The following is a 230,686-nucleotide window of genomic DNA, read 5'->3' on the forward strand; positions in this document are numbered from 1 at the left end:
TTCATCCAGTCCCTGGACCTCACTCGCTTCCAGCGGGCCCGCGGCCAGGAAGTGGAACTGTTCGGCGTGAACAGCGGCGGAACCCTCGTCGCGGCCGGCAAGCTCGTTTACAGCTCCAACCGCATTGGCTACAAGGTAGCTGACTGCGCCAAGGGACCACTGATGGACTATAGCGACCCGGCAGCGGTGCGGTCCGTCGTCGAGCTTTTGAAGAAGCACGCTGCTTCCAAGAAAGCGGCGGAGCTGCGCATCTCCCCGAACGTGAAGTACATGGCGCGGGACGAGGAGGGCGCGGAGCATCCCGAGCTGGAGGACAACCGGCCTCTGTTGAAGGAGCTCGAAGGGCTCGGTTTCAAGCACCAAGGTTTCGACATGAACTTCGCCAACATCAATTGGATGTTCATCAAGAGCCTCGATGGAATCGCGGATTCCGAAGAACTCATCATGGGGATGAATTACCGCACACGCAAGGCCATCCGTAAGGCCGAAAAGAACGGCGTTTACCTGGAACAGGCCACGCTGGAGACCCTGGACGATTTTTACACTGCGCTGCAGACCGCTGGTGACGAAAAGGGTTTCACCTACCGGGAACGTGAGTACTACGAGCAACTGCTCCGTACTACCTCCGATGAGTTCACCAAGCTCATGATGGCCAAAATCAACATCCCGGAATATCGACGCTCCATCACCGAACGCTTGGACGCGGAGTCCAAGGTACTCAACGATCTCAAACGCGAGGTCGAGGAGACCGGGAGCAAGAAGAAGGCCAACCGGGTCAAAGTTGTCCAGGACCTCGTGGACAGCTACGAGCGGAGCCTGAAGGACATCGAACGCTACCCGGACTCTGTGGGAGTCGCCACAGTTGCTGCGATCCACTTCGCTTGCTCCGGTGACGAAGTGACGTGTGTCATCGGCGGCACGGTCCAGGATTACATCTACTTCAACGGCGCCACGTCCCTGTACTGGGGCATGCTGCTCCATGCCTTGGACAACGGCTATTCGCGCTACAACTTCTACGGCACCTTCGGCATCCAAGGCCAGGACGAAACAGGTCACGGCGGCTACGAGTTCAAGAAGGGTTTCGGCGGCGAGGTAGTGCAGCTCATTGGCGACTTCGTCGCTCCGGTCAGTCCGATCAAGTACAACGGCTACCGCGCTGCCAGGAAGCTCACAGGTGTTGCCCGGATCGTGCTGGGAAAATTGCGGGAACCAGGAAAATTGCCGATCGTTGGAAAATTCCTCAAGTAGAACTAACCCACAAAGCCAAAGGAGGAACGCTGCGTGACTGAACGCCCGGAGGGCTCCGGCGGCAGGCCTCACACCGACGGCTTGCCCAAGACCCAGCCGCTGCGGCCATCGCAAATCCGGCAGAATGCCAACGCCAAGCGCATGCTGATGCGCCTGGTTCAGGGCGACAGCCCGCCTACCGCCCCCATGAATATCGTGGACCGCCTGGCGGGCAGCCCTTACGCGAACCCCACTATCCAAGTGGTGGGCGTTGACGCCTCCGCCCGTAAGACCATCGACTTCGCCCTGCACTTGGCGGAGGTCATGTTCCGTTACGGGGCCGGAGCTCTTGAGGTCGAGACCAGCATGATTGCCGTCACGGCAGCGCTGGGTTTGAAGAACGTGGAAGTGGACATCACCAACCAGTCGGTGGCTATCAACTACGCGCCCAAGGACCAAACGCCTATCACGCTGCTCCGTGTGGTGCGCTCGTGGACCAATAACTATGCCGGGCTGGCCCAGGTTCACCAACTCGTTACGGACATCGTGGCCGGGGGAGTGGGCCGGGACGAAGCCGTCCGCCGCTTGAACGAGATCGTCCGCAGCGCAAAGCCGTTCCCTCGCTGGATGGTCACGGTGGCGTTCGGTGTCTTTGCGGCCGTGTTTGTCGGCGTCCTCGGCGGAGGTCCAGGTGCTTCGGCATTGGCATTCGCGTCGAACCTCCTCATCAGCTTGGTGGCCCGGCAATTGGGTCGCTGGCGCACGCCGGACTTTTTCGTCACCATGGCGTGTTCGTTCCTGGTCACGTTCATCGCCCTGATGCTCCGATGGGCGGGTGCGGACATCGCCCCATCCATTGTGGTTGCGGGAGGTATCCTGCTGCTTCTGCCAACGGGCCGGCTTGTATCGTCAGTGCAGGACGCGATCAACGGCTTCCCCGTCACTGCGGCCGGACGGTTCCTCTCCACGCTGCTCACGTTTGGCGCGATCGTCGCCGGAATTGCCGTTGCCGTCGTGGTCGGGACGCTGATGGGCAGCCAGGTCCTGGACGTCACCAACACCTTCCCGCCCGCCTATCCGCTCTGGGGCCAAGCGATTCTGATCGCCGTCGCTGTGGTGGCCATCGGCGTCACCGAACAGACTCAAATGCGGCTTTTGCTTCCGACGGCGGCAGTCGGCCTGGTGGGGTTCTTCGTCTTGTGGGGGGCCACCCAGCTCGGGCTCGGCGACCGCTTGTCGCCTGCGGTTTCGGCCGTGGCTATCGGTCTGTTGGGGCGTGTAGTGGCACTGAAACTGGGAGCGCCGCAGCTGGTGGTTGCCGTCCCCGCGGCGTTGATCCTGCTGCCAGGGCTCACGATCTTCCGCTCCATGTACCAGTTGACCGTAGAGGAAGCGGATATCCTGCTGGGCGCAGGGGGCATGCTCAATGCCGGGGCCATAGTCATGGGCGTGGCCGCGGGAATCGTGCTGGGTGACAACTTGGCCAGGCCGCTGACCAAGGGCTTGTCCAGCAACGAACGCCGAAGGGTCCGCCGCCGGTAGGCCTTGCTTCACTGGATCCAGGCCTGCTGGATCTCTCCCGGTCTGGATTTTGCCCTGACTAGATCTTGCCCTGACTAGATCTTGCCGACCGGCAGTTTCTTCTCGGCCTGGAACACTTCTTCAACGCGGCCCTGTGCCCAGTAGCCAGACAACGACACCTGTGAGCGTTCCAGTCCGTGCTGCACGAACAGGATCTCGCGGAGGCCCTTCATGTAGCCCCGCTCGCCATGCGCGAAGACATCCACCCGGCCCGGCAGCCACTCGGCAGTCCGCAGGGCGTCCAGGAGAAGCTCGCTGGACCCCGCGGGCACCCCGTTGCGCTGCAACCAATGGAGTTCGAGGCCCTGAGGCGCCGAGATCGGGAGGATGTCGGCAGCGCTGTCCACCTCCAGGAAGGCCATGCCCTGTGCTTCCGGACCCAGTGCCTCGATGCACGCCGCGATGGCAGGAATGGCGGCGTCGTCGCCGGCGAAAAGGTGCCAATCGGCGTCGGTGTCCGGATTGTAGGCGCCGCCCGGGCCGGTGAAGATCAGCGAATCACCCGGCTCTGCCGCCGCTGCCCATGGTCCCGCGAGGCCTTCGTCGCCGTGGACGACGAAATCGATGGCGAGCTCCTGTGCTTCCAGGTTCACCCACCTGATGGTGTAGGTCCGGGTGTGCGGCCACTGTTCGCGGGGCATGGTCTCGCGGATGGCCCAGAGGTCCAACGGAAGTTGGTAGTCGACGCCCGGCTGCGGGAAGACGATTTTGACGTAGCGGTCCACGAATTCGTTGTTCGCGTAGTCTCTGAAGCCCGGGCCACCCGCGACAATCCGCACCATGTGCGGCGAGAGACGTTCCTTGCGCAGGACAAGCAGGTTGACCTGGGGACGTGTCTTGCGGTCAGCGGACGAGGTGACGGGGAGTGCAGCCATGTAGGTAAGCCTAAGCTAATTGCCTGCACGCTTGCTGGGTATGAGTCGAACGTTACAGTCAGTCAATCGCTCTCTCACCAAATGACCTTTTCGGCTGAAGGCTCTCTCACCGAACGACCCTTTCGGCTGAAGGCTCTCTCACCGAACGACCCTTTGGGCTGAAGGCTCTCTCACCGAATGACCCTTTCGGCTGAGGCCTCTCACCCATGCCCGTAGGGGTGATCGGGGGTTGGGGTTTTGGGGGTGTTTGGTGATGGAGGGTTGGGGAATGGCCCTACAGGACGGGAAGTTCCCAATCCACGGGGTCCGCCCCTTGCTCCCGCAGGAGCTCGTTCGCCTTGGAAAAGGGCTTTGATCCGAAGAAGCCCCTCGACGCCGAGAGCGGACTGGGATGAACTGACACCACGGCCGGCGCTCCGTTCAACAGCGGCATGACGGATTCGGCATCTTTTCCCCACAGAATCGCCACGAGCGGGCTCTGGCGTCCGGCATCATTGGTGCGATTGGCGACTGCGGTGACGGCCGCCGTCGTAATAGCCTCCCAACCCTTGCCACGGTGTGAGCCGGCATTTCCGGCAGCGACGCTCAAAACGCGGTTCAGGAGCAGGACACCTTGATCCGACCAGGCGGTCAGGTCGCCGTGGACACGTGGCGGGAGGCCGAGGTCGTCGTGGAGTTCGCGGTAGATATTGGCAAGGCTCCGGGGGATGGGCCGGGTTCGGCGGGATACGGCAAAGGAAAGGCCGACGGCGTGTCCCGGCGTTGGGTACGGGTCCTGGCCGAGGATGAGGACTTTGACGTCGTCCAGTGGGCGTCGGAAGGCGCGAAGCAGGTTGGTTGCGTCGGGAAGAATCCGGACGCCCTGCGCTGCCTGCCCTGCGACGAAACCCAAAGCATCGCGGAGCTGCCCCTCCACCGGGCGGAGGGCGTCGGCCCAGTCCGGCGCCATGAGCTCTTCCATCGGCTTGTCCAGCAGTTCATCGAAGGCAGGAGCCGAAACGCCCGGGGGTTCAAGGTCAAACAATGCTTCCTCGCCAGTCACTACGCCATTGTGCCTCGCGCGCAGCACGACCCGCGAATGACACTGTTGTTATTCGCCCGTAACATGGGGGTAGGACATTTTCCCCCACAAGCGTCGAAGGAGTGTGCCGTGGCAGAACCAGCACAGGAACCGATGGCGGCGCAGGCTACCGGTTTGGCCCTTGAAGACCTGGCGGCCGGTATCCGCAGCGACTCGCCGTTGAGCGAGCGCGACCAGCAGATGTTGGCCTTGGAACGCCAATGGTGGAAGTACGCGGGAGCCAAGGAACAAGCCATCCGCGAGCTGTTCGATCTCTCCGCTACCCACTATTACCAGATCTTGAACGCGTTGATTGATCGTGAGGATGCGCTGGCCCACGATCCCATGCTGGTCAAGAGACTGCGTAGACTACGTACGTCGCGCCAACGTGCGCGGACAGCGCGCCGCTTGGGGTCCGACGCGTAAATCGCCAGGCTGACCGTCAGCAGCAACCAGCAAGGACAACGCTTCACCATGACCAAATATGCCAAGGATGAATTCGACCGGGTCCCGCAGAGCAGTTCCCGTCAGGGCGTGCATCGCGATGCCCAGGAAACAGCCCGCCCCACTTTGTGGCCGGTGTTGACCGTTGGTGCCGTTGCCCTGGTGCTCGGTTTGGTGGCCTTCCTGATCCTTCCGCGACTTGGCCTGGTGGCGCCGGGAGCGTCGTCGAGCGTCTCGACGGCGGCGCCCCAGCAGACTGAAACCGCGCCGTCCGCGGCTCCCACCGAATCAAGCGCAGCGCCTATCGCGTCCGGAGGACCGAGCCCCGGGACGACCCCGTCGGACGTGCCGTCTGCGACCCCGTCCGCTGCACCCGTGGATAAAGCCACGGCGGTGGCCGTCTACAACGGCACCGGTACTGCCGGTCTGGCTGGCCGCGTGGCAGGCCTCGTCCAGGGCGATGGCTGGGCATTGGGCACCGTGGGCAACTGGGGTGGCATGCCGCAACAGGCCTCAGTGATCTTCTACAACGCACCGGAACAGAAGGCCAACGCCGACGCTCTGGGAACTCTCCTGGGCATCACGCAGGTTGTGGAGTCACCTGAAGTCCAGCAGCCGCTGGTGGTTGTCGTAGGACCCGGTTACCAGTAGGCAGGACGTCTGGTTTCCGCCGTGGGCGGCGCCCGGAATCCCCAACCCGGTTAAGCCTGAATAACAAAAAGCACGGTCACGCCTTCCGCGGCAGCGCGGGGAGAGTGACTGTGGTTACAGTGGACTGACTCCGGTCCGGAGATCCCGGCAACCGGTCTTGGCTACTGCGAAAGTGTGGGCATCATGGCTTTGGGAACCGTCAAATGGTTCAACGCCGAAAAAGGATACGGCTTCATCACTGTGGATGACTCCGGGGACGACGTCTTTGTGCACTGGTCGGCCATCCAGATGGAGGGCTTCCGTGCCTTGGAGGAAGGCCAGCGCGTCGAGTTTGAATTGGGTGAAGGCCAGAAGGGGCCGCAGGCCGAAAGCGTACGCGTCGCTTAGCCGCGTAGGCCGTGCCTCAGCTAACGGCTGAAAAGTCAACATATTCCGGGCTCAAAGTGTCTCCTCTGCTTGCACTCTCACTGGTCGAGTGCTAATTATTGATTTAGCACTCTTCCGCTTCGACTGCTAACTCCGGTCCGGCTGACGCCGACGCCGGACAGCTCTCGGAAAAGGGGAGGATCAAGAAACACCTTGATGGGGTGAGGTCCGGAGTTCGGGGCATACAGAGGCCTCAAGCAAAGGACCGTCCGTCGCGGGCACCCTATCTGACAGGTACCTTCTTAACGACTGTCCCGAAAGGACTACCGCCGTTATGGCCAAGATCATTGCATTTGATGAAGAGGCACGCCGCGGCCTCGAGCGGGGCCTGAACACCCTCGCCGACGCCGTCAAGGTCACCCTCGGCCCGCGTGGACGCAACGTCGTCCTCGAAAAGAAGTGGGGCGCTCCCACGATCACCAACGATGGCGTGTCCATCGCCAAGGAGATCGAGCTGGACGATCCTTACGAGAAGATCGGTGCGGAACTGGTCAAGGAAGTTGCCAAGAAGACGGATGACGTCGCTGGCGACGGTACCACCACCGCTACCGTCCTCGCTCAGGCACTGGTCAAGGAAGGCCTGCGCAACGTTGCAGCCGGCGCCGACCCGCTGTCCCTCAAGCGCGGCATCGAGAAGGCTGTGGACGCTGTGATCAGCGAACTGCTTTCCTCCGCCAAGGAAATCGAAACGAAGGAAGAGATCGCCGCTACGGCTTCCATCTCCGCTGGTGACCCGGAAATCGGCAGCCTGATCGCCGAAGCCCTGGACAAGGTGGGCAAGGAAGGCGTCATCACGGTCGAGGAATCCAACACCTTCGGCCTGGAGCTCGAGCTCACCGAGGGCATGCGCTTCGACAAGGGCTACATCTCCGCTTATTTCGTCACCGACGCAGAGCGCCAGGAAACGGTCCTCGAAGACCCGTACATCCTGATCGTCAACTCCAAGATCTCCAACGTGAAGGAACTCGTTGCGGTCCTGGAGAAGGTCATGCAGTCCAACAAGCCGCTGCTGATCATCGCCGAAGACATCGAGGGCGAGGCTCTGGCCACCCTGATCGTCAACAAGATCCGTGGCACCTTCAAGTCCGTCGCCGTCAAGGCCCCGGGCTTCGGTGACCGCCGCAAGGCACAGCTCGCCGATATCGCCATCCTCACCGGTGGCCAGGTCATCTCCGAAGAGGTCGGCCTCAAGCTGGAGAACGCTGGTCTGGAACTCCTCGGCACCGCCCGCAAGGTTGTTGTCACCAAGGACGAGACCACTATCGTTGAAGGTGCCGGCGACGCCGAGCAGATCGCAGGCCGTGTGGCCCAGATCCGCGCCGAGATCGAGAACTCCGACTCCGACTACGACCGCGAGAAGCTGCAGGAGCGCTTGGCCAAGCTGGCCGGCGGCGTTGCAGTCATCAAGGCCGGCGCCGCAACCGAAGTTGAGCTCAAGGAGCGCAAGCACCGCATTGAGGACGCTGTCCGCAACGCAAAGGCTGCCGTTGAAGAAGGTATCGTCGCCGGTGGTGGCGTTGCCCTCATCCAGGCCGGTGCCAAGGCATTCGCCAACCTCACCCTCGAGAGCGACGAAGCCACCGGCGCCAACATCGTCAAGGTTGCCATCGACGCTCCGCTGAAGCAGATCGCCTTCAATGCCGGCCTCGAGCCGGGTGTTGTTGCCGACAAGGTTCGCGGCCTGCCTTCCGGCCACGGCCTGAACGCTGCTACGGGTGTCTACGAAGACCTGCTGGCTGCCGGCGTCAACGACCCCGTAAAGGTCACCCGTTCGGCTCTCCAGAACGCTGCTTCCATCGCTGGTCTGTTCCTGACCACGGAAGCTGTTGTTGCTGACAAGCCGGAGAAGAACGCTCCGGCTCCGGGCGGCGACGAGATGGGCGGCATGGGCGGCTTCTAAGCCTCCTTCTGCTGAACGTCGCGTTTCAGAGTACTAACGACGGCGGTCCTCACCTTTGGTGGGGGCCGCCGTCGGCGTCTCCACGGGCTTGCTTCTTTCCTGGTTGCGGAGTCGCCGGTGAGCTGCAGGTCAGCCGGTCCTCCCGTTTCTTGGCACGCTTCCAGCGGCTTCGGCGAAGTTGTGTCAGTAGGGTCTGGCAGGATTGAATGCATGACGATTATTGCTGCCGCCGATGGTTCTGCCCTCGGCAATCCCGGGCCTGCCGGATGGGCCTGGTACGTTGATGATTCCTGTTGGCGCGCAGGGGGTTGGCCGCACGGCACCAACAACATGGGTGAACTCATGGCCGTCCTGGACTTGTTCCGCTCTACGGCCCACATTCCCCATGAGGAACTGCTGATACTTTGCGATAGCCAGTACGTCATCAATTGCATTACCAAATGGATGCCGGGTTGGAAGCGCAAGGGATGGCGCAAGGCAGACGGTAAGCCAGTACTCAACGTTGATCTCCTCAAGGACATCGATCAAGCGATTGCGGGGCGCAAGTACACGTTCGAATGGGTCAAGGGCCACGCGGGACACGACCTCAACGAGGCAGCAGATGAGCGTGCACGCGCCGTCGCCACCGCCTACCAGCAAGGTACTGCCGCACCGAGCGGGCCGGGCTTTACTGGAACCCCTGCACAGCCGGGAACGCCTGCACAGCCTGGAACCCCTGCACAGCCGGCAGTACTTGCGGAACCGATTCCGGCGTCGCGTGGCGAACGCGCCCCCGCTCCCCATTCCGAGCCCACCTTGTTCGGAGAATCGGGGTTTTTCGGCCAGCAGGACCTCTTCAGTGAACTGGACGACGACCCGGCCACCCAGGAGCTGCCCGCCGAGGATGTAGTGATCGCACTGGAACGTGAGCTTCTCCGGCCTGATGTTCGGACCGACATCGGCAGGATCGGTGTACTCCTGCATCCCGAGTTCGCGGAGATCGGCAGCTCCGGCCGGTTTTGGACGCGGGACGCCATGATGATGGCGCTTGAGGAAGACCCCGGAGAACCGGTGGAGTTGGAGGTCCTCAGCGCCGACCGCCTCAACGACAACACCATCCTGCTCAATTACCGTAGCTTCGCGCATACGGGCTCTGCGCTCAGGAGCTCGGTGTGGCTCCTTGAACGTGGGCAATGGAGACTGCGGTTCCACCAAGGCACGCCGGAGAACTAGACGAACCCGTGACCTGCGGGACGGCTGCACAGGGGGAAGCCAGCCGCCCCGCAGGAGTTCATGGTTCTTCACGTGCCGGTATGAAACGCGGCCCTGCTAGCAAGTCCCGCTGCTAGTAGGAGAAACGTTGGGTGTTTCCCTGTTCCACTTCGAGATAGCTGGCTGCCGCTGATGCCAGGGCCACGTTGATGGACGCGAGCGAGGACTCAACCTTGCCTTGGGTGATGGACCATTCCAGTACCAATGACTGGAAGTTGGTGGCCGCTGAGCCCTTCCACGTTGCCTGGAGTTCATCGAGCCCCAGCTTCATGGACTGTACGTCCGCGCTGATCCGGTCAACAGTGGCTTTGACGTTGGACGACTTGAGTTGAAGGAGCTCAGTATCAACGGAGATGACACTCATGGATGTTGCCTTTCGACGAGGATGTTCCGCTGGAGCGGAGAGGAAGCGTGGCCACAACATCGAGCCTATGCAGCCTCCCGGAGCCCCGGAACAGCCGATCGCCGCTATGTGGATAACAGCTCTGCCGGTTCCTCCCGGAACGGCAGGCTGACCACCAAAGTGGCCCCGCCGCCGTCGGTCTCCTTGACGCGCACGGTGCCGCCGTGGGACCCCACAATGGCGGCCACAATGGCGAGGCCCAGGCCGCTGCCTCCGGTTTCACGGGTGCGCGAAGTATCGGCGCGATAGAAGCGTTCGAAGATCTTGTTGGTTTCTTCTTCGGGAATCCCGGCCCCGTGATCGCGGATCTCAATCACCGAGGCAGGCCCTTCAGGAGTGGAGCGGACACCGACGGCGAGCTCGATCGGGCTGTCCTCGGGCGTGTACCGCAGCGCATTGCCGACGAGGTTCCCGATGACCTGCCGGAGCTTCGCCTCGTCGCCCTGCACCGGGGCGGGCGCGGGTGCGGCTCCGTCGATTCCGATGAGGCGAATGTTCCGGGAGCCGGAGGAGGCCTTGGTGTCCACCACGGCGTCATGGGCGAGGAGTTGGAGGTCCACGGGCTTGAGCTGCAACGGCCGCTGTTCGTCGAGCCGAGCCAGCAACAACAGGTCCTCCACCATGGAGCCCATCCGCTTGGCTTCGCTCTCGATCCTGCTCATCGCGGTGGCAACGTCTTCGGGCGTGGCAAGGGCGCCGTGACGGTAGAGCTCGGAGAAACCGCGAATGGTAACCAGAGGTGTTCGCAGTTCGTGTGACGCATCGGCGGCAAAGCGCCGCATGCGTGCCTCGGAGGCGGCGCGTGCGGCGAAGGACGCTTCGATGTGGGCCAGCATGGCGTTCAGCGAGCCGCCGAGGCGTCCGACTTCGGTGTGCGGGTTATCGATTTCGACGCGCCGGGAAAGGTCGCCGGCCGCAATGGCTGCGGCCGTCTTCTCCACCTTGGCCAGGGGTCTGAAGGACCGTGCCACGGTCCACGTAGCGATGAAGAATGCAGCCACCAGGGTCAACAGGCCGACGCCGACCACCACGAGCACAGCGTGCTCCATGACCTTGTCTACAGGGGTCAGTGGCAGGCCGATGATGACAACGCCGTTTTGGCCATTGGCCACCACGCCTACAGCCACCACACGCCAGTTGTTTCCGGCGGTTCCGTTGACTTGGAAGGGGGCGTTGCCGCGTGCCTTCGCCTCTATGGGCGTGATGTTGGCAATGGCCGGGCGGTCTTCCTGGCTTCCGCTGAAGGTGTACGGCTGCAGGCCCGAAACGTAAAGCGTCAGGTTGTAGTCCGTCGGCACGGCCGGATTGGGTTCGGAGAGCTTGTCGAAGGACTGCTGGTCCTGGGCCAAGGCAACGGCTGACTTGAGTTTGTCGTCCACCTGGCCTTGCAGGTAACTCTTGACGAGCGTGAGCGTCCCGGCACCCGTCGCGGCCAGCGCGAGCAGGAGCAAACCCATGATGATCGCGACGAGTTGCGATCTTAGGGACGCCGCTTTCCAGCGTTGCAGCAAGGTCAGCGCTTCTCTGCCGTCCGCAGCACGTAGCCCACGCCGCGCTTGGTTTGGATGAGGGCTGCGGCATCGGGATCGATGTCCACCTTGCGGCGCAGGTAGGAGATGTAGGACTCGACGATGGAGGCGTCGCCGTTGAAGTCGTATTCCCACACATGGTCCAGGATCTGGGCCTTGGAGAGCACGCGGTTGGGGTTCAGCATGAGGTACCGCAGGAGCTTGAACTCCGTGGGGGACAGTTCAATGACGGTACCGCCGCGGCGCACTTCGTGGGCGTCGTCGTCGAGTTCAAGGTCGTCCACTCGGATGACGGCGTCGTCGTCTTCGAGCGGCTGCGTGCGGCGGAGGACCGCGCGGATGCGCGCCACTACCTCGTCGAGGCTGAAAGGCTTGGTGACGTAATCGTCCCCGCCAACGGTAAGTCCCGTGACTTTGTCCTCGGTGTCGTCCTTGGCAGTCAGGAAGAGGACCGGGAAATGCTTGCCGGCGGCGCGGAGGCGGCGGGTCACCGTAAACCCGTCCATGTCCGGCAGCATGACGTCCAGGACGGCAAGGTCCGGGGCGTGGGTGTCGGCAGCGGCCAGGGCTTCGCGACCGTTGGAAGCGGCCACGACCTCGAAACCTGCAAAGCGCAGGGACGTGGAGAGCAGCTCGCGGATGTTGGGTTCGTCGTCGACGACAAGGAGCTTGGCTTCGGGGCCGTTCTTTTTCATGACATCCATGATGCTCCCAGTTTCTGTGAGTTATCTGGATGCTTTATGTGAGGGGACTGCGTGGTCGTCGGATGCGTCACCGAAGGGAGGAAACGGGCGGGAAACGTCAACGTTGCCCGCCCGCCTCGCCTATGCTCCGAGGGCCAGCCCGGCGCCGAGAACCACCATGGTGACCGCTATTCCGCCGTCGAGGAACTGCCAGGACCGGGGTCGCGCAAAGAAGCCGCGGAGGAATTTGGCACCAAAGCCCAGGGAGCAGAACCATAGGATGCTTCCGGCCATGGCTCCTGCCCCAAACCACCACTGCTGCGGTGTACCTTGTGCGCTGGCGATCGATCCAAGTAGGGCAATGTCAAGGTATACGTGCGGGTTGAGCCAGGTCAGGGCCAGCACAGTGGTCACGGCCGCGGCAAGGCCGCGTTTCGTCGGGCTATTGGTCGCGGCACCATGCGGGGCCGGAGCGCCGGAGGAGGTCAGAGCCTGCGGGCGAAATGCCCGGCGGGCGGCCATGAGGCCGTAGGCCACGAGGAAAGCCGCGCCGATATAGCGGAGGATGACGACGGCGGCCGGCGCTGCCGTAATCAGCGCACCGATGCCGAGGACACCCGCCGCGATGAGGACGGCATCGGAGAGTGCGCACACCGCGACAACGGCTCCGACATGGCGGCCCAGGATTCCCTGACGAAGGACGAATGCGTTCTGGGCGCCGATGGCGACGATCAGGGCGAGGCCGGTGGCCAGGCCAAGCGCGGCGGACTGGAAGAAATCAGAAAAGGTCACCCTTCGAAGCTATGGCGGGATAGGAATTTAGACCAGCTAAAGATTCTGCATCAACATAAGATGTTCTTATGACACACTTTCCTTCCGAACAATTGCTCACTTTCGCAACGGTGCTTTCGGAAGGGACGCTGGAAGCCGCCGCGCGCCAGCTGCACATCACGCCGTCGGCGGTGTCGCAGCGGCTCAAAGCATTGGAGCAAGCCACCGGCAGGGTGCTGCTGCAGCGAAGCAACCCGGCCCAGGCGACTGAGGCCGGCGAGGTCGTGCTTCGGCTCGCGCAGCAGGTGGCGCAACTGGAAGCGGACGCCGGGGCAGAGCTTGGCCTGGCCTTCGATGGGCCTCAGCTGTCCGTGCCGATCGTTGTCAACGCGGACTCACTGGCAGTGTGGTTCCTGCAGGCGCTGGCCCAGGTTCCTGACGGGCTTGAGGTCACCTTCGACCTGCATCGGGATGACGAGCAGCATTCGACATCATTGTTGCGTTCGGGCACTGTCATGGCTGCGGTGACTGCAACAGCAGATCCCGTCCAGGGTTGTCGCGTGGAGAGTCTTGGAGTCATGAGGTACCGCGCTGTAGCGGCCCCTGAATACATCGATCGTTGGCTCCCTGACTTTCCCGACGGCGTGGACGGCGCTGCACTCAACGGCGTGCCAACAGTGGACTTCGACCGCAAGGACACGTATCAGTGGGCCTTCGTGACATCGTGGCCGGCGGCCAGGAAGAGCCCTCCACAGCGGAAGGGGCCACGCCACTATGTCCCGGCTTCCCAGGATTTTGGGGACGCGATCCGCTTGGGGTTGGGCTGGGGCTTGATACCGGAGGTCCAATGTGGACCCGACATCGCGGAAGGCCGATTGGTGGAGTTGGCACCGGACCGTCCCTTTGACGTTCAGCTCTACTGGCAGCGGTGGAAGACATCCTCGAAGGTACTGGACGTCTTGAGCGACACCGTCCGCCGCGTGTCCGGGCAGTTCCTCAGGAAGTCCTGATTTTCGGTGAATTTGGAACACGCCCACCGATGCTTCAAAAATTGTCAGTGCCCGGTTCCACACTAAACACATGGCACAAAAAACAGCTCCGGCAAGCACCCAGCAGCACGTTATCGAAGAAACGCACGAGTACCACGTCAGTTACATGGACTCCCAGACCGGCCGCACCATGGTGGAAGAGTTCGCTGATCTCCCCGCCGCGGAGCGCTTCGCGAATCTCCAGCTCCGCGATGATGATTGCTGGGCGATCGTGGAAGAAGTGGAGATCCGTAACCACCTTCGGCTGGTCGCCTGAATCAGCGCGGTATCAGCACGACGGTCATTCCGGTCGGTTGCGGGAGTGACCCCCGTGCACGAAGGGTGATGACACGCCTTCGTACTTCAGCATCATCATCATGCCCTCTGCGGCGTGATCGAGGTTGTGGCAGTGATCCATCCAAATACCGGGATTGTGGGCCTTCAGCAGCAGCTCCCACACTTCACCGGGCAGTACATCCACCGTGTCCAGGATCAGTGGTGACCCGCTCGGCGCCACCCCGTTCCTGCTCAGTACCTGAACGTGGTGACCATGTGGATGCATCGGATGTGGTTCAGCCGTACGGTTCACGACAGTCACTTTCACGGTGTCGCCTTCCGCGACCTCCATGGCGGGAACCAAGGGATACGCTGCGCCGTTCACCGTGAAGGCGTACCGGGGAACGCCGTCGACAAACCGGAATTGCCGGTCGAGCACCACCACTTCGTCCCGGGTAGCCTCGGGTAAAGGCGAGGACACTGCCAGCGGCTCCCCATAGTCCAGCAGGTCCAGCGCGGGTGTCGTAGCGAAAACACCTTGCTGTGTTGTGCCCGGCAAATCAGTCGCCGGCACGTCGACTGCCGAACCTTGAGGGGAAATGACGACGACGGCGCTGTCCGCTGAGTCCGAGCGGACCGTTACAGGAGAGGCGGGCATGGTGAAAATGATGTCGAACCTGCCCCCTGCTCCGATGCGCAGGAGTTTCCCGGACACTTCCTGGGGTTTGTTGACTTCCGTTCCGTCCACCGCCGCAACCCTGAACGCGGTGCCGCTGACAAGGTAGCGCTGGGGCAGGGAATCAGTGTTGATGAGTCGTACCCGGACGTTGCTGCCGGGGGCGGCCTGATGCTCAGTGTTACGGTCTGAGGAGCCCAGCAACCCCAGACCGCTGAGGTCGTGACCAGCCACCACGATGTCCTTGTCTGCGCGGGGCAGTGTGGGGTCGTGCACGACGAGTACGCCGTAGAGTCCCCTCCGGACTCCCTCGGCTGAATCCTGATGCGTGTGGTACCAATACGTACCCGCTTGGGCCGCCATGAAACGGTAGGTCATGGACTGCCCGGGTTGAATAGCGTCCTGCGTCGCGCCAGCCACTCCGTCCATGGCGTTGGGAACGTCATAACCGTGCCAGTGCAGAGTCACTCCGGCCGCAACGTCGCGGTTTTTCAACTCCACCTCGATCACGTCCCCCAGCTCTGCCTCCAAGAGAGGACCCGGGAGGCTGCCGAAGGTCCACGCTTCCGTGGATTGCCCGGACGGCAAAGTCACCTGCTCAACGCGTGCAGTGAGTTCGTAGTGCCGGACCACGGCATCGGCGGGGGAATGGCCCACCAGCGCGGTCACCGTGGTAGGTTCAACCGCCGGCGCGGGGGGAGTCCCGTCGTGATGTCCGACGGCGGCAGCGATCACTGCGCCGTCAGCGGAACGGCTCCCAAGCCAGGCAAAAACTCCTGAGCCCAAAGCGGTACATGCCATGAGCCCGGCGACCGCGGCGGCCGCCGTCGTACGCCTCCGGACAGCGGAGCCTGGCCAAAACAGTGCAAGCCTGGCGAGCATCACCGCGCCAACCACCATGAACACCAGGACGACGATTGTCCACGGAGCAGGAAAAGGACCAAGGACGAACGTGACGGCAAGGGATGCCACTGCGGCAGCCGCGGCCGAAACCATGGCCAGGACAGCCCGTTCCCTGCGTCGGGCTGCACGTGGTGAGCCGGTGTTCCGCATCCTCAGCAATAGCGGAACACCGGCCATCGCGGCCCAAGCCGCGGGGATGGCAGTCAAAGGAAGGCTGATGGCGAGACGTTCGCTGGCAAACCACCAACTACCTGCTGCCAAAGCGGGGAGCAAGGCGTAGCGCCCCATGGTGATGAGGAGGGCGACGCCCACCAACAGAAGGGCCAGGTCTGTCGCTCGTGGCCAAGCCGGTCTCTGGTCGGCCGTTGCGGCAACGGTCATCCAAACGGCCGCGATCCAGGCGCAGGCGGCAAAGGCCGCCATCACCAGGTCCACGGCCAGCAGCTGTGAAGTATTCACAGCTGCGGCTGGCTACGCGGTGGTGGAGGGAGCGGAAGCATCCGGCGAGGCTGCTTTGGGAGGCAGCGGTTGAGGGTTGAGCGCAGCTGCCCGCGCCCGGTTGAACAACCAGTAGGACATGAAGATGATCAACAGGCCGGTTAGGGGATGGATGGAGACCACCCAGGAGCCCGCAGGTGTGATGAAATCCTCGGAGGAGCCGGTGAGCATGCCGCCAATGATGAAGATGAACAACTGGACCCACGTGAGGAGGAAGATGCCCGCGGCAAGCCAAATGGTCCGGGAACCTGCCTTGGCAATGGCGGCGACGATGACGGCGAGGAGTGCAGCGTAGCGCAGGACATATTGGCCGTTTACCGCGTGGTAGACGCCGGCCTCGCGCTGGGCTTCGATGGTGTTCTGGAAGTGGAAATAGCCGGCGAACAACAGTTGGGCAAGTGACGACAACAGAATGATGGCTGCCAGCACCAGGAGAATCTTTCGCATGGTGAGTCCTCTGGTAGGAAATTCACAGATTCTTCAAGGCCTTCAAATCGCCGGCACCCTGGCTGCGGGCTACCCCCACTGCCGACGACTGGCCGCCAAGCTGCCTGGACCAAGGGCAACTCTTACGGGCGGAGAGCTTCACTTGGAATCGTAAAGTTGCTGGAAATAAATAGCAAGGGGGACGGGGTTATTCGCCGTGAGGGGTTACTGCCCGGTTCCTTGTCCTGCATCCTTGGCGATGTCCTTGGCATCCATGATCCGGTAGGCGTAGCCCTGTTCGGCCAGGAACCGCTGGCGCTTCGCGGCAAAATCCTGATCCAGGGTGTCGCGGGCCACGAGGGAATAGAACCGTGCCGCGCGGCCGTCCTGCTTGGGGCGCAGGAGCCGTCCGAGCCGTTGTGCTTCTTCCTGGCGCGACCCAAAGGAGCCGGAAACCTGGATGGCGACGGACGCTTCGGGCAGGTCGATCGAGAAGTTCGCCACCTTGGATACCACCAGGGTCTTCACCTCACCCTTGCGGAAAGCGTCGAAGAGTTTCTGGCGTGCCTTTACGCTGGTTTCCCCCTTGATCAGGGGAGCGTCCAGCCGTTCGGCTATCTCGTCCAGCTGGTCGATGTACTGGCCGATCACCAGAAGTTGCTCGCCCTTGTGTGCGGCCACGAGCTGCTCCACGAGTCCGGTCTTCGTCTCGGACGTGGCGCAAAGCCGGTACTTGTCGGCGTCGTCGGCCATTGCGTAGGCCACGCGCTCGTCCCGGGGCAGGTCCACGCGGACCTCCACACAGTCCGCGGGCGCAATGTACCCTTGGGCCTCGATGTCCTTCCACGGAGCGTCGTAGCGCTTGGGGCCGATGAGGCTGAAGACTTCTCCCTCGCGGCCATCCTCGCGCACCAGTGTGGCGGTGAGGCCAAGCCTGCGGCGTGCCTGCAGGTCCGCGGTCATGCGGAAGATCGGAGCAGGCAAAAGGTGGACTTCGTCGTAGATGATGAGGCCCCAGTCGTGCCCGTCCACAAGTTCAAGATGCGGGTAGAGCCCGCCGCGCTTGGTGGTCAGGACCTGGTACGTGGCGATCGTAACGGGACGGACCTCTTTCACGGCGCCCGAGTACTCGCCGATTTCATCCTCCGTCAGCGATGTCCGCTTGAGCAGTTCGTCCTTCCATTGCCGCGCTGACACTGTGTTGGTGACGAGGATCAGCGTGGTGGTGGAGGACGTCGCCATCGCCGCGGCGCCCACGAGGGTCTTTCCCGCACCGCAAGGAAGTACGACGACGCCGCTGCCGCCGGCCCAGAAGTTCTCCGTGGCCAGTCTTTGATAGGGGCGCAGTTGCCACCCGGTCTCGTCGAGCATGATCAAGTGAGGCTGGCCGTCGACGTACCCGGCGAGGTCTTCGGCAGGCCACCCGAGTTTGAGGAGCAGTTGCTTCAACTGGCCACGCTGCGATGAGTGCACCACCACGGTTTCGCCATCGATCCTGGGCCCGAGCAGAGGCGCGATCTTCTTTGCCCGGATCACTTCCTCCAGCACCGGGTAATCGTCGGTGCGCATGACCAGGCCGTGCTGGGGGTCCTTCTCAAGGCGCAACCGGCCATAGCGGGACATGGTTTCTTCGATGTCGATCAGCAGGGCATGCGGGACCGGGAAGCGTGAGTACTTCAGCAGTGTGTCCAGCACCTGCTCGGCGTCGAGTCCAGCAGCCCGGGCGTTCCAGAGCCCCAGAGGCGTCAGCCGGTAACTGTGCATGTGCTCCGGGGCGCGTTCGAGTTCGGCAAAAGCGGCGATGGCATGCCGGGCCTCGGTGGCGAGCTCGTGGTCGACTTCCAGCAGGATGGTTTTGTCGCTTTGAACGATCAGGGGACCGTCGGTCACTCTTGGATCCTCACTTGCACTGGTATCTGTGCCTGGTTTTCATGCGCGTAGTTCACTGATGCCGGTCTCCGGCGGGCTCCACATCGATGATCCTGTGGATGGACAATACCCGCTCCGTTTCCTTGCCGGGATCGAAGACCCTGACCCGGCCTCCGGAAACGGACACGGGCACCACGGTCTCAGTGTTCGCGTTGCCCAGGCTATCCACCACATTCATCGTGACCGCCTGCTTGAGCCTGATGGCCTTTTGCAGCGTTTCCAAGCCTAGTTGCGTCGAGGCTTCGCCCGTCCCGTCAGCCGGGACGCCGCGGTGCTGGCGCAGGATGGAAAGCTGCGCTTCGACGTCGTCATCAGGCGGAGCAGTCCGAGGGGCCGTATACACGGGGCGGGCGCTGCCGGCCACTGCCGTTGTGCGTTTAAAGCGCACGACGGCGGGCTCCGCCTCCTGCACCGCAGGCGAAAGTCCCAGCTCGCGAAGGACACGCGCAGTCTCGCGCGGGCTCGCAGAAGAGGTCAGCACGGTCGGCGCGATGCGTACCAGGCTCAAGGCAGAGGTGCGTGCCTCGTGCAGGAGGTCGGTGATGGCGGTCTCGTCGTCACTTTGGATGAAACTGGCACTCGACCCGATCCGTAAACGGCCGTGGCGGGAAGCGGTGTCCTGCACCAGGTACGCCAAGGGTTGCGGCACGTCGGTTGCAGAGTGCTCACGGAGGAACGCCAACAGCGATTCCGCATCCTGGCCGGCGTCGAGGGCCCTGCGGATGCTCTCCGCCGAAAAACGGTAGATGGACGCAGGCCCCTGCCCCTCGGCGTCGGCCATCAACAACAGCGTTTCGCTCAGCTCGGGCGCGAGGTAACCGGGCGCGACAGCCGTCAGGTCCGCCTGCAGGAGGATGTGGTTGACTGCCGCCGGCAGGTGCTCGCCGAGGATGGTCATGGCTTCATCCGGCTGGCCGACCGCTATGGCCGATCCCAACTGCGTGAAGGCACCCGACCCCATCAGCCCCAGCATGGTGGCTTCCTCAAGGATGCCTCGAACCAGCGAACTGAACCTGCGGGACATCCGGGGTTGCGTCCACTCCGCGCGCTGCAATACCGCCCGCGCGTCCAGGACGGGAGCCTTGCCGTCCGGAGCAGCTGCCTCCACCGTGAGTTCGTTGAGGATCTCCAGGATCCGGCGACGAACCACCGGAGCATCGGGCCGTTGGGCCTCCGCAGATAACGCGTTGATGGTGGTGCCCGCAGCTCCTTGATGGGCCGCCGAAGCAGCAGATGCGCCGGTCAGCGGTTGCCCGACGAGCGACGGCGCGCGCTCGCTGGCGAGCCAGGCGTTCACCAACCAGAGCCACTGCTCCTGCCGGGGCAGGGTGAGCCATTCAAGCGACGGCGGCTGGACCCAGGTGGAACTGTCGACGTCCAGCCGCAAAAGGCCCGCCAATGCACAGAACTCCAGCAGGATCGCTGTTTCGTGGACGCCGCACCGAATGGACTCGGCAAGGCGCCGCAGTTCGCGTACGCCGACGCCACCGCTGCGGAGTGTTGCCAGTGGCTGCTCCCGCACGGAAAACAAGACCTCGCTGGTGAGGCGAAGGGTCTCGGCAATGGCTCCCATGGCAGCGTTCCGCCGGAGAGCGGCGCTCGTGTGGCCGAGTTCGGGAACCGGAGGCGTGAGGGAAAAATCGTCCACGATCGCGCCGCCGCGCAGCGCTAGGCCAACGCTGTGGGGCAACTCGACGTGGCCGGCGTCCAACGGGACCAGCAGGCCGCGGGCGAGCAACCAGTCGATGGGTCCGACGTCGGCACTTTCGTGGGTGATGGAGGCCCGGCGTTGCGCTTGGGGAACCGCTCCCATGGCCCAGCTGCCGAACTTGTCCAGGAGACCGATGGTGCGTTCGGGAGCCGTTGCCAGAATGGCGCGCAGGTTCTCCGGGCTGGACGTCCATCGCTGGAGGGAAAGTGCGGCATCCATGGGCGTACTGGCCGGCTGAACACCCAGTCCATGGTGATGGAGTTCCCCCACGAGCTGGACCACCCGCTGGGCGAAGGCCGGCTGGAGCCGGACCAGTTCCGTATAGCTGCGGCCCAAACCGGCAGGATAGATTCCTATGACATCCTTGAGGCTTCCCACCGGCAGGTAGAACCTCTGCCGGGAACCGGCCGGGGGACTCGTAGCCGCTGGAGGATCGGCCCGGTGGATCAAGGCCAGTTCCTGCAGTTTGGCAAGGATGGGTTCCAGCGCCGAAAGCGTGGATCCTGCGATGACTTTCTTGAGCCCTGCGGCTGAAATGCTGTGGCCCGTATCGGCATTAGTGCACAGATGAAGCGTCTCAAGTACCTGCATCTCCGGCTTCGTCAGGCGCTCCAACGCGCGCTGGACGCTGACGCGCGCGCTCGCCCTGGCCGCCAATGCAGCGAAGTCGGGTGCCATAGGGGAGATCAAGTCCGGCCGCGCGGCAAACAAAGCCCGCAGCGAATTGTCGCTGCGCGCTTCCAGTTCCTTGCTGAGCGCGCGAATAAGGGACATCAATCCAACGTTACCGCCACCCGAGCGCTCGTGCCTGTCCGGATATGGGCTGGAGTTGGGGCAGCTAGTGCCGCCGCCGTTGACGGACGGCATCCAACACGATAATTACCGCAAGCATGAACGCTGCCGGTAGCCCGTAGAGGGCCGTGGAGGTGACCCAGACCGGCGCGACTCCGCCATTGAAGGCAATCGCCATGACCGCGCCGACGGCAGCCAGTGAAACAACCGCGACGACGGCGGCAACGATCGTGAGGGGGCGGCGGTAACCCGGGGATGTCATGCCTTCAACGCTAGCAGCAGCTGCCATGGGCAGTACCCAAAGCGGGAATAGGGGGTCCGGCAGGATAACCTTGAAGGAACAGACCAACACGGTCAGTGTCGTCACCCTTGATCCCGCAGAACCCTGTGGATGCGGTGCCGGCTCGACGTGTCTCGCAAAGCAAGAAACGAAGAAGGTTGATTACGTGCCCACCGGCAAGGTCAAGTGGTATGACAAGGAAAAAGGCTTCGGATTCCTCGCGGCCGAAGACGGCCAGGAAGTTTTCCTGCCCAAAACGTCCCTGCCTGCGGGCGTGACGGAGCTCAAGGCCGGAACGCGCGTGGAGTTCGGTGTGGCGGACGGCCGCCGTGGCGCCCAGGCGCTTGGCCTGCGGGTCCTCGACAAGACGCCGTCCATCGCGAAGGCGAAGCGGATGAACGCCAAGGACCTCGCACCGTTGGTGCAGGACCTCGTGACCGTGCTGGACAACCTGTCCGGAACGTTGTCTTCGGGTAAGTACCCGGAAGGCAACAAGGCCAAGGCCATCGGTATGGCACTGCGCAAGGTTGCCGACGAGCTGGAAGCCTAGGACCCGCCATGACGTCGGAATCCGTACCGGATACCCAGGCCGGAGGGGACGCGCAGGCCAGCCCTGAGGCCCGCCCTGCCGCTGGCCAGGCTCCTGGGAACGCGGCTCCTGAAAACGCGGCTCCTGGCGAGGTGTCCCCCGGCAACGGGGCCTCCCCGCGGAAGCCTGTAGCGGCGAAGCCGCGCGCCGGCGTACCGGTGTGGCGCACAGGCAAGCCTGACGCGTTCCTCGCTTCCGCCGTCGACGTCGCCAGGGAAGCGGTGCAGTCCATTGCCAACCAGGGCGAGGTGGGGCAGCACATCGCGGCCAAGTCGGAGGGTGACCGTGTGGTCACCCACCTGTTTGAGTCGAAGCTTGCAGGTTACGGTGGCTGGCAGTGGTATGCCGTCGTCACCCGGAACTCCCGGTCCAAAGTGGTCACGGTCAGTGAGCTTGGCCTGCTGCCCTCGGAAGACTCCATCCTTGCGCCGGAATGGGTGCCGTGGGCAAAGCGCGTCCGCCCGGAAGACGAGACCCCTCTTGTGGAAGAAACGGTTGAGGAAGTCTCAGAGGAGTCAGTGCAGGCCGAGGAGGACGACGCCGCCGAAGCAAGCGATGAGGCCGATGACGATGACAGCGGCGAAGAGGCCGATACCTCAGCCGAAGACGCGGACGAAGCAGAATCTGAATAAGACGTAGGTAAAAAGAGGCGGCGCCGTCCCGGACATTCGGGACGGCGCCGCCTCTTTGTGCTTCTGGGTGCCTGTGCCGGGAGCTACTTCTGCAGTTCGCCCACGACGTAGTCGATGCTGGCCAGGAGCGCCGAGACATCATCCGGCTCGATGGCCACGAACGTTGCGATGCGCAGCTGGTTTCGTCCCAGCTTGCGGTACGGCTCGGTGTCCACCACGCCGTTGGCCCGCAGGACTTTGGCGATAGCCGAAGCGTCAATGGACTCGTCGAAGTCGATGGTGGCTATGACGTTGGAACGCTCTTCCGCGTTGGTCACGAACGGGGTGGCGTACTCGGACGCCTCTGCCCAGGAGTAGACGCGGCTTGCGGAGTCCGCAGTGCGCTTGCTGGCGAAGTCCAGGCCTCCGTTGTTGTTGAGCCACTGCACCTGGGCGTCCAGGGTGACCAGCGTGGACAACGAAGGCGTGTTGTAGGTCTGGTTCAGCTTCGAGTTGTCAATGGCGGTCTGGAGGTCCAGGAAGTCCGGGATCCAACGGCCGCTTGCCTTGATCCGGGCGGCGCGCTCCAACGCGGCGGGGGAGAAGAGGCCAAGCCACAGTCCGCCGTCGGAAGCGAAATTCTTCTGCGGCGCGAAGTAGTAGACATCCGACTCGGCAACGTCAACGTCCAGTCCGCCCGCCGCGGAGGTGGCGTCCACCAAGACCAGTGAACCTTCGTCAGCGCCGGGGACGCGCTTGACAGGGGCAGCCACACCCGTTGACGTCTCGTTTTGCGGCCACGCGTAAACATCCACTCCGGCCTCGGCCTTGGGGGCGGGGCGGGTGCCCGGCTCGGACTTGATGATGGAAGACTCCGCCAGGAACGGTGCCTTATTGGTGGCTGAAGCGAACTTGGAGCCGAACTCGCCGAAGGAGAGGTGCTGGGCTTTCTCCTCGACGAGGCCGAACGCGGCCACGTCCCAGAAAGCGGTGGAGCCACCGACGCCAAGGATTACCTCGTAGCCCTCGGGTGCCCGGAAGAACCTGCTGAGTCCCTCGCGCACCGAGCCCACAAGGTTCTTAACCGGGGCCTGGCGATGGGACGTGCCCAGGATGGTGGCGGACGCGGCAGAGAGTGCCTCGATCTGCTCCGGGCGGACCTTGGACGGTCCTGCGCCGAAGCGTCCGTCCTTGGGCAGCAAGTCGGCGGGAATGGTGATGCTGTTGTCGCTCACGTGTGGCTCCAATGGGTATGGGTTAGAGAGGGGTCGTGGCAGGTGGCAACGGCTGCCCCTTCGACTCCCCAATTCTGCCTGACACGGCACGCGGGCAGTAACCCGCACCTGTCATAGTCCGCCACGTGGGACGAAGGGGCTGTGCGCGGGGGGGCCTTGTGCGCGAAAAAATTATCAAGAGTAATTCCAAATAAGCTAGGCTTGGATTGGCGTTCTTGAGGCGACGGTTGCACACCATCCGCCTTGGCCCGAACGCGGTACGGTGGAGATTACGCAAGAACTGCGTTCGAGGAGAGCTGAGCTGGATGACGGATCTGATCGATACCACTGAGATGTATCTTCGGACCATTTTGGAGCTTGAGGAAGAGAACATCGTGGCTCTTCGCGCACGCATCGCGGAGCGCCTGCGCCACTCCGGTCCCACGGTCTCGCAGACCATCGGACGCATGGAGCGTGACGGCCTGGTGGTGGTTTCCAATGACCGCCATCTCGAATTGACGGAAGTCGGCCGGAAGCGTGCCACAGAGGTCATGCGTAAGCACCGCCTCGCCGAGAGGCTCCTGGCTGATGTCATCGGACTCGACTGGGCTTATGTCCACGATGAAGCCTGCCGGTGGGAGCACGTGATGAGTGAGCGCGTGGAGCGAAGGCTCTATGAGTTGCTTGAACACCCTACGGAGTCTCCTTATGGGAACCCCATCCCGGGCCTTGAAGCCCTCGGTGGATTGGCCGACCAGGCTTTCGCGCGCTCGGACGTCAACCTCCTGCACGCCATGGACGGCTACGCCGCTGATTCACGCGTTGTTGTGAGCCGCCTCGCCGAACCCATTCAGGTGGAGCCTGAGCTCCTTACCCAGCTTGACGAGGGCGGAATCCGCCCGGGTGCGGCCGTGTCTCTGGAACGCGTGGGGGAGTACATCTCCGTCCGCGTACCTGGCATCGAAGGAGCCCTGGAGCTCCCGCCCGAGGTGGCAGCCCACGTCTTCGTTGCCGTCAGCTGACAGCCAGCCCGCAAGCCTTACCGCAGGACGCTCTTCCCGAAGGAAGGGCGTCCTGCGGCTTTGCGGTGCCGGCGTGTCGGATCTCACTTTCAAGCCGATGGCCTCCGTGTGACCTGCGGTTTTCGGTAAATGATGATAAGGGCCCCTCGCGGACCCGACGTTTTGGTAGATAACGAATTTATTACTGCGGCCTTTAATCCCCTATAGTTATCTACTAGCGCTGATACCAAAGCGTTACCTGATCTGGAGCCGAGCTCTGCCAGCAGATCAGGTGTGTCATCCACCACTGGCAGAGGCGGGGGAACCACAAGCGGCTGCCTAAAGAAGCAGCCTTGGGGTGAAGTCCGCAGCAGAAGTGCCTACTAACGCAAGTCCTTCCCGGGATACCTGTGTGCCGTGTGCGCTTCGTGCGGGCCGGGTCTTTGAACTCTCTGATCCGAATCCGACAGCTAACTTCGCAGGCTTTCCAGAGAGGACAGAGTTTGACATCGCAGAACGTCAGGGGTCGCCGCCGTGCGTCCGGCCCCGCTGCTGAGCTGCGGCCAGCCCGCGTCGTAACGGAGATCCGGCCCCGCGACACCCAGCGCCAGGTGCGCCGCCGTAAGAGCCCGATGCGCCAGGTAGCCGACTTCGCCGCAGCCAGTGGCGTCGGGCAGAAAGCCGGCGTTGCGCTCGCTGCCACCGGCCTTGCCTTGACTGTCGGCCTGCCGGCCACGAGCCCCGTCATGGCCACCTCGGAATCCGGTCAGACTGAGGCAGCCTTGACCGTTCCCGGCGGCAGCCAGCCGGAAGTTTCAGCAGCTGCATCAGCCAAAATCGACTTCAGCCGCGCTGCCGTAGCCACCGCTGCCGACCCCGACGGCAAGCTCAAGCAGCTGTTGAGCGCCCAGTCCGCGGAAAGCATCCAGCGTGCTTCGTCCGTGGGCAGCCTTGGCAGCCCCTTGGACACGCTCAGCACGGCTTCACCCTTCGGGTATCGAATCAGCCCCCTCACGGGTGGTGCCGGCGACTTCCACCGGGGCCAGGACTTCGTGGCCCAGTGCGGTACCGCGGTGCACGCCGCCGCTGCCGGCAAGGTCACTTTCGCGGGATGGCATGAGTACGGTGGAGGGAACCGCGTGGTGGTGGACCACGGCAACGGGCTTGAAACCACCTACAACCACCTTTCCTCCTTCACCGTCAAGGTCGGTCAGACCGTCAGCCGTGGCGACACTGTTGCCTTGAGCGGCACTACTGGTGCTTCCACGGGTTGCCACCTCCACTTCGAGGTACAGGTCAACGGCGAAGTCGTGGACCCCATGAGCTGGCTCTAAGCAAATTTGATGGTCACCTCTCGCATTGATGACACGCCCCGTGACCTGAATGTGACATTCGCAAACTTCTGTTGTACCGTCTAAAGCGCATCGGCTTTTTAGGGGGCCGATGCACTTGAGTGGATTGCCTAGCTCTGCCACCACTCAAGGTCCGTTCGCATAATTCGTCTGGCAGGGGCGGGGGAACCACTTCTGGCCTTCTTCGGAAGGCCTTGGGGTTAAGTCGCAAAGTTTCCTTGGAAGCCGCGTGGCCGGATGACTCCCATCCGAATCCGACAGCTCACCTCGTAGGCATTGGGAGAGGCTACCTTCGTGTCATCACGCACTACCCCTGCGCGCCATCGCGCCGAAACGGTTCGTACGAACCCGCTGAACTCGCTTTCCAAAGCCGTTCACAGCAATGCTGGCACCGTAGGCCGCCAAGCCGCCGTTCTGGCTGCAGCCTCTGGACTCGTTCTCAGCGTCGGACTCCCGGCCCAAGCGGCTGACACCGATGTTTCCACGACGGAAGCCTCCGGCGCCCAGCAGCTGGTTGCCACCGCAGTCGTTACCGCGGAACCCACCGCAAGCGTTTCCTTCGAGAGTCCCGTCGTGGTAACCAAGGAAGCCCCCAAGGTCCAGCGTGCCTCCCAACGCACACAGACCGGTGGCGCCCAGGGCGCGGCCAACCAGGCGAACGGCGCCGTGACTGCCCAGTCGTCCAAAACCAAGGATTCTGCCTCCAGCGCAGCGGCGTCCGGTCTTGCCGCCATCGCCTACACCGGCATCGGCCACCCCTACGTCTGGGGCGGTACTTCCCCCAACGGCTGGGACTGCTCCGGATTCACCCAGTGGGTCTACGCGCAGGCCGGCATCAGCATTCCCCGCGTCAACGCCTGGACGGCTATGACTCCCACCAGCACACCCGCTCCCGGCGACCTCGTCATGCAGAACGGCGGGGCCCACGTGGGTATCTACGTCGGCAACGGCATGATGATCAGCGCGCTGAACCCGAGCCAGGGAACGCTGCTTCATTCCGTGGCATCCACCGGCTCGTCCTCCTTCTACACCCTCCGCTAGAAAACATCCCGTTCGGGGCAGGCCAGCATGCCCCCCAAGTGCTGGTCGGCCCATGACCCGCGCCGTCCCCAACCGTGCGCGGACACGAAAAGAGAGTCATCATGACCAGTGCCAACAAAGTTGCACGGCATCGCGCTGAGGCCCCCAAGACCAGCTCCCTCGCCGTGATCGCCAAAGCTGTCAGCGACAACGCCGGTGGCGTTGGCCGCCAGGCTGCAGTCATTGCCGCTGCCTCGGGCCTGGTCCTGACCAGCGGCGTCGCTGCCAACGCGGCGGACACCAACGTCCAGCGTGAATCGACGGCCACGTCCACGCTCGACGTCCAGGCAGTTTCCCAGGCCACCATCGCTGCCGATTCCACTGTGGCGATCTCTTACGAGAGCCCGGTTGTTACCACGGTGGAGGCTCCGGCTCCCGTGGAAGAGAAGGCGCCTGCCAAGGCTGAAGCCCCGGCTGCAACGGCAGGCTCCGCTGCCACGCAGTCCGGTACCGCCAAACTCGCTGTCACCAACGAGGCACCTTCGGCGAAAGCTCCGGCGGCTTCCAGCGGCTTGGGCGCAGCCATTGCCGCAGCGGCCTACGCCCAATTGGGTGTGACCCAGGATTGCACCATGTTGGTAACCAACTCCCTGGCGGCCGTCGGTATCAACTTCCACGACTGGCCGGCCGGTTACCTCTCGCTGGGCCGCACCGTCAGTGCAGCCGAAGCCCAGCCCGGCGACCTCCTCTACTACGCCAACGGCGGCTACGGCGGACTTGCCCACATCGCCGTGTACGTCGGCAACGGTATGGCAGTGCATGGCGGATGGAACGGATCCACCACGGCATTGTTCAGCGCCAACGTTGGCGGCGGCCCCGTATACATCCGGGTCAACGGCTAAACCCAAGCTCCAGGAAACACCCCGCAGGCTCTTGCCGGCGGGGTGTTCCCCTTTAAAAGCTTTGCTTGGTGCGCCCCACCGCCAGCCACCTTCCTGCAAGGTGTCCCGCACGTGAACTTTGGCGGACACTGCCAGCTAATCGACAGAATAATTCGTTGATATGGCATATAAGTGTTTACCCTTATCTTGTCGATCCACAGCCCGTACAAGCAGAGGGCAGCCGGCCCTCGTGCCCCTGACGGGTGCGGCCGTGAAGAGGTACGTGCATGCGCACACTCGTTCTGAATGCTGGATATGAACCGCTGGCGGTTGTGACCTTCCGCCGGGCACTGGTCCTTGTGCTGACTGGAAAAGCTAGCGTAGTGGCCGAAGGCGACGAGCCTGTCGTCGGGCCGCAGGAGATTCTCGGACGACCCTCCGTGATTCTTCTCAACCGCTACATCCGTCCGCGGTACAACAGGATCACTGCCGTGAGCCGCCGCGGAGTTCTCCGCCGCGACGGCCACCGCTGCGCCTACTGCGGTAAAACAGCCCACACCATAGACCACGTCCACCCCAAGTCCAGGGGCGGCGCGGATTCCTGGGAAAACCTGGTTGCGGCGTGCTTGAAATGCAATAACGCCAAGAGCGACCAGACCCTCGCCGAGATGGGTTGGAAACTTCGTTTCACGCCCGGCGTGCCCACTGGAACCATGTGGCAGATCAAAGAACTCGAGAAACCTGCGCCGGACTGGGACCCGTTCCTGTTGCCGGAATCCGCCGCCTGATCGATTTCTGTTGAACGCCGTCCGTCCCGGTAGTCTGGGCGGATGGAATTCAACGCCGTGATACTGGCGGGTGGCAGGGCCACCCGTCTCGGCGGCGTGCCCAAGCCCGGTTTGAAGTACGACGGCGGTACCCTCCTTTCGCGTACACTGCAGGCTGTTCGGGGTGCTTCTTCAGTAGTTGTGGTAGGCCCGGACGGCCACGCTTTGCCACACGGTGTTCTGTCCGCGCGTGAAGAACCTGCTTTTGCCGGCCCTGCGGCGGCGATCGCTGCCGGCTTGGCGGCGCTGCGCAAGAGTGGAGACGCGTCGCCGTGGACGCTTGTCCTGGCGTGCGACATGCCCCATGCTTCCCGTGGCATCCCCTCGCTGTGGGAACAGTTGGAAGCGCATCCACACGTGGACGGCGCCATGGCCGTGTCTGCCGACGACAGGAAGCAACCCCTGCTGGGGATCTATCGGACGAGTGCCTTGGAAAAGGAAGTGGCCGTAGCTTCGGAGGGTGCCGGATTAACGAACTCTTCGGTGTTCCGGCTGCTTGCTAGGCTGAACCTGCTGGGCGTTACCGTCCCTAACGGATCCACGGATGATGTGGACACGTGGGATGACGCCGCGGCTTTGGGCATACACAACGAGCTGGAGGCGGACATGAAGGGCCAGGAAGAGACGCTCGAGGAATGGTGCCGCACACTGTTGCAGGCGTTTGAGCTTGAGGGCGTGGAAGTGGACATCAACGAGGTCCTCGCAGTGGCGGGGGTTGCTGCGCATTCCGTGGTTCGTCCTGCCGCTCCCCTTACAACGTTCATTGCCGGCTACGCTGCGGGCATGGCCCGGGGAATCGGGCAGGCCAACGACGACGCAGCCATGAGTGCTGCCCTGGGCCTTGCCCGCCAGGTCGCCAAGCAGTACTTGGAGCCGGGGACCGAGGCGGAATGACCGAGGCCCCCGGGCAGGGCCACCACGCGGCACACACATGGCACGAGGCCCGGCAGCGCGCGTTTGACGTCGCTGCTCCCATTCCGGCGAGCCCTGTCCTCCTCAAGGCCGCCTTGGGGAGGACGCTGGCATCGGACGTCCTGGCCGTCCAGGACATGCCACACTACGCGTCGTCTGCCATGGACGGGTGGGCGGTCAATGGAAGCGGGCCGTGGATCCTCAGCGAGCCCGGGCAGAGACTCGCTCCCCACCAAGCAAGTCCTATCGTCACCGGAGGGCTCATTCCGCCGGGAGCCAAAGCGGTGTTACGCAGCGAAAGCGGGATTATCACCACGGACGAGGACGGCCTTCCTGTCCTGGCGCTCGGTGGCGGAGCCAAGCCGGGCGAGCCGCGCAACGGACAGCACATCCGCAAGGCAGCGGAGGAAGCCGCCGAAGGTGAAGTCCTCATCAAAGCCGGAACGGTGCTGAACCCTGCCCACATTGCCTTGGCAGCACTGGCGGGCCTGGATGAAGTGGATGTCCTGGGCAAGCCCTTGGTGCGGTTCCTCATGACAGGCTCCGAGGTCGTCGCTGAGGGCGTCCCGGCGCCCGGCCAGGTCCGGGACACCTTTGGACCACAGCTGGGTGCGGTGGTTGAGCTCCTGGGCGGCATCCAAGGCGAACAGCTCAGAGTGGGGGACAGCTACGACGAGTGGCTGCAAGCTTTGCAGGACGTTGAGCCTGAAGCGGAACCGGAGGCAGAAGCCCTGCCGCCTGCCGACGTCGTCATAACTACCGGCGGTACCGGACGCTCAGGGACGGACCATTTCCGGAAGGCGGTGGCAGAACTGGGCGGTAGCCTTCTCATCGATAGCATCGCCATGCGTCCCGGGCATCCTGCCGTGTTGGCTGAACTTCCGGACGGACGCTTCATCCTGGGCCTGCCGGGCAACCCCCTGGCCGCCATGATGGCACTGTTCACGGTTGGCGGGCCTCTCCTGGCAGCCCTCGGGCACCGTCAGTTGGAAGACGTCGGCGAAGTCCCAAGTGGCGCCATGATCGATCCCGATCCCGGCCGGACACGCTTGATGCCGTTCAGGCTGGTGTATGGATTGGCCTCGCCGGCCCAATACGCAGGTCCCGGGATGATGCGGGGCCTGGCGGGCGCGGATGGAGTCATGGTGGTGCCCCCGCACGGCGTGCAGATGGGTGAACTTGTCCCCGCCTTTCCGTTGCCCTGGGGCAAGCCGTTGCCTGCTCCCAAGCCAAAGGAGGACAAGGCCCGCAAGGCGCCGGTGCGCCAGCAGAAGAAAGCCCCGTCGGGACCTGTGGACTGGAGCGGCCTGGACGCTTGACGCCCGCAGTGGACGCAGGTGGCCAGTGGGTGTCCGGACAGGTAATGATGGAGTTATGAACAGGCAGGCTCCCGAACAGGACATCAATGAGGATGACCCGAAGATCCACGCACCCAAACGAGCAGCGGCAGGCGTCAAGGCCGTGACGGTCGCCCTTGAAAGGGGTTACTCCCAAGCCGGAGTGGCGCGTACTGTCCGCTCAATGCTGAGGGTCAACCAGCGCGACGGGTTCGACTGCCCCGGCTGTGCCTGGCCGGAGTCCATTACAGGGCGGCGAAGCCCGGCGGAATTCTGCGAAAACGGCGCCAAGGCCATCGCGGAGGAAAGCACCACGCGGACTGTCGGGGCCTCCTTCTGGGCCGAGCACTCCATTGCCGACCTTGAAGACAAGACCGAGTACTGGCTGGGCAGCCAGGGCCGGATTTCCGAACCCGTGGTCATCAAGCCCGGAGATACGCACTATTCACCCATCAGTTGGACCGAAGCCTTCGCGCTGATCGGTGAACACATCAACGCCACCACGCCGGACCGCTGTGTCTTCTACACGTCCGGTCGCACGGCCAACGAGACCGCGTTCATGTACCAGTTGTTCGCCCGCAGCCTCGGCACCAACAACCTGCCGGATTGCTCCAATATGTGCCATGAGTCCTCGGGCAGCGCACTCAACCCCACCATTGGCATCGGCAAGGGCACGGTTTCCCTGGAGGACATCCACCACGCCGAATTGGTGTTCGTGGTGGGCCAGAATCCCGGAACCAACCACCCGCGTATGTTGTCGGCACTCCGCGACTGCAAGAACAACGGCGGCAAGGTTGTTGCTGTGAACCCGCTCCCGGAAGCCGGGCTCCTGAACTTCAAGGACCCGCAGTCGTTGAACGGTGTGATCGGCGGCGGCACCACCATCGCGGATGAGTTCCTTCAGATCAAGGTGGGCGGGGACCTCGCCCTGTTCCAAGCGCTGGGCCACCTGCTCCTGGAAGAGGAGAAGCGCAACCCGGGAACGGTCGTCGACAAGTCCTTCATCGGCAAGCAGACCGAAGGCTTCGAAGCCTATGCCAGGGCACGATCGGTGCTGGACTGGGACGAGACGGAGCGGGCCACTGGCCTTTCCCGTGAGGAGATCACCACGGTGGCGGGCATGCTGGCCAAATCCAAAGCCACCATTATCTGCTGGGCGCTCGGACTGACGCAGCAGCCCCACTCAGTGGACACTCTCAAAGAGATCATCAACCTGCTCCTGCTCCAGGGCAACTTCGGCAAGCGGGGAGCCGGTGCCTGTCCGGTGCGGGGCCACTCGAACGTGCAGGGCGACCGCACCATGGGCATCTGGGAAAAGCCCAAGGAAACGTTCCTCGCCGCGCTGGACAAGGAATTCGGCTTCCGCATGCCGCGCGAGCACGGCTACGACTCCGTGGAAACCCAGCACGCCCTGGAGAAGGGCGAGGTGGATGTGTTCGTGTCCATGGGCGGAAACTTTGCTGCGGCGGGCTCGGACACCCACGCTTTGGAGGAAGGCCTCAAGAAGGCCGGACTCACGGTCCACATCTCGACGAAGCCTAACCGGGCCCACGTGGTCCACGGCCGGACATCCCTGATTCTGCCTACCTTGGGGCGGACGGACACCGATGACAAGCACCCCAAAGGCAAGCAGTTCCTGTCCGTGGAGGACTCGATGTCCGTCATCCACAAGACCCAGGGCAGGCTCGAACCGGTCTCAGAGCACCTCCTGAGCGAGCCGGTGATTGTGGCCCGTATGGCCCAAGCCACGCTCGGGGACGATCACGGCGTTGACTGGCGTGCCATGGCCGAAGACTACGACGTTGTGCGGGACCACATCTCCCGCGTCATTCCGGGCTTCGAGGACTTCAACGCACGCGTCCGCACCAAGAACGGCTTCGTCCTCCCGAACCCCCCGCGCGACACCCGGACGTTCGCCACGGACATCGGCAAGGCGCGCTTTACTGTGAGCCCGCTCGAATACCTTGAAGCGCCGGCGGGCCACCTGATCCTCCAGACGGTCCGCAGCCACGATCAGTACAACACCACGTTCTACGGCTTGGACGACCGTTACCGGGGTGTGTCCGACGCCCGCCGGGTGATACTGGTCCACGAGGACGATCTGGCCGGCCTGGGGTACCAGGACAGGGACCTGGTGGACGTCATCTCGACCTTCGCCGGAACCGAACGGCGGGCCAACAGGTTCCGTCTCATCGCGTACCCCACGGCCAAGGGTTGTGCCGCAGCCTACTTCCCTGAGGCGAACGCCTTGGTGCACCGCGAACTCGTGGCCCGGGAATCCAACACTCCCGGTTACAAAGCCATGACGGTGCGGTTCGTGAGGCACCAAACCAACGAGGAGAACGGATCCTGACGTGGGACGCGTGACACAGCGCCGGAAACTGCACAAGTTCGTCCTGGACGGCTCACCCCAAGCACTGGAACATCCGGTCCGCTTCAAGGAGGATGTCCTGGCGGTGGAAGAGCCACTGGAGATCCGGCTGGGCGACATGTCCTTCTCGGTGACCATGCGCACCCCGGGTGACGACTTTGACCTTGTGGCAGGATTCCTTGTCTCTGAAGGCATCATCTGGGAGCCGGGCCAATTGGTGTCCGAGCGTTTTTGCGCGGGCGAGGACGAGAACGGCGTGCAGACGTTCAATGTGGTGGACGCGCAGCTGCGGCCCGACGTTGAACGGCCCGACACAGGGCGGAATGTCTATACCTCAAGCTCCTGCGGCATTTGTGGAACGGATTCGATCGAAGCCGTCCGGAAATCGTCACGGCATGCGCCGAAGGACGACGACGTCACCGTTCCGGTGCGCGCGCTGGCGGCCCTCCCGGACCGGTTGCGCGAGGAACAGGCCGTGTTCTCGAAGACAGGCGGGGTACATGCCGCCGGACTTTTCAGGATTCACGACGACGGCACAAGCGAGCTGCTGTGCCTGCGTGAAGATGTGGGCAGGCACAACGCGGTGGACAAGGTGGTCGGCTGGGCCTTGCGCGCAGGCATGCTGCCCCTGAAAGGTACCGTCCTCCAGGTTTCCGGCAGGGCATCGTTCGAACTGGTCCAGAAGGCAGCCATGGCGGGAATTCCTGTTTTGGCGGCTGTCAGTGCGCCGTCGAGCCTCGCCGCGGAGCTTGCAGACGAGGCAGGCATTACCTTGGTGGGCTTCAGCCGCGGCGAAAGCCTGAATGTGTATGCGGGAAGGGACCGCATTTTGGACGAGACTGCCGTCGAGGCGCGGGGATAGTCCTCCATCACTTGGCTATTGAGCTGGAACGACGTAGATTTTATCCATCGAATGGAAGCGCTGGCTTCTCGAAAATGCCGCCAACGCCTGGCGGTTTGGGCAAGGTCATCCAGCCACGCATCCAGCAACGCCTAAGGGGAACTCATTGCACGACGACCGCCGGATAACTGAGCAGCGTCTCGACCGTTTCGTTCGGGAACGCATCCTGCCGGCTATTTACGGCAGATCCGTTCCCTTGGAACTCAGCAGCTGGGAGGCTCCCGGAGAGCCTGTTCCCGCGGCCGAGGCGATGCGGCAACTGTTCACGCCCCAGGAAGCGGGCGCGCCGTGGGGGAAGGCCTGGAGTACCAAGTGGCTTCGCCTTCAGGGCGAGGTTCCCGAGGGCTGGGGGTCCACGGACGGAACAGTCGTGGAGATTATCGTGGACCTCGGCTTCAACAGCGATGTTCCCGGGTTCCAGTGCGAGGGGACGGCTTGGCGGGCCGATGGCAGCATCATCAAAGCCATCTCGCCACGGAACTACCACGTCCCGCTTAAGCTGCTGGGCGGCGGACTGTCCGTCGACTTTTATGTGGAGGCAGCAGCCAACCCGGACGTAGCGCAGGGCTGGTCCTTCGCCCCGACCCCCTTGGGCGACAAAGCAACGTCCGGGGACGAACCCCGTTACAGGCTCGGCCGCATTGCCATTGCCGAACTCAATGAGACCGTCTGGGAGCTGAACCAGGACGTATGGACCTTGAGCGGGCTCATGCACGAGCTTCCCATGGACCAGCCCCGACGCCATGAGATCCTCAGGGCCTTGGAACGAATGCTGGACATCATGGACCCGGACGATATCCCCGGCACGGCAGCCGCCGGACGCCAGGCCTTGGCGGAGGTCCTCAAACGGCCCGCGTATGCTTCCGCACACGAACTCCTGGCAACGGGGCACGCTCACATCGACTCCGCATGGCTGTGGCCCGTCCGCGAGACCATCCGCAAGTGCGCCCGCACCTTCTCCAACGTGGTGGCGCTGATGGACGAGAACCCGGACTTTATTTTCTCGTGTTCTTCGGCCCAGCAAATGGCCTGGATCAAGGAGTTCTTTCCCGAGCTCTTCGTCCGCATCCGGGAGAAGGTCAAGGCCGGGCAGTTCGTCCCGGTGGGCGGCATGTGGGTGGAGTCGGACACCAACATGCCCGGTGGCGAGGCCATGGCGCGACAATTCGTGGAAGGCAAGAGCTTCTTCCTGAGGGAATTTGACGTGGAGTGCCAAGAGGCCTGGCTTCCCGATTCCTTCGGCTACTCAGGCGCTTTGCCGCAGATCGTCAAAGCTGCCGGCTCCAAGTGGTTCCTCACCCAGAAAATTTCCTGGAACAAGGTGAACCGGATGCCGCACCACACGTTTGCGTGGGAGGGAATCGACGGCACGCGCTTGTTCACGCACTTCCCGCCAGTCGACAGCTACAACGCTGAGCTGCATGCCCGCGAGCTTGCCCACGCAGAGCGGAACTATCGGGATCACGGGCGAGGCACGATGTCACTGGTTCCGTTCGGCTACGGCGACGGCGGCGGCGGACCCACGCGCGAGATGGTGGCGGCGGCCCGCCGGACCAGGGACCTCGAAGGTTCGCCGAAGGTCCGCTTGGGCACCGCGAAGGATTTCTTCACCAAAGCCGAGGCGGAATACAGCAACCTGCCTGTGTGGGTCGGGGAGATGTACCTCGAAATGCACCGCGGAACTTACACGAGCCAGGCCAAGTCCAAGAAGGGCAACCGACGCAGTGAACACCTTCTGCGGGAGGCTGAGCTGTGGTGTTCCACGGCTGCTGTCCGTCTGGGGGAGGCGTACTCCTATCCGGAGGCTGAGCTCAAGCGACTGTGGCATTTGGTCCTCCTGCAGCAGTTCCACGACATCCTGCCGGGGAGCTCCATCGCCTGGGTCCACCAGGATGCAGAACGCAACTACCAAGCCATAGCCCGCGACCTCGAGGCCATCATCGCCGGGGCAGCACACGCGTTGGTGGGGGCAGGTGAGACCCCGTTCCTGCTCAACGCAGCCCCGCACAAGCGCAACGGAGTGCCGGCACTGGGCGCCGCCGAAGCAAACATCATCGGTCCCGCGGTAGATGTCTCGGAAAACGACGGCGGCTTCGTCCTGGACAACGGGATCATTCGAGCCGTCGTGGACAGGGACGGTTTGCTGACCTCGCTCATGGACCACGCCAGCGGCCGGGAAGCAATCGCACCCGGCCACGCCGGCAACCTGCTGGAACTGTTCCGGGACACACCCAACGAGTGGGATGCCTGGGACATCGAGGAGTTCTACCGGCACAACGTCACTCCGCTGACCCACGCTGAAGCCGTTGCCCTTGAGCGCACGGCGGCCGGCGCCGTCGTCGTCGTCAAGCGTACGGTAGGTGCCTCGACCATTACGCAACGCCTAACCCTCGACGCCGGGGCGGAGTCCCTCGGGATCGTCACCACCGTTGACTGGCAGGAACGCGAAAAGATGCTGAAAATCGCCTTCCCTCTGGATGTCAGGGCGGACAGATCAGCCTCGGAGACTCAGTTCGGCCATGTCTTCCGGCCCACGCACACCAATACGTCCTGGGAAGCGGCGAAATTCGAGATCTGTGCCCACCGCTGGATCCACGTTGCCGAACCCGGGTATGGAGTTGCAGTCAGCAACGCCTCAAGCTACGGCCACGACGTCACCAGGGCAGTGCGCGAGGATGGCGGAACCACGACGACGGTACGCGTCTCGCTGCTGCGCTCGGCCAGGTTCCCTGATCCCGAGGCCGATCGCGGAGAGCACACCCTCGAACTGTCCGTGCGTCCCGGGGCGGGAATCGCAGACGCCGTCGAAGAGGGTTACCGCACCAACCTGAAGCCACGATTCGTGAACGGCGGCCGCCCTGTGGAGCCGCTGCTGTCGGTGTCCAACCCCGGCATCGTGGTGGAAGCCGTCAAGCTGGCGGAGGACGGATCCGGAGACGTCATCGTGCGCCTCTACGAATCCTTGGGGCAGCGGTCCAAGGGAGTGGTACGGGCAAACTTCGAGGCCCACGGCGTGCAGGCCACTGACCTGCTCGAACGGCCGGTGGACGCCCCTGGTGTTGCCGGTGCCGCAGTTATTGATGGGATGCCGGGCGCCAGTAACGTGCAGGGCGCCGCGGAGTTGGTGCTTCGACCCTTCCAACTGGTTACGCTACGGTTTGCCCGCCCGGTGGCGGGCAACTAGACGTCGTGCTGTAGGCGCTTCACGAAGAGTTGGGTCCGTTCCTGCCGGGGTGCACGCAGCACCTCGGCAGCCGGGCCGCGCTCCACCACGACGCCCCCATCCATGAAGATGACCTCGTCCGCCACATGTTGGGCGAAGGACAACTCGTGGGTGACGATCACCATGGTCCAGCCTTCTTCGGCAAGCTCCTTGATCACGGCCAGGACGTCTCCCACGAGTTCAGGGTCAAGGGCTGACGTGGGCTCGTCAAAGAGCAGGAGTTGGGGCTTGAGCGCGAGTGCGCGGACGATGCCGACACGCTGCTGCTGGCCACCGGAGAGCTCAAATGGGTAGGCGTCGCGTTTATCCGCCAAGCCAACCCGCTCCAAGAGGCGTTCGGCTTCGGCGATCGCCTCAGCTTTAGGACGCTTTTGCACCTGGACCGGGCCCTCGATGATGTTCTTCAGCACTGTCATGTGGGGGAACAGGTTGTAGTGCTGGAACACCATGGCGCTGCGGTCCCGAAGCGCCGCGATGTCCTTCTTGCCGACATTGGTCCCGAAATCGATGGACAGGCCGGCAGTGTCTTGTTCGGTGCTCCCGAAGGTGACCGTGCCGCCGTCGGGAATTTCCAGGCCGTTGAGCGAGCGCAGGACGGTGGTTTTGCCCGAGCCGGAAGGCCCGATCAGGGCGACCACTTGGCCGCGAAGGATGTCGATGTCGATGTCGCGGAGCACTACGTTGCTGCCGAAGGCTTTGGCGAGGTTCCGTGCCTTGAGGACCGACGTGACCCTGGGCTCGTGCGGCTGGAGTGCATCAGTGGGCGACATAGCGGTCCAATCTCCTTTCCACAGCGGATTGCGCTGTGGAAAGGATCAAGCAGATGACCCAATAGACCAGGGCTGCCTGCAGGTAGAGGATCATGAATTCCTGGCTGAACGCGGCGATCTGCTGTGCATTGCGGAAGAGTTCAGTGACCAGGATCAGGGAAGCGAGCGAGGTGTCCTTGACGAGGGAAATGAAGGTGTTCGACAGCGGGGGCACAGAGACCCGGGCCGCCTGGGGCAGGATGATCCGGACCAGCGTCTGCGGCCGGGACATGCCGATGGTGTGCCCGGCCTCCCACTGACCCTTGGGCACGGACAGGATGGCTGCCCGGATGATTTCGGCTGCGTAACCGCCCACGTTGAGGGAGAACGCAATGATGGCGCTGGGCCACGGATCCAGCCGCACACCGATGCTTGGAAGCCCGAAGAAAATGACGAAGAGCTGCACCAGCAGTGGCGTTCCGCGAATCACCGAGACGTAGAAGCGGCCAATGCCGGACACCAGCCAGTTGGGGCTGAGCCTCATCAGGGCAACGAGCAAAGCCAAAACCAGCCCGAACGCAAAGGACGCCAGAGTCAGTGGGATTGTCCCTGTGACCGCGCCGGTGATAATTGGTCCGAAGGAACTCCAGACGAGGTCCCAGTTCATCTATTTGGTGACGTCCGCGCCGAAGTACTTGTCCGAAATCTTTGCCAGGGTTCCGTCGGACTGCAGGTCTGCAAGGGCCTTGTCCACTGCGTTGGCAAGTTCCGTGGAGCCCTTGCGGAACACGAAAGCGCTCTCGGTCTTGTCCGGTGCTTCCGCTGCGACCTTCAAGCCCGAGTCGGGAGTCGTCTTGGCGTAGTCCAGGTACGTGAGCTTGTCGTTCACTGTTGCATCCACGCGGCCCTGCTGGACCAAGGTTGCCGACTGCGCCCACCCTTCGACGGCCTGGACATTGGCACCGGCATCAACGGCCATCTTGTAGAAGTTGCTGGTCAGCGACTGTGCCGTGGTCTTGCCCTTGAGGTCGGCGAAACTGTTGATACTGGAGTTATCCGACTTGGTGACAACGACGCCCGTGGAAATGGTGTAGGGCGTCGAGAAGTCGTACTTTGCTTTGCGTTCATCGTTGATGGAGATCTGGTTGGCGATGGTGTCGAAGCGCTTGGCATCGAGGCCGGCGAAAATACCGTCGAACTGGGTTTCCTGGAAGCTGGCCTTCACGCCAAGCTTTTCTGCCACGGCCTTGGCGATCTCGACGTCGAAGCCCGTGAGTTCGCCGGCACCGTCCGCGTGGAAGCTGAAGGGGCGGTAGGTTCCTTCAGTCGCAATGACCAGCTCGCCTTTGGACTTCACGTCGGAGAGTGACGTATCGCCTCCCGTCTGGGCTCCAGTCGAGGAGCCTCCGCCACACGCAGACAGTGCAAGGGCGGCAGAGAGCAGGGTGGCTGCGAGCAGGGAGCGGCGCGTGCGAAGGCTGTTCATGGAGCCATCTTAGTCACGGCCCCGCGATGATTTGCCGTGCTGGAAGTCCGTGCGCGGGATGGGCTTGCTTGGATCGCGCAGGAAGTGCCGTTAAAAAGGCTGAGTGGGGGCGGTCCCCAACAGCCCGCCACCACTCATCCCCCCAATTGTGATCCAGTGGGCGCCACATCCACCGGAAACCCGTTCTCTGATTCCGGTGTCAGGCTGCAGCCGCTTTCACACATTCATGATTGTGCCACGATCTAATGGTTTTGTGAAAGTCTTACGCCATGCGTCGTGCTTTTCTTCTTGCCACCGTCTTGGAAAACCAGATTCCGGCCAGTCCGATGGCGGTTGCCAGCACCGCCGAGTAGTTGATCAGCGACCGTAGCCAGTGGTGCATCGGCGGGATCAAGGGGAAGAGTTGGGACAGCAGGAGCAGCGTCAGCCCAAGGAACAAGAGCCCTGACGCACCGCGCAACAGAACGGGAGCACGCCCCACCACTGTGCGCCAGATCGCCGGCAGCAAGCACGCGGAGACATATCCCGGATAGAAGCGTCCAAGGGCTGCATAGGCTTCCATGGAGGGGCCCCAGGCCAATCCCGACATGCCTGCCGTTGAGCCGCGCGTATCCGTGATGACGAAGAAATACGCTGTGAGGGCTGCCGTCACGCCAAGAACCGTCAATCCCCACGGTCCCCTGATGGCACGGACGGCGGAGGGGGAGTCGAAAGCAGTGGCGATTTTGAAACCCATGAGCAGGAACGTTCCGTACAGCAGGAACCGCAAAATGAGGTTCGTGATATTCATGCCGCCGAGCACGGCGTCGATGGCAAGGTAGGGGCCTTCGATGCTCAGGAGGATGTCGAGGGTGATCAGCGCGAAGATATGGAAAACTACCCGGTTCTCGCCGCGGAGCAGGCTCGGGACCCGGGCAATGGTGATTGCGAGGCAAACAATCAGCGTTGCCCAGGGCAGGACGGCCGTCATCCGAGATTCTCCCAAATTCGTTCAGTGCGTTCGTGGTCTTGTTCCTGGCGCTTGAGGGTCTTGCCCAACGCCTGGAGCCGTTCTCCGGCAAGAGTGACAAGTTCGCCCAGCGTCATGCGGTCGAGTGCTTCTTTGCGGCCGTTGGGCGGCCATCCGGCCTCCGCTTCGGTGATCAGTCCGCCCGCTATGAGGCCGCCGGCCGGTCCAACGCCGGCCGCGCGCGATGTCGCGATAGCCAGTTCGGGCGGGAGCCTGTTGGCAGTGAGGTGGGCGGAGAAGTTCTGGGGTGCGATCCCGGTGGCTTCGCTGACCCGGTGCCGCAACTCGCCGTCGTCGATGGCGTCCACCCAGTTCCGCACGGCGGTAGGGTGCGGCGTGGCCGAAAGTCTTGACGCAGGAACGGAACCAGGTTCGCTGCGTTCCACCACCGCACGGAGCAGGTCGATCGTGGCGATCTGGCTCACCAGTTCGCAGGCAGTCGGGGGAACCGGCTCCCCGCGGAGATCCGCGTAGAGGTCGAAGGTGGCCAGTGCCTGGACGGGATCAATGTTGAAGCCGCGGCTGATGCTGACCAAGGTGGACTCCGCTACCTTGCCCCGAACCAACTGTTGAGCAAGGGTTGTTCGTTTGATTCCGGAGATCCTGCAGACATCCGCCGTGCTGGCGTCGGGCGCAACGCCGTGAAGCCAGCGTTGGAATGCCTTGGACTGAAGGGGCATGTAGGGCTTTCTGGATCTTTCAAACGGGCGGTTCCCGGCCATGCGCAGGGAAGGTTCAAAGTGGAGTACGAATTGATTTTACGCAGACGCCACATTGAATTATGCTTGATGCTTGAACCCGTTGGTCCGTACACCCCCCAAGTCCGGACCAGCGGGTTTTTCCATGCCCGTGGGAGCAGCGGGCTGTGAGAGGACAGAGAATGACTGCAACTTTGGTGGCCAAGGACCTTGCCGGTGGTCACGGCCACCGTACCCTCTTTTCGAAGCTTTCCCTCACGGTGGCACCGGGCGACGTCGTGGGCGTGGTGGGCGCCAACGGAGCCGGTAAATCCACGCTCCTGCGGATCCTGGCAGGGGCTGACCAGCCACAAGAGGGAACAGTCGTGTTGGCCCCCGCAGACGCCTTCGTTGGCTGGCTGCCGCAGGAACACGAGCGCACAGAGGGCGAAACCATCGCCGCCTATATCGCCCGCCGGACGGGTTGCGCCCAGGCTACGGCCGATATGGAAGCCACCGCCGGGGCACTCGGTTCCGGATCTCCCGGTGCGGACGATGCGTACTCCCTGGCCTTCGACCGCTGGATGGCGTCCGGCGCGGCCGATCTTGAGGACCGGATTCCGGCTGTCCTGGCCGATCTGGGCCTGGAACTCGGCGGCGACGCCCTGATGACCGGACTTTCCGGTGGCCAGGCGGCCCGCGTTGCCTTGGCGGCACTCCTGCTCAGCCGCTTCGACGTAGTCTTGCTGGACGAGCCCACCAACGACCTCGACCTGGACGGGCTCAACCGTTTGGAGACCTTCGTTCAAGGCCTGCGCGGCGGCGTGGTGCTGGTGTCCCACGACCGCGAATTCCTGGCCCGCTGCGTCACGAGAGTGGTGGAACTGGACCTCGCCCAGAATTCCGTGGGCGTCTATGACGGCGGCTACGAGTCATTCCTCGAGGAACGTGCCGTGGCCAAGCGTCATGCCCGCGAACGCTACGAAGAGTTCGCTTCCACCAAGGCCGATCTCGTTGCCCGTGCACGTACCCAGCGGGAGTGGAGTTCCCAGGGTGTCCGAAACGCGATGAAGAAGAACCCGGACAACGACAAGATCCGCCGCGCCGCGAACACCGAATCTTCCGAAAAGCAGGCCCAGAAGGTGCGGCAAATGGAGTCGCGTATCGCCCGCCTCACCGAGGTGGAAGAGCCCCGCAAAGAGTGGCAGCTGCAGTTCAGCATCGGCCAGGCACCCCGCTCGAGTGCCGTCGTCGCCACCTTGCGCAACGTCGTGGCACGCCAGGGCGGCTTCACGCTGGGTCCGGTGAACCTCCAACTCAACGGCGGCGAACGCATCGGCATCACCGGTCCCAACGGCGCCGGTAAGTCCACGCTCCTGCGGTTGCTGCTTGGCACGCAAAAGCCGGACGACGGCGAGGCCTCCATGGGTGCCTCGGTCGCCGTCGGCGAAATCGACCAGGCGAGGGGACTGCTCGACGGCGGGCGGCCGCTTGGCGACGCAGTGGAAGCGGTGCTGGTGGACTGGAACAGCGCGGACGTCCGCACGCTCCTTGCCAAGTTCGGCCTCAAAGCGGACCACACCTCCCGCACTGTGGATTCGCTGTCTCCCGGAGAGCGGACCCGTGCCGCGCTCGCACTGCTGCAAGCTCGCGGTGTGAACCTGCTGGTGCTCGACGAACCCACCAACCATCTCGACCTTCCGGCGATTGAGCAGCTTGAAGAGGCTTTGGAGAGCTACGAGGGGGCGTTGCTCCTTGTCACGCACGACCGGCGCCTGCTGGAGAATGTCCGGCTCGATTCACGCTGGCACGTGGACAATGGCACGGTGCAGGAGCTGCACCACGTCCAAGGCAGGGAGGAACGCGCATGAGCATGGACGGCGTTGCCTGGAGCTCGCTGTACAAGATCACGCGTGCCCAGAGCGGTTCGCAGCCCTTCTCCAAGGAGACGCTGAAACGTGTCCTTGGCTTCGCGGCGCCGCACAAGGGCAAGCTGGTGGCGTTCGTGATTGCGTCGATTGCGGGGGCCATCCTGGCTGTCGCCACTCCTGTGCTGGCCGGTCAGGTAGTGGATGCAATCATCGCGAACACCGGGGTCGGCACTGTGGCCTGGCTTGCCGTCCTGATTGCCGTGGTGGCGATCGGGGAAGCCGGGGTCGGCCTGCTCACGCGGTGGTTGTCCTCCACCATTGGTGAAGGTGTCATAGTCGATCTCCGCACGAGGGTCTTCGATCACGTGCAACGCATGCCCATCGCCTTCTTCACGCGGACGAGGACCGGAGCCCTGGTCAGCCGCCTGAACAATGATGTGATCGGTGCCCAGTCTGCTTTCGCCGGCACCCTGTCAGGCGTGGTCAGCAACGCAGTGGCCTTGGCCTTGACGCTTGCCGTGATGCTGAACACGTCATGGCTTGTGACGGTACTGGCGATGGTGTTGCTGCCCATCTTCCTCATTCCGGCCCGACGCATGGGCTCCAAGCTTGCCGATCTTCGCCGGGAGGCCGCAGCACACAACGCGGCCATGGGTACGCAGATGACCGAGAGGTTCTCGGCGCCCGGCGCCACCCTGGTGAAGCTCTTCGGGCGGCCGGACGAGGAATCGCGTGAATTTGCTGCCCGGGCGGGACGCGTGCGTGACATTGGAATCCGCACGGCCATGCTGCAGTTCACCTTTGTCACGGCGTTGACGCTTGTTTCGGCTTTGGCGTTGGCGCTGGTCTATGGAGTGGGTGGTTGGCTGGCCATCGGCGGACAACTCGCCCCGGGCGACGTCGTGGTCCTTGCCCTGCTGCTGACACGCCTTTACGCACCGTTGACTGCGCTGTCCAATGCCCGTGTCGAAATCATGAGCGCACTGGTCAGCTTTGAACGGGTCTTCGAAATACTCGATTTGAAGCCGCTGATCACGGAAAAGCCCGACGCCGTTGCTGTTCCGGCCGGACCGGTGGCCGTGGAATTCGACGACGTGCGTTTCTCCTACCCGTCCGCGGACAAGGTCTCGCTGGCCTCGCTTGAGGAAGTATCCACCCTGGATACCCGGGGCGGCGAGGAAGTCCTGCATGGCATCAGCTTCCGTGTGGAACCCGGCCAGACCGTCGCGTTGGTGGGTTCGTCCGGCGCGGGCAAGTCCACGGTGGCGCAGTTGCTGTCCAGGCTCTACGACGTCGACTCCGGCGCGGTCCGTTTGGGCGGCAACGGACCTGGCACGGGGACGGATGTGCGTGATGCCCGCTTTGATTCCCTGCGGGACACCCTGGGCATGGTGACGCAGGACGGGCACCTGTTCCACGAAACCATCTCTTCCAACCTTCGTCTCGCCCGGCCGGACGCCACCGAGGACGACATGTGGGAAGTTCTGCGGAGGGCCCGCCTGGAGCCCATGATCCGTTCCCTGCCCGACGGACTGGAAACCGTGGTGGGGGAGCGGGGCTACAGGCTCTCAGGTGGTGAAAGGCAGCGGCTCACCATCGCCCGCCTGCTCATCAAGCAGCCGCGGGTGGTCATCCTCGACGAAGCCACCGCCGCGCTCGACTCCACCAACGAAGCCGCCGTCCAGGCGGCCTTGGGTGAGGCACTCGAGGGGCGTACCGCCGTCGTGATTGCCCACCGCCTGTCCACTATCCGGGCGGCCGACATGATCCTGGTGGTTGAGGACGGCAGGATCGTGGAGCGGGGTACGCACGCGGAGCTCCTCGCAGCGGACGGCCGCTACGCGGAGTTGTACCGAACGCAGTTCGAGGAAGCGGCAGCCGTCGCCCAGGAAGCCGTTCCTGAACGTTAGCCCAACTGAGTCGCATTTGTGCGCGTTTTGACCGCTCTAAACGTGCTTAAATGCGACCTACTTGGGTGACCTACTTGGGTGCGGCGAGGGCCGGCAGAACGTGATCCGTGAGCAGCGGCGCGAGGTCGTCGGGCAGCGGTGCGTACAAGTCCAGCCAGCGGATCTCCGCGATTTCCGCAGAGGGGCGCGCTTCCCACGTTCCGGGCGCGCTGAAGACCGTGGCCTCGATGTTCGTCCCGGCCTCGTTGGCGGCAACTGCGAGCCATACGCCCAACGGTTCCAGCACGTGCGGGGCGATCTCGATGCCCACTTCCTCGAACAACTCGCGGGACGCGGCCTCAGCCGCGGTCTCGCCCGGCTCCGGCTTGCCCCCGGGGTGCATGAACTTGTCCGTGCCACGCTTGCGGACCGTGAGCAGCTCGCCTTTGGCGTTATAGACGCAGACGGCGCTGACGACAATCACATCCCCGTTCACGGCTGCCTCCTCAAATGCGATTCGAGCAGCAAGTCCTTCGCAGGCCCCACGACGTCCCAGCTGAAACTGAACGCATCCGGGCCCTCCATGACGTAGCTGACCCGGTACGCGTCGGGATCGCACCAGTGTTTGTCCTGGTTGGCGTCCTCGCTGAAACTCATCACGTGGAAGGGCCTGCCGTCGGGGAAGAACACGTCCATCATTTCCGGCCCTGCACCCGGCTTCAAAACATACTCGCGGAAGGCCGGGCCGGAATGGGTAGGCCAGGTCATGGTTCCGTCTTCGCGGTAGTCCAGCCCGCCGTCGGGGTTCTCCGTGTAACGCACGACGCCGGAAAAGGTTCCGTTGGTGCCCGACGCGCGGTCAAGGAGTGTCCGCTCCACAGTCCAGCTGCCGGCCAGGTAGGCCCGCAGGTCTTGGATCGGCTGCTGGTCATTCAAGTGCCCTCGATTGGAATCGAACCAACGACACCGGCTTTAGGAGAGCCGTGCTCTATCCACTGAGCTACGAGGGCCTGTGCTGGATGCCCGGAGTTCCATTCCTGGAGCTCCGTGACCGGACACGACTACAAGCATACAAGCTGCCGGGGCGCTGCCCGAACACCGCTAGGCTGGCCACCATGAATGGGCATGCGGCAGCACCGGCAGCGGCCGGAACCTTCCTTCCCGACGTCAGGAGTACGAGGGCGACCATTGGAGGCTGGGCGCAACTGAGCGTGGTCCAGTACTTCGTCGCCGAGGCTGCCGTGATCGAGGCCTGGGCGGGCCCGGAACCATACAGCAGGGCCACAGGATTCATCAGTGACCTCGGCGCAGTGTCCTGCGGCGTCTACGAAGACCGTGCCGTGTGTTCGCCCTTGCATGTCCTGATGAACGCCTCGTTCGTGGTTCAGGGCCTCGCGCTGATCCTGGGCGCGTTGTTCCTGACTGCCGGGCTCCTGTGTGTCGCGGCGCGTCCAGGGATCCGGGCGCAGCGCTTCCATACCGTACCCAACGACGGCACCACCCGGGTCCTGTCCAAGCAATGGATTCTTGGAGTTGCGGTGCGGATCCTTACCGGCATTTCCGGTGTTGGGACCGTGATCGTGGGTCTGGTGCCGGAGGACTTCGACTCACCGTGGCACTTTGCCGGCGCACTGATGTTTTTTGTTGGCGGCGGCTTTGCCTTGCTGCTCCTAGGGATCCTGTGGTTCCGGCAAACCCCGATGAGTTGGTTCATTGCGGCCTGCGGTTCGTTGTGTATCGGGGCGTTGGTGGTTGGCGCCCTGACGGGGATGGACGTCCCTGAACCAGGTACGCTCGAACGGCTCATGGCCTATCCCGTGACCATTGGCCTCTCAGCCGCAGGGTTGGTGATCGCCCAGCGCGTGCACACGGAGCGGAAGGCGTTGCGGGCACGGTCCGGCGCCGCGCGAACAAGCCCTTAGGACGTTTTCCCGCTCCTCCGGCCGAGGAACACCGCCACCACACCGCACGCAAGGCTGACGAAGAACAGTACCCACGACGCCACGGTGAGCGACGAAGCCAAGGCGACCGAACCGGCGTCGGGGTTTTCCGCGGCCAGCATGGAATCAATGGCCACGTTGGACCACAAGTGGGCCACGGCGAAAAGGAGGGGAGCCGCCCACATCGCCCAGCGCCAGGATTTGCGGGCAACATTGGTGCCGATCAGCAGGAGCCAGCTGAAACCGAAAATCAGCGGAAACAGGGTGCCTGCGGTCTTGTGCACATAGTTCAGCTGGCCGCGGGCGGACTCGTCCATTGCCGCGCGGAGTTGGGCCACGTAGTCCTGCGAGAACCCGCCGACCAACGAATCCGGCATGGCCCGACCGCCGGACAATTGCGTCATCTGGTCCAGCGTCAGCAGGTGCAGGTACCAGAAGAGGAACAGGCTGGCTACGACCCCCGCGATCACAATCAGCTTGGAGTTGCTCTGCGCCTTCTGGGGCGTCCGTTGCGTTGTGGGGTTGATCACAGGCGGCAGCGAGTGTTCGGGAACCACTGCCTTGGCTCCGTGCTTCTTGATGCGCTGCGCTGGTGTCTTGGCCATGTCATCCATTATCCCGCCACATAAGCTGGAACCATGACCACCGGCAGGCACACCGCAACTGAACTCGACGCATCCCTGGATGACTACCAACTGGCCAGCGCCCTGGTCCGCGAAGCAGGCCAACTGGCGTTGCTCATGCGGATGGGCGGCCTGCAGGGCGAACGCAAAACGTCCATTTCCGACGTCGTCACGGCAGCCGACCGCGCAGCCGAGGCTTACGTCCTGGAACAGTTGAGGCGTTGCCGCCCCGACGACGGCATCCTCGGCGAGGAAGGCGCGTCCGTTGCGGGGACGAGCGGCCGGACCTGGGTCATTGACCCCGTGGACGGCACCTACAACTTCCTGCACGGATCCAGCTACTGGTGCTCGGCGATCGCCCTCAAGCGTGATGACCTGGACCACGGCTCCCACGCCTTGGCCGATCCGTCCGTGCTCCTGGGCGCCATCTACCAGCCTGAGTTGGACAAGCTCTGGCTCGGCGGTGAAGAACGCCCCGCCACGCTGAACGGCGAAGCCATCTCCGGGTCAGGCGATGCCGCTGTGGGTGAGATCTGCGCTGCAACCTATATCCACCCCACGTGGCTCGCGGATCCGCGCACCGCCATGCCGTGGCATGCCGCCGCCATCTCGGCTGCATCCCTGCGCATGTTCGGTTCAGGGTCGTGCGACCTCGGCCGCGTGGCGGACGGCGAACTCGGCTGCTGGTTCCAACACAGCTGCCCCGAATGGGACTGGCTACCGGGCAAGGCGATCGTCCGCGCGGCCGGCGGGGACACCGCCGTCGTGCAGGTCAACGGACTCAATTGGTTCGTTGCGGGAGGTCCGACGGCGGTAGGCGAGTTGACCGCGGCCCTCACCTCGGTTCCCCAGTTCGCTTAGGCCATGAGGCCCCCGGCCTTGAGTGTCGTACCCACCGCCTAGACTGGTAGGCACCATGGATATGTTGTTTGACCCCTACGCAGACGGCCCCTTCAACGCAGGTTCCAAAGTCGCCATCAAGGCTGCACCGGAGCTTTCGCACGCCGGAGGGGGCGCTTCCCGCGCCCGCTTCGCCGAGGGCAGTGGCGGGTCCGGCGGCAGTTCCGTGGAGAGCCCGGAGAGCCCCGCCTCGGGTGGCTGGGGGCATCAGGGTTCGCACGGGCTGCCGTCCGCCGACGCCCTGCTCCAAGGCCTGAATCCACAGCAGGAAGAGGCTGTGAAGCACGCCGGGAGTCCCTTGCTGATAGTGGCCGGCGCCGGTTCCGGCAAGACGCGTGTCCTGAGTAACCGGATCGCCTATCTGATTGCCACCAAGCGCGCCCACCACGGTGAAATCCTGGCCATCACCTTCACCAACAAGGCAGCTGCCGAGATGCGGGAACGCATCGAGGCACTGGTTGGCGCAAGGGCCAAGGGCATGTGGATTTCCACCTTCCACTCCTCCTGCGTGCGGATCCTCCGTCGCGAGGCGGCCAACGTAGGCCTGAACTCCAACTTCTCCATCTACGACTCCGCAGACTCCCTGCGACTCATCACGCTGGTGGCCAAGAACCTGGACCTGGATCCCAAGAAGTTCCCGCCCAAGTCCATCCAGCACAAGATCTCAGCTCTCAAGAATGAGCTGATCGACGACGATTCCTACGCATCGGCCGCCAACTACAACGATCCTTTCGAGACTGCCGTGGCTGAGGTTTTCAAGGGCTACACGCAGCGGCTCCGCCAGGCCAACGCGATGGACTTCGACGACCTCATAGCGCAGACCGTCTACATGTTCCGGGCGTTCCCCGCGCTCGCCGAGACGTACCGTCGCCGCTTCCGGCATGTACTGGTGGACGAATACCAGGACACCAACCACGCCCAGTATGCATTGGTCCGGGAAATCGTTGGCCTGGGCACGGATTCCGGCACGGAGTTGGAGCCGAGCGAACTCACGGTCGTGGGCGATTCCGATCAGTCCATCTACGCTTTCCGCGGCGCGGACATCCGCAACATCGTGGAGTTCGAGGCCGACTACCCGAACGCCCGGACCATCAAGCTTGAGCAGAACTACCGCTCCACCCAGAACATCCTCAGCGCCGCGAACTCAGTCATCTCCCGCAACCCCAACCGCCAGGAAAAGCGGCTTTGGACTGCCGAGGGTGACGGCGAAAAGATCGTCGGCTATGTGGGCGAGAATGAGCACGACGAAGCCCAGTTCATTGCCAAGGAAATTGACCGGCTGCAGGATGAGGAAGGGTTGCGTCCTGGCGACGTCGCAATCTTCTACCGCACCAACGCGCAGTCACGCTCCATAGAAGACGTCCTGGTCCGCGTGGGCCTGCCCTACAAAGTGGTGGGTGGCACGCGATTCTATGAGCGCAAGGAAATTAAGGACGCCCTGGCTTACCTGCGGGTCCTGGTGAATCCCGACGACGACGTCAACCTCCGCCGTGTCCTTAACGAGCCCAAGCGTGGAATCGGGGACCGCGCGGAAGGTGCCGTTGCCGCTTTGGCGGAGCGGGATCGAACCTCGTTCATGGCCGCTGCCCGCCGTGCCGATCAAGCTCCGGGGATGGCCACCCGTTCCGTCAACGCCGTGCTGGGTTTCGTTAAACTCCTTGACGACCTCGCCGAGGTAGCGTCGGGTTCCGGTGCAGCGGCAGCCTTGGAGGCGGTCCTTGAGCAGACGGGTTACCTGGCCGGGCTGCGTGCCAGCAACGATCCCCAGGATGAGTCCCGCGTCGAGAACCTCGCGGAACTCGTTGCCGTGGTCCGTGAATACGAACGCGACAACCCGGACGGTTCGCTGGGGGAATTCCTTGAGCAGGTTTCCCTGGTTGCCGATGCCGACCAGATTCCTGACGCCCCCGGCACCGACATCGATGCTGCCGTGGCGGAGGCCAAGCGACTGGGTGTAGTCACCCTGATGACGCTTCACACTGCCAAGGGCCTGGAATTCCCCGTCGTGTTCCTGACCGGCATGGAGCACGGGATTTTCCCGCACCAGCGCTCGGCCACGGATCCCAAGGAGTTGGCCGAGGAACGCCGGCTTGCCTATGTAGGCCTCACCAGGGCACGCAAGCGGCTCTACGTCACGCGGTCCGAGGCCCGCAACATGTGGGGCCAGAGCCAGTACAACCCGGCCAGCCAGTTCCTGGAGGAAATTCCCTCCGAACTCGTGGACTGGAAGCGTGAAGGCACCAGTCGCCAGGCCGGCGGTTGGGGCAGTGCTCCCATTGGCTCAAACCGCTATGGCGGCTCTTTCAGGGGAGCGGGCACGTCCCGCGGTGCTGCCGCAAGTCCAACCGCAGGATTCGACGCGGACGTTCCAGCCGCCGTCGCCCGTAACCGGGTGCAGCCGCAGAAGGAAGTCATATCAGTGGCGGTGGGGGACAAGGTCAACCACACGAGCTTCGGTAACGGCGTGGTGCTGGGAGTCGAAGGCGCAGGCGACAAGACGGTCGCCAAGGTGAAGTTCGACGTCGGCGAGAAGCGGCTCCTGCTGCGCTATGCCCCGTTGACCAAACTGGATGCGTAAACGGCCACGGCATAATTGGTGGCATGCGACGCACTGTATCGGGGATTCTTGCTGCCTTGCTCCTGCTTACTGCCACGGGTTGCTCCTTTGCCACCAAGGACCCGGACTATGTTCCGCCGGCTCCTTTGCCCCCTCTGGAGCAGTTGAAGCAAGTGCCGGTCACGGAACAAACTGCTTTGGCCGCCGGGGATGACGTCACTGCGTTCGTTTCGCCGGACCGCAATATCGTGTGCGCCATGACCTCCTCCCGCGGCGGGCACCTCAATCTGCCCTACGAGCCCAACACGTACTCCGATGCTGCCAACAACAAGTTCGCGATAGTTCCCGTGGTCCATTGCGAGTTGGCCCACTACAGCGAACCCCGGGCTGAGGACATAACAGACGACTGCGCGGCCACAGGGCTTGGTTACCTGGGCGGCACCGTGTTGCTGACGCCGGAGAAGGCTGTGTACGGCTCGTGTCGTTCGGGCGTAACACAGATGGAGTCGGAGTTCGGGCCCAAGGGCACCAAGGGCGGCCCCATCTCCAAACTCCCTGAACTGGCCGAAGGGCAGAACGTCGAACGCAACGGCCTGCGCTGTTCCGCATACAACGACGGTGTTGCCTGCGGAAATGTCTCAGGTGGCGTGGCGTTCTTCATCAGCCGTGAGGGATATCAGTTGATTTCCGACGGCGGCAAGACGGTCCGCGGGAACGCGAAGTAAGCTGCCTGATCAGTTGTGGCTAGCCGAAAAACCGCGTGGTTCCGCGGTTTTTCTACGTCCGATAGAAGTGTAAGCTTACTCACTTAACCGGTAGTGTGGAGCTGGCGGGACTCCTCAAAGGGCTAAAGTTCCGAGAGGACCTTACGCAATGTGACCGGCATAAATCCTGGTTGTCACGGCGTACTTTCCGCAGCTGGCTATCGCGGTCATCGCGGTTCCCGGCTGAACAGAAAACTACTTCGACGTAGAAGGACACTAAACCGTGGACCTGTTTGAATATCAGGCGCGCGATATGTTCGAAGCGCACGGTGTACCCGTGCTCGCCGGCATCGTGGCGCACACTCCTGAAGAAGCGAAGGCAGCTGCTGAGAAGATCGGCGGCGTTACTGTCGTAAAGGCACAGGTTAAGGTCGGTGGCCGCGGCAAGGCTGGCGGCGTAAAGGTTGCCAAGTCCGCCGACGAGGCGCTTGAGCACTCCACCAACATCCTGGGCATGGACATCAAGGGCCACACCGTCAACAAGGTGATGATCGCCCAGGGTGCGGACATTGCCGAGGAATTCTATTTCTCCATCCTTCTGGACCGTGCAAACCGCAACTACCTGGCCATGTGCTCGGTTGAAGGTGGCATGGAGATCGAGCAGCTGGCTGTTGAGCGCCCCGAGGCCCTCGCCAAGATCGCCATCGACCCGGCTGTCGGAATCGACCAGGCCAAGGCTGACGAGATCGTTGCAGCCGCGGGCTTCGCCGAGGAACTCCGCGGCAAGGTTTCGGATGTCATCCTGAAGCTCTGGGACGTCTTCAAGAAGGAAGACGCAACCCTGGTTGAGGTCAACCCGCTGGTCCGTACCGGCGCGGGCGAAATCGTTGCCCTTGACGGCAAGGTATCGCTGGACGAGAACGCAGACTTCCGCCACGTGCACCACGCTGCACTGGAAGACAAAGACGCAGCTGACCCGCTTGAGGCCAAGGCAAAGGCGCAGGACCTCAACTACGTGAAGCTGGACGGCGAAGTAGGCATCATCGGCAACGGCGCCGGTCTAGTGATGTCCACGCTTGACGTCGTTGCCTACGCTGGCGAGAACCACGGCAACGTGAAGCCCGCCAACTTCCTGGACATCGGTGGTGGAGCTTCCGCCGAGGTCATGGCCAACGGTTTGGACGTCATCCTGGGCGACTCCCAGGTCAAGAGCGTCTTCGTGAACGTCTTTGGCGGCATCACCGCTTGTGACGCAGTAGCCAAGGGCATCGTCGGTGCACTGGCAGAGCTCGGTTCCTCCGCGAACAAGCCGCTGGTTGTTCGCCTCGACGGCAACAACGTTGAAGAGGGCCGCCGCATCCTGACCGAGGCCAACCACCCGCTGGTTACCTTGGCCGCCACCATGGACGAGGGCGCCGACAAGGCCGCCGAGCTCGCCAACGCAGCTAAGTAAAGGGACGCGACAATGTCTATCTACCTCAACAAGGACTCCAAGGTCATCGTTCAGGGCATCACCGGCGGCGAGGGCACCAAGCACACCGCCCTGATGCTCAAGGCCGGCACCAACATTGTTGGTGGCGTAAACGCCCGCAAGGCCGGCACCACGGTCCTGCACGGCGACAAGGAAATCAACGTCTTCGGCACCGTCAAGGAAGCCATCGCCGAAACCGGCGCAGACGTCTCCATCGTCTTCGTTCCGCCAGCCTTCACCAAGGACGCAGTGGTCGAAGCAATCGAAGCTGAAATCGGCCTCGTCGTGGTCATCACCGAAGGTGTCCCGGTTCAAGACTCCGCCGAATTCTGGGCCCTCGCACAGTCCAAGGTTGACGCCGAAGGCAAGCAGATCACCCGGATCATCGGACCGAACTGCCCCGGCATCATCACCCCGGGCGAAGCCCTCGTGGGCATCACCCCGGCAAACATCACGGGCAAGGGCCCCATCGGCCTCGTATCCAAGTCCGGTACCTTGACCTACCAGATGATGTACGAACTCCGTGACCTCGGCTTCTCCACGGCGATCGGCATCGGTGGCGACCCCATCATTGGCACCACGCACATCGACGCCCTGGCTGCGTTCGAAGCTGACCCGGAGACCAAGGCTATCGTCATGATCGGTGAAATCGGTGGCGACGCTGAAGAGCGCGCAGCCGACTTCATCAAGGCCAACGTCACCAAGCCGGTTGTCGGCTACGTGGCAGGCTTCACGGCTCCTGAGGGCAAGACCATGGGCCACGCAGGCGCCATCGTCTCCGGTTCCGCCGGTACCGCCCAGGCAAAGAAGGAAGCCCTCGAGGCTGCAGGCGTGAAGGTCGGCAAGACGCCGTCCGAGACCGCCAAGCTCCTGCGCGAGGTTTACGCAGCGCTCTAGTCTCTACGGCTAACCCACGACGGCGGCCCGTCACCTTTCCCGCGAAAGGTGACGGGCCGCCGTCGTACTTTAAGTGCGCGTTGTGGGGCCTCGTGTGCGTCCCCACCGCCACCCTAACCTCGCAAGCTCGGCCAAGGAACCCGGGCAGGGTGGGCCCTGAGTTGGTGAGCGACACGGAAATTCGTTGGCGCCGCGCTCGTTCGTCGACGACACCTGAATATGGGTGTCACGGAGCAGATTCTGTCTCGGCGGTGAATGTACGTGTCGCAAGCAGGACGGCGGCCCGTCACCTTTCCCATGGACGGTGCGGGTTCGCCGTCGGGCCCGGTATGCGTGGCGCTCCTTGGGATGGGGGCGCAGGGCGGGCCCGCACATTGGCATATCCAGAATCGACCTAGTTTGTTAGTATGTTAGGACAAACTTCCTGAAAGGATTCCTGACATGCCCCTTGTCCGTATCGACGTTAACCAAGGCCGCTCGCCGCGGGAGCTGGCCGCCATTAGCCGCGCTATCCACGACGCCATCCTTTCCGAGTATGGAATCCCCGAGCGCGATTACTTCCATATCCTCACCGAGCACCCCCGGGGGCAGATCGTCGCCCAGGATGCAGGGCTCGGATTTGAGCGGACTCCGGGCGTAGTCATGATCCAGATCTTCACGCAGGGTGGCCGCAGCCAGATGGCGAAGAGCTCCCTGTTCGAAGCAATCGCCAATGCGCTGGCCGAGGTGGGGGTGGCTGGTGAAGACGTCTTTGTGGGCTACGTGGAGAACGGTCCCGGCGACTGGTCCTTTGGCTTCGGCCGTAGTCAGTACGTGAACGGGGAACTGGCCATTCCGGCAAAATAGGCCCTTGGTGTCATGTTGTAAATATGTCAGTACAAACCTTTGACAGGACATTAAATCTGGTGCAAAGTAGTCATGTGGCCCCGCTCACTGGGGGTGGCAAGGCATTGGGGCCCAGCGCTCAAAGGTTCAGAGTTCATAAGAGAAAGGTCAACGAGTACCGTGACCCACGAACTGCTTACGATCGGGCGCATCAGCGTTGATATCTACCCGAACGACATCGGAGTCGACCTGGAGGATGTAACGTCCTTTGGCAAATACCTTGGAGGTTCGCCCTCCAACGTGGCTGTAGCCGCTGCCCGCCACGGCCGGCGCACGGGTGTCATTACCCGCACCGGGGACGACCCCTTCGGCAGCTTTCTGCATCAGGAACTGCGCAAATTCAAAGTAGACGATTCGTTCGTGTTCCCTGCGCCCGGGCAGACGCCGGCCACCTTCTGTGCGATCAAGCCTGCAACGGACGAGTTCCCGCTGTACTTCTACGGCCGGTTCCCGACCGCGCCGGACCTGCAGATCGAGGCCGGTGAACTGGACTTGGAAGCGATCCGCGAGGCTGACGTTTTCTGGTCCACGGTAACGGGCTTGTGCCAGGAGCCGTCCCGCAGCGCCCACATCGCCGCGCACGAGGCCCGCCCCCGCACTGGCTTGAAGCCCGGCCAGTTCACCATCCTTGACCTGGATTACCGGCCGATGTTTTGGACTTCCGAGGACGAGGCCCGCGTCGAGGTCGCCAAGATCCTTCCGCACGTGACGGTGGCGATTGGAAATGACAAGGAATGCGCTGTTGCGGTAGGGGAAGGGACGCCGGATGAGCAGGCGGACCGGCTCCTGGCTGCCGGCGTCGAAATCGCTGTCGTGAAGCTCGGCCCCGAGGGAGTGATGGCGAAGACCCGCACCGAACGCGTCGTATCCGCCCCCGTTCCGGTGGAAACCGTCAACGGCCTGGGTGCAGGTGACTCCTTCGGTGGCGCGTTCGTCCACGGACTGCTGTCCGGGTGGCCGCTCTCCGAAGTGCTGGATTACGCCAATGCCGCCGGTGCAATCGTCGCCTCGCGCTTGTCCTGCGCTGATGCGATGCCGACGCCGGATGAGGTCACCTCGCTGCTGGCCGAACGAGGCCGTCCCGTCCCCGGCGCTTCCGCCAACGTTGCGGCCGCCCCCGTCATAGAAGGAGCCGTGCGTTGAGCCTCAACGATGATCCCCGCCGTTATGAGCACTTGAGCCGGATCCGACTTGAGGATCCGGAGGCCGTGTCCCGGGCGGCGGCCACCCGCCGTCGCCATCCTGGTCTGAAGCACGGCGTGCAGAATTTCATTGTCGCAGCCGACCACCCTGCCCGTGGTGCACTGGCTGTCGGCACAGATCCGATGGCGATGGCTGACCGCCGCGATTTGCTGGACCGCCTGCAGATCGCCCTGGCGAACCCGGCCGTGGACGGCATCCTTGCCTCTCCCGACATCATGGACGACCTCCTCCTCCTGGGTGCCTTGGAAGGAAAGCTCGTGTTCGGTTCAATGAACCGCGGTGGCCTCGCCGGTCTGGTGAACGAGCTTGACGACCGCTTCACCGGCCACACGGCCTCCGCCCTGGAAGCCCTTGGCGCTGATGGTGGAAAGATGCTCACCCGAATCTGCCTGGGTGACCCGGACACTGTCGCCACCTTGGAAGCCACGGCGAAGGCCATTGACTCGCTCGCCGAACGCAAGCTGATCGCCATGGTGGAGCCGTTCCTCTCCGTGCGCGATGCCCACGGCAAGGTCCGCAACGACCTCCGCGCCGACGCTGTCATCAAGTCCGTCGGCATCGCCGAAGGCCTAGGTTCCACCAGCGCGTACACCTGGATGAAGCTGCCGGTGGTGGCCGAGATGGAGCGTGTTATGGCCTCCACGACGCTCCCGACCGTGCTGCTCGGCGGTGACCCGGACGGCTCACAGGACGAGGTCTTCGCGTCCTGGCAGGCCGCGCTGGCTTTGCCCGGCGTACAGGGCCTGACCGTTGGGCGGACTCTGCTGTACCCGCACGACGGCGACGTGGCAAGTGCGGTGGCAACGGCCGCCTCGCTGCTGAACCACGCATCGCCCGCTGCCGCGGCTTCATTCGAGTCCGCAGGGCCGACCTCGTCAGACCGTATTCCCGTGAAAGTATCGGAGTAAGAACGCATGTCCTCTCGTCGGATGACCGTGGCTCAGGCCATGGTCGAGTTCCTGTCCAAGCAGTACACCGTCGATTCGGTCAATGGTGTGGAGTTCCGTGAGCGACTGATTCCGGGGACGTTCGGTATTTTCGGTCACGGCAACGTCGCTGGCGTGGGTCAGGCGTTGAAGCAGTACCAGGCTGCTGACCCCACGATCATGCCCTATTACCAGGGCCGGAATGAGCAGGCCCAGGTGCATCAGGCTGTTGGCTATGCCCGGCATACGCGCCGCCGCCAGACCTTTGCGATCAGCACCTCGATCGGCCCGGGGTCCTCGAACCTGCTCACAGGCGCTGCGTTGGCCACGACCAACCGGCTGCCGGTGTTGCTCCTGCCCAGCGACACCTTTGCCACCCGCGCCGCGGACCCGGTGTTACAGCAACTCGAGTTGCCGTATGCGTATGACATTACGGTGAACGACGCGTTCAGGCCGCTGTCCAAGTTCTTTGACCGGGTTTCCCGCCCGGAGCAGTTGTTCTCCGCATTCCACCACGGCCTGCGGGTCCTCACGGACCCGGCCGAGACCGGCGCGGTGACCATTTCGCTGCCGCAGGACGTCCAGGCCGAGGCGTTCGAGGTGCCGGAGGAATTCCTGGCCGAGCGCGAGTGGCGGATTCGCCGCCCCGAGGCAGAGGACGCGGACATCCGCCGCGCTGTGGAAGCGATCCGCGCTGCGAAACGTCCGCTGGTCATCGCCGGTGGTGGTGTCCTCTACGCCTACGCGAATGAGGAACTGGCCAGGTTCGCTGAGCTCACCGGCATACCGGTAGGCAACACGCAGGCAGGCGTTGGCGTCCTGCCATGGGACCACCAGCACTCCCTCGGCGCCATCGGTTCGACGGGCACGACGGCGGCGAACGCCATCGCTGCCGAGGCGGACCTGATCATCGGCGTCGGCACCCGCTACGAAGACTTCACCACCGCCTCCCGGACAGCGTTCCAGAACCCGGACGTGAAGTTCGTGAACATCAACGTCGCCGCGATCGATGCGTACAAGCACGGCACGCACCTGCCTATCGTCGCGGATGCCCGCAAGGCCCTGGTAAAGCTGAACCAGGCCCTGGGTGGTTACCGCGTGGGTGCTGACCTCGAAGAGAAGGTGGCAGCGGAGAAGAAGCGCTGGGACGCGACTGTGGATGAGGCCTTCGACACCCGGTTCACGCCGCTGCCTGCCCAGAACGAAATCATCGGCGCCACGAACAAGGCCATGAACGCCCAGGACGTGGTGATCTGCGCGGCGGGATCGCTACCGGGTGACCTGCACAAGATGTGGCGCGTCCGTGATCCGTTCGGCTACCACGTGGAATACGCGTACTCCTGCATGGGCTACGAAATCCCGGGCGGCCTTGGGGTCAAGCGCGCAGCGCTGGCCGAAGCAGCGAAACTCGGCCCGAGCGCTGTAGTAAGAGATGTGGTGGTCATGGTCGGGGACGGCTCCTACCTGATGATGCACACCGAACTGGTCACCGCCGTCGCTGAACGCATCAAGCTGATCGTGGTCCTGATCCAGAACCACGGCTACGCCTCCATCGGCTCGCTGTCCGAGTCGCTCGGGTCGCAGCGTTTCGGTACCCAGTACCGCGTGCTGGACAAGGAAAAGCACTCCTTCGACGCCGGCGAGCACCTGCCGATCGACCTCGCCACGAACGCCGAATCACTCGGCGCCAAGGTCATCCGGATCGAACCGGGCGAGAAAGTCATCGCCGAACTCGAACAAGCCATCCGCGACGCCAAGGCAGCTCCCGAGGAGACCGGACCGATCGTAATTCACGTCGAATCCGACCCCCTGCTGGACGCCCCGTCCTCGGAGTCATGGTGGGACGTGCCCGTCTCGCAGGTCTCCGAACTGGAATCCACGCAACAGGCCTACAAGACCTACACCGACCACAAGAACCGCCAGCGCAAACTGCTCGGCTAAGACCCCAAGACATCCCAGATACCACCGACAAGGAAGTCCACGCATGTCGACGACTGCAACTTTGACCACGATCAACCATTTCATCAACGGGGCTGAGTCCGCCGGTGAGGGCGACCGCACCCAGCCGGTGTACAACCCGGCCACGGGGCAGGTCACCGCCGAGCTGCGCCTGGCGAACGAGGCTGATTTGAACGCCACGGTTGCTGCTGCACGCAAGGCCGCTGATACCTGGGGCGACATTTCCCTGGCCAAGCGCACCGCGGTGTTGTTCAAGTTCCGTGAACTCGTCGCAGCGCACGTGGACGAACTCGCGGCCTTGATCACGGCCGAGCACGGCAAGGTCCTCTCCGATGCCAAGGGTGAGATCGGCCGCGGCCTGGAAGTCATCGAGTTCGCCTGCGGCATCCCATCGCTGCTCAAGGGCGACTACTCCGACCAGGTCTCCACCGGCATCGATGTCTTCTCCTTCCGCGAACCCCTCGGTGTGGTGGCCGGTATTACCCCGTTCAACTTCCCGGTGATGGTGCCGTTGTGGATGGCCCCGATGGCGATCGCGACCGGTAACGCGTTCATCCTCAAGCCCTCCGAGCGGGACCCGTCCCCGTCGCTGCTGCTGGCCCGGTTGTGGCAGGAAGCCGGCCTGCCTGCTGGTGTGTTCCAGGTCCTGCACGGCGGCAAGGAAACCGTCGACGGCCTGCTGACCCACCCCGACGTGGACGGCATCTCCTTCGTTGGCTCCACCCCGATCGCCCGGTACGTCCACGAAACCGCCACCCGGCACGGCAAACGGGTCCAGGCGCTGGGCGGGGCGAAGAACCACGCGATCGTGCTCCCGGACGCCGACCTGGACAACGCCGCGGACCACCTCGCCGCCGCCGCGTTCGGCTCCGCGGGGGAGCGGTGCATGGCGATCTCGGTCGCCGTCGCCGTCGGGGACGCCGCGGACCTGCTGGTCAAGAAAGTTCAGGAGCGTGCCCTGGCCGTGAAGGTCAACAACGGCACCGAACCCGGCGCTGAGATGGGTCCGGTCATCACCCCGGCCTCCAAGGAACGCATCGTCAAGATCGTCACCGAAGCAGAGCAGGCCGGTGCTGCGATGGTGGTCGATGGCCGTGACCTCGTGGTCCCGGGCCATGAAGAGGGCTTCTGGGTAGGCCCCACCGTGATCGACCACGTCAAGACCGAAATGACCGCCTACCGCGAGGAGATCTTCGGGCCCGTGCTGGTGGTGGTCCGCGTTGACACCCTGGAGGACGGCATCGCGCTGATCAATTCCAACCCGTACGGTAACGGCACCGCGATCTTCACCTCCTCCGGCGCCGCGGCCCGGAAGTTCCAGCGCTCGGTGACCGTGGGCATGATCGGCATCAACGTCCCGCTTCCTGTCCCGGTGGCCTACCACTCCTTCGGCGGCTGGAAAGCCTCCCTCTTCGGCGACAAGCACATCTACGGCCCCGAAGGCGTTTCCTTCTACACCCGCGGCAAAGTCATCACCTCCCGCTGGCCCGAAACCCACCACGCCTCCGGCGCCTCCTACAACTTCCCCTCCAACTAAATCCCCACCGCAGAAAGACACCGTTGTCATGACTGACGTCGAGAACAAACTCATCATCGGCACCGCACCCGACTCCTGGGGCGTATGGTTCGCGGACGACCCCAAACAGACACCGTGGGAACGGTTCCTGGACGAGGTTGCCGAGTCCGGCTACAAGTGGATCGAACTGGGCCCGTACGGCTACCTGCCTAATGACCCCACGCGCCTGGCGGAAGAACTCAAGCAACGAGACCTGCAGGTTACTGCCGGAACAGTCTTCACGGCCTTCCATCGTGGTGCCAAACAGTACGACGAAGCGTGGGAGCCTGCGCGCAAGGTCGCCGAACTGACGGCGGCCATGGGCGGGGAGCACATCGTGGTCATTCCGGCGATGTGGCGCGACGACGTCACCGGCGAGGCAGTGGAAAACGGCGAGCTCACCGATGAACAGTGGGCTGACTTGTTCGCCGGCCACAACCGCATGGGCAAGGTCCTGCTGGAAGACTTCGGCCTGCACCAGCAGTTCCACTCACACGCAGACTCACACGTCGGCGCGCAGAAGGACATCGAAACCCTACTGGCCGCTACCGACCCGAAGTACCTGAACCTGTGCCTGGACACGGGACACGCCGAGTACTGCGGTGCTTCCAGCCTGGAACTCATCAAGAATTACCCGGACCGCATCGGCTACCTGCACCTGAAGCAGATCAACCCCGAGGTCCTCGCAGAAGTCAATGAGAAGAACATGACCTGGGCCGCTGCGAACCTGGCCGGAGTCATGACGGAACCGCCGAACGGCCTCCCGGATCTGCGTGCCGTCATCGAGGCTGTCGAAGGGCTCAACCGTCCTATCTTCGGCATCGTGGAGCAGGACATGTACCCGGTAGCGTTCGACGTACCAATGCCAATTGCCAAGCGCACGCGCAACTACCTGCTCTCCTGCGGCTCGCGCACGCGGGTCCAATAGTTAAGAACCTCACAAAGGATAGAAACAGTGACACAGACTCTCCGCGTCGCCGTCATCGGCGCAGGCCGCATGGGTGCGGATCACATCAAGCGCCTCAGCACGCGCATCCACGGCGCTGAAGTAGCCGCCGTCGTCGACGTTGACCTTACCCGGGCGGAAGCGGCCATTGAGGGCATCGACGGTGCGGTGGCGTTGGCCAGCGCCGACGAGGCGCTCAACAACGGTGACGTCAACGCCGTCCTGATCGCCACGCCAGGCTTCCTTCACGAGGAAATCCTCTACAAGGCGCTGGAGAAGGACTTCCCGATCCTGTGCGAGAAGCCGCTGACCCCGGACGCCGAGAGCGCCTGGAAGGTTGTTCAGGCAGAGCAGGCCTTGGGCCACAAGCGCATCCAGGTGGGCTTCATGCGCCGCTTTGATGCCGAATACTCGGCGCTGGGTTCCATTATCCGCAACAGCGAATTGGGGGAGCTGTTGATGCTGCACCACCAGCACCGGAACCCCAGCACGCCGGAGGGCTTCACCAACGAGATGCTGATCAACGACTCCGTGGTCCACGAGTTCGACGCGATCCGCTTCTTCACCGGCGAGGAAGTCACCTCGGTGCAGGTCCGCCTGGGCAAAGCCACCCGCAATGCACCGAACGGCCAGCATGATCCGCAGCATGTGCTGATCGAAACCGAATCCGGTGTCCTGGCTGACGTCGAAATCTACGTCAACGCCAAGTTCGGCTACCAAGTGGCCACGCAAGCGTCGTTCGAGGACGGCATTGTGAGCATCGGTGGAGACGGTGGTCCCTACGTGCAGTCCGCGGGCAAGTGGGGCGGCAACGTCACCCCCGGTTTTGAGGACCGTTTTGGAGCCGCTTACGACGTCGAAGTGCAGGCTTGGGTGGATGCGGCACTTCGCGGGGAAATCGGCGGACCGACCGCTTGGGACGGCTACGCCACGGCGGCCTGCTGTGAGGCGGGCGTCGAAGCCCAGAAGTCCGGCGAGAAGGTCAAAGTGCAGCTGAACACCAAGCCGGACCTGTACAAGTAGGGGATTGAGCATGAAGATCGCACTGGATCCCACACCTTTCCACCACAGCCACAGCCTGCTGGAGTTCCCCCGGGTTGCTGCAGATCTCGGCTACAAGTACTTGCAGATGACCCCGCACGCGGACCTCATCCCGTTCTACAACCACCCCAAGGCGGACGACGAACTGGTCGGCAAGCTGAAGGCGGCATGCAAGGACGCCGGCGTGGAGATCGCCTCTGTGCTTCCGGTTCTGCGCTGGTCGGGGCCGGACGAAGATGCCCGTGAGGCCGCTGTCCGTTACTGGAAACGGGCCATCCAAATCACGGTGGACTTGGGGGTGCAGACCATGAACACGGAGTTCAGCGGCCGCCCGGAGAAGGCGGAAGAGTCCGAGCGCGCCTTCTACCGTTCGATGGAAGAACTCCTGCCGATCATTGAGCGCGAGGGCCTGGACGTGCTGATCGATCCGCACCCGGACGATTTCGTGGAGGACGGCCTGGCCGCACTGCGGGTGATCCGTGGCGTGAACTCTCCGAACATCGGGATGGTCTACGTTGCCTCACACACATTCCACATGGGCAACAAGCCGCTGGAAATCATGCGCGCGGCCGGAGACAAGTTGCGCCTGGTGCACGTCTCGGACACCATGAACCATCACGCATCCCATGGCTTGCGCTACATCACCAACCCGCCGGGCAATGCCGTGCGCGTCCACCAGCACCTGAAAATCGGCGATGGCGACGTCAACTGGAATGAGTTCTTCGCGGGCCTGAAGGAGATCGGCTTCCTGGACAAGGCGAACACGGTGATGGTTTCCTCTGTCTTCGCCGAGGATGAGAACGCCGAGGAAGTCTCGCGGTACCAGCTCAAGACGATGACGGACTACATCGCCCAGACGAAGTAGCACTCATCATCAAAAATGCCCCTGTGACTCAAAGTCACAGGGGCATTTGGTTTTCAGGAGCTAGGCCGTGAACGGCAGCCTCGGGTCCACATCCTGGCCTTCCCAGGTCTGGCGGATCCAGCCGTGGTGGGGGTCGTCGCTGATGAGCCAGTCACGGACGCGTCCGGGCCCGGCCATGACATTGAGGTAGTACAGGTCATAGCCGGGGGCTGCCATGGCAGGGCCGTGCCAGCCGTACGGAACCAGGACGACGTCGCCGGTGCGGACTTCTGCGGAGACGTCGATGGGCCGCTCGTCCGAGGCGTAGACACGCGCGTAGCCGATTGCATCGGTTTCTTCCGGAGCGGGAAGTCCGGGAGCTACGCGGGTTTCGAAGTAGTAGATCTCCTCGAGGCTCGTCTCGCCTTCCTTCTCCTCATCGTGCTTGTGCGGAGGGTAGGAGGACCAGTTGCCGGCAGGGGTGATCACTTCGCACACGATGAACCGGTCAGCTTCCAGTGCTGCGGGCGTGCCGAAGTTGTGGACCTGGCGGGAGCAGTTGCCGGCACCGCGCAGTTCCACCGGGGTTTCGTCGGCCGTGATCAGCCTGGTGGGGTACGAGGCTTTGGCGGGCGCAGTCGCGATGGCGACCCGGCCGCCGTCGTCCGAGCTGATGGTGACGGCCTTATCGATGCCGGTATAGAGGACATCGCTGGGGCCGTGGAAAACCGACTGCCGTCCAGCGAGACTGTACGACCCGCCGTCGACCGTCACCGTGAACGAGCCGCTTAGCGGCACCACAATGCGTTCCTCCGGAGCTGCTGAAAGCTCGACGGCGGCACCCGGGGCGAGCGTCGCAGCCTTCAGTCCCGTATGGGCCCAGCCATCAACGGTCACGGTGGAATCGGAAGTGCCGAGGGAAACATCCCATTTGCCGTCAGAAGCGGTTCCGAGCGGGTATACCCAGTTGGCCATAAGTTAAATCCTTGCGTTAGCGCTGTACGAGGGTCATTTCGAAGCTGTAAGAGTCGGCGCGGTAGACGTGGTGGCCGGTTTCAACCATGCGTCCGGTGTCGTCCACCGCAGTGCGCTCCATGGTGACGAGGGCAGAACCTACCTCGGTTTCGAGGAGAGGTGCCTGGTAGTCGTTGGCGATCATGGCGCCGATGCGCTGAGATGCCAGCCGGAAGTTCACGCCGCCGCGTCGGAGGATGGCGTAGAGGCCTTCGCTCGAGAGCTGGGCTTCGTCCATGCTGGTGATGTCGTCCCGGACCCAGTTTTCCATGAGGGCCAACGGCTTGCCGCCGACTTTGCGCAGACGCGTGAAGTGGTAAACCTTGGACCCGGCCGGAAGCTGGAGGGCTGTGAGTGTGGCAGCGTCTGCTTCCACATGGGAGAAGCTCAGCACGTCCGTGGTGGGCTTTTTGCCGTTGTTGCTGAGGTCGTCGAAGAGGCTGGAGAGCTCCAGCGGACGACGGACCTGGCTGGCGACCACCTGAGTTCCCACACCGCGTTTTCGCACTAGTAAGCCGGCGCGGACCAACTCGTCCATGGCTTTGCGCATGGTGGGCCGCGAAAGGTTGAGTTGGGCGGCTAGTTCGATCTCGTTGTCCAAGCGGCTGCCCGGTTCAAGGACTCCGCTGTGGATGGCGGCTTCGATCCCTTGCACCACTTGATGGTAGAGGGGCACCGGGGACGAACGGTCGATGCTGAGGCTGAGTTGGTTCGCCACTGGTTCCTCCTGGACGGCTGCTGTTGGCCGGCGGGAGACCGGGGTGCGGCTCCTCTGCCGTGTGACTGGCTTTGTCCGGTCATGTTCGATTGATAGGACATACTGCCTTTTTCTTGATAATAGCAGCCAGTTGGCGGCGGTCAAGGGATATCACCGCCGTGTGGCCGTCTCACCTTTCTACTCGAGAAGGTTACGTCAAAACATCCTAATGTCAGGACAAAGTATTGACAAAGTGTGAGACGAGTCACCATGATCTGAGTAGTGGGTGATCCGGATACGAGTCTCCGGACGCCCGAACCTGAAATCAAAGGAGATAACGGTGGCAAAATTCTCGTGGCGCAAGGCAGCCCTGGCCGCAGCAGTGGTTCCCTTGGTGGCACTGAGTGCATGTTCAAGCCAAGGTGGCAAACCGGCGGATTCCGGTGGAGGCGCAGCTGCAGGCCAAGTGGCGTCGACAGAGCGCATCAAGGTTGCATTGATTACCCACGCCGCAGCTGGCGACACCTTCTGGGACATCGTACGCAAGGGCGCCGAGGAGGCCTCCGCCAAAGACAATGTTGAGCTCCTGTATACGAGCGACCCCGAAGCCGGCCGTCAGGCGCAGCTTGTTCAGCAGGCCATCGACCAGAAGGTTGACGGCATCGCTGTCACCGTTGCTACCCCGGACGCGCTCAAGGATGTCCTCAAGAAGGCTACGGATGCAGGCATCCCCGTGGTCAGCCTCAACGCCGGCGAGTCCGTATCGGCCCAACTTGGGGCTTTCACGCACTTCGGTTCCAACGAGCAGCTCGCCGGTGAAGCCGTCGGAACCCGGCTCGCTGCGGAAGGCTACAAACGCCCCGTCTGCGTTATCCAGCAGCAAGGTCACGTTGGCCTCGAGGCCCGCTGTGCTGGTGTGAAGGCAAAGGTACCCGCAACGGAGATCCTCTACGTTGACGGGAAGGACATGACTGCAGTGCAGTCCACAGCTACAGCCAAGCTTCAGGCTTCCAAGGACGCCGACGTCATCATCGGCCTTGGTGCACCGATCACTCTTACGCTGCTGAAATCGGTCACCGACGCAGGCAGCTCGTCCAAGGTCGCGAGCTTCGACCTCAACGCCGAGCTGGCTCAGAAGATCGTGGATGGCGAAGTGGTCTTCACCGTGGACCAGCAGCCGTGGCTCCAGGGCTACATGTCGGTTGACGCCCTCTGGCAGGCCAAGCGCGGTGGCTTCAAGATCGGTGGCGGCCAGCCGGTCCTCACCGGACCCACCATCGTGGACAAGGCCAACGCTTCCGACGTCCTCAAGTTCGCCCAGCAAGGCCTTCGCTAAACCAGGACTCAGGTTGCGCGGCGGACCACCGCCGCGCAACCTGACCAACAAGGAGTCATTCCTATGGCAAACACAGCAACCCTGCCGCCCGCATCGGCCCCGGCCCCCGGCGACGAACGGATCGGCAGCCGCAGCCCGCTACAGAAGTTCCTCGCCCGACCCGAGGTCGGCGCACTGGTAGGTGCCGTCGTCCTCTTCATCTTCTTTGCTTCTGTTTCTCAGACATTCACCCAGCCCAACGCCCTCGCAACAGTTCTCTATGGTTCCTCGACGATCGGGATCATGGCGGTGGGGGTCTCCTTGCTGATGATTGGCGGCGAGTTTGACCTTTCCACGGGTGTCGCTGTCATCTCTTCGGCCCTGACCGCCTCCCTGTTCAGCTGGAACTTCTCGCTGAACGCGTGGGTAGGAGTGGCATTGGCGCTGGTGGTTTCACTGGGTATCGGCTTCATCAACGGCTGGATCCTTGTGAAGACCAAGCTGCCCAGCTTCATCGTGACGCTGGCAACCTTCCTCATGCTCACAGGCCTGAATCTCGCCCTCACGCGTCTCATCGGGGGCAGCGTCTCTTCGCCGTCGATTTCCAAGCTGGACGGCTTCGAATCGGCACGTGCTGTTTTTGCATCCTCCATCAGCATCGGCGGAGTGGAAGTGAAGATCACCGTGTTCTTCTGGATCATCCTGGTTGCCATTGCTTCCTGGATCCTGCTCCGTACCCGCGTGGGCAACTGGATCTTCGCCGTCGGCGGTGACGCAAACGCTGCCCGTGCCGTCGGCGTTCCTGTGACCAAGACCAAGATCGGCCTGTTCATGGCCGTTGGTTTCTGCGGCTGGATCCTCGGCATGCACAATCTCTTCGCTTTCGATGCTGTTCAGTCCGGCGAGGGCGTGGGCAACGAATTCCTTTACATCATCGCGGCAGTGATCGGTGGCTGCCTCTTGACGGGCGGCTATGGTTCGGCCGTCGGCGGCGCGATCGGTGCTTTCATCTTCGGCATGGCCAACAAGGGCATCGTGTACGCACAATGGAATCCGGACTGGTTCAAGTTCTTCCTGGGCTTGATGCTCCTGCTGGCTACCATCGTGAACCTGATCGTCAAACGCCGCGCAGAGCTGAAGTAAGGGGCCGGAACCATGAACGCACAACAGATCGACCAGCAGACCCTGTTGAAAGATGAGAAGGATCCCTTGACCCATACGCCAGTGCACCTGCTTTCCCTTGACGGAGTGGGCAAGCACTACGGCAATATCATCGCCCTGCGCGATGTCACTATGGCCGTGGACAACGGCCGCGTCACCTGCGTGCTGGGTGACAACGGCGCCGGTAAGTCCACGCTCATCAAGATCATTGCCGGCCTGCACCAGCACGATGAGGGCACTCTGCAGGTCATGGGCGACCCCCGGAAGTTCAATTCGCCCCGGGAAGCCCTCGACGCAGGTATCGCCACCGTGTATCAGGACCTGGCCGTGGTTCCGCTGATGCCCATCTGGCGGAACTTCTTCCTCGGCTCCGAACTGACCAGCGGGTTCGGCCCGTTCAAGCGCATGGATGTCCAGAAGATGAAGGACATCACCAAGAAAGAACTCGCGGACATGGGCATCGACTTGCGCGATGTTGAGCAGCCCATCGGGCAGCTCTCCGGCGGTGAGCGCCAGTGCGTAGCGATCGCCCGTGCCGTGTACTTCGGCGCGAAAGTCCTGATCCTCGACGAACCGACGGCCGCGCTGGGAGTCAAGCAGTCCGGCGTCGTGCTTCGCTACATCCTGCAGGCGCGCGACCGCGGCCTCGGCGTCATCTTCATTACCCACAACCCGCACCACGCCTTCCCCGTCGGGGACCGGTTCCTGCTGCTCAAGCGCGGCAAGTCGATCGGCTACTACGACAAGAAGGACATCACCCTGGACGAGTTGACCGCCCAGATGGCGGGTGGGGCAGAGTTGGCCGAACTGGCGCACGAACTCGAGCAGCTTGGCGGACACTCCCAAGCCTTGGAGGAAGTCAAAGCCGAAGTGGCCGATGTAACCGAAGCAGCACCGGAAAGCAGCACCAAACGGCACTAGTTTTCCACTGGAGGGCCCCGGCAGGTATGTCCGCCGGGGCCCTTCCGTGGCCCGGAACTTTGCAGCCCGGCTTGCGGGAAATACAGGAAGAGAGACAGACAGCATGAAGGAAGTAACCCTCGGCCTGGTCGGCGTTGGGCGGATTGGCGTCATGCACGCCGGGAACATCACTGCGTTGAACGAGGTCCTCAACCCGGAGGGGATCAAAGTCAGGCTCAAGTTAACGGACGTGGCTGAAGAACACGCACGGTCCGTGGCTTCCCGTTTTGGCGCCGAATTTGTTGGGTCCGTCACGGACCTGATTGACTCCGGCATTGACGGACTTGTGGTCGCTACGGGCACCGCAACCCACCCCGAGCTGATCCATGCCGGCGTGGATGCCGGTGTCCCGGTCTTTTGCGAGAAGCCTGTCGCAGTGAACGTGGCAGAGTCTGCGCCGGTGGTGGACTACATCCGTGAGAATGGCGGGACAGTGCAGATCGGCCACCAGCGCCGCTTCGACCCCGGCTACACCGAAGCCAAGCGGGCCTACGACGCCGGCGAGCTCGGCTGGATCCATTCCCTCCGTGCGGTCACGTGCGACGTGACTCCGCCGCCAGTGTCCTTTTTGGCCACCTCCGGCGGGCTTTTCCGGGATTGCTCAGTCCACGACTTCGACATCCTGCGCTGGCTGACCGGCAAGGAGATCGTGGAGGTCTACGCCAAGGGCTCAAACAACGGCGACCCCGCGATTGGTGCGGTGGGCGACGTCGATACCGCTTTGGCGGTGGTGACGTTCGACGACGGCACCGTAGGTACGGTCTCGGCCAGCCGTTACAACGGGGCCGGCCATGATGTCCGCCTGGAACTGCAAGGCTCGGAGGGTTCCGTTCTGGTAGGGATGGACGAGCAGTTGGCCCTTCGCTCGGCCGAGGCCGGGGTTGCCTTCCCAGCAGGCAGGCCGCACAAGACGTTTGCCGAACGCTTCGCTCAGGCCTACCGCTCCGAGATGGCCGCCTTCGTTGAACTGGTCCTGGGCGCACGCAAGAACCCGTGTACGCCCGAAGACGCAGTGGCGGCCTCCAAAGTGGCCGACGCAGCGCAGGAGTCGCTGGAAAAGGGCGTCCCGGTCAAGGTAGCCCCCTAACGCTCTCTCACGGATGGTCCTTTTGGGGCGGACGGTCTCTCATGGATGGCCCTTTTGGGATGGACGCTCTCTCATGGATGGCCCTTTTGGGGCGGACGCTCTCTCACGGATGGCCCTTTTGGGGCGGACGCTCTCTCACGGATGGTCCTTTTGAGGTGGACGGTCTCTCATGGATGGTCCTTTTGGGGCGGACGGTCTTTCACCTCTCCCAGGGTGGCGCCGACGACGGTACGCAAGTGCCGCCGTCGACGTTTCACTTTTGGTGATAGAGGGTTGGGGGGGAAGGCGGCCAAAGGTGATAGAGGGTTGGGGGGGAAGGGGGCCAAAGGTGATAGAGGGTTGGGGGGGGAAGGCGGCCAAAGGTGATAGAGGGTTGGGCGTAGCTGACGCGGGCCGGAAGAGTCTGGGGGAAAACTCCGACCCGCGCCAGGTCTTTGGGGCCGGCTAGGCGATGACTTTCATGGCCTGCCAGCCAGTGCCGAGGCTGATGGGCGGCACGTTGCTGAGCGTCCCGCTACCTGATCCGGGATACAGGTACAAGGTGTCTCCTATGCGGCCCAGGACATCGTTCTTGCCGTCACCGTCAAGGTCCCGTGGACCGGCGAGCGCTGTTCGGGTTCCCCACCCTGTCCCGATCTGCGTCCACTGGAGCCACCCCGCGGTGCCATTGCCTGGATATAGCCATAATGCGCCTGTGTCGGTGCGGCGCGCCAGTACATCTCCCTTGCCGTCCCCGTTGAAATCGCCGGTGCTGAAGATGGCATTCATGACGTCCCAACCCCAACCGACGGTGTAGGGGGCGCGCTGTCCTCCGGTGCCGTTTCCTTCGTAGAGCCGCAGCTCTCCGTTGCTTCGACGGCCGATGAAGTCGGGGATGCCGTCGCCGCTGAAGTCGCCGGGGGAGAAGAGTTGCGTCATGGTTGTCCAGCCTGTGCTGACCTGGGTGCGGGTTCCGAAGCTGCCGGCACCGTTGCCTGGGTAGAAGTACAGGATGTCGCCGGCCCGTGCCAGAAGGTCGGGCTTGCCGTCCCGGTTGAAGTCGCCGGGTGTCACTGTATCCGTGATGGAGGACCAGGCGGGTGCGGCGAGGGCCAACTGCCGCGGGGACAGTCCGCCGGTGCCGTTGCCGGGGTAGAGATACAGGTTGCCTGCGGTATCGGCGGCCAGGACGTCGGCGCGGCCGTCGCCGTTGAAGTCATGGCTCGACGGCGGTCCGGCTGCGGGAACGGTGTAGGTCTGGGTTCCCACGGTTGAGGTGTTTCCTTCGGCATCCACGCCGATGTACTTCAAGGTCAGTGTTGAACTGCCCATGACGATCGGGCTCGTGTATTTGATGTTGGTGGCGGATTCGGTTGCTGTGGGTGTGGCGCCGTTGGTGGTGTAGTAGATGGACGCCGGCTCGTTGGCGGACAGTGTGATCGTGGCCCCGCTCGCCAGGGCCCGTCCGGTGGGGTTGGCCGTGACCGTGGGAGCCGTTGTGTCGGGTGGAACGGTGTAGGTCTGGGTTGCGACCTCTGAGGTGTTGCCGGCAGTGTCTTTGGCAAAGTACTTCAGCGTCATGGGGCCCGGGCCGTTGAATGGAATTGCCGAGGAGTAGAGCAGTCCGGCGGTGAGGGGGTCGGTTCCGTCGGTGGTGTACCGGATTTCCGCGGGTTCGTTGGCGGTCAGCGTGATGGTTGATCCAGCGGCCAGTTGCCCTCCGACGGGGTTGGCTGTGACCACTGGCTTGGTGATGTCCGGACCGGTGGAGTAGGTCTGGGTGACAACGGCGGAGGTGTTGTTGGCACCGTCTACAGCGAAGTACTTGAGCGTCAATGGCCCGTTGAGGGTCAGTGGAGCCGTGTATTTGCTGCTGGCCGTGGTGGGAGTGGTGCCGTTGGTGGTGTAGTAAATGGTCGCCGTTTCGTTTGCTTTGAGGGCGATGGATTGGCCGGCGGCGTATGTACCGCCGGGCGGTTCTGCGGTGACAACCGGGGCAACTGTGTCTGCTCCGAGGTATGCCTCGAACTCGGCCAGTCCGGCGTTGGTGGTGTTGGCACTGACGGAGGTGATGTTGAACCGGACCGAGCTCACGGTTCTTGCAGGAAAGTTGATGGTGAGTCCGGAGCCGTTGTTAGGCAGGGCGGGCACGGGCACTGTGCTTCCGTCGGAGAACACCAGGTTGCCGCCCGTGACCTGGTCACTGAGGAGCGGCCGGTCGGACAGCGTCACCGCGTTGATGGTCCTGGTGGGCGAGAAGTTGTATTGAATCCAGCTCCCGGCCTTTTCACCGGCGGATACCCATTCCCTGTTGGCGTCCATCGGAGCGCCCCAGAAGTAGCCGTCCCTTGCTTTTTCGGGGCTCTGGGCTGTGGCTTTTTGTGTCGATGCTGACACTGTGGTGCCGGCGGACTTGGCTGCGTTGCCCACCCATTCGATGGCGGTGATGTATTGCCGTTTCAGCCATTCGTCGTAGGGGGAGTCGGGGCACCCTTCGCCGGGGCTGCTGCAGAGATACATGTCGAAGTCGGCGAACCTGACGAAGGTGTCCACTTTGTTGGTGAGTTCGGCGCCGGTCACGTTCTGTGGATACTCGTCGATCACGTAGGCGTCGTAGGCGAGTGAGGTATGCGGTCCGGTGTAGCTTCGGGTGGCGAGTTGGGCAAACTTTGCGGTGGCCCAGTGGTCGCTGTGGTCGTAAGGGCTGGTGAAGTTTCCGGTCCAGTCCTGGGTGCGGAAAGTGGTGGGCTTGAAGTTGAGGACCAGGCGGTTCAGCGCAGTCTGGAATTGGGACTTGGTGAAGGTGGCTGCGTTGTCCACGGGCCGGATGGAGGACAGCCTGCCGTCCCAGAGTTTGAGGATGCTTTGGTCGTTGTAGGCGGCGCTGCCGTCCCCGTTCGGGAAGCCGTCGGGGAGTCGCATGAACACGACGGAGATGTTTGGCGCGCCGTTGAGCGTTTGCATGGTCAGGGGACGGTTCGGAACGCCGGCGTCCGAGGTTGTCCACGAGTCGGCTACCCCTGCCATTTTGGAGTAGCTGGCCCGGATGCCGGCTTCAAGGCTCCTCCAGTAGGCGGCACCCTCTCCGGCCTCGCCGGCGGTGGTGAAGATGGTCTGGACGCAGCGTTTGGCCTGGATGTCCCGCATGAAGTCCGGACTGAGGAAGAGCAGGTCATCATCAGTGTGGGCAACGATTTGCATGGCACCGCCGGTACCTGCGCAGGGCGGTACGGCAGCGGACGCCGGCGCAGCGGTGAAGAGGACAAGGCCGGCAAGAGCGAGGGCCGGGGCAAGGAGAAGCCCCACGACATGCCGGATGAAGGTGCGGGGGCTCTTGAAGGGATTCGGATGACTTAGACGACGAACGTATTTTGGACGGTCCACAACCATGCTCCTTTGAGCAGATGTTGGGCCCCCCAGCCGGCAAACTTACGACGCCCCCAGGACGTCATTCGAACTGATATTTGCACTGGCCCACCTTCAGCAAGCTGAAAGCGATGCAGTGAGCGCTACTGTACTCCCTCAGGACGATCCTGGGTAGGGTTCGGCCCCTTGGCCTCCCCTGGCACACCGTCCCGCCGCCGGCACACGTCCACGAATGCTGCAAACGGCGCCAAGCGCTCGTCGCCGGATAGCTGGGACGCCTCGGGATGCCACTGCACTGAAGTCACCCACCGCGACGGATCTTCCAACGCCTCCACTGTTCCGTCGTCCGCGATCGCAGTGACCACGAGGCCTTCCCCCACGGTTGCCACCGCCTGGTGGTGCCCGGACGCGATCTTGATGGTGGCCTCCTCCGCTGCGCCATACAGGGCAGCGGTCCTGGAGCCCTTCGCCAGCACCACCTGATGCCAGGCCCACTCGCTGGCAGCAGGATTGTGGGGATCCAGCCCGTTGTGGACCACGTTGGAGGAAGACATGTCCTGAACCAGCGTCCCGCCGTAGATCACGTTCAGCAGTTGGTGGCCCCGGCATATGCCCAGCAGCGGCAGCCCGGCGTCGATGGCCGCACGCGCAAGGCCCATGTCCAGCTGGTCCTGCTCCGGGTTCACGTCGTATAACGTGTCCTCTGGTTCCTGGCCGTACAAACGTGGATCAACGTCGCCGCCCCCCGGCAGCAAAACGCCGTCGAGCGACCCCACCACGGACGTCAACCGCCCCGAGCCGTCCACCGCGTCGGGAGTCACCAGGACAACCTCGGCGCCTCCTTCGCGCAGCAACCCGACAATGAAAGTGAAAAGCTCATTTGCTTCGCCAACACGGGCATCCGGGTTATCGGAACTGCTCAGGCGAACCGGAACTCCGATACGCGGAACGGGAGCAGCAAGGTCTTCTGAACTCGTCATGCTTCATCATGCACCGGGCACCATCTGCGCACCCAAAACAGGCCGTAACGATGCTGCGAGACTACGCTGATGCCATGAACCCCTCCGGTGCCTTGAACCCGAGTCCGCGAACACTCGACGTGGAAAGCGTGGTGCAGTTCGACCGGCTCGTGCACGCGGGTGCGGCTACCATGCACGGGTGGCACGCGCAGTCCTTGGATCTCCGTGGGCGTTCACGCGACCTCCAAGCGATGAATCCCCAAGGCGCGATCTTCCTCGGGTGCACGTTCGATGACGGCGTGGAAGACAGCCTGCGGAGCCGCGGTGCGCTGATCTTTCCCAAGCTGCGGGGCGTCCCGTTCAACCCCTACCGGGGCAGTCTCTACACGTCCCGGGAACTCTACGAGGACATCTCCTCCACAGAGTACGAATCCACTCTGGATGCGAAGGTCTATGAGTGGAGCATCCTCCCCGGACAGCGAAGCAGCCTTAGCGCCACGCTCGCGGCAGCCCTCCACGACCACGCCATCGGCGACGCCCTGGACGAACTCCTCACCGACGGCGAACTTGCCGGGACAACCATGGTGGGTGTCATGGGCGGACACGCCGCTCAGCGCGGCAGCAAGGAGTTCGCCGAGGCCGCGCGATTGGGCCGCCTCCTCGCCCAGGCCGGCTTCACAGTTGCCACTGGTGGTGGTCCGGGTGCGATGGAAGCCGCCAATATGGGCGCCTACCTCAGCGGACTGCCCGACGCCGACTCCGCCCTCGCGCTGGAGGCGCTCGCTGCCGTCCCGGGGTACAGGCCCTCGGTGACAGCCTGGGCGCGGCAAGCAGCCGCCGTCGTCGAAAATCACCCGGAAGGCACCGCGACGGTAGGTATTCCCACGTGGTTCTACGGCCACGAACCGCCGAACCTGTTCGCCACCCACATAGCCAAGTACTTTGCCAACGCAGTCCGCGAAGCGATCCTCCTGGAGCTGTGCAACGGCGGCATCGTGTTCCTGCCGGGAGCGGCCGGCACCGTGCAGGAAATCTTCCAGGATGCGTGCGAGAACTACTACGGCGCGCCGGAAACCATCAGGCCCATGGTGCTGGTGGGGCGCGATCACTGGGAACGGAAATATCCGGTGTGGCCCATGCTGCAGAGCCTTGCCGTCGGACGGCCCATGGCGGAGAGGATCTTCCTGGTGGACACCGTGGAGGAAGCGCTCGCAGTGGTGGGCGCCTAGAAGTCTTTGCTGCAGGGGCCCGTGCCAAGCTTCGCCAAGCCGGTCCTGTCGCCGGCTGCGTACTGGCGAACCCAGGAGGCTTCATCGAACATGAGCTGGCGGGGGTCGTTCACGTGGTCCAGCCCGAGGAGGTGGCCCAGCTCATGCATGATCACCGCTACCCCAACGTCCTTGCCTTGCGGTGAATCCATGATGCCCGCGAACTGCGGTGCATCCAAGGAGACCGTACCCGTCACGTACGCCTTGTAGCCGTTGCTGAGGCCGATGGAGGAGCTTCCACCCAGGCCTACTGTCTGCCCGGTCAGCCGCGGCACTTGCTCCGGAGTGGTCCACGCGATCAGAACCGGGGCCCAGCGGTCGCCGTAGACCTCCGGCTGGTACCCGTCTCTGTTGTTAGTGGGGACTTCAGACGTCGGGCCGTCGTAAATGAACTGGAGCCCGGAAGCCAGGCTTGCCTGCCGGATGGCTTCCTCCACCAATGGCTGCCAGCTTGCAGGGGCCAGGTCCGAATTCACGACGTAGTGGATTGGCCTGCACGGTGAGTAGGCGAGCGGCGTTCCGTCCTCTTTGACAGCGAGGAACTTGTAGGACGTGCTGGTGCGCTGCAGTGGCGCCGGAGTTCCCAGGGGAGCGTCTGCTTCCTCCAAGCCCGGCACCGGGTCCTGCCGTTGACCGAAGGGCACCAGGCCCGGCCGTGGGCCTTGGGATTGGGTAGCGCCTCCAGCCCAGAACTGCTGAAGTTCGCCGCTGAAGTACGCGCCGGCGCACACCAAACCAAGGACACCGAACAGGAACAGGATGGCGGCGATGCTGCTGTGCTTGATCGGAGGCCGGGGTGGAGGAGAGGGCGGCGGGGGATGGGGGTCCGGCCACTGCGGCGACCCATAAGGTTCCATCGAACCCCCTGACGCTGCGGCCCGAGCGGACGGTGGGGGGCCGCCGTCGGCCGCTTCCGCCCAGCATAGAACCAGCAGCGGCGCGAGTCCATGGGACGCCTCCCGCCGGGTGCGCCTTAGATGTCCTTGCGGCAGGGAGCGGAAGCGAGCAGGTGCAGTCCGTTCAGGTCGCCGTCTGCGAGTCCGTCCGGAGCCCCGATCTCCGGGTACATGAGCTGGATCGGATCGTCGACGTGGTCAAGGCCCATCACATGGCCCAGTTCGTGCTGCATGACGGCAAGGACGTAGTCGGCACCGCCCTCATCGAGGAGCTCAGCCACCTGCGGAGTGTCCAGTTCAAGGCTGCCGGTGATGTAGCTCTTGGGTCCGTTGTTAAGCGAGTACATGGTGCTGCCGCCCGTGCCGATGACCTTGTCCGCCAACGCCGGTGCCGCCTCAGGAGTGGTCCACGAGATCAGCAACGGCGCCCATCGGTCGCCATATTTGTCGGGTTGGTACGGTTCACGCTTATCGGCAGGCAATTCGTCGGTGCTGCCGTCGTTGATGAACTGGATCCCGGACGCCGCGGACACGTTGGCGATCGCAGTGGCCAGCAGTGCCTCCGTACCCGCCGGAGCACCCGCGTCGTTCACCACGTAGTGCAGCGGCCGGCACGGCGAATAGCCCACTGGAGTGCCGTCGTCGTTCATTGCCAGAAACTTGTACGAATCGCTGTCCGCGGCCGGCGCCAGCGGTGAGGCCAGCGGGGTATCTGCCTCTTCGAGGCCAGGCGGAGGCGCATCCGAGGCGCGGGCAGGCTGCCGGCCCCCGCTGTCGGGTGTATTCGGAAGGCTCACGCCGGGAAAGAGCCCGGTAATGCGGGGGTCGCCGTGCAGGAAGCCGCTCACCAGGACGGCCACAACAGCCGCGATCCCGGCCATCATCACGCCACGGACGATCTGCAGGACGGTGCGCGCGCGCCGGTGTTTCGGCGCGCGCGGCGTCACATGCTCCGAGTCCACGGTTCTCCATTCCTCACGCCCCGGTCACGCGGGGCCGCGCGGAGGACGAACCAACATTACGGGGACTCGCGGCGTGTCGTCCATTCACACCCGGCGTCTGCAGGTCCTAGACGATCACAGCTCCGAACGCCAGGCCGAGGCCATAGGTGGCTGCCGCCGCGCCCAAACCGATCGCCAACTGCCGCAGGCCGCGGCTCAGCGGCGACGTTCCGGACAGCAAGCCGACGACGGCGCCTGTCGCCAAGAGCGCCATGCCCACCAGCACGCCGGCTACTACGAGCGCGGCCACGCCGGTCATGCCGAAAATGAACGGGAGGATCGGGACGATGGCGCCGGACGCGAAGAAACAGAAACTCGACATCGCCGCGCCCCATGCCGAGCCCACCGTCTCGTGGTCATCCTCCGGTGGCTTTTCCGGCTGAAGGGACAAACTGGGATCACAGTCGCAGCCAAAGAGGCCCATGCGCTCGGCGGCCCGGTGTTCTGCCGCCTCCCGTGTCATTCCGCGGGCGAGGTACACCAGGACAAGCTCGTTGTGTTCGATGTCCAGGGACGGTGCTGCGGTCAGCGTTGCCTGGGTGGGCAGCGTGGCATTCAGCAGTTCCCGCTGCGAACGGACCGAAACGTACTCGCCGGCCCCCATGGAAAGAGCTCCGGCCAGGAGCCCGGCCACGCCGCTCATGAGCACCACCGGGCTGGGGACGCCCGTGGCGGCCATGCCCATGACGAGTGAAAGGTTGCTCACCAGGCCGTCGTTGGCGCCGAAAACGGCAGCGCGGAACGTCCCGGACAACCTGTTACGGCCCCGCGTGGCCAGGCCGCGGACGACTTCTTCGTGGATTTGCTCGTCAGCGACCATAGCCGGCGTCGCAGCAGGCTCGGTGCCATACGGGGAACGACCCTCCGCGCGTTGCGCGAGGGCAAGGACGAAAACGGAGCCGAAGTTCCGGGCGAGGAAACCAAGGAAGCGGCTGCGGCCCGACGCCGCCCTTGGCATGCCGGCATGCTCACCCAGGAGTTTGAGCCAATGTGCCTCGTGCCTTCCCTCAGCCTCGGCCAAGGCGAGCAGGATCTGGCGCTCCTCACCGTCACGGCGTTGGGCAAGTTCCCTGTAGACGGCGGCTTCGGCCCGTTCATCGGCAAGGTATTGGCGCCAACGCTTGATGTCCGAATGCGACGGCGGTGCGGCCGGTGTCAGTGGCTGTTCACTTGGTTTGCCTGGGTCCGGGTCCGGAGCGGGGCTCGACGGGCGGTGGGACTCATGGTGCTGCTGCACTTTTTCTCCTGTGCTGGGTGGGGTAGTTGCGGCCCCATTGCACGCCCACTGTACCGCTTATTTCCGCGGATTTTTGGCCGGTGTTCCTTAGCTGAAATGTTCGGTACGCCTTAATTTCCGCTGTGCTTGGCGGGCTCACGATCCGGCGTCTTGACCCTCCTGTGAGGCAGTGCTCAGATGGATAGACAGGGGCGGGGACCCTCCCCGCATTCGGTCAACGGGCTGATGCAGCCCGGCAGATGGAAGGTTGCAGCATGGACACCACCGAACCACACGCCAACCACCCGGAACGGGCAACCATCGAGTCGGATCCCGCTTATGACTACAGCGAGGACCAGGAAGTCGACGAACCCTGGGTGGAGGAAATAGACGTTCCCGACGACGACGAACGCGTGGTCCCGATTGACGAAACCGAAGAATTCCGCGAGGAAGAGGACGAACTCTAGGAAACTTCGTCCCCGGGGAACCTGAAGTGCCGCTCAAGTCATAGCAAAACGGCGACGCTGCCCCGGAAGGGGAGCGCCGCCGTCGAATATTGCTCAGTTGTCTCTCAGGTGCCTGTCCTGTCAGTTAACCTTCTGGCTGCTGACAGGGTGGGCGTCCAGGGGCAGCTCGTCGGAGATGGCACCGGCCACTCGCTGGTCCCAAGCGGCGCGAACCGCCGGATCGGTGGGCGGGGTCATGAGCGAGACCACGATGAACGTAATCAGCGACGCTCCCAGGCCCCAGTAGATGGGCTCGTTGGCGTAGACGCCGTCAGCGCTCGGGATAACTCCGAGGGCGTACATGATCAGCAGCGCGAGCGTCAGGACCGAGCCGACGGCCATGGACCAGGCTGCCGCGATGCCGGTGCCGCGCTTCCACACCAAGCCGCCGAGGATGGCAACCAGGAGGCCGCCAACCAGGATGTCGTAAGCGATGGTCAGGGCGACCACCACATCCTGGGCCGCCATGGAAATCAGCACGGCAAGGATACCGAGTCCGAGCACCCAATAGCGGTTGGCCTTGACGTCATGCTCTGGATTTTCGGTGTCGTCGGTGTTGATGGTCTTGCCGAACCAGCTGGCAACGAACGGCACGACGTCTGCGCGGGCCACCGTCGCGGCGGCAATCAAGGCGCCCGAAGCCGTGGACATCATTGCGGCGACGGCGGCAGCCATGACCAGGCCGCCAATCCCGATGGGCAGGATGTGGGTTGCCACTTCAGCGTAGACAACGTCCTTCCCCAGGTTCGCAACGTCAATGTCGGGAAGCGCGACGCGGGCAGCGAGGCCGATCAAGGCACCGGCAACTCCGTAGAGGATGCAGTACAGTCCTGCGGTGGCGCCGCCCCAGCGCGCTACCTTTGGCGTTTTGGCAGTGAAGACCCGCTGCCAGATGTCCTGGCCGATCAGGAGGCCCAGTGTGTAGACGACGAAGTACGTGATGATGGTTTGGACGCCGATGCCATCGATCTGGAAGAAGCTCTCGTCCAGGCGTTGGCGGATACCGTCAAGGCCGCCCGCGGCGTTCAAGACGAACGGGAGCATGAGGAAGAAGATGCCCACCGTCTTGATGATGAACTGGACCTGGTCAGCCAGCGTGATGGACCACATGCCGCCGATCGTCGAATAAACGAGGACGATTGCACCGCCGACGGCGATCGCCAGCCAGCGCTCCCAATCAAAGAGGACCACGAAAATGGTGGCGTAAGCGCCGGTGGACGTGGCGCACAGCATGAGGGTGTAGGCCAGCATGACGATGCCGGAAGTCTGGGTCGCCTTGCTGCCGTAGCGCAGGCTCAGCATCTGCGAGACCGTGTAGATCTTGAGGCGCTGGATGGTGCCGGCGAAGAACAGGCTCAACAGGAGGACGCCGGCGCCGATGGCCACAACGAGCCACATGCCGGAGATGCCGAACCTGTAACCGAGGCCGACGCCGCCAACGGTGGATGCGCCACCCAGGACCACGGCGGCCATGGTGCCTGTGTAAAGGAAGGGGCCCAAGCGGCGGCCGGCCACCAGGAAGTCGCTGTTGTTCTTGGTGCGGGACTTACCCCACCAACCGAACGCCAGCATGGCGAGCAAGTACACCACCACAATGGCGATGTTTATGAACGAAGAGTCCATGAGTGGCTCCTTGGAGCTGATGCACGGAGGTTGGGGTTTTCGACGATACTCCTGGACGGTGTCGAAGTCTCCGTGCTGACGATGGGAGATTGGCTCGTGTTGTGTGCCTCACAGACAACACTTGTTGCCTATGAGGATATGTTGTGATTGGAGTAACAGTCAAGATCCTTGGTCAACGTTGAGCCCGATATGACTTCCCATGCCTGTGGCCCCGCTACTATTGCTCCAATGACAGGGCCGCATGACAGGCCTGAAAGGTTCGTGAATGAAGGCTCTCCCCGTTGAACCGAGCAATGTTCCCGTTGCCATTGGTTCCAGAATCCGCGCCGCCCGCCAGGCCCAGCGGCTCACCATCGAACAAGTGGCGGACGCTACCGGTTTGACCAAAGGCTTCCTCAGCCGCGTCGAGCGGGACCTGACATCACCGTCGGTTGCCTCCCTCGTGACGCTGTGCCAGGTTTTGTCGGTCTCAGTGGGGGATTTGTTCGCCGCACCGGAGACACATCTGACCCGACGGGATGACGGTCCGCGGATTTCCCTGGGTGGCCAAGGCATTGTCGAGCGCTTGTTGACCGCCCGCTCAGAGCGCCGTCTGCAGATCCTGCAAGCCACCATCGAACCCCGGGGCCGGGGTGAAAACGAGCTGTATGCCGTGGATTGCGATGTGGACGTCCTCCATGTGGTCAAGGGTCGTATCAAACTCATCCTGACCAACGAAGAGTACGACCTTGAAGAAGGGGACACCCTCTCCTTCCCGGGCCGCGAACCCCACACCTGGATCAACCCCACGGACGAAACGGTAGAGGTGCTCTGGGTGCTGGTACCCGCGGCGAGCCGGTAAGAGCGCGCGAGATGACAGTTAATGCCAATGTTTCCGAGGAACATTGGCATTAACTGTCATCTCGGCGCGGGGGCTAGCCGACGTGGACCCAGGGGCGCCGGGTGACGTCCGGCTCTGCTTCGCGCAGCACCTCGCGGGTTACCGGCGCAATCTCGCCTTCGCCAAAGAACAGGAACTTGCTGAGGTTGGAGATCGGGTTGCCCTCTGTCCAGCGGAAGTAGATGTGCGGCATGAAGCCTGTGACGTCGCGAATGTGCAGCAGGACCGCTGCCAGGGTGTTCGGCACATTGTTGCTGTGGACTTCCAGGATCTTGAAGCCGTGCCGTTTCCGGCCGACCACTTGGAGTTCCTGCTCAAAGTCGGAGCTGTCGTCCACGATGATCTCGATGAATACGGCGTCGCTGTCCACGGGCAGGTGGTTGGCTTGCTGCGCGTGCCGGAGCTTTGCCTTGTACCGGCTGGCACTGAGGTGCTTCGGTTCGTGGGCAATGATCCGGACGGGGCCGTCCGCGTTGTTCGCTGTGAATTCCAGGGCAACTTCGTCCATTCTGATGTGCGTGGCACGGAGCTCGAAGGCGCGGCGGATGCGGGATATGAAGCTGACCACCATGATGCCGAGGATGAACAGTGCCGCGATCTTCAGGCCGTCCGGACGCTCGATCGAGTTGACCACCGTGGTGTAGATGAACACCAAGGACACCAATCCGAATCCGATGAACTGTCGGCGCTGCTTCTTTCGCCGTGCAGACAGCGTCACGGCAATGGCGGCGGAGGTGATCAGCACGAGGACACCTGTGGCGTAGGCGCCGCCTTGGGCGTTGACGTCTGCCTGGAAAATGATGGTGACGGCGAAAGCGATCACCGTGAAGACGAGGACCAGCGGGCGGAGTGCTCTTGCCCATGCCGGGGCCATGCCGTAGCGCGGAAGGTATCGCGGGACCAGGTTCAAGAGGCCTGCCATGGCTGACGCGCCGGCAAACCACAGGATGGCAATGGTGCTGATGTCGTAGACCGTTCCGAATCCGTCTCCAAGGAACTTGTGGGCCAGGTAGGCGAGGGCACGTCCTTCCGCCTTCCCCCCGGACTCGAACTCCGCGGCGGGAATCAGCATCACTGTGGTGAAGCTTGAGGTGATGAGGAACGAACTCATGATGATGGCCGCAGTGGTCAGCAGCTTGTGTGCGCCCTTGATCCGCCCTGCGGGGTGAGCATCGGTGTCGGCAGGATGTCCCTTGATCTGAGGCATGACAGCCACCCCCGTTTCGAAACCGGAGAGGCCAAGGGCCAGCCGCGGAAAGACCAGCAATGCAAGCGCAATCATGAGCAGGGGATCACCGTGGGAGGTGGTCAGTGCTGTCCACCAGTCGGAAATCACGCGGGACTCGGTAAAGAGGTGGCTGATGGAGACGATCACAACAACGAGGTTCAGTGCAAGGAAGGCGCCCACCAAAACGACGGCAACGTTGATGGCTTCCTTGAACCCGCGCAGGAAGACAATTCCCAATCCTGCTATCAGGGCCAACGTGATGACAACATGCTGACCTTCGAGGAAGTGCGGGGCGAAGGGGTTCTCAATGACGTGGGCCGTGGCGTCTGCGGCCGAAAGGGTAATCGTGATCATGAAGTCCGTGGCAGCAAAGCCGAGGAGTGCAAGAACGAACAGCTTGCCGCCCCAACGCGGAAGAAGGCGCTCCAGCATGGCGATCGATCCCTCGCCGCGGGGGCTTTCCTTTGCGACGCGGCGATAAACGGGCAGGGCACCAGCCAGTGTGACGAAAACCAAAAGCAGAGTTGCCAGCGGTGACAACAACCCCGCAGCCAGGGCGGCGATGGCCGGCTGGTAGCCGAGCGTGGAGAAATAGTCGAGGCCGGTCAGGCACATGACTTTCCACCACGCCTGGGGTTTGTGCACTTCGGAGGGCTGGCCGTGGGGACCTTGCCGCTTTCCTGAGGTTTCCGGCATTCCCTCCAGCAGCCACGCTTTTAAGTGGAAGGCTTTCTGGTGCCGGTCGGCCGGGTCGGCCGGGGGCCTCGTCAGGGTGGTCACGGTGTCCTTTCGCGCAGCACGGTGCTGCTCCAGCAAGGAGCGTATGACCGGGCGTGAGGCTGTGACCCCCATTTTTATGGAATCTTAACGCCTGCTGTGAGGGGTATCACCTTCCAGCCAGTCCACGGGAGGATGTAAACAGATGATTCATATTAGGCAACTTTGAGTGTATGATGGGTATCACAGTCAATGATCCAATCCCACCTGTCTACTTAAGGAGTGGCGCATTTTGGAAGAGCTTCGCATTGAGGCCAATGGCAATCTCGGTCCCATCGATTCGTCCCGCATTCCGCGTTATGCCGGTGCCGCCACCTATGCCCGCCTGCCGCGCCTGGACCAGGTCGCCCAGGCTGATGTCACGGTAGTCGGCGTCCCCTTCGACTCAGGCGTTTCATACCGTCCCGGCGCCCGCTTCGGTGCCAACCACGTGCGTGAAGCGAGCCGTTTGCTGCGCCCCTACAACCCTGCCTGGGATGTCAGCCCGTTCGAGAACATCCAGGTTGCGGACGCCGGCGACATGGCTGTCAATCCGTTCAACATCAACGAGGCCATCGAAACCATTCAGCAGAACGCCCTGGATCTGACAGCGAACGGCAGCAAGCTCGTGACCCTGGGCGGCGACCACACCATTGCACTTCCCCTCCTGAGGGCCGCCGCCGAGCGTGCGGGCGAGCCGATTGCAATGCTGCACTTCGATGCCCACCTGGACACCTGGGACACATACTTCGGCGCTGAATACACGCACGGCACCCCGTTCCGCCGCGCAGTCGAGGAAGGCATCCTGGACACCGAGGCCATCAGCCACGTCGGTACCCGCGGTCCGCTGTACGGCAAGAAAGACCTCGACGACGACCATCGCTTCGGGTTCGGAATCGTCACCTCCGCTGACGTCTACTACCAGGGCGTGGCCGAGACCGTGGCAAAGATCCGGGACCGCATCGGCAACCGCCCCCTGTACATCTCCGTGGATATCGATGTCCTGGATCCGGCGCACGCTCCCGGCACCGGTACCCCCGAAGCCGGCGGCATCACCAGCCGCGAACTGCTTGAGATCATCCGTGGCTTCCGCGGCATGAACCTCGTTGGTGCGGACATCGTGGAGGTTGCACCCGCCTACGACCATGCCGAAATCACCGGCGTCGCCGGTAGCCATGTTGCATACGAACTCGTGACCCTTATGGCGGACAACGCCGTGGAAGGCGACCGTCACGGTGCTCCGAACGGCTACGCCCAGCAGGCACTCGGCGCCCGTATCGAAGAACTCGCCAAGGCTACGCAGCGATGATCGACTTCGATCCCGGCACAGCAGCTCCCACCAAAGAGAGCGGACAGCGCAACGGTGGGGACCTCGTCGTCGAAACCCTTGAAGCGCTGGGCGCGAAGACCGTCTTCGGTATCCCCGGACAGCACGCGCTGGGTCTGTTCGATGCGATGGGCCGTGGCAACCTGCACTTTGTCTCGTCGCGGGTGGAGAACAACTCGGCCTTCGCAGCTGACGGGTATTCCCGTGCCACGGGCGAGGTGGGGGTGTTGTTCTTGTCCACGGGCCCGGGTGCGCTGACGTCCCTGGCCGGTTTGCAGGAGGCTTACGCCACCGGCGTTCCGATGGTGGTGGTGGCTAGCCAGATCCCGTTGGAGGGATTGGGCGCACGCCGCAAGGGCATGTTGCACCAGCTCGATGACCAGAAGGCCTCGGCAGCCAACGTCACGAAGAGCCAGCGGCTGATCCAGCACGCCTCGGGCATCCCGTCTGCCATCCAGGATGCGTGGACGGAGGCGATTTCCTCGCCGCAGGGCCCGGTGTGGATCGAGATTCCGCAGAACGTGCTGCTCGACCCCATCATGGTCCCGCCTGTGGAGGACGCGCTCGCCGAGGCCGCGGACAACCCGCCCCGGGTGGAGTTGATCAGGGAAGCCGTGAAGTGGCTCTCGACGGCGGAACGTCCGGCGATCATCGCAGGCGGCGGTACCCGTCGTGGCCGGGCCGAGAAGTCGCTGCTCTCCATCGCGGAACAGTTGCGTGCCCCGGTGATCTGCACTCCCGGCGGGAATGGCGCGTTCCCGTGGAACCATGAGCTGTCCTTGCAGTCCTGGATCGAGGACCGGTACATGACCGACGTCCTGGAGGACGCGGACGTGCTGATAGTGATCGGTTCGTCCTTGGGTGAGGTCACCTCGAACTACTTCACGTTCGAGCCGCGTGGACGGATCATCCAGATCGACGCCGAACCCCGCGTGCTGGAGTCCAACCGGCCGGGCCTGGGCATCCGCGCCGACGCCGGCCAGGCCCTTGCGGCCTTGGAGCAGGCCCTCACCGAGGCCGGGGCCGCCGGCGCGACTCCACGTGACTGGCATGGCACCAGCCCCGAGGACCTCGTCAAAGAATCCCTGGCCAAGGTCAAGGCACGCCTGGAATCCCAAGACCTGGCCAAGGAACTGAAGTTCATGGCCGATATCCGTGAGGCCGTCCCGGCGGACATGCAGACGTTCTGGGACATGACCATTTCCGCCTACTGGGGTTGGTCTTGTTGGGACGCCCGTGACGGCCAGTTCCACTCCGCCCAAGGCGCGGGCGGGTTGGGCTACGGCTTCCCCGCGGCGATCGGCGGTGCCGTCGGCCTGGAGACCACAGGGAAGCCGGGCAGGGTGCTTGCGGTATCCGGTGACGGGTCCGCCATGTACTCCATTTCCGAGCTCGCCACCGCCAAGCAGCACAACATCCCTGTGACCTGGCTGATCGTGGACGACGGCGGCTACGGCATCCTGCGCGAGTACATGGTGGGAGCGTTCGGGAAAGCCACAGCCACTGAGCTCGCCCGCCCGGACTTCGTGCAACTGGCAGAGTCCTTCGGCGTCCCGGCCCGCAGGGTTGAACCGGACCAAGTGGGGGACGCGCTCAAGGCGTCCTTCGCCGCGGACGGACCCAACGTCGTCGTGGTTGAAACCCTCCTGAAGATGTTCGGCCCCACCCACTTGGATAACTAAAAACCCCCAGCGAACAGCCCCCGCACGGTCCTCGTGCGGGGGTTCTCGTGTTGTGGGGCCTGTTCTGCGCCCCAAACGTGCATATGCGACGTAGAGCGGGCCACACCGCGCTTCTTTAGTTTCCCAAAGCAACCAAAGTGGGGTATGGTTGCTTTAGGCAAACAAAAGGGGTGTTTCTATGTCCGTCGGTTCTGCCACAGCAACCGATCTCGTGCATCAGATTTTCGATCTCCAGCGCACGCTGCGATGTGTGGTGACTGCCCACATGGCCCGCGTGCCCGACGTCGGGATGGCGGTCCAGGGCGTGATGCGCTTCATCGGGGAGGGGGAGACCCGGGCCACCAACCTGGCAATGCGCCTGGGCGTCAGCGCACCGGTGCTCAGCCGGCACATCACGGAGCTTGAGGAACTTGGCTTTGTGATCAGGCGCCAAGATCCGGCAGACGGCCGGGCGCAGCTCCTCGCCTTGACGGGCCAGGGCGCGGCGAAGCTTCGCGAATTCGAAGAACAGCGAAGCGCGAGGCTCCGGGACTACCTGGCGGACTGGAGCGAAGACGATGCGCTCGAGGCATCCCAAGTGCTGAACAAACTCACAGAGTCCCTCAAGGACTCAATCCGGGCAACGGCGGCCGGCTCCACCACAACGACTCACACAGCTTAGGAGCCAACGTATGGCCAAACCCGCAGTTCAAGGTTCGACGGCGGCAATCGCCACCGCGGGCAGCGCACCGATGACACATCGGCAGATCATGGAAGCCCTCACGGGCCTCCTCGCAGCCTTTTTCACGGCGATCCTCAGCAGTACGATCGTCGCCAACGCCCTGCCCACGATCATGTCCGAACTCAAGGGCACACAAACGGACTTCGCGTGGGTCATTACGGCAGCGCTCCTGGCGAACGCGGCCACAACGCCCATCTGGGGCAAACTCGCCGACCTCTTCGACAAGAAACTCCTGGTCCAACTGAGCATCATCGTGTTCGTCGCAGGATCAGTCATGGCGGGGCTGTCCGAGACCATCCCGCTCCTGCTGACCGCACGGGTCATCCAGGGTGTTGCCATGGGTGGCCTGACGGCACTGGCGCAGGCGATTATCGGCTCCATGATCCCGCCGCGGGACCGCGGCAAGTACTCCGGTTACATGGGGGCGGTGATGGCCGTTGGTACTGCCGGCGGTCCGCTCCTGGGTGGCTTCATCGTTGACAGCCCTCTTGGTTGGCGATGGACGTTCTTCGTCTGCGTGCCGCTTGCGGTGATCGCACTGATCCTGTTGCAGGTCACTCTGAAGATCCAGCACGTCAAACGCCCGGCCAGGATCGACTGGCTCGGCTCCATCCTCCTGACATCGGGCGTGAGCCTGCTCCTGATCTGGGTTTCGTTCGCCGGCAACCCCGACTACTACGACTGGTTCTCCTGGCAGACCGCCCTCATGGTCGGTGGCGGCGTTGCACTGCTGGCACTCCTTGTCCTCGTGGAAACCAAGGTGCCTGAACCGATCATTCCGCTCAAGATCATCTCCGAACGGACCACGGCCCTGGCCATCATCGCGTCTGTGGCTGTGGGCATAGCGATGTTCGGCTCGTCGACTTTCCTGGGCCAGTATTTCCAGGTCTCCCGCGGTGCTACTCCCACCGAGGCCGGGCTGTTGACACTTCCGATGATCGCCGGCAACCTGTTGGGTTCTGTGGCATCCGGTGTCCTGATCAGCCGCTTCGGTAAGTGGAAGAGATTCCTGGTCGCCGGATCCGTGTTGTTGATCGGCGGACTTGCGTTCGCCGGAACCATGGACCACACCACGGAACTGTGGGTTGTCGCGATCTACACTGCCGTGTTTGGGCTGGGCCTGGGCATGTTGATGCAGAACCTTGTGCTTGCGGTCCAGAACACTGTGCAGGCAAAGGACATTGGGACGGCAAGCGCGTCGGTGGCGTTCTTCCGCTCCGTGGGTGGCGCGATTGGTGTTTCTGTCCTTGGTGCGATCATGTCCAATCACGTGAAGGAGCTTGCGGTCCAGGGCCTGGCCTCGGCAGGCATCCACGTGGAAGGCGGAGCTTCCGGAGCGAGCATGGATTTCGCCGACATGCCCGCACCGATCCGGGACATCATGCGAGCTGCTTACGGTGATGCGACGGCCCGGATCTTCCTGATCTCAGCGATCATCAGCGTAGTTGCCCTGCTTGCCGTCCTTTTCATCAAGGAACGTCCACTGCGGCGGACCGTTGATGCTGCGCCGGAAAAGGAACTGATCGGCACAGCATCGGGGGAGGCCGGAATGTCTTTGGACACTGCCTCCCTGGATGCGGTGAACGCCTCACCTGCCGTTGAAATGCCCGACGCCGGAACTCACCCGGGTGCCGCACTCCCGGTTTCCGGCGGGCCACGATCCGCAGCCCCCTCGGGGCCAGGAACGGATCGCACAGTGGAAGACCTGGACTTGGAGTTTGCACGAATCCTGACGCAGGAGCGTCCGCACGCCCCTGCGGAGGTGAAGGACCTCCAGGACCAGTTGTCGCGTACACAATACGTCCTTGCTGAACAGCAACTGCAGCTGAGCAAAGCCAATGTTGAACTTCAGTCCCGGCTCCGTGAGCTGCAGTCGGTAGCCGAACAACAGGCCCTCACCGCAGCGGAACTGGCAGGGCTCCGCAAGGAACTTAAGCGGGAACGCAGGCAACAGGAGCGGATGGCCTTGATGCTTCTTCAGGGCGTGGACGCCCGTGGTGGCAGGGCAGACCACGGCAAGCACGCAGGCTAGGCAGGCCCACAGGCGCCGGCTGGAGTCGATCCAGCCGGCGTCTTCCGGTTTCCGCAACACGGTTGCAGCGCAGAGATAGTCCGCTGGGATGATCTTTTCCTGAAGTTGTTTCGCCGGGGCAACGGATTTCGTAGAGTGGGGAGGCTAATACTGTCAGCGCCTGCTGCTAGAACTTCTCTTACCTCATTCACGCACTCTCCTTAAGGATCCGTGGGCATGCTTGTCACCCTGATACGGCGCTATTCAAAACCGTATTTGCCGCAGATTGTTGCCGTCCTCATCTTCCAGTTGGCGTCCACCATTGCCACCCTGTACCTCCCCAGCCTCAACGCCCAGATCATTGACGAGGGAGTCTCCCGTGGTGACACGGACTTCATCTGGCGGACCGGCGCCCTTATGCTCGCTGTTGCCCTGGGCCAGGTCCTGACCGCCATCGCGGCCGTGTACTTCGGCTCCCGCGTTGCCATGGCAATCGGCCGTGACCTTCGCCGCAGCGTTTTCCGGAGGGTCAGCAGCTTCTCGGCCCAGGACGTCAACAAGTTCGGCGCGCCCACCCTGATCACCCGCGGAACCAACGATGTCCAGCAGGTCCAGATGCTGGTGCTGATGGGCCTGAACTTCATGGTCTCCACCCCCATCATGTGCGTGGGCGGCATCATCATGGCGCTGCGGGAGGATCTCAGCCTTTCCTGGCTCGTGTGGGTTTCCGTTCCTGTCCTTGTGGCCGTGGTGGGTTACCTGGTGGTCCGGCTCATGCCGCTCTTCCGTTCCATGCAGGCCAAGATCGACGCCATCAACGGTGTACTCCGCGAGCAGATCATCGGCATCCGCGTTGTCCGGGCCTTCGTCCGGGAGCCCTACGAGGCCAAGCGTTTCGGCGAAGCGAACCAGGACCTCACCGCCGTTTCGGTAAAGATCGGCAACCTGTTCGTGCTGATGTTCCCGGCCATTGGCATGATCCTGCACCTGTCCACGGCAGCGGTGCTGTGGTTCGGCGGGCAACGCGTCGATTCGGGGGACATGCAAGTGGGTGCCTTGACGGCCTTCCTGCAGTACCTGCTCCAGATTCTGATCGCCGTCATGATGGGAACATTCATGGCCATGATGATTCCCCGCGCCTCTGTCTGTGCCGACCGCATTGGCGAGGTACTCGACGTCGAGCCTTCCATCCATAACCCAACCGCTCCGGTGGTGCCCGCTGAAAAGAAGGGGCGCGTGGAGTTCCGTGACGTCACCTTCAAGTACCCGGGGGCAGAGGCTCCGGTCCTGAGCAATGTCTCGTTCACGGCCGAACCCGGGCAGACCCTCGCCATCATCGGATCCACCGGTGCCGGCAAGACCACCCTGATCTCGCTGCTGCCGCGGCTTTACGACGTCGCTTCCGGCGAGGTACTGCTCGACGGCGTGCCTGTCACCCAGCTGGATGCCTCGGAAATCACCAGTCGCGTGGCCGCTGTTCCACAGAAGCCTTATCTGTTCTCCGGCACCATCGAACACAACCTGCGGTTCGGCAAGCCCGAGGCCACCGACCAGGAGCTGTGGGATGCCTTGGAAACCGCCCAGGCGAAGGACTTTGTGATGGAGAAATCGTCCGGGCTGGAGAGGCGCATCGCCCAGGGCGGCACCAACGTATCCGGCGGCCAGCGGCAACGGCTCTCCATTGCCCGGGCCTTGGTCACCAAGCCAAATGTGTACCTCTTCGACGATTCCTTCTCCGCACTGGATGTGGCCACCGATGCCCGCCTGCGCAAGGCGTTGAAGGGGAAAACCCAGGACGCCACTGTGATCATCGTGGCCCAGCGTGTGTCCACCATTGCCGAGGCAGACCAGATTCTGGTCCTGGACAACGGTCGGATCGTGGACCGCGGAACGCATGAGGAGCTCCTGGAAACATCACCCACTTACCAGGAAATCGTCGAATCCCAGCTGAGCGTGGAGGAAGTGGCATGAGCGGGCAGGACCAGCAAAAGAAGCGCGGCTGGGCTGCCAAGGCCGAGGCCGCAAAGGCAGCACGTGCCAACGCAGAGACAGAGGCAGCCACCGAAGTCCTGGACGATGAAGATTTCGTCGAGGAAGAATACGTCCCTACTGAAGCCGACGGCGGCATGTTCGGGGATGTGCCGGCCAAGAAGGCCAAGGCTTTTTGGCCTTCCGCCAAACGCCTCATGGGCTTGCTGAAGCCCGAGAGCGTTGGTGTCTACATCGTGATCGGCCTTGTGGTGGTCTCGGTGGTCCTCAACGTCATCGCGCCGAAGATCCTCGGCAGTGCCATGGACGTCATCTTTGGCGGTGTCATCGGCAAGCAACTCCCGCCGGGCGTAACCCCGGAGCAGTTTGCGGAGCTTATGCGCCAGCAGGGTCAGGACAACTTTGCGGACATGGTGTCCAAAATGGAGCTGACCAACGGGATCGACTTCCCCAAGCTGACATTCCTGATCTCGATCGTGCTGCTGATGTATTTCGTGGCCAACATCTTCCTGTGGGCCCAGGGGTGGCTGCTGAACAGGATCGTCATGCGCGTGATCAAGAATCTGCGCGACGAAGTCCAAGCGAAGCTCAACCGTCTTCCGCTGAACTACTTCGACACCCGTCAACGCGGCGACATCCTTTCGCGGGTCACCAACGACGTCGACAATGTCCAGCAGGGCCTGCAGCAGGCCTTTGCCCAGCTGGTCAGCTCCGTGCTGACCGTGCTCGGCATCATCGTCATGATGTTCATCGTGTCCTGGGAGCTGGCGCTGATCGCCCTCATTGCCCTGCCGCTCTCCGGTGTGATGGCCGGCATGATCGGCGCACGCAGCCAGAAGCTCTTCGCGGCCCAGTGGAAGAACACCGGCGCCTTGAACGGGCAGATTGAGGAGTCCTTCTCCGGGCACGACCTCGTCAAGATTTTCGGCCGCGACGCGGACATGCTGGAGCGATTCGACCAGAAAAACGAGGAACTGTACAAGGCATCGTTCGGTGCGCAGTTCGTTTCGGGCATCATTTTCCCCGCGATGAACTTCGTGTCCTACCTCTCCTACGTGGGCATCGCCGTGGTGGGTGGCCTTCGTGTTGCTTCGGGCTCCATGAGCCTGGGCGACGCCACTGCCTTCATCCAGTACTCCCGTGAGTTCACCCAGCCCCTTGGACAGATCGCCGGAATGGCGAACATGCTGCAGTCCGGAGTGGCCTCGGCGGAGCGCGTCTTCGAGTTCTTGGACGCAGACGAGCAAATGGAAGAGACGGCCAAGCGCCACTTGCCGTCCAAGACTGACGGACACGTGGAATTCGAGCACGTGAGCTTCAGCTACGTGGAGGACAAGCCGCTCATTGAGGACCTGTCATTCAGCGCGGAGCCCGGCCACACAGTGGCAATCGTGGGCCCGACTGGTGCAGGAAAGACCACGCTGGTGAACCTGGTGATGCGCTTCTACGAGCTCAACTCCGGACGCATCACCTTGGATGGCGTGGACATCAACGATCTCAGCCGCGCCGAACTCCGTACCAAGGTGGGAATGGTGCTGCAGGATGCGTGGCTGTTTGGTGGCACCATTTACGACAACATCCGGTACGGCAACCTGGACGCTACCGAGGAGCAGATCATGGAGGCGGCAAAGGCCACCTACGTGGACCGCTTTGTCCGTGCATTGCCCGACGGATACCAAACGATCATCGATGAAGAGGGCAATAACGTCAGCGCGGGTGAAAAGCAGCTCATCACCATCGCCCGGGCGTTCGTGTCCGATCCTTCACTCCTGATCCTGGACGAAGCCACGAGCTCCGTGGACACCCGCACGGAACTGCTGTTGCAAAAGGCCATGGCAGCGCTCCGCACGGACCGGACCAGCTTCGTGATTGCCCACCGTCTCTCGACTATTCGGGATGCCGATACCATTCTGGTGATGGAAAACGGGCAAATTGTGGAGCAAGGCAATCACAGCCAGCTTCTGGCACTTCACGGCGCTTACTACCGGTTGTACATGTCGCAGTTTGCCGGTGAAAACGCTGAAGAGGCCTCGGTGGATGACTCGACGGCGGTGCACAGCTGAGTACTGAAACCACCCCTGCCGGCACCGGCGAGGCTTCGGTAACGCCCCGGCGCATTGAGGTCCTGGTGCCTATGCGCTGGGGCGACATGGATGCCTACGGCCACATCAACAATGTGCAGATCGTGCGCATGCTGGAGGAAGCCCGCATTGCGGCCTTCGGCCCACCGGCCGGTGCCGGCCTGCCCGGCGTCGACCCTCCGGCGGCGTTGTTCAATGACGTTGGCGAAGGGGTTATGACCCTCGTGGTGGAACACAAGGTCCGGTATGTCCGGACCTTGGAGTACCGCAACATCCCAGCCGTGGTGGAGATCTGGGTGGGCGCCATCAAGGGGGCCAGCTTCGATCTTCACTACGTCATTAAGGATCCTGTGACCCGCGAGGACTGCGTCAAGGCCAGCACACACCTGGCCTTTGTGGCGGAGGAAACAGGCCGCGTTCTCAGGCTCACTCCGGAGCAAAAAGAGAAGCTCCAGGCCTACCGGGCCTGAGCCTGCCACGTAGAGTTTCACCATGAAGCTTGAGATTGCCGTGACCAGTGCCGCCGGCGCAGGAACCTCCGCTGCTGAAGGCGCAGACAGGATCGAACTGTGCAGCAGCTTGGAACTGGGCGGAGTCACGCCCAGCCAAGGCCTCCTGGAAGCAAGCCTTGAGCACGTGGATGGACGCCTTGAGGTTCACCCGCTGGTGCGCTGCCGCCCCGGGGACTTCTTATTCTCCGCCTCGGACGTGGACACCATGGTTCACGAGATCAGGCACCTCCTCAAACTGGGTGCACACGGCGTTGTGGTTGGTGCCCTGGGGGCGGACGGCAGTCTCGACCTGCGGGCAACGCGCCGCTTCCGGGATGTCGTCCTGGAGGCAAACCCCGACGCCCAAATCACGTTCCACCGCGCCATCGATCACTCCGTGGACCCATTGACCGCGCTGGATGCCCTCCTGGAGCTTGGTTTTACCCGGGTCCTGACGTCAGGTCATGAAGCAACTGCGGGGGCTGGCCTGCCGACTCTCTCCAGGTTCGTGGAGCATGCGGGCGGGGCGCTGGAAATCATGGCCGGGGGAGGACTGACCCTTGACGACATCCCGGCCATGCATGCAGCAGGTCTCTCTGCCGTGCACCTGTCGGCCAAGAGGACTGTTTCAACGCTCCGAGCATCAACCGTCTCCCTTGGCAGCCAGGACGGCGCTGATCCCACGGCGTACACAGTGACGGATCGGGAGACGGTCAGGGCCGCGAGGGCCGCAGTGAACGCGGTCAACCTGAAACGGCGGACTTGAACCCGAAACCCCCTGATCGCACCTATCGCGCATCGCAATACCCTTTACAGGCTTCGCGGGACGCCGGAATGATGTAAGGATTCACCATCTCGGTCGAACCACCCCGGAAGCCAACTTCAGGAGCCCAGCGATGCCGCTGCCCGATCCGCTCACCCCGGCCATGACCCGTCCCGCCGGACAAGCACACACAGCGCAGACCAGCCACGCCGGCCCGGCAGGACAGGCGCTCGCCTCCTGGTCCGAGGAGACTGTGGACGTGCAGTTGATTTTCGACGCCGGATCGGCCCACCTTGCGTCGGTGGGTGTAGAAGCGTTGGTCATCCAAGGCTTCCAAGCCGCCGCCCGCTTCCAGCCCGGCGAGACCATCACCATCGAGCCAAACAGCGGGCTCCTCCTCACGATTGGATACTGAAGTGGTAGATCCGGCAAACATCACTGTCACCACCGTTTCCTTGACCATGGCTGACATCGGTCCGTTGAACCCGCTTCCTGTGGTGGCGGCCGAGCTTGACCAGCCCTACACCGTGGGGGAGGGCGTGCCGGAAGAACTCCAGGCTTCGGCCCGCTACGGCGTGGTTCCCAATGTCTTCCCGTACTTGATGCAGGACGGCTACAGCCGCCGCGCGGCACCCAAGGAGCTGCCCGCCGTCGTACTGGAAAACGCCAAGCTCAAGGCGACGGTGATTCCGTCGCTGGGCGGACGCATCTGGGAGCTACTCGACAAAACCACCGGCAAGCAGCTGCTCCATACGCACGGTGCCCCGCAACTGGCCAACATCGCACTGCGCAAGGCGTGGTTTGCGGGCGGATTGGAATGGAACATCGGAACGCGCGGCCACTCGCCCACCAGTTGCGACCCGCTGCACACCGCGATCGTTCACACCCCGGACGGCAAGCATGTGCTGAGGATGTGGGAGTTCGAGCGGCTCCGGGAAGTGGTGTTCCAGGTGGACATCTGGCTTCCGCAGGATTCGGATGTGCTGTTCGCCGCGGTGCGTATCCGCAATCCCAACAACCACGACGTCCCCATGTATTGGTGGAGCAACGCTGCTATTCCGGAAACGGACCGCACGCGCGTGATTGCTCCGGCGCACGAGGCCTACGGCAGTGATTACACCAGTGACATCACGCGTGTAAGGCCCACGGCACATGAGGGCTACGACGGCACGTGGCTGGTCAACAGCCCGCATGCGGCAGACTTCTTCTTCGACATCGACCCCTCCGAACGGCGGTGGGTTGTGGCAGCGGACGACGACGGCGACGGGCTGGCGATGCTGTCCACTGGCCTGCTGCGGGGCAAGAAGCTGTTCGTTTGGGGGCAGGGACAAGGCGGCAAACGATGGCAAGAGTGGCTGAGCCCCGGAGCGGGTCCCTATGCGGAGATTCAGGCGGGGCTGGCACAGACGCAGTTTGAGCACCTTGCCATGCCGGCGAGGACTCAGTGGGCGTGGGTGGAGGCCTACGGCAATGGGCACTTGGACCCGTCAACGTCCCACGGCAGCGACTGGGACGCCGCGGTGGCCCATGCAGGCCAACGTTTGGAGGAGCTCTTGCCGCACGAACACTTGGAAGCCATGTTGCCGGCGGCCATCAACAATGCCGATGTCCCGCCGTCGAGAATGCTCTTGACCGGCAGCGGTTGGGGTGTGGTGGAGCGCGCGCGGCGCCGGAAAACCGGCGGGGGATGGGTGGACGAGAGCGGCACGCCTTTCGTGGCGGAAAGCGTCACGCCGGAACAGGAACCGTGGCTCGGGCTGCTCAAGGGAAAAGCGTTCGACGGCGCGCCCTCCTTTGTTGCCGGCGCTGACTGGGAGCAGTTGCTGGAGTCGCAGGAAAGTCCGGAGGCACTGTTCCACCTTGCGACCATGCGGCATGCGCGCCAGGACCTGAAGGGTGCACGGGATGGATACCGTCGGGTCGTGTCCGCGGAGAGTGTCCGCCCGGGAACCAAGGCCTTGGCCCACCGCGGGCTGGGGCTGGCCCTCCTTGCGGCAGGAGCGAACCAGGACGGCCTTGCCGAAGTCACTAAAGGGGTCCAGACCGCCCCTTCCACCACCGCACTGCTCACGGAGGCAGTAACACTGGCCATCCGGCGCGACGACCCTGGCTTGGCGCTGGAACTGGCGGAGTCGGCACCCAAGGAGGGCGCCGCCGTCGGGCGTTTGACGTTCCTCAAGGCACTGGCGCTGGCACGTGTGGGCAACGCCGCTGAAGCGGCCGCCATCCTGCGGGATGGAGTGGAGATTCCGGACCTTCGCGAGGGTGAGGACGCGATTTCTGCCTTGTGGGAAGAGGTTTGTCCTGGCGAACCCGTGCCCGCCGCGTATCAGTTTGGGATGCACTGACGCGATCCCGGCCGGCTCGGGGGCTGTGGATATCCAGATGCTTGGGTAATCCAAACAAGGTAAGTTGGCATGGTGACCCCCTCCGTGAAAACAGCCCTTGACCGCGCCCCCGGAATCTCAAAGGAGATCGAAGACGCGGCCTGGTATGTGCTCGGTCCGGCGCTTCACGGTAAACCCTCAGCGCTGGACGGCAGGACCTTGACCTGGACCGCGGACGCTGCCGGTGAACTGCTGGAACGGCTTGAGCGTGGCGTGGAGGACTCCAAAGCGCCCATGATGACCAACCTCCGGCAAAACCTGGAAGGTGCTTCGCGGGAGGCCAAACTCCTGGCCGTGGAACTCTTGTTCCTGCAGTCCTTGCCGCTGGCGCATGAGGTCAAGTCCCTTCGCGTCAAGCGCGCCCGGGTTGCCGAGGCTGCGTCCTGGGTTGAGCCGCCCGTTGAACTGCCCGAGGAACTCTACGACGGCATGACCGACCACGGAGTGATCCGGGACCGCACCGCCGAGTTCAACTGGACCATTTGGGACCACCTGACATGGTTGTGCCGTTTCGTGATGCACGTGGACAGCCAAAGCACAGAAACCATCAATCAGGCACTCGCTGATCCCCTGAAGTTCCACGAACTCGCTGCGGGTACGCCTGAGGACCAGCCCGCCCTGCGGCGTAGCATCGAGTATTTGGTGTGGCCGAGCTACTTCGAGCCCGTCGTGGCTGATGTGGAGCGCCGGGAAATCCGCGATGCTTTCGCCTCGCTGGTCGGTGGTGCCAAGGGCGACTCCGACGAAGACATCACGGCGGACATCCATCGCATCCGCTTGCACCTGGACGAGCAAGCAGGCCAGCGCATCGACTGGTACGCCCGACAGCTTGTCAGCCAGTGGCGGAAGGTGGGGGACCCGGGCCGTCGGTCCTGGCTCCTGCGCACCCACCACGACAATGCCGAATTGCTGGCCTCCTGGGTTGCCGAAGAAAAAGCCACATTGGACGTTGAGCACCTGCGTGCACTGACCGCGGGCGTCACGGCAGGAGTGGTGCAGCACGCGGTGGACGAGGATTACAAGCACCTCGGATACGTGGAACGCGAGGACACCAAGACCGCCGTCTTCGCCTTCCTCACGGTCATGAAGCCCGGGGACCTCACCCTTTACCAGCATGCCGGTCGGGTACGGGTCGGCGTGGTCCTCGGCGAACCCGAACATCACGAGGACAACCGGCGGATCCGCCGCAAAGTCCGCTGGTTCGATGACAGCTACGCCATCACCGAACTCCCGCGCCACGCGCAGCGGCAACTGTCCACGCCCGGCATCCTCGTGGATGTTACCCGGGTCATTCAGGCTCTCCAGGAACTGCTCCCTGTCGAGGCCGAAACCGACGGTGAGGACGAAGCGCCGCCCACGGCCGCCGTCGAAGTTGTCCAGCAAGGTTTCCGACCCCTCACGGAAGAGTTCGCAGCGTCCCTGCACATGGACCTCGAACCGCTGAAGGAGATTGCGGAACTGCTCGAGGAGAACCGGCAACTGGTCCTGTACGGTCCGCCGGGGACCGGAAAGACGTACCTGGCCAAGCACCTCGCCGCGGAGCTGGCTGGTGACAGCACCGATGAACGGGTGAAGCTGGTGCAGTTCCACCCGTCGTACGCCTACGAGGACTTTTTTGAGGGGTACCGGCCGGACAAGACCGACGACGGTCAGGTCTCCTTCAAGCTCGTCGCGGGGCCGCTGCGTCGGCTCGCCGAGGAAGCAGCCAAGCCGGAGAACTCGCACAAGCCGTACTTCCTGATCATTGACGAGATGAACCGCGCCAACCTGGCCAAGGTTTTCGGCGAGCTGTACTTCCTGCTCGAGTACCGGGACGATCGCATCTACCTGCAGTACAGCCCAAATGAGCCGTTCAGCCTGCCGGACAACCTCTACATCATCGGCACCATGAACACGGCTGACCGCTCCATCGCCATGATGGACGCCGCCATCCGCCGCCGTTTCGCGTTCATTGAACTGCACCCGAAGGTGGAGCCCGTGCGGGGTTCGCTGCGGCGGTTCCTGGAAGCGCGCGGCCTGGATACGCTCAACGCGGACCTCCTGGACGCCCTTAACGACGCCATCGACGATTGGGACCGGGACCTGATGATCGGGCCGTCCTATTTTATGAAGAGCGCTGCCCAGAATCCCACCGGCCTCCGCCGGATCTGGAAGTACGAGCTCATGCCGCTGCTGGAGGAGCACTATCACGGGCAGCTGAACCGGGCGCAGCTGGAAGAACGCTTCGGCCTGGACCAGTTGCTGGGACGACTTGCTTCCCGCTAAGGCCATTCCACCGCGCCCCGGCCGGGCGCCGGCCAGCGCCTCCGCCCGCGCGGCGCAGTCGCCGGCAAGCGCGGGCCTCCGGCACATCGTCATGGACGAACTCTCCCGCGGAGTGGTGGACAAACTCGACCCCGAATCGGCTGCCTTCATCAACGCCAGCGGCCTGGCCAAGGCGTCACCCATGGGCATGGGGCTGTACCGGATCGAACCGGCGGGCAAGGTTGGCTCGGTGCGGACCGCCAGCGTACAGCTGGAGGTCCGTCCCAAGGACAGGCTGGGTCTCAGCCGTTTGCTCTTCCTCCTCAGCTACGCCGGCGACCAAGGCTTCGGCGACCATTCCGTGGAAGCTGTGGAGCACCCCGATCTGTGGAGTGCGCTCGCTGAATCCTTGGCGCAGTTAGCGGACAAGGCGCTGAGCCGCGGCGTGCTTCAGGGCTACCTGACCGTCGATGAATCGCTGCGGACCGTCAAGGGCCGCATCCGCATCTCGGACCAGATCTCCCGCAGGCCTGGAATGCTGGTCCCGCTTGAAGTGTCCTACGACGAATTCACCGAAGACATCGCAGAGAACCGCATTCTTCGGGCCGCCTTGGAGCGAATGGGGCAGGTTCCTGGCGTCCGCCCGGATGTCCTGAGCCGCTTGCGGCAGCTCAAGGGGAAGCTCGACGCCGTCACTCGCCTCCAGTCCGGAGCTCCGCTGCCGCCGTGGCGGGCCAACCGCATGAACCTCAGGTACCACGCCGTGCTGAGGCTGTCCGAAGTGATCCTGCGCAACGCCTCGGCTGAAGCGGGGCAAGGAAAGCAACAGACCGCTTCGTTCGTTGTGGACATGGCACAGGTGTTCGAGGAATTCGTCGGTACGGCCCTCCGCCACGCGATGGCTGCCCACCCGGGGGAGATGCGCCTCCAGTACGGCGCACTGCTCAACGAGGCTGTACGGGACACGGATCGTCTGACGGTCCGCCCGGATGCCGTGCACTTTCTGGGCGGAAGGCCCGTGGTGGTGTACGACTCCAAGTACACGGCCGCCGGTGATGCCGGGGCTTCGCTCAATGCGGATCACTACCAGTTGCTCGCGTATTGCACGGCACTCCGGGTTCCTACTGCGTGGCTCGTTTACGCAGGTCCGGGCGAGGTGAAGCTGCGCCGGATCCTGAACACTGACATCGACATCGTGGAGTATCCGTTGGATCTGTCCCTGCCGCCGTCGGAGATCCTGGCCGCCGTGGCGGACCTGGCGGAACAGTCGTGGGGCGAAGTGGTTCGGCAGGCTGTGGCGGGACGGACCGAGCCGGACTAGCCTGAGAGGTAACTGTTCCCGGACGGAGGCATCATGGCACGCAGGAAATCGTGGCGCGATATGAGCAGGGGCCAACGGTTCATGCTCATGGGAAGCGGAGCATTGAACATGGCGTTGCTGGGGGCCGCGCAGCGCAGCATCGCTAAGACCCCGGACTCACAGATCAGGGGCAAGAAAGCCTTATGGCGTGCTGCAGCGTTCATCAATTTCTTTGGGCCGCTGAGCTACTTCATTTTCGGTCGCCGTCGTAATGCAGGGGCGGCCGGCAAGGCCACCATCAAACGATAGGCGTTACGCAGGCACCTTGACCGTGAAGGTCGTGCCTTGGCCAGGTTCGCTCTCCAGCGTGATGGTTCCGCCGTGCGCTTCAACGATGGCCTTGCTGATGGGTAGGCCAAGTCCTACCCCCGGTATGGCACTATTGCGGACCGCACCTGCGCGGAAGAATTTGGTGAAGGCTTCGGCCTGTTCCTCTTCGGTCATGCCCATGCCGGTATCGGAAACGCGGCAGAATACGTGATCGTCGTCTTCCCAGGCAGCTACCACGACATCGCCGCCATCGGGGGAGTATTTGATGGCGTTGGACACCAGGTTGTCCAGTACTTGGGAGAGCCGTGAGGAGTCGACGTGGGCTTCAAGGGCGTCCGGAACTTCGACGGATAAACGGACCCCGGCTTTCGCTGCACGCGGTTCGGCGGAGTTGACGCTGCCACGGATCAGCTCGGCCACGTCCACGGCATGGGGTTGGATGACGATCTGGCCTGAACGCACGGCCAGTAAGTCCGAGACGAGCGTGAGCAGGCGTTCGGCGTTCCTGCGTACGATGTCGAGCTGCCTGCGGTATTTGGGGTCCAACCCGGTGGGGTCGTCCAGGATCAATTCCACATAGCCGAGGATGGAGGTCAGGGGAGTCCGGAATTCATGCGAAACGTTGGCCACAAAGTCGTCTTTGGCAGTCAGTGCGTTGACCAGTTCGGTGACATCGCTGAATACCACTACCGAGCCGGCAAACTTCCCGTCGTCGTCAACCATGGGCCTGGCACTTGCTGTAAAGGCGCGCTGTTCTTTGTCGGCTCCAAGCCACACCAGTTGGTCGGTGAACCGTTCACCGAGGACCGCCCGCCGCACGGGCCGGCGATCCGAGGGCAGCGGAGTGGTCTTGTCGGTGTCAAAAACCAGGAGTTCGGATTCGTTGGGGTCGTCGTTGCCAGGGGGAGTCGCCAGGGCGTGGGTCTGCCGCTGCCTGCGGTTCATCAGGATGTCGTGGCCATCCCCATCCACGGCTACGACGCCCAGTGGAAGCGCCTCCATGACAGTGTTCAGAAGCCGCTCCTGCTTGGTGCTCGCTTCCAACGCTTCCTTCAGTGCGTCGTCCTTCTGCTCCAGTGCCCGTTGCTGGCGGACCATGCTCAGGGTAAGGACACTGACTGAAACGCCGATGCCGAGCATGAGGATGGGGAAAAGGAGGGGCTTGGTCAGGTCCTGTTCAGTGAAGGAACCACGGACGAACAACGGTACCCAGACGATGCCCAAGGGGCCGATGAAGGACATGGCTATGGCTAGCCTGGGATACAACCCTGACGCGCAGAGCCAGATGACGGGCAAGACCACGAGAACGCTGAGACCTGTTAAGGATTCCAGGGCGCCCTCGCGGGCAAAACCAATGGACACCATATCCAGGATCGGAATCGTCAGGAAGCTTGGAAACGGCAACCGGTGCCACGGGATGATGACGCACAGGGCCAGCAGGAAAGCCTGGCTCGCGAGGAAGATCAGGAAAAGCGGGTTTTCCAGCGTGGCAGGGAAGAACAACCAGGCCAGAAGAGCCGAAATACACACGCACACAGAGAGCGGCAATTGGCTCAAAACCACGCGCATTCGCAGAGTATGCTCGTGGAATGAACGCTGGAAAACCAGCAGCCTCTTCTTCTCGCCAATATCCCAAGTGGTCGGGTGGGTCATGGCATAACCACCAAGGATGCGGGCGCGAGTCGGTTCATGAGATCAGCCTAACCATAATGGTTATACTTCGAAGGGTTATCGAAGGGGCTGAGGGGCAGCGATGAGTGAAGTACGTGTGGGGCTGGTCATTGAAGATGACCAGGATATTCGCGAATTGGTGCGCGTGGTTCTTTCCCAAGCAGGGTTTGACGTCCATGTTGCCTCCACCGGTTCTGCCGGTGTTTTGTCTGCCCGCGAACTTAATCCGGACGTTATTACGCTCGATCTCGGCCTTCCCGATATTGACGGCTTCGAGGTGGCGCGCCAAATTCGGAAGTCGTCGGACGCCTACATCATCATGCTGACCGCACGCGCCGAGGAACTCGATACCCTCATGGGCCTTGAGGCCGGTGGCGACGATTACCTTACCAAGCCGTTCCGGCCCCGCGAGCTGCGCGCCCGGGTCGAAGCCATGATGCGAAGGCCCCGCGCGTCGTCGGACTCCAAGGTTGTTGCGGAAGAAGTGGATCCGGAAGTGAGCCACAACGGCTTGTCCGTTTCGGCCGGTTCCAGGACGGCAGTCTTGAACGGCAAGGAACTGAAGCTGACACGCACTGAGTTCGACCTTCTGGTCGCATTGTTGGAGACCGGGCGGATCGTGCGGACCAAGGCAGACCTCGCCCGTCGCCTCCGCAATGAACCGTACGACGTCGGCAGTTACGTCAGCGACGCCGACGAACGCGCCGTTGAGGTGCATATGGGCAACCTGCGGAAGAAGCTCGGGGACAGCATCCAGAACCCGCGCTGGCTCGAAACGGTTCGCGGCGTCGGCTACCGCCTGGCACCCTCGGCCAGCAACAACTAACGCACCCAACTAGGTCGCATTTGTGCGCGTTTTGGACGTCCAAAACGCGCACAAATGCGACCCAGTTGGGTTAGCGGAGCGGGGTTTCCAGCTCGCAGATGGTCCCGAAAACGAAGCGGTCGATCTCGTCGAGCTGCGGGTTGACTTCCCCGAGGTGCTCGCCGTTGGGCAGCAGTTTCATGCTGATCTCCAGCTCCGCGGCCAACCGCTGCATGCAGGTGGCGCCCACCATGTGGCTCGATGTCTTTAGGCTCAGCACTGCATCCATGGCGTCTTCCATGTCCAGATTGTCCACCGCGTGGTGGAGCCTGGAGACCCGCCACGGCAGCATCGCTACGTAGTTGCGGACAAAGGCCGTGACGATGGATTGGTCGCCGCCGAGTTCGGCTTGCAGTTCGGTCAGGACGGAAGGATCCACGAGGGAGTCTGTGCACTCGTCATAATCAGACACCAAACCCCTCCCGCCTCCGAACATTAGCTCCACGATTCCAAGATTAGGTCCCGTGGAACTGGCCGAACGCCCGAAAACGAAAGCTTGATGCAATCTTGAGCGGACCCAGCGGCAGTCTTGATCGACTGCCCTGAATGGACAAAAACCTGCCCCCGCTACGCGCCTGGACCGTCATCAAGGAAGGACGTCAAGCGGTCTTCCAGTGCCGTGTGGTCCCTCAGTTCGCACTCCCAGACCGTCAACACTTGCCACCCTGCGGCGCCCAGTTGTGACCGTTGAACGGCATCGCGTTCGCGTGTGCGCGTGCGCTTGGTGTCCCAGAATTCCGCGTTGTGCGCGGGCGCGTGCCGGCCTGCCTTGCAGTCATGAAAGTGCCAGAAGCACCCATTCACGAAGATGACCTTTCGCCGGCCGGCAAAGACGAGGTCCGGGCGTCCCGGGAGCTTGCCCCCGCCGGCCTGCCCGTGGAGCCGGTACCGGTACCCTTTGGCGTGCAGGAGCTTCCGGACCAACAATTCGGGCTTGGTGTTCTTGCCGCGGATCTTGGACATGTTCCGGCTGCGCTGCTCCGGCGTCAGGAGGTCCCGGCTTTCGCCCATGAGTCCAGCCTACCCAAGCGTGCCGGTGGCTGACAGCGCTCCCACCCGCCCCACCCAACTACCGCATGGAGGTCACTGTTACTGTCCGGGGTGCTTGGAAGGACAACAACCGCAGCCATTCGGGGCGAGGGTCATGGAGCCGGATAGACGGGAGTGCCAAAGCTGTTTGGTGAACCACGACGGCGGCCTCCAGTTCCGCTAATTTCGCGCCAAGGCAGCGGTGGATTCCCGAACCAAAGGCCAGACTGTAGGGCACAGGTCCCCGCCGGTCTCCATCAGCTTCGTCCCCGGCACCGGAAGCATCGTCGGCTGCCCAAGGAAATCCGTGGTTTCCCGTCAGTTCCACGAGGAGCTCCTCGCCGGCCAGGATGGGTTCGCCGTTGAGCACTGTGTCGCGGGCAGCGACGCGCCGCCATGTGGGAACGGAGGACTCGGTGGCCAGTATGTGACGCACCATGTCCCTGGCCTTAATGCCCGAGGAAGCTTCCGCCCACGAGACTCCCCGGGAACCCTCCAAGAGCCGGAAAAGCGTAGTGCTGATCAGCTGAGTAGTGGTCTCTTGGCCCGCAATCAACAGGAAGTAGCCCAAGGAACAGATTTCGGGCGTGCTGAGACCATGGTCGGCCAGGGACTTGAAGAGGTTCCTGGTGGAAGCGGCCACTGATTCAACCACCAGTTCCCGCAGCCACGTGTAGAACTCCGCGGCGTTCCGCGCCAGGTGGAGCTGCCGTTCGGGGTCCGGCCAGCCCCAGAACAATTCGAGGGAATCCAAGCTCCAAGCTTTGAGCTGGGGCAAGTCCCGCACAGGAAGCCCCAACAACTCCATCATGACGATGGCCGGGGGATAGGCGGCAACGGCCTGCACCAGATCAACATCTCCGTTGTCCTCGATGAACTGCGAAGCATGGGTAGCAGATTCACGTGCGAGCTGCCGGATCCGTGGTTCCATGGCCGCAACTTTGGCAGGTGTGAAGAAGCCCGCCACCACTTTGCGGATGCCTGCGTGGGAGCCGGTGGCATTGCTGGCCAGGACCGGAGGGAGTGTGAACCGTGCTTTCTGCAGGACACGGAGGGATGGTCCGCTCAAAGGTGTTACTGCCAACAGGGCGTTGGCGGGGCTGAAATCCTCGGGCTTGTGCAGGACCTCCCGAACAGTCTCCGGATCGCGCACTACCTTGTAGGGGCAGGTCGCTGCGCCCGGAACGACAGCCCCATCCGCCGTAGCAGCACCACTCATTAAAGCCCCGGCACCAAACGAACCGCTCATGCCGGCATTCCATCCAGTCGCGACGTTTCCAGCCGGAGCCTGTCGAACCAGCCGGCCGCACGATTCCGGAAAATGCCCGGCTCCAGGCCCGCAGCATCAGCCTCGATGACACCCAGTAATGGAGTGGACCAGGAGGCCAACGTTTCTCGATTGCTGAGCTCTACTGGCCCAGGAGTAGTGGGCCAACTTCCCAGTACTACGCCGATCGCCGGCAGGTCCCGACGATCCAGTGCCTCGAGCGTCAGCGCGGTGTGATTCAAGGTACCCAGTGACGGCCGGGCCACCACGACGACAGCAACCGCGTCACCCAGGAGAGCGCCCAGCTCTGCCAGCGTCCCGCCGTCGTGATCCAACGCGACCAGCAGCCCGCCGGCCCCTTCCACCAGGACGTGGTCGTGTTCCGACGCCAAGCGGCGGATCCTGTCAGCGTGCGCCGCGACCGGAGGCAGCACAACGTTGTCGATGGCCGCGGCCGGGACGGGAGCCATGGGTTCCTGCAGGACGACGCCGGCTTCCGCCATGAGCGGTCCAGCGAGCCGCACGACTTCTGTGCAGTCGGAATCGCCGTCGACGTTGCCGGATTGGCAGGGTTTGTAAACCGCCACGGAGCTGCCTTGCTGCTGCAGCGCGACGGCGAGGGCCGCCGTCGTGATGGTCTTACCGACGCCGGTATCCGTACCGGTCACCAGGACTATGCGGGGCAGGTTCATAGGGTTTCCTCCAGGAGGCCGCGCAGCACGGCGCAAGCGTGGTCAAGTTCTGTGGAGCTCAGGGTGGCGCGGGATGTCAGGCGCAAGCGGGACACGCCATCGGGAACCGAGGGCGGGCGGAAACACCCGACATGAACACCGGCAGCCCGCGCGGCTTGGCTCGCTGCCAACGCCGCATCAGCCGAGGGCATGGGAATTGACTGCACCGCACCTGCGGAACGCTCGACGGCCACCCCTCCGCGGACGCTCCCGAGCCGGCGAGTCAGGGCCGCGGCGTTGCGGTGAACCGCAGCTGTCCGCCACGGCTCCCGTTGGATGATCCCGACGGCGGCAAGCGCGGCTGCCGCTGCAGGCGGGGCAAGGGCGGTGTCGAAGATGAAGCTCCGGGCCCGGTTCACCAAGTGCTCGCGCAGGAGGGAGGAGCTTAGGACCGCCCCACCCTGGCTGCCCAGGGCCTTGGAAAGGGTAGCCGTCTGGACAACGTTGGGGTGACCGGCCAAGGCTGTGCCCGCCACGGCGCCGTGCCCTTGATAGGCCCCGCCCCCCGCGACGCCCAGGCTATGCGCCTCATCCACCAGCAGCACGGCATCGTGTTCCTCGGCCACTGCCAGGAGTTCGGCCAACGGCGCCGCATCCCCGTCCACGCTATAGATGGATTCCACTGCGATCAGCGCCCGCGGCTGAGTGCGGCCAGACAGCAAGCGGGCGGCATCGGCGACGTCGTTGTGCCGGAAGAACGCGGTTTCGGAGCGGCTAAGCCTGAACCCGTCGATCAACGACGCATGGCATTGCTCATCCGCCACAATCAACGTCCCTGGCCCGCCCAACGCTGTGGCGACCCCAAGATTGGCAAGGTAGCCCGAGGAGAACACCAGCCCCGCTTCAGCGCCTGCCAGCCGGGCGAGCGCAAACTCCAATTCCATGTGTAGTTCAGTGGTTCCCGCAACCAGCCGCGACGACGTCGCCCCTGTACCCCAGCGGCGGGCCGCATCGCTCGCGGCCTCGGCCAGGCGGAGGTCCATGGCCAGTCCGAGGTAGTCGTTGCCGGCAAGGTCGATGACGCCGCCCGGCAGGCCACGGACCACCGGTCGTCGCACCAGCCCCCGGCGCTCGCGGACGTGGGCTTGGTCCTCCAACCACCGATTCACGGACCTGCTCATGCGGCGGCCCTTCCGTTCGCCGCCTCGCCTACGGCCGCCACCATGCCCTCAGTGATCGAGCGGACTTGCGGTGCTGTACTGATGTACGGCGGCATCGCGTAGACGAGGTTCCGGAAGGGACGCACCCAGACGCCATTGCCGACCGCGGTCCGCGTCACTGCGGCGACGTCCACGGCGTCCTTCAACTCGATGACGCCCACGGCGCCGATGGTACGGACGTCTGCGACGGCGTCGAGTTCCAGCGCGGGTGCCAGGCCTTCGGCCAAGCCGGCCTCGACTCGTGCCACATCGGTGCGCCAGCCATCATCCCGCAGCAGCCCAAGGCTCGCGTTGGCCACCGCGCAGGCGAGCGGATTGGCCATGAAGGTGGGACCGTGGAGGAGGGCTCCCGCCTCACCCCCGGAAACCCTCCGCGCTACGTCACCCGTGCACAGTGTGGCCGCCAGCGTGAGGTACCCCCCGGTCAGGGCTTTGCCCACACACATGATGTCCGGGGAGATTCCAGCGTGGTCCGCTGCGAAGAGCTGGCCCGTCCGCCCGAAACCAGTAGCGATCTCGTCGAGGATCAGCAGCAGCCCGTGGTGGTCGGCTATCTCCCGGACGATCCGGACGCACTCGGCCGGGTAGGCGAACATCCCGCCGGCGCCTTGGAGGACGGGCTCTACGATGATGGCCGCCAACTCGTCGGAGTGCTCCCGGGCCAATGCCTCAACAGAGGCCCGCCACTCCTGCACCTGTGCAGGCGTTGCCGTCGACGCTGCAGGAGGTCGCGGCGCAAACACGTTGGCAGCCAGCAACCCGGGGAAGGCAGAATGCATGCCATCGATGGGGTCGCACACCCCCATGGCCGCGAACGTGTCCCCGTGATAGCCGCCGCGGACTGTGAGGAAGCGTTGCCGCTTGGGCCGGCCCGACGCCGTCTGGAACTGCACTGCCAGCTTGAGTCCCACCTCCACTGAGATCGAACCGGAATCGGCCAGGAACACCCGTTCCAGTCCGCGCGGAGCCATGGAAAGCAACTGCCCGGCGAGGTCCACAGCCGGTCGATGCGTCAGCCCGCCAAACATCACGTGGCTGAACGAGCTGAGCTGACGCTGGACGGCTTCGTCCAGCACAGGGTGGCGATACCCGTGGATCACCGACCACCACGACGACATCGCATCCAGCACCTCATGGACACGGCCGGCCTCATCCCGCAGCCGCAGCGCCACGCCGTCGGCGGCTTCGACTTCCCAGAGGGGCAGTGTGCCGGACGCCGGCGCGTAAGGGTGCCAGAGGCTCGAACGGTCGCGTTCGATCAAGGAGCTCACGACGCCACCACGCCGTGCCGTGAACACTCGGCCGTCCACCCCAGGGGAGTGACCTGCACCTTCATGCGCCGCCGGCATTGACAGCAATAGCGTGGCGGTTCCAGCGCCAACTGCTGTTGGCAGCTGCGGTGGGAGTCCGACGTCGGGTGCTCGCCTTTGGTTCGCGGCGTGCCGTCCGCGGGACCTACCTCGCCGCCGCAATGCCCGCAGTAATCCGCAGTCGCAGCCGGGATCACAGCGACTTCTGGAGTTCCTTGATGGGCATGTTGAGCTCCACCAGGAGGTTGAGGTCGGCGGTGGCCGGGCGGCCCAGGGTGGTGAGGTAGTTGCCCACGATCACGGCGTTGATTCCCCCCAGCAGGCCTTCACGGGTGCCGAGGTCGCCGAGGGTCAATTCACGGCCGCCGGCATAGCGGAGGACGGTGCGCGGCATGGCGAGCCGGAAGGCAGCGATGGCTCGGAGGGCGTCTTTGCCATCCATGATGCCTTGGTTCTCCAAGGGCGTGCCGGGACGGGGATTGAGGAAGTTCAGCGGGACCTCGTGCGGTTCCAGGGCGGCCAGCTGGGAAGCGAGTTCCGCCCTTTGTTCCAGTGTCTCGCCCATGCCGATCAGTGCTCCGCAGCAGAGTTCCATGCCTGCAGCCTTGACCATGTTGCAGGTGTCGAGGCGTTCCTCGTAGCTGTGCGTCGTCACTACCTCGGGGAAGTAGCTGCGGGCGGTCTCAAGGTTGTGGTTGTAGCGGTGGACGCCCCACTCTGCGAGCTGGTCCACCTGGCGTTGGGTGAGCATGCCCAGCGAGCACGCGATGTTGATGTCAACTTCCTCGTTGATACGGTCGATCGCGAACTTGATCTGGTTCATGAGCTTGATGTCGGGGCCCCGGACGGCTGCGACGATGCAGAACTCCGTGGCGCCCGTGGCGGCTGTTTCCTTCGCTGCCTTGACGAGTTCGGGGATGTCCAGCCACACGCCACGGACGGGGGAGTCGAACAGCCCGGACTGGCTGCAGAAATGGCAATCCTCCGGGCAGCCCCCGGTCTTGATGGAGATGATGCCCTCTACCTCGACGTCCTCACCGCAATGCTTCAGGCGGACCTCGTGCGCAAGCTGCAAAGCGGCGGGAATGGCGTCGTCGGGCAGTTGGAGGACCTCAACAAGTTGGGACTCGTTCAGGCCCTCGCCGCGCTCAAGGACCTGCTCGCGGGCCGTGTCCAGAATGGCGTAACCGGTGGCTTCATGGGTTGCTTGGGTCGTCATGGAGACGACGCTATCCGTGGCTTGGCACGGCGATTTTGTGGAGTGCGTACAAACCGGGGCGCGGGATTTTGGTACGCGCCCGGCTCCGGCAACGCCTATGGGGTCAGGGCTTGAGCACCACCTTGATGCATCCGTCCTGCTTCTTCTGGAATTTCTCATAGAGCTCCGGCGCGTCATCAAGTCCGCCCGTATGGGTGACCAGATGCATGACTCCCAGCGGATCGGCGTCGTCCTCTACCAAGGGGAGCAACTGATCGGTCCAGCTGCGTACATTGCATTGCCCCATGCGGAGTTGTACCTGCTTATCGAACATCGTCATGAGCGGCATGGGATCTGCTTGTCCGCCGTATACCCCGCTGAGTGAGATCGTCCCGCCACGCCGAACGGTGTCAACTGCCGTGTGAAGGGCGGCCAGGCGGTCCACGCTCATGGTCTCCATGGCCACTTGCGCCGGCTTGTCAGGGAGTAGGGACACCGCGCGGTGAAGGAAGGAAGCCACAGGAGAGCCGTGTGCTTCCATGCCCACCGCATCCACCACGCCGTCCGGCCCGCGGCCCAGGGTTTCCTCGCGGATCTGCCCGGCGACGTCTGAGCTGTAGTCCATCACTTCCACTCCGTGTTGCTCCGCCATGGCACGACGCTCAGGAACGGGATCCACGCCGATCACGCGGAAGCCCTTGTGCTTGCCGATCCGGGCCGCGAACTGGCCAACGGGGCCGAGGCCGAGCACCGCCAAAGTGCCACCTTCGGGAACGTTGGCGTACTCCACGGCCTGCCATGCAGTGGGAAGGATGTCTGAAAGGAAGAGGTAACGTTCGTCCGGGAGGTCCGATTCAACCTTGATGGGGCCGTAATCCCCGAACGGTACGCGCAAGTACTGTGCCTGGCCTCCGGGAACGGAGCCGTAGAGTTCGGAGTAGCCGAACAGCGCCGCCCCCGATCCCTTCTCCTTGACCTGCGTGGTTTCGCATTGGGACTGCAGGCCTTGGTTGCACATGTAGCACCGGCCGCAGGAGATGTTGAAGGGGACCACTACGCGGTCGCCTTTCTTGAGGCGGTGAACCTCGGTGCCCACTTCTTCCACGATGCCCATGGGTTCGTGGCCGATGATGTCCCCCTTGTTCATGTAGGGGCCAAGGATTTCGTAGAGGTGCAGGTCGGAACCGCAGATGGCCGACGACGTGATGCGGACGATGACGTCCGTCGGTTCCTGGATGGTTGGATCGGGGACTTCGATGACGCTCAGTGAACGCCTGCCTTGCCATGTCACTGCTTTCACAATCGCGCTCCCTGCTTTAGGCCGGAGGTGTCCCTCGCTTCCGGAGACCCTCCCAGCGAAGCAGAGTTGCCAGCGGCGCACAAGGTGTCAGGAGCCTCGACACTCCAATGGGCCAGGCCTACATTGAGGCTATGAGTGACGAATCGCGCAAACCCGATCAAGCACCTTCCGACGCCCCGCCACCTGAGGCGCCTGCCGACGTCGAGCATGACGCGGGCGGCCCCGGCACGGGGGACTTCACTACGGAAGTGGACCCCACGTTCATCCCCGGCGAAAGCGGCGAAACGCCGGAGGAAAAGCGTGCGCGGGAGCATCCCGAGGCGACGGGAAGCTAACTCTTTCCGCTCCGTTTCAACCCAATGACGACGGCGGCGCGGACGTCGCCGCCGAGGGTCACCCGTTACGGAAAACTAGTAAGCAGCCTTATTATTGGTTACGATACCCGTAGGGGAGAGTTCATCGGGCAGAGTTGACCGAGGAGAGCAGATTGTCGATCATACAGAATCCACTGATTCCTGAAGGCACGTCCCGGCCCAACGGAGAACCGCTGAAGTGCCGTAAATGCGGCTCGGCCGATCACCTGGACCTGGAGACGATCGAATCCATAGCGCCCCATCCGGGCGACCTGCTGGTATCGGTTTCCTACACCTGCCTGATGTGTGAAACCTCATACGCACACACCGCGGCGTTCCATGAAGTGGCGACCGTCCTGAACCGGAACGGCACCGTGTCCGGGCTCCTGCAATTCGGCGGGGAGTACTTCCATTGCGGCGAACCCATGCAGTTCGCTAGGTCGTCCGCTCGCAGCGTCTATGCCCCGATCACCACGGACGACGTGGACGACGGACTCCTCGATGTCTACCTGAAGACACGGGTCCTGCAATGCCATTGCGGTTTTCGGATGGAGCTGCCGGCGTAAGGAGGCAACTGCCCGCCCAGGGAGGGCAAAAACCGTTTGGAGCAGGCGCAGGTGGGTACAGCTTGAATACCAAGCACAGCGTGGGCTAGGAGCGGCGCCCAACGAAGCCGTTCACGAGGGAGGCAATCCACATGGATACCGGGCTACTGGTACTCATCATCGTGTTGGCGGTCGTCGTAGTCGCCGCTGTGATCATCGCAGTCGTGGTTGGTCGGCGGAAGAAGACAGAACTCAACCGCCGCCGGGCAGGCGAGCTTCGCGAAAAGGCCGACCAGGAAGCCGTAGGCGCGCACCAGGCGAAAGCCCAGTCAGCGCAAGCCGAAGCGGCCGCAGTCCAGGCTGAAGTGGAAGCCAACAGGCTCCGGCGCGAGGCAGACCGCCACGCGGAGAAGGCTGACGAAGCGAGCGGCCGCGTCGAAGAGCACCTTCGCCACGCCGACAAGATCGACCCGGACGTCAGCACCAACCGTGACGACCGATCCAATGACGACCGCCCCCGCGAAGCGGACCGCCCGCGCAATGCCGACCGCCCGCGCGAGGCGGACCGCAACGCTGCGAACGACGACGGCCCCCGCCTCACGCGCGACCGCTCGGGCCGCGAGGGCTCGGTGCGGGACGCATCGCCGAACGACGGGTCATCCCGTGACGACGCGGTTCGCGATGGTGCAGGGCGTGATCGTTCGGGGCGGGACGGCGACAGGAACCTGTAGTTTCGGCTAGGAAGGGAGGCAGGAGATGAGCATCGTGGTGAGACGAACCGGGCAAGCGTTACGCGCGTCGGATCCGAAGCGGAACCGGCATGCCGTCGACGTTGTTTTGGGGCACCTGGGCGAAATCGGCCCGGCGGTAGCAGCACTCCGCCGCGAATCGTCACGATTGGCCGAATGGGGCGAGGAACTTGCCCGTGTCCGTCGGCGCGGCGGCAGCGTCTTTGCTGCGGGCACGGACGGGTCCGCCCATGAAGCCGCAAGATTCACCTCCGAACTGGCAGCCCATGATCCGGGGGACGGCGCTACGTTCAAAGCCATCTCCGTCACAAAAGACGCAGCCAATGAGGCAGAGGGCACTATCAGCGGTCAGATTCCCAAGCTGGTGCGCAGGGGTGACATCGTGGTGCTCCTCGCCGCGAAAGGGATTACCGAAGACCTTCGGAAGGCAGCGGCGGCGGCAAAGGAAGTCGGTGCGCGGGTCTGGGCTTTGACAGGCAAGGAATCGAAAGACCTGGCCCAAGCAGTCCACGAGGCCATTTGCATCGACACTGATCCTCCCCATGCTGAAGAGGCCCACCTGGTGGCGGTCCTGGCCCTCTGTGAATGCTTTGATGAATCGATGCAGGAGATGGGCTCGAAGTAGGGCGGTTGGTGTGATCTGCCCCTCATTCGGAATAGTTGCAGACGCGGCACAGTTGCGCAGGATGAACGTGATTCATTCTGAAAGGAACTGCGCATGCTGTTTTCTCCGCTGGCCCTCGGTGAGCTTGAACTTCCCAACCGACTGGTGATGGCACCGCTCACGCGCCTCCGCGCAGGGCTTGACGGTGTCCCGAATGACTTGATAGCCGAGCACTACCGCCAGCGGGCCTCTTTGGGCTTGATTGTCAGTGAAGGCACATATCCCGCTCCTGCCGGTCAGTCGTACACGGGCCAACCCGGTCTCGTGACGGAAGAGCAGATCGCCGGCTGGAAGAAGGTCACCGACGCCGTTCATGCTGAAGGCGGCCGTATCTTTGCCCAGATCATGCATGGGGGCCGCGTCTCGCATGCGGACATCACTGGTGGCCATGAGATCGTGGGCCCGAGTGCCGTGGCAATTGAGGGTGAAGTGCGCACGCCCAATGGCAAGCAAGCCTACCCGGTCCCGCGTGAACTCCGCACCGATGAGTTGCCGGCTGTTATCCAGGAGATTGTCACGGCCTCCAAGAATGCCATCGAGGCAGGTTTCGACGGCGTTGAGCTCCACTCGGCCAACGGCTACCTGCTGCACGAATTCCTGGCACCGAACTCGAACGTCCGCACGGACAGCTACGGTGGCTCCCCGGAGAACCGAGCGCGCTTTGTCATTGAGACCGTGAACGCCGTTGTCGAGGCCCTGGGCGCGAACCGCGTCGGCATCCGCATCTCTCCCGAGCACAACGTGCAGGGTATCGCCGAAATTGACTCCGCCGACGTCCGCGCCACCTACGAAGTCCTGGTGGACACCATCGCACCCCTTAACCTCGCATACTTGAGCATCCTGCACCACGATCCCAAGGGCGCCCTTGTGCAGGACCTCCGCGAACGGTTCAACGGGACGTTCCTGGTGAACACCGGCTTCAGCGAGATCACCACCCGGGAAGAGGCGGTGGCCTTGGTGGCTGACGGCCTCGCTGACGGGGTTGTTGTTGGCCGCCCCGCAATCGCCAACCCGGACCTTGCCCGCCGCTGGCGCGAGAGCCTCCCGCTGAATGAGCCGGACGCCTCCACCTTCTATGCCGAAGGCGCCAAGGGCTACACGGACTACCCGTTCTACGCGAACTAAGCGCGAAGAACCCCGGCAGGACCGCGACGTCGGCACTCACCCGAGTGCCGGCGTCGCGGTTTTAACCCGTCCCCGCCCAACTAGGTCGCATTAGTGCGCGTTATGAGCCCTCAAAACGCGCACTAGTGCGACCTAGTTGGGTGACTGGACGGAGTGTGACGGCCGGTGTTTCGCTGGTCCGCGGGCCCGTTCCTATAGGATTTGTCCATGCAGAACGCTTCCCCGGGCGCTGTGCGCGCTGGCTTTCCCGTCAGCCGCCAAGTGCTGGCCGACCACGTGTACGAGGCCCTCCTTGAATGGCTCATGGATGGTCGGCTGGAACCCGGGGCCGCGGTCAGCATCGATGGAATGGCCCGGGAACTGGACGTTTCGCCCACCCCCGTCCGTGAAGCACTCGCCAGGTTGGAACACACGGGAATGGTCCGCCGGGTGGCGCTCAAGGGGTACCGCGTGGCGCCGGTGTTCACGCGCGAAGATTTCGCGGAGCTCATGGAAGCCCGCCTTTCGATAGAACCAGTGAACGCTCGTCTGGCATGTTCCCGGATCACGCCGGAGGGCCTGGATGCGCTGAGGCAAGCCGTCGAGGACCTCAAAACCGCGCCAAGGGGCGGGACGTTCGCCGAGTATCGGAGTTACCTCGAAGCGGACGAGCGGTTCCATCAGCTCATTGCCGCCCAGGCCAGCAACCAGTTCCTGCTTGCCGCGTACAACACTCTCGGCGGACAGATCCAGCGGTTCCGGTTGTTCGGGGGAGTGGGCATTACTGACGCCGAGCAGGCCATTGCCGAACACCAAGCCGTCCTGGACGCCATGACCAGCGGCGACCCTGAGAAGGCCGCGCGAGCCATGACCGATCACGTGGAGAAGGTCAGGGGGCGGGCCATGGCGGATGCCCCCACTGACTCGCTGTGATGCCTGCTTTGCGCGGCAATTCTCCGAACATAGCGCGCAGAGCCGGCCCCGCAACCGTGACAGCCTTCACAATAATATGTAAGACATATAGGATCTAGGAAGTTTCACCCAAAGGGTTGACAGACTTTAATCGTTCGTAAATCCTATAGGAAACAGGATTCCACGAAGGAGTGATCATCATGGCGTACACCGCCGAGAATTGGCCCATTACAGCGGCCCTCCTGCAGTTCCCCGGCACCGACGCCGCGGGGCGGCACGTCAACGACGCCGACCCTTCCGTTTGGGCGGAAGTCTTCCGGGAAGTGAAGGACGCAGGTTTCGCGAACGCGGACCTTACCGACAGCTGGGTCCGGCCCGGCGACCTCAGCAAGGATCGCCTCGCCGAGTTCAAGCAAGCGGCCAGTGAAGTGGGCATTGGAATCCCCGTGATCTCTGCGATCCGCCGCAGCGTCATCCACCAGCAGGACTGGGTCGACAACCTCGCTTACAGCCACCGCACCATCGATGCCGCTGCCGAACTTGGCTGCGAGGTGGTCTCCTTCGGCCTGCACCAGGCCATCACCCCGGAGCAGCAGAAGCAGCTGTGGTTCTGGACGGTTGAGGGCTACAAGGACCCGTTCGGTGACAAGGAAGCGTGGAACAACGCAGTCACGAGAATCCGCGAGCTCGGCCAGCATGCTGCAGAGTCAGGCATTCTGATCTCCTTGGAGATGTACGAGGACACTTTCCTCGGAACCGCGGATTCGTCCGTTCAACTGGTCCAGGACATCGGGCTGGACAACGTTGGACTCAACCCCGACCTCGGCAACCTGATCCGCTTGCATCGCCCCATCGAAGACTGGCGCGAGCTGGTCCACAAGACTTTGCCGTATTCCAACTACTGGCACATGAAGAACTACATCCGCGACGAAGACGTAGCCCGCGACAGCTACATCACCATGCCGTCGCCCATGGAAAGCGGTTTGATCAACTACCGCGAAGCCTTCAAGTTCGCGCTCTCTGTTGGCTTCCAAGGCATCCTCTGCACGGAGCACTACGGCGGAGACGGACTCAGCGTAACGGCGAGCAACCAGGAGTACCTGCGCCGGCACGTCCTTCCAAAAACAGACGGCTACGTCCTGGGCAAGAGCAAGGTGGCCCAGGGGCGTCAGGTTCCCTCAACCCAGCTCGCCGGGGTCTGACGCCATGACACAGATCTTCGACAACCCCGCGGACTTTGCCGACGAAGCCCTCGACGGCTTCGTTGCCGCAAACCGCAATTACGTAGCACGGGTGGACGGTGGCGTGGTTCGCTCCACGCAGATGCCGGCGGGGCAGGTAGCACTCGTGGTCGGCGGCGGCTCGGGACACTATCCGGCCTTTGCCGGATTGGTCGGCCCTGGCCTCGCAGCCGGCTCGGCATGCGGCAACATGTTTGCCTCGCCGGCTGCCGGCCAGGTCTACCGGGTGGCCAAGGCAGCCAACGCCGGCGGGGGAGTGCTGCTGAGTTACGGCAACTACGCTGGCGACGTCCTGCACTTCGGCCAAGCGCAGCTCCGCCTCAACGCCGAGGGCATCGAGACCCGCACCGTCACCGTCACGGATGACATCGCCAGCGCACCCATCGAAGAGCTTGAGAAGCGCCGCGGCATCGCCGGGGACCTCACCGTTTTCAAGATCGCAGGGGCTGCTGCCGAAGCGGGACTGAACCTTGACGACGTCGAGCGTCTGGCCATCAAGACCAATTACCGCACGCGGTCCCTGGGCGTTGCTTTTGACGGCTGCACGCTCCCCGGAGCCAAGGAAGCCCTGTTCCATGTCCCGGCGGGGCAGATGTCCCTCGGGCTCGGCATTCACGGCGAGCCTGGCATTTCCGAGCACCCCATGCCCACGGCATCTGAGCTGGCAGAACTCCTGGTATCCAAGCTCCTCGCGGACAAACCGGAAGACGCCGGGCACCGCGTGGTCGCCATTGTCAACGGCCTTGGCACCGTCAAGTACGACGAACTTTTCCTGCTGTACGGCAAGGTCGAGAAGCTCCTCACGGAAGCGGGACTCACCGTCGTCGAACCGGAGTGCGGCGAGTTGGTCACCAGCCTGGACATGTCCGGCTTGTCGTTGACGTTGCTGTGGCTTGACGAGGAACTCGAACAGTATTGGTCGGCTCCCGCTGACACGCCGGCCTTCCGTAAGGGGAACATGGCGCCCCGGGCGCCGCGGACTGCGGTAACAAGCGACGACGCCGAAACCTCCGAAAGCGAACAGCCCACCCCTGCGGCGGCTGAACTCGGGCGGCAGGCCGTGGCAATCCTCGCCCAGGTGAGGGACGTCGTCGTCGAGCATGAAGAGGAGCTCGGCAAGCTGGACGCGATCGCCGGCGACGGCGACCATGGCATTGGCATGAGGCGCGGCGTCGACGCGGCGGCGGCAGCGGGTGAAGCCGCCACCGGTGCGTCTGTGGCCCGGATCCTCACGGCTGCAGGCGAGGCGTGGAGCGAGCGCGCAGGTGGCACGTCCGGCGCGCTGTGGGGCTCCGCTGTCATCGCCGCGGGACAGGCGCTGGGCAACCGCGTGGCGTACAGTGCCTCCGACGCGCGGGCCGCCGTAGCCGCGTTCGCCAACGCCATCACCGAGCTCGGCAGGGCGGATGCAGGGGACAAGACCATGGTGGATGCCCTCTTGCCGTTCCGGGACGCGTTCCTGGACGAGCTCGACGGCGGCGCTCCCGTTGACCGGGCACTGGCAGTAGCCGCTGCGGCGGCTGAGTCCGCTGCCGCGGCAACCGCTGAGCTGCGTCCCCTCAAGGGTCGCGCCCGTCCCCTCGCGGAGAAGAGCCTTGGCCATCCTGACCCCGGCGCGGTCTCTTTTGGACTGATCGCCGCGCGGATCTCGGCATTTATTGATTCACAACTGGCCACCGCCACAGCGGCACGGGCTGGAAACGGAGTTCAAGCATGAGCACAACAGCAGGCTGGCGGATTGTCGTTGGCAACGATGAGGCAGGCGTCGAGTACAAGAACGCCCTGAAAGCCCTCCTCGAAGCCGACCCCCGTGTGGCTTCGGTGACAGACGTGGGTGTAGGCGCCAACGATTCCACCGCGTACCCGCACGTCGCAGTCGATGCCGCACGCAAAGTCGCCGAAGGTGACGCGGACAGGGCCCTCCTGATTTGCGGCACCGGCTTGGGCGTAGCCATCGCGGCCAACAAAGTCCCCGGCATCCGGGCAGTCACTGCCCATGATTCCTACTCCGTGGAACGCTCCGTGCTGAGCAACAACGCGCAGGTCCTCACCCTGGGCCAGCGTGTCATCGGCCTGGAACTGGCCAAGAAGCTGGTGGGCGAGTGGCTCGATCACCGCTTCGACGAAAATTCCGCCTCCGCCGCCAAGGTGGATGCCATCTGCTCCTACGAACCCGACTACACGAAGGCGGTCTGACCATGACCTCGACAACTACTCCTGACGGAACAGCAGGCGCCCAAGCCCGGAAGATCGCCGTCGTGGGTTCCGGTTACATGGGTGGCGGAATCGCCCAGGTCCTGGCGCTCGGCGGGGCGCGCGTGGCGCTGGCGGACGTGTCCGCCGAGGTTGCCCGGAAGAATTATGACCGCCTGATGGAAGAGTCTGACCAGTTCATTGCGGACGGGCTGTTCCCGGCAGGGTCCACGGAAATCCTCAAGCAGAACCTGTGGGCTGCCAAGGACATCGAGGAAGCAGTTGCCGACGCCGACTTCATCGAAGAAGCCGTGCCCGAGGTGCTGGAGATCAAGCACCAGACCCTGGCCCGGATCAGCGCCGCGGCACGGCCGGACGCCCTGATCGGGTCCAACACGTCAACGATTTCCATCGCCGCCCTCGCCGAAGCAGTGACAGGCCCGGAGCGCTTCCTCGGTGTGCACTTTTCCAACCCGTCACCGTTCATTCCGGGTGTGGAGATCATTCCGCACGCCGGAACTTCCGTGGAAACGGTGTCCGCATCGCGGGACCTCGTTCATGCGGCCGGTAAGCAGACCGCCGTCGTCAAGGACGTCACCGGCTTCGTTCTCAACCGACTGCAGTACGCACTCTTCCACGAGGCAGCGCAGTTGGTGGAGCAGGGCATCGCGACAGCGGACGACGTCGACACTTTGGTCCGTACGACGTTCGGTTTCCGCTTGCCGTTCTTTGGTCCGTTCGCAATCGCCGATATGGCCGGCCTGGATGTTTACAACTTCTGCTACAAATCGCTGCAGACCGGGTTTCCGGAGCGCTTTGCGACGCCGAAGATCCTCTCCGACCTGGTCGAGGCAGGCAAGCTCGGCACCAAGACCGGCGCAGGTTTCCTCAATGTTCCCGCCGAACGGACGCCGGAACTCATCGCCTACCGCAACAAAGCCTATGTGGCCATGCAGAAGCTCATTGAAGAGCTCGGCCCCGCACCGATCAACTAATTCATAAGAGGAAATTACCCATGACTTTCCCCGCATCACGCACCGCCATCGTCACCGGTGCTGTGTCCGAACGCGGCATCGGCCGCGCCACCGTCAACTACCTCGCCGCCCAAGGGTGGAACATCGGCATCATCGACCTCGACGACGCCGCCTGCAAGGCCGCGGCCAAGGAAATCGCCGCTGAATACAGCGTCCAGGCGCACGGCGTCGGTGCCAACGTGGCCAGCGAAGCCGAGGTCCGCAGGGCCATTGATGAACTTGAGGCGGAGTTGCCGCAGATCGTGGCCCTCGCGAACGTGGCCGGCGTCAGCTCGCCCGTCGGTTACCTTGAGCTCGAGCCCGCCGAATGGGATCGCGTACTGAACATCAACCTCAACGGCGTCCACTACGCTACCCGCCGCGTTGCCGAATCGATGGTCAGGAACCGGATCGGTCGCATCGTCAACATTTCCTCGGTCTCAGCGCAGCGCGGCGGCGGTACTTTCTCCAAAACCCCTTACTCCGTGGCCAAAGCAGGGGTGATCGGCCTGACCCGTGCCACGGCACGTGAACTGGGGGAATACGACATCACCGTCAATGCGATCTCACCCGGCCCCATCGACACCGACATCATGGGCGGAACCCTGAGTGAGGAGCGCAAGGACGAACTCGTCAAGGATCTCGTGGTGAACCGCGTTGGTTCCACCCGCGACATCGCAGCCGCCATCGCCTTCCTCATCAGCGAGGACGCCGGATACATCTCCGGCCAGACGCTGAATGTGGATGGCGGCCTGTACATGCACTAGGCGACATCATGCGGACCTGGACCAGAGAACGCAAGATCTACCTCGCCGTGGGCATACTGGCCTGCGCTGTGGGCATGGTGCTCATGTTCTTCCCGCGCTGATCTTCCGCGCGGACCCTTACCAACCGACTACTCAAGCGTTACTCAAGAGGAGTTTCAATGTCTGTTGCCACCAATTCCACCAAGGAGTTGCTGGATACGCCGGTGCTGAAATCGGCGATCTCAAAGGCGTCGCTGCGGCTGATGCCCATGCTCGTCATCCTGTACATCGTGGCGTTCCTCGACCGAACCAACGTGGGCTTCGCCGAGGCCGCCCTCGAAGTGGACAGGGGAATCACGGCAGGTGCCTATGCCCTCGGTGCGGGGATCTTCTTCATCGGCTACGCCTTGTTCGAGATTCCCAGCAACCTGCTGCTGACCAAGTTCGGCGCCAAGGTGTGGCTGGCCCGAATCGCCATTACGTGGGGCATCGTCTCCGCGTGCTTCGCCTTCGTCCAAGGCGAGACGTCGTTTGTGATCCTGCGCTTCCTGCTCGGTGTCACCGAGGCCGGCCTGTTCCCGGGCGTGATCATGTTCCTTGCCGCATGGTTCCCCAACAAGGTCCGTGTGAAGATGTTCGCGATCTTCTACCTGGCTCAGCCCTTCTCGCAGATGATGGGCGCACCATTGTCCGGTTGGCTCATCAACATCGGCGACCAGGTCCCCGGCGTCGCCGGCTGGCAGGTCATGTTCTTCGTGGAAGGCATGCTGGCCGTCGTGGCCGGTATCGCAGCGTACTTCTTCCTCATCAACAGCCCCCAAGACGCCAAGTTCCTCAGCAAGGAGGAGAAGAAGGCGCTGACTGATGTCATGGCGCTCGAAGACACCGTCAAGGAGGAGTCCGGACCCCGTGGCGTGATGGCGTCCATGCGGAACGGCCGGGTTTGGTACTTCACGGTCATCTATTTCTGCCTGCAGGTGGCCGTTTACGGTGTCACCTTCTACCTGCCCCAGCAGGTGGCGCAACTGACCGGGCAAAAGGTGGGGCTCGCCGTCGGGCTCCTGGCCGCCATCCCGTGGTTCTTCGGAATCTTCGCTTGCTACTTCATCGGCAAGGCAGCAAACACGGTGGCGCGGCGACGCCGTTGGGGCACGGCCCTTTTCATCTCCACCGGCATCTGCATCTTTGGATCCGCTTGGGCGGGCGCCAACCATCTTCCGGCACTCGGCATCATCTTCATCACCCTCGCGGTGTGCAGCTTCCTGTCCACCGGTCCCATCTGCTGGTCATATCCGACGGCGTTCCTCACCGGCACTGCCGCGGCTGCGGGTATCGGCCTGATCAACTCGCTCGGTAACCTGGGCGGCTTCGTGGCACCGATCCTGCGTACGACGGTCAACGAGGTCATCGCCTCAGACACCGGAACCATGGGGGTCTACGCCCTGGGCGTCCTCCCGTTCGTGGCTGCGCTGATGATGTTCGGGACGCGGGCCTTCAGTAACAAGGCCGACGAGCTGCTGGGGAAGTAAACGATGCCGACCACCGCCCCGGCCTCGTATATCGGCGTCACCTACATCGGGGTCAGCACCAAGATGTACATGGGTTACGCCCGGAGCCTTGCATGGCTGGAGCAGTTGGTGAAGGAAGTGGACGCCCGTCCGGCCTTGGTGGCCGAGCGGGTGGTCCCGTTCGTCATTCCCTCCTTTCCCGTGTTACCCGCAGCGGCGGCGCTGGTGGACGGCTCGCCTTTGGTGTTGGGTGCCCAGAACTGCGGTTGGTCCGACGGTCCTTGGACGGGCGAAGTCTCGCCATCAATGCTCAGTGAGTTGGGCGTGGGGTTGGTGGAGATCGGCCACGCGGAGCGTCGACGCAACTTCGCCGAGACCGATGCCGTAGTGGCACTCAAGGTGCGCGCCGCCGTCGAGCATGGACTCACCCCGCTGCTGTGCGTGGGCGAGACAGACCGCTGCGTGCCTGACACTGCCGCGAAGACGGTCTTCCAGCAGATTGAAGCTGCCGTGTCCGGCGACTGGTCTTTGGCAGGACTGCTGGTTGTGGCCTACGAGCCGGTGTGGGCCATTGGTGCCGCCGAGCCGGCTTCGGCAGACTACGTGTCCGAGGTTGTCATGGCTCTTCGCGGCTTGCTGGCGGGGCACGGGCCGGAGGGCCTGCGGGTTATCTACGGCGGGTCGGCGAAACCCGGCCTCCTGCCGCAGCTTTCCGGTGTCTCCGGTCTGTTCCTGGGAAGGTTCGCGCATGACCCCGCGAACTTCGGCCGCGTCCTGGACGAAGCCCTCGCCCTCCCAACGATATAGCGGCTCGTGTCCGTTCTGAGCGCTGGGAAAGACACGCGAACTTCGACTTACTTCAGTGCTTGGTGCGCTGGCAGAGTGCGACGAAACCGCCAAGGTTCTCCAGTCCCTCCGGATGTGTGGGCAGGTAATTGGTCAGTTCCGGTGAACGCACGACGACGGCACGCCACTTGGCGCGCGAAACCGCCACGTTGATCCGGTTCCGGGAGATGAGGAACTCCATCCCGCGGGGGACCTCGCCCGCGGCCGACGCGGCCATGGATACGATCGCCAGTGGCGCTTCCTGACCTTGGAACTTGTCAACGGTGCCCACCCTGACCTTTCCAAGCCCTGCCGCCCGCAGCTCATGCTTGATGAGCTGGACTTGGGCGTTGTAGGCGGCGACAACCAGGATGTCGGCCTCTTCCACATGCCGGCGTTCCCGCGCCTCGGAGGGGTCGGTCCAAGGCAATCCCAGATGCGCCCGGACTTGCCGGACCACCTCCGCGGCTTCCTCGGGTGACGACGTGGAGTTGCCGGTGTGGGCAACATACGCGCAGGAAACGCCTGGTTCAGCTCCTTCCATGAGTCGCTGCGACGCCACGGGTGCTGCTTCCAACCGGCCGTCATAGGACAGTTCAGACACGGCGCTGCACAATATCGGATGCATGCGCCACGACAACGCCAGGAAGTAGCCGAGCTCGGAAGGAAGGGTGTTGTACCCGTCGGAGAGCCATCCCAGCGCGGACTCGTCTACAGGTTCCGGGTGCTTGCCTTGGGTGACTTGCGGCAGCTGTTGCGGGTCGCCCAAAAGGAGGAGCCGTTTCGCGGCCCGGCTGACCGCCATGGTGTTGGCAAGAGAGAACTGTCCGGCTTCGTCGATGACCAGCAAGTCGAGGGAGCCTGCAGCAACGGAACTTCCCACCATGGTCCAGGCAGTCCCACCGATGAGGGCCCCGCCGGGCTTGGCAAGCAAGTCCTCAACATCGGCTTTTCCGCATTGCTTCCACGGCACGGGCTCATCGTGTTTGACTTCCTTGGCTACCCGCTGCGGATCTACGCCGGCCTTCTCCACCGCGGCACACAGCATGTGCTCCACCACTGCATGCGACTGCGCCACGACGCCGACTTTCCAACCGTCTGCCACCAACCTCGCCAGGACTTGGGCACCAACGTAGGTCTTGCCGCTGCCGGGTGGTCCCTGGACAGCCAGGTAGGAGTTATCCAGTTCCTTGACCGCGGCGGTGATGGCCTCGATATATCCGTCGGGGCCCGCCGGCACCTCCGGAAGGGCCTCAAGCGTGCGAAGACGAGGCGGGATCCGGCGAATTAAATCCAAGGCCGGATCCTTCGGCCACGCGGGGAGGGACGCGCGGAGGCGGGTGGCCAAAGCGGCCAGGGCTCCCCGTTGCCCGGCCGTCGAGATCGGGCTGTCCGGGGTCAGGGCCATGGGCAGTTGGCTGAACTCCGTGGAGTCCTTCCGGAGGCTCTCGGCGATGGTGACGGATTCCGCATCTCCGCTTTCTCCGACGTCGATGACCTCCGTTCCGCTCCAGCCGGCCCGACCCAGCACGGAGGACTCTTTGGCTACCAAGGCATCAGGCAGCGGAGGAGCGTACATGCGGAAGTATTTTTTGCCCTGTTCCAGCCCGGCGCCGTCCCCTGAACGGCCAACGAGCTTTACTGTCCGGACCGGATTCCTGCGGGGAGTGGGCTTGGCCCACTCCTGCACGACCTCCGCGTGTTCCACCACGAAAATGTCGCGGCCGTCCTCCCACTGCGACACTGGCTTTTCCAGGCGATCAAAGTGTCCCCACCAGTACTGTTTGTCTTCACGACGGTGGTAGCCCACCCCTGCGGCAACAATTCCAATGGCGCGGGATTCAGCAGAGGACTTCTGGTCCTCGGGCTGGGAGGCAAGATAGTCGAAAAGTGCTTGCTCCTCCGGGGCGGCCTCGTACTTGTCCGGCTCGTCGCGGGGGAGGTCCTCGTCCTGTTCTGCGGCCCCGGGGCTTCCGGGCTCAATGGAACGCTCAGCGGCACGGGCCAACAGCCAGTTGCGCAACTCAAGCGTCGAGAGGCAGTCGTATTCGTTGTAGTCCCGGATGCTTTCCAGGATGGCCGCGGCCTGCTCAGCCTGGCCGGTGTCCCTGGCCGTGCAATAGTCCGCGTAGGCAACCACGGAGGCACCGGCGTCTGTGACGTCCCCGGAACGCAAGTGCCGGCCCATGTAAAGCGGTTCGAGCTTCTTGATGCTGTAAGAATTCTCGGATACGCGGATGCTGTGGCGGACGGTGTCGTAGAGGTCCACCAGGACGCCCTGCCGCAGGAGATCGTCGACGGCGGTTTCGCCCACCACATGCGTCAGGGACAGGTTGCGGAGCGCCGTTTTTTCGTAGGCTGCGTAGTGGTAGATGTGCATGCCGGGGTATGTGGCGCGGCGTTTGGCGACGTACTCGAGGAAGTCCACAAAAGCTTCCCGTTCTTCCGCGCGTGAGTGTGCCCAGAACGGCCGGAAGACCGGTGGCGCGCCAGCGTCAACGGGATTTTCGATGACGCCGAACAAGTACTCCAGGCCCCACTTCCCGGTGGCTGGATCCTGCCAGAGCGGGTCGCCCTCGAAGTCGAAGAAGATGTCGCCGGGATCCGGGACGGGTAACCTGCCCAGGGTGTTGTCGGGCAGGACGTTGTAGCTGATGGCCTTGGATTCGCCGGCCTTGTTGGTGTAATTGACGGTCCCGTCCGGGGTGCCGGTTCCCGTTTGCAGCCGGGCTTGCTCGCGCAGGCGGAGCAGCGTTGGGTCACCTTCAGCGGGCAGCGCCGCCAAATGGTCGATGGTGGTCACGCCGGTTTCGATCAGCTTCTTTCGCCGGCTGACACGCATGCCTGCCACCATGAGCAGGTCCCGGTGCAGCTGGACTTGCTCCGCGCAGTAGTCGCAACGGCCGCACGCGGTGTACCGGGAATCACCCCATTCAATGGGACCTGCAGCGGCCACATGGGCGGCGGTCTTCGCCAGGAAGCGCTCCCGGCGTTCCTTGAAGACGGGCAGGATCTCCTTCAACGGGTGATCGCTGCGGACCCGGTTGCCAAGGATCAGGGTAACGGTGGGATCCGGCGTGATCCCGGCCTGCAGGAGTTGATCGCCGTAGGCTGCCAGTTGCAGGAGTGCCGTGACTTTCGCATGCCGCGCGAGCTTGGTATCGAAGACCGCGTACTGCCCGCCCGGCCTCTTGACCAGGAAGTCGGACCGGCCGTGAAAAACGCCGTCGAAAAATGCGGCCTGGAACACCACATCGGCTCCGGACCGCAGCGCGCTGATCGATTCAGCATGTTTTGCCGAAAGGGTGGCGCGGTCCATCGCTTCGGCGGGAACGACGTCGTAAACGCCCTTACCCGAATCCGCATCCCACGGCCCGAACTCAGCCACGAAGTCATCCAGGACCGCGTGCTCATGGACGTCGCCAAGCTTTGCTGTCCGTTCCAGCATGGCGTCAACCGCGAAGTCCGGTTTGGGCGTACGGCCGAGCTTTTCGTCGAGCTTCCGGAGCACCTGGTACTCGCACGTTGCGGCGATGACGAGGTCGCTGGCCGAGAAGACCAGGTCCTGCGGAGCGCCTGCTGTCTCCGGGTCGAGAAAGAACACCGACCCACCTCCCCTTCATCGCCATAAAGCCGTGGTTGAACCCTTGAAAACAAGCTATCAGCGACCACCGACAATTTAGCCGTCCCCGACTTAGACTTCACGCATGACTGAATCAGCCCCCACCACGGATCTTCCCGGCTTCGAAGCCGCCTACGAGGCCGCGCAAAAGGGCCTCTCCGAAGGCGGGATCCCCATCGGAGCTGCGTTGGCGCGTGGCACCGAAATCATCGCCAGCGGACATAACGAGCGGGTGCAGCACGGCGACCCGATCGCCCACGGTGAGATGTCCGCGCTTCGCGCCGCGGGACGGCAGAAGAGCTACCGGGACACGACTCTTTACACCACGCTGGCACCGTGCGCGATGTGCACGGGAACCATCATCCAGTTCAAGATCCCGCGCGTTGTAGTGGGCGAGGCCCGGACTTTTCCCGGTGAGTTCGATCTCCTGCGCTCACGGGGTGTTGAAGTGGTGGTCCTCGACGATCGCCGATGCGTAGACATGATGCGCACCTTCCAGGAGGAAAATCCTGAACTGTGGGCCGAGGACATCGCGGAGTAATTGCGCGAAAGGAGCGACGGCGGCACTGGCCTAAAGGGCGAAAAGGCAAGTGCCGCCGTCGCCGGCTGCGGAGCGGCCACGCGTCAAACAGTCATCCGACGACTATTTGGCAGGCTTCTTCGGAGCCGACCGGCGGGAACGGGCCGCCGGAGTCGATGGAATGAGTTCTTTGACCTGGGCCAGCACGGTGGCGTTCGCCCCTCGCGCGCCCAAGTCCTTGGCCAGGGTTTCCACTTCCGACTTGGCGGCCGCAGCGTCGTCCGCCTTCACGTGAAGCTGCGTGCGCAACTCGACGAGGTTGCGGTAGGCCAGGTTGCTTGCCGCGCCCGCCCCCTCGCGATAGTTGGCCAGGCCGGCGTCCGTCAGTGCCAGCGCCCGCGCAGGGTCGGCATCGTGATGTTTGACCATCCTGTCCTCGCTGCGGCGGTAAAAGTCGTCCCCTACGGATTGCGCGACGGCGGTAGCCGCCTTAACGCCCAACGGCTCACCGCCGAACCGCTCGGCTGCCTCAGTCAGCGTGTCCAGTCCTCTGCTCAGGAACGGGGACATGGACCCTTCAAAGGCCAAGGTGAGCCCCACTTCACGCGTGAAGAACTCCGGGGCGAACCGGTCCTCTTCGCGGGTGACGGGGAAGCCCACGCGCAACGGCAGCGTATTAGATGCCTGGACGATGCCGTCCGTGGAATAGACAGCCCTGACCAAATACTGTCCCGGTTCGTCGAAAGCGAAGCCCTCCCCACCGAAGGCAAGCTGCACCAGTTGGCTGTGGCGGTCGCTTCCGTCACTGTCCGCTCCTGCGGCGGGCGCCAGTGTGACAAGTTCCGGCAGTCCGTAGAAGCAGACCACTGATTCGTGCAGTACTACTGTTCCGTTTGGTTTCTGGATGTACACGGTGGTGTTCCCGTACCTGGGGTCCAGCCGCCCATCCACAACCACAGGCAGATCGCTCGTGTTGCGTAAGCGGAACTCGATGGCGACCGGTTCCATATAGTCGAAGTGGTCCTTGGCCGAAAGCACCAACTCGACGTCGCTGCCCGGACCGGACACCGTCATGGCGCCGGGAGGCGATTCCAGATGACCGCCGGAAGCCCACGGATCCCCGCCCATGATCACCGATGCCCGGTCGCCGTGGCGCATATGCAGTAGTTCTTCGTCGTCGAAACGGAAGCGGAAGTTGCCCCAGAAGGTGTCCACGCCGTTGCGCTGATCGTACTTCCAGTCGTAGTTCATCCACGACAGCGAATCGGGCCTTGCCTTGTCCCACGCGTGCAGGAAGTTGAACGCGTGCCCTGCCTCGTGGACCCATGTGTAGAGGAAATGGCGCATGGCCCAGGCTTGGTCCTGGGTGGTCGGGTCAGAGACGAGGTTGGTGAACCAGGAGTGGTTGCGGAACACCGCAAAACCCTGGCGGTCGGGTCCTCGGCCTGCGCCGCCAAAGCCCGCAGCGGCGTCGAACATAATGCCACCAACTCCGGCGCTGTCGAAGATGCCGGCCTGGATGCCCCACATGTTCCATGCGGGCCAGCCCGAGTTGAACTTCCCGAAGGACGTCTCCATGGCGTCATGGAGTTCGCCGACGCTCCACGACGCGAAGCCGGCGGCGCTGTCGTCGATCACCGTGTGGACGGGATCGACGGTGACCGAGATTCCGGCATCAAGGTAGGAGGACTCGATGGTGATGGTCCTGTTGGCAAGGTCCGCGGGTCTGTTGTTATGCGCGTGGCTGTTGTAGATCGGTATCTTGGGCTCAACGTCCACTGAGGTGCAGTAATCCAGCTCGAGGTTCATGTCCCGGAAGGCACTCGACCGGTACGCACACGCATAGGGCTGCCCCGCCACACCACCTGAGGTGAACGTCGCCACGGCACCAGTAACGGCTCCGTGGGTCCAGGAGACAACGATGTCCACGGACGTCGCCGGATGCGTACCTTTCCAAAAGCGCAATGTTCCGGTGATGTGGGCGTCGCAGCGCCCGATCGTGATTTTGGGGGAGTCCACGATCCACGACTCCACATAGGTCTTCACCAGCTGCGTCAGCCCGCCTGCTTTGACGAAGCGGGTACTGTAGAAGTCGCCGCTGACCTTCTTGAGCACGGGCGATTCGACGCCGATGCGGGAGTCGACATCCAGACGGAGGTCCAAGGCGCTTCCCACCGGTCCGCTGCTGGCCTTATTGCCTTCGTATCGGCCGCTGATGGATGCGGGCTTGGTGAGGAAACGGGGATCAAGGGAACTGGGGACGTTGGGGGTGTCCATGGGAGGTCTTTCTCGCTGAGCAAGCAATCACAATGCGTTCGCCAAGCCGCCCTGGTGCAGGCCGCCTGTTGGGGCAGGGAGCATCTGCGGACGAAGCTGGCGGCATGACGGCCAAGGGGCAAGGAAGTGCAGGTTGGGGAGCCCGATGAGTGATGGTGGCCCTTGCCCGGAAGCCGTGTGCAACCCACCATGGACGATACTCCAGCGAATGGATTATATCTAGGGGTGGGGCGCAAATTTTGCCGGTGGAACGGGGCGACCTGCCTAGTCAGGCGATCCCGCCGAGCGTAGGCTGGCATCATCGGCGCAGGTGCCGAAGGCCTCCCGAAGGACACAACCCGAAGGACCCCGCGTCGATACACCCACATCGATGAAGGAGGACCCATGAGTGTCGTACGTGAATTCATGACAACGAATGCGTGGTGCATTCCGGAAGACCAGACTCTCCAGGACGCCGCCCGCAAGATGAAGGAACTGGACTGCGGTTCACTTCCTATTTGCGGAAATGATGGCAAGCTCTCCGGCTTCATCACCGACCGCGACATCGTGGTCAAGTGCCTGGCCGAAGGCAGGGACGCCCGCGAAGTACGCGCCAGCGAGCTCGCCCAGGGCAAGCCCTACTGGATTGATGCAGATGCTTCCATCGACGAATGTATCCGGATGATGGAGGAACATCAGGTTCGCCGCCTGCCCGTCATCAGCGACCACAAATTCGTTGGCATCATCAGCCAGGGAGATATTGCCCGGAACCACTACGCAGAACAGCGCGTCGGCGAAATGGTGGAGCACATCTCCGCCAAGGAGCACATGTCGCACTAACTGCCGAAGCCCGCAATCCAGCCGCCGCGAAGCGCTCCCCGTCAGAGGAACGCCTCGCGGCCCGTTCCTTCGCGCAGCACCAGTTCGCCTTCCTCGATGGAAACGATCAGGCTCTTCGGCTTGCCGGCGAGCTTTTTTGTTGCGCTGAGTTTTCTGCTGCTCACTTCGACGCCCACGGTGGCGCCCTTCGCCGGCAGTTCCACCGTGATTTCGTCGGCCATTCCCAGCAGCATCTTGGTGGATACTTCCCTTTCGGACACGGCCTCCTTGCCGTTGACGGTCACGGTCACGTCATCGGCAACGAACCCGTCCTGAAGGATGATGAGCAGTTCCTGCATGGTCCAACTACAGCACTAACAGCGCTCCCGGGATAGGCCTCCCACGTGCACGGACCTGAAAACTGTCAGCCAGGTAAGGCAAACTGTCATGGTGACTCAACTTCTCCAACACACCTCAGCCGACTCTGCCATCTACGAGCTGATCGCCAAGGAACTTGGCGTGAAGGCGTGGCAGGTCAAGGCCGCTGTGGAACTGCTCGACGCCGGATCCACCGTCCCGTTTATCGCCCGCTACCGCAAGGAAGCCACGGGGACGCTGGACGATACCCAGTTGCGCGACCTTGAGGAACGTCTCCGGTACCTGCGCGAACTTGAAGAGCGCCGCAAGTCCGTCCTCGAGGCGATTGCCGCCCAAGGCAAGCTGACACCGGAACTGGAGGCCGCCGTCGTCGGTGCTGAGACCAAGGCGCGGCTTGAGGACATCTACCTGCCTTTCAAATCGAAGCGGCGCACCAAGGCCCAGATCGCCCGCGAGGCCGGGCTTGAGCCACTCGCGGACGCTTTGCTGGCGAATCCACAGCTGAACCCTGAAGCGGAAGCAGCCAAGTATCTCAACGCCGAGCATTCAATTGAGGATGCCCCGGCTGCGCTCGCGGGTGCCCGCGCCATTCTGGTGGAGCGCGTCGCCCAGGATGCCGACCTCGCCGAGGACCTGCGCGAGCGCTTGTGGAAGCAGGGACGCATGGTTTCCCGCGTCAAGAAGGGCATGGAAGCCGAAGGGCAGAAGTTCAAGGACTACTTCGACTTCACGCAGGTGCCCTCGGGCATGCCGTCGCATCGTGTGCTGGCGCTTTTGCGCGGTGAGAAGGACGGCGTCCTGGAGTTGGACCTCGCCGAAGCGGACCCCGCTGACGTCGACGCCCTGGCCGCCGCCCGCGGCAAGTACGAGAACGCTGTGGCCAAGTGCCTCGGGGTCGCCAACCAGGGCAGGCCCGCCGACCTCTGGCTGACGCAAACTGCACAGCTCGCTTGGCGCGGGCGCATTCTGGACAGGCTGACCACGGACCTCCGCGGACGCCTGTTTGCCGACGCCGAGGACGAGGCCGTGCGCGTCTTCGCGGCCAACCTGCGTGATGTGCTGCTCGCGGCACCGGCCGGGAACCGGGCCACCCTGGGCCTGGATCCGGGACTGCGAACGGGTGTGAAGGTGGCCGTTGTGGACGGCACCGGCAAGGTAGTTGCTACGGACACCATCTATCCCCACGCCCCCATGAAGAAGTGGGATGAGGCCCTTGCCACGCTGGCACGCCTCGCCAAGCAGCACAAGGTTGAACTCGTGGCGATTGGAAACGGCACAGCTTCACGCGAAACGGACAAGCTCGCCACAGAGCTCATCAAATCCCTGGAAGCCACCGGGACGCCCGGGATCCAGAAGCTCGTGGTGTCGGAGGCCGGCGCTTCCGTCTACTCGGCGTCGGCGTTGGCTGCATCGGAACTTCCGGGAATGGACGTTTCGCTCCGCGGTGCGGTATCCATTGCCCGGCGTTTGCAGGACCCCTTGGCCGAGCTCGTGAAGATCGAGCCCAAGTCCATCGGCGTGGGCCAATACCAGCACGATGTCACGGCCGCGAAGCTCGACCGCTCGCTTGATGCTGTGGTGGAGGACTGCGTGAACGCCGTGGGCGTGGATGTGAACACGGCATCGCCTGCGTTGCTCAGCCGCGTGGCTGGTGTGGGGCCGCTGCTGAGCGAAAACATCGTTGCTTACCGGAATGAGAACGGCCCGTTCGCCAAGCGCAGCGACCTCAAGAAGGTTCCGCGTTTGGGTGCGAAGGCCTTCGAACAATGCGCCGGCTTCCTCCGGATCACCGGGGGAGCAGAGCCATTGGATGCTTCCAGCGTGCACCCCGAGGCCTATTCGGTGGCCCGCAAGATTTTGGTTGCGGCCGGTGGTGGCCCTGCCACGGCACTGGATCCACAAGCTTTTGTCGACGGCACCTTCGGCCTACCCACGGTCAAGGACATCATGTCAGAGTTGGAGAAGCCCGGGCGCGACCCCCGCCCTGCGTTCAAGGCAGCCTCCTTCTCTGAGGGCATCGAGAAGATCTCCGACCTCAAGCCCGGCATGATCCTGGAAGGCACGGTCACCAACGTGGCAGCCTTCGGTGCTTTTGTGGATGTCGGAGTTCACCAGGACGGACTGGTTCACGTCTCGGCTCTGTCCAACAAGTTCGTCTCCGATCCCCGCGAAATCGTGAAGTCAGGCCAGGTAGTCAAGGTCAAGGTGCTTGAGGCCGATCCCGAGCGGAAGCGAATCTCCCTGACCCTGAGGCTCGACGACGAACCCGGCACCGGGGGCGGCCGCGCTTCGGGGGGACGCGGTTCGGGCGGAAGGGACGCGGGAGGCCAGGGTACGGGCGGCCAGCGAGCAGGCCAAGGTGGAGCACGGCAGGGTCAGGGTGAGCACCGGCAGGGGAATCAGCGGCAGGGCAACCCGCGCCAGGGCAACCCGCGCCAGGGCAGCCCCGCTCCCGCTGACACAGCCATGGCCGAAGCACTCCGACGTGCTGGCCTCGGGAAGTAAAGCCGCAGCCGGCAGACCCCGCCTTTCGGACAATTCACCCTCGCGCGCGGGGGTGAAATGTCCGTCCAAGGGTGAAAGCCGGAGAGGGGCTCAGAGGACTAGTGTGCTACGACGGAACCGATGATCCGTCCGGAACGGAAGTGCCGCCGTCGGAGTCCTTCTCCTTCTGCCACGGCCAGCGGCCGGTGATCTCCAGCTCCAGCGAAAAGCTGAGGAACGTTCGGATCAACACGATGATGGCAAGGACGCCGACGCTTTCGAAGGTCGGGGTTACCGCGACCGTACGGATGATGTCGGCGGCCACCAAGAGCTCAAGCCCCAACAGGATGGAACGCCCCAGCAGCTGACGGTAAGCACGGTAGGGGGAGAACGGCGCATGCCCAGCTGCACGCTTGGGCTGGTAACCGCGCAGCGCCAGAGGGATGGATATAACAGCACCGATGACCATGACCGCAACCCCGGCGAAGTCCATGTACCGGCCGACTTCTTCGATGATGTGCTGAAAATCCATGCTTCTCCCCGGTAGGCGTGTGCCTCCACGGTCTCACACCACTAACGACGGCGGCACCCGGGGTCCGTAGCTATGGAACCCGGGTGCCGCCGTCGTCCGCAGCGAAAGCAGTCCTACGGTGCGGGTACAGGGAAGAAGACGCGGGGATCCTGCAGCAGCGCCGGGTAGTCGAACGCTGCGCGGTCAATCACGTCGGTGAGCTCAAAGTTGCGGGCAAACTGCCCGTCAACCGTGATCGGCCTGCCCTGGACCGTGCCGAGGGCGAAGATCCGGCCGCCGTCGAACGGAACCGCGATCTCGGTCTTGCCGGGCAGGGTGCTGAATGCCTGCTCCTGGGCGACCCGCTTGCGGGTGGGCTTCTTCTCGAGCTGCTTCACCGGACGTTTTTTGGGCGGACCCACCTGCCGGCGGGACTTCTCCTCTGCGTACACGAACTGGTACTCGTCCGGGTCGGCCGGCGGCTTGGCCTTGCCCCGCGGAGGCAGGCTTACGGTGGCGAGTTCCTCGGGCCGCAGGTCCTGCACAGCCGCGCGGAGAATCCAGAGGCGGTCTTCTTCGGGGTCCTCCGGGTGGAATTCGTGACGCGGCTCGGGCCACACGTAGTCCAGCTTTTCCTCTGTTCCAGGGAAGAGGGGTCCGTAGAACTTCGGGTCCTTGCCGATGAGCTTGGAGCGGTGGCTGACGTGCAGCTCCTCGTAGCCCAGCCACGGGGGCATGACGATCTTGGAGGCATAATCCGGGTGCGCTGCCTGGGGCGCGAACTCAGTGATATTGGCCCGGGTGTTGTCCGGGTGGCCGCGATTGATCCATTCGTCCGCCATTGCGAGGCCATACATGGTGAGCGCAGGGACGTGGCCCATCCACATGCGAACGGCCGGGTGGGACTGCCAACCGTACTCCGGTATGACCAGCGCGCGCAGGACCTGGAGGGCTTCGACACGCTGTTTGCCGAGCCTGGAAGTGTCGAGCGCCGCGGCACTCTCACGGAAATCGGCGAAGGGGAGGAAAGTCTGCATCCTTTCAGTTTGGGGGTGTCGCCGCGCAGAACCAAGTTGAGTGCTCCGGGACACGTGCCGGTGTTCGGGCCTATGGTTGTCGGGTGGAAACTATTGGCGAGAAAATGACGACGACGGCGCCCCCGGTCGCCGAACTGCACCTGCACATCGAAGGGACACTCCAGCCGGAGTTGATCTTTGCGCTGGCTGAACGCAACGGCATCGAACTTCCCTACGAAGACATTGACGAGCTGCGCGAAAAGTACGAGTTCACCGATCTGCAGTCCTTCCTTGACCTTTACTACGCCAACATGTCCGTGCTTCAAACGGAGCAGGACTTCACCGACATGACGCGCGCCTACTTGGAACGCGCCGCCGCTGGGGGAGTGCGCCACGCCGAAATCATGATGGATCCCCAGGCCCACGTGTCCAGGGGAGTGGCGCTGGAGACGTGCGTCAACGGGGTGGCCAACGCCTTGGCGACGTCGCAAGAGGACTACGGCGTGTCCACCCTCCTCATCGCCGCGTTCCTGAGGGACATGTCCGAGGATTCTGCCCTCGAGGTGCTGGAACAGCTGCTCGCCATGCACGCTCCCATTGCCGGCATCGGGTTGGACTCCGCAGAGGTAGGTAATCCGCCGTCGAAGTTTGAGCGACTGTACCAACGCGCCGGTGAGGCGGGACTGCGAAGGATCGCGCACGCGGGCGAGGAAGGCCCGGCGTCGTACATCACGGAGGCCTTGGACTTGCTGCATGTTGAGCGCATCGACCACGGCATCCGCTGCATGGAGGACACGGATGTGGTGCAGCGGTTGGTGGCCGAGCAAGTGCCGTTGACCGTTTGTCCGCTGTCCAATGTCCGGTTGCGCGCCGTGGACAAGCTCGCTGACCACCCGCTTCCTGCCATGCTCGCCATCGGCCTCAATGTGTGCGTGAATTCCGACGATCCCGCCTATTTCGGTGGCTACGTTGATGACAACTTTGAACAGTTGGCCGGCGTCCTGGGCTTCTCGGTCCCGGAGCAGGCAACGCTTGCTGCCAACTCGATCCGTTCCTCTTTCGCCAGCGATGCCCGGAAAGCGGAGTTGCTCGATGAAGTCACGGAATGGGTCAAGGCGACGGTGCCTGCCGAGTAGGGTTTTTGCCTCTCAGGCGAGACCCGTCCATCACTTCGCGCGGCGGGAATGTCACACTCGGTCACGACACACGGTGTTAACCAATATCAGTCGCGGAAATTAACAAATCGTTGGCAGACTTCAAGGGAGTATCCACCCCTAGAAGGAGAATCATGGGCGCGAACACCGCCGAGAACACCAACCTTCGTCTGAAGGCCGTACTGGACATCCTCGCCGAAGGCGTGTGGTCCGGAGCATCGCTGAACGCCGGTGAAGTTCTGGCAGAAGCTATTGCACGCGTTCCTTTCAATGATCACGAGGCAGAACTTCTCAGCGGCGGAATTCCCCGTGGCCACAAGAGCCTCACCACGGCGTCCGCCAAGCTGGTCAAGGCTGGTTGGCTGGTCAAGGGGCGCTCGGGTTGGACTATTCCGGAAGACGGCTTGCGTGCGACGGTCGCATTCCCGGATGTTGCCACCTTCGCAGGTGCCCTCGACGCCGGAACCCCGGTCCCGGCCGACGTCCCGGTCCCCACCGCCCCGCCCGCCAAGCCTAAGACGAAGAAGGCGGCCGCACCGAAGAAGGCCACCGCGCCCAAGGTTGCCGCAACCGATGTAGCAGAGCCGAAGGTCGCTGCAGCCAAGGTGTCCGCTCCGAAGGCGACCGCTACCAAGGCCGCTGCGGCGAAGGCAGCTCCTGCAGCGAAGAAGTCCACCCGGAAGGCGCCGGCCAAGGCAGCGGCCGCTTCCGCCGTCGAGACCCTGCCGCAGCCGGACGCCGTCGCGATTGCCGGTGACTTCAACAAGATCCTGGGCGCGCCCGAGGATTGGGCTCCCCAGTACGACGAAGCCCAGATGGAGTTCAACCCGCTGGTCCAGCTGTGGTCACTGACAGCCGAGCTCCCGGCCGGTTTCTACACCTACAAGATCGCGCTGAACCGGTCCTGGGACGAGAACTACGGCGCGTTCGGCACCCGCGACGGTGCGAACCACGAGTTGAACCACGACGGCGGTCCGGTCACCTTCACGTACGACCACGCGACGCGCGACATCGTGGTGGGCTAGCTCCTGCGCTTCCGAACCCCGCCCTTGTTCGTTAAGCCCGGCCTTGAAGGCGGGGAATGCCGAACAAGGGCGGGATTCGTTAAGGTGGGTCCATGGCAGCAGACGGAGTGCGCCTTACCGCGCGGGTTTCCGGGGTAGTCCAGGGCGTTGGTTTTCGCTATTGGACGGCCCGAAAAGCGGACGAGCTCCTGCTGACGGGGACCGTGCGTAACCACGTCGATGGGTCCGTGGAACTCGTGGCCGAGGGACCGGGGCCGGACATTGACCGAATGCTGGCTTGGCTGAACTCGTCCAGAGCCCCCGGACGGGTTGAGAATGTGGAATCGGAGGTAACGGAAGCAACGGGAGAGTTCGGCGAGTTCCGCATTATCGGCTAGCCCAGTGGAGCTACACGCCAGGCGAGGTGGTGCCGAGTCCGCACTCCGTGGCGGCCAGCAGTAACTCTTGGTCGTAGGCAATCACGCTGTCCACTTGCAACCTAATGGCGGTTGCCAAGTGTTTCGCGCCGGCGCTCCGAAGCTGCCTTGGCAAGGCAGAGGCCTACATCAGGTCTGAGCGGGTGACATCCACTAAGTTGATTCCTGCAAGAACGTCGTTGACCTGGTCAAAGGGCAGATTCCGACGGCGCGCTGCACAGTGAAGCTCGGTGTAGAAAAGCATGGACGCAACCAGGTGCCCTCCGGACGCGCTGATACTGGTCAGGTGCGTCGCCAGGGACTCGGACTCGTGCTCGTCCACCACCAGTTTCAGAAGGGCAGAAGTGTCCGCGTATAGGATCACCGATCGCCACGCAGATCAGCAAGTATCTCCTCGGTGGCCATCTCACTCTTGACGCGGGGCAGGAAGCGGAAGTCGACTGGCGTGCCTATGGCTGGTCGGACGCTGCAGGCCTGTAGTAAGCGTTCCAATGGTGATGCCGATGGCGGGATCAACGTAGCGGCAACTTCGCCGTTGTTGGTCACGTCAATGACTTCGCCGTTTTTCACGCGCTCGAGGATCTTGCTGCTGTGATTGCGTAGCTCACGGTGTGGGATGGTTGTCATGATCTGCCTCCGTAGCAATCGGAGCACGCACGCTGCTAGCGGGTCGCTTCAACATAGTGTTCCAGGGGCTTCAGCGCGGGCTGCGATGAAGCATCCCGCACCGCATCCGCACCCACGGCATTCGCTGCGGCCAACGCGTGCGCATAATCGAGCCCGGACTGAAGAGCCAACACCAGGGCGGCGCAGAAGGCGTCGCCTGCGCCGATCGTGTTGGCGATCTCCGTGACGCGCACGGCCGGGGCCTCAGCGATGCGGTCACCGTGCTCGAAGATCGCCGAGCCCTCGCCGCCATAGGTCACTGCGACAAGAGGGGCCTGGCGCAGCTCCGGGATGAGCTCGTACTCTGTTTCATTCACAATCACCAGGTCGCATCGTTCCAGGAGCTCCGGGATGATCGGCAGTGCTGGTGCTGCGTTCAAGGCAAAGAAGCCGCTGGCACGCTGTGCAGCTTCCAAAACTACTTGCTGGTCCACCTCGAGCTGGCACAGGACAGCCCCGCCCTCCGGAAAGGCGGCGTCGGCCACCGCTACATCGGCATTGGCTCCCGGGCACACCACAATCTGGTTCTCGCCCTCACCGTCCACCAGGACCAAGGCGGTGCCTGTGGCCGAGTCAACGCGGGCAACATGACTGATATCGACGCCGGCACTCGCCATAGCGGTCAGCAGGGTGCGGCCCGCTTCGTCCCGGCCGACAGCCCCGACCATTCGGGAGGCCCCGGACAGCCGGGCGGCGGCGACCGCCTGGTTGGCACCTTTACCGCCGGGTTGCTGCCGAAGGACGGCCCCGCCCACGGTCTCACCTGGTGTTGGAAGGCGGCTTGCAGTTGCAGTGATGTCGAGGTTGATGCTGCCCATCACGGTAAGTGGAGCAGGCATGGCGGGATGGACGGAAGAACTCATGATGGGACCTTTGCGGGAATTCAGGAGGATTGGATGACGGAGAGATGCCCGGCCCGTGCGGCCACGAGGCATTTGGCCAGGTAGAACGGCGCATTCTTGCTACGTACGTATTGGGTGAGTACCAACACCGGGTCGGAGGGGCGAAGGTCCAGCAACTTGGCACGGCTCGGACCTACGGTACTCAAGCTGATTTCGCATTCTCCGGGGCCGAGCGACAATCCCGGGAGATCGCTGAGCACCTCCAGAAGTGTTGATGCCGGAAGTGCCGGGGCGTTTGCGGCAGCGGTGACGGCATCTGCTTCGGGGATGCCCGCGGCGATATTCTCCTGCAGGTGCGCCACGGGTTCGCCGTTCCTGATAAGGACGCTTTCCCAGAAGAAGCACTCCTCGTCGGGTTGAATGCCAACGCCGGGAGCCACGAACTCGGAAGCCGGCTGCGTGAGGGTAGCCATCCGTTTGACCTGGATGTCTGCATCCTGGCCGCCCAGCAACTGGTCGAACGGCCGGATGTGTTCGATGCCAATCCTGGGCAGGGTATCCGCCACGAAGCGACCCACTCCGCGACGTGCCCGCGTGAGCCCGTCTTCCTCCAGCAGCATCAGTGCTTCCCGGATCACGGTGCGGCTGACGTCCATCATGGTGCCAAGCTCTGTCTCGGTGGGCAGGAGTGAGCCCGGAGGGAGGAGCTTGGTGCGAATGGCCTCTGCAATCCGCGAGTAGGCCATCACGCGGAGGGGCTGGCCTGGCTGGCTAACGAGAGGTCGGGACAGGAACTGGACAGCATTGTCGGTCAAGGGTGCCTCGCTTGAGATCGGTTACCGACACTGTACCGGAAGACTGTGATAGGTTGCACAAGCTCGTAATACATGCTTGTATAACAACTCACATCTCGCGGCGCCATTCTGCGCCATCGGACAAAGGAGTTTGATGTGAACATCCCCAACACCGCGGTAGAGCCGCAGTCGGAAGCGGCTGAACCCCAAGCCTTGCCCGGCGCGGACGGAGGCCGCTTCCACGGCAAAGCTGCCGCGTTCCTGATCACCACGCTTGTCCTTGCGGTCCTGTCCTTCCAGCTCAACGCGAGCATGATCACCCCGGCACTCCCGCAGATCGGCGCCTTCTTCGGTGAGACTCCGGAGGCGGTGGCACAGGTGCAGTCCATGTTCTTCCTGGCCGGCGCCATTTCCGGTCCCGTCATCGGAAGGTGGAGCGACTTCATCGGCCGCCGCACGGCACTCTTAGTCGTCTTGGCCATCATGAGTGCCGGAACTGTGCTGTGCATCTTCGCCCCGAACCTTCCCTTGCTGGTCACAGGCCGGTTCATGCAGGGTGTTTCGAGTGCCATCTTCGCGCTGTCATACATCGTCCTCAACGAGTACCTGCCTGCCCGGCTTTTTGGCACGTCCATCGGCATCATCGCTGCAATCAATGGCGGAGTCGGAGGCGTGGACGGCTACTTCGGTGGGCTCATGGCTGAGACGCTTGGGTTCCAGTCCATCTTTGTTGCCGTGCTCGCACTGGCCGCGATCGCCGTCGTCTGCGTCCTCAAAGTCGTCCCGAAGGGACGGCCGGCTACCACGGGTCGCATGGACTGGTGGGGTGCCGGCTCGCTGTCGGTGTTCCTGGTGTTCATCACGTACTTCGTGTCCACAGGATCTTCAGCGGGATGGGCATCGCCCGCAGCGCTCGGCTTGCTGGCCGGCAGCATCGCGTCCTTCACGGCTTTCTGGTTGATCGAGAAGAAGCGCGAAACTCCGCTGGTCGCCGTGCACCATCTCCGTTCGCGCCAAGTCTGGCCAGTCATCGCTACCACCGTGCTCACGCTCGCCGGGATCTTCGCGATCATCAACTTCACCGTGGTTCTCCTCAGCCAGGACAAGGAAAACGGCTTCGGATTCTCCGCCTCGCTCGCCGCACTCCTGTTCCTCACGCCGGCAGCGCTGATCGGTGTGTTCGCGGCGCCGCTTGCAGGCTGGATAGCCGACCGCCGCGGCTGGATCAAAACGGTCCGCGTCGGCACAGCAACCAGCCTTGCCTGCGCGATCGTCGCCGCCCTGTTCGCCAACAACCAAGTCGCCGTGCTCATCGCGATCGCCGCGCTCGGCATCTTCTACAACGGCTTCTTCCTCACGGCCATCAACGGGCTGTCGGTCCTTTTGTCGCCCAAGGAAGCGCCTGCTGCCTTGCCGGGGATCAACGGCGCCTCCTTCGGGATCGGGGCGAGCCTCGGCGTCGTGGTCGTAGCGCCGTTTGCCGGCCAAGGCACAGCAGCCGGGTACTCCACCGCGCTCTGGATCTCGGTGTCCATCACGGTCCTGGCCTTCATTGTCAGCCTGTTCATCGCCGCGCCCAAGGGCGAAAAGATCTAAAACACGAAAGACGGCCCTCCCACCGGGCCAGCCAACTCCGCTCAACAAGCAAACCCGAAATGAGAGACCATGAACCAGCCAGCACCTTTTTTCCTTGACTGCGACACCGGCATCGACGACGCCCTCGCACTCGCATACCTTCTTGCATCGCCACGTGCGGACCTGGTGGGGATCGGTACCGTCAGCGGCAATATCGATGCGGCCGGAGGTGCACGGAACACGCTTGACCTGCTGCAACTCGCGGGCTACCCGGACATTCCCGTTGCTATCGGCGCGCACGATCCGCAGGAGGGAACTTTTCACGGCGGCGCCCCGCACGTCCACGGCGACAACGGCATCGGTGGAGTGGAGCTTGCCCCGTCTGACCGCGGACCCGTGGAGGTCTCAGCGGCAGAATTGCTGGTTCAGCTAGCGCACAGGTTCCCCGGCGAACTGCGCGTGGTGGCAATCGGCCCGCTGACTAACATCGCAGAAGCCCTTCGCCTGGAGCCGCAACTCACTGAACTCGTCGCCGAGATCACCATCATGGGTGGCGCGGCGCTGGCTCCGGGGAATATCACTCCCGTCTCCGAGGCCAACATCGCCAACGACCCCGAAGCTGCCGCGGAAGTCCTTGCTGCCGACTGGAACGTGACCCTCGTACCCTTGGACGTCACCATGACCAACGTCCTCGAGGAAAACCACCGCCAGGAACTGTTGGCCTCCGAACATCCGGTTTCGCAAGCGCTTGGCGAGATGCTGGGCTACTACTTCGGCTTCTACATCGACATTTTCGGCCGTGCGTGCTCAGCGATGCACGACCCCCTCGCCGCGGCCATCGCCGTCAGGGGAGTGGAAGTGGCCACAGCGCCCAAGGTTAGGGTGCAGGTTGATACGACCACCGGACCAAGCCGCGGCCAGACCGTGTGCGACCTCCGCGGACAGTACCTCGGCTTCCCCGACCAGCGCGGAGCCCGGTGCCGAGTAGTGCTCGAGATCGGGGAAAAGTTTGCGCCCCACCTGCTCGGTACCCTGCAGGCGGCCTGGCTGTCCGAGGAGCAGGTGGCAGAGCCCGTCACTTAACCCAACTGGGTCGCAGTAGAGCGCGTTTAGACCCGTCATAACGCGCTCTGCTGCGACTTACTTGGGTTTAGGCGTACATGAGCGAGCCTGGCGTGGTGAGTTTCTCGCCGGTCTCGAGCCAGGTCTTGAGGCCGGAGAGAATCATGGGCCAGCCGCCGTAGAGCTGATCGTTAGCGCCTTCGCGGAGTTGGTCGTGCGTGACGGTGAGATGGCACGAATCGCCTACCGGTTCGATTTCCCATGTGATCCGTGAAGTGCCCTCCGCCTTGACGTCCTCGCCCCACAGCGCACGCATGGTCTGGACAAGGCGGCGCGGCGGGTCGACCTCGATGTTCTCGCCCTCGCCCAGGGGTTCGTCGGCCTTCACGTTCCGCATTTCGAAGCGTCCGCCCGGCGTCCAATCCGAGGTGAAGGTGTTACCGAACTGGTAGTTGCTGCGGATCTCGCTGGTGGTGATGGCCTCCCAGAGCCGTTCCGGAGTGGTCTTGATGTAAATCTCGAAGATCTTTTCCATGGGACTTTCCAATCTGGATTTGAGGTCGCTGAGGGCAGCGGCCCATGGTTCTGCGTATTTGCTCACCCAGCGGTCGTGGATGAGCCGGATGGGAACCGGATTCAGGAAGTGCAGCTTTTCACGCCCCCGACGGCGGGTGACCACCAGTCCGGCATCCTCCAGCAGTTTGAGGTGCTTTGCGATGCCGAAACGGGTCATCTCGAACCGGGCTCCGAGAGCTGAGGCGGATTGCCCATCCTCGCGGAACAACTCATCGAGCAGCTCCCGCCGAGTGGGGTCTGCCAGTGCTTTGAACACGGCGTCCATGGATTCAGAATAGGTGACCATTTGGTCACGTGTCAACGGATTTTGGGAAGGCCTAAGGGCTGTGAACCGCCTTACTTAAAGGTTCGTGCGGACCAGCGCACCTTGGGCAATGACCGTACTGACCTTTTCGAGGGCGGACCCATCGGCCAGCGGGTCGGCGTCGATCACCACGACGTCAGCAACGGCGCCGCGCACGAGCCGGCCGACTGTGTCGCCGCGTCCCAGCAGCTTGGCCGCATTCGTGGTCGCGGCCTGCAAGGCTTCCAGCGGGCTGAGGCCGGCTTCCGCCAACAAGCGCGCCTCCGTGCCGATCGGCGTGACATCCGTGCCAAACGAATCGGTTCCGGCAACGATGGTGACGCCGGCTTCTTTGGCAGCCCGGACCGCAGCCTGAAGGATGGGGGTGTACTCTTTCCCTCGGGCAGCCAGGACCGGGTTGGATGAGGCAGCCATGCTGGTAATTGCATCCATGGTGGGCGTGAAGAAAGTTCCTCGACGGGACATCTCGTGGATGGTTGCTTCGCTCATGAACACACCATGCTCAATGCTGCGGACCCCGGCCCGGACAGCGCCGTCGATGCCCTCGGCGCTGTAGGCATGGCAGAGTACTCCGGCACCCTTGGCCGCTTTGACGATCGCTCCGATTTGGTCCACGGTGTAGACCAGTTCGCGAGGGTCTTGCTCGGGGAGGCCTGCGCGAGGATTGGCGCGGGTCTTGATGACCTTGGCGCCACGCTTAAGGTTAACCCGGGTGAGGTACGCGAGGTCTTGTGTTTCCGTGACGCCAGCGCTGAGCGTTGCCAGCGGGGCGAGGTCAGGATCAGCAAGCAACGAATCTCCCAGATCAGGGGAGACAAACAGTCCCGCCGGCGTCATACGCGGTGACACGCCTGGCGCCCAGGAGGGCAGGGCAGCCAAGGCAACATCCTGGTAGAAGCTGCTTGATCCGCTGCGGACGCTCGTGGCGCCGCCCTGCAAGATAGTGCGTGCATCTGCCAGCGCGTTTGCGTGGACGTGGGCGTCCACCAGGCCGGGCAGCACCCAGCGGCCGAACGCGTTCAGTTTCCGCGCGCGCCCCGCGACGGCTGCTACGGCCTTGAGCGTTTCATCGCGGGTGCCAACGGCGGCGACCTTGCCGCCGTCGAGAACTACCACGCCGTCGGCAATGGCATCCCCGGTTGCGGGGTCCACCACCGTTCCGCCTTCAATGATGAGGGCCTGGGTGGTCAGGGGACTGCCGGGATAGTTGGGCCCGGAGTCAGGAGCCTCTGCCCGGGCGGCAGGCGCAGAAGCCAGTTGTGCTGCAATGCCCGCCACTGAAATCCCGGCCAGGGCTGCGGCGCCCGCCAGGATGCCGCGGCGGGGAAGCTCGCCTTGTGGTTTCGGGGCCGAGGTGTGGTCATGCAGGCACATCGTTGTACTCCTGGGTATGGCGGAAAGTGAAAGTGTCACTTTTGGTATTCCAGAATGCCAGAGCGAGCCTCATGAAGCAAGACTTCATCGCCAAAAAGTGCCTTATGGTATCCCAAGGACGCTTTGCCGGCCCCAGCCGCACGGGACGTTAACCGAAAACCACCATGCCGTCGTCGTTAATGCGCCAGCCGGGGTTGTGCGCGATCTCCCAGACGACGCCGTTCGGATCCTTCACGTGCCCGTGGAAGATGCCGCCAAAAGCACCTTCCTGGGCCGGTTTCAGCACGGTGGCACCCGCGGCTTGCAAGCGTTCGATGGTGCTGCTGACCGCGGCCGCGCTGTCCACGTTGTGCGAAAGCGTCACCCCGCTGACGTCGGTGGTGGGAATGGTGCTGTTCAAGTCTTGATCGAACTTCTCGGCATCGAACAGTCCAAGCACCAGCCCGGGCCCCACTTGGAAGAAGATGATTTCTCCGGGCACATCCATGAGTGGATCCCAGCCGAGCCCGTCCTTATAGAAAGCACGGGCCCGGTTGAGGTCCTTGGTGGCGAAAGTGATGAAGTGCAGTCGCTGGTCCATATCGCACATGCTAACGGCAGGGGGCGACGGCGGAACTCAGCTCAGGTGCTGGCGCGCACCGTTCAGATGGGAGGCCGGGGCGTCGAAGAGGGCGGAGATGTGGTCACCCAGCTCGTTCACGTGGGTGTAGCCGGGGAACTTCCGGTGGGGCGCGGCTTCCCGCATGGCGTCATCGAGGAGTGCCTTGACCACGAACACCACGGCGGCCGACGTTTGTTCCTTCGGCTCGGTCTTATGGCCGGACTGCGCCGCTTCGAAGCCTTCGGCGACGCCCAGAACCCATGCCTCGGAAGCGGCTTTGATGGCAGCGTACCCGGCGTTCGATGCCGTTGGTTTGGCCGCGGTTGTCGCCGAGACGATGGCCAGGCGCCCCCGCGGCGAAGCTTCAAGATCGGGGTAGAAGGCCCGCGAGGTGTTCCGGAGCGTCGTCATGATGCTCGTGTGCAGCACGTCCCAGTCTTCGTCGGTTTGGCCGGTGATGCCGTCTCCGCCACGCCATCCGCCCACGAGGTGGACCAGTCCATCGACGCTTCCGAATTCGTCCCGGACCGTGTTTGCCAGTTCGTTGACCGACTCCGCATCAGCCAGGTTGCAGGTGTAGGGCACCACGCCATCGTGTGCGCTGGCCAGGGCATCGAGGCGTGCGGCGTCGAGATCCACGGCAGCGACGCGGGCGCCGGCTGCAACGAGGGACCCGACCACGGCGTGGCCGGCTGCGCTTGTGGATCCTGCAACTACCACGGTGAGAGGAGCGGATGGGTTGGTCGACGATGCCACGTCGTTGTGCGCATTCGTGATCGGCACAGGGCGTCCTTCCGTACGGGAATTGATGTCGCTTGGAGCTTAGCGAATCGGACAGGCCGACTTATCATTGACGGAGCTGAGAGTAAGAAATTCTCACGCTCGGCGGGACCGTGACTCACGGAGGACTCCTATCAGTGGCGCTTACCGTTGAGGCCGTGTCCGCGCCGGTGGGAGGATGAATCTGTGGACTCCTTCTTCGACTTCCTGGGCAGTTACTGGTGGATCGTGTTCCCAATAGCCGGAATGGCTGGAGGGTGGGCCAAATCGTGGTCGCGCGCCAGCGAGCGCAGGCATAGGCGCAAGGTGGAGTTGTACAAGCTGAAGAACCAGCAACTCGTTGCCGAGAAGGCCAGTCAGTCTGAGGTTGCTGCGCTGATGGCGGCGCATGACGCCGTGAACCATAAATGGCTGGACTATGAGTTGGATGTCGGAAAGCTCATCGACTTTCCCCTGATGACCGATGTCCGGGAGCCGCTGACCGTAGCTTTTTTGCGGGCCAAGAAGGAGGCTGACGGTTTGCGGCCCGCTGCTTCGGCGGACATCACGACGGCGGCCCGCCTCGCTGAATACCGGGCCGCAGTCCACGGTTTTGAATTGGCGTTCGATGTGGCAGAAAGGGAGGCCAGGCGCATCAAGGACGGCAATTTCACCGGTCCGGAACGCCAACGGCTCGCGACGGCCAGGAAGTTGCTGCGTATCGCGGAGGACGTCGCCGCAACACCCGCGGAGCGACAAACTGCTTACAAGCGTGCCCGCAAGGAATTGGACGGGCTCATCGTCTTGCCGGAAGCAACTGTTGCCGCGCTGGAAGAAAAGGTTGCAGGGATGATCGACTCCCGCAAAGACCCGGATACGGACGTTCGATTCGCTTGAGGGCGCGTGGGCCGGGCCTTCAGCACCGTGTTTGAAGCCAGAACGGCCGTTCCGCAACCATTAGTGGTTGCGGAACGGCCGCTGTAGGTTCAAAGAAGGTCGTGAAGCGCCACGCCCCGGGGCCCGGTGCTTACCCCCGCCCCATGCTCGTGGAGGGATCTTCCCCGCCTTCCGAGGGGTCGGCGCGCAGTTCGTCCGGATTGCCGCCGGGCAGGCCGGCGGGACCCCGGACATCGCCGGACGCGGCGGGCAAGTCCTCGTCCCCCTCGCGGTCCTGGTTCATGTCGCTGTCAGTTACTCCGGCGTTGTGGGTCGGGTGTTCCTCGCGGGCTTCGCCATCGCGGGCCACAGCGAATGAGCGGCCCTCGGTTTCGTGAGCCTGCTCTTCGGGTGTATCCGAGTCCATCGCATTGGACCCCTCGCTGAGGGAGGAGTGCACGTGGATGTCGTCGGCTTTCTCGTTCGGTTCAGGCACCTGCCCCTTGTCTATGGGATCGGAGGTCCCGGCCAGGTCTTCCATGGCGTTTTCCGTTGCTTTGCGGATGCTGTCTTCTACGCCCATCAGATGACTCCTTCGCAGTGAACGGTCCGGTTCCCGGACCTGCCTTCAAAAGTAAGCCTACTTACTTTTCATTCGATGTAACACCCCGGCGGAGTTGACAGATCGGCCCGGATCAGCTTGTGAAACCGCAGGTCAGAACTCGTCGTGGCACACTTTGTACCGTTGATCGTTGGACGATATGGTGTCATCAGACCGTTTTGCAGAGGGCGGCGATATTCGCTCCTTTGCTGTCTGCTAGGGACGCTTTTCAGTCAGTAGGAACGTGCCATGGTCAACCCCCGCCCCGAGCAGGAAGCTCTCCAGAATGGCTATTTTCTGGACCTCGTCCTGGGTAGCGAAGACGTCGAGGCGTTTCTGAGCGATTTGGCCGAATTCTCGGCGCGGAGCCTCTCCCACGCAAAGGCCCCCGTATTCTGCGGCATCACTGTCCTCCGCCGGAAAAGGTCAGCCACCGCAGCAAGCTCGGACGAGCGTGCCCGCGTGATGGACGAACTACAGAACACTTTTGAAGGTCCGTGTCTCACTGCGATGGACAAGCTCACCTCGGTCTTGGTTCCCGATCTTCTTCGTGAGCATCGTTGGCCGCAATATGTGGAGGCGGCCTCAAACCAGGGATTGCGATCCATCCTGAGTGTCCCCCTGCTGGTGGAGGGAGACACGCGTGCAGCACTGAACCTTTACTCCGAGCGGGCCCACGCTTTCAATGAAGCGGACGTGGAGCGCGCAGAGGTTTTCGCCTCCCACGCCTCCAAGTCGCTGCGCCTGGCGTTGAAGATCGCCCAGCTCAGCGATGCCCGGAACGACCTCGCCGCAGCGATGCAGTCCCGCACTGTCATCGACCTCGCTGTAGGGGCGATCATGGCGCAGAACCATTGCAGCCAGGAGGAGGCCTTCACCATTCTTCGGACTGCATCCAGCAACCGGAACATCAAGCTCCGGCATCTGGCCCAGTCGATCATCGCAGCGGTTTCCTCCGGGAAGGTCACCACGCATTTCGAGGAGTAGCAGAAACCTACCGGCGCAGGGCACCCTCCCACACGAGCTTCACGGCGTTCCTCACACGCTCGCGCGTAGCGTCGGGGGAGGGTTCCGGCTCACGGACCACCATCTGGTAGTAGTAGACGCCGTTGATGAGGTCGATCATCGCCTCAACATCCACATCGGCTGAGAGTTCGCCAACCTGGATGCCGCGCCGGATCTCCGCGGCCACAGGCTCGCGGCGGCGGGAGACATGGCGGTTCCAGGACAAGGCCCTGAGCTTGTCATTTTCCAGGCCAAGGGCAACACGCTTCTTCACCAAGGCACCAACACGGTTGTCCACGTCCTCGGCGGCAGCTTCGTAGGATGCGAGGATCGTCTCCAACGTGGTCGCTCCGCGTTTCAACTCGACATTCGATCGCACACTGTCCAGCGCGGCCGCCAGGAGTTCTTCGCGGCTGCTCCATCTCCGGTAGAGGGCGGCACGGCTGACGCCCGATCGCTCGGTGATGGCCGAGATCGTCACGTCCCGCGTGTCCCGCTCCAGCAGTAGCTCCACGGTGGCGGCCAGGACGGTGGATTCCAGCGCGGTGTCGCGGGGCCGCCCGGGGCGGCGGTCTGCAACGGCAATCGAGTCAGGCACGGGCAACCACCAGCCGTTCCCGCAACCGCTCGATGGTCGCCTCGGACAGGCCCGCCTGGCGAACAGGCTCCAGCACGCTTCCATGCCTCGAGATCAACAACTGCTGCATGGCTTCCATGGACTCGGCGTGCGCGCCCATCATGGCTCCCATGCCCTGCACGGCTTCCTCATCGAGAACGCGCTCCGGCATGAGGCCGCCCATGATGGCGCGGAGCCGCGGGAACAACTGCGGCAGCCGGGTGGCCGTGACGGCGTAGTCTGCGGAGATGGTTTCCGGGGTGGCGCCGAGGGCGGAAAGCACGACGGCGGCGAACACTCCCGTACGATCCTTACCGGCCGCGCAGTGGAAGACTGTGGCGCCGTCGGACATGGCCACGAGCGTGGCGCCCAAAGCGAGTTGCCTGGCCTGCGTTTCGAGGAGGTTCGCATACCAGGCCCCAACCTGTGCAGGAGTAGTCGCCGCGGACATGAGGTCCTCGCTGATGTCCTCGGGCGCGGCAACAGACGCCGTCAGGGCGAGGTGATGGTAGTTCACGCCCGGCACGGTGAGTGGTCCCCTCCCTGTCAGGAGTGCCTCTTCAGGTGAGCGGAGGTCGATCACGGACGTGACGCCGTCGTCGATCATCTGCCGGGCGAAAGCCGCAGGCATCACGGAGACGTCATCGCTGCGCAGCAGCACGCCGGCGCGGGTGGTGCCGCCGTCCACCGGCAGGCCGCCGAGGTCGCGGAGATTTACGGGAGCAAGGTCAAGAATCTGGGTTTCCAAAGAGAGTTCCTAGCTGAGCTTGGCGCGGACGAAGGCGCTGACCCGGTCGATGATGGTCACCAGCACGACGATGCTGATGATGATGGCGCACAGGTGTCCGTAGTCGTACATGCGCATGGCGGTGGTGAGCTCCAGGCCGATGCCGCCGGCGCCCACAAGGCCGAGGATGGTGGCGCCGCGAACGTTGCCTTCGAACAGCAACAGCGTGTAGCTGACCAGCAGCGGTGCGGCTTGGGGGAGCACGGCGTAGCTGATGATCTGCCGCTTGTTCGCCCCGACGGCGGTGAGTGCTTCCACCGGGCCGGGCTGCACGGATTCCATGGCTTCGGCGTACACCTTGCCGATCGAGCCAACGGAACCGAGCACGATCGCCAGGATGCCTGCGAACGGTCCCAGGCCCACGGCAGAGACGAACATCAGCGCGAAGATGAGCTCGGGAATCGACCGCAGCACGTTCAACACGGCACGGCAGGATGTGTAGACCCAGCGCGGTGCGATGTTGCTTGCCGCGCCGAAACTCAGCAGCAGCGAGGCCAGTGCACCCAGGACCGTACCCACCAGCGCCATCTGCAGGGTCTCGACGAGGAGCTTGATGATGACGGGGAACTTATCGAACGTCGGCGGGAAGAGCCGGCTGACGAAGTTGCCCATGTTCGGGATGCCGCTGAGGAGCTTGTCCGGGTTGAAGCCGGCACCCATGCCTGCCCAGACAAGAACGACGGCGATGATCACCCACAGCGCTGCCCCGCGTGGCGTGGGGAGGCCGAAAGGGCGGGAAAGCCGGAGCCGGTCTGCCTCGGGGAGGCTCGTGTCGATCGACTTTCCGGCGCGTGCGGACTCGTTGTTGGTGACGCCCTCAGTTTTCGAGGAGCTCAGTGTCTGTTCCATAAATCTGATGCACCTCCTTTTCGGTGATGTTGGTAGCGGGACCGGCGAACACGAGCTTGCCCGAATGGAGCCCGAGGACGCGATCGGCGTAGCGGCGTGCGAGGCCCACCACGTGGAGGCTGACAATCACCGGAATCTGCTCTTCGCGGGCAATGTCGCGGAGCAGGCCAAGGATATTGCCGGCAAGCCGCGGGTCCAGGGAAGCGACCGGTTCGTCGGCCAGGATGAGCCGCGGCTGCTGCATAAGTGCCCGTGCGATCGCGACACGTTGCTGCTCGCCGCCGCTGAGGCTCCGGCAAGGCTGCTTGGCCTTGTGCGCCAGGCCCACACGGTCCAACAGCTCCAGGGCCCGGGAGCGCTGTGTGCCGCTGAACGTGCCCAGGATGTTGATCGGACCGGCAGAGTGCAGCCCGCCCGTGAGTACGTTGGTGAGGGCAGTCAGCCGCGGCACGAGGTTGAAGTGCTGGAAGACATACCCGACGTCGGAACGCAGCTCCCGCAGGCCGCTTGCGTTCTGCCGGGCTACAGCGCGTCCGGCAACGTCCAGGGTGTCCGCCGTGAAGGGTGCGATGCCCGTGAGGGTCTTCATGAGCGTGGACTTGCCGGAACCGGAGTGTCCCAGCAGCGCCACGACTTCGCCCGGATAGACATCCAGGTCGATGCCGTCCAAAGCCACTTGCTCGCCGTACTGGACCCGAAGCTTGCGCGCGCGGACTGTGGGATCCGCACCCGGGGTGAGTGCCGCCGTCGTGCTTTCACTCAATGTTGCGTCGTTCAAAACCGGGACACTCATCGGAGGTCGTCCAAATCCACGCCGATGGACTCGGCCACGTCAACCAGCGGGGCGTAGGTGCTGAACTCGGGGTCCTTGACGGGTTCTCCGCTGATGCCCAAGGTCTTGGCGATTTCGGCGTTGCCGGCCAGCATGGCCGGGAGCTTGGCCTTGAGCGCTTCCCGGGCTTCGTTGTCCAGGTCCTTGCGCACAACGATCGAGATGCCTACGGGGATGGGATCGGACTTGGCGATGATGGTGACGTCGTCCTCCTTGATGACGCCCTTCTGGATGAACGTGGGGTAGAGCTGGCGCGCGGTGCAGGCTACGTCCACGTTGCCGTTCGCCATGGCGAGGACGGCGGAATCGTGGGAGCCGGCGAAGGTGCTCTTGTAATCGGTGCCGTCCACCAGGCCCGCCTTGGTGAACATCGACTTAGGCATGAAGTAGCCGGTGGTGGAGCCGGGATCGATGAAGGCAACCTGCTTGCCTTTGACGTCGGCGGCGGACTGGATGCCGCTGTCCTTGCGGGCCAGGCAGAAACTGGCCGGCTCAGTGCTGGCTCCCCAGACGAGGAGCGGATCCACGCTGTCGGTCTTGTAAGCGAGGGCTGCGGAGAACTGGCTCAGGACTGCGACGTCCACCGAACCGTTGCGCACGGCCTCCACCACGCCGAGGTAGTCAGCAGGCTGGAGGTTGCTTACGGTGCGGCCGGATGCCTCTCCCACCATGGTGGCGAGGTCCTTGAAGATGGCTTGCTCGTTGGGGTCGTCCGTACCAGGGGGAGTGGCAAAGACGAGCTCGGTTTTGTCCTGGCCGCCGGCCGCGTTGGCGTCGCCGGAGCAACCGGCCAGGGCGCCTGCCAAAGCCACAAGGCCGACGAGCGAGGTTGCGATGATGCCTGCACGAGCGTGCATGGTGGTGCCTTCCGTCATGTTTGTTGGGGTGACGGAATTACGAAACCACCGGTATCTGAATCCGAATTACGAGACTCCCGTACTTGAAATGGCGGGAAGGTTAAGAGTTGGGGAGCGTCCGCACTGCGGCCCTGTTTCGTGACCCGAGGCAACCATGGGCCAGACTGGTCAGGGTGACGAACAAAAGACCCCGGCCCGGCCTGGCTATCGCAGCGCTCAGCATCGGTACGGCGCTGAACCCGCTGAACTCGTCCATGATTGCGGTGGCACTGGTGGTGCTGCGGGAGGACTTTGCGCTCGACGTCGCCACCGTCACTTGGGTGATCACCGCGTTCTACCTTGCGTCCGCCGCCGGCCAACCACTCATGGGCAGGCTGGCCGACCGCTTCGGGCCCCGTCGTCTGTTTGCTTTCGGGATGGTCCTTGTCGCGGTAACGTGCGCGATCGCACCTTTCCTTCCCAACTTTGCGCTGGTTTGCGTGGCCCGGGCGCTCATGGCTGTCGGGACGGCGACAGCCTATCCGTCCGCCGTCGTGATGGTCACGGAACTGAGCCGGCAGGCGAAGATGCCGTCCACGAGGTCGTTGGGCCGAATCCAGATGGCCAACACCTCCGCAGCTGCGGTGGGGCCGGTGGTGGGCGGCTTGCTGGTGAGCTTGTTCGATTGGCAGGCGTTGTTCGTCATCAACGTCCCGCTGGCCTTGCTTGCCCTTGTCGGGGTTCAGCGCGCTGCTCCGGAGGACGCCGGGCGGGAGACAGGGGCGCTGGGGAAGCTGATCCGCGACTCCGATATTCCCGGCATCCTGGCTTTCGTCGTGTCGCTCATGCTCGCGATGATGGCGCTGCTCAACGTCATCCCCGGCTACCGCTGGTACTTGTTGGGCGGCGCGGTGGTGGTTGGCGGGCTCTTTGCGTGGCGTGAGCTCCGGTTCAAACCCCCGTTCCTGGACCTCCGGCTGCTGGGCCGGAACCGCCCGCTCCTCCTGGTCTACCTGTTGTTCGTGGTGTTTAGCGGGGTCTACTACTTTGCGTTCTTCGGACTTCCGCAGTTGCTGCAGGAAGCCGGGCATTACGACGCCGGTCTGGTAGGCCTGCTCATGCTGCCCCTGGCAGCGTTGTCGGTTGTGGTGACACCGGTGACGGTTCGGTGCATTGAGCGCTTCGGAGTGCGTTCGGTGCTGATCACCGGGGTCCTGGTCCTGACTGTTTCAGCCGGCGGGCTCGGCGCGCTCACGTTGTCCCTGTGGCCACCGCTCGTGTTTGTCCTGATGGCCTTGATGGGTGTCCCGTATGGTGCCGTGAGCACAGCATCGAACCAAGGCTTGTATGTCTCGGCCCGTCCGGAAGAGAGGGGAGTCGCCACCGGCATCTTCCAGACCTGCCGGTATCTGGGCGCCATCACCGCCACCGTGCTCATTGGAGTGCTTTACGGATCCGGCGTGAACCAGTCCAATTGGGGCCTGATGGTCTTGGTGATGCTGGGGTTGAGCCTGGTGGTGATTGTCCTGGCAACGATGTGGCGTAAACCTGCAGGGGATGCCCCGTAACGTGCAACAGTGAGAGCAAGTTCCCACTTCCGGGGAAGTTCATGCCACACTGAAACGGATGGACCGTTATGCAGAGGCGGGCAACGTAGCCGCGCCGTCGTTGAATGAGGGTGATGAGCAACTCATCACCAGGGTACGGCTGGGTGATCGCTCCGCCTTTGAGGTGCTCTACGCCAGGCACTATGCCTTGGCGTCGAAGCTCGCTGCCGCGCAAGTGGACAATCCGAGCGATGTGGACGACGTCGTGGCGGACGCGTTCGCTTCCGTGCTGCAGCAGCTGAACTCCGGCAACGGGCCGGATGCGTTCTTCCGTGCCTACCTCATGACGGTGGTCCGGCGGACTGCCCATGACAGGAACCGGGCGGCCACACGGACCAGGGCAACCGCCGACGACTACGTCCTGGACTCCCTCGATTTCGAAGCAGACCACGTCCTGGCTGAGTTCGAATCCACCACGATCGCCAGTGCCTTCAAAACTTTGCCCGAGCGATGGCAGGAAGTCCTCTGGTACGTGGATATCGAAGGCATGAAGCCTGCGGTAGCGTCAACGTACCTGGGCATCAGCGCGAATGCGGTCTCGTCCCTGACGATCCGGGCGAGGGAGGGCCTTCGGCAGGCTTACCTCCAGAACCATGTCACGGTGACGGAGGGCGGCGACTGCGGGGAGTATGCCGGACAACTGGGCTCCTATGCGCGGAACGGCCTCAAGCGAACCTCCAGGGAAAAGGTCCAAGCACACTTGGAGGAATGTTCCAGGTGCACGGCTGCCCTCGCAGACCTCAACGACGTCCAGGGTGCCATGCGGGGTGTCATCTTCCCGCTGGTGGCCGGCGTTTCCTTTACCGCCATGGCGCCGCAACTACTGACGGTAAGCGCGGTGGGGGCGGCTTCGAAGTCCATGGTTGCACTGGGCAAGGTGGGTGCTGCCGTCGTCGCCGGTGTCGTTGTGGTGGCAGCCGCCACGGTTGCCGCAGCCGGTGTACTGCAAAGCAGTCCAACCCCTCCGGCGGCCACGGCAGCCGCGTGGGCGGCTCCTGTTGAACCCCCCGTATCGGCGGCACCGGCTCCGACACAGGGAGCTGCGGACGCCGGGCTGCCGACCCGTAATCCTTCGCCTACGGCGCCACGGCCCCGGGTGACAACAACGCAAGCCGTACTTCCAGTAGCGGCAGCGCCGCGGAGCCTGCCTACGCCCACCAGTGTGCCGGAGCCGGTTTGGGCGCCGGTGCCGTCGCCGCCGTCCAGCCTCGTGCCGCCTGCCTTGCCGGTATTGTCACCTCCACCAAGCCCGACGACGGCGACACCCACCGCCGTGCCGACATCGCCTGGGGTGTCTTCCCCGGTGGTATCGGCTACCTTCCGCGAAGACGTCGGGACTACGGCATCGGAAGTAAACCTGACGATCGGATTCTCATTGGCCGGTGAGACGTCGGCAACCTCGGCGGAAGCGGTGTTCCGCCTCTCCGAGGGTGCCGCCTTGATCCCCGGCAAAACGATCGAACCCGAGGGCTGGAAATGCACCACGTTGGACTGGGATACCCGGCAGGTCACCTGCACCACAGCCGCCCTTGATCCGGGCGCGCTTACTTTCTCGATGGGCATCTCCCGTGGGGCGGGCGCGGCCACCTTGGACTACAGTTTCAGCGCGCCGGGGATGGGGCTTACAACTTTCTCGAGCAGTTTTTAGCCTTTCGCTTGCACAACATAATCTCCTGTGATTACAGTCACTAGTTCCTGTGCCCGTCCTTCGTGAGGGAGAGGTGCAGGTGAAGATCGAGAGGTCCAGTCTGTGCCATTCGGACCTGTCCGTCATTGACGGCTCACGGATCCGCCCACTTCCCATGGCGCTGGGACATGAAGCAGCAGGGACGGTCACCAAGGTGGGAACCGGCGTCAATGACGTCCAGATCGGGGACCACGTAGTCCTCGTCTTTGTCCCAAGCTGCGGGAAATGCCGGGCATGTAACGCCGGTCGTCCCGCCCCTTGCCACAGGGGCGCAGATGCCAACACCAGCGGAGACCTGCTTCACGGGGAAGCGCTGCTCAGGAGCCCCGCCGGGGAGCGCATCAACCACCACCTCGGCGTCTCCGCATTCTCGGAGTATGCCGTGGTGGCGCGCGAGTCCTTGGTAGTCATCGACAAGGACGTCCCTTTCGATATCGCAGCCATGTTCGGGTGTGCTGCCCTCACGGGCATCGGTGCCGTGCTGAACACGGCCCAGGTCTCCGCAGGCGAAACTGTCATCGTCTTCGGCCTCGGGGCTGTGGGCCTCATGGCAGTCATGGCCGCTGCCGGGATAGCGGGAACAACAGTGCTGGCCATTGATCCGTTGGCGGAAAAGCAAGAACTCGCCCTTCGATGCGGGGCCGACCATGCGGCGGGGCCCGCTGACGCCGCGGATTTGGTGGCGGCCCATACCGACGGCGGAGCGGACGTTGCTGTCGAAGCGGTCGGAAGTGGCAAAGTCATGGAGACCTGCCTTGGACTGTTGGCCCGGGGAGGCGCATTGGTCTCGGTGGGTTTGCCGCATCCCGATCAAACGATCACCACGCAGGCCCTGCAGTTCGCCGGACAAGGTAAACGCCTGCTGGGGTCCTACATGGGCGACTCCGTGCCTTCCCGCGATATTCCACTGTAGATGTGGCGGGATGGGCGGCTGCCTGTGGAGTTGCTTCACACCGACACCCGCCCGCTTGCGGAAATCAACGAGGCGTTGGATGCGCTCGCGGACGGAACGATTGTCCGGCGGCTTTTTACGACGGCTGACCGCTCGGAGAGGCCGCAGCGATGCTGCGGCCTCTCCTGGCGGGTTTTACGATTTGAGCCCGGATGCGTCAGGCCACAGTGTCAGGTCCATGGTCAACCACGGTGTGATGGCGGTGGGCCGAGGACGCCATGATGATCGATACGATGAGGCCGATTACGCCCACGACCATCAGGATGTAGCCGATGAGCACTTGATCAACGAACGGGATCAATCCTGGTGCGATGGCGAACGCCAGGATGGCTCCGAGCGCGATCAGAAAAATGGATGCGCCTATTCTCACGACTTCCACTCCTTGCTTGCCGAAGCCCGTGCTGCAAGGTGCGCCGGCCTTCATGTCGGATCGAAACTAAGTACCCTTGCTAATTATCAAAGTACCGCGCCCGTACCGTCCTGCCAATGGTTCGTCCCGTCCTGCCAATGGTTCGACGATGGTTGGCGCCGGCATGGCAGCCGGTTCTGCCCCACCGGCCCAGCCCCGTTTCCCCAACCCCGCTGGCCCTGCCCCCAGCGGCAGGGCCTATGCGGGGAGTTCCAGTTGGAAGCCGCACTCACACCTGATCATCTTGGTGGTGAGGCGGACATCCAATAATTCGTTGCCAGGCTCGCCCGGCAAGCCTCGCTCCCGAATGCTTCTCCGGACCTCGACGGGAACTTCGGCCATGGGTTTGCCGTGGTGAAGGTAGGTGTCCCCGAATGACAGGAGGGCGCCCAAGGGGTAGGTGGTGTTGACCCGCGCTGCAACCGACCGGAATGGCGCGAGGCGGGACTGCAGGGTGTCGCATGCCGTGCAGGTGTAGGTAACCTCAACCAGTAGCTCGCCACCGTGAAATGGTGTGGATTCGATTCCGTGGACCACCAGGTAGGAGTCGGACTGGCAGGTTTCGCATAGCATCAGTTGGCTTGGCGGGGTGGGTATCCCGCCTGGGCCCTTTGCATCTGGGGCACTACTCAATGTCACGACTTCCTTGAAAGTTCCGGTTGGGTACGGCTGGGTACGTCAACTCTTCCAAAATGATAAGCAACCTTATGAATAGTGTACGCCTTGTCGGCGCAAGTTTGTGGGACCGCGTGCTGGGTGCGCGCTTCGCGGGGCGCGGGGATTTGGTGGCCCGGGAACGACTACACGGCGCTTAACACACTGTTGGCTTGCCTGCGATTTAAGTTAGCCTTACCTTCCCAAGTATGATGCGGCTCCAGCGCCGCCTGTGTGAAAAGAGCCCCGGTGTTTCGTCGTCGCTTGCTCGCTGCCGTCGCATGCCTTACAGCCCTGACAGCCGCCCTGACGGGATGTGGAGCTGTCGGCGCAAAGCCCGCCGACCTTCAGATCTACTCGGCCCGCCACTACGACCTGGAAGGCGCCTTCGGCCAATTCACCGAGGAAACAGGCATCACCGTGGAGTTCATCAGCGGGGGCGACGCTGAACTCTTGGAGCGCCTGAAAGCGGAGGGCGAAGACTCGCCCGCAGATGTCTTCATGACCGTGGACGCCGGCAACCTCTGGAACGCCGCCCGCCAAAATGAACTCGCCAAGCTCGATTCGGCCGTCCTCAATGACGCAGTGCCGCAGGACCTCCGCGATCCACAAGGCCGGTGGTACGGCCTCGCCATGAGGGCCCGGACCATCACCTACAACCCCACCAAGGTGGATGTGGCGGAGTTTGACCAGGCCGAGACGTACGCGGGCCTCACGGACCCCAAGTGGAAGGGGCGGCTTTGCATGCGCGATGCCACGTCGTCTTATACACAGTCCCTCGTGGCGAGCTTGATCGACCTGTATGGCAGGGAGAAAGCCTTGGAGATCGCCAAGGGCTGGGTTGCCAATGAGGTACAGATCATGAGCAACGACGTCCTTCTGCTCGACGCACTGGATGCAGGAACCTGCCACGTGGGCATCAACAACCACTATTACCTGGCCCGCAAGATCGCCGAAAAGCCGGAATTCAACGTCAAACTGTTTTGGGCCAGCCAGGCAGGAGCCGGGACGCACGTGAACATTTCCGGCGCCGGACTCGTGGAGGGATCAGACAACGCTGAAGATGCGCAGAAGCTCATCGAGTGGCTTGCCACGAAGGGCCAGAACGCCTTCGTCGACGCCAACCGCGAGTTCCCTGTTAACCCTGCCGCGCAGCCGGAAGCCATCATTGCAGGATTCGGCGAGTTCAAACGCATGCCGCTTAATGCTGACGCCTATGGCGACCTTAACGCCGCCGCTGTCGACCTTCTCGCCGAGGCCGGATACAAGTGACCGAGGCGCCGGTGCTCGCTGCGCCGAGCACGCAGAAGCGCCGCCCAAGACTGGCGGCCGGTGGCGGTCGCCCCACGTGGACCTTACTTGTGGTGCTGGTCGCCGTGGCGGTGGCTACTCCCATTGTCGCGGTGGTCCTTGACGGCATCGGAAGCCTCGGAGCTACCGCACCTCCGCGAGCGCTTCTCGACATGGTGCTCACCACCCTGATGCTGATGGTTGGAGTGGCAGCAGGCTCGCTGCTGATTGGCGGCGGCTTGGCGTGGCTTGTTACGGCCTACCGCTTTCCTTTGCGCAATGTCTTCGTCTGGTTGCTGGTCCTGCCCTTGGCGGTGCCCGCCTATGTGCTCGGCTTCGTTTTCCTGTCGGTGTTCGACGTTGCAGGGCCGGTGCAGGAATTGCTCCGCGCGGTGTTCGGCGTTGATGTCTGGGTACCTGAAGTGCGGTCTCTTCCGGCGGCGGTGCTCGTGATGACGCTGTCTCTCTACCCGTACGTCTACCTTCTTGCGCGGACGGCGCTGGTTGAGCACACAGCCGGTGCCTACGATGCTGCGCGGACGCTGGGTGCAGGGCAGGGGCGGGCGCTCCGACGCGTGCTGCTGCCCCTTGCCAGGCCGTGGCTTGCTGCGGGGATGGCCCTGGTGATGATGGAGACGCTAACGGACTTCGCCACGGTGCAGTACTTCAATGTCCAGACCGTATCGGTTGGCGTGTATCTGGTGTGGAAGGGCACGTTCAACTTCCACGCCGCTACCCAGCTTGCGGTCCTGGTGCTGCTCTTCGCTGTGGCTGTGCTTGCGGGGGAGCGGGCATTGCGTGGTCGTGCCCGGTATCACCGGCAAGGTGGACGGGGACAGGGATTGCAACCGCAGCGCCTTCGCGGAGGGCGCGCTTGGGCAGCGACCGTGACATGCGCGGCTGCTGTCAGTGTCGGTTTCCTGATCCCCGTGCTCCAGCTCCTTGCGTGGGCGGTAGGGGAAGCTGCGAAGAACACAGGATTTCTGGCGGACCCCCGCTTTGGCCAGTACCTGGTGAACACCCTGGTGGTTGCAGCGGTTACGGCGGCGGCTTGCGTGCTGCTGTCCTTGGGCGTTGGGCACGGCGTGCGGATGGGCGGCGGACGTTTTGTCCCTTGGCTGGCCCAGCTGACATCGGTCGGCTACGCGGTCCCGGGTGCAGTTGTAGGCATCGGTGTCCTAATCACGTTCGCGACCCTCGATAATCTCTTGGAGGCGGCCGGCGTCCCTGGCGGCACGGGCCTGCTTGTGACGGGTTCGGTGCTGGGAATTCTTTATGCCTACGTCATCCGCTTCCTCGCGCCGGCCTATCAGGCCATAGACGCGAGCTTCGCGAAGATCTCGCCGACGGTGACCTACTCCGCGCTGAGCTTGGGGGCTGCACCGCAGCGCATTTTGGCCCGCGTGCACGCTCCTTTGGCCAAGTCAGGTATTGCCGTGGCACTCATGCTCGTGGCGATCGATGCCGTCAAGGAATTGCCCATCGTCCTGCTGCTGCGGCCCTTCGGGTTCACCACCGCATCGGTATGGGTTTATGAACTTGCCCGGGAGAACTTCTGGGAGAAAGCATCGCTGCCGGCACTGATCATTGTGGCCGCCGCCATCCTCCCCGTACTCGTCATTGTCAGGCAGGCACGGACGGCTGAAGACCACGGAAAGGCCCGCGCATGAGCAATCGGATGACAGGTGTGAAGCGTCCTGCAGAAGCGGGAACGCCTGACGTCGCGCTGGCCTTCGAAGGTGTCGGCAAGCACTATGGCAACGCAGTGGGCGTGGACATGCTGGATCTGCAGATCCCGGCAGGTGAACTGGTAACCCTGATCGGCCCCTCGGGCTGCGGAAAGTCCACGACGCTACGGCTGGCAGCTGGCTTGGAACGCCCTGACAAGGGCACTCTCCGTGTTGCCGGGGACGTCGTGGCTGATGGGCGCCGCTTTGTGCATCCTGAACACCGGAGGGTGGGGCTGGTCTTCCAGGATTACGCCCTGTTCCCGCACATGACGGTTGCGCAGAATATCGAGTTCGGCCTTGACCGACTGCAGCGCAGTGAGCGCCGGGCAAGGGTGGGCGAGGTCCTGGATCTCGTGCGGCTGGCGCCCTTGGCGGGCAGGTACCCCCACGAACTTTCCGGAGGCGAACAGCAACGGGTCGCCCTGGCGCGCGCATTGGCGCCGCGTCCCGCCGTCGTACTTCTTGACGAACCGTTCTCCAGCCTCGACGAGTCCTTGCGCGCGCAGGTGAGGCGGGACACCGTGGCAACGCTGCGGGAAACCGGCACCACAGGTGTGCTGGTAACGCACGACCAAACCGAGGCGCTCTCCCTGGGGACGCGTGTTGTGGTGATGCGTGGCGGTGCCATTGAGCAGTCGGACACGCCGGAGCGGGTCTTCGAACGTCCAGCTACCAGGTTCGTTGCGTCCTTCATGGGTGACGCGGATTTCCTTCCCGCCACCCTCCACAACACCATCCTGAAGTGCGAGATCGGCGTCGTCTCCACCGATCCGGGCTGGGCAAACAGCGACCTTAAGGTGGACGTCGTTCTCCGACCCCACGAAGTCGCCCTGCACCCCGACCCGCAATCCCTGGCGCAGGTTTCGGCCATCGAATATTACGGTGCGTTCGTGCTCCACCACGTACGGCTTGCTTCCGGGCGGACGCTGCGGTCATGGCAGCCGCACACGGTTCGCTACGCGGTGGGTACAGCCGTGGCCGTGACGGTGGCGGCGGGCACCACGCCCACGCTGTTGCTGGGCGACCACGCAATCACAGCTCCACCCCAGGCCGGTCCTGCGAACGTGCAGGCGCCGTCCTTGCCCCTTCCCTTAAGTTAGGCCAGTTCCATGGTTAGTGATTCCACCCGGGTGGCCTTGTGACCGCGCAGCCAGACCTCGCGCGCGTTGCTTTCGCCGACCTCGCCCGGCACGGTAACCGCCCGGCAATCCTGACGTCGGACGGCGCCCTTTCGTATCTGGAGCTTGCCCGCCTCGTAAGTGACTTGGTGGCGCGGCTGGGGGAGACGCGCAGGCTCGTCGTTCTGGCCGCGGGCAACGACCTCGATTCTCTGGTCGCTTACCTTGCAGCCCTTACCGGAAACCACGCGATCCTGCTCGCCCCGGCGGACAAACCCGATGCCCTGGCGTCCCTCATCTCCGCCTACGATCCGGACGTGCTGCTGGCCAAGGGCGACGGCAAGGGCACACCGTTGCTGGAGGAACCCCGCATCGGCTCCCGGCACAACCTGCATCCCGAGTTGGCGTTGCTGCTCAGCACGTCCGGCTCTACCGGTTCGCCGAAGCTGGTGCGGATCTCGCACAGCAATCTCACCGCCAACGCCGAGTCGATCGCACAGTACCTGCGCATCGGACCGGAGGACCGGGCCGCCACCACGCTGCCCCTGAACTACTGCTACGGCCTCTCCGTGGTCAACAGCCACCTGATCCGTGGCGCAGGGCTCGTGCTCACGGACCTGTCCGTGGTGGACCCCTGCTTTTGGGAGCTCTTCCGGGAGCAGCGGGCGACGTCCTTCGCAGCTGTCCCCTACACGTTTGACCTGCTGGAACGGGTGGGATTCGCGGAGAAGGACTTGCCACACCTGCGATACGTCACACAGGCGGGTGGCCGGCTGGCACCGGAAAAGGTGCGCTCCTGGGCTGCAACAGGTGTACAACGCGGCTGGGACCTCTTCGTCATGTACGGGGCAACCGAAGCGACGGCCCGCATGGCCTACCTGCCCCCGGACCTGGCCATCGCGCACGCGGGAAGTATCGGCGTTCCCGTCCCGGGTGGCACCTTCCGCATAGACCCTGTTGAGGGCCTCCCGGACGGAGAGTTGGTTTACACGGGTCCTAACGTGATGCTCGGTTACGCCGAACGCCCCGAGGACCTTGCCTTGGGACGGGAGATCCACGAACTTCGCACCGGAGACCTCGCCCGTCAACACCCGAACGGGCTCTACGAGGTGGTCGGCCGGCGCAGCCGCTTCGTGAAGATCGTCGGCCTGCGCGTAGACCTTGGACAAGTGGAACAGATCCTCGACCGGATGGGGATCACAGCGGCAGCCGCCGGTTCGGACGAAAGTCTTGTGGTCGCCGTCGAAGGTCAACAAGACCCCGCCATGCTCGCCAAGGTCCTGGCGGGCAGTATTGGACTGCCCCGCGGGGCGGTGGCCGTGCACGCGGTCGAGCGGCTGCCTCGCCTGTCGAGCGGCAAGGTGGACTACCCGGCCGTCCAGCGGCTTGCTGCCGACGCTGCGGTGGTTGGTCAGAGAACGACGGCGGCCGCCGCGCCGGAGCCGGAGGCAGCAGACGACGTCCGCCGCATCTTTGCCGAATCCCTGGAACGCCCCGAGGTCCATGGCGATGACACGTTCGTCTCGCTGGACGGAGACTCCTTGTCCTACGTGGCGGTCTCGGTCCGACTGGAACGCGTACTGGGTCAGCTGCCCCCGGACTGGCACCTGCTTCCCATCAAAGACCTGGAACGACGGCGGCCCGCACGGAAGCGCCGGTTGGTTTCCTTCCTGGAAACCTCCATTGTGGTTCGGGCTTTGGCGATCGTCTGCGTCGTGGCAACGCACGTTGAGATCTTCACCTTCCAAACGGCGCACCTGTTGTTCGCCGTGGCCGGCTTCAACTTCGCGCGGTTCCACTTAATGGGTGACCGGGATTTACCGGGGAAGCGCGCAACGCGGCGGCGTCGGCAACTTCGGGGCGTTGCCCGAATCGCGGTGCCCTCGATGGCTTTCATTGGCGTCGCGTACCTGCTCACTGATGACTACACCGTCGCCAACATCTTCCTGCTCAATGGCATGGTTGGGCCGCAGGAAGTGACCTCGCAGTGGCATTTCTGGTTCGTGGAGATGCTCGTGTACATCCTCCTGGCGGTCACAGCGCTGTTGTCCATTCCGTGGGTGGACCGCTTGGAACGGCGGTGGCCGTTCGGGGTTGCGCTCGTGCTGGTCGCAGTGGCGCTGCTCAGCCGTTACGACATCGTGGACCCCGGGTTGCCCAAACCTGCGCCTGTTTTCTGGCTCTTCGCCCTTGGTTGGGCCTTGGCGCGAGCGCGGACGCATCTGCAACGAGTGATGGTCTCGTTGATCACACTCCTGGTGGTCCCGGGCTACTTCCAAAGCACCCTGCGGGAGGTCACGGTCATCGTCGGAATCCTCCTGCTTGCCTGGGTTCCTGCCTTGCCGGTGCCGGCCATTCTTCGCAGGATCACCGGCTGGCTGGCCGCGGCTTCGCTGTATATCTACCTCACGCATTGGCTGATCTACCCGGTGCTGCAGCCGGTCAATCCCGTCCTCGCCGTGGCTGGTTCGCTGGCCTTTGGAATCGCGTACTGGGGGTTGTGCCGCTGGCTGCCCGCTGCCGCCGTTAGCCGGAATCTGGTGAGAAGGTGCCGCTCACTGGTGCGCCCGCGCCGGGACGGGGTGGCCCAGCGGGCCTGACGATACAAGTTTGTGCGGGCTGCATTTCGTCCGCAAAGGCGCGTCACGTTTTCTCTCCGAGGGCACTTTATCGGTATGAGAAATCCTCTTCTACATTCCGGACCCGAGGGCGGTTATCCCCTGCTCTTGCGCGGCCGGTGGCAACAACGGAGCCAGCAGGCCGGCTGGCGTTTTCCAAGCGATTGGCTCGTCCCTGAGGTTGAAGGGGTCATCCAGGCAAGGATGGCCGGCAACACCCTGGAGACAGCAGCCAAGCAACTAGGTGCGTCCCGCGCTTATCAGGGGGTCGGCGTGCGTGAGACGATGCTGGATCTCAGCGCATTCTTCGCAGCAGCGGAGGCCCCGGTTGATGACGAAACAATGCGGGGACTCGTGGAAGGCTGGACCAGCGAGAACCAACGCTGCGAACCTTTCAGCTGCACAGACTCCCGAACAGGCCTGCCCACGTTGGCACACTTCGAACGGCTGCTCTATGACCTCTCGCTTGGCCCGGAAGAAGATCGTCGAAACCTGACCGTAGCCACCTTGTACTTGGAGTGGGCGGATCGCGGTCGCGCACTGACCTGGGGCCAACTCGCTGAAATCGGCCGCATCATGCTCTGGGAACTGGCGTCCGTTCGCGCCACCGCTACCGTTCACGGGACAAACATCCATGTCCTCATGGGACGGTGTGAGAAGAGCTACTCGGCCCTCAAACGCTGCATTGAACGGCTGGACGGGCTGAAGGAAAGGCCAGCGGGGAGAGCGATCGCAAGTTTTACGTCACTGCCCTACTGGCAAGGCGACGAAGCGTGGGCCACCGGGCAACTCGAACCCCATGGGCGCTCCGAACCCACCGGACACGGTGCCGGGACTGATCTGGAGCAACCCAGCTAGTTTTCCGCAACACGAATCCGCGCCCGCCCTTACTCATTACTGCAATACATCGCCCCGATTGCAGGAGAGACATTGATCGCAGCATCAAACCCGACCCTCAGAATCACCACCGAGGCGGCTGATCCGGCCGCGTGGCAGACGCAGCTGGGCGTTATGGCGGCCGTCGTCGGCGTCACGGGATTGCTCGCCATTGTGGCCGTGATCGTCCTGCTCACGTTGTCGCCAGTCACTGCACTGCTGTTTCGATCCAGGCGCCGTGCCAGGAGAAGGTACCGAGCCGACGAGCAGACTACCGGCGACGTTTCGCAGACAAGCGAAACGTCGCCGGGAACCAGTGCCGGAAAGCAAGCCGGGACCGGTCCGTCGGAGACCGGGCGGGCCGGAATCGGGCACGCCGGGACCGGTCCGTCGGAGACCGTGCGCGCCGGGACCGGGCAGGCTCCGAGACCAGGAGGACCGAGGCACCTCAGCAGCCGGAAGCGTAGGCTTTTCGCGTAGTAGTTACTCGTCCGGGAGGATGCGCACGCAGGTCTCGGCGAGCCGCTCCACTATGCGCCGGGAGTGGACTCCGTTGAAGGCAAGCCAGAGAAGGTCTCCTTTGGGCGTCACCGTATCCACTTTCCCGGCGTCCACCAGCTCGCCATGGTCGTAGACCTCGATCATGCGCCCCTTAAGCCTGGTCCAGTCTTCTGCCAACACCCAACCCACCGCTGGTTCGGCGGCCACAGGCTGTTCCTGTGTTCCGTTCATGAGTCATCCCCCCAAGTGCACCTGAGTCTTTGCCAACTCAGTGCTGCCCTGGACCGGAACGTGACGCTGAACCAAGCGTGTTTTCGTCTGCGCCGGTTCAGGGGGTCAGCGGAACCAGCAGCCCGACGGCGCCCGCAATGGAAAGTGCCGTCCGGATGTGGTTGGCGCGTGTCCACGGCTTGGCGTGGCTCTGCCACGTCATCACCCCTGGAATGCCCGAAGCAGCAAGCCGATTGTTCAGGGGTACGTTGACCGCCATGCTGAGAACCCAACCGGCCAGGCACGCGGCTGCACCTGCCACCCGCAAAGATGGTTGCGCCCGTGGATCAACGACGGCGGTAATCACCACTGCGGCCGAGGCGGCAGCTGAGCCGAAGAACAGGATCATGAACGGCGGCGTGACGGCCTTCTGGTTGATGGAGACCATGGCGGCGGCTGCGTCTTTTCCGGGGCGCCTTCCCAAGGCAGGCATGACGAGGGCGGAGAAGGCGAAGTAGAAGCCTCCAACCGCAGCGGATCCCACACCTGCGGCCATGGGCAGCCACCCGCTCACCGGGACAACTCCAACTTCTGTATTTCTTGAATTTCAGTCATGCCCCCACCTTCCCAGCGCAGGGATGGACGCAGAATGATGCAGACGCCGAAGTGCAGATGAATTTCTTGCAACAGAACCCGGTTGGTCCGTGGACGGCGGCAGAACTCGCTCTAAGGTCACACGTCTCTTGGGCGACCATTGCCGAAGCTCCGCGGCGCCGTCGTGCAGGACTTGTTATACGCGGGCGGCTGCCCGTTTCGATGCTTGGCTGCGTATTAGACGTGCCTAGCGTATAGCCCGCAGCGAGCCATCGAAACGGAGGACCGGCAATCTTGACTTAATTACTGAGTGCGCTCAAAATTGAGTTTACTCAATAATTTACTTTCCAGGAGCGAACCCCGTGCGAGCACTCGTCATCAACCAGTACAAGCAACCCCTGCAGGAGGTCGATGTTCGTGAGCCCGTTGTCGGGGACCACGACGTCCTGGTGCAAGTGAAAGCCGCTGGCCTGAACCAGTTGGATGAGAAGATCCGGCTGGGGGAGTTCAAGCAGATCCTGCCGTACAAGTTGCCGCTGATCCTTGGTAATGAACTGGCCGGCGTAGTGGTGCAGGTCGGCCGGAAAGTGCGCTCGTTCAAAGTTGGTGATGAGGTTTTTGCCCGCCCGGATAAGGACCGCATTGGCACCTTCGCCGAGAGAATCGCCGTGGCTGAGGCAGACCTGGCCATCAAACCGGCGTCGATCAGCATGGAGGAGGCGGGCTCCCTGCCGCTGGTGGCGTTGACTGCCTGGCAGGCGCTCGTCGAAAGCGGCGGGGTCGGTCCAGGCCAGAGGGTCCTTATTCATGCCGGTGCCGGCGGAGTGGGGTCCCTCGCGATCCAGCTCGCCAAATATCTTGGGGCAACAGTTGCCACCACGGTCAGCGCCGGGAACGAAGACTTTGTTCGCGCGCTCGGTGCGGACGTCGTTGTCGACTACAGGGCAGAGGACTTTGCGGAGATCCTCCGTGACTACGATCTGGTGCTCGACAGCCTGGGTGGCGAGAATCTTGAGCGTTCGCTGCGCGTCCTTAAGCCTGGCGGCAAGGCCATCGGCATCTCCGGCCCGCCCGATCCCGGCTTCGCTCGCCAGCTCGGCGGCAACGCGGTGCTGCGAGGGGTCATGACACTCCTCAGTGCCGGTATTCGACGTAAAGCGCGGCGGTTAGGTGTCACGTACGAATTTCTCTTCATGCGCGCCAGCGGAAGCCAGCTTGGGGAGATTGCCGCCCTCATTGACGCCGGGGAAATCCGCCCTGTGGTGGGCCGGGTAGTGCCGTTCGGTCAGACGCCGGACATCCTTGCGGCATTGGACAAGGGCGGCGTTCGAGGCAAAACCGTCGTCAGCCACAGCTAGTCACACAATCACGCACATAGTCAGGAAAAGCATCATGAGCAATGACAAGAAAGTCCAACCCAGCATTATCGCCGCCTACAAAGACGCGCCGACAAGTGCCGTCACCGCTGGCGGGGTCACCTACGCTTACCGGGAGTTGGGACCGAAGGGAGGCGTTCCCGTGATCTTCCTGGTCCACCTCGCGGCGACGATGGATAATTGGGATCCCCGTATCATCGACCCCATCGCGAAGAAACACCATGCAATCACTTTCAGCAATGCGGGCGTGGGTTCGTCCTCCGGCAAAGTTCCCGCAACGGTGGAGGAAATGGCCGATGACGCAGTGACCTTCATCAAGGCACTCGGCTTCGAGAAGGTGGACCTTTTTGGCCTCTCGCTGGGAGGAATGATCGCGCAGGCCATGGTCATCAAACACCCGGGGCTGGTCCGGAAGCTTATTCTTGCCGGCACAGGTCCTGCTGGTGGGAAGGGCATCGACAGGGTGCCTGCCATCACCTACTACGACATTCTTCGAGCTACGTTGACTCGTCAGGATCCCAAGGAATTCCTGTTCTTCAACCGCAACGCGACAGGTAAGCCCGCCGCGAAGGCGTTCATCGAGCGGCTTCAGGAGCGCACCACCAACCGCGAGACGCCGGTCAGGATCAAGGCCTTCCAGACGCAGCTGAAAGCCATCCGGACGTGGGGGCGCTCCCAACCCGTGAACCTGGGAGTGATCACCCAGCCCACGCTCATTGCCAACGGCGACAACGACCGTATGGTCCCTTCCATACTCTCGAACAGCATGCATCAGCGTATTCCGGGCAGTGAACTCATCATCTACCCGGATTCCGGCCACGGTGCCATCTTCCAGTTCCATGACAGGTTTGTTCCCGCTGCTCTCGAATTCCTGGGCCGCTGATACGGTAGCTAGATGCAGGCTGTGCCCCAGACCCTTGGCCGACGTGAACGGAATAAGCAGGAGAAGCTGCATCGCATCACCGCTGCCGCCCGAGAGCTCTTCACCCAGTACGGGGTGGACGAAGTCACCACGCAGCAGGTGGCTGACAAGGCCGACGTCGCTTCGGGAACCTTGTTCCTGTACGCCAAGACCAAGGCCGAGCTTCTCCTACTGGTACACAACGTCAAGTACGCCGAAGCCCTTGATGCCGGGATCGCAGCGGCGGCCCAGGAGGAGACAGTGCTTGACGGGGTGATGGCAATCATCCGCCCCATCGTCGAGTGCAACCGGGTCCAGATCGAGAATGGCAGGAGCTATCTCAAGGAGATCGTCTTCGGCGATCCGGCGGAGCCGCACCACGCGGAGGCGCTGGCGCTCACCGCCCGGACGGAGGCCGCCGTCGTAGATGTCCTTAACCGGGACCAAAAACTGAGGGCGCGTGAACCCGAAAAGATGGCCCGCATCGTTTCCGCGGTCATGTTCGTCAGCATGTCTTCCTCCGCCAACAACAACCTCACGGACGCGCAGGTTGGGGACCAGATCCGTGAGCAGATCAGAGTGGCTTTGGGCGCCGGAAGCTAATGTCTACCGGTTGAGGAATGCCTCGTGCTGCCGGTGTGCCTCGGCCACCTGTTCGCGGATCACGTCGACGTCCTTGGCCTTGTTCCTGTACTTCAAAGGCATCTGCACAATCTGGGCCTCCTCCGCGGTCAGTGCACGGTAGATGCGTTCCCGTTCGGCGGCGTCGGCGGTGTAATCGAGGTCGAGGTAGTTGATGGCATGGCGGCGGGCGTTGTTGATGGCGGTCTGGGCCTTGCCTGCGGGGCTGAGCAGTGAAAGCACCACGGTGATCAGCAGAGTTCCGACGATCACGCTCAGGGAGAGGCCCGTGGAAATTTCGATGACGTTCACGTGCTCGCCGTCGTTGATGAACGGCAGGTTGTTCTCGTGCAGGGCGTGGAGGATCAGCTTCACGCCAATGAACGCCAGGATGGCGGCGAGCCCGTAGGACAGGTAGATGAGGCGGTCGAGCAGGCCGTCGATGAGGAAGTACAGCTGCCGCAGGCCCATGAGGGAGAACGCGGTAGCGGTGAAGACGATGAAGACGTTCTGGGTGAGGCCGAAGATCGCGGGGATGGAGTCCAGTGCAAAGAGGATATCCGTGCCGCCGATCGCGACCATCACCAGGAGCATGGGAGTCAGCGCCCGCTTGCCGTTGACGGTGGTGAAAAGCTTGTCGCCGTCGTACTTGTCCGTGGTGTGGAAGAGCTTCTTGGCCAGCCGGATCATGATGTTATTGGCTTGCTTGTCGTCGTGGCCGTCCGGTTTGAGCAGGTTACCGGCCGTCAGGAGCAGGATCAGCCCGAAGATGTAGAACACCCACGCGAACGAGTTGATCAGCGCAGCTCCAAGGAAAATGAACCCGGTCCGGGCGATCAGCGAGAACACGATACCGAACAGCAGCACCTTCTGCTGGTCCTCACGCGGAACACGGAAGCTCGCCATGATGATCAGGAAGACGAACAGGTTGTCCACGGACAGGGCCTTCTCCGTGATGTACCCGGCGAAGTACTCCGACGCCATGGTGGTATCGCCGAAAATCAGGATGAGCACACCGAACAGCACAGCGAGGCCCACGTAAACCGACGACCAAATAGCCGCTTCCTTCAACGTAGGGACGTGCGCCTTGCGGATGTGGAAGAAGTAATCGAACGCGAGCAGCGCCAGAATGACAACAATGGTGATGCCCCAGATCAGGGGAGAGACAGTCATGTGATCCTGCTTTCGTAAGGTGCGGCATCTTACTTACCGAGGGTCAGAACTCTTGGGTTCCAACTTACCGAAAGTGGCTGGGGGCGGATAACCGCGTGACGCCGGGCGGCGGGGCAGGGGGCGCGGAACGCACGACGGCGGTACGCGGGTTGCGCTGTTAGGTCGGCTGCCGGTGGGGTCGCGTGTAGCTACTGGTGACATGACAGGCCGGTAGATTTGATTGAACAAACCAGTCGGGAAAGGAAGGGCCTCACGTGACCACGCATGCACTCGGGTGCGATGACACAAAGAATGCGTCGTCCATTCCTCCAAAGCGGCTTCAGGCGCGCACCTTCCAAGGGCGACCTGGCGGGTCCTTTTCCGAGTACGTGAACCGTGTTGACTCCGTGTTGGATAGCCCTGAAGTCGCCGCCAAAGTTTCGGCTCTAAAACCTAGTCGCAAGCTACCCCAGCGCTAAGCGCTGAGTTATCTGATTAGTTGACCGTCTCAGCTGGTACTGATATCTGGTCCTCGCGCGTCCAAGGCTTGGTGCGTGACCCACAATCACGCCAGCCACGTCCTTGGATCCTGACGCTCAGGTGGGATGACCGACTCGAGCTGGTTGAGTCAGTGGGCTGCTATCGGACGGTTATAGCTGATTGAAGGCGTGTGCTCAGCTGACGCTCACGAGCACCTGGTCAATGCGGGCCAGGAGGCCGGGCCAGCCGTTGCCCATGCCGTTGAAGGCCTGCTGTCCCATGGGTGTGTCCAGGTTGAAGCCAGCGTGTTCGAAGTGGAGCGTGGTGCCGTTCTCGGTGGCTTCGAGTGTCCATGTGATGGTGGTGTCGAGGGCTCCCTCTGCGAAGAGGAATTTGATGGAGGTGCCGGGCTCGACGGCGAGGACTTCGCACTGCTGCTGGCCCCAACCACCCATGTCCATAGTGAAGCGGTGGCCGACAACAGGTGCGATGTCGCCGGCTGCCCACCATCGTGCGAGGAGGTCGGGCGTGGTCAGGGCAGCCCACACTGCTTCTGGAGAGTGGGGGAAGGTGCGCTCAAGGCGGACGGCATTCTCGGTCATGGGGTTTCCTCATCAAGTAGATCAGCCAGGGCGTCGAGCCGCTGGTTCCAATATTGCTCGTAATGCTTCAGCCAGCCGCTGACTTCCTGCAGGCCCGCGGCTTGGAGGTGGTAGATCCTGCGCCGCCCTTGGCGTTCTTCACGGACTAAGCCCGCTTCACGCAGCACAGCGAGGTGCTCCGAAGCGGAGGAACGGCTGAGATCCAGTCGGCCCGTCAGCTCGCCAGCCGACAACGGCCCCGCAAGGAGGCTGTCGAGGATGGTGCGCCGCGAAGGGTTCGCTAGGGCACCGAAGACGTCTGGAAGCACTCGTTGATGATATGTCGGAAATTTCCGAAATGACAACACTTGAAGCCAACGAAGAAAAGGAGCACACGTGCTGCGCCTTTTTGTTCATCCCTGTGCACTTCGTTGCCCCAGCCTCTCACCGCACAAGAAACTCCTTGAGGACACCACTCAACGAGGAGCCTCACTTGTACCCACAAACCTCGGCCAAACGGGCCGTCCAACGCGCCACCAAAGACCTCGCCAAAACGGCCGCGGCCGCCGCATCCGCAGCACTGATGGCCGCCACGCTGATAGCAGCCGAAACAGCAGCCAGCCCCGCAGCAACCGCAGCCGAACTACCAACCCCGCCCACCGGCGTCGTATATGCCAGCGACGTTCCGTGGGCCAGCATGAGCAACGGTTGGGGTCCGGCTGAACTGGACATGAGCAATGGGGGCCAGGCGCTGGGCGACGCAAACCGTAGGCCGCTGACCATTGATGGGACCGTGTACGCGAAGGGGATCGGGACCCACGCGGCGTCGTCCATCACCTACAACCTTGGTGGGCAGTGCCGGCAGTTCCTCGCGCAGGTGGGTGTGGATGACACCCAGGGTGACCGCGGCCGGGTGGACTTCAAGGTTCTGGTGGATGGCGTGGAGCGTTTCGCGGGGGAGCGGAAGGGGCCGGACGGTGCACTGCCCGTCAACGTGGATCTCAGGGGCGGCACCACGCTGCAGCTCAAGGTGGAGGCCGGCCCGGAAGGGAACGGCAACGACCACGCCGACTGGGCAGACGCCAAGATCAACTGCTCGGATGAATTCCTCGCTGTACCGCTGCGGGTCGAGGGCTCAGTCGGGACGAACCTCAACTCGCTGGTCCCCGGAACGCCCGCGGCCGTCGTCGTGCGTGATCTGCAGCCCTTGGGCGAAGTGGCGGTGACGCTCGGCGGCGAGAACGTGACCACCGGCGTCGCGGATCAGAGTGGCGTGGCGACGCTGACGTTCGTAGTCCCGGTGGGGACCAAGGGCGGCGCCACGGAGCTGGGCGTCAGCGGGCCGGGGCCGTTCGGGACGCCGTCGAGCGGGACAGCAAAAGCCAACATCGTGACGATCAGCAGCACAAAGTACTTCGTGGACTGCTCGGCACCCACGGCCGGGGACGGCACCAGGGAAAGCCCGCTCAACTCGATCGCCCAGGTCAACGCGCATGGCGCTTTCGCCGCGGGCGAGTCCATCCTGTTCCGCGCCGGAACCTCGTGCCACGGTGCGCTGACACCCGGCGGCACCGGCGTTGCCGACCACCCGATCACGCTCGCGAGCTACGGCGACGGCGCCAAGCCAACCATCAACGGTGGCGGGGCTGTCGCAGCCATCCAGATCACCAACGCCAACCACTGGACGGTCACGGGACTGCACGTGGTGAACCCGTCGGATACGCCGATCCGCAGGGTGGGCATCCTCATTGAGAACAGCGGCACGGCACAGACCGCCGGCATCGTGGTCGCCGGAAACCATGTGGAAGACGTGGCGGGCTGGCGCAACAAGGCCACGAACGGCGCGGGCTTCGCCCAGTCTGCCGGCATCATGGTGCGCACGTGGGGCAAGGGGTCGGTGGACGGCATCACCATCACAGACAACGAGGTCAACGACGCAGCCGGCGGTGGCGTGAAGATTTCCGCTCCCGACACCACCGAGCGCTACAACACCAAGGTCTACGTGGCGCGCAACAACATCCACGAGGTGGGTGGCGACGCGATCGTGATCCACAACTCCGACGCGCCGCTCATCGAGCACAACAGCGGACTCAACCTCGGCCAAGGCGCCCACCCCTATGAAGGCGGCAACTTCGCGGGAATGTGGCCGTACAACTCCAAGAACCCTGTCTTCCAGTTCAACGTTGTGGGCAACAGCACCACCTCTGTGTACGACTCCACGGCTTGGGACTGCGACATGAAGATCGTGGGAACCTGCCTGTTCCAGTACAACTACTCGTACGGGAACGCGGGCGGTTTCTACCTGAACTGCGTCTCCAACTGTGGCGGCGGTGCCACCGCGACGAACGTGGTGCTGCGTTACAACATCGCGCAGGACGACTGCCGGTTGGGCGGCAGCAGCAGCGGCACCGGCAAGCACTACATCTACAACAACACGTTCTACTGCCCGTCGCGCGTCTTCCTGGACGACATGACCGGCCCCCGCGAGGTCCGCAACAACATCTTCGTGGCACCGGGCGGTGGGTTGAAAACCGCGTCGGCTGTTTACGCGAGCAACGCGTACTTCGGGGGCATTCTGCCGCCTGCGGGTGAGACTGGTTCGGTGCTGGGCGATCCGCGGTTGGTTGCCGGTGGGAGTGGGCAGTCTTCTTTGTCTGTTCCCGGGTATCGGCTGCTTTCCGGGTCGCCACTGCTTGGTGCCGGTGTGCGGATTAACGACGACGGCGGCAGGGACTTCTTCGGGAACCCCACCTCTGGTGCCTCTTCCGTTGGGGCGCCGAACATCGGCGCTTACCAGGGGCCGGGGGTTGCTGCTGCCGCGTTGCCATTTGGTGCTTTGGTGAACCAGACGTCGGTGGCTAATGCTGCTAATCCGCGAAACGGCGCTGTGACTTCTGATCGGCGGACGTTCTCGGAGGAGGCTCTGGCTGCGGCTGGGCTTGTCTCTGGCGAGGGGTATGCGGCATTTGGGGTGTCCTCCGTTTGGCATCCGACGGCGGTCGGGACACCGGATACTTTGAAGGCTGCCGGGCAGGAAGTTGCTGTTTCGGGCAAGGGGCGGACTTTGCTGGTGACGGGGTTCTCCACGGGGAACGTGTCCTCGGGCGTCGCGACGGTGCACTTCACGAATGGGCAGAAACGTGACGTAGTGCTCTCGTTGCCGAACTGGCTCACGGGCGTGGCTTCGGATACTTCGGTGGTTGTGGCTGAGTCGGCGTACCACCAGCGCCACAGGCAGGCTTACATCGGTGGGCCGTCGACGGTGGTTCGGGTGGATGAACCTGCCCGTGTGTTTGCCACGAAGATCGATATTCCGCCGGCGTTCGAGGTGTCGAGGGTGACGTTGCCGCAGGGGAGTGCGCTGGTGGACGAGGGGTTGAACATCATGGACATTGCGGTGGGGAATTTGCCGGTGGGGTTGGGGTGAGGTTCGTGGAATAGAAAGGTGGGGACCCGCTTGGGGGCGGGTCCCACAGTTCCTCACAATGAAAATCCGGTGGCATCTCTGCAAGGAGTTCCTTACCCCTAGATGCAGTCAGCAACCACTCATTTTTCCCTAACCAGCACCTAGATTTGGCCTGAATCACCACCTAGTTTGAACCTTTGGAATCTGTGCAAGTATTTGCGACTGCAGTCTGAGTGAGTCAACGCAGCTTCTTTTTCACTTGGAGTCGTAATGAGTACAGATCAAGGTAGTCCCGAGAACCGAATTCACGTGATTGGGCCCAAAGGGGGCATTTTCCGCACGGCAGAGGCTCCGAAGAGGAGCTGCAGTTCTGTTGGCAACCGCAACGTTTCTTGCGGCAGTTCCACTAACAGCCAATGCCGCGCCTCGGAGTTCTGAAAAGTCGCATGACAACAAGACTGTGAGCTCTTCCGCGCTAGTTCTCAATCCCGATAAGGCCGCCTCCGAAGTCCTGCAACAAGCCATAGAGAAGGCCAGAGCTCAGGATCCTGCTGGCTTTAAGCTGCGTGTCAGCTTGATCACGTCGTCCAAAGCCGTGACGAAGTATTTGGCCAGTTTTAGAGGACTGGATTGGAGCACCCAGGTCAACGGATTGGCCGCATCGATGCCCACGGATGCTCTGACTGGGATGGTCGATCTGATGGAAAAGAAGATCGTTGAGTACAAGGTCCGGCCGGCGTCGACGTCCAGCAATTGGGTAACGATGACCGTTCACAAGGACCTGATGGCGGCGCAACTGGGCACCTCCGGTGAGTCCACCAATTCCGGAGAGCTTACGACGTTCGGGTGGGGCTCGCTGCCTCAATGTCCGTCCGCTTGGGCTGCGTTCTGGGGCTTGGTTCGCTTTCAACACGGCATTCTGCGGTCCATTTGCTGCATATCCTCCAGCGGCAGTTGCTTGCGCTCTCGGGCTTGGCCTGGCCGGCATGATCGTCGATTTCAACAAGGGATGCTGATGGGCGTTTGGTATGAGTAATGCCAGGCAATATTTTCTTTCGCTGTCCGTGACCCTGGGCGCTGGCGTAGTTGTCTTGGGACTGGTTCCCGAACCCGCGGTGTACATAATTGGCCTCCTGCTTATGGGACTCCTCATAGGGATCACCGTGTACTACAAACAGTGGCAATGGACTCGTATCAAAGCTGGGGAGGCTCGGTCACCAGGTCTTGGGGTGGGGTGTGTAATAGCCATTACGGTTGCGCTTCTTCTTAGAGGCACTGATTGGCGTCCTGTTCTTGTACCTGTCCTCAGCGTTGTCGTCAGTGTTGGTATGTTCCTATGGCTGGAGGCCAAAGGGGGCTATCTGGACCCCGAGCAACAGTGATGGAATACGACCAGTTCTGGGAATGCCGCCTGGTTGCGGTGGTGTTGCTTGGTAGCTGAATTGAGAGGTGGGACCCGCGCGGATCGAGTCCCACCTCCCGTGAAGGTCACCCGGGCGGGGTCAGACTAAAGCGTTCATGACGTTCCAGCCTTCGCCGATCTGTTTCCTCGGCTCCAGATGGCGGCTGCCGATACCCGGGTAGAGCCAGAGAATGCCATTGGTGTCCCGGGCGATGATCTGCGAGTATCCCGCGTAATTGATGTCGAACCTGCCGGTGGCGATGATCGACGTCATCGCGTTCCAGCCTTCGCCCACCTGCATTCGGGGTAGCCATCCACCGGCGCCGTTCCCAGGGTAGAGCCACAGGCGACCGTTGGCATCGCGAGCAAGGAGGTCCGTCTTCCCGTCCTCGTTGAAGTCGCCACGACCGATCAGGGCAGTCATGACGTTCCACCCCTCGCCGACTTGTGAGCGGGGGAGCCAACCGCCGCGGCCGTCGCCCGGATACAACCACAGGCGTCCTTCGCGGTCCCGGGCCATCAGGTCCACCCTGCGGTCGCCGTCGAAGTCACCGGGACCCACCATGGCGGTCATCACATTCCACCCCACTCCTACATGCACCCGCGGCTTGCACTGCCCGCCAGCGGCAAGATAGAGCCACAAGGCGCCGGTTGTGTCACGGGCCAGGAGGTCATCCCAGAACTCACTCTGGAAATGGCCCGGACCAACAATGGCGGTCATCGTGTTCCAGCCCTGGCCCATTTTGAAGCGTGGCTTCTTCTTCCAGCCGCCGCGACCGTCTCCGGGGTACACCCAGAGGTCACCGGCGGCGTCCCGTGCCATGACGTCCTCGTAGTAGCCCGTATTGATGTCGATGTAGTCCCAGTTGTTAAATGCCCTGCTGCCTGACTGGTCGGCGTGGGCGGGGACGCCTATTGGGCCGACGAGCAGCGCTGCGGCTACCGCTATCGCCGCGCCAGGCAACGGCGGGCGCTTCTTCCATTGCTTGTTTGGACGCGTAATCGTCTTGGACCGGATCATCAGGGCTTCCCCCACCAGCAACAAAGCCGTCACACGATGAACCGGAGCTTAGCGGGAATGGACCGGCTTTGTTAGGGGTCCCCGAATGCTCAGGAAGTACGACGCCTGAGGGCGCGTGGGCGGTGGCGGAGCGGCTGGCGCCCCAGACTGATATTGCCGCTAACTATTCTTCCTCCTATTCAGCCATCCAGCACCGAAGGCCGAGAAGATAGGGCCAACCAGAAGACTGAACCACAAGGGCAATAGGGAGTCGCCAGGATCGATCTTCTGCTCGTCGATCACATAGCCAGCGACATTCAAGCCAATTATTGCGCCGACAAAAAGGACGCATCCCACCAGGATCATCACGACAGGGACGACTGTACCTTTGGTTTGTAGTGAAGGCTTTGTTGTCATTTTGATGTCCCAATCAAATCTGTTGATTCCTCTAATTGCATCCTCTACGTAGGCGTATTAGGAGCCGATCCAATGCCATGAATCCAGGTTCCTGTGTCCTTGAACGGAGCAAACTGAGTGTAGCTTGCAAGCGGCCACCACATCTGAGTTGCACGCTCCGATACTTGCCCCGACAGTCTCGAAAAAACAAAACCCCCAACAACCAAGGTGTTGCCCGTGGCGCAAACCAGCTACACGGCCGCAGATATTGTGACCACACAAAGATCGGCATAGGTGGTGAAAATGGGTCTCCCTAGATCGAAACGAGGGAAATTAGGTGGTGGGAACCGAAAACTAGGTGCTAAGAAGGATCATCTAGGTGGTGAAGAAAACGCGCCAAAAAGCGGAGCAACCCACACGGATTGCGCCCCGCGAAAAGGCCGAAGAGTCCAGGCCGGAAGCACCCACGCCGCACACCCGGGCTCCAACCAGCCCGGACGACCACGGGAGCTGAAGACAAAAGAACCTCCCCCGGCGGCAAAGGAACTGCCCCCGCCCCCCACCGCGATCGGGTTTGAGGCCGACCTCGCCCACGAGTACCCGCTGCGGCTCGTACTTCTCCGCGATGCGCCGCCAGCGGCGGTAGACCTCGTGGACTTCGTCCTGGTCGGACACGAGGGGGTTGGAGCGGAGTCCATCGACGACGGCGAAGGCGCTGGGCGCGTCCGGCAAGCCTTCCGCTTGGAACAGGGCATTCGCGACGTCGATGCGGAGCCCGTCCTGCCGCCAAAGCGGCATGGAACAGCGGGTGCTCGGAGGAGCAGTGGTTCGGCACAATATGGAGCAGCACCCGCAGCCCAATGTCATGCACCCGCGCCAAGAACGCATCAAAGTCAGCCATGGTTCCAAACAAGGGATCGACGCCGCGGCAGTCGCTCACGTCGTACCCCTAGTCCGCGGCTGGCGAGGGGTTGGACGGGGTCATCCAGATCCCGTCTGCCCGGAAGCGAGCATTTGCCGAATTTCCGGGGGTGATGAACGCGGAGATGCGGATGACGCCCGCGGCCTGGTAGGTAGGGAGTGTGCGCATGTAGCCGGAGGTGAACGCCGACTGACGCCCGTGCGGCCGAGCATCACGGCGTAACCCCGTTCCTGCGCATCCAGCATCGGCAGGGGTTTGCGGGAGGGCCGCTGTTTCGTCAACGGGGTAGGTGGGGTCGCAGGGGAAGACAACCACTCCGTCAGGCGTAGGCACTGTGCAGCGACATTTGGGCGGGAAGCCTATATGACAGACGGCAATGGGTTGTAGTGTCGTCGCAAAGGTCACGGAGGCAAAGGGGTCACGGATGGTCCATGCGGAGAATGGAACGCTCGCCGGCGTTCTAGAAGGCAAGAAGCAATATCAAGTTCCACTCTACCAGCGCGTTTACTCTTGGGGGAAAAAGCAACTGGAGCAGTTGTGGGCGGACGTTATCGAGCTGGAACGTTCGATTGCACGTGATCCCAAGTCGTCTCATTTCATAGGCTCATTGGTACTTGCCAGCAGCCCTGATTTTGGCGCAATCGGCGTCAACAAATTCTTGGTCGTGGATGGCCAACAACGCTTGACCACCTTGACGCTCCTGCTCGCGGCACTTAGGGATCATCTTGTGGAGATGGGTGACCACGAACGGGCGCACGGGATCGATGCACAGTACCTGATCAACATTTTCGACAAGGGCAAGCCTTTCAAGGTCCTGCCGACGCAGGCTGACCGAGAGTCGTATATGGCCGTGTTGAACCGTGCACCTCAGGCTGGGGGTGAGGATGCGATCGGTGAAGCATATCGGTTCTTCCGTGCAAGGATTGCCGCCGCAGACGACCCGGATGATCCTCACGACTTGGAGTTGCTTGAAGCTGCCGTTGTAGGCGGCCTGGCACTTGTCGTCGTTACCGCTGAGCCTTCAGATAATGCCCATCGGATCTTTGAATCTCTAAACAACACCGGGTTGCGTCTGACTCAGAGCGACTTACTCAAAAACTACCTATTCATGAGGCTTGGTGACCGAGCCGAGGCGGTCTACGACAACATCTGGCTGCCTTTAGAGCGGAGGCTGGACTCTGAGAGCCTTGAGCTGCTGTTTTGGCTCGACCTTGCACAGCGCGACGAGCGCGTAAAGCAGTCAGATACGTATATCGGTCAACAGAAACGACTAGAGGCTCTCGACACGGTCGAGGACATAGAAGCAGAAGTAATCCGGTTCGCTGAACTCGGCGAAGTGCTCGCGACTATTCTTGATCCCAAGAGAGAAAGCCATTCAGAGATACGCCGCCGCTTGACGAGAATCAGGGCCTGGGGATCGACCACTGCGTATCCGATAGTCATGCAGATATTGTCCCGTCGGGCATCCGGTTTGGTGCGAGATGACGAGGCTGTTCGTGCGCTCATATACCTGGAGTCTTATTTCGTTCGGCGTGTAGTCATAGGGAGAGCAACCGCAAACCTGAATCGGACGCTTCTTCAGGCCGTAGGAGCTATCAGCGGATCCGAACGGGTCGATCTAGCTTTGCGAGAGTTTCTCTCGAAGGGCCGGAAGTACTTCGCGACCGACCAGCAGATCCGTGAAGCTGCTCAAACGGTTCCCTTCTACTGGCAGGGGAGAGGTCCACAGAAGAAGCTCATTTTGCAGTGGTTGGAGGAGGCCTATCGACCGAAGGAAGTTATCGAACTCGATCCGGCGCGCCTAACAATCGAGCACGTCTTGCCACAAACCCTTTCAGAGCCTGTTCGAGAGGCGTTTGTTTTGGGGTTGGACCCGGATGCCAATGTTGACTATGAACATGAGCGCATTGTGCACACGATTGGCAACCTCACCTTGAGTGGATATAACAGTGAACTGAGCAATAGGCCCTTCACAGACAAGCGAAGAATGCTTGAGGCAAGTGGTTTGGCCATGAACCGAAAGATCGCTTCTGAAGCCGTGTGGGGTGTCCAGCAGATAGATCAGCGCGGCTCGGAACTGGCCGAAAAGATAATCGAGCTGTGGCCTGGTCCGGATGAAAGCGTCACACAGAGTGAAACTGAACCTTCACAGCTTCGAAGCCAGATCGCAGCCATACTCGCCGAGATTCCAGCGGGGCGTTGGACTTCTTATGGTGACGTGGCAATCGTGGCGGGCACTTGGGCTCAGCCGCTCGCCGCAATCATCGCACGATACCCACTCGTGAATGCATGGCGTGTCCTTCAGGCTGGTGGAACCATTTCCTCAGGATTCAGATGGAGCGAACCTAATCGCGCCGACAATCCTCGTATGGTCCTTGAGGAGGAGGGCGTTCGTTTTGATTCAGAGGGTCATGCAGATCCTGAACAGTTCATGAGCGCAGAGGAGCTCGCCGAGGCTGCTGGACTCGATGTAGACCAGGAGGTCCTCGCCGTCCGTCGCGCAACGAGGAAGGGCAGCGGGAGAAACGGAAACGCTGGCTCCCTAAGTGAGGCCAAGCTTGCATTCTTCGAAAGAGTGCGTGATTACGGCGTAGCCCACGCGGGGAACATTGGATCGTGGCGCCAGCCTCGGGCGCATTACGAGTATGAAATTGCTGTCGGAGATTCTCGGGGGGTTATATCGCTTCAGGTCCAAACTCAGAAAAGAGCCGTGACTGCGCTTTTCTGGATCCATGATGACAAGGACCTCTATGCAAAGCTACTCGAAAGGCGGGCGGACATAGAATCCGAGCTTGGTTTCGCCTTGGATTGGGACGAAAACCCCGGACGTAAGGCAACCAAACTCGTTGCGAGTCGCCCCGGGAACATTCTCGATGAAGAGGAAGTCCCGGACCTCGTTGAGTGGCTCGTGAGAACCGGAGACGCATTTGCCGGAGTCCTTCCTAGGTACTTTTAGGCTAGCGCCTCATACACACCCGCACTGGAGCAATGGTCGAGAGGCCGTCCAAGCCGGGCGCGCCGCTTACGGAGAAGAAGCTGCCCGATGCAGTGACGGGTGCGCATTTCGCTTGCGCCATGGCGGAGAGGTAACCGCGTTGGCTGGCGTGGGCGACGCGGATGGAGCTTGGGGCTCCGGCGGGGAGCCGTGATGCGGCGGTGGCCGAGCACGAGGAGGTTACGGGTGGGAGTCGCAGCCGAAGTCGTCGACCATCGTTTGAGGCTCAGCCGTCCTGTAGCTTGGGCCAGTAGGTGAAGGCGCTGATGTCCCCACGCTTCTTGGGAGACGTTCGATGGCCATACCGTCCGACGACCTTGTCGTGCAGGTGCCCGCTCAGCACTGGATCCACGCTGAATCCGCGTCGACCTGTATGAGCATCCAACTCCCTCTCCGGAGGCTGAAATGACAATGCAACGGAGCTAAAGAGCCACACTGCGGCCGACGCCACCAGCCAGCGTAGCCCGTGGCGCGTCCAATAGATGCGTCGCAACGTCGATCTAAAGGGTGATTGATCCGTCATGAGGTGACGCTAGCAGCAGGCGCGGCACAACGCGGGAGATTTGCCAGAAGTTGGCTACTGGCAGTCCCTGGCGAACGCAAATCATTGACGGACTTAAAACGGGCAGCACAGTAATATCTCAAGATTGGATCAAGGTTTCTCCGCACTTTTCAGTTGACGGGAGGGCCGCGTCTTCCGGATGCTGCATGCTTCGGTGTTAGATCGGGTTGCTCGCAGTAGGGCCAGCTCTACTGACTTGCCTCTGTAAGTGATCGGGCATGGGCGGAGTTTCCCGGAGAAACCGCCATTCTTGGCGGAATCCGTTGTGGACAGCAATAGCCGCTCATCCGCGCTGAGGCAGCCAGATGCTAGTTGCACGTCGGCGTAAATCAGATCAAACTATCAAGTTGCTCGGGCGTAACTCCCGGATTCTGTCAGATCGTAAAACTCGCATCTCGCTTGCGTACATATACACTCATCTCCGGCCGCCATCGCAGTTGTCCATTCTGCGAGCGGCAGAGGCAGGGGGAGAAGATTTGAAGATGTGCGTGATGAGTTCCTGTAGACCTTCGCTGTGTTCATTTTCATTAGGTCTTCCGAGAAACCAAACGGCGAAGAGCTCGTTCTCTTAGATTTGATCGACCTTCATAGAGATGCGTCTATAGATCATTCCCCGTTGGCTAATATCCAGCGAGCTATGGAATCTCTGGCACTCAAACCTTGGGTCGCCGCAGGCGCCCTCGTCCCAACTCTGAACTCGCACCCAAGGAGAAGAATGACCATCCCCGAAGTACCCCAACATCAGCCTGGCGCATTTCCCCCTGTCGGGGAGGGAATGCACCCGACATCGCATTTGAGCCAGCCCCGCCCCTTTGGTCCGCCCAGCGCGGCGCCGCAGCGGCCGAGTAACGCGAAGGCCTATATTTTCGGCGGGGTTGGCCTGTTTCTGGGGATTGTGCTTGGCGTCATTGCGTCCGTGACGGTGAACAACGTCGTACAGGCCGCGAACGCGGCAGCTGCGGCGGAAGCGGAAGCCAAGAAGCCCAGGCCGCTGCCGGCCGCCGTCAATAAGTGCAAACTCTCTGGAAAGTCCAGTTACGCCAAGCTGGGTGACGACGGCAAGACGCTTTCGCTGGACGGAAAAGGTGAAGACGACTATGACGGTCTGGCATGGGCAGACATCGAGTGCGTGCTTGATGCCGTCAACGTACCTGATTACATTCGCGAGGAAATGGATTCAACACGCGCTTTGGATGGGACGCAGCGTGAATCTTGGGACAACTTTGCTGCCTCTTGGAGCTACCACCCCGACTCTGGCTTCAACATGGTTCTGCGTATGTCGGGCGGGAGCTAAGAGAGCCTTCCGCAAATCCCTTCGTTCAGTCTTGAACGCATAATCCAGAATTTCCATTAGTCGTTTTCACAAGAACAGGTATAAATGTCGGACTCTGACGCCGAGAAAAGCTCGCCAGTCACTCGTTCCCAGCCGTCAACGGACCACGAAAATTTCGCCGCCGGCGTCGAAGCCCCGGGCACGGAAACCGCAACCTTCCCACAGACTGAACCAGCACAACCGAGGGGTAAGTGGCGTCCTTGGAAGCGGCGACCAGCAGAGGTTGAAACAAGCATCCCGACTGCCGGGCCTGACCCCGAAGACAGCGAGCCTTCCAGCACAGAAAAATCGTCCAGGCCAGCACGCAAACAGCGGTGGATCTGGGTGGCCGCACTTTTGGTCGTTCTTCTTGGCGGTACAACCTTCCTGGGCTACACCCTCCCGGACCCGAAGGCGAGCGACGAATACAAGAGCTTGCAAGCGGAGAACGCTCGTATGTCCGGCGACCTAGGCAAAGCCAAGGCGGACCTCAAAACGCATGAGGACGGCATCAAGGTGAGGGAAACAAAGCTTACTACTGACGGCTTGGCGCTTCAGAAGCGTGAGGATGCGGTCAAATCCGCCGAGGCAGCGGTCAAGAAGCGCGAAGATGCCGTGACGGTGACTGAGAAGCAAAAGGCTGCCAACACGGTGCGGGAGGGCACATGGACGGTAGGTGTTGACATCGAACCGGGCACCTACAGAGCAGATGCCGAGGTTTCTTCAAGGTGCTACTGGGGTATCTATCGAAGCGGCTCCAATGGCTCGGACATTATTGACAACGACATCGTCAGTGGTGGGCGTCCTTCCGTCACGCTTTCTGCAGGTCAGGACTTTACGACTACGCGCTGCGGAACGTGGTCAAAACAGTAATGAGTAGTTCGTGAATGGAAAGCCCACTCCCGCAGTGCATACTCGTACGTCGGCAAGAGACAAACATTCAATCTCGCTGGAACTGGCCACTAGTTCGAAGGACTTCCAAATGCTTAAACGGCTGAGCCAAACCATCATCATCTGTTCACTCCTGGCGGGGTGCGCGGCCGGAGGAGAAGCATCTTCCTCCGTCTCACCTTCGCCAGCGGTCTCTACGCCGCCGGCTGACGGGGGAACGTTTGCAACCGTCCTGGATCTCAAGAAGGCATATGTTGACGCGGGAGGACCGTGCCCTTCATTTAATCAAGGGAACAGGGTCACACTCGCCGCTGAATCGGCAGACTGCGACACGGAGACAGTACTCTCGACGTATGTTTCTCCGGAGGACATAAGTTCGGTTATCCAGAATCTGAAAAAGCTCGATACCTCAAGCGGTTATAAGAGCAGCACCACGCTGCTCGTTGGCAAGAACTGGATAATCAATAACAAGCAGATTGCAAAGTATAGGGAGAAGCTCGGCGGGACTGTAGTAAGTTTTTGATCAAAGAAGCTGAGTAGGAACCGGAGCTCTTCCGATTCCCAAGAGCCAAATGCGGCGATGCGCATTGGGTTAATGATTATAGCTACGCAATACTCATTAAGGTTGAGCCACGCTCTCCGCAACCAACCTTGCGTCCAGCCCCACCCCGCCCAGGATCGACGAGTAGTGCCGTGTCAGCCAAGGAAGTCCCACGGCCTACAGCCGGCGTGCTCCGTGACTCCGCCGGTGTGTCGCGGATACCCCCATTCGTCGAGCACGGGGATGTCGATGAACGACAGGTCCAGCCCGTACCCGGTCGCCCACAGCACGGATGTGATCCCGGCGTCGGCCAGGTTCAAGGAAGCAGGCTCTGAAGGTAGCCAGTCGTCGTCGGGCACGGGCGGCTGGTCCGGCGCAACCAGGCCGGCCGCTGCGATGTACGCGTCGATGGCTTTGCGCATGCGTTGGTTGAAGCCTTGCTCGACTGTTGTGAGGCGTTCGGGGAGGTCGTCGGTGAAGGTGATGTCGCCGTCGTCGATTGTTTCCAGGCGGCCGTGCAGGTGCATGCCGCTGCGGCCGAGTTCGCGGAGGTGGATGTCGTGGCCGCCGTCGGTGCCGGAGAGCAGCGGGTTGCACGCCATGCGGGCGGCGGGGGAGGGGAGCGCCTCGCGGGTGAGGGCGTTGACGCCGTAGTCGGGGCCGTGTTTTGCCGGTTTCGAGTACTTAGTAAAGGATGTGCTGGCCGCGGTATCGACGGGGCGCTTCGGGACAGGTGGAGACGTCCAGGTGGACTTCACGGCCGGCGTCGCGCAGTTCCTCGTCGATCTGCCCACCCGCCTGTGCCGACAATCAGGACGGCGCCCTCGGGCAGTTGCTGCGGATTGTGGTAGTCGTGGGTGTGGAGCTGGGTGACTTCCGTGGGAAGCTTGGCTGCCATGGCCGGCAGGTTGCCGCCGATCAGCCGCGAACGGCAGCGATGAAGTGCACCGTTTGGCGGTGAATTCGTCTCAACGTTCCATCCAGGACTAGATCCATCGCCTGTGTCCTGGCTTACTGCGAACCAGTCACACGCCCCGAAGAAGCCCTCGAAAACTGCTCTTGATAAGCCAGATGTTCGTAATTGAGCCTGTGGGCGTCCGCCACCCTGAGCCTTCCTGTTGGCTTCCCTAGATTCATGACTGTGCCGTCGGGCCGAACCGTCAGGGCATGCCCGTCAAAGAGGGCATGGCAGTTCGGGCAGAGGCAGAGGATGTTTTCCAGAGTGTCCGGCCCATTGTGAGGGATACCCAGCGGACGGATGTGTGCGCCTTCCGAATATGGCCCTGCAGCCGTGACGAGCCTGGTTCTGCAGATCTGGCAGGTGTTGTCGTATAAGCGTTTTACGGAAGCTGCGACGCCGTAGTCCCGGACGATCTGATTGACGTGCACGCTGCGGCGAGCTGTCGCTACGTCCTCTCCTCGGGTCAATGATGTGGCAACCTCGGAGGGGATAAGACTGTCTCCAGCAACTGCTCGTAGCTGGTAGATGAGGACTTTCCATCCGTCCCGTGTACCCCAGCCCCAACCGGTCACTGTGAAAAGCCCGAGATAAATGTAATCATTGGAAGCCTTTCGGCCGGTTAGTACCGACTCTTTAACGAGTACGCGAACTGGCCTGCCAAGCTTGTAGTTTTCGATTAGGCCAAGATTGCCCTTTTCCAGCTTTTGATCGGCGACGTGCCGGCCCGTGTTGGCGTCGCGGCCGCCAAAGCCCGTGTAGGTGATCAGGTCACCCTGAATTTCGTCGTCGGAGTATCCATCTGAAAGGCAAATGGACTGGGTGCCATCCGACTGTCCAGCGATTCCTGCCTGTGTCGTGCGGTGAACACCTGCCTCATAGGCCTCCCGTCGATCCTTGAAAACGGTGCCTGGCGGGCAATCCGGGACTTCTCCGTACATCACCGGCTGCGTCTTGCTGTCGCTCGAGACTAGCTCAATGCCGAAGCGCTTGAGTGCCCTTCGAGTTTCGGCTCCGCCCGCGAAAAGCCGGATTGAAAGTGGGCCCCTCTCAGGATGCTGTCTGCCATAGGCAACTGCTAGGAGCGGTTTGGAGTCGATAAGCATGCCGTCGACTTCCGCGAAGTAGCGCACGGACGGCTGTTGTCCATACCTGGCTAGGAAAGCATCCCGTCCCAAGTTCCTGAACTCATCGACAGTTCTTGATATTGCTGACGGATCCGTCAGCTCCGACAAAGCGCCCACAGAGGTACCCCCGGTCTTGCCCTTTTGGTGCCGGCTACGTCCTGAGGGGACGTAGCGGCGGATCGTCTGAGTCTTGGCATCGCAGCCAACGATCTTTGTCCAAAATATATGAAAAACCGCGTCACGTTCGATGTCCAACTGACACTTATGTTGGGGGGATCTTTGTTTCGTTGTCGATTTCGACGGTCCGTCGCCCGCGGTGACCGCGATGAGGGGCTTTCAAGACTAAGCCTTCTCATGGGCTGAGGTCGTCGTTGTGAGAGCAGCGACTCGTGGCCTTCAGGAGAACGCGGCCGCGGCCATGGCCTTCGAGATCTTGTGTGCCCGGCGCCGCGATAGGGACTGTTGCAAAAGCTGTCGGGGCCGTCACTTCTTCACATCTTGACTGTGACTCGGCTCACCCGGCACAATAAATGAACGCTATTCATTTGACGATCATGGCCTGGGACACACGACCAGGACACGACGACCCAACCCGGCTCTTCAGGATCTCGGTAACCCCGCAGACCCAGCCGCAGCTACGAAGTTCTGCAGAGCCGCAGCTTCCAAGCACATACCAGCATGACGACTTAGGATCCACATGACCCCGACATTCAATACAGATACACCGGCAGGCGAGAAGCCTGTGGGGCCAACATCTCAGGCGCCTGCCCAAGGCTGGCGTCGCGTCCTGGGAGTTCCTTCGCTGGTCCTGCTCGGCTTGGTTTACATGGTGCCGCTGACCATCTTCAGCACCTACGGCATCGTGGTGGAACTGACGGGTGGGCGCCTGTCGGCGGCGTACGCAGTGACGCTCGTTGTCATGCTGTTCACCGCCCGCTCATACGGCCGGATGTCGCAGGCGTTCCCGTTCGGAGGCTCTGCTTACACGTACGCGACGCGGTCGTTCGGTGCAGGCCTGGGCTTCATGGCTGGCTGGTCGCTCCTGCTCGACTACCTGCTGTTGCCGATGATCAACTACCTGCTCATCGGCATCTATATGGAGGCTGCCTTCCCGGCTGTCCCTGCGTGGGTGTTCATGATCGTCTCCATCGCCGCGGTGACGTTGCTGAACATTCTCGGAATCACGGCGATCGCGAAGGCGAATTTCGTGGTGGTCGGGCTGCAGGCTCTCTTCATCGTTCTGTTCGTCGCGCTGGGGCTGTCATCCATCACGGGTGCAGGCAACCTGGACTTGATGGCTCCCTTCACCGGAGCCGAGGGCGCCGAAGGTCTCTCACCGATCTTCGCCGGCTCGGCCATCCTGTGCCTTTCCTACCTTGGCTTCGACGCCGTTTCGACGTTCGCCGAGGAGACCAAGGACCCGAAGCGCAACCTGCCGAAGGCCATCATGCTGACCACGATCCTGGCCGGCGTCATCTTCCTCGGTCTCGCTTACATCAGCCACCTGGTTCTTCCGGTCAGCACCTTCATCGACGTGGACTCCGCCGCCATCGAGGTCATTGGCAAAGCGGGCGGAGAGCTGCTCGTCGCCTTCTTCACCGCCGCCTACATCGCAGGCAGCCTCGGCTCGGCCCTGACCTCGCAGGCTTCTGTTTCACGCATCATCCACTCGATGGGCCGGAGCGGCGTGTTTCCGGCTGCTCTGGGTAGGCTTCACGCTCGATTCAAGACGCCAGTTCTTCCGATCTTGATCACATCGGGCGTCTCACTGCTGGCCTTCGTGCTCGACCTCTTGACGATCTCATCGCTGATCAGCTTCGGCGCTTTGGTTGCTTTCTCCATCGTCAACCTGTCAGTCATCAAGCACTACTACTTTGACCGGAAGGACCGCGGAACCAAGGGCCTGATCCACAACCTGCTTCTGCCGGGAATCGGCTTCGCACTGACCATCTGGTTGTGGACGAGCCTAAGCGGATTGTCCTTCACGTTCGGGCTCGCTTGGGCCGGTGTTGGCCTCGTCTACCTCGCCATCCTCACGCGCGGATTCCGGCGGCCAGCACCTCAGCTGGATTTGAAGGAAGCGTAGCGGCGTCCAGCAACTCAATCCCTTCGTCGGCGACGGTGACAGCGCAAGGTGCTTCGCCGTCGTCGTTCTTCTTCTCCGGTGACCATTGCCTCGCGAGGGTTCGTGTGGAAGCCTCGACATGATCCTGTCGCCGGGGTGACGACGGGCAGCAGGGAAGGAACCCGACATGGGACTGATCCATATTGACCTGTTCACCACGCTCGACGGCGTCGCGCAGGCGCCCGGCGGACCTGAAGAAGACCCGGAGAGCGGTTTCGAGTTCGGCGGCTGGCAGGCGCCGCTATTCGACGATGTGGTGGGCCAGCAGATCGATTCCGGGATGGAGGGAATGGACGCGCTGCTGCTGGGGCGCCGGACCTACGACATCTTCTCCTCGTTCTGGCCTCACCAGGACGGGGGAATCGCGCAGCTGTTCAACCGGATTCCGAAGTACGTGGTGTCGCGTCAGTCGCTGAACCCTGAGTGGGAAGGTACCTCGCAACTCGGTCCGGACGTGGTGGCTTCCCTTCGCGAGCTCCGCAACAAGCACGAGAACATCCACGTGATCGGCAGCCTGGACTTCGTGCAGACCCTGTTCGCCGAGCGGCTCTTCGATCAGCTCAATCTGTGGGTGTACCCGATCCTGTTGGGCCGCGGGAAGAAGGTGTTCGCCGGCGGAGTGGTGCCGAGCAACCTGCGACTGATCGAGCCGGTGGTTGCCTCACCCAAGGGTGCCGTGATGCAGCGGTACGCACTGGTTGAGGGGACGCCTGGGGTGGGGGATATGTCGGCGGGGGACTAGGGCTGTGCCCGGATGCCAATGTCTGAGGCGTCACCCAGTGACAAGGCTAAGACCCAGGCTGTTGGCGATGGTACGTGTCGATGTGAACCAAACATAACGGCTGCAGTAATTAGGACCGGCGTCCCGAACGCTTCCACATGCGGCACCTTGTAACAGTGGGCCGGCGATTGCTTGGATCATACCTACAGCTCCGACAGTGCCGTTCCCATAGGGGAGGAGTACAGGGCCGCCACTGTCGCCTTGTATGGCAGAAATTTGACCATTCGTCATTTGGTAGCCCTCGATTTGTGAGGCATAACCATATCCGTCGTTCCACATGAAACCCATATAGCCAACCTTGATATTGCAGTGGACCCCCGAGTTTCCTCCGCTTGTGCAGACATAATCATTGATCGAAGCATCATGGTATCCAGAAAATGACTTGGAATATCCGGCGGTATTGTTCCACGCACCGTCATACATCCACTGGCTGCCCGGCTCGGAGAGTAATGATGCTTGCCGGTCAGGCGAGTCGCTCCATTGCATGCCAAACACCGAGTTTGAATTGTCGCGAGCGTAATACCAGCCATTGCCGGGACAGTGCCGAGCGGTACTTGTCCAGCGCCCATTAAATGACTTCAGGGCGAACCCGTGCTGCAGGCGATGCCGTTGGCGTTGATCATGTAGGCGCCAGAGTTGAAGGGGCTCCAATCATTTTGTCTGGTCGCAGCCTTCGCTTGAAAGCCATCGATGACTTCAATAGGTACCTTGGCGATGTCCTGCGCGGCCGCTTCAACTGCGGCCCGTTCACCAGGCAGGAGTTTTAGGTCTTGATTCTTCAGGGCGTAGCCGCGGATAGCGATTTGCCCTGCGTCGTCCCCGATGCCTCCGATGGATACGACTTTGAATCCCAGCGGTTCGAATGCTGCTTCGCGTTCCATGAGAGCTTCGGTGGCGGCATTGATTTCCGGCAGGGAGTACGGGCGTTCAGAGGCAAGATTTTCCGTATCACTTATTTCCCCCCATGAGTAATCAGAATTGATATTTGCGTAGAACTACGAAGCTGATCGCTCTTGGTAGAAGCGCAGCTTAGGTTTGTTCAAACAGCTTGTGATGCTAAGGAGATGCGAAGCTTAGCGATTTCTGCCCGCTTGTCCAGGTCAAAGAGCCGTCGCTATATGCAATCTTCACTCCTCCTTCGAGGAGCTTGAGTGTCCACATCTGCCGCTCAGAAATGGATTCCGTGCAGCCGGACGCACCGAGAGCGGGTCGATCGGCTAAGAGCATCGTATTGTCCTCGATTGTAACGGGGGCATTGATGGGTCCACAGGGCAAGCGGGCGGTTAGGTATAGTTCCTTGCCCGCTCTAGATAACTCCGCTGTTATCTCACCAGAAGTTACCCACGGAATTGAATTACCGTTATCCATTCCAGCAGAACTCGTATACTGCCCACACGGCGCATCGGGCAGAAAGCGGGCGCACTCAATTGATGTGGACGGTGATGTCCTGCTTGGGCTTGGCATACCCGACTCGGAGCCGCAAGCGGACACACTTATCCCCGCCAGAGCAAGAACGAGTAAGGTGCCTGTAGTTCGTCGAATATCCATGTCGCCTACTCAAGTTACTATCGAAGCAAATAGCATCAGAAACTTCATCAGGTGAGGAATGAAGATGTATGTATTCATCCCTCAAGTCTGGCAAGCTTTATTCGATTCGAAAATAGCAGAGTGAATACCTGTGTCAAGTGATTGGCGCTAAATTCGTGCACCCATCTTGTTTGACAGGTAATCTAGCACTTTTTCCAAGAAATATTTAATTTTTCTCGTCACGTTTCAGGAACCAGCAATACAGAATGTTGGGGTCTCTAGTGTGCTTGCGTCCGATCCTTCGTCATGACACCCAGCGCTGTAAGGTCCTGCCGTCGATCGGTATTGTCGCCGCCCTTCTTTGGCGGCCATTGGTTGTCCGCGCTTGCTCCCTCATGGCATGAATTTGTCCAGTGACTTGCACATGACCCGTTGGTCGCCCTGCCCCTTGGCACTCTGGGCTTACGGACGGCCTGAAGACGAACGGGCCGGGCGACGTCCAGCTCTCATCGCCATGTGTGAAGACCGCTCAAGGGAACGGTTCATGCCCAAAGCGCCCCTGAATGAGGCCGTTATCGGAGTTAGGGTCTGTGTTCGAAGCTCACAGAACCTTCGCCAACCGCATGCACTCTTCCCACAGCCGCTTCCGCGCGGCCGTGTCCGACCCCATGCCTGGAGTTGGCAGCTCCTTGCGTTTCGCCCACAGCTTGCCCGACACCGCAGCGGTCTCCGGCGACGTCGCCAGCCACACGGGGGTATCGGCAGCTTGCTCAGCGGGCTTGCCGAAAGTGTTCGTGAGCCAGCGGAACGGTCCGCCGACGTCCATCAGTAGCCCCGTATTCTTGACCAGGCCCGGGTGCACGGCATTCACCACCACATTGGACCCGCGAAGTCGCTCCGCGAACTCCTGCGTCAACAGAACCCGGCCGAGCATCGTCGGCGGAGTGGCGCGGGCGTAGCTGTACTTGCCCTTGGCGCTTTGCAGGTCCTCGAAGTCGATCTTGGTGACTTGCGGACCACCCGAATACTTCGACGCAATGTTGACGACCCGCGAAGTCCACGCGTCCTCGGCACCCGCGCGCTTGAGCGCATCTGTGAGGAGATTCGTCAGCAGGAAATAGCCCATCACGTTGGTGGCGAACGTGACTTCAAGGCCGTCCGACGTCACCTGGCGCTCCTTGCGGAACACTCCGGCAGCGTTGACCAGCACGTGGAGCTTCTGGTGGCGGGAATGGAAATCGTCCACCGCCTGCCGGATTGAGGCCTGACTTGAGAGGTCACAGGCCAGTGATTCCAGCGCCGCGTTCGGCACTTTGGCACGGATGTCGCGGATCGCGCCTTCTGCCCGGGCTTCTGAACGCCCAACCACGACGACGGTACCTCCTTCGCGGGCCAGCGCAGTTGCGATGGCCTTGCCAAGGCCGCCGGTCGAACCGGTCACGAGTGCTATTCGTCCATTCATGGAGGGCATAGCTCGATCACAGCACTTCCGAGGCCGTTTGGCGAGAGCCTTTAAAGCGGTTTGCGAGGCTGTGGTGTTTGAGGTTCGGGGCCCGTCTCGGGCTAATCCGGGTTCATTTACCGAGTGGATCTTGTGTTGAGAGGAAGGCCGCCAGCTCAAGGTCTGTTGGCTCCCTGAGCTCGACCGGAATTATTGCCGGCGTGGCTGGGAGAAAGTCGTTGATGGAGGTCTGTCCTTCGAGTTCCTGGGGCAACTCGAACTCAACGCTGTCGGTCATGCTTGTACTCCTCGTGTCATTCTCAGAAGTACAGTAGTCGGCCAGCGCCTCCGGGCACGGGAGGCACAGGTGCGGCCGTCTACTTTTTGGCTTTGGGTGCCTTGGGCGGAAGCTCCGCCACATGGGCGAAGGCCCGTTCCACCCAGGGCTCGGCCTGCGAGGGATCGTCGTTCCATGCTTCGGGCAAGCCGACATAGCCGCCCATCGGTCGTTCTTCGGGGCCGAAGGGTTGGGTTACTTCTTCGGCTTCCAGCGCCGCCTTGTCGGCGTCGGACAGGCGGACGCCGATGGTGGGACCGAACAGGCCGGCGAACATGTTGCCGTTCACGAACGCACCCAGGTTGCCGAACATTGGTTTGACCACGACATCCGGATGATCAGGCAGCACAGCACGGAAGCGCTCCTTGTCTTCCTCCGAGGGCTTGGGCATCTGCATCGATTGTCCTCCTGTGTCATGGGTGGGGAACTATGGGTGCAGCATACGGCGGGTTTGGGTGCCTGGTCATCAGTGGTGGCTCGTCTGATGAGGTGCGGTTACAGCAGGCTGCCTTCTCTGGCTTTCCAGTCGGCGGACTCGAAGAAGTCCTTGAGTACGCTCTCGCCGCCATCCGAGACGCGGACATCCTTGCCCGAGAAAACGAAGAGCGGCAAGTAGCCCTTCTGCTTGGCCACGTGGTTCGCGATGTTCAGTGGGGCGCGCTTGCTGGGGGAGATCCGTTCGCCTCGCAGAACCCGGGCCGCAATGTGCTCGCAGCCGGACACCTGGATGATGACCATGAGGTCGAAGTTCCTCAGGATGTGGCTGACCCAGATGCTCGTCAGATGTACCGAGCCGGCATGGGTCTCGCCGACTCGGTAGTCGCTGGTGGTCATCGTGGCCTGCCTTCAATGGGTGTCTTCTTCCTCCTTGGTCTAAGTAGCCGTGAGGACCGCAACGTGATGCGGTAACGATCGGAAACTCGCACGAGCTCGCAATCCATTGGATTAATCCGCCCCACTACTAGCCATACGGCCGAATCCCTGTAGACTTGACGGTGTTGTTGTGTTTGGCATTTGGTAGTTCAGGCAGTCCCCGTGGTCCTCATTTGGCCCGCGACCTTCTGAAGTAACGGTGGAGAACACCCCACACCCGGAGGCCCGAAAGTCGGGAGCACCTCCACCTTCAGTAAGGACTGAAAAAATGGCTACAGGTACCGTCAAGTGGTTTAACGCTGAAAAGGGCTTCGGCTTCATCTCCCCGGAAGATGGCAGCCAGGACGTTTTCGCTCACTACTCCGCAATCAACTCCTCGGGCTACCGCTCCCTCGAAGAGAACCAGAAGGTTTCCTTCGACGTCGAGCAGGGCCCCAAGGGTCCCCAGGCTGTAAACATCCAGGCTATCTAGTCTTCGGATAACCAAGAGCAGGGCCGGTCACCGACCGGCCCTGCTTTTTGTCGTACCAAGCGTATATATGTTCTACGAGCTCGGAAGTGAATCGAATACATATCCACATACCGAATTACACCGGTGTAATTCGCTGCAGGACCTCCGTAGCGTGAAGGGCAAGAAGTCACCGCGCCAAGGGATCCTGATGAACAAGCTGAAAGTACGAGCTCTTCCGACACTGCGTCGTCACCACCTAGACGACTCCCGCGACCACTCATTTTCGTCCGAATTACCACCTAGACGAGACCAAATCGGCCTGTGCAAGGCCGTTTTGCCACCTAGACCCGTTTTCAAGCCCTAGCCTGCGAAGTGGGCCGCAACGTGGGCACTAAGGCAAATAGAAGGTTGGGGCGGGTGTTCGATTCCGAGGTTCAGCGGATACTGGACTTTATTGCTCGCGGAACAGGCGTGAGGGTAATCGGTGCCCCGGGGAGTGGTAAGTCCACGGTGCTTCGCGGAGTGATGGCCAACCTGGAAAAGTCTGGTGCAACGGTCCACGCCATCAACGGCTTGCGAACGCACCGAACCATTCCCTACTCCGCCATCAAAAGTCTCGGCCTGGTACTGAAACCCGGGCGCTCCGGTGTCCTGGACATCGCGGACGCGTTCGCCGGTCAGTTATCCAAAGCAGGGAAACACGTCCTGTTGGTGGACGACCTTCACTTGGTGGACAACGAGTCGCTCGCGGTCCTGGAAGCAGTCCGGCAAAGGTCGGACTCGCCGCTGATCGCCACGGCGCCTGAGACCTACTCCTTCACCAGAGGCCAACTGGCAGTGATGAACAACGGTCGTGAAGCCCTGCTGCAACTTGACCCGCTCCATTTTGAACAAGTGCACACGCTTGTAGCTCAAGTGCTGGGTGCGCCAGCAGATGCCAATACAACAGCGCGCATCCTCACGAAGTCTGCGGGCAATCCCGGGCTCATTGTCCGCATTACAGAGACTGCCTCGCTCAGCAATTTGCTGGTGATGCGAGACGGACTATGGCACATGACCAGCGACACTCTGTGGAACGACCACCTCAGGGGGACACTCGAAGCTCTCCTGGCCGAATTGGCGCCCGAGGAGGTCACCGCGCTGCACACCATGGCGATCCTGGGAACGGCGCGGATCGACGTCCTCGAAAAAGTGGTCCATCCAGACGTTCTTGAACGACTCGAGCGGCGTGGATTCCTGTCCGTCATCGATGATCACCACAACGGGGCAATTGCTGCCATAAGCCCACCGGTGATCACGGACTACTTCCGCGGGGAGAAGATGCTGAAGGACCTGCATCTTTTGCGGAACAAGATCGCCGGCATCCTCGAAGCCCCGCCGCAAAGGGCACAGGAAACCTCGAGCACTGCAGAATGTCTGCCGCGCGTACTCTCTGCTCTTCGCGGGGAGAAGGGCAACGACGACGCCGTAACCGCCCGGCATTTCCATGAACACAGCGCCGCCCGCGAACGCACACGATTTGAACGATGGGAGGCAAACAAAACGGCGGCAAACGCTGCCGCACTCCTCAGGATTTACTGGGGTGCACCGCTGGATGTTCAGCGAGCCATGCGCGTTTGTCGGGAAACGCCAATGCTCGACGCCGACCCGGGCGACGCCTTGTTCGTCACCATTACCAAAGCGTTCCTGGCCATATATTCCGGAGAGGGCGTCAGCACCGCCGTCGAGATCCTTAAACATTTCGCGAACCAAGCCCCCGGGCAATCTGCAGAAGCGGACGCGGCCATCCTCTTTATCACCGCATCCTTCGGACGGGTTCCGTCGGCGGTGGCTTCGTCCGCGGAGTCCACCACGGAACCTGCGGGTATCACGGGGTTGGTTGACGCTTTGCTTGAGCTGTATCGCTTCCGTCCCGTGGAGGCACTGGCTACATGCGAGGCAGCCCGGGATGACGACGCCTTTCCACACCTTCGGCCCTTCATTCACGGATTCGGCCTCTTCGCGGCCGGCAAAATCGAGGAGTCGTTGGTATTCGCATTGGATTGGCGGGCGGAGGCCCGCAGGAACCTGGACCAGTTCGGCGTGGTCACGAGCAGCTACGTGGCTGTGCATGGCCTGCTCTACCGCGGACATTTTGAAGAAGCCGAGTACCTCATGAGCAGCGTGTTTGCGATGGGTCGCCCCGGCTTCGTTGTCGACACTCTTTACGACGCCATGCTTCGCCTAGCGGGGCTTCGCCACGCGGCAACGGCTCTTTCGCCCACACTCTCCATTGCGGCCCAAGCGCCAACAGAAGTGCCCGACGTCGGCCCTCTTCCGGGTATCGGCAAAGGAGCACATCAACTCATCGCCGGCGAAAACGTTCAGCCCTCGACCTTTGACAGACGCGCCGCCGAACTCATCAAGCGCCAGCTGAGGAGTGGCTACACCCTCGAAGCGATGCTGACGGCGTTGCTCTGCACCTGTCTCTGTCCGGGAGGTCCGGTTCTGGACATCCTGCGCCAAATACTCAGGGACAACGGGACCACCTCCCACGATCAGTTGGTCGCTATTGCCACGGCTGTTGTAGACGGTGACCACACGTTGCTCGGTCTCCTTCTGAAGCACTACGAGGCCGACGCGGACACCTACCAAGTGGGAATGCTCCTGCGCGGTGCCCTGCGCCGGCACGTTCTGGAAGGGAACACCGCCGCCGCCGAAGTCATGGCGAAGGCGTCCTCTGTCTTTGCCGACAGGTTCCCATCCGCCAACGAGCAACTCTCAGTCAACACTTTCCGGGCTACGCCGCTCACTGAAAGGGAAATCGAAGTTGCTGTGCTGGCTGGGGCCCGTTCCAACGTGGAGATTGCTGAACACCTGGGAATCAGCACACGAACAGTCGAAAACCACATCTCCAATGCACTGCGGAAGACCGGTGCTACATCCCGAAACAGCCTCTTCATTTTGGTGGGGAACGCGATGTCGCAACGGTGAGGTGATAGGGGGGCTGCTGGTGTGTGCCGCTAGCTTGGGCTCCGTTCAAGATCGGCCAGCTCAGACTCAAGTTGCCGGGTCAGGGTCCGGAGGCGTCGGATGTGTTCTTGGGATACGCCTCCAGGCTGTGATGTCACCTGAGCGTCAACGTCGAAAACGGTGTTGGGACTGTGCCAGACATTGAACCATTCGAGGCCATGGCCGAGGGCATCGCGGGTTACGCCCTGCAGCAGGAGAAGGGGTTCACGGACGTTTGTGTTCAGTTTTTGTGCCAGATCGGCATCTGCTGTCACCGCTTGAACCTGCCTGGGGCCGCCGGCCGGGTGGTATCCGTGCTCTCGCATCAGTCCGAGCAATGAAGCGTTTTCAAGCAGTTCTGCGGTGAAGTGTGGAAAAAGGTCGCGGGGCACCCAGGTTCGCATGAAGGCGACCGGGATCTTCTCCAAGTAGCGGATCCGTTCGATTTTCCAAGTATTGCTGGTATTCAGGGCCTCAATCGCAGCCTCAGGCGGGGTAGCTTCTTCGACGGACAGTACATGGGTGCGCAGGCGCTGACCATGCGCGGCAACTTGTTCGTCCAGCCCACCGGCGCGCTGGAGGTGCCGACGAAGCACGGGAGTGGCGGCGACGACGCTGCCGCGGCCGCGCTGGCGGCGGATCAGCCCTAAGTCTGACAGTCCGGACAATGCCTGGCGCACGACACTGCGGGAAACTCCGAACTGCTTCTGGAGTTCCTCTTCGGTGGGCAAGGAGGAACCGGGGTGAAGGGGGAGTTCCAGGATCTGCCGGTGCAGAATGTCCCGGATCTGGGCATGAAGGGGGCGCCCCTCCTCCCGACTTACTCGGGGCGTCCGCTCCGGGGGGTCGACTGCAGCTGGCTGCATACTCACGCTGTCTCCTTTGCCACTAGTGCACATCATAGCCCGCAGGCTCGGCGCTTCCTGCTTGACGGGTGATCCATGCCACATGTAATGTACGTACTAATTGTACGGACTTGATCCGACGACTGGCACATACAATGACGTAGAGAGGTCGAAAATGACGCAGATGCATCTGAGGACCGGACGCTCACGCGTACCGATGTTTGCTTTCCTCCAAAAGGTGCCCGCGGGGATGATGCTCATCCCACTGATGCTGGGCGTGCTGATGAATACTTTCGCGCCTGAAGCGCTAAAAATCGGCGGTTTCACCACGGCGCTCTTCAAGGAGGGTGCCCTGACGTTGATCGCCGTGCTGATCCTCGCCACCGGCGCCCAGATCACAGGAAGCCACAGCGGCAAAGCTGCCGCCTCCACCACCACCGTTGTGCTGGTCTGCAAGACTCTCATCCCCGCCACGATTGCGGTGATTTTGGGCCTGGTGGTCGGCATCGACGGCATCGCCGGTGTATCAATCCTGGCGATGCTTGCGATCTTCGGGAACAGTAACGGAGCCCTGTGGCTTGCGTTCGCCGGCCAGTATGGTGACCAACGGGATACAGGTGCCTACGTAGCCAGCGCTTTCGATGACGGACCGTTCTTGGCACTGATCTTTTTGGGCGCATCAGGGTTGGGTGACATCCCGGTTCTGGCCTTCGCTGCGGCGCTTATCCCGTTCATCATCGGCCTCATCATCGGCGCGGTCGATCGCGAATGGACCAAGGCGCTGGACCACGTGCCCAACATCGTTATCCCCTTCATGTCCTTCGCTGTTGGTACAGGCATCAATTTGAACACGGTGCTCACCGGTGGAACCGCTGGGATCTTCCTCGGCCTGATAGTAGTCGTGTTCACCGGAGGCCTGACCTACCTGGGGTACCGGTTCATCCTCAAGCGCGGATACCAAAGCGGCATTGGGTTCGCAGCCGGCACCACAGCCGGGAACGCCGTCGCCGTCCCCGCGGTAGTCGCCGTCGCCGACCCGCGCTTCGAACCCTTTGTTGCTTCCGCTTCAGCCCAAGCCGCTACGGCAGTCCTGGTGACAGCGATACTCGCCCCAATCGTCGCATCCTGGGCACTGAAACGGGCCGGAGGTCTCCGGCCCGCCGATCCGGTAACAACCTCAATCTGAACCCCTCATACATCCCCTTGAAGGACGGAGAACTCATGCGCGACCCGCGCTCGGTGCGATGCACTTACTACCTAGAGTCCGAGATTGACCCGGAGAAGGCCGCAGCCATCATGGCGGGCGAACAATCCAGCGGTACGTTCCTGCCAGTACCCGGCGAGTCCGCACGCATTCGCGAGCGGCACGCCGCGCGCATCACGGACGTCCAGGAGCTTGGTTTTTGCCCGCCCTCCCTGCCGTCAAGGACAACTCCGGAAAAGGTCCGGGCCGCCCTTGTCACCGTCGCTTTCCCGATGGAGAACGTCGGCACGGACCTGGCCACCCTACAGACCGCCATCGCCGGCAACCTCTTTGAACTGGGCGACCTTTTTGCCTGCCGCCTCCAGGACATCGTCCTGCCCGAAGACTTCATCGCCGCCCACCCCGGCCCCGCATTCGGCATCGAGGGGACGCGCAAACTGATCAGCGACGTCCAAGGCGTCATGGTCGGCACCATTGTGAAGCCCAACGTCGGGCTCTCGGAAGAGGAGTTCCGCCTTGTGGTGCGGGACCTGGCGAGGGCCTCCATCGACCTGATCAAAGACGACGAACTGATGACCGACCCAGCGTACCTGCCGCTGGAGCGCAGGGTCGCGGTCGCCACCGAGGAAATCCGTGCCGCTGAGCAGGCTACCGGCCACTCCACCATGTACGCCTTCAACATCACCGGTGACCTCGCCGGCTTGCAGAAACGCCACGACCTGGTCGTCGAAGCGGGCGGTACTTGCGTGATGCTGAACATCCCCGTGATGGGCTTGCCTGCCCTTGCCTTATTGCGCAGCTTCGCCGAGGTACCGATCCACGGTCACCGGGCAGGCCTCGCAGCCACGATGCGGTCCAAAGCCCTGGGCATGGACTACCGGGTCTGGCAGCAAATGGCCCGACTTGCAGGCGCCGATCACCTTCACGCCAGCGGGCTGGGCAGCAAGTTCTACGAACTGGACGAAGAGGTGGCCGCGAATATCCGCAGCCTCCTTGAACCGCTCGGCCAAACCACCGCACCACTGCCGGTCCTGTCCTCCGGGCAGAACGTCACCACCCCTGGGCCCACTTTCGATGCCGTCGGATCCACCGATCTGATGATGCTGGCCGGTGGCGGCGTGGCAGCGCATCCGGACGGCCCCGCCGCCGGAGTGCGAAGCTTGCGCCAGGCGTGGGAAGCGGCCGTAGCCGGCGTACCCCTCCAAACCGCGGCGGAAGAGCGGTCCCAAAGCGGGGACGATGTACTCCTTCACGCAGTCCAAACCTTCAGAAAAGGTGCCTGACATGCCTGCATTCGGTTTCGTGGCAGACGACCTCACCGGAGCCGCCGACGTTCTGGCCCAGTCCCACCGCTACGGCTTGGAAGCAGTCCTCGTCATCGGCGACGCACCGCTGCCCGCAGATGCTGACGTCGTCGGAATCGCCGGACCCTCCAGGTCCTTGGCCGGGACGGCATTCGACACCCTGGTACGCAGGGACCTTGCCGGGATTGCCGCCGTGAACCTTGAGGTGCTGCTCTACAAGGTCTGCTCCACGTTCGACAGCTCCACCACGGTCGGCAGCATCGGCCGCGGAATCCAGCTTCTCCATGAGCAGTTCCCCCTGCACGGCCCAATCCCCGTGGCGCCCGCCCAGCCAGGTTTCGGGCGCTACACAGCCTTCAGCAATCACTACGCCACCCATGCCGGGAAGATCTACCGGCTGGACCGCCACCCCGTCATGTCCCGGCATCCTTCCACTCCGATGGCCGAGGCAGACCTGCGCCAGGTCTTGGCTGAACAGCTCGGCACCGAAGAAGTGCCCGGTGCCATCCACCTGCCCGCCTACGAGGACGGCACCTTCAAAGACGTCTGGGCCGAGCGTCGACGGGAGCCCGGAGCACAAGCCTTTGTGGTGGACGCCGTAGACGAACGGCATGTGGACGCCGTTGCTGAAGCATTGACACGGGAGGAACACGGACACGGGCCCTCCATCGTTGTGGGATCCGGCGGGATCATGGCAGCACTTGCACGGTCCATTTCCGACCAGCCTGCCCGCACCCCCGGGCCGCAGCAGCCATCCGGACCCGTGCTGGCCGTAAGCGCCTCGGCGTCCAGCACCACAGCAGAACAGATCTCCGACGCAGTCTCAAATGGATGGGAGGAGGTACCCGTGCCTGTCGAACTGCTGCAGGGCCATGCCGGGGTGTCCGTCACTGCTCTAGATGAGCGCGTCTTGGCGGCCCTTCGATCCGGCCGCAACGTCATCGTTCACACCACCCGCGGGGCGGCGGACCCCCGCTACGGGGCCAGCATACCGGTGGATGCCGGCTACGTGGGGTCGTTGATAGGCGGGATCGCAGCCCGGATGGCTCAGTCCGGGGCCACCAAAGACATCGCCGTCTTCGGCGGCGACACCTCCAGCCACGCACTCATTGCCATGGGTGTGCGCGAGCTGCGGGTCTCGGATCAGTTCGTCACCGCAGGCCCAATCTTGCGCTCAGACAGCGCTTCGGCCGTCGCGGGCTGCCGCCTGCTCCTTAAGGGCGGACAGGTCGGCCCCACCAATATCCTGCGCCGCTTCGCCGGCCAACTCACCGGCTAACGCCTTACACGACAATCTCCAAGCATCTTCAAAACCCAGAAAGGCGGCTCCCATGCGGGCAGTAGTAAAGAACGCGGCAGAAAAGGGCGTCACATATGTCACCGACGCCGGAGACCCCAAAGCAACAGAAGGGACAGTGGTCATTGAAGTCGGCGCAGCTTCCCTATGCGGCACCGACCGCGAACTGTACGAATGGACTCCATCCGCCCAGGCGTTCAACCTCAACCTCCCCGTAATACTCGGCCATGAAGGCGCAGGCACGATCGTCGAGGTTGGAGCCGGTGTGACCGGACTCAAGATCGGTGATCAGGTTGCCCTTGAAAGCCACCTGACCTGCGGACAATGCTTCCCCTGCCGCACGGGAGACGCACATACCTGCGAACGCACCGGAATCCTCGGCATGCACATTGACGGCGTCTTCGCCGAATACGCCGCCGTCCCGCAGGAAATCTGCGTCAAGCTCCCCACCGGACTGTCCCTTGAGTCCGGTGCCCTGCTCGAAGCAGCCGGCGTCGCTGTCCACGCCATCCAGCGTGCAGACTACTCCGTCGCCGGACGGGCCGTGCTCGTCAGCGGCGCAGGGCCGGTTGGCCTGGTTGTCGTGAACCTCGCACTGCTCATGGGCGCCTCGCATGTCATCGCCGTCGACCCGAACCCATACCGACGCGCCCAAGCCGAAAAACTCGGTGCTACCGCCCTGCACCCGAACGACGGCATCGTTGAACGCTGCCGCGAACTGACCGGCCGACGCGGCGGCTTCGACGTCGCCTTCGAATGCTCCGGAGCACCCGGCACCCTCACCACTCTTTTCGAAGCCGTCCGCCGAGAGGCTACCGTCATAACGGTCGGACACCCCAGCCGCCCGGCTGAGGTCGACATTGCTGCCTACATCAACAAAAAGGGCGTCACCCTCCGGGGAATCTTCGGACGCAAGCTCTGGGAAACCTGGGAGCAGAGCCTACTGTTGCTGGACTCCGGGAAGCTGGAACTCGACTGGCTTATCACCCACCGCAAGAAGCTCAGCGACATCGACGAAGCGGTAGACCTGCTCACCGGAGACGCGTGCAAAGTCTTGTTGATCCCGGGCCTCGGCTGAACAGGGGCTCAACGAGCACTTAACAGTCACAGGGCCGGGATAGGCTAAAAGCACCTCCCAAATTCCGAAACCTCGGACCACATTGCGCGAAGGGTGCTCGTGAGTAACTCCCCGGCCTTGGCCCGCCGTCTTGGCACGTTTGATGCTTCCCTGATCGGACTGGGCTCGATGATCGGCGCTGGCGTGTTCGCAGCGTTTACCCCTGCCGCTGCGGCGGCGGGTTCCGGGTTGCTCATCGGGTTGATCGTCGCCGCGTTCGTGGCCTTCTGCAATGCCACGTCCTCCGCCCAGCTAGCCGCCGCATACCCCACGTCCGGTGGCACTTACGTCTATGGTCGTGAGCGGCTTGGTCCGTGGTCCGGGTTCCTCGCCGGATGGGGATTCGTCATCGGCAAGACTGCCAGTGCCGCCGCAATGGCGATGACTTTCGCCGCCTATGCCGCACCGGCAGGTTGGGAACGCCCGGTGGCGATTGCCGCCGTCGTGATTCTGACTGCCGTGAACTATCACGGGGTGACCCGAACTGCTGGGCTGACCCGCATCCTTGTGATTGCTGTTCTGGTTGCTTTGGCGATTGCTGTCACGGCAGTGTGGGGCGGTTCCGGTCCCGACTTCAGCAACGTCGCGGGGGAGGGGCTGCTGGCACACGGCTGGTACGGGATTCTTCAGTCCGGCGGGCTGCTGTTCTTCGCGTTCGCGGGCTACGCCAGGATCGCAACCATGGGAGAGGAAGTCCGCGAGCCCAGGCGGACCATTCCGCGCGCCATCAGCATCGCGCTGGGTATCACGATCATTCTTTACGCCGTCATCGCCGTCACGGTGCTTGCGGCTCTTGGGCCTGACGGAGTGGCTGGGACGCCAACACCGTTGGCAGACGCTGTGAATGCGGGTGCGCTGTCCTGGGCTGCGCCCGTGGTCCGAGTTGGCGCCGCCGTTGCCTCCCTGGGTGCGTTGCTGGCGCTGGTCGCCGGTCTTGGGCGGACGAGCCTGGCCATGGCCCGCGAGCATGACCTCCCGCATTGGCTCGCTGCCGTCCATCCGCGCTACAAGGTTCCGCATCGGGCTGAAACTACCCTGGCCATCGTGATCTGCCTGATCATCGCCGTGGCGGATCTCCGCGATGCTATCGGGTTCTCGTCATTCGGCGTGCTGCTCTACTACCTGGTGGCCAACATCGCTGCGTTTACACAACCGGCTGAGGACCGCCGATACCCGAAGGCGCTGCAGGTTGCGGGTGCTGTGGCCTGCGTGGCGTTGGTTGCTACTTTGCCGCCGTTGTCGGTAGGGCTCGGGGTTCTGATGTTTGCTGTGGGAATTGTCTTTCGGCTGCTGCGGTTGCGGCGAATCGCGAAGGGCTGATCACTGCGGCGGCTATCGTTAGCGTCAATGCCAGTGCACTAATGATGGAGAGGGAGCCAAATGGCTGGACTTCTTTTGATAGTGACACTGGTCGTGATTGCGACGTCGGTGGCAGTTGCCGGTCGTTTTAGGTATCCGTTGGAGCCCAGGTCTTCGTTGGACCGGTTCTTTGTTGGGATGCAACTGGTAGGCAACGGGCTTGCCCTCCTGGCCGCGGTTCTGTTGCCGACTGTGACGGGCTTTCACGGTTTCTGGGGTCTTGCTTACCTTGCGGCAGCACTCCTTGTTGCCGCTTTCGCGCTTTACCCGGTGCAGCATTCGGCGAGGGGGCCGGCTAGGCCCGACACGAGTGGCCGACACTCGGTAGCTGCGGGGGATTTGAATCGGACACGATGGCCATATCAAACAGCATTTGCTTCGGCGTATCTTTCATTGCTGTTCTACGTGATGTCCATTTTCGGACTCTACTTTTAGTGGCCGTCTCGTTGCCGCATTGAGGCGGCCAGAAAATGCGATGGCCCCGCCCGGCTGGGCACGGCCCCACCGGGGGGTTTCAGTGGTGGAGCCGCGCCGTTGTGCTCCCTACGCCTAGGACGGGTGGGGTTCCCGCCGGACACCGGGATCCCGTCCCGGAAGCACAAGAGCAGAATATGGCCGCGAATCGGCGTCTAGGTGTTCAATCGGTTCAAGTAGGTGTTCGAAAGTGGCCTATTCGGGGGTTTTGACCGTCCAAAACCCGAAAAATGAGTGGTGCGGCTGGCCGCCTAGGTGCTGGTTCGCGGCCGCGGGAACCGCACTGGCAGAATGGCTCCATGGAGTCACCCACCCAAGTTCCCGCTCTTGAGTTGCGCATTTCCATCAGCGAGACTGAGCCGCTCATCTGGCGGTAGCTTGTCCTACCGCAGAGTGCCACGGTCGCTGATCTGCACGCAGCGATCCAGTGCGCCTTCGGCTGGAAAGACTGCCACCTCTACGACCTCACGGGACAGGATCGCACCGGGAAAAAGCGAATCATCACACTGCTCGACGGCGATGCCCCCGAAGATGCCGAGGCAGCACGTGACGTCCGGCTGCTGGCGCTGTTTGATCCGTCCTCTCGGGGCAAGTCGGAACTGGAGTACGAGTACGACTTCGGCGACCGCTGGACGCATGAGATCGACGTCGTGGGACCCGCCGTTCTTCCCGACAACACCTTTGCGTGTACGGGCGGTGCCATGCGTGGACCCCATTGAAGACTCGGGCGGTGTTCATGGGTACGCAAACGTGGTTCGCGTTGTGGGGAATCCAAAGCACCCCGAACATCGCGAAGCCGTAGAGTGGCTTGAGTTCGTGACGCAGGAAAAGTTATCCGAGTTTGATCCGTCCTCTTTCGACCTGGCCGAGGTGAACGGGCAACTGCGACGATTGGCCAAACGGTTTTGGTCGGGCGCGGTGACAGCCGAGGACCGGCAGACCGTCCTGGGTCCAATCCTGTGGTTCCTCAAAGCAGCGGACCCCGATGGTCTTCCGCTGACCTCGGCCGGCTATCTCAAGCCGGCCTTCGTGAAGCGGGCGATGACTGAACTCGGCTGGGACGACGAATGGATCTCGTCCGGCCGGGTAGAAGTGAGCACGTCACCCATCCGGAACCTTCGCGAGCAGATCCAAGTTGGAGCTGCTGCGAAAGTACAAGGACAAGCTGCTGTTGACCCCGCGGGGACGCGCATTGGCAGATGACCCGGAGGGCCTGTGGAACTTCCTTGTGGAGCTTCTGGCAGATCCTGCCACCGCTGCGGAGAAGGTAGGTACGCCGCTGGTGGTCCACTGGACGTTGACCGGAGACGAGCCGCCTTACGGCCTCCTGGGCCAAGCTTTCCAGGCAGCGCTTCACCACGGTGGACTGAGGACAAAAGAGGGCAACGGGGAGATCCCGGTGGAATGGGCCCTGGAGCTGTACCACGACATCCGGCGGAGCCTGCACCTGTTGGAACTATGGGATGGCATCAGTTGGGACGTCTTTGATGAGAAGCTGTCCGACGCCGGAATTAAGTTCCTGCTCGACGTCCAGAGCCGCCGGGCTTAGCCCGCGACTCCGGACGCCCAGCCGCGCTGTGCGGAGACTTTACTCGCAGCCAATCCCATCGTGATCACTGTCGAGCTTGTAGATATCACTGCCCACTACGGTGACAGGACCTCGCACGTATGCTGGCCCGTTGCCACTACCTCCCGCGCAGTCGACGTCCGAAGCAACGGGGACACACCCTGAATAGTTCGGATCGCAATTGCTCTGGACAAGAGGTGCGGGCTTCGGGGCCGCCGCCGCTGCGGCCGCAGCCGGGTCAGCCGCGGCTTTCTCAGCAGCCGCCTTCTCTGCTGCCGCCTTCTCCGCAGCGGCTTTGTCCGCTGCAGCTTTCTCTGCTGCCGCCTTTTCAGCCGCCGCTTGGTCCGCTGCGGCTTTGGCAGCGGCGTCGGCTGCCGCTTTCTCCGCTGCAGCCTTGGCTGCAACTTCCGCGGCTCGCTTATCGGCCAGCTTCCCGGCGGTGGCCGAGTCAAGCCACAGCAGTTTTCCGGACTCGTCCACCGAGCAGACGTAATTCTCTCCAGCGCTGACCTGGCTTGCCTTCTCGGTGGTGCACGCGGTGCCGGCGACCTTGCTGGGTGTAGGAGTAGAAGACGGACTTGACGTCGTTTTGGTGGCGCCTACCGAACTCAAGTTTCCGGTTCCCGATGCGCAGGAGGTAAGCAAAAGCAGCAAGGACGCGGCCGCCACCAACCCACGTGTGTTTCCGAACTGAGCAAGAGTCTTGCTTGGGAAATACCGATTTTTCCCGGTGCTAAACATAAATCTTTTCACTGAGAGCCCCCTTTAGATGCGCCGATGCGATGGCGCGTGGTGCGACCGTAGCACCGGGCCTAGGGGGACAAACAGGAGAAGTTGTCTATGACTTTAGCGCAGCCCCAATCACGCCCGCGCGTGCCGCTTCGCTTCGTTGCGTTCCTCGGCCGCGACCGCAGCACCCGTGCCGAGGCCGCGCACGGTCCAGCCGGCGCTCCGCCAGGCCTCAGCGTCCAGGACGTTCCGAGCGTCCAGCACCATCCGCCGTCGTACCAGCTGCCCGGCCTCCACAGGAGAAAGCTGCACGTATTCGTTCCATTCCGTGAGGAGCAGCACCAGTTCGGCGCCTTCCAGGGCGCGTTTGGTGGAGGCTTCGAAGCGGATCTGCGGGTAGCGGATCCAGGCGTTGTTGATGGCCTTGGGATCGGTGACGGTGACGTGTGCGCCGGCGGATGCGAGCTGCTGGGCGACGTCAAGGGCGGGGGAGTCGCGGATGTCGTCGGTGTCGGGCTTGAAGGACGCGCCGAGGATCGTGACCGTGCGCCCGGACAGGAATCCGCGGCACATCTCGCGGGCCACTTCAACGGTCCGGGAACGCTGGTTCAGGTTCACCGAGTCAACCAAGGCCATCCAAGCATCCACGGACGGCACATCCAGTTCGCGCGATTGTGCACGGAACGAGCGGATGTCCTTGGGCAGGCAGCCGCCGCCGAAGCCGAGCCCGGCGTGCAGGTACCGGTTGCCGATGCGGGGATCCAGGCCCATGGCCTCGCTGAGTTCGCTGACGTCGGCGCCCGACGCGTCGCAGAGCTCAGCCATCGCGTTGATGAAGCTGACCTTGGTGGCCAGGAACGCGTTCGACGCCGACTTGATCAGCTCAGCCGTCGCGAAGTTGCACACCAGCCGCGGGATGCCCGCACTGATCAGCGGCTCGTACACGGCATCCAGTACGGCGGTGATCGGCGCACCGGCAGCGGCGCCCTTGCCGCCCGGGACGCCGTAGACCAAGCGGTCCGGCACCAGCGAATCCTTCACGGCTGTGCCCTGCCGCAGGAACTCGGGGTTCCAGCCGAGGAGCACGTCCGAACGCCGCGCCAGGAGGTCGCGGAGCGTCTCCACCGTGCCTACCGGCACGGTGGATTTACCCACGACGGCGGCACCCTTGGCCAGGTGGGGGAGCAGGCTCCGGGTGGCGCCCATCAGGTAGGAGAGGTCCGCGGTGTCGGAGGTCTTGGACTGCGGAGTGCCCACGCAGAGGAAGTGAACTTGCGCGTCCGCCGCCGAAGAGAAGTCCATGGTGAACGTGAGCCTGCCCGTGGCGCGGCCATCGCCAAGGAGCTCGTCCAGGCCGGGTTCGTGGAAGGGAGCCAGCGCCTTATTGAGCTGCTCAACCTTGTGGGAGTCGACGTCGATGCCCACCACGGTGTGGCCCATCGATGCGAGGGTGGCGGCGTGGACGGCGCCGAGGTAGCCGCAGCCGATCACGGAGATCTTCATGAAAAGGGTCCTTTGCTGGAGGTAAGTTCGGGGTCTGCTTCACCGGCAGGCACGCCGGCGATGACTTCGTTGTAGTGCCGCACCAGGTCTGCGCTGAGCACCGGCCACGTCCGCCCTTGGACCGAAGCGGTTGCTGCCGTTGCGAATGCACGGCGCTTGGCGTCGTCGCCCATCAGGTCCTGCACGTAGCCACGCAACTGGGCAAGGTTTCCGGGTTCATACAGCCAGCCCGTGCGGGAGTTTTCGACGAGGTCCAAGGGGCCGCCACGGCCGGTCGCCACCACGGGAACGCCCGAGGCCATGGCTTCCTGGATGGTCTGGCAGAACGTCTCGAACTCACCGGGATGGACGAAAAGGTCAAAGGAAGCCACCGCTTGTGCCAAGTCATCACCGCCGAGGAAACCCACAAACACGGCGTCAGGCAACGCCGCCTGAAGAGTCTCCCGCTGCGGGCCGTCGCCAACAACCACGAGCTTCGTGTTGGGAATATCCGCCAGCACGGCGAGGTCCTCGACCTGCTTTTCGATGGCGAGGCGGCCGACGTAGCCGATGATCCGGTGACCGTCGGGCGCTACTTTGCTGCGCCACGCCGTCGAGCGTTTTGCCGGGTTGAAGCGCGCGGTCTCCACACCGCGACGCCACATGTCCACGCGCATGATGCCGCGGCCGCGCAACTGGTTCAGCGCGAACGTGGACGGCACCAGGGTTCGGCTGGCCATGAGGTGGATGTTGTCCACACGGTTCCAGGCCCAGTTCTCCAGAAACGGCACGCCATAGCGCGCGGCGTAGCTGGGAACCTCGGTTTGGTAGATCGCGACCGTCGGGAGGCCGAGTTGGTCGGCGGCCTGCACGGCGCGCCAGCCGAGCACGAACGGGGAGGCGAGGTGAACGACGTCGGGGGCGAAATCGGCAAGGATTCTCTTGACCCGATTCACACCACCCAACGCAACCCGCACATTCGTGTAACCGGCCAGCGGCACAGAGGGAAGCCGGTGCACGTACGCACCTTTGACGACGCTCGAAACATCAGTGTCCGACGTCGACGGCGCAATCACCATCACCTCATCACCCCGCTCCTGCAGATGCTCCAGCACCCGCAGTATCGAGTGGGTTACCCCGTTCATCAGCGGCAGGAATGATTCAGCGACGATTGCGATCCTCACGCCTTCAACGGTGGTCGCGGCGGTTGGCTTGCGGGGTGCGACGGGGTGGCCTGTGGGGGAAGAGTTGGTTAACAGGTGGTTTGTACCTTTTGTCTGTGGGCGGCGGTAGGCTGGCGTTCTACGACGCGCTGGGCGTTCTTGATTTTGGGGGTCTTTTCCATGGGTACTGCTGGGGCTGAATCGCGCGCGCTCCGTGCTGTTTCGGATGACGGACGACGGCGGCGCCTGGGGGCGGCTCGGTCTCTTGCGGCCGGTTTGGGGCTGGGATTGTTGTTGGGCGCCGTTGGTTCACCCGGCTCACCCGCGGTTGCCGACGCTGTGACGAACGTTGTATCCACGGGGGATCAACCCGGGGACATTGCCGTAAACCCGGTGACGAACAAAGCGTATGTTGCAACGTTTGAGGGCGTTTACGTCATTGACGGAATCAGTGGCTCGCGGATTCTCTACTCGGGTGACATGCCTGTGGATGTTGCTGTTAATTCGGCAACGAACAAGATTTACGTCAGCGAGATTAACGGCTCCGTTGCCGTCGTTGACGGTGTGACCGGCGCCGTGACGTCTGTACCAGCGGTATCCGGGGCGGGTGTCGTGGCGGTGAACGAGACGAACAACAAGATTTACGTCGGCGTCGCTTCCGGTGTTGCCGTGATCGACGGTGCAACGAACGCCGTGACCACCGTTCCGCTTTCAGGGGGCGCGAAGGACATTGTGGTTAACCCTGTCACTGACAAGGTTTACGTAAACTCCAGCGGAACCATCAAGGTCATCAACGCTGCCGGGAGCGTCACCGGCGAGACCATCATTGGCGCTGGAGGCATTCTCGGCATAGCGGTCAATGAGACAACCAACAAGATCTACTTCACCACGCTTGGCAGGTACGGCGCCGGCGTGAGCGTGATTGACGGCGCGACAGACAAAACCACGGGAAAGCTCGAGTCGTCCAGCGCGGTGGGGAAGTTGGCCGTCAACCCGGCCACCAACCGGATTTATGTGGCAGCGGACAGCACTTCCACGGAAGGCTACGTCAAGGTCATTGATGGGGCCACCCTGACTGAGGTTGCCCGGATCGTCACGCCTTCCCTTATCAGCGACATTGCGGTGAATCAGGAGAGCAACAAGATCTACGTCCCTCTGTCCGGACGGGGTACCACCATCATTGACGGCGCCGACAATAGCGTCTCAGCAGTCTTCACAGGACAGGACCCGGTTGCGGCAGCCGTGAACCCCTCAACCGGCGTGGCGTACGTGGCCAACAACGGCAGCGACTCCGTGTCGGTGATCGATGGGACCGTCCCGGCGCCTGTTAAGAATGACTTCAACGGCGATGGTTTTACCGACATCCTGGCTCGGGAAGCGTCCGGTGCGCTGTGGTTGTACCCGGGCAACGGTTCAGGCGGCTGGCTGGCGCGTGTCCAGGTCGGGCAGGGCTGGAACGTCATGACCGCACTGGTTGCTCCAGGCGACTTCAACGGGGATTCTCATTCTGATGTCTTTGCCCGTGACGGTGCCGGCGTCCTGTGGCTTTACCCGGGCAACGGTTCCGCAGGCTGGAAGCCGCGCGTGCAGGTCGGCAGCGGATGGGAAGGCATGAGCGCAATCGAGGGGATCGACTTCCACGGGGAAGGATTCGTCGATGTAGCCGCACGCGACCGGATCGGCACACTGTGGGTGTACCGAGGCGATGGAAACGGCGGCTGGTTGCCGCGCATGTGGGCGGGCTCAGGCTGGTCCGACATGTCCGAAATCACCGGTGTTGGCGACTTCAACGGCGACGGCCTGTCCGACATCGCTGCCCGCGATGGTGCCGGCACGCTGTGGCTCTACCCCCCGAATGGTGCCGGCAGCTGGCAGGCTCGCCAAGCCATCGGGCAGGGCTGGAACGTCATGAATTCCCTGGTAGGCCCGGGTGACTTCGACGGCGACGGCCGGGCCGACATCCTGGCGCGAAATTCTGCCGGAGAGCTTTGGCTGTACTCGGGGCAGGGTGGGTCTTGGTGGCCTACGGCTACGCGTGTGGGGACCGGGTGGAATGGAATGACGGCGATTCTTTAACCTAACCCGCTACTTTGGCAAGACCGTCGCAGGGTACGGTCCAAGTCATTCGTGGAGCCAGCTCGTCGGCATCTTGTGTTGGCTTCTACTCATCAGACATCGCCCCCTCTGAGCTTCGGCTCAAGGGGCGATTTTCATTCCACCCCGGTATTGCGGGCAGTAGTGGGTCGGCACCGCCACGTTTGATGAAGTTCAACCGGGCCGGAAGGCAGACGCAGATTCCTGATTCTCGGGCCCAAGTATCCACCTGCAAGGCCTGAACGGTTCCTCTGGAGCCTCCAGGGGCCGATCCACTTAAGGAGAGCGGTGGCAGCACCGCGGGCAATCTCTGGCAGACTCCCCAAGAGCCGTTGGTTTATGTGAACTTCAAGGTGTCCCCAATCTACACATAATGCTGGGGACAACGGGCGAGGGCGGCCGGTCTCAGCTGGGCTAAGGCCGGCCGCTCCACCTTCGATCTAGGTGGTGTAGCTAACTGATTGTGTACTCAAAGAACGGACCCGCGTAAGATCCGCCGGTGTAGACCAGGACACCCGGGCCTGGCGGTAGATCGAGAATGACACTGCCTGAGACTTTCTCGGCGGGACCCATGCCCGCGCTGGGGAACTGCAGAGCGTCGTCAATACAGCCGTAGGTGGCAATACCGCCTAGGCTGCCGTTGAACGTCGTACCGTTCGACGCGATGAACTTAAAGTCGTGGCTGCTGATCGTGTACTTGGGGTAGGAATCTTCTGCCAGTTCGGGCGTCGTCTCGACGGTGAGTTTGACGGCGATGATCCGGCCATTTTGTGCTGGCTGGTTATAGGGCTCAGTACATACGGTGTCCAGGATGCTATCCACAGTGAATTTGGTCGTCACCTTCTTTGTGTTGGCATCGCTGAATGTCCCCACATCGCCGAGACCAGCGATGAAGTTGCCTCGCACAGACTTGGCGTTTCCTGTTGGCGAGGGCGTGGACTTGGGAGTGGCTACAGGTGTGGCAGTTGGAGCGGTGACCGGCTCGTCGGACGCTTTGGCCGATTCTGACGGGGTGTTTTTTGGAATGGCACCACCGCACGCGGTGAGTGCCATCGTGACCCCGAGAATAAGGGAAGCCCCCATGAGTGCTTTACGCATTGCTCTTCCTTCTATAGATGCGAGTTGGAGTGATCTCCGCACTCTGTCCTGGTCTTGAACCAACACCGTCTGCCGACGACAGAGCCAAAGCGAATCAGTCATATCGTTGGCAACTTTTCCGCTGGACATCACCATATCCGCGGTCCTCCTTGGTTGCGGGCAACCCGCGCCTAGTCACGCATTGTTACGTAAGCCAGTGGTCGGGCTCCCGAATCCTATTGATTGCGTACGGAGCTAGCAGACCCTTTTGACCCTCCGTCAGGACGTACCGCATCTGCCCGAGGTCAGTCAGGAGAGTCACCCCGCGCCCGCTTCAGATCCTTCCGCAACCCGCGATTGTCTTCCCTGAGCCCGCGGTTGTCTTCGGTAAGTCCTCGGTTGTCTTCCACCAACCCCCGGTTCTCAGCCTCCAGCTCCAGCACCAGCTTTACGCCCGCCAGGTTCAGCCCTTCGTCCAGGAGGACGCCGATCCTTCGCAGCGTCTCGAGGTTCCGTTCGCTGTATCGGCGGGTGCCGCCGTCGGTCCTCTCGGGGGTGAGCAGGCCTTTGCGCTCGTACAGTCGGAGGTTCTGCTGGCCCGTGCCCACCAGTTCCGCCGCTACGGAAATGGCATAGACGCCCACGCCGTCCCGGTCCCCGCCATCCGCAGAACCGCCGTGGGGCACCCCGGCAACCGAACCGCCGTCGTGATCCTCAGCGGCGCTACTGCCATCCAAGCCAGCCATCTGAACCTCTCAAACTTCTTCAAAAAAACCTCTTGCACCACTCTCTCACCAGTGCTATAAAAAATCTATACCAGCCAATACAGATCGGGAAGGCTGGCAGAACAACAAAACCGCATCAAGATTTGAAGGAGTGAGAACCACCATGCTGATGCGCACTGACCCGTTCCGCGAATTCGACAGGCTCGCCCAACAGGTTTTTGGCACAACAGCACGCCCTGCCGGCATGCCGATGGATGCTTGGCAGGAGGGCGAGGAATTCATCGTTGCTCTCGACCTGCCCGGGGTCGACCCTGGTTCAGTTGACCTGGACGTCGAACGCAATGTTCTGACGGTGAAGGCCGAGCGGAAGTCGCCGGCAGGCGAAAATACTGAAATGATCGCCGCCGAACGTCCGCAAGGCGTCTTCAGCCGGCAACTGATCCTGGGCGACACCTTGGATACTGATGGCGTCAAGGCCAGCTACGACGCGGGTGTGCTGACACTCCGCATCCCCGTTGCCGAGAAGGCCAAGCCGCGGCGCATCGAGATCACATCCAACGAGCAACGGCAGGAGATCAACGCCTAGTTTCAGCTGCTCCGCTGGAGCTCCACCCGGGGGTGGCTGACCAGCGGAGCGTCAGACGGGAGCTTCAGACCGACCGCATCGGAATAGATGGGCGCAGGCTTCGCGCCACGCCACAGCGCTTGTTGCGCAGATGAAACGCGGTCCCCGACGTTGTCTCCCGAATGGTGGCCCCTGGCTCACGCCGGGGGCCATCGCCCAATCCCGGCATCATGTGGAACCAGCATCGTCATCCGGAATCCAGCCTTGAACAACCAACCCGACTACTACGCGATCCTCAATGTGGCGCCCACGGCGACCACCCGTGAGATCGCCCGCGCCTACCGCAGGCTCCTGCGCATCCACCACCCGGATACAAGGTTGCCCACCGACGGCGAAGATTCCATCAAAGCCGCGCAGAAACTGCACGACATCATGGAGGCGTACGTGGTCTTGGCTGATCCTGTGAAGAGGGCCGCCTTCGACCGCGGGCGCTCAGGCAGGAGCAGCGGCACCGGCATGAAGCAGGGAACGCCTGTCAAAGTCCGTTTTCATCAGGCGCCGGCCCCCGCCGCGGACCAGGGCACCGCCCAGAAGCCGCTGGTCTTCGGGCCCACGCGCTGGTCACCCTCACGTGGAACCGCGCAGGGAACCAGTCCGGGAACTACCAAGGGAACCAGCCCGCGAACCGGGCCCGGGTTCCCGCCGAAATTTCCAAGGAGAAGCACATGAGCTCTTGGCGCTCGTACGATGGCCAGCTGATGCCGGCGTTCTACGAACGGTTCGAACAACGGTGGGGCAAGGGAACCGCGCCGTTCCTGGACCCCGAGGAACACGAACAACCCCTGCCCCGCGCCCAATGGATCAACCCGGACACGGGCGCGGCCGTCGCCGTCGTACCCATCTGGACAGACGACCCCGAACACAGGTCATTCGGCGTCTTCTACCTTCCCCCTGCAGGCGACATCTGGATCCTCCGGCCGGGTCCGACGACGTTCGTCGAGCCGCGCAAGGGTGGCACCAAGGAACAGGTGTCTCTCCGTAACGACGCCTTCAAGAAAGCCGTCAACCACGCCAAGGAGTTCATCTACGGTCCGCAGCCGTAGTCATCGTGGATTTCCGAGAGAACCCATGTCATCCCGCAAGGACGCGGCCATATCCTGAAACCCTGGAACCCCGAGCGACAGGACTCAGTCATGACCGCGGCAAACCCCAGCATCAGCACCGTCCCCACCGGCTACTCGAGCGTCAGCCCATGGCTCATCACCCGGGACACCAACGCCCTCTTCGAATTCCTGACCGCCGCTTTCGGTGCGCAGGAAATCGATCGTGTTGTCGGCGAGGACGGCACCATCGGGCACGCGGAGGCCCGGATCGGCGATTCAGTAGTCCTGGCTTTCGATAGCCGGCCGCATTGGCCTGCCACGCCGTCGTACCTTCGCGTTTACGTCGACGACGCCGATGCCGCCTTCCACGCGGCCCTCGCCGCGGGTGCCACTACGATTTCGGTCCTCGACAACAGCGCGTGGGGCGACCGGGGCGCCCGGATCCAGGACCCGCTAGGGAACCTCTGGTGGATCATGTCGCACATGGAAGATGTCACGGACGAGGAAGCCGGACGTCGCTGGCAGGCACCCGAGTACGCCGCCGGCATGGAGTACGCCATCGAGTCCCTCAAACGGCACATGACCGGTCAAACCCCGGCGGAAGTGCCGGAAGCCGTCAGTTCCATGGTCCCGGTACCACGCGCTCCCGGCGTTGCCTCGGTCCCGGAAGGCTACCGCTCCGTCGAACCGTGGGTCATCTCCCGCAGCACACCGCAGCTTCTCGACTTCATCACCGCCGCGTTTGGTGCCCAGGAAGCTTTCCGTGTCCCCATGGAGGACGGCTCGATCGGGCACGCCGAGGCCAGGATCGGCGATTCAAACATTCTCGCCTTTGATTCGCGGCCGGATTGGCCGCCGACTCACGCTTTCCTCCGCGTCTACGTCGACGACGGCGATGCCACCTTCGCTGCCGCCCTCGCCGCGGGTGCCACGGCAGTCACCGACATGACGGAGATGTTCTGGGGAGAACAGGTCGGCAGGGTTCGTGATCCGCTGGGCAATCTCTGGTGGATACACTGCCGGGTCGCGGAGTTGAGCGAGGAGGAGGCCTACGCCCGCGCGGGGGATCCGAAGTTCGTCAAAGCCATGGAATACGTGACGAGTGCGGAGATCGTCGGGCCTGGGTGGTAGCGCCGTCGCGCTCAACGCGGCCGGCCGCCGTCGAGGGTTACCCGGCCAGTCGCCGTCGGGCGTTTCCCGGCCAGTCGCCGTCGGGCGTTTCCGGAGGGCAAAAGAAGGCTGGTGCAACCTATGGAGAGTATCCGAAGGCGGCTGCACCAGCTGCTAGTACGACTTTCTGTTATTAGTTGTGACACCTATTCATTGGCCGCTCCTAGTTCCCGGCTTCGATTATTTCCGGGCCTTTTTATCGTCTATGTAGTACTGGGCGAACATCCAGCCTGCCGTGATCATGAGGATGCCCAGCACCATGTGAGTCCAGTTGTCCACGGTGTTGAGGGATAGGAAGTTCGCCGCGGAATCGACGCCCACGCTCAGGCCGTAAATGCTGAGCAGGATGTACAGGCTGCCGAAGCCCATCAGGTAGTTGCGGGCTCCGTGGGCTGTGCGGGACATGACCAAGCCGAGCGCGCCGACGGCCAGCTGCACGATGTTGAGCAGCATGGATACCTGGAACACGCCGAAGAGCAAAGCCTGCGATTCCGGGCCGAGGAACCGTAGCTCGGAATACTGGGCGGTGATGCCGGGAATGAACCCCAAGACACCCACCAGCATCAAGAGGCCACCCACACCCAGGCCGATTACCTGGATGTCCTGCCTGCCAAAGTGGAAGCCGCGCGCATGCGAAGCAGAGGTGCTCATGCCGTTCTCCATTCACCCCTTTGCGAACACCTCCAATTTTACGGCCGGTTCGCGGAAAAAGCGCTCCAGTTCGCGGTACCGCAGGGCGCCTGCCGGGGGAGCGCCGCCCACCGTGGCACCATAGAACACGATGAAACTGCGCGCTGATCAGACCGGAAACCGTGGCCTCCCAATGCCCCTTTGGCTGCAGGGTGGTCTGGAAGCGGCGCAGGCAGCGTTCATTTCAGCGATTGTGGTGGTGCTGCCGCTCGTCGGGGTGTGGGCGACGGACGGGTTCCAGAACAGGAACGTCGACGCCTTGGCACGGTTGGCCGGGCAGGCCTGGCTGTTGATCCACGGTGTTCCGCTCAACGTTTCCGCCGTTAACGTGGGAACGGCAGGGCAACCCGGTTCCGGACTCCTGTCCTTGATTCCCCTCGGCCTGACGCTCATTCCCTTCCTGCTCGCTTGGCGGGCAGGGCGCCGACTCGCCCGCGCCTCATATACAGACCAGTTGTGGCAGGCGTTCCTTGGCGCGTGGATGGTTTATGCCGCATTCGGAGCAGCCACGGGTTTCGTGTGCCGCACCAACGAGGTAGTCATCAACCTGTGGCTGGCCATGAGCATCCCGTTGATTTCGTTCAGCCTGGGCATGATCGTCGGTGCCCGACGTGAGGCCGGTTCATGGAGCAGGCTCATCGGCGTGGACGCTGTTGCCTGGATAGCGAAGACCAGCCAGCATTCACGCTGGGCCGGTTCCTACGTTGGCTCGGCGTTGAAGGCCGGATTCGTCGCGACCATGGCCGCCGTTGCGCTCGCGGCCCTGTTGCTGGCGGTGGACATCGTGTGGCACTGGACAGACATCATCGCTGTGTACGAAGGTCTGCAAGCGGGTGCCTTGGGTGGGGCTGTCCTCACGATCGCGCAACTTGGCTTCCTGCCCAACCTCGTCATCTTCACGCTTGCCTGGGCCTCGGGCGCGGGCTTCTCTCTCGGCGTTGGCTCGACTGCGGGGCCGCTGGGCACCGCCGTTGGGCCCCTGCCTGCCGTGCCGATCTTCGGTGGGCTTCCCGCGGGGCAGCTCGAATTCGGTGCCATGGCCCTCGCCTTGCCTGTAGTGGCCGGAATCATGGCAGGCTGGTGGTTCCTCCGCGAAGGCGAGAACCACTTCGACGAATGGCTCTCCATCAAGATCAAGGCCCGCTGGTTCACGGCCACCCTCTCCACGCTGTTCCTTGGCGCACTCATCGGTGCCGTCGCGGGGTTGTTGAGCGGGGCATTGGCATGGATCGCCCGCGGCTCGGCGGGCATTGGCCGGCTCACGGAAATCGGTCCCCACCCGCTGTGGACGGCAGTCTGGCTGGCCGCGGAAGTGGGTATCGGCGTCGTCATTGGCTACGCGGTGGGCCCGTGGCTGGAACGCAGCCAGAAGCTGCGCGAGGCGAACCTGGATGAAAACGCGTACGACGACGAACACGCCTGAGCGGGTCTGCGCAGCTTCTTTTTGGGGGCCTAGCGCAACGGCCCGGGCATCGAGTTCTCAAGCTGGGAGAGGCACTGCGTCTTGGCGGACTCCGTCAACGCCGAGCGTGCGCAATCCTGATACGTGCTCACCTGCCGGAAGAAAAGCACCGACGTCAGAATCAGCAGGCACATGACCGCCGAGACAACCAACCCCGAGATCGTCCCGAACAAGATCAGCCGGGGATGCTTGTACTTCACGGTCCGCACCAGCACGACGATGCCCAGCACCAAACCGGCGAGCGTCAGGATTGCGCTCAACCACACGTAGTTCACGTTCAGGGAGAACACGAAGAACGACCCCAGAGCCGTCAAAAGGAAGGCACGGAAAAGGATCTGTGTCACGCCGAGCGCGGACTTTTCCGCCTCAGTGCGGGGCTGCTGGCTCGGGCGCGGGCCGACGACGGGATTCATGTTTTCCAGCCTACGCGAGCCGCCCATAAGCTAGTGCAATGCGCATTGTTGTCCTCGTGTCCGGTACAGGTTCCAATCTTCAGGCTGTCATCGACGCCGTGAAGTCGGGTGAACTGGATGTCGAGATCGCCGCTGTTGGCGCAGACCGTCCCGACACCTACGGCGTAGAGCGTTCAGACGAAGCCGGCATCGAGACGTTCGTGGTCAACTTCAACTCATTTGAGACCCGGGCCGAATGGGACGAGGCCCTGCGCGACAAGGTGCTCTCCTACAAGCCGGACGTGGTGGTTTCCTCCGGGTTCATGCGGATCGTCAGTGCGGACTTCATCGACGCTTTCGGCGGGAAGTACGTCAACACACACCCTGCACTGCTGCCGTCGTTCCCGGGCGCGCACGGTGTCCGCGACGCCATGGCCTACGGCGTAAAAGTCACCGGCTGCACCGTGCACTGGGCCGACGCCGGCGTGGACACCGGGCCCATCATCGCGCAGGAAGCCGTGGTGATCGAGCCCGGCGACACCGAGGAAACCCTGCACGAGCGCATCAAGGTCGTGGAGCGCCGCCTCTTGGTCCAGACGCTCGCGGACCTCGCCGCCTCACCCAACTAGGTCGCATTTGTGCGCGTTTTGACGGCTCAAAACGCGCTGTACTGCTACTTACATTTCGATTCATGGTTTGTGCCTGTGGATAACGACGCACGCACACCCTGATCTTTGTCAGCATGGGGCATGAAGACACCACGACCCCTGCCTGAGCCCTTGTCCTCGTTACCGTTTACGTGGCAGGAAGCCGCTCGGGCTGGAGTATCACGACGGCGGCTCAGTCACCACAGTCTGGACTCACCCAGCAGGGCGATTCGAGTGCCCGCATCAGAGGACGGGCACACCCTGGCCGACAACGTCCGTCCGGTCACGCTTGTCACGGAGTTCTCGGCAGCATCGCACGCCATGGCTTTCCTGCTGTGGGAGTTTCCGGGGTTCTTGCCTGGCAGCCACGAACCCGTAATCCATATATCGCGTCCAGAGGGGTTTGCCATCCCGCGACGACGAGGAGTGAAAGGACATCGAGGGCAGTTCTTCGAGGATGAGATCACCACGCTGAACGGCCTGTATATCACCACGCGAGCCAGGACGTGGTTGGACTGCACGCGAAAGATGGACATCGACGAGATCACCGTGGTGGCTGATCACCTGCTGCGCATTCCGAGACCCGAATTCGAGGGGCGCAGCTTGCCCTACTGCACACTGAATGACCTCGAGGAGATGCTTGACCGGCACTGGGGGACACCGGGAATCCGGAAGGCACGTCTCGCTTTGGAACAGACATGCGTGGGTGCCGACTCAGCGCAGGAAACCCGACTGAGGCTGGCACTCGCGCGGGCTGGCTTGCCCACAGCGGAAGTCAACGTACGCACGGAGTTGAGTCCCGGCGTCGTGCGCCAACCCGACCTGGGGTATCGCGAGTGGCGGGTTGCGGTGGAATACGAAGGTGAGGGGCATTCGGAGGCCGAGCAGATTGTGAGGGACATCGCCCGGGAGGAAGACTACAGCCGGGCCGGATGGATCCTTGTCCGCATCTCAAAACGGCACCTGTCCACCGGCGCGACCACTGCCGTGGCCAAGGTCAGGCGGGCGCTTGAGCAACACGGGTGGACACCCAAGTAGGTCGCATTTGTGCGCGTTTTGAAGCGTCATAACGCGCACAAATGCGACCCACTTGGGTAGAGAGGGGGGCGGAGGGTGGGGGTCAGTCCAGGATGCGCTGCTTGGTTTCCGGCGCGAAGAACGCCATCCACAGCACCGACAGGAGCACCAGAGCGCCGGCCAGGGCAAAGGACGTCGCCAGCCCGAACTCCGGCCAGAAGAACGAGGCGAACACGAGGGGTCCAAAACCTGCCCCGATGCGGGAGAACGTCGAAGCCCAACCGAACCCGGAACCGCGAAGCTCCGTGGGATACAGCTCGGAAACATAGGCGTAAAGCACAGGGATGGCCACCTGGACAACGAACCCGAACACCAACAACCACGCGACTGCTGCAGTAGGGATGTCCACCACAAAGGACACGATCACCAGAGTCACCGCGGACAACGGCCCCGTAATGGCCAGGATCCACTTACGGCCCACACGCTCCACCAGCAGAGCCGCAACCACCACGCCCAAAAGCCCGACGGCGGCCATCCCCGCTGTAGTGACAAAAGCCTTGTACTCCTCGAACCCGGCACCGATGAGAATGCGCGGCATCCACGTCAGGGACAAGTAGTAGACCAGCAGCACAGAGAAGAACAAGGCCCAGGCCGCGGTCGTGATCTTCCAATTGAACGCCCAGACGTTGCGCAGCTGGGTCCAAGCACTGCCGGGGGAGAGCCGGGGAGCAGCTTGGGGTTCGGGCAAGCTGTAAGCGCGGGGTTCGGCACCCGTAGCCTGTACCAATCCATCAATCACAGCAGCCGCCTCGGCACGCCGGCCCTTGCGGATCAGGAACAACGGCGACTCGGGGACCGAACGCCGCACCCAGAAAACCAGGAGCGCCGGGAGCACCATGATCAGCATGGTGAGCCGCCAGTCCGCAAACGCAGCCACGAGCCCGGCAGACACAAAACCACAGAGCGCCGCGCCCACGGGCCACCAACCGTCCATCGCAGTGAGGACCTTGCCGCGTTGCTTGCGCGGGGTGAATTCGCCCACCAGCGCGTAGTCCACCGGGATGCAACCACCCAGGCCGAAGCCCGCCATGAACCGGAAGATGCAGAACCACACGATGTCCGGAGCGAAGGCGCCAAGGACCGTGAAGATGCTGAAAATCAGGAGGGTCGCAGTGAAAGCCTTCTTCCGGCCAATCGTGTCCGCGATAGTTCCCCACGCGAAGGCTCCCACAGCCATGCCGATCAGGTTGGCCGTCCCGATCCACGCGGCATCAGCAGGCTGCAAAGACCAATGCTTGGACAACAACGGGATGAGAATGCCGTTGAGCGTGACATCCCAGGCGTCGAACATGAACCCGAGCCCACCGATCAGGAAAATCTTGCCCTGTACCTTCCACCGCCAAGGCAGTTCCTGCACAACTTGTTCGCCGCTGGGCACGGCTGTGTATGTATTCACTTTGTCCTCCTGCATGACACCTTATGCGTTGGGACCGACACCGAGCGTCCGCATTACTTTTGGTTGGCGATCGCCCTCCGAAGGAACCCGCCCGCATCCTCCAGGGCACTCTTCGCCCGCGAGGGTTCAATGCCCGTCAGGAGCACCAGGATCGCCGCCTTCACCGAGCCACCAACAGAATCCAACGCGGCAGCCGCCTCCGCCGCGTCGACTCCCGTGGCGTGCTGCACGGTCCGCTGCGAACGGGCAAGGAGCTTCTCGTTGGTTGCGCGCAGGTCCACCATCAGGTTTCCGTACGTCTTACCGAGCTTCACCATCACCAGCGTGCTGATCATGTTCAGGACAAGCTTCTGCGCCGTGCCCGAATTCAGGCGCGTGGACCCCGCAATGAACTCCGGACCCACCACCACTTCAATAGCGACGTCGGCCAGATGACTCACAGCCGAGCCCTTATTGCACGCCAGCGACGCCGTGAACGCCCCCTTCTTCCGTGCCTCCTCTAGCGCGCCGATCACGTAAGGCGTCCTACCGGACGCTGTGATACCCACGACGGCGTCCGCTTCCGTCACGTTGATATCGTGCAGGTCGCGTGCGCCCGCCGTTGCGTTGTCCTCGGCGTACTCCACCGGCTTCTGGATCGCCTGCGTGCCGCCCGCGATGAGCCCGACGACGAGTCCCGGCGGGGTGCCGAACGTCGGCGGACACTCGCTCGCGTCGAGCACACCCAGCCGCCCGGCCGTCCCGGCTCCCACATACAAAAGGCGGCCACCGCGCTGAAGTCGCTCCGCAACGGCGTCGACGGTTTGCACGATAGCCGCACTCGCAGCCTCAACCGCGGCGTGCACTCCCGAGCTGTGCGCGAGCATCGCGGAGACGAGTTCGTCCGTGCCCAGGATGTCCAGCTCGCTCAGGTTCTCCGCAGCGGCCTCGGTCTGGAGTCCAGCGAGTTCCGTGCGCAGGCCCGCAAGTTTGTCAGGGTCAGTCGGGCCAGTTTGTTCCGTCACGGTGGATGTACCTTTCCTGGATGAGCCCGCGGCGCGTCGCAGCGAGGGCGGCGCCGTCCAAGCCATCCCCGAGCGGGGCCACCACCTCAATCCCAGCCGAAGCAAGGGACTTCCGCAAGAGCTCCGCGAAGAACTCCGAACTCACCACTCCACCCAGCATCGCCACCCGCTGCGAGCCGCCCGACTCGCCGCCCGACGCCAGTTTTACGGTCTCCGTCAGGATGCTGCACGCCTCGCCAATGATGTTAAGTGCGACGGCGTCACCCGCCTCCGCTGCGTGGAGAACCAGCGGTGCGAAACGGGCCATCGCACGGTAGGGGTTGTCCGTTCCGGCGAGCCAAGCCGGCAAGTGTTCCGGCGACTCGACCAGAGCTCCGGCCGCAGCGGACAAGGACGTGGCCGGGCCGCCGTCGAGCGCTCGCAGGACTGCCTGTAATCCTTGCTGGCCGATCCAGCGTCCGCTGCCACGGTCCCCGAGGTACGGACCCCAGCCGTCGGCACGATGGAGGACGCCGCTGTCGTCGAACCGGAACGCGACTGCGCCGGTGCCGACAATCAGCGTGGTTCCCGGTGCGCCTTGAAGAGCGCCGAGCTGGGCCGCGGTGGCGTCGGAGAGGACGGCCGCGGGAACGCCGAACCTTTGGGACAACATGGTGGCCAGTTCACGGGATTTTTCCTCGGACGCCTCGACTCCGGCAACGGCAGCGCCGACGCCCGTGAGGGTGCTGATGGGGAGGGCCGGCGGCAGCAGCGCGGTTGTTTCGAGGAGGAGTTCGAACGCGAGGGTGGGCCCGTTGTCCACGTGCACTCCGGGAAAGCCGTGCTGATCCGCCGCGCCAAGCAACTCCGTGCCGCTGCGCAGTTCCACACGGCAGCGGCTCTTTCCTATATCGGCGGCGAGAACGACCTCGGTGGCTTCCATGGATCAACCCTATGTTGCAGGTGGTGTGTTGTGGGACGCAAAACAAGGCCCGTCAAGGAAACACGATAAACTTCCCTTATCCCCACCGACCCGCGATATCTACGCGAACTAAGACGGAGACTTTTGTGAGCTTGACGCAGCTTGACCGTGTTCCCATCCGCCGTGCACTGATCTCGGTTTACGACAAGACGGGACTGGAGGAGCTCGCTAAGGGCCTGCATGCAGCCGGCGTCGCGATCGTGTCCACCGGCTCCACCGCCAAGAAGATCGCCGCCGCAGGCATCCCGGTCAAGGAAGTCGAAGAAGTCACCGGCTCCCCGGAAATGCTCGATGGCCGCGTCAAGACCCTGCACCCGCGCGTGCATGGCGGCATCCTGGCCGACCGCCGCGTCCCCGCCCACATGGAGACGCTCGCCAAGATGGAGATCGAGCCTTTCGACCTCGTCGTGGTGAACCTGTACCCGTTCGTCGAGACGGTCAAGTCCGGCGCTGCGCAGGACGACGTTGTGGAGCAGATCGACATCGGGGGCCCCGCCATGGTGCGCTCGGCCGCGAAGAACCACGCCGCCGTCGCGATCGTCACGGACCCCACCTTCTACGGCGCCGTGGTGACCGCCGCCGCCGAGGGCGGTTTCGACTTGAAGACCCGCCGTCGCCTGGCTGCCAAGGCCTTCGCTCACACGGCGAGCTACGACAATGCCGTCGCCACCTGGACCGCGAGCCAGTTCCTCGATGAAGACGGCGACGGCGTCATCGACTGGCCGGCCTACGCAGGCTTTGCTCTGGAGCGTTCCGAGGTCCTCCGTTACGGCGAGAACCCGCACCAGCAGGCTGCGCTCTACGTGGACAAGGCCGCTCCGGCCGGTATCGCCCAGGCCGACCAGCTCCACGGCAAGGCCATGAGCTACAACAACTTCGTTGACGCCGACGCCGCCCTCCGCGCAGCCTTCGACTTCGCCGAGCCTGCCGTCGCGATCATCAAGCACGCCAACCCCTGTGGTGTAGCAGTCGGTTCCGCCGATGCCGCAGACCCGATCGCCGACGCCCACGCCAAGGCCCACGCTTGCGACCCCGTCTCGGCCTTCGGTGGCGTCATCGCTGCGAACCGCACCGTCACTGCAGGCATGGCCCGCACGGTGGCCGACATCTTCACCGAGGTTGTCATCGCCCCGGACTTCGAGCCTGAGGCTGTAGAGATCCTCTCCAAGAAGAAGAACATCCGCCTCCTCGCACTGCCCGAGGGCTACGACCGCTACCCGGCCGAGATGCGCCAGGTATCCGGCGGCGTGCTGGTCCAGGTCACGGACAAGGTGGACGCCGACGGCGACAACCCCGCCAACTGGACGCTGGCAGCCGGCGAAGCCGCCGACGAGAAGACCCTCGCAGACCTCGCCTTCGCGTGGACCGCATGCCGTGCAGCCAAGTCCAACGCCATCCTCCTCGCCGACAACGGTGCCGCAGTTGGCATCGGCATGGGCCAAGTCAACCGCTTGGACTCGTGCAAGCTGGCCGTGGAACGCGCCAACACGCTGGGCGTCCAAGTGGAGTCCGACGTCGAAGGTGCCGGCGGCGCGTCCAACGCCAGCGGTGCCAACGCACCTGAGCGGGCCCGTGGCGCCGTTGCAGCTTCCGATGCGTTCTTCCCGTTCGCTGACGGCCTGCAGATCCTCATCGACGCCGGTGTCCGCGCCGTGGTTCAGCCCGGTGGATCCGTCCGCGATGAGGAAGTCATTGCCGCAGCCAACGCTGCCGGTATCAGCATGTACTTCACGGGTGCACGCCACTTCTTCCACTGATCCCCAAAGCTAGGCCCAGCCGGTCAAGCCGGTAAGCAGCACAGCGAAACGGCGGCCGCCCCCTGTAGGGGACGGCCGCCGTCGTACTTAACAGGGGCACGCAGCGGGGGTGACCGTTACGAAGCCGCGGCCGTCGTGTAGGTCGACTGGATGACACTGCCCCAGTACGGGCCGTACATCTTGGTGGAGTTGCTGCCGTATCCGTAGCTGTTCACGGAGTTCTGGTAGCCGCTGGAGCTGTTGCCGATGAACCACGGACCGCCGGACGAGCCACCGGTCATGTTGCAGGGGATGCCCTGGGTGTTGAACTGCGGGTTGTAGGGATCGTTGCTGGCGGTGCCGGAGCAGCTCTTGAGGGATTCACCGTTGAACGGAGCTGCTGCGGGGTAGCCGAAGGCCTTGTAGCTCAGGCCGCGGGCGGCGTTGAACTGGACTCCGGAGGACCCGACGACGTCGGCGAGCCGCTGGCCGTTGAGGGTGTTCAGGACGGCGAAGCCGGTGTCGTACTGCATGCTGCCGCTGGAGGACCACTGGGTGGGAGCGTACAGCGCCCTTGCCGTCCACTTGCCATAGGGTGCCGAACCGTTGAGGTACGCCGGGACGAAGACGAAGTTGGTGGCGAACGCCCCCGGACCTTCATTGAGGCAGTGTCCGGCGGTGGACACAGTGCTCTTGTTGGTGGAGGTCACGGAGTTGGCGGAGCACACGTAGTTGGCACCGCCGAGGGTGAAGAAGACTTTGCCGATGTGCTTGACGGGCGTTTCGCTCTGGTTGACCTTCAGGTTGATGGCCTTGGAATCCGGGGCTGCCTGCTGGCCGGGGATGCTGCTGAGGGCGCCCGGGGCTTCGGTGACCAGGGACTTGCCGAGGCTCAACAGCTTGCCGCGTTCCAGTGCCTTGGCGGCGAGGATGTCACCGGACTTGGCCGACTTCATGCGTTCGGGCGTCCAGTAATCCGCGGTGCCGGCGTCCGACACTGCATGGCTGCTGGCCACAGAACCTTGCGAGTCTGCGTTGTTCACCGGGGCGGCGTTTGCGCCGCTGGTGCCAACGAAAGCCAGGAGTGCGGCAGCAGACAGACTCAGCAGGCTTGTGGCCAGGGTCTTTGTTTTTGTCACGTTGTTCCTACCTATCGAGGGGGAGTGAGGCGGCCAGTGATGGCGACCGCCGACTGACGGAATTGAACGTACCGGCCGTATGACAAGTTTGTAAAGAGATGTTTCAGAGTTTGTGATATTTTGGTGTCACTTCCGGATGAGTCGGCAGCCGGTAACGCAAGCGTGATCCCGGCCACACGAAGGGATGCCAATCCGGCCTACTCGGGTAAGTTGGAGATGTTGAAATCTGCAGACTTTCAGGGAGAACCCCGCCAATGGCCAAGATTATCTATACCCACACAGACGAAGCGCCGATGCTGGCTACCTACTCGTTCCTGCCGATTGTGGAAGCGTACGCCTCGACCGCAGGTGTGGAGGTCGAAACCCGCGACATTTCGCTGGCCGGCCGTATCATCGCCGTTTTCGGCGATTTCCTGACTGAAGAGCAGCGCACGGGCAACGCCCTGGCTGAACTTGGCGAACTGGCAAAGCAGCCGGAAGCCAACATCATCAAGCTGCCCAACATCAGCGCCTCCGTTCCGCAGCTCAAGGCTGCCATCGCCGAACTCCAGGCCCAGGGCTACGCCCTCCCGGACTACCCGGACAACCCCTCCTCGGACACCGAGACGGACATCCGCTCCCGCTACGACAAGATCAAGGGTTCCGCTGTGAACCCGGTCCTGCGTGAAGGCAACTCCGATCGCCGCGCACCCCTGTCCGTGAAGAACTACGCACGCCAGAACCCGCACTCCATGGGCGCTTGGACTCCTGAGTCCAAGACCAACGTTGCCACCATGGGCCAGAACGACTTCCGCTCCAACGAGAAGTCCGTGGTCATCGAAGCCGATGATGCCCTCACCATCCAGCTTGTCCGTGAAGACGGCACCACCAAGGTCCTCAAGAAGGATTTCCCGGTCTTGGCAGGCGAGGTCGTGGACGGCACCGTCCTGCGAGCCGACGCCCTCGACGAATTCCTCAAGGCACAGGTTGCCCGCGCCAAGGAAGAGGGCATCCTCTTCTCCGCACACCTGAAGGCCACCATGATGAAGGTTTCAGACCCCATCATCTTCGGCCACGTGGTCAAGGCCTACTTCTCCGAGCTCTTCGACACCTACGGCAAGCAGCTCGCCGCGGCAGGCATCAGCCCCAACAACGGCCTCGCGGCAATCCTCAGCGGACTCGAGGACCTGCCGGAGGATGTCCGTGAAGGCGTCAAGGCAGCCATCACCAAGGGCCTCGAAGACGGCCCCGCCCTGGCAATGGTGGACTCTGACAAGGGCATCACCAGCCTGCACGTCCCGTCGGACATCATCGTGGACGCTTCCATGCCGGCCATGATCCGTTCCTCCGGCCACATGTGGGGCCCGGACGGCAAGGAAGCCGACACCCTGGCGGTCCTCCCGGACAGCTCCTACGCCGGCATTTACCAGGTAGTGATCGATGATTGCCGTGCCAACGGCGCCTACGATCCCACCACCATGGGCACTGTCCCCAACGTGGGCCTCATGGCGCAGGCAGCCGAGGAATACGGCAGCCACGACAAGACGTTCGAAATCGAAGCTGCCGGCACTGTCCAGCTTGTGAACCGCGCCGGTACCGTGCTGATCGAGCACCAGGTCTCCCCGGGCGACATCTGGCGCGCATGCCAGACCAAGGACGTGCCGATCCGCGACTGGGTCAAGCTCGCCGTCACGCGCGCCCGCGCCTCCCAGACCCCTGCTGTGTTCTGGCTGGACAAGAGCCGTGCGCACGACGCCAACCTGATCGTCAAGGTCAACGAGTACCTGAAGGACCACGACACCGAGGGCCTGCAGATCGAGATCCTGTCCCCGGTTGAGGCTACGGCCTTCACGCTGGAGCGCATCCGCAAGGGTGAGGACACCATTTCCGTTACCGGCAACGTGCTCCGCGACTACCTCACGGACCTCTTCCCGATCCTCGAGCTCGGTACCAGCGCCAAGATGCTGTCCATCGTGCCGTTGATCAACGGCGGCGGCCTGTTCGAGACCGGTGCAGGCGGCTCCGCTCCCAAGCACGTCCAGCAGCTCGTCAAGGAGAACCACCTCCGGTGGGACAGCCTGGGTGAATTCCTTGCCCTCGCGGTCAGCTTCGAGCACCTGGCCGTGACCACGGGCAACGCCCGCGCACAGGTCCTTGCTGACACGCTGGACCGCGCCACGGGTACGTTCCTGCTGGAAAACAAGTCCCCGCGCCGCAGCGTCGGCGAGCTGGACAACCGCGGAAGCCACTTCTACCTTGCCCTCTACTGGGCCCAGGAACTGGCTAAGCAGACCTCCGATGCTGAGCTCGCAGCTGCTTTCGCGCCGCTTGCGGAATCCTTGACCTCCAGCGAGGAAACCATCGTCGGCGAGCTGAACGCTGTCCAGGGTTCCGGCGTCGAACTTGGCGGTTACTACCGTCCGGACGCTGCCAAGGCCGCTGAAATCATGCGCCCGTCGGCGACGTTCAACAAGGTCCTCGCGACCCTTCGCTAGTCACTACGCAGGAAGGCCCTCCGAGCATTCGCTTGGAGGGCCTTCCGTGTTTTCGGAGGGGCTAGCGGGAGGCTGAGAACCGCTCCGGTGCCGTGCCGCCGTCGACGATGTCCTTCAGGATCCGGCCAATGGCCGGGGTGAACTTGAAACCGTGTCCGGAGAAGCCCGCGCCCACCACCAGGGGACCAAAATGGTCCAGCACGAAGTCCTCGTTGGGCGTGGTGGTGTAGGTGCAGCTGATGGGAACCGCTGTGGAAGGGTCGACGCCGGGAAGCCACTCTTCGGCGTACCTCACCAAGGCTTCAAGCTGCTGGGGGATGGGCTGGAACGTGCGCTCATCCGGGTCCATGACGGGCCCGACCCCGTGCCAGCCCGCCTTGACGCCTTCGCCCGGAGTGAGCATCCCGTAAACAGGGCTGTACCAGTACTCGTAGGCTTCGTTGTTGGGGTCGGGATCCGGGTTGTGGTTGAAGCTCGGCCAGACCAACGTGTTGTCCAGCGGCGTAAAGTGGGCCGGCTGCTCCTGCGTGACCACCAACGCCGGGAGTTTGACCAGGCCGTCCAGGATT

Annotated in this window: 208 protein-coding genes, 1 tRNA gene, 2 pseudogenes and 2 riboswitches (2 of these 213 only partly in view); of the genes and pseudogenes, 121 read left to right on the forward strand and 90 right to left on the reverse strand. The window is 62.9% G+C overall.

The features are described 5' to 3' along the window. Nucleotides 1-1,248, forward strand: partial view of a peptidoglycan bridge formation glycyltransferase FemA/FemB family protein gene (locus tag AB0N65_RS05945; protein WP_364159576.1) — the 3' portion only. 66 nt of this gene lie to the left of the window's left edge; the window shows 1,248 of its 1,314 coding nt (coding positions 67-1,314); the start codon falls outside the window, past its left edge; the stop codon is at nt 1,246-1,248. A 33-nt stretch (nt 1,249-1,281) separates the two neighbouring features. After that, nucleotides 1,282-2,769 (forward strand): threonine/serine exporter family protein, encoded by a 1,488-nt coding sequence (locus AB0N65_RS05950; protein WP_364159026.1) that lies wholly within the window; start codon nt 1,282-1,284, stop codon nt 2,767-2,769. 74 nt (nt 2,770-2,843) lie between these two features. On the opposite strand, the gene AB0N65_RS05955 is transcribed toward AB0N65_RS05950, so the two are convergent. After that, nucleotides 2,844-3,683 carry a siderophore-interacting protein gene (locus AB0N65_RS05955; protein ID WP_364159029.1) on the reverse strand — a complete coding sequence of 280 codons (840 nt, stop codon included), beginning with the start codon at nt 3,681-3,683 and terminating at the stop codon, nt 2,844-2,846. Nucleotides 3,684-3,957: 274 nt separating this feature from the next. Continuing rightward, nucleotides 3,958-4,725, reverse strand: a complete 768-nt coding sequence (locus AB0N65_RS05960; RefSeq protein ID WP_364159031.1) for a uracil-DNA glycosylase — start codon at nt 4,723-4,725, stop codon at nt 3,958-3,960. A 132-nt stretch (nt 4,726-4,857) separates the two neighbouring features. On the opposite strand from AB0N65_RS05960, the gene AB0N65_RS05965 reads away from it, so the two are divergent. From AB0N65_RS05965 to AB0N65_RS05985, 5 genes are all read left to right on the forward strand, one after another. Next, nucleotides 4,858-5,169 carry a DUF3263 domain-containing protein gene (locus AB0N65_RS05965; RefSeq protein WP_364159578.1) on the forward strand — a complete coding sequence of 104 codons (312 nt, stop codon included), beginning with the start codon at nt 4,858-4,860 and terminating at the stop codon, nt 5,167-5,169. Between the two features lie 48 nt (nt 5,170-5,217). Beyond that, nucleotides 5,218-5,838, forward strand: coding sequence for a LytR C-terminal domain-containing protein (locus AB0N65_RS05970; RefSeq protein ID WP_364159034.1), 621 nt, complete (start codon nt 5,218-5,220; stop codon nt 5,836-5,838). A gap of 183 nt (nt 5,839-6,021) precedes the next feature. Continuing rightward, a complete protein-coding gene (locus tag AB0N65_RS05975) occupies nt 6,022-6,225 on the forward strand; it encodes a cold-shock protein (protein ID WP_216926027.1) in 204 nt (67 codons plus the stop codon). A gap of 313 nt (nt 6,226-6,538) precedes the next feature. After that, nucleotides 6,539-8,164 (forward strand): chaperonin GroEL, encoded by a 1,626-nt coding sequence (groL, locus tag AB0N65_RS05980; RefSeq protein ID WP_364159038.1) that lies wholly within the window; start codon nt 6,539-6,541, stop codon nt 8,162-8,164. Nucleotides 8,165-8,374: 210 nt separating this feature from the next. Beyond that, the gene (locus AB0N65_RS05985; protein ID WP_364159040.1) at nt 8,375-9,376 is read left to right on the forward strand and encodes an RNase H family protein; all 1,002 of its coding nucleotides are present in this window, start codon (nt 8,375-8,377) and stop codon (nt 9,374-9,376) included. A gap of 112 nt (nt 9,377-9,488) precedes the next feature. On the opposite strand, the gene AB0N65_RS05990 is transcribed toward AB0N65_RS05985, so the two are convergent. The 4 genes from AB0N65_RS05990 to AB0N65_RS06005 all read right to left on the reverse strand — a co-directional run bounded on the left by AB0N65_RS05990 (nt 9,489) and on the right by AB0N65_RS06005 (nt 12,822). After that, nucleotides 9,489-9,779, reverse strand: a complete 291-nt coding sequence (locus AB0N65_RS05990) for a WXG100 family type VII secretion target (protein ID WP_364159042.1) — start codon at nt 9,777-9,779, stop codon at nt 9,489-9,491. 104 nt (nt 9,780-9,883) lie between these two features. Continuing rightward, entirely contained in the window at nt 9,884-11,329 is a 1,446-nt protein-coding gene (locus AB0N65_RS05995; RefSeq protein WP_364159045.1) for a HAMP domain-containing sensor histidine kinase, read from the reverse strand. 2 nt (nt 11,330-11,331) lie between these two features. Next, nucleotides 11,332-12,042 carry a response regulator transcription factor gene (locus AB0N65_RS06000; protein WP_347109954.1) on the reverse strand — a complete coding sequence of 237 codons (711 nt, stop codon included), beginning with the start codon at nt 12,040-12,042 and terminating at the stop codon, nt 11,332-11,334. 129 nt (nt 12,043-12,171) lie between these two features. After that, nucleotides 12,172-12,822 (reverse strand): LysE/ArgO family amino acid transporter, encoded by a 651-nt coding sequence (locus AB0N65_RS06005; RefSeq protein WP_364159047.1) that lies wholly within the window; start codon nt 12,820-12,822, stop codon nt 12,172-12,174. A 68-nt stretch (nt 12,823-12,890) separates the two neighbouring features. Between AB0N65_RS06005 and AB0N65_RS06010 the strand changes: the two genes are divergently transcribed. Both AB0N65_RS06010 and AB0N65_RS06015 read left to right on the forward strand, forming a co-directional pair. Continuing rightward, entirely contained in the window at nt 12,891-13,811 is a 921-nt protein-coding gene (locus AB0N65_RS06010; protein ID WP_364159049.1) for a LysR family transcriptional regulator ArgP, read from the forward strand. A gap of 70 nt (nt 13,812-13,881) precedes the next feature. Then, the gene (locus AB0N65_RS06015; protein ID WP_364159052.1) at nt 13,882-14,106 is read left to right on the forward strand and encodes a hypothetical protein; all 225 of its coding nucleotides are present in this window, start codon (nt 13,882-13,884) and stop codon (nt 14,104-14,106) included. 24 nt (nt 14,107-14,130) lie between these two features. Here AB0N65_RS06015 and AB0N65_RS06020 read toward each other — a convergent pair whose 3' ends face one another. The 5 genes from AB0N65_RS06020 to AB0N65_RS06040 all read right to left on the reverse strand — a co-directional run bounded on the left by AB0N65_RS06020 (nt 14,131) and on the right by AB0N65_RS06040 (nt 21,302). After that, a complete protein-coding gene (locus AB0N65_RS06020) occupies nt 14,131-16,143 on the reverse strand; it encodes a multicopper oxidase family protein (RefSeq protein WP_364159055.1) in 2,013 nt (670 codons plus the stop codon). Between the two features lie 12 nt (nt 16,144-16,155). Beyond that, complete coding sequence (locus tag AB0N65_RS06025; protein ID WP_364159057.1) at nt 16,156-16,629, reverse strand: hypothetical protein; 474 nt, start codon at nt 16,627-16,629, stop codon at nt 16,156-16,158. 204 nt (nt 16,630-16,833) lie between these two features. Beyond that, a complete protein-coding gene (locus AB0N65_RS06030) occupies nt 16,834-18,498 on the reverse strand; it encodes a DNA repair helicase XPB (RefSeq protein WP_364159060.1) in 1,665 nt (554 codons plus the stop codon). A gap of 52 nt (nt 18,499-18,550) precedes the next feature. Next, complete coding sequence (locus tag AB0N65_RS06035; RefSeq protein WP_364159063.1) at nt 18,551-21,022, reverse strand: helicase-associated domain-containing protein; 2,472 nt, start codon at nt 21,020-21,022, stop codon at nt 18,551-18,553. Between the two features lie 64 nt (nt 21,023-21,086). Beyond that, the gene (locus AB0N65_RS06040; RefSeq protein ID WP_364159581.1) at nt 21,087-21,302 is read right to left on the reverse strand and encodes a hypothetical protein; all 216 of its coding nucleotides are present in this window, start codon (nt 21,300-21,302) and stop codon (nt 21,087-21,089) included. A 184-nt stretch (nt 21,303-21,486) separates the two neighbouring features. On the opposite strand from AB0N65_RS06040, the gene AB0N65_RS06045 reads away from it, so the two are divergent. Both AB0N65_RS06045 and AB0N65_RS06050 read left to right on the forward strand, forming a co-directional pair. Then, entirely contained in the window at nt 21,487-21,870 is a 384-nt protein-coding gene (locus tag AB0N65_RS06045; RefSeq protein ID WP_216926040.1) for a cold-shock protein, read from the forward strand. Between the two features lie 8 nt (nt 21,871-21,878). Then, the gene (locus AB0N65_RS06050; RefSeq protein ID WP_364159067.1) at nt 21,879-22,541 is read left to right on the forward strand and encodes a DUF3027 domain-containing protein; all 663 of its coding nucleotides are present in this window, start codon (nt 21,879-21,881) and stop codon (nt 22,539-22,541) included. 83 nt (nt 22,542-22,624) lie between these two features. Here AB0N65_RS06050 and serC read toward each other — a convergent pair whose 3' ends face one another. Then, nucleotides 22,625-23,755, reverse strand: coding sequence for a phosphoserine transaminase (serC, locus tag AB0N65_RS06055; protein ID WP_364159070.1), 1,131 nt, complete (start codon nt 23,753-23,755; stop codon nt 22,625-22,627). Nucleotides 23,756-24,060: 305 nt separating this feature from the next. Here serC and AB0N65_RS06060 point away from each other — a divergent pair, with 305 nt between their 5' ends. The 10 genes from AB0N65_RS06060 (at nt 24,061) to AB0N65_RS06105 (ending at nt 37,520) form a co-directional block, all read left to right on the forward strand. After that, entirely contained in the window at nt 24,061-24,756 is a 696-nt protein-coding gene (locus AB0N65_RS06060) for a metal-dependent transcriptional regulator (protein WP_364159073.1), read from the forward strand. Nucleotides 24,757-24,993: 237 nt separating this feature from the next. Then, a riboswitch (cyclic di-AMP (ydaO/yuaA leader) is annotated at nt 24,994-25,235 on the forward strand. Between the two features lie 3 nt (nt 25,236-25,238). Beyond that, nucleotides 25,239-26,069, forward strand: a complete 831-nt coding sequence (locus AB0N65_RS06065) for a M23 family metallopeptidase (protein WP_364159076.1) — start codon at nt 25,239-25,241, stop codon at nt 26,067-26,069. 139 nt (nt 26,070-26,208) lie between these two features. Beyond that, nucleotides 26,209-26,377, forward strand: a riboswitch (cyclic di-AMP (ydaO/yuaA leader). A gap of 4 nt (nt 26,378-26,381) precedes the next feature. Next, on the forward strand, nt 26,382-27,128 hold the full coding sequence (locus tag AB0N65_RS06070) for a C40 family peptidase (RefSeq protein WP_364159078.1): 747 nt from the start codon (nt 26,382-26,384) through the stop codon (nt 27,126-27,128). 101 nt (nt 27,129-27,229) lie between these two features. Continuing rightward, nucleotides 27,230-28,009, forward strand: a complete 780-nt coding sequence (locus AB0N65_RS06075; RefSeq protein WP_364159081.1) for an NlpC/P60 family protein — start codon at nt 27,230-27,232, stop codon at nt 28,007-28,009. Between the two features lie 266 nt (nt 28,010-28,275). Beyond that, nucleotides 28,276-28,776, forward strand: a complete 501-nt coding sequence (locus tag AB0N65_RS06080; protein ID WP_364159083.1) for an HNH endonuclease — start codon at nt 28,276-28,278, stop codon at nt 28,774-28,776. 42 nt (nt 28,777-28,818) lie between these two features. Beyond that, nucleotides 28,819-29,709 carry an NTP transferase domain-containing protein gene (locus AB0N65_RS06085; RefSeq protein WP_364159086.1) on the forward strand — a complete coding sequence of 297 codons (891 nt, stop codon included), beginning with the start codon at nt 28,819-28,821 and terminating at the stop codon, nt 29,707-29,709. Continuing rightward, the gene (locus AB0N65_RS06090; protein WP_364159089.1) at nt 29,706-31,046 is read left to right on the forward strand and encodes a molybdopterin molybdotransferase MoeA; all 1,341 of its coding nucleotides are present in this window, start codon (nt 29,706-29,708) and stop codon (nt 31,044-31,046) included. The genes AB0N65_RS06085 and AB0N65_RS06090 overlap by 4 nt, the downstream gene beginning before the upstream one ends. A 55-nt stretch (nt 31,047-31,101) precedes the next feature. Next, nucleotides 31,102-33,417, forward strand: a complete 2,316-nt coding sequence (locus tag AB0N65_RS06095; RefSeq protein ID WP_364159091.1) for an FdhF/YdeP family oxidoreductase — start codon at nt 31,102-31,104, stop codon at nt 33,415-33,417. Between the two features lies 1 nt (nt 33,418). Beyond that, nucleotides 33,419-34,297, forward strand: a complete 879-nt coding sequence (fdhD, locus tag AB0N65_RS06100; protein WP_364159094.1) for a formate dehydrogenase accessory sulfurtransferase FdhD — start codon at nt 33,419-33,421, stop codon at nt 34,295-34,297. Nucleotides 34,298-34,442: 145 nt separating this feature from the next. Then, nucleotides 34,443-37,520: a glycoside hydrolase family 38 C-terminal domain-containing protein gene (locus tag AB0N65_RS06105; RefSeq protein ID WP_364159097.1), complete on the forward strand. Its 3,078-nt coding sequence runs from the start codon at nt 34,443-34,445 to the stop codon at nt 37,518-37,520. On the opposite strand, the gene AB0N65_RS06110 is transcribed toward AB0N65_RS06105, so the two are convergent. The 5 genes from AB0N65_RS06110 to AB0N65_RS06130 form a co-directional block, all read right to left on the reverse strand. Next, nucleotides 37,517-38,329, reverse strand: coding sequence for an amino acid ABC transporter ATP-binding protein (locus AB0N65_RS06110; protein WP_364159100.1), 813 nt, complete (start codon nt 38,327-38,329; stop codon nt 37,517-37,519). The genes AB0N65_RS06105 and AB0N65_RS06110 overlap by 4 nt on opposite strands. Continuing rightward, entirely contained in the window at nt 38,316-38,975 is a 660-nt protein-coding gene (locus AB0N65_RS06115; protein ID WP_364159103.1) for an amino acid ABC transporter permease, read from the reverse strand. The genes AB0N65_RS06110 and AB0N65_RS06115 overlap by 14 nt, the downstream gene beginning before the upstream one ends. Further along, a complete protein-coding gene (locus AB0N65_RS06120) occupies nt 38,976-39,794 on the reverse strand; it encodes an amino acid ABC transporter substrate-binding protein (RefSeq protein ID WP_364159106.1) in 819 nt (272 codons plus the stop codon). 262 nt (nt 39,795-40,056) lie between these two features. Further along, nucleotides 40,057-40,764: a hypothetical protein gene (locus tag AB0N65_RS06125; RefSeq protein ID WP_364159109.1), complete on the reverse strand. Its 708-nt coding sequence runs from the start codon at nt 40,762-40,764 to the stop codon at nt 40,057-40,059. Further along, a complete protein-coding gene (locus AB0N65_RS06130) occupies nt 40,761-41,483 on the reverse strand; it encodes a hypothetical protein (protein ID WP_364159111.1) in 723 nt (240 codons plus the stop codon). The genes AB0N65_RS06125 and AB0N65_RS06130 overlap by 4 nt, the downstream gene beginning before the upstream one ends. Before the next feature lie 200 nt (nt 41,484-41,683). Between AB0N65_RS06130 and AB0N65_RS06135 the strand changes: the two genes are divergently transcribed. Then, nucleotides 41,684-43,351, forward strand: coding sequence for an ABC-F family ATP-binding cassette domain-containing protein (locus AB0N65_RS06135; protein WP_364159113.1), 1,668 nt, complete (start codon nt 41,684-41,686; stop codon nt 43,349-43,351). Next, nucleotides 43,348-45,261: an ABC transporter ATP-binding protein gene (locus tag AB0N65_RS06140; RefSeq protein ID WP_364159116.1), complete on the forward strand. Its 1,914-nt coding sequence runs from the start codon at nt 43,348-43,350 to the stop codon at nt 45,259-45,261. The genes AB0N65_RS06135 and AB0N65_RS06140 overlap by 4 nt, the downstream gene beginning before the upstream one ends. A gap of 70 nt (nt 45,262-45,331) precedes the next feature. Here AB0N65_RS06140 and AB0N65_RS06145 read toward each other — a convergent pair whose 3' ends face one another. From AB0N65_RS06145 to AB0N65_RS06155, 3 genes are all read right to left on the reverse strand, one after another. Continuing rightward, the gene (locus tag AB0N65_RS06145) at nt 45,332-45,736 is read right to left on the reverse strand and encodes an NUDIX domain-containing protein (protein WP_364159118.1); all 405 of its coding nucleotides are present in this window, start codon (nt 45,734-45,736) and stop codon (nt 45,332-45,334) included. Beyond that, nucleotides 45,733-46,176, reverse strand: coding sequence for a DUF6314 family protein (locus AB0N65_RS06150; protein WP_364159120.1), 444 nt, complete (start codon nt 46,174-46,176; stop codon nt 45,733-45,735). The genes AB0N65_RS06145 and AB0N65_RS06150 overlap by 4 nt, the downstream gene beginning before the upstream one ends. 1 nt (nt 46,177) lies before the next feature. Continuing rightward, nucleotides 46,178-46,250: transfer RNA gene (locus AB0N65_RS06155), tRNA-Arg, on the reverse strand. A 105-nt stretch (nt 46,251-46,355) separates the two neighbouring features. Here AB0N65_RS06155 and AB0N65_RS06160 point away from each other — a divergent pair. Then, nucleotides 46,356-47,162, forward strand: a complete 807-nt coding sequence (locus tag AB0N65_RS06160) for a hypothetical protein (RefSeq protein ID WP_364159122.1) — start codon at nt 46,356-46,358, stop codon at nt 47,160-47,162. On the opposite strand, the gene AB0N65_RS06165 is transcribed toward AB0N65_RS06160, so the two are convergent. Continuing rightward, nucleotides 47,159-47,785, reverse strand: a complete 627-nt coding sequence (locus AB0N65_RS06165) for a hypothetical protein (protein ID WP_364159125.1) — start codon at nt 47,783-47,785, stop codon at nt 47,159-47,161. The genes AB0N65_RS06160 and AB0N65_RS06165 overlap by 4 nt on opposite strands. A 33-nt stretch (nt 47,786-47,818) precedes the next feature. On the opposite strand from AB0N65_RS06165, the gene AB0N65_RS06170 reads away from it, so the two are divergent. The 13 genes from AB0N65_RS06170 (at nt 47,819) to AB0N65_RS06230 (ending at nt 63,712) form a co-directional block, all read left to right on the forward strand. Beyond that, the gene (locus AB0N65_RS06170) at nt 47,819-48,664 is read left to right on the forward strand and encodes an inositol monophosphatase family protein (RefSeq protein ID WP_364159128.1); all 846 of its coding nucleotides are present in this window, start codon (nt 47,819-47,821) and stop codon (nt 48,662-48,664) included. Nucleotides 48,665-48,719: 55 nt separating this feature from the next. Next, nucleotides 48,720-51,281 (forward strand): DNA helicase PcrA, encoded by a 2,562-nt coding sequence (pcrA, locus tag AB0N65_RS06175; protein ID WP_364159131.1) that lies wholly within the window; start codon nt 48,720-48,722, stop codon nt 51,279-51,281. Between the two features lie 23 nt (nt 51,282-51,304). Further along, nucleotides 51,305-51,985 (forward strand): hypothetical protein, encoded by a 681-nt coding sequence (locus AB0N65_RS06180; RefSeq protein ID WP_364159134.1) that lies wholly within the window; start codon nt 51,305-51,307, stop codon nt 51,983-51,985. A 262-nt stretch (nt 51,986-52,247) separates the two neighbouring features. Further along, a complete protein-coding gene (gene sucC / locus AB0N65_RS06185; RefSeq protein WP_364159136.1) occupies nt 52,248-53,417 on the forward strand; it encodes an ADP-forming succinate--CoA ligase subunit beta in 1,170 nt (389 codons plus the stop codon). A 12-nt stretch (nt 53,418-53,429) separates the two neighbouring features. After that, complete coding sequence (sucD, locus tag AB0N65_RS06190) at nt 53,430-54,332, forward strand: succinate--CoA ligase subunit alpha (protein WP_364159139.1); 903 nt, start codon at nt 53,430-53,432, stop codon at nt 54,330-54,332. A gap of 441 nt (nt 54,333-54,773) precedes the next feature. Next, nucleotides 54,774-55,178, forward strand: a complete 405-nt coding sequence (locus AB0N65_RS06195) for a tautomerase family protein (protein ID WP_364159141.1) — start codon at nt 54,774-54,776, stop codon at nt 55,176-55,178. Between the two features lie 159 nt (nt 55,179-55,337). Next, entirely contained in the window at nt 55,338-56,360 is a 1,023-nt protein-coding gene (iolC, locus tag AB0N65_RS06200) for a 5-dehydro-2-deoxygluconokinase (RefSeq protein ID WP_364159144.1), read from the forward strand. Further along, nucleotides 56,357-57,328 (forward strand): deoxyribose-phosphate aldolase, encoded by a 972-nt coding sequence (locus AB0N65_RS06205; RefSeq protein WP_364159146.1) that lies wholly within the window; start codon nt 56,357-56,359, stop codon nt 57,326-57,328. Before iolC ends, AB0N65_RS06205 begins: the two co-directional genes overlap by 4 nt. Nucleotides 57,329-57,349: 21 nt before the next feature. Further along, nucleotides 57,350-59,287, forward strand: coding sequence for a 3D-(3,5/4)-trihydroxycyclohexane-1,2-dione acylhydrolase (decyclizing) (iolD, locus tag AB0N65_RS06210; protein WP_364159583.1), 1,938 nt, complete (start codon nt 57,350-57,352; stop codon nt 59,285-59,287). Between the two features lie 43 nt (nt 59,288-59,330). Then, entirely contained in the window at nt 59,331-60,842 is a 1,512-nt protein-coding gene (locus AB0N65_RS06215; protein WP_364159148.1) for a CoA-acylating methylmalonate-semialdehyde dehydrogenase, read from the forward strand. A 28-nt stretch (nt 60,843-60,870) separates the two neighbouring features. Then, on the forward strand, nt 60,871-61,788 hold the full coding sequence (locus AB0N65_RS06220; RefSeq protein WP_364159151.1) for a sugar phosphate isomerase/epimerase: 918 nt from the start codon (nt 60,871-60,873) through the stop codon (nt 61,786-61,788). Nucleotides 61,789-61,815: 27 nt separating this feature from the next. Further along, nucleotides 61,816-62,829, forward strand: coding sequence for a Gfo/Idh/MocA family oxidoreductase (locus AB0N65_RS06225; protein ID WP_364159154.1), 1,014 nt, complete (start codon nt 61,816-61,818; stop codon nt 62,827-62,829). Between the two features lie 10 nt (nt 62,830-62,839). Continuing rightward, on the forward strand, nt 62,840-63,712 hold the full coding sequence (locus tag AB0N65_RS06230; RefSeq protein WP_364159157.1) for a sugar phosphate isomerase/epimerase: 873 nt from the start codon (nt 62,840-62,842) through the stop codon (nt 63,710-63,712). Nucleotides 63,713-63,772: 60 nt separating this feature from the next. Here AB0N65_RS06230 and iolB read toward each other — a convergent pair whose 3' ends face one another. Both iolB and AB0N65_RS06240 read right to left on the reverse strand, forming a co-directional pair. Continuing rightward, nucleotides 63,773-64,666 (reverse strand): 5-deoxy-glucuronate isomerase, encoded by an 894-nt coding sequence (iolB, locus tag AB0N65_RS06235; RefSeq protein WP_364159159.1) that lies wholly within the window; start codon nt 64,664-64,666, stop codon nt 63,773-63,775. A 16-nt stretch (nt 64,667-64,682) separates the two neighbouring features. Next, nucleotides 64,683-65,423, reverse strand: a complete 741-nt coding sequence (locus AB0N65_RS06240; protein ID WP_364159161.1) for a GntR family transcriptional regulator — start codon at nt 65,421-65,423, stop codon at nt 64,683-64,685. Between the two features lie 319 nt (nt 65,424-65,742). Here AB0N65_RS06240 and AB0N65_RS06245 point away from each other — a divergent pair, with 319 nt between their 5' ends. The 4 genes from AB0N65_RS06245 to AB0N65_RS06260 all read left to right on the forward strand — a co-directional run bounded on the left by AB0N65_RS06245 (nt 65,743) and on the right by AB0N65_RS06260 (nt 69,925). Further along, nucleotides 65,743-66,738, forward strand: a complete 996-nt coding sequence (locus AB0N65_RS06245; RefSeq protein ID WP_364159164.1) for a substrate-binding domain-containing protein — start codon at nt 65,743-65,745, stop codon at nt 66,736-66,738. A 63-nt stretch (nt 66,739-66,801) separates the two neighbouring features. Continuing rightward, complete coding sequence (locus AB0N65_RS06250) at nt 66,802-67,860, forward strand: ABC transporter permease (protein ID WP_364159167.1); 1,059 nt, start codon at nt 66,802-66,804, stop codon at nt 67,858-67,860. A 12-nt stretch (nt 67,861-67,872) separates the two neighbouring features. Beyond that, nucleotides 67,873-68,799, forward strand: a complete 927-nt coding sequence (locus AB0N65_RS06255) for an ATP-binding cassette domain-containing protein (RefSeq protein WP_364159170.1) — start codon at nt 67,873-67,875, stop codon at nt 68,797-68,799. A 103-nt stretch (nt 68,800-68,902) separates the two neighbouring features. Beyond that, nucleotides 68,903-69,925 carry a Gfo/Idh/MocA family oxidoreductase gene (locus AB0N65_RS06260; RefSeq protein ID WP_364159173.1) on the forward strand — a complete coding sequence of 341 codons (1,023 nt, stop codon included), beginning with the start codon at nt 68,903-68,905 and terminating at the stop codon, nt 69,923-69,925. A gap of 444 nt (nt 69,926-70,369) precedes the next feature. On the opposite strand, the gene AB0N65_RS06265 is transcribed toward AB0N65_RS06260, so the two are convergent. Both AB0N65_RS06265 and AB0N65_RS06270 read right to left on the reverse strand, forming a co-directional pair. Then, a complete protein-coding gene (locus tag AB0N65_RS06265; RefSeq protein ID WP_364159176.1) occupies nt 70,370-73,294 on the reverse strand; it encodes a chitobiase/beta-hexosaminidase C-terminal domain-containing protein in 2,925 nt (974 codons plus the stop codon). Between the two features lie 119 nt (nt 73,295-73,413). Beyond that, nucleotides 73,414-74,250: a gamma-glutamyl-gamma-aminobutyrate hydrolase family protein gene (locus AB0N65_RS06270; RefSeq protein ID WP_364159179.1), complete on the reverse strand. Its 837-nt coding sequence runs from the start codon at nt 74,248-74,250 to the stop codon at nt 73,414-73,416. Nucleotides 74,251-74,324: 74 nt separating this feature from the next. Between AB0N65_RS06270 and AB0N65_RS06275 the strand changes: the two genes are divergently transcribed. Then, complete coding sequence (locus AB0N65_RS06275; protein WP_364159585.1) at nt 74,325-75,458, forward strand: Rossmann fold nucleotide-binding protein; 1,134 nt, start codon at nt 74,325-74,327, stop codon at nt 75,456-75,458. Here the strand turns inward: AB0N65_RS06275 and AB0N65_RS06280 are convergent. The 3 genes from AB0N65_RS06280 to AB0N65_RS06290 all read right to left on the reverse strand — a co-directional run bounded on the left by AB0N65_RS06280 (nt 75,455) and on the right by AB0N65_RS06290 (nt 78,631). Next, nucleotides 75,455-76,354, reverse strand: a complete 900-nt coding sequence (locus AB0N65_RS06280; protein WP_364159182.1) for a matrixin family metalloprotease — start codon at nt 76,352-76,354, stop codon at nt 75,455-75,457. The genes AB0N65_RS06275 and AB0N65_RS06280 overlap by 4 nt on opposite strands. A gap of 116 nt (nt 76,355-76,470) precedes the next feature. Beyond that, entirely contained in the window at nt 76,471-77,298 is an 828-nt protein-coding gene (locus tag AB0N65_RS06285; protein WP_364159587.1) for a matrixin family metalloprotease, read from the reverse strand. A 163-nt stretch (nt 77,299-77,461) separates the two neighbouring features. Then, on the reverse strand, nt 77,462-78,631 hold the full coding sequence (locus AB0N65_RS06290) for a VIT1/CCC1 transporter family protein (protein WP_364159185.1): 1,170 nt from the start codon (nt 78,629-78,631) through the stop codon (nt 77,462-77,464). Between the two features lie 254 nt (nt 78,632-78,885). On the opposite strand from AB0N65_RS06290, the gene AB0N65_RS06295 reads away from it, so the two are divergent. Next, nucleotides 78,886-79,077, forward strand: coding sequence for a hypothetical protein (locus tag AB0N65_RS06295; protein ID WP_364159188.1), 192 nt, complete (start codon nt 78,886-78,888; stop codon nt 79,075-79,077). Nucleotides 79,078-79,197: 120 nt separating this feature from the next. Here AB0N65_RS06295 and AB0N65_RS06300 read toward each other — a convergent pair whose 3' ends face one another. Beyond that, the gene (locus AB0N65_RS06300; protein ID WP_364159191.1) at nt 79,198-80,739 is read right to left on the reverse strand and encodes a sodium:solute symporter; all 1,542 of its coding nucleotides are present in this window, start codon (nt 80,737-80,739) and stop codon (nt 79,198-79,200) included. Nucleotides 80,740-81,004: 265 nt separating this feature from the next. Here AB0N65_RS06300 and AB0N65_RS06305 point away from each other — a divergent pair, with 265 nt between their 5' ends. Then, nucleotides 81,005-81,580: a cupin domain-containing protein gene (locus AB0N65_RS06305; RefSeq protein WP_018777077.1), complete on the forward strand. Its 576-nt coding sequence runs from the start codon at nt 81,005-81,007 to the stop codon at nt 81,578-81,580. Nucleotides 81,581-81,653: 73 nt separating this feature from the next. On the opposite strand, the gene AB0N65_RS06310 is transcribed toward AB0N65_RS06305, so the two are convergent. Next, nucleotides 81,654-83,627, reverse strand: coding sequence for an amino acid transporter (locus tag AB0N65_RS06310; protein ID WP_364159194.1), 1,974 nt, complete (start codon nt 83,625-83,627; stop codon nt 81,654-81,656). Nucleotides 83,628-83,856: 229 nt separating this feature from the next. On the opposite strand from AB0N65_RS06310, the gene speB reads away from it, so the two are divergent. The 13 genes from speB to AB0N65_RS06375 all read left to right on the forward strand — a co-directional run bounded on the left by speB (nt 83,857) and on the right by AB0N65_RS06375 (nt 100,908). Continuing rightward, nucleotides 83,857-84,912: an agmatinase gene (gene speB, locus AB0N65_RS06315; RefSeq protein ID WP_364159197.1), complete on the forward strand. Its 1,056-nt coding sequence runs from the start codon at nt 83,857-83,859 to the stop codon at nt 84,910-84,912. Further along, the gene (locus AB0N65_RS06320) at nt 84,909-86,612 is read left to right on the forward strand and encodes a thiamine pyrophosphate-binding protein (protein ID WP_364159200.1); all 1,704 of its coding nucleotides are present in this window, start codon (nt 84,909-84,911) and stop codon (nt 86,610-86,612) included. Before speB ends, AB0N65_RS06320 begins: the two co-directional genes overlap by 4 nt. A gap of 178 nt (nt 86,613-86,790) precedes the next feature. Next, entirely contained in the window at nt 86,791-87,273 is a 483-nt protein-coding gene (locus tag AB0N65_RS06325; RefSeq protein WP_364159202.1) for a MarR family transcriptional regulator, read from the forward strand. Between the two features lie 10 nt (nt 87,274-87,283). Continuing rightward, nucleotides 87,284-89,365 carry an MFS transporter gene (locus AB0N65_RS06330; protein WP_364159205.1) on the forward strand — a complete coding sequence of 694 codons (2,082 nt, stop codon included), beginning with the start codon at nt 87,284-87,286 and terminating at the stop codon, nt 89,363-89,365. A gap of 216 nt (nt 89,366-89,581) precedes the next feature. Then, on the forward strand, nt 89,582-91,315 hold the full coding sequence (locus tag AB0N65_RS06335; protein WP_364159207.1) for an ABC transporter ATP-binding protein: 1,734 nt from the start codon (nt 89,582-89,584) through the stop codon (nt 91,313-91,315). Continuing rightward, entirely contained in the window at nt 91,312-93,396 is a 2,085-nt protein-coding gene (locus tag AB0N65_RS06340; protein ID WP_364159210.1) for an ABC transporter ATP-binding protein, read from the forward strand. The genes AB0N65_RS06335 and AB0N65_RS06340 overlap by 4 nt, the downstream gene beginning before the upstream one ends. Nucleotides 93,397-93,467: 71 nt before the next feature. After that, on the forward strand, nt 93,468-93,884 hold the full coding sequence (locus AB0N65_RS06345; protein WP_364159589.1) for a thioesterase family protein: 417 nt from the start codon (nt 93,468-93,470) through the stop codon (nt 93,882-93,884). A 22-nt stretch (nt 93,885-93,906) separates the two neighbouring features. Beyond that, nucleotides 93,907-94,671, forward strand: a complete 765-nt coding sequence (locus AB0N65_RS06350; RefSeq protein ID WP_364159212.1) for a copper homeostasis protein CutC — start codon at nt 93,907-93,909, stop codon at nt 94,669-94,671. Nucleotides 94,672-94,801: 130 nt separating this feature from the next. Then, the gene (locus tag AB0N65_RS06355) at nt 94,802-95,083 is read left to right on the forward strand and encodes a glycoside hydrolase domain-containing protein (RefSeq protein ID WP_364159215.1); all 282 of its coding nucleotides are present in this window, start codon (nt 94,802-94,804) and stop codon (nt 95,081-95,083) included. 1 nt (nt 95,084) lies between these two features. Beyond that, nucleotides 95,085-97,016, forward strand: a complete 1,932-nt coding sequence (locus tag AB0N65_RS06360) for a DUF5107 domain-containing protein (protein ID WP_364159217.1) — start codon at nt 95,085-95,087, stop codon at nt 97,014-97,016. A gap of 69 nt (nt 97,017-97,085) precedes the next feature. Continuing rightward, nucleotides 97,086-99,320: an AAA family ATPase gene (locus tag AB0N65_RS06365; protein WP_364159220.1), complete on the forward strand. Its 2,235-nt coding sequence runs from the start codon at nt 97,086-97,088 to the stop codon at nt 99,318-99,320. Between the two features lie 91 nt (nt 99,321-99,411). Continuing rightward, complete coding sequence (locus AB0N65_RS06370) at nt 99,412-100,620, forward strand: restriction endonuclease (RefSeq protein ID WP_364159591.1); 1,209 nt, start codon at nt 99,412-99,414, stop codon at nt 100,618-100,620. Between the two features lie 33 nt (nt 100,621-100,653). Continuing rightward, a complete protein-coding gene (locus AB0N65_RS06375; RefSeq protein ID WP_364159223.1) occupies nt 100,654-100,908 on the forward strand; it encodes a PLDc N-terminal domain-containing protein in 255 nt (84 codons plus the stop codon). Nucleotides 100,909-100,911: 3 nt separating this feature from the next. On the opposite strand, the gene AB0N65_RS06380 is transcribed toward AB0N65_RS06375, so the two are convergent. Beyond that, entirely contained in the window at nt 100,912-102,582 is a 1,671-nt protein-coding gene (locus tag AB0N65_RS06380; protein ID WP_364159226.1) for an ATP-binding protein, read from the reverse strand. Between the two features lie 100 nt (nt 102,583-102,682). On the opposite strand from AB0N65_RS06380, the gene AB0N65_RS06385 reads away from it, so the two are divergent. Continuing rightward, nucleotides 102,683-103,426 carry a response regulator transcription factor gene (locus AB0N65_RS06385; RefSeq protein WP_364159229.1) on the forward strand — a complete coding sequence of 248 codons (744 nt, stop codon included), beginning with the start codon at nt 102,683-102,685 and terminating at the stop codon, nt 103,424-103,426. Nucleotides 103,427-103,496: 70 nt separating this feature from the next. Here the strand turns inward: AB0N65_RS06385 and AB0N65_RS06390 are convergent, their stop codons facing one another. The 8 genes from AB0N65_RS06390 to AB0N65_RS06425 all read right to left on the reverse strand — a co-directional run bounded on the left by AB0N65_RS06390 (nt 103,497) and on the right by AB0N65_RS06425 (nt 111,460). Further along, nucleotides 103,497-103,877, reverse strand: a complete 381-nt coding sequence (locus tag AB0N65_RS06390) for an Hpt domain-containing protein (RefSeq protein WP_364159232.1) — start codon at nt 103,875-103,877, stop codon at nt 103,497-103,499. 155 nt (nt 103,878-104,032) lie between these two features. Further along, nucleotides 104,033-104,476: a very short patch repair endonuclease gene (locus AB0N65_RS06395; protein ID WP_364159235.1), complete on the reverse strand. Its 444-nt coding sequence runs from the start codon at nt 104,474-104,476 to the stop codon at nt 104,033-104,035. 58 nt (nt 104,477-104,534) lie between these two features. Further along, nucleotides 104,535-105,743 (reverse strand): cytochrome P450, encoded by a 1,209-nt coding sequence (locus tag AB0N65_RS06400; protein ID WP_364159238.1) that lies wholly within the window; start codon nt 105,741-105,743, stop codon nt 104,535-104,537. After that, nucleotides 105,740-106,453 (reverse strand): dethiobiotin synthase, encoded by a 714-nt coding sequence (bioD, locus tag AB0N65_RS06405; RefSeq protein WP_364159241.1) that lies wholly within the window; start codon nt 106,451-106,453, stop codon nt 105,740-105,742. Before bioD ends, AB0N65_RS06400 begins: the two co-directional genes overlap by 4 nt. Continuing rightward, nucleotides 106,450-107,613, reverse strand: coding sequence for an 8-amino-7-oxononanoate synthase (locus AB0N65_RS06410; RefSeq protein ID WP_364159244.1), 1,164 nt, complete (start codon nt 107,611-107,613; stop codon nt 106,450-106,452). Before AB0N65_RS06410 ends, bioD begins: the two co-directional genes overlap by 4 nt. Continuing rightward, a complete protein-coding gene (bioA, locus tag AB0N65_RS06415; protein ID WP_364159247.1) occupies nt 107,610-108,923 on the reverse strand; it encodes an adenosylmethionine--8-amino-7-oxononanoate transaminase in 1,314 nt (437 codons plus the stop codon). Before bioA ends, AB0N65_RS06410 begins: the two co-directional genes overlap by 4 nt. Before the next feature lie 232 nt (nt 108,924-109,155). Continuing rightward, nucleotides 109,156-110,181: a biotin synthase BioB gene (gene bioB, locus AB0N65_RS06420; RefSeq protein WP_364159250.1), complete on the reverse strand. Its 1,026-nt coding sequence runs from the start codon at nt 110,179-110,181 to the stop codon at nt 109,156-109,158. 103 nt (nt 110,182-110,284) lie between these two features. After that, entirely contained in the window at nt 110,285-111,460 is a 1,176-nt protein-coding gene (locus AB0N65_RS06425; protein WP_364159253.1) for a zinc-dependent alcohol dehydrogenase, read from the reverse strand. Between the two features lie 131 nt (nt 111,461-111,591). On the opposite strand from AB0N65_RS06425, the gene AB0N65_RS06430 reads away from it, so the two are divergent. From AB0N65_RS06430 to AB0N65_RS06490, 13 genes are all read left to right on the forward strand, one after another. Continuing rightward, nucleotides 111,592-111,795 (forward strand): hypothetical protein, encoded by a 204-nt coding sequence (locus AB0N65_RS06430; protein WP_364159256.1) that lies wholly within the window; start codon nt 111,592-111,594, stop codon nt 111,793-111,795. A gap of 152 nt (nt 111,796-111,947) precedes the next feature. After that, nucleotides 111,948-112,379, forward strand: a complete 432-nt coding sequence (locus tag AB0N65_RS06435; protein WP_364159259.1) for a hypothetical protein — start codon at nt 111,948-111,950, stop codon at nt 112,377-112,379. A gap of 131 nt (nt 112,380-112,510) precedes the next feature. Next, nucleotides 112,511-113,089, forward strand: a complete 579-nt coding sequence (locus AB0N65_RS06440) for a hypothetical protein (RefSeq protein WP_364159262.1) — start codon at nt 112,511-112,513, stop codon at nt 113,087-113,089. A gap of 25 nt (nt 113,090-113,114) precedes the next feature. Beyond that, entirely contained in the window at nt 113,115-113,732 is a 618-nt protein-coding gene (locus AB0N65_RS06445) for an SIS domain-containing protein (RefSeq protein ID WP_364159265.1), read from the forward strand. A gap of 93 nt (nt 113,733-113,825) precedes the next feature. Beyond that, entirely contained in the window at nt 113,826-114,896 is a 1,071-nt protein-coding gene (locus AB0N65_RS06450) for an alkene reductase (RefSeq protein ID WP_364159268.1), read from the forward strand. A gap of 207 nt (nt 114,897-115,103) precedes the next feature. Continuing rightward, nucleotides 115,104-115,808, forward strand: coding sequence for a GntR family transcriptional regulator (locus AB0N65_RS06455; protein WP_364159271.1), 705 nt, complete (start codon nt 115,104-115,106; stop codon nt 115,806-115,808). A gap of 179 nt (nt 115,809-115,987) precedes the next feature. Then, complete coding sequence (locus tag AB0N65_RS06460) at nt 115,988-116,989, forward strand: sugar phosphate isomerase/epimerase family protein (protein WP_364159274.1); 1,002 nt, start codon at nt 115,988-115,990, stop codon at nt 116,987-116,989. A 4-nt stretch (nt 116,990-116,993) separates the two neighbouring features. Further along, entirely contained in the window at nt 116,994-118,745 is a 1,752-nt protein-coding gene (gene dhaL, locus AB0N65_RS06465; protein WP_364159277.1) for a dihydroxyacetone kinase subunit DhaL, read from the forward strand. After that, nucleotides 118,742-119,224: a ribose-5-phosphate isomerase gene (locus AB0N65_RS06470; protein ID WP_364159280.1), complete on the forward strand. Its 483-nt coding sequence runs from the start codon at nt 118,742-118,744 to the stop codon at nt 119,222-119,224. The genes dhaL and AB0N65_RS06470 overlap by 4 nt, the downstream gene beginning before the upstream one ends. Before the next feature lie 2 nt (nt 119,225-119,226). Beyond that, nucleotides 119,227-120,216: a 3-hydroxyacyl-CoA dehydrogenase family protein gene (locus tag AB0N65_RS06475; RefSeq protein ID WP_364159283.1), complete on the forward strand. Its 990-nt coding sequence runs from the start codon at nt 119,227-119,229 to the stop codon at nt 120,214-120,216. Between the two features lie 20 nt (nt 120,217-120,236). Beyond that, nucleotides 120,237-121,001 carry an SDR family oxidoreductase gene (locus AB0N65_RS06480; RefSeq protein ID WP_364159286.1) on the forward strand — a complete coding sequence of 255 codons (765 nt, stop codon included), beginning with the start codon at nt 120,237-120,239 and terminating at the stop codon, nt 120,999-121,001. Nucleotides 121,002-121,159: 158 nt separating this feature from the next. Continuing rightward, nucleotides 121,160-122,509, forward strand: a complete 1,350-nt coding sequence (locus AB0N65_RS06485) for an MFS transporter (protein WP_364159289.1) — start codon at nt 121,160-121,162, stop codon at nt 122,507-122,509. A 3-nt stretch (nt 122,510-122,512) separates the two neighbouring features. After that, entirely contained in the window at nt 122,513-123,295 is a 783-nt protein-coding gene (locus tag AB0N65_RS06490) for a triose-phosphate isomerase family protein (protein ID WP_364159292.1), read from the forward strand. Nucleotides 123,296-123,347: 52 nt separating this feature from the next. On the opposite strand, the gene AB0N65_RS06495 is transcribed toward AB0N65_RS06490, so the two are convergent. Further along, nucleotides 123,348-126,917 (reverse strand): TM0106 family RecB-like putative nuclease, encoded by a 3,570-nt coding sequence (locus tag AB0N65_RS06495; RefSeq protein WP_364159295.1) that lies wholly within the window; start codon nt 126,915-126,917, stop codon nt 123,348-123,350. 103 nt (nt 126,918-127,020) lie between these two features. Between AB0N65_RS06495 and AB0N65_RS06500 the strand changes: the two genes are divergently transcribed. Then, on the forward strand, nt 127,021-127,476 hold the full coding sequence (locus tag AB0N65_RS06500; protein WP_364159298.1) for a nucleoside deaminase: 456 nt from the start codon (nt 127,021-127,023) through the stop codon (nt 127,474-127,476). 102 nt (nt 127,477-127,578) lie between these two features. Here the strand turns inward: AB0N65_RS06500 and AB0N65_RS06505 are convergent, their stop codons facing one another. Continuing rightward, nucleotides 127,579-129,732: a hypothetical protein gene (locus AB0N65_RS06505; protein ID WP_364159301.1), complete on the reverse strand. Its 2,154-nt coding sequence runs from the start codon at nt 129,730-129,732 to the stop codon at nt 127,579-127,581. A gap of 384 nt (nt 129,733-130,116) precedes the next feature. Here AB0N65_RS06505 and AB0N65_RS06510 point away from each other — a divergent pair, with 384 nt between their 5' ends. After that, a complete protein-coding gene (locus AB0N65_RS06510; RefSeq protein WP_364159304.1) occupies nt 130,117-130,551 on the forward strand; it encodes a CBS domain-containing protein in 435 nt (144 codons plus the stop codon). 41 nt (nt 130,552-130,592) lie between these two features. On the opposite strand, the gene AB0N65_RS06515 is transcribed toward AB0N65_RS06510, so the two are convergent. Further along, nucleotides 130,593-130,889 carry a hypothetical protein gene (locus AB0N65_RS06515; RefSeq protein ID WP_364159307.1) on the reverse strand — a complete coding sequence of 99 codons (297 nt, stop codon included), beginning with the start codon at nt 130,887-130,889 and terminating at the stop codon, nt 130,593-130,595. An 88-nt stretch (nt 130,890-130,977) separates the two neighbouring features. Between AB0N65_RS06515 and AB0N65_RS06520 the strand changes: the two genes are divergently transcribed. After that, nucleotides 130,978-133,413, forward strand: a complete 2,436-nt coding sequence (locus AB0N65_RS06520; RefSeq protein ID WP_364159310.1) for a Tex family protein — start codon at nt 130,978-130,980, stop codon at nt 133,411-133,413. Nucleotides 133,414-133,519: 106 nt separating this feature from the next. On the opposite strand, the gene AB0N65_RS06525 is transcribed toward AB0N65_RS06520, so the two are convergent. Beyond that, nucleotides 133,520-133,924: a DUF1622 domain-containing protein gene (locus AB0N65_RS06525; protein ID WP_364159312.1), complete on the reverse strand. Its 405-nt coding sequence runs from the start codon at nt 133,922-133,924 to the stop codon at nt 133,520-133,522. Nucleotides 133,925-134,037: 113 nt separating this feature from the next. Further along, on the reverse strand, nt 134,038-134,940 hold the full coding sequence (locus AB0N65_RS06530; RefSeq protein WP_364159315.1) for an MSMEG_6728 family protein: 903 nt from the start codon (nt 134,938-134,940) through the stop codon (nt 134,038-134,040). A gap of 83 nt (nt 134,941-135,023) precedes the next feature. Between AB0N65_RS06530 and AB0N65_RS06535 the strand changes: the two genes are divergently transcribed. The 3 genes from AB0N65_RS06535 to AB0N65_RS06545 all read left to right on the forward strand — a co-directional run bounded on the left by AB0N65_RS06535 (nt 135,024) and on the right by AB0N65_RS06545 (nt 137,475). Continuing rightward, nucleotides 135,024-136,055 (forward strand): adenosine deaminase, encoded by a 1,032-nt coding sequence (locus tag AB0N65_RS06535; RefSeq protein WP_364159318.1) that lies wholly within the window; start codon nt 135,024-135,026, stop codon nt 136,053-136,055. Between the two features lie 152 nt (nt 136,056-136,207). Beyond that, the gene (locus tag AB0N65_RS06540) at nt 136,208-137,098 is read left to right on the forward strand and encodes a glycosidase (RefSeq protein ID WP_364159321.1); all 891 of its coding nucleotides are present in this window, start codon (nt 136,208-136,210) and stop codon (nt 137,096-137,098) included. 92 nt (nt 137,099-137,190) lie between these two features. Then, on the forward strand, nt 137,191-137,475 hold the full coding sequence (locus AB0N65_RS06545; protein WP_364159324.1) for an acylphosphatase: 285 nt from the start codon (nt 137,191-137,193) through the stop codon (nt 137,473-137,475). Between the two features lie 163 nt (nt 137,476-137,638). Here AB0N65_RS06545 and AB0N65_RS06550 read toward each other — a convergent pair whose 3' ends face one another. Genes AB0N65_RS06550 through AB0N65_RS06565 form a run of 4 tightly spaced genes read right to left on the reverse strand, consistent with a single transcriptional unit; the run spans nt 137,639 to nt 139,837 of the window. Further along, nucleotides 137,639-137,878: a hypothetical protein gene (locus AB0N65_RS06550; RefSeq protein ID WP_364159327.1), complete on the reverse strand. Its 240-nt coding sequence runs from the start codon at nt 137,876-137,878 to the stop codon at nt 137,639-137,641. Further along, nucleotides 137,875-138,141 carry a type II toxin-antitoxin system prevent-host-death family antitoxin gene (locus AB0N65_RS06555; RefSeq protein ID WP_364159330.1) on the reverse strand — a complete coding sequence of 89 codons (267 nt, stop codon included), beginning with the start codon at nt 138,139-138,141 and terminating at the stop codon, nt 137,875-137,877. The genes AB0N65_RS06550 and AB0N65_RS06555 overlap by 4 nt, the downstream gene beginning before the upstream one ends. Nucleotides 138,142-138,176: 35 nt before the next feature. Then, entirely contained in the window at nt 138,177-139,043 is an 867-nt protein-coding gene (locus AB0N65_RS06560; RefSeq protein WP_364159333.1) for a ribokinase, read from the reverse strand. A 20-nt stretch (nt 139,044-139,063) separates the two neighbouring features. Then, nucleotides 139,064-139,837 carry a GntR family transcriptional regulator gene (locus tag AB0N65_RS06565; protein ID WP_364159336.1) on the reverse strand — a complete coding sequence of 258 codons (774 nt, stop codon included), beginning with the start codon at nt 139,835-139,837 and terminating at the stop codon, nt 139,064-139,066. 135 nt (nt 139,838-139,972) lie between these two features. Here AB0N65_RS06565 and AB0N65_RS06570 point away from each other — a divergent pair, with 135 nt between their 5' ends. After that, nucleotides 139,973-141,412, forward strand: coding sequence for an MFS transporter (locus AB0N65_RS06570; RefSeq protein ID WP_364159338.1), 1,440 nt, complete (start codon nt 139,973-139,975; stop codon nt 141,410-141,412). A 69-nt stretch (nt 141,413-141,481) separates the two neighbouring features. Continuing rightward, entirely contained in the window at nt 141,482-142,474 is a 993-nt protein-coding gene (locus AB0N65_RS06575) for a nucleoside hydrolase (RefSeq protein WP_364159340.1), read from the forward strand. Between the two features lie 67 nt (nt 142,475-142,541). On the opposite strand, the gene AB0N65_RS06580 is transcribed toward AB0N65_RS06575, so the two are convergent. The 4 genes from AB0N65_RS06580 to AB0N65_RS06595 form a co-directional block, all read right to left on the reverse strand. Further along, nucleotides 142,542-143,294 (reverse strand): metalloregulator ArsR/SmtB family transcription factor, encoded by a 753-nt coding sequence (locus tag AB0N65_RS06580; protein WP_364159593.1) that lies wholly within the window; start codon nt 143,292-143,294, stop codon nt 142,542-142,544. A 75-nt stretch (nt 143,295-143,369) separates the two neighbouring features. Continuing rightward, nucleotides 143,370-144,707, reverse strand: coding sequence for an amidohydrolase family protein (locus AB0N65_RS06585; RefSeq protein ID WP_364159342.1), 1,338 nt, complete (start codon nt 144,705-144,707; stop codon nt 143,370-143,372). A 148-nt stretch (nt 144,708-144,855) separates the two neighbouring features. Beyond that, nucleotides 144,856-145,287, reverse strand: coding sequence for a VOC family protein (locus tag AB0N65_RS06590; RefSeq protein WP_364159344.1), 432 nt, complete (start codon nt 145,285-145,287; stop codon nt 144,856-144,858). 36 nt (nt 145,288-145,323) lie between these two features. Continuing rightward, nucleotides 145,324-146,091 carry an SDR family oxidoreductase gene (locus AB0N65_RS06595; RefSeq protein WP_364159346.1) on the reverse strand — a complete coding sequence of 256 codons (768 nt, stop codon included), beginning with the start codon at nt 146,089-146,091 and terminating at the stop codon, nt 145,324-145,326. Between the two features lie 183 nt (nt 146,092-146,274). Here AB0N65_RS06595 and AB0N65_RS06600 point away from each other — a divergent pair, with 183 nt between their 5' ends. After that, the gene (locus tag AB0N65_RS06600; RefSeq protein ID WP_364159348.1) at nt 146,275-146,964 is read left to right on the forward strand and encodes a hypothetical protein; all 690 of its coding nucleotides are present in this window, start codon (nt 146,275-146,277) and stop codon (nt 146,962-146,964) included. Between the two features lie 130 nt (nt 146,965-147,094). Here the strand turns inward: AB0N65_RS06600 and AB0N65_RS06605 are convergent, their stop codons facing one another. Next, nucleotides 147,095-147,526, reverse strand: a complete 432-nt coding sequence (locus AB0N65_RS06605) for a hypothetical protein (RefSeq protein WP_364159350.1) — start codon at nt 147,524-147,526, stop codon at nt 147,095-147,097. Nucleotides 147,527-147,793: 267 nt separating this feature from the next. On the opposite strand from AB0N65_RS06605, the gene AB0N65_RS06610 reads away from it, so the two are divergent. After that, complete coding sequence (locus AB0N65_RS06610; RefSeq protein WP_364159352.1) at nt 147,794-148,531, forward strand: GAF and ANTAR domain-containing protein; 738 nt, start codon at nt 147,794-147,796, stop codon at nt 148,529-148,531. 7 nt (nt 148,532-148,538) lie between these two features. Here AB0N65_RS06610 and AB0N65_RS06615 read toward each other — a convergent pair whose 3' ends face one another. The 5 genes from AB0N65_RS06615 to phnD are packed head-to-tail and all read right to left on the reverse strand — an operon-like array spanning nt 148,539 to nt 152,490. After that, entirely contained in the window at nt 148,539-149,147 is a 609-nt protein-coding gene (locus AB0N65_RS06615; RefSeq protein WP_364159354.1) for a TetR/AcrR family transcriptional regulator, read from the reverse strand. Then, nucleotides 149,140-149,913, reverse strand: a complete 774-nt coding sequence (locus tag AB0N65_RS06620; RefSeq protein WP_364159356.1) for a tyrosine-protein phosphatase — start codon at nt 149,911-149,913, stop codon at nt 149,140-149,142. The genes AB0N65_RS06615 and AB0N65_RS06620 overlap by 8 nt, the downstream gene beginning before the upstream one ends. A 9-nt stretch (nt 149,914-149,922) precedes the next feature. Next, nucleotides 149,923-150,801 (reverse strand): phosphonate ABC transporter, permease protein PhnE, encoded by an 879-nt coding sequence (gene phnE, locus AB0N65_RS06625; protein ID WP_364159358.1) that lies wholly within the window; start codon nt 150,799-150,801, stop codon nt 149,923-149,925. After that, nucleotides 150,770-151,564, reverse strand: a complete 795-nt coding sequence (phnC, locus tag AB0N65_RS06630) for a phosphonate ABC transporter ATP-binding protein (RefSeq protein ID WP_364159360.1) — start codon at nt 151,562-151,564, stop codon at nt 150,770-150,772. The genes phnE and phnC overlap by 32 nt, the downstream gene beginning before the upstream one ends. A gap of 26 nt (nt 151,565-151,590) precedes the next feature. After that, nucleotides 151,591-152,490 carry a phosphate/phosphite/phosphonate ABC transporter substrate-binding protein gene (phnD, locus tag AB0N65_RS06635; RefSeq protein ID WP_364159362.1) on the reverse strand — a complete coding sequence of 300 codons (900 nt, stop codon included), beginning with the start codon at nt 152,488-152,490 and terminating at the stop codon, nt 151,591-151,593. Nucleotides 152,491-152,663: 173 nt separating this feature from the next. On the opposite strand from phnD, the gene AB0N65_RS06640 reads away from it, so the two are divergent. The 3 genes from AB0N65_RS06640 to AB0N65_RS06650 all read left to right on the forward strand — a co-directional run bounded on the left by AB0N65_RS06640 (nt 152,664) and on the right by AB0N65_RS06650 (nt 156,676). Further along, complete coding sequence (locus AB0N65_RS06640) at nt 152,664-154,037, forward strand: MFS transporter (RefSeq protein WP_364159364.1); 1,374 nt, start codon at nt 152,664-152,666, stop codon at nt 154,035-154,037. A gap of 58 nt (nt 154,038-154,095) precedes the next feature. After that, nucleotides 154,096-155,724 carry a sigma-70 family RNA polymerase sigma factor gene (locus tag AB0N65_RS06645; protein ID WP_364159366.1) on the forward strand — a complete coding sequence of 543 codons (1,629 nt, stop codon included), beginning with the start codon at nt 154,096-154,098 and terminating at the stop codon, nt 155,722-155,724. Nucleotides 155,725-155,803: 79 nt separating this feature from the next. Next, entirely contained in the window at nt 155,804-156,676 is an 873-nt protein-coding gene (locus AB0N65_RS06650) for a zinc-binding dehydrogenase (RefSeq protein WP_364159368.1), read from the forward strand. A 196-nt stretch (nt 156,677-156,872) separates the two neighbouring features. Here the strand turns inward: AB0N65_RS06650 and AB0N65_RS06655 are convergent, their stop codons facing one another. Beyond that, nucleotides 156,873-157,085, reverse strand: coding sequence for a DUF6458 family protein (locus AB0N65_RS06655; RefSeq protein ID WP_364159370.1), 213 nt, complete (start codon nt 157,083-157,085; stop codon nt 156,873-156,875). Between the two features lie 237 nt (nt 157,086-157,322). Further along, a complete protein-coding gene (locus AB0N65_RS06660; protein WP_364159372.1) occupies nt 157,323-157,697 on the reverse strand; it encodes a hypothetical protein in 375 nt (124 codons plus the stop codon). A gap of 330 nt (nt 157,698-158,027) precedes the next feature. On the opposite strand from AB0N65_RS06660, the gene AB0N65_RS06665 reads away from it, so the two are divergent. The 6 genes from AB0N65_RS06665 to AB0N65_RS06690 all read left to right on the forward strand — a co-directional run bounded on the left by AB0N65_RS06665 (nt 158,028) and on the right by AB0N65_RS06690 (nt 165,890). Continuing rightward, nucleotides 158,028-159,050 (forward strand): extracellular solute-binding protein, encoded by a 1,023-nt coding sequence (locus AB0N65_RS06665; protein WP_364159374.1) that lies wholly within the window; start codon nt 158,028-158,030, stop codon nt 159,048-159,050. Then, a complete protein-coding gene (locus tag AB0N65_RS06670) occupies nt 159,047-160,738 on the forward strand; it encodes an iron ABC transporter permease (RefSeq protein WP_364159376.1) in 1,692 nt (563 codons plus the stop codon). Before AB0N65_RS06665 ends, AB0N65_RS06670 begins: the two co-directional genes overlap by 4 nt. Beyond that, on the forward strand, nt 160,735-161,898 hold the full coding sequence (locus AB0N65_RS06675; RefSeq protein ID WP_364159378.1) for an ABC transporter ATP-binding protein: 1,164 nt from the start codon (nt 160,735-160,737) through the stop codon (nt 161,896-161,898). Before AB0N65_RS06670 ends, AB0N65_RS06675 begins: the two co-directional genes overlap by 4 nt. 38 nt (nt 161,899-161,936) lie before the next feature. After that, a complete protein-coding gene (locus AB0N65_RS06680; protein WP_364159380.1) occupies nt 161,937-164,516 on the forward strand; it encodes an AMP-binding protein in 2,580 nt (859 codons plus the stop codon). A gap of 222 nt (nt 164,517-164,738) precedes the next feature. Further along, the gene (locus AB0N65_RS06685) at nt 164,739-165,392 is read left to right on the forward strand and encodes a hypothetical protein (protein WP_364159382.1); all 654 of its coding nucleotides are present in this window, start codon (nt 164,739-164,741) and stop codon (nt 165,390-165,392) included. Between the two features lie 72 nt (nt 165,393-165,464). Further along, nucleotides 165,465-165,890, forward strand: coding sequence for a hypothetical protein (locus tag AB0N65_RS06690; protein ID WP_364159384.1), 426 nt, complete (start codon nt 165,465-165,467; stop codon nt 165,888-165,890). 3 nt (nt 165,891-165,893) lie between these two features. Here AB0N65_RS06690 and AB0N65_RS06695 read toward each other — a convergent pair whose 3' ends face one another. Then, on the reverse strand, nt 165,894-166,142 hold the full coding sequence (locus tag AB0N65_RS06695) for a hypothetical protein (RefSeq protein WP_364159386.1): 249 nt from the start codon (nt 166,140-166,142) through the stop codon (nt 165,894-165,896). A gap of 97 nt (nt 166,143-166,239) precedes the next feature. Continuing rightward, on the reverse strand, nt 166,240-166,695 hold the full coding sequence (locus AB0N65_RS06700; RefSeq protein WP_364159388.1) for an anthrone oxygenase family protein: 456 nt from the start codon (nt 166,693-166,695) through the stop codon (nt 166,240-166,242). Between the two features lie 382 nt (nt 166,696-167,077). On the opposite strand from AB0N65_RS06700, the gene AB0N65_RS06705 reads away from it, so the two are divergent. From AB0N65_RS06705 to AB0N65_RS06715, 3 genes are read left to right on the forward strand one after another with little or no spacing between them, the layout of a single operon-like run. Then, nucleotides 167,078-168,073, forward strand: coding sequence for an NADP-dependent oxidoreductase (locus tag AB0N65_RS06705; protein WP_364159390.1), 996 nt, complete (start codon nt 167,078-167,080; stop codon nt 168,071-168,073). Nucleotides 168,074-168,107: 34 nt separating this feature from the next. Then, complete coding sequence (locus AB0N65_RS06710; RefSeq protein ID WP_364159392.1) at nt 168,108-168,974, forward strand: alpha/beta hydrolase; 867 nt, start codon at nt 168,108-168,110, stop codon at nt 168,972-168,974. Between the two features lie 12 nt (nt 168,975-168,986). Further along, nucleotides 168,987-169,595 (forward strand): helix-turn-helix domain-containing protein, encoded by a 609-nt coding sequence (locus AB0N65_RS06715; RefSeq protein WP_364159394.1) that lies wholly within the window; start codon nt 168,987-168,989, stop codon nt 169,593-169,595. 3 nt (nt 169,596-169,598) lie between these two features. Here AB0N65_RS06715 and AB0N65_RS06720 read toward each other — a convergent pair whose 3' ends face one another. The 3 genes from AB0N65_RS06720 to AB0N65_RS06730 all read right to left on the reverse strand — a co-directional run bounded on the left by AB0N65_RS06720 (nt 169,599) and on the right by AB0N65_RS06730 (nt 172,155). Further along, nucleotides 169,599-170,786 carry a TerC family protein gene (locus tag AB0N65_RS06720; protein WP_364159396.1) on the reverse strand — a complete coding sequence of 396 codons (1,188 nt, stop codon included), beginning with the start codon at nt 170,784-170,786 and terminating at the stop codon, nt 169,599-169,601. 653 nt (nt 170,787-171,439) lie between these two features. Continuing rightward, nucleotides 171,440-171,847, reverse strand: coding sequence for an SRPBCC domain-containing protein (locus tag AB0N65_RS06725; protein ID WP_364159398.1), 408 nt, complete (start codon nt 171,845-171,847; stop codon nt 171,440-171,442). After that, on the reverse strand, nt 171,844-172,155 hold the full coding sequence (locus AB0N65_RS06730) for a metalloregulator ArsR/SmtB family transcription factor (protein WP_364159400.1): 312 nt from the start codon (nt 172,153-172,155) through the stop codon (nt 171,844-171,846). The genes AB0N65_RS06725 and AB0N65_RS06730 overlap by 4 nt, the downstream gene beginning before the upstream one ends. A gap of 164 nt (nt 172,156-172,319) precedes the next feature. Here AB0N65_RS06730 and AB0N65_RS06735 point away from each other — a divergent pair, with 164 nt between their 5' ends. Together AB0N65_RS06735 and AB0N65_RS06740 are read left to right on the forward strand one after the other, a co-directional pair. Continuing rightward, nucleotides 172,320-175,253 (forward strand): NPCBM/NEW2 domain-containing protein, encoded by a 2,934-nt coding sequence (locus AB0N65_RS06735; RefSeq protein WP_364159402.1) that lies wholly within the window; start codon nt 172,320-172,322, stop codon nt 175,251-175,253. A gap of 352 nt (nt 175,254-175,605) precedes the next feature. After that, the gene (locus AB0N65_RS06740; RefSeq protein WP_364159404.1) at nt 175,606-176,268 is read left to right on the forward strand and encodes a hypothetical protein; all 663 of its coding nucleotides are present in this window, start codon (nt 175,606-175,608) and stop codon (nt 176,266-176,268) included. A gap of 466 nt (nt 176,269-176,734) precedes the next feature. On the opposite strand, the gene AB0N65_RS06745 is transcribed toward AB0N65_RS06740, so the two are convergent. From AB0N65_RS06745 to AB0N65_RS06760, 4 genes and pseudogenes are all read right to left on the reverse strand, one after another. Next, on the reverse strand, nt 176,735-177,688 hold the full coding sequence (locus AB0N65_RS06745; protein WP_364159406.1) for a VCBS repeat-containing protein: 954 nt from the start codon (nt 177,686-177,688) through the stop codon (nt 176,735-176,737). A 717-nt stretch (nt 177,689-178,405) separates the two neighbouring features. Next, nucleotides 178,406-178,828, reverse strand: a complete 423-nt coding sequence (locus tag AB0N65_RS06750; RefSeq protein WP_364159605.1) for a hypothetical protein — start codon at nt 178,826-178,828, stop codon at nt 178,406-178,408. Nucleotides 178,829-178,856: 28 nt separating this feature from the next. Then, a pseudogene (locus AB0N65_RS06755) lies at nt 178,857-178,931 on the reverse strand (hypothetical protein); the annotation flags it as partial. Between the two features lie 48 nt (nt 178,932-178,979). Then, complete coding sequence (locus tag AB0N65_RS06760) at nt 178,980-179,285, reverse strand: hypothetical protein (RefSeq protein WP_364159408.1); 306 nt, start codon at nt 179,283-179,285, stop codon at nt 178,980-178,982. 91 nt (nt 179,286-179,376) lie between these two features. Here AB0N65_RS06760 and AB0N65_RS06765 point away from each other — a divergent pair, with 91 nt between their 5' ends. The 4 genes from AB0N65_RS06765 to AB0N65_RS06780 all read left to right on the forward strand — a co-directional run bounded on the left by AB0N65_RS06765 (nt 179,377) and on the right by AB0N65_RS06780 (nt 185,235). Further along, a complete protein-coding gene (locus tag AB0N65_RS06765; RefSeq protein WP_364159410.1) occupies nt 179,377-181,908 on the forward strand; it encodes a DUF4268 domain-containing protein in 2,532 nt (843 codons plus the stop codon). Between the two features lie 1,316 nt (nt 181,909-183,224). Beyond that, complete coding sequence (locus AB0N65_RS06770; protein ID WP_364159412.1) at nt 183,225-183,803, forward strand: hypothetical protein; 579 nt, start codon at nt 183,225-183,227, stop codon at nt 183,801-183,803. A 363-nt stretch (nt 183,804-184,166) separates the two neighbouring features. Next, the gene (locus AB0N65_RS06775) at nt 184,167-184,694 is read left to right on the forward strand and encodes a hypothetical protein (RefSeq protein ID WP_364159414.1); all 528 of its coding nucleotides are present in this window, start codon (nt 184,167-184,169) and stop codon (nt 184,692-184,694) included. A gap of 109 nt (nt 184,695-184,803) precedes the next feature. Then, nucleotides 184,804-185,235, forward strand: a complete 432-nt coding sequence (locus AB0N65_RS06780) for a hypothetical protein (protein ID WP_364159416.1) — start codon at nt 184,804-184,806, stop codon at nt 185,233-185,235. Between the two features lie 96 nt (nt 185,236-185,331). Here the strand turns inward: AB0N65_RS06780 and AB0N65_RS06785 are convergent. Together AB0N65_RS06785 and AB0N65_RS06790 are read right to left on the reverse strand one after the other, a co-directional pair. After that, nucleotides 185,332-186,160: pseudogene (locus AB0N65_RS06785) on the reverse strand (FAD-dependent oxidoreductase); the annotation flags it as partial. 104 nt (nt 186,161-186,264) lie between these two features. Beyond that, entirely contained in the window at nt 186,265-187,593 is a 1,329-nt protein-coding gene (locus AB0N65_RS06790) for a YDG/SRA domain-containing protein (protein ID WP_364159420.1), read from the reverse strand. A gap of 442 nt (nt 187,594-188,035) precedes the next feature. On the opposite strand from AB0N65_RS06790, the gene AB0N65_RS06795 reads away from it, so the two are divergent. Together AB0N65_RS06795 and AB0N65_RS06800 are read left to right on the forward strand one after the other, a co-directional pair. Beyond that, a complete protein-coding gene (locus tag AB0N65_RS06795; RefSeq protein ID WP_364159422.1) occupies nt 188,036-189,424 on the forward strand; it encodes an APC family permease in 1,389 nt (462 codons plus the stop codon). A gap of 166 nt (nt 189,425-189,590) precedes the next feature. Next, entirely contained in the window at nt 189,591-190,205 is a 615-nt protein-coding gene (locus AB0N65_RS06800; protein ID WP_364159424.1) for a dihydrofolate reductase family protein, read from the forward strand. 30 nt (nt 190,206-190,235) lie between these two features. Here the strand turns inward: AB0N65_RS06800 and AB0N65_RS06805 are convergent, their stop codons facing one another. From AB0N65_RS06805 to AB0N65_RS06830, 6 genes are all read right to left on the reverse strand, one after another. Beyond that, nucleotides 190,236-190,730, reverse strand: a complete 495-nt coding sequence (locus tag AB0N65_RS06805; RefSeq protein ID WP_364159426.1) for a hypothetical protein — start codon at nt 190,728-190,730, stop codon at nt 190,236-190,238. 92 nt (nt 190,731-190,822) lie between these two features. Beyond that, the gene (locus tag AB0N65_RS06810) at nt 190,823-191,125 is read right to left on the reverse strand and encodes a hypothetical protein (protein WP_364159428.1); all 303 of its coding nucleotides are present in this window, start codon (nt 191,123-191,125) and stop codon (nt 190,823-190,825) included. 1,247 nt (nt 191,126-192,372) lie between these two features. Continuing rightward, a complete protein-coding gene (locus AB0N65_RS06815; protein WP_364159430.1) occupies nt 192,373-193,242 on the reverse strand; it encodes an SDR family NAD(P)-dependent oxidoreductase in 870 nt (289 codons plus the stop codon). A 103-nt stretch (nt 193,243-193,345) separates the two neighbouring features. Continuing rightward, nucleotides 193,346-193,510: a hypothetical protein gene (locus AB0N65_RS06820; RefSeq protein ID WP_364159432.1), complete on the reverse strand. Its 165-nt coding sequence runs from the start codon at nt 193,508-193,510 to the stop codon at nt 193,346-193,348. Between the two features lie 79 nt (nt 193,511-193,589). Continuing rightward, nucleotides 193,590-193,946: a TfoX/Sxy family protein gene (locus tag AB0N65_RS06825; RefSeq protein WP_364159435.1), complete on the reverse strand. Its 357-nt coding sequence runs from the start codon at nt 193,944-193,946 to the stop codon at nt 193,590-193,592. A 98-nt stretch (nt 193,947-194,044) separates the two neighbouring features. Continuing rightward, entirely contained in the window at nt 194,045-194,383 is a 339-nt protein-coding gene (locus AB0N65_RS06830; RefSeq protein ID WP_364159437.1) for a hypothetical protein, read from the reverse strand. A gap of 307 nt (nt 194,384-194,690) precedes the next feature. On the opposite strand from AB0N65_RS06830, the gene AB0N65_RS06835 reads away from it, so the two are divergent. Then, the gene (locus AB0N65_RS06835) at nt 194,691-194,894 is read left to right on the forward strand and encodes a cold-shock protein (protein ID WP_021472668.1); all 204 of its coding nucleotides are present in this window, start codon (nt 194,691-194,693) and stop codon (nt 194,892-194,894) included. Nucleotides 194,895-195,344: 450 nt separating this feature from the next. Then, nucleotides 195,345-197,846, forward strand: a complete 2,502-nt coding sequence (locus AB0N65_RS06840; RefSeq protein ID WP_364159440.1) for a LuxR C-terminal-related transcriptional regulator — start codon at nt 195,345-195,347, stop codon at nt 197,844-197,846. Nucleotides 197,847-197,875: 29 nt separating this feature from the next. On the opposite strand, the gene AB0N65_RS06845 is transcribed toward AB0N65_RS06840, so the two are convergent. After that, nucleotides 197,876-198,730, reverse strand: coding sequence for a GntR family transcriptional regulator (locus tag AB0N65_RS06845; protein ID WP_364159595.1), 855 nt, complete (start codon nt 198,728-198,730; stop codon nt 197,876-197,878). Between the two features lie 196 nt (nt 198,731-198,926). Between AB0N65_RS06845 and AB0N65_RS06850 the strand changes: the two genes are divergently transcribed. The 8 genes from AB0N65_RS06850 (at nt 198,927) to AB0N65_RS06885 (ending at nt 207,013) form a co-directional block, all read left to right on the forward strand. Then, entirely contained in the window at nt 198,927-199,895 is a 969-nt protein-coding gene (locus AB0N65_RS06850) for a 2-keto-3-deoxygluconate permease (protein ID WP_364159597.1), read from the forward strand. 35 nt (nt 199,896-199,930) lie between these two features. Beyond that, nucleotides 199,931-201,196 (forward strand): RuBisCO large subunit C-terminal-like domain-containing protein, encoded by a 1,266-nt coding sequence (locus tag AB0N65_RS06855; protein ID WP_364159442.1) that lies wholly within the window; start codon nt 199,931-199,933, stop codon nt 201,194-201,196. 1 nt (nt 201,197) lies between these two features. Then, nucleotides 201,198-202,496 carry a four-carbon acid sugar kinase family protein gene (locus AB0N65_RS06860; RefSeq protein WP_364159444.1) on the forward strand — a complete coding sequence of 433 codons (1,299 nt, stop codon included), beginning with the start codon at nt 201,198-201,200 and terminating at the stop codon, nt 202,494-202,496. Between the two features lie 52 nt (nt 202,497-202,548). Further along, complete coding sequence (locus tag AB0N65_RS06865; protein WP_364159446.1) at nt 202,549-203,592, forward strand: alcohol dehydrogenase catalytic domain-containing protein; 1,044 nt, start codon at nt 202,549-202,551, stop codon at nt 203,590-203,592. A gap of 99 nt (nt 203,593-203,691) precedes the next feature. Continuing rightward, nucleotides 203,692-204,951: an APC family permease gene (locus AB0N65_RS06870; protein ID WP_364159448.1), complete on the forward strand. Its 1,260-nt coding sequence runs from the start codon at nt 203,692-203,694 to the stop codon at nt 204,949-204,951. 935 nt (nt 204,952-205,886) lie between these two features. Further along, nucleotides 205,887-206,183, forward strand: coding sequence for a hypothetical protein (locus AB0N65_RS06875; RefSeq protein ID WP_364159599.1), 297 nt, complete (start codon nt 205,887-205,889; stop codon nt 206,181-206,183). A 43-nt stretch (nt 206,184-206,226) separates the two neighbouring features. Further along, complete coding sequence (locus AB0N65_RS06880) at nt 206,227-206,667, forward strand: hypothetical protein (RefSeq protein WP_364159450.1); 441 nt, start codon at nt 206,227-206,229, stop codon at nt 206,665-206,667. Beyond that, nucleotides 206,657-207,013 carry a hypothetical protein gene (locus tag AB0N65_RS06885; protein WP_364159452.1) on the forward strand — a complete coding sequence of 119 codons (357 nt, stop codon included), beginning with the start codon at nt 206,657-206,659 and terminating at the stop codon, nt 207,011-207,013. Before AB0N65_RS06880 ends, AB0N65_RS06885 begins: the two co-directional genes overlap by 11 nt. Before the next feature lie 39 nt (nt 207,014-207,052). Here the strand turns inward: AB0N65_RS06885 and AB0N65_RS06890 are convergent, their stop codons facing one another. The 3 genes from AB0N65_RS06890 to AB0N65_RS06900 form a co-directional block, all read right to left on the reverse strand. Further along, entirely contained in the window at nt 207,053-207,643 is a 591-nt protein-coding gene (locus AB0N65_RS06890; RefSeq protein ID WP_364159454.1) for a hypothetical protein, read from the reverse strand. Nucleotides 207,644-207,892: 249 nt separating this feature from the next. Further along, nucleotides 207,893-209,263: a UDP-glucose/GDP-mannose dehydrogenase family protein gene (locus AB0N65_RS06895; RefSeq protein ID WP_364159456.1), complete on the reverse strand. Its 1,371-nt coding sequence runs from the start codon at nt 209,261-209,263 to the stop codon at nt 207,893-207,895. After that, on the reverse strand, nt 209,260-210,426 hold the full coding sequence (locus AB0N65_RS06900) for a glycosyltransferase family 1 protein (protein WP_364159458.1): 1,167 nt from the start codon (nt 210,424-210,426) through the stop codon (nt 209,260-209,262). Before AB0N65_RS06900 ends, AB0N65_RS06895 begins: the two co-directional genes overlap by 4 nt. A 159-nt stretch (nt 210,427-210,585) precedes the next feature. Here AB0N65_RS06900 and AB0N65_RS06905 point away from each other — a divergent pair, with 159 nt between their 5' ends. Beyond that, the gene (locus AB0N65_RS06905) at nt 210,586-212,481 is read left to right on the forward strand and encodes an FG-GAP-like repeat-containing protein (protein WP_364159460.1); all 1,896 of its coding nucleotides are present in this window, start codon (nt 210,586-210,588) and stop codon (nt 212,479-212,481) included. A gap of 471 nt (nt 212,482-212,952) precedes the next feature. Here the strand turns inward: AB0N65_RS06905 and AB0N65_RS06910 are convergent, their stop codons facing one another. Together AB0N65_RS06910 and AB0N65_RS06915 are read right to left on the reverse strand one after the other, a co-directional pair. Then, nucleotides 212,953-213,597, reverse strand: a complete 645-nt coding sequence (locus tag AB0N65_RS06910) for a hypothetical protein (protein ID WP_364159462.1) — start codon at nt 213,595-213,597, stop codon at nt 212,953-212,955. 284 nt (nt 213,598-213,881) lie between these two features. Then, on the reverse strand, nt 213,882-214,322 hold the full coding sequence (locus AB0N65_RS06915) for a MerR family transcriptional regulator (protein WP_364159464.1): 441 nt from the start codon (nt 214,320-214,322) through the stop codon (nt 213,882-213,884). 142 nt (nt 214,323-214,464) lie between these two features. Between AB0N65_RS06915 and AB0N65_RS06920 the strand changes: the two genes are divergently transcribed. The 4 genes from AB0N65_RS06920 to AB0N65_RS06935 all read left to right on the forward strand — a co-directional run bounded on the left by AB0N65_RS06920 (nt 214,465) and on the right by AB0N65_RS06935 (nt 217,100). Then, nucleotides 214,465-214,887, forward strand: a complete 423-nt coding sequence (locus tag AB0N65_RS06920) for an Hsp20 family protein (RefSeq protein WP_364159466.1) — start codon at nt 214,465-214,467, stop codon at nt 214,885-214,887. Between the two features lie 243 nt (nt 214,888-215,130). Next, nucleotides 215,131-215,595 carry a J domain-containing protein gene (locus AB0N65_RS06925; protein WP_364159468.1) on the forward strand — a complete coding sequence of 155 codons (465 nt, stop codon included), beginning with the start codon at nt 215,131-215,133 and terminating at the stop codon, nt 215,593-215,595. Continuing rightward, a complete protein-coding gene (locus AB0N65_RS06930; protein ID WP_364159470.1) occupies nt 215,592-215,969 on the forward strand; it encodes a hypothetical protein in 378 nt (125 codons plus the stop codon). The genes AB0N65_RS06925 and AB0N65_RS06930 overlap by 4 nt, the downstream gene beginning before the upstream one ends. A gap of 90 nt (nt 215,970-216,059) precedes the next feature. After that, nucleotides 216,060-217,100: a VOC family protein gene (locus AB0N65_RS06935; protein WP_364159472.1), complete on the forward strand. Its 1,041-nt coding sequence runs from the start codon at nt 216,060-216,062 to the stop codon at nt 217,098-217,100. 219 nt (nt 217,101-217,319) lie between these two features. Here the strand turns inward: AB0N65_RS06935 and AB0N65_RS06940 are convergent, their stop codons facing one another. Next, complete coding sequence (locus AB0N65_RS06940; RefSeq protein WP_364159474.1) at nt 217,320-217,790, reverse strand: DUF4383 domain-containing protein; 471 nt, start codon at nt 217,788-217,790, stop codon at nt 217,320-217,322. Nucleotides 217,791-217,920: 130 nt separating this feature from the next. Between AB0N65_RS06940 and AB0N65_RS06945 the strand changes: the two genes are divergently transcribed. After that, on the forward strand, nt 217,921-219,252 hold the full coding sequence (locus AB0N65_RS06945; RefSeq protein ID WP_364159476.1) for a DUF6350 family protein: 1,332 nt from the start codon (nt 217,921-217,923) through the stop codon (nt 219,250-219,252). A gap of 29 nt (nt 219,253-219,281) precedes the next feature. Here AB0N65_RS06945 and AB0N65_RS06950 read toward each other — a convergent pair whose 3' ends face one another. After that, on the reverse strand, nt 219,282-219,731 hold the full coding sequence (locus AB0N65_RS06950) for a hypothetical protein (RefSeq protein WP_364159478.1): 450 nt from the start codon (nt 219,729-219,731) through the stop codon (nt 219,282-219,284). 11 nt (nt 219,732-219,742) lie between these two features. Between AB0N65_RS06950 and purN the strand changes: the two genes are divergently transcribed. Both purN and AB0N65_RS06960 read left to right on the forward strand, forming a co-directional pair. After that, entirely contained in the window at nt 219,743-220,312 is a 570-nt protein-coding gene (gene purN / locus AB0N65_RS06955; RefSeq protein ID WP_364159480.1) for a phosphoribosylglycinamide formyltransferase, read from the forward strand. 252 nt (nt 220,313-220,564) lie between these two features. Then, nucleotides 220,565-221,368, forward strand: a complete 804-nt coding sequence (locus tag AB0N65_RS06960; protein ID WP_364159482.1) for a hypothetical protein — start codon at nt 220,565-220,567, stop codon at nt 221,366-221,368. Nucleotides 221,369-221,450: 82 nt separating this feature from the next. Here AB0N65_RS06960 and AB0N65_RS06965 read toward each other — a convergent pair whose 3' ends face one another. Genes AB0N65_RS06965 through AB0N65_RS06975 form a run of 3 tightly spaced genes read right to left on the reverse strand, consistent with a single transcriptional unit; the run spans nt 221,451 to nt 224,729 of the window. After that, nucleotides 221,451-222,803, reverse strand: a complete 1,353-nt coding sequence (locus tag AB0N65_RS06965; RefSeq protein WP_364159484.1) for an MFS transporter — start codon at nt 222,801-222,803, stop codon at nt 221,451-221,453. 53 nt (nt 222,804-222,856) lie between these two features. Beyond that, nucleotides 222,857-223,807: an N-acetylmuramic acid 6-phosphate etherase gene (gene murQ, locus AB0N65_RS06970; protein WP_364159486.1), complete on the reverse strand. Its 951-nt coding sequence runs from the start codon at nt 223,805-223,807 to the stop codon at nt 222,857-222,859. After that, nucleotides 223,782-224,729, reverse strand: coding sequence for a BadF/BadG/BcrA/BcrD ATPase family protein (locus tag AB0N65_RS06975; RefSeq protein ID WP_364159488.1), 948 nt, complete (start codon nt 224,727-224,729; stop codon nt 223,782-223,784). Before AB0N65_RS06975 ends, murQ begins: the two co-directional genes overlap by 26 nt. 125 nt (nt 224,730-224,854) lie before the next feature. Here AB0N65_RS06975 and purH point away from each other — a divergent pair, with 125 nt between their 5' ends. Next, nucleotides 224,855-226,525: a bifunctional phosphoribosylaminoimidazolecarboxamide formyltransferase/IMP cyclohydrolase gene (purH, locus tag AB0N65_RS06980; RefSeq protein WP_364159490.1), complete on the forward strand. Its 1,671-nt coding sequence runs from the start codon at nt 224,855-224,857 to the stop codon at nt 226,523-226,525. Between the two features lie 116 nt (nt 226,526-226,641). On the opposite strand, the gene AB0N65_RS06985 is transcribed toward purH, so the two are convergent. Further along, on the reverse strand, nt 226,642-227,643 hold the full coding sequence (locus AB0N65_RS06985) for a hypothetical protein (protein WP_364159492.1): 1,002 nt from the start codon (nt 227,641-227,643) through the stop codon (nt 226,642-226,644). A 254-nt stretch (nt 227,644-227,897) separates the two neighbouring features. On the opposite strand from AB0N65_RS06985, the gene AB0N65_RS06990 reads away from it, so the two are divergent. Beyond that, nucleotides 227,898-230,117: an NADP-dependent isocitrate dehydrogenase gene (locus AB0N65_RS06990; RefSeq protein ID WP_364159494.1), complete on the forward strand. Its 2,220-nt coding sequence runs from the start codon at nt 227,898-227,900 to the stop codon at nt 230,115-230,117. A gap of 61 nt (nt 230,118-230,178) precedes the next feature. On the opposite strand, the gene AB0N65_RS06995 is transcribed toward AB0N65_RS06990, so the two are convergent. Further along, on the reverse strand, nt 230,179-230,686 hold the end of the coding sequence (locus tag AB0N65_RS06995; RefSeq protein WP_364159496.1) for an FAD-dependent oxidoreductase. Its footprint extends 602 nt past the window's final position; only the last 508 of its 1,110 coding nucleotides appear in the window; its start codon lies beyond the right edge, outside the window; its stop codon occupies nt 230,179-230,181.

The organism is Paenarthrobacter sp. NPDC089322 (genome assembly GCF_040684895.1).
Classification (GTDB): Bacteria; Actinomycetota; Actinomycetes; order Actinomycetales; family Micrococcaceae; genus Arthrobacter.

Bases quoted from the DNA above. Each gene is read 5' to 3' on its own strand.
- AB0N65_RS06460 (WP_364159274.1), top strand. From the start codon at position 115,988: ATGGCGTACACCGCCGAGAATTGGCCCATTACAGCGGCCCTCCTGCAG.
- sucD (WP_364159139.1), top strand. From the start codon at position 53,430: ATGTCTATCTACCTCAACAAGGACTCCAAGGTCATCGTTCAGGGCATC.
- AB0N65_RS06910 (WP_364159462.1), bottom strand. From the start codon at position 213,597: ATGCGTAAAGCACTCATGGGGGCTTCCCTTATTCTCGGGGTCACGATG.
- AB0N65_RS06830 (WP_364159437.1), bottom strand. From the start codon at position 194,383: ATGACCACCAGCGACTACCGAGTCGGCGAGACCCATGCCGGCTCGGTA.
- AB0N65_RS06395 (WP_364159235.1), bottom strand. From the start codon at position 104,476: ATGGGCGAAAGCCGGGACCTCCTGACGCCGGAGCAGCGCAGCCGGAAC.
- AB0N65_RS06370 (WP_364159591.1), top strand. From the start codon at position 99,412: ATGGACGAACTCTCCCGCGGAGTGGTGGACAAACTCGACCCCGAATCG.
- AB0N65_RS05965 (WP_364159578.1), top strand. From the start codon at position 4,858: ATGGCGGCGCAGGCTACCGGTTTGGCCCTTGAAGACCTGGCGGCCGGT.
- AB0N65_RS06365 (WP_364159220.1), top strand. From the start codon at position 97,086: ATGGTGACCCCCTCCGTGAAAACAGCCCTTGACCGCGCCCCCGGAATC.
- AB0N65_RS06610 (WP_364159352.1), top strand. From the start codon at position 147,794: ATGGTCAACCCCCGCCCCGAGCAGGAAGCTCTCCAGAATGGCTATTTT.
- AB0N65_RS06110 (WP_364159100.1), bottom strand. From the start codon at position 38,329: ATGTCGCCCACTGATGCACTCCAGCCGCACGAGCCCAGGGTCACGTCG.
- AB0N65_RS06795 (WP_364159422.1), top strand. From the start codon at position 188,036: ATGACCCCGACATTCAATACAGATACACCGGCAGGCGAGAAGCCTGTG.
- AB0N65_RS06590 (WP_364159344.1), bottom strand. From the start codon at position 145,287: ATGGACCAGCGACTGCACTTCATCACTTTCGCCACCAAGGACCTCAAC.
- AB0N65_RS05990 (WP_364159042.1), bottom strand. From the start codon at position 9,779: ATGAGTGTCATCTCCGTTGATACTGAGCTCCTTCAACTCAAGTCGTCC.
- AB0N65_RS06710 (WP_364159392.1), top strand. From the start codon at position 168,108: ATGAGCAATGACAAGAAAGTCCAACCCAGCATTATCGCCGCCTACAAA.
- AB0N65_RS06845 (WP_364159595.1), bottom strand. From the start codon at position 198,730: ATGCAGCCAGCTGCAGTCGACCCCCCGGAGCGGACGCCCCGAGTAAGT.
- groL (WP_364159038.1), top strand. From the start codon at position 6,539: ATGGCCAAGATCATTGCATTTGATGAAGAGGCACGCCGCGGCCTCGAG.
- AB0N65_RS06645 (WP_364159366.1), top strand. From the start codon at position 154,096: ATGGACCGTTATGCAGAGGCGGGCAACGTAGCCGCGCCGTCGTTGAAT.
- AB0N65_RS06165 (WP_364159125.1), bottom strand. From the start codon at position 47,785: ATGGCCAAGACACCAGCGCAGCGCATCAAGAAGCACGGAGCCAAGGCA.
- AB0N65_RS06025 (WP_364159057.1), bottom strand. From the start codon at position 16,629: ATGCGAAAGATTCTCCTGGTGCTGGCAGCCATCATTCTGTTGTCGTCA.
- AB0N65_RS06580 (WP_364159593.1), bottom strand. From the start codon at position 143,294: ATGGACGCCGTGTTCAAAGCACTGGCAGACCCCACTCGGCGGGAGCTG.
- AB0N65_RS06765 (WP_364159410.1), top strand. From the start codon at position 179,377: ATGGTCCATGCGGAGAATGGAACGCTCGCCGGCGTTCTAGAAGGCAAG.
- AB0N65_RS06215 (WP_364159148.1), top strand. From the start codon at position 59,331: ATGTCGACGACTGCAACTTTGACCACGATCAACCATTTCATCAACGGG.
- AB0N65_RS06505 (WP_364159301.1), bottom strand. From the start codon at position 129,732: ATGGACACCCCCAACGTCCCCAGTTCCCTTGATCCCCGTTTCCTCACC.
- AB0N65_RS06160 (WP_364159122.1), top strand. From the start codon at position 46,356: ATGAATGGGCATGCGGCAGCACCGGCAGCGGCCGGAACCTTCCTTCCC.
- AB0N65_RS06715 (WP_364159394.1), top strand. From the start codon at position 168,987: ATGCAGGCTGTGCCCCAGACCCTTGGCCGACGTGAACGGAATAAGCAG.
- iolB (WP_364159159.1), bottom strand. From the start codon at position 64,666: ATGGCCAACTGGGTATACCCGCTCGGAACCGCTTCTGACGGCAAATGG.
- AB0N65_RS06060 (WP_364159073.1), top strand. From the start codon at position 24,061: ATGACGGATCTGATCGATACCACTGAGATGTATCTTCGGACCATTTTG.
- AB0N65_RS06930 (WP_364159470.1), top strand. From the start codon at position 215,592: ATGAGCTCTTGGCGCTCGTACGATGGCCAGCTGATGCCGGCGTTCTAC.
- AB0N65_RS05970 (WP_364159034.1), top strand. From the start codon at position 5,218: ATGACCAAATATGCCAAGGATGAATTCGACCGGGTCCCGCAGAGCAGT.
- AB0N65_RS06135 (WP_364159113.1), top strand. From the start codon at position 41,684: ATGACTGCAACTTTGGTGGCCAAGGACCTTGCCGGTGGTCACGGCCAC.
- AB0N65_RS06455 (WP_364159271.1), top strand. From the start codon at position 115,104: ATGCAGAACGCTTCCCCGGGCGCTGTGCGCGCTGGCTTTCCCGTCAGC.
- AB0N65_RS06865 (WP_364159446.1), top strand. From the start codon at position 202,549: ATGCGGGCAGTAGTAAAGAACGCGGCAGAAAAGGGCGTCACATATGTC.
- AB0N65_RS06515 (WP_364159307.1), bottom strand. From the start codon at position 130,889: ATGCAGGAACTGCTCATCATCCTTCAGGACGGGTTCGTTGCCGATGAC.
- AB0N65_RS06090 (WP_364159089.1), top strand. From the start codon at position 29,706: ATGACCGAGGCCCCCGGGCAGGGCCACCACGCGGCACACACATGGCAC.
- AB0N65_RS06820 (WP_364159432.1), bottom strand. From the start codon at position 193,510: ATGACCGACAGCGTTGAGTTCGAGTTGCCCCAGGAACTCGAAGGACAG.
- AB0N65_RS06470 (WP_364159280.1), top strand. From the start codon at position 118,742: ATGAGCACAACAGCAGGCTGGCGGATTGTCGTTGGCAACGATGAGGCA.
- AB0N65_RS05975 (WP_216926027.1), top strand. From the start codon at position 6,022: ATGGCTTTGGGAACCGTCAAATGGTTCAACGCCGAAAAAGGATACGGC.
- AB0N65_RS05985 (WP_364159040.1), top strand. From the start codon at position 8,375: ATGACGATTATTGCTGCCGCCGATGGTTCTGCCCTCGGCAATCCCGGG.
- AB0N65_RS06510 (WP_364159304.1), top strand. From the start codon at position 130,117: ATGAGTGTCGTACGTGAATTCATGACAACGAATGCGTGGTGCATTCCG.
- AB0N65_RS06230 (WP_364159157.1), top strand. From the start codon at position 62,840: ATGAAGATCGCACTGGATCCCACACCTTTCCACCACAGCCACAGCCTG.
- AB0N65_RS06855 (WP_364159442.1), top strand. From the start codon at position 199,931: ATGCGCGACCCGCGCTCGGTGCGATGCACTTACTACCTAGAGTCCGAG.
- AB0N65_RS06445 (WP_364159265.1), top strand. From the start codon at position 113,115: ATGAGCATCGTGGTGAGACGAACCGGGCAAGCGTTACGCGCGTCGGAT.
- AB0N65_RS06725 (WP_364159398.1), bottom strand. From the start codon at position 171,847: ATGACCGAGAATGCCGTCCGCCTTGAGCGCACCTTCCCCCACTCTCCA.
- AB0N65_RS06520 (WP_364159310.1), top strand. From the start codon at position 130,978: ATGGTGACTCAACTTCTCCAACACACCTCAGCCGACTCTGCCATCTAC.
- dhaL (WP_364159277.1), top strand. From the start codon at position 116,994: ATGACACAGATCTTCGACAACCCCGCGGACTTTGCCGACGAAGCCCTC.
- AB0N65_RS06810 (WP_364159428.1), bottom strand. From the start codon at position 191,125: ATGGAACGCGAAGCAGCATTCGAACCGCTGGGATTCAAAGTCGTATCC.
- AB0N65_RS06265 (WP_364159176.1), bottom strand. From the start codon at position 73,294: ATGGTTGTGGACCGTCCAAAATACGTTCGTCGTCTAAGTCATCCGAAT.
- AB0N65_RS06545 (WP_364159324.1), top strand. From the start codon at position 137,191: ATGGCAGCAGACGGAGTGCGCCTTACCGCGCGGGTTTCCGGGGTAGTC.
- AB0N65_RS06920 (WP_364159466.1), top strand. From the start codon at position 214,465: ATGCTGATGCGCACTGACCCGTTCCGCGAATTCGACAGGCTCGCCCAA.
- AB0N65_RS06555 (WP_364159330.1), bottom strand. From the start codon at position 138,141: ATGACAACCATCCCACACCGTGAGCTACGCAATCACAGCAGCAAGATC.
- AB0N65_RS06585 (WP_364159342.1), bottom strand. From the start codon at position 144,707: ATGTGCCTGCATGACCACACCTCGGCCCCGAAACCACAAGGCGAGCTT.
- bioD (WP_364159241.1), bottom strand. From the start codon at position 106,453: ATGAACCTGCCCCGCATAGTCCTGGTGACCGGTACGGATACCGGCGTC.
- AB0N65_RS06260 (WP_364159173.1), top strand. From the start codon at position 68,903: ATGAAGGAAGTAACCCTCGGCCTGGTCGGCGTTGGGCGGATTGGCGTC.
- purN (WP_364159480.1), top strand. From the start codon at position 219,743: ATGCGCATTGTTGTCCTCGTGTCCGGTACAGGTTCCAATCTTCAGGCT.
- AB0N65_RS06860 (WP_364159444.1), top strand. From the start codon at position 201,198: ATGCCTGCATTCGGTTTCGTGGCAGACGACCTCACCGGAGCCGCCGAC.
- AB0N65_RS06270 (WP_364159179.1), bottom strand. From the start codon at position 74,250: ATGACGAGTTCAGAAGACCTTGCTGCTCCCGTTCCGCGTATCGGAGTT.
- AB0N65_RS06075 (WP_364159081.1), top strand. From the start codon at position 27,230: ATGACCAGTGCCAACAAAGTTGCACGGCATCGCGCTGAGGCCCCCAAG.
- phnE (WP_364159358.1), bottom strand. From the start codon at position 150,801: ATGGAACAGACACTGAGCTCCTCGAAAACTGAGGGCGTCACCAACAAC.
- AB0N65_RS06015 (WP_364159052.1), top strand. From the start codon at position 13,882: ATGGCACAAAAAACAGCTCCGGCAAGCACCCAGCAGCACGTTATCGAA.
- AB0N65_RS06410 (WP_364159244.1), bottom strand. From the start codon at position 107,613: ATGAGCAGGTCCGTGAATCGGTGGTTGGAGGACCAAGCCCACGTCCGC.
- AB0N65_RS06345 (WP_364159589.1), top strand. From the start codon at position 93,468: ATGCGCTGGGGCGACATGGATGCCTACGGCCACATCAACAATGTGCAG.
- AB0N65_RS06040 (WP_364159581.1), bottom strand. From the start codon at position 21,302: ATGACATCCCCGGGTTACCGCCGCCCCCTCACGATCGTTGCCGCCGTC.
- AB0N65_RS06905 (WP_364159460.1), top strand. From the start codon at position 210,586: ATGGGTACTGCTGGGGCTGAATCGCGCGCGCTCCGTGCTGTTTCGGAT.
- AB0N65_RS06195 (WP_364159141.1), top strand. From the start codon at position 54,774: ATGCCCCTTGTCCGTATCGACGTTAACCAAGGCCGCTCGCCGCGGGAG.
- AB0N65_RS06250 (WP_364159167.1), top strand. From the start codon at position 66,802: ATGGCAAACACAGCAACCCTGCCGCCCGCATCGGCCCCGGCCCCCGGC.
- AB0N65_RS06675 (WP_364159378.1), top strand. From the start codon at position 160,735: ATGAGCAATCGGATGACAGGTGTGAAGCGTCCTGCAGAAGCGGGAACG.
- AB0N65_RS06835 (WP_021472668.1), top strand. From the start codon at position 194,691: ATGGCTACAGGTACCGTCAAGTGGTTTAACGCTGAAAAGGGCTTCGGC.
- AB0N65_RS06780 (WP_364159416.1), top strand. From the start codon at position 184,804: ATGCTTAAACGGCTGAGCCAAACCATCATCATCTGTTCACTCCTGGCG.
- AB0N65_RS06815 (WP_364159430.1), bottom strand. From the start codon at position 193,242: ATGCCCTCCATGAATGGACGAATAGCACTCGTGACCGGTTCGACCGGC.
- AB0N65_RS06280 (WP_364159182.1), bottom strand. From the start codon at position 76,354: ATGGAACCTTATGGGTCGCCGCAGTGGCCGGACCCCCATCCCCCGCCG.
- AB0N65_RS06915 (WP_364159464.1), bottom strand. From the start codon at position 214,322: ATGGCTGGCTTGGATGGCAGTAGCGCCGCTGAGGATCACGACGGCGGT.
- AB0N65_RS06380 (WP_364159226.1), bottom strand. From the start codon at position 102,582: ATGACCCACCCGACCACTTGGGATATTGGCGAGAAGAAGAGGCTGCTG.
- AB0N65_RS05955 (WP_364159029.1), bottom strand. From the start codon at position 3,683: ATGGCTGCACTCCCCGTCACCTCGTCCGCTGACCGCAAGACACGTCCC.
- AB0N65_RS06385 (WP_364159229.1), top strand. From the start codon at position 102,683: ATGAGTGAAGTACGTGTGGGGCTGGTCATTGAAGATGACCAGGATATT.
- AB0N65_RS06805 (WP_364159426.1), bottom strand. From the start codon at position 190,730: ATGCAATGGAGCGACTCGCCTGACCGGCAAGCATCATTACTCTCCGAG.
- AB0N65_RS06850 (WP_364159597.1), top strand. From the start codon at position 198,927: ATGTTTGCTTTCCTCCAAAAGGTGCCCGCGGGGATGATGCTCATCCCA.
- AB0N65_RS06170 (WP_364159128.1), top strand. From the start codon at position 47,819: ATGACCACCGGCAGGCACACCGCAACTGAACTCGACGCATCCCTGGAT.
- AB0N65_RS06485 (WP_364159289.1), top strand. From the start codon at position 121,160: ATGTCTGTTGCCACCAATTCCACCAAGGAGTTGCTGGATACGCCGGTG.
- bioB (WP_364159250.1), bottom strand. From the start codon at position 110,181: ATGACGACCCAAGCAACCCATGAAGCCACCGGTTACGCCATTCTGGAC.
- AB0N65_RS06605 (WP_364159350.1), bottom strand. From the start codon at position 147,526: ATGGGCGTAGAAGACAGCATCCGCAAAGCAACGGAAAACGCCATGGAA.
- phnD (WP_364159362.1), bottom strand. From the start codon at position 152,490: ATGCACGCTCGTGCAGGCATCATCGCAACCTCGCTCGTCGGCCTTGTG.
- AB0N65_RS06375 (WP_364159223.1), top strand. From the start codon at position 100,654: ATGGCACGCAGGAAATCGTGGCGCGATATGAGCAGGGGCCAACGGTTC.
- AB0N65_RS06220 (WP_364159151.1), top strand. From the start codon at position 60,871: ATGACTGACGTCGAGAACAAACTCATCATCGGCACCGCACCCGACTCC.
- AB0N65_RS06540 (WP_364159321.1), top strand. From the start codon at position 136,208: ATGGGCGCGAACACCGCCGAGAACACCAACCTTCGTCTGAAGGCCGTA.
- AB0N65_RS06085 (WP_364159086.1), top strand. From the start codon at position 28,819: ATGGAATTCAACGCCGTGATACTGGCGGGTGGCAGGGCCACCCGTCTC.
- AB0N65_RS06975 (WP_364159488.1), bottom strand. From the start codon at position 224,729: ATGGAAGCCACCGAGGTCGTTCTCGCCGCCGATATAGGAAAGAGCCGC.
- AB0N65_RS06950 (WP_364159478.1), bottom strand. From the start codon at position 219,731: ATGGGCGGCTCGCGTAGGCTGGAAAACATGAATCCCGTCGTCGGCCCG.
- AB0N65_RS06325 (WP_364159202.1), top strand. From the start codon at position 86,791: ATGTCCGTCGGTTCTGCCACAGCAACCGATCTCGTGCATCAGATTTTC.
- AB0N65_RS06330 (WP_364159205.1), top strand. From the start codon at position 87,284: ATGGCCAAACCCGCAGTTCAAGGTTCGACGGCGGCAATCGCCACCGCG.
- AB0N65_RS06335 (WP_364159207.1), top strand. From the start codon at position 89,582: ATGCTTGTCACCCTGATACGGCGCTATTCAAAACCGTATTTGCCGCAG.
- AB0N65_RS06125 (WP_364159109.1), bottom strand. From the start codon at position 40,764: ATGACGGCCGTCCTGCCCTGGGCAACGCTGATTGTTTGCCTCGCAATC.
- AB0N65_RS06990 (WP_364159494.1), top strand. From the start codon at position 227,898: ATGGCCAAGATTATCTATACCCACACAGACGAAGCGCCGATGCTGGCT.
- AB0N65_RS06450 (WP_364159268.1), top strand. From the start codon at position 113,826: ATGCTGTTTTCTCCGCTGGCCCTCGGTGAGCTTGAACTTCCCAACCGA.
- AB0N65_RS06660 (WP_364159372.1), bottom strand. From the start codon at position 157,697: ATGCTATGCGAAACCTGCCAGTCCGACTCCTACCTGGTGGTCCACGGA.
- AB0N65_RS06480 (WP_364159286.1), top strand. From the start codon at position 120,237: ATGACTTTCCCCGCATCACGCACCGCCATCGTCACCGGTGCTGTGTCC.
- AB0N65_RS06895 (WP_364159456.1), bottom strand. From the start codon at position 209,263: ATGAAGATCTCCGTGATCGGCTGCGGCTACCTCGGCGCCGTCCACGCC.
- AB0N65_RS06525 (WP_364159312.1), bottom strand. From the start codon at position 133,924: ATGGATTTTCAGCACATCATCGAAGAAGTCGGCCGGTACATGGACTTC.
- AB0N65_RS06945 (WP_364159476.1), top strand. From the start codon at position 217,921: ATGAAACTGCGCGCTGATCAGACCGGAAACCGTGGCCTCCCAATGCCC.
- AB0N65_RS06340 (WP_364159210.1), top strand. From the start codon at position 91,312: ATGAGCGGGCAGGACCAGCAAAAGAAGCGCGGCTGGGCTGCCAAGGCC.
- AB0N65_RS06400 (WP_364159238.1), bottom strand. From the start codon at position 105,743: ATGAGCGGTTCGTTTGGTGCCGGGGCTTTAATGAGTGGTGCTGCTACG.
- AB0N65_RS06500 (WP_364159298.1), top strand. From the start codon at position 127,021: ATGACTGAATCAGCCCCCACCACGGATCTTCCCGGCTTCGAAGCCGCC.
- AB0N65_RS06440 (WP_364159262.1), top strand. From the start codon at position 112,511: ATGGATACCGGGCTACTGGTACTCATCATCGTGTTGGCGGTCGTCGTA.
- AB0N65_RS06295 (WP_364159188.1), top strand. From the start codon at position 78,886: ATGGACACCACCGAACCACACGCCAACCACCCGGAACGGGCAACCATC.
- AB0N65_RS06530 (WP_364159315.1), bottom strand. From the start codon at position 134,940: ATGCAGACTTTCCTCCCCTTCGCCGATTTCCGTGAGAGTGCCGCGGCG.
- AB0N65_RS06695 (WP_364159386.1), bottom strand. From the start codon at position 166,142: ATGAACGGAACACAGGAACAGCCTGTGGCCGCCGAACCAGCGGTGGGT.
- AB0N65_RS06180 (WP_364159134.1), top strand. From the start codon at position 51,305: ATGCGACGCACTGTATCGGGGATTCTTGCTGCCTTGCTCCTGCTTACT.
- AB0N65_RS06935 (WP_364159472.1), top strand. From the start codon at position 216,060: ATGACCGCGGCAAACCCCAGCATCAGCACCGTCCCCACCGGCTACTCG.
- AB0N65_RS06575 (WP_364159340.1), top strand. From the start codon at position 141,482: ATGAACCAGCCAGCACCTTTTTTCCTTGACTGCGACACCGGCATCGAC.
- AB0N65_RS06825 (WP_364159435.1), bottom strand. From the start codon at position 193,946: ATGCAGATGCCCAAGCCCTCGGAGGAAGACAAGGAGCGCTTCCGTGCT.
- AB0N65_RS06130 (WP_364159111.1), bottom strand. From the start codon at position 41,483: ATGCCCCTTCAGTCCAAGGCATTCCAACGCTGGCTTCACGGCGTTGCG.
- AB0N65_RS06050 (WP_364159067.1), top strand. From the start codon at position 21,879: ATGACGTCGGAATCCGTACCGGATACCCAGGCCGGAGGGGACGCGCAG.
- AB0N65_RS06475 (WP_364159283.1), top strand. From the start codon at position 119,227: ATGACCTCGACAACTACTCCTGACGGAACAGCAGGCGCCCAAGCCCGG.
- AB0N65_RS06750 (WP_364159605.1), bottom strand. From the start codon at position 178,828: ATGCCGCTTTGGCGGCAGGACGGGCTCCGCATCGACGTCGCGAATGCC.
- AB0N65_RS06115 (WP_364159103.1), bottom strand. From the start codon at position 38,975: ATGAACTGGGACCTCGTCTGGAGTTCCTTCGGACCAATTATCACCGGC.
- AB0N65_RS06355 (WP_364159215.1), top strand. From the start codon at position 94,802: ATGCCGCTGCCCGATCCGCTCACCCCGGCCATGACCCGTCCCGCCGGA.
- AB0N65_RS06300 (WP_364159191.1), bottom strand. From the start codon at position 80,739: ATGGACTCTTCGTTCATAAACATCGCCATTGTGGTGGTGTACTTGCTC.
- AB0N65_RS06095 (WP_364159091.1), top strand. From the start codon at position 31,102: ATGAACAGGCAGGCTCCCGAACAGGACATCAATGAGGATGACCCGAAG.
- AB0N65_RS06770 (WP_364159412.1), top strand. From the start codon at position 183,225: ATGACCATCCCCGAAGTACCCCAACATCAGCCTGGCGCATTTCCCCCT.
- AB0N65_RS06305 (WP_018777077.1), top strand. From the start codon at position 81,005: ATGAAGGCTCTCCCCGTTGAACCGAGCAATGTTCCCGTTGCCATTGGT.
- AB0N65_RS06140 (WP_364159116.1), top strand. From the start codon at position 43,348: ATGAGCATGGACGGCGTTGCCTGGAGCTCGCTGTACAAGATCACGCGT.
- AB0N65_RS06800 (WP_364159424.1), top strand. From the start codon at position 189,591: ATGGGACTGATCCATATTGACCTGTTCACCACGCTCGACGGCGTCGCG.
- AB0N65_RS06490 (WP_364159292.1), top strand. From the start codon at position 122,513: ATGCCGACCACCGCCCCGGCCTCGTATATCGGCGTCACCTACATCGGG.
- AB0N65_RS06000 (WP_347109954.1), bottom strand. From the start codon at position 12,042: ATGAAAAAGAACGGCCCCGAAGCCAAGCTCCTTGTCGTCGACGACGAA.
- AB0N65_RS06430 (WP_364159256.1), top strand. From the start codon at position 111,592: ATGAGTGACGAATCGCGCAAACCCGATCAAGCACCTTCCGACGCCCCG.
- AB0N65_RS06010 (WP_364159049.1), top strand. From the start codon at position 12,891: ATGACACACTTTCCTTCCGAACAATTGCTCACTTTCGCAACGGTGCTT.
- AB0N65_RS06940 (WP_364159474.1), bottom strand. From the start codon at position 217,790: ATGAGCACCTCTGCTTCGCATGCGCGCGGCTTCCACTTTGGCAGGCAG.
- AB0N65_RS06275 (WP_364159585.1), top strand. From the start codon at position 74,325: ATGAACCCCTCCGGTGCCTTGAACCCGAGTCCGCGAACACTCGACGTG.
- iolD (WP_364159583.1), top strand. From the start codon at position 57,350: ATGACCGTGGCTCAGGCCATGGTCGAGTTCCTGTCCAAGCAGTACACC.
- AB0N65_RS06320 (WP_364159200.1), top strand. From the start codon at position 84,909: ATGATCGACTTCGATCCCGGCACAGCAGCTCCCACCAAAGAGAGCGGA.
- AB0N65_RS06720 (WP_364159396.1), bottom strand. From the start codon at position 170,786: ATGACTGTCTCTCCCCTGATCTGGGGCATCACCATTGTTGTCATTCTG.
- AB0N65_RS06120 (WP_364159106.1), bottom strand. From the start codon at position 39,794: ATGAACAGCCTTCGCACGCGCCGCTCCCTGCTCGCAGCCACCCTGCTC.
- AB0N65_RS06035 (WP_364159063.1), bottom strand. From the start codon at position 21,022: ATGTCCCTTATTCGCGCGCTCAGCAAGGAACTGGAAGCGCGCAGCGAC.
- AB0N65_RS06255 (WP_364159170.1), top strand. From the start codon at position 67,873: ATGAACGCACAACAGATCGACCAGCAGACCCTGTTGAAAGATGAGAAG.
- AB0N65_RS06080 (WP_364159083.1), top strand. From the start codon at position 28,276: ATGCGCACACTCGTTCTGAATGCTGGATATGAACCGCTGGCGGTTGTG.
- AB0N65_RS06560 (WP_364159333.1), bottom strand. From the start codon at position 139,043: ATGAGTTCTTCCGTCCATCCCGCCATGCCTGCTCCACTTACCGTGATG.
- AB0N65_RS06350 (WP_364159212.1), top strand. From the start codon at position 93,907: ATGAAGCTTGAGATTGCCGTGACCAGTGCCGCCGGCGCAGGAACCTCC.
- pcrA (WP_364159131.1), top strand. From the start codon at position 48,720: ATGGATATGTTGTTTGACCCCTACGCAGACGGCCCCTTCAACGCAGGT.
- AB0N65_RS06685 (WP_364159382.1), top strand. From the start codon at position 164,739: ATGGCCGGCAACACCCTGGAGACAGCAGCCAAGCAACTAGGTGCGTCC.